Here is a 230686-nt window from a genome sequence, read left to right as displayed (position 1 = left end):
GATAACTATGAGAATCAGCTGCTCTTTGATGAAAAGTTGGAAGGTGATATTCTCTCAGTCTATATGAACTATATTGAAGAGAGACATTATGTGTATGAGCTGTACAAAGACGGACAGCCTTACAAAAAATCACACCGTACTGACTCCAGATACTGCCAGTTTACACTCGATCAGTCAGGAAAATACCGAATTAGAGTCACGCCTGATACAGATAACGTTAAAGCCAGATTTTCACAAACATATGCTTATAAATCTGACAGCGTTTCAACTGGAGGTTCTGCAGCTGAATATGCAGAAATGCCAGACCATAAAAACGAATGGATGCTCTCGCTTATAATAGACCGCATGACTATTAAAGGTCTTGTCGGCAACCCCTATAAATACCCGGAAGGCTTTAAAGGTATGGATGTCTATCAGAAAGAAGAAATGAAAATACCTTATATTAAACGCGAGAATCTGCCGGAAATATCACTGGCATTACTTGAAGCTATGTCTAAAGAGGAATTAGCAGCTTTTGTGGACGCGCATAAAGAGACTATCAGCCGGGCATCAGCAGCAATGCAGAAATATATCAGTTTCCTTCAATAGTAAAAAAGAGCTGCACATAGTGCGGCTCTTTTTTAACTTGCTCTGATATCCAGTTTTTCGTACACTTTTATAAGTTTTTTCAGCAGTACTGACCAATCCCGGTTGTCCACTACCCAGTCCCTTGCGGATTCTCCTATAGAATCATTATTAAGCACGCTGATTACGGCTTCTGTAAATGCTTCTTTATTATCTGCTTTAAAGTAAACACCATTCACCTGATCCATTACCATCTCTTTTAGAGCGTTAACATCACTGACAATGACTCGTTTACCCATGGCCATTGCTTCATAAGTTTTAATTGGTGTCACCAGCTGACAGACCAGTTTATCCTGGCGCGGAAACGGCGCAATATCAATGACTGAATAGTAATCTTTAACTGTTTCAAAAGGCACCTTGCCTGTAAAGATAATATCCTCGCTTAAATTCTGATCCAGTACTTTTCTCTGCAGTGTGGCACGGTACTGCCCGTCACCGACCAGCAGCAGTTTAAAACGCTGCTTATAGTCGCCGCTGTTATTCAGTGTTTCAACAGTATCGATAATTAAATCAATACCTTCGTAATTTGTAATAGAACCGACAAATCCGAGAACAATACTGTTATCCAGCTGATAACGCTCGATAATATCATCAGACTTTTCTAAAGGCGATAGCACTTCACTGTCCACGCCGTTAGGCAGTACTGTAATTTTTTCTGCAGTAATCCCTTTTAAGATTAAGTATTCTCTTAAGCTTTCACTGATAACGATGACTTCATCCGCATGCTGGCAGCATAATATTTCATAGTGCTCCTGCATATTAAAACGGTCGGAGTTAAAGAATTCAGGCACTTTTGATGTCTGCGTATGGTGCCACAGACCGCGGACTTCATAAATTGTTTTAATATTAAGCTGATTGCCGAGTCTGATTGCCGGCAGCGCATTTTGGAAGTTTGACGCTGCATGTATGACCGCAGGTTTTTCTTCCAGCACAATTTTTAATAATTCCTCTTTATAAACATTGAAATATTTTCTCATCGGCGTACGGTTTGTTAAATACTTATCCGACTTGTCTATATAATAAGTCCGGTAATCACCTTCATCAAGACTCGGTTTTGTATAATTCTCATGTTCCGGAGACCAGCCGAGTCTCGATGTTGCCACCGGACGGTAGCCGTAATCACGCACTCTTGAAACAATCTCATTCGTGCGGATTGTATAGCCGTTAATGGCAGGCATCGCTTTATTCAGTACGAAAAGGACTGTCTTCCCATCATCTTCGTAGACGATCTTCATCCAGCGGTTTAGGCTGCCATTCGCTGTGGAACAGCTCATGTTCCTGTTCCGCCATTAAAAATTCTCCCGGATAGACTCTGGAGGCAAACTGCTTTCTCATTTCCTGCAGCATTTTATATCTTTCTTCAATATTCCCCATCACATGATGAGAACGTATTAAGGAACGCAGTACATCTGCATTATTCGGTTTAAGCTGATATGCCTCTCTCGCATGGTGAAGCGAACATGCATACATTTTTAAATTAAACAGATACATTGATAAGTTTATATGTATTTTTAACTGCTTATCCAGTGTATTAGATGAAATCAGTAAATTAAGCTTCTCTTTTTCAGCGGCAGTCGCATAAAATCTCGCCAGTATATAAGATTTGTTTTTTTCCTGCAGTTTTCTCTAAGAACGAAAAAATATAAAATGGTAAATCATAACGTTTATTGACACGCTGCAGCTGATTAATCACTGTGCTGTAGATTCTTGTTTTTTCCCTGGTGCTGAAGTTATGATAGACAAATTTATCTGTCATCGTGCGTGTATCTTCATCTATAAAAAGTGTGGCGCTGTGAAAGACGTTTTCCAGACGCTTGTCGGAATTAAACATCTTCTTAATCAGTGAATCATTAAAGTTTAAATGCCCGTCAAGCACAAGTCTTCTGATGCTCATAATGTGCTGTGCATTCAAAGTCACTTCTGGAAGAAGCTTCATAATTTTATTCATCAGCATTTTAGTACCTTTGCCGAAATGATAATAATTTAAGAGATTCTGCAGCCGGTCCGATTTCTTATCGTTGGCACTTAAGTTAAAGTCCAGCGTATCTACTGCTATCGGGTCTATGTATTTAAAAAGTTTTTCATTTTTATTAATGTAATCGACAAATAAAGCATTTAAATCATCAAGGTTTTGTTCTTTAACAAAATAATTATTGATAACCAGCACATACCCTAAATCACGCAGGTTTTCATCGGTCTGGTCCACCGCTTCTTTAATATCTGTAAACGGTGCATTCGAATCAATGTCATTAAGTAGCATCGTTCTGTACTGCGACCATGAATACTGGTAATATAAATCATCTTTCTCCTGATGATACAGCTCTTCAAGCTGCATTTTATTTTTATTGGTCTGCTCAATCATTTTTTCAATGGTTTCATAATGATTGTCTTTCATTAAATTGCGGACTAGAACCAGCTGCTGTTCCTCGGTCAGCTCTGCCAGTACATCGTGACCAGAATCTGAAATCTGTACGACATCTTCATAGCGCTTCAGATTATAATACAGCTTTGTCTTGAATGGCACGAGCGCCTTATTACGGTCATTCGCCACCATTTCAAGAGAACCTTTGTAGTTCTTTTCATGACGTAAAATAAGTGCCTTTAAATACGCCTCATAATCATTCTGGAGACGCATATTGTCTATTAAATCCATCAATGTTAAATGCTCTGACTTGCGGAGAAAGTAACTCAGGCCCGGTTCAGGTCTTCCGATTTTCTTTGACAGACTCAGTTTCAGGATGTGTCTTGAGACGACAGGCATATTATTTTAAAGTTACGTATGAAACGATTCCTTGAAGGTATCTCATGGCAATTCTCCTATGTCTAATCTTAAATGAACTGAACTCCTACATATATTGCTAGTAATTTACTAGAGGCATTACAAACTAAATATCTGGAAGACAATACCGAACATCATAAACAGAAACAGCAGTGTTCCAATTGCCACGCTGTTCATGTTTATTTTTTCTTTTGGCAAGTCTAAATGCTGACTTTCTTCCATCTGAATTCCGACCATTTTATCTTTGTATTCTATCTGTTCATCTTTAGTCAGGTTTTTATACTGATTTACAAATTCAGCGTAGCTCTTAACAACATCTTTCATCTCACCAAATTGTTTCATCTCACCGTACTGAACCCATACTGCTTTATTGCAGAACTGTCTAATCTGTCCCGTGGCATGCGATACAAAGAAAATTGTTTTGCCCTGCTCCTGGAAATCGCGCATACGGTCGATACATTTATTAGCGAACGTTTCGTCACCAACTGACAATGCTTCATCGACAACCAGGATATCCGGATCTGTATGAATGGCAATCGCAAAACCCAGTCTCGACTTCATCCCGCTCGAATTTTTTAATCGGCTGCTTAATAAATTCACCAAGCTCGCTGAATTTTAAAATGTCATCGTAGCGTTCAGAAATTTGCTTTTCTGTTAAGCCGTGCATAAGACACTTAATCCGTATGTTCTCTTCACCAGTCAGTTCAGCGTTGAGTCCGGCACTAATCGCTATCAACGATACTCTGCCATTAATATTAATCTTCCCTTTTGACGGTACTGTTGCCTCCGCAATTAAATCAGACAGGGTCGTTTTACCAGAACCATTTAATCCTAATATACCCACTGTGTCGCCTGCATTAACTTCAAAATTAATATCTCTTAAGGCATAGAATGGTTTTGCTTTATATAACTTTCCGAAAGTTAATAATGATAATACTTTTGCAATACGGTTTCTGTTAATATCATATATTTTAGAGACATTTTCCACTTTTACTTTATACATAAAAATCCACCTTTATAGGTAATCCACAAGTCTGTCTTTATAGCGGTAATGCACCACCAACGAAGAATAAGAACAGTGTAATTGACCAGAAGAATATATGGTCAGACAAGCCGCCGTAAAATGCCGGTCCGTCAAATATCAGTGCATATCTAAACGTCATTAATAAATAAGCGAATGGATTAAATGCCAATTGTTTCCATCATTGGCGGACGCCCTGCAGGCTCCCAGAATATCGGGGTAACGAAGAAAAACGCATAACGTTCGCCTGCACATTTTTAAAGTCGCGTATTAATATATTAACCGAAGACAAATGAGGGCAATACTGTATGTAAAAACGATTGTTGCAAACATAAAGTAAACAAACCAGATAATGTGCAGGTTCAGAGTAGCCGTTTACAATACTGATGGCCAGTATAATCGCCGTCATAAACATAAATGTAATTACGTTATTCGCCATCGACATCGATAACAGTACACTCGATGGGAACTTCATTTTTGTCACCAAGCCTATCTGGCTGCTGATGGCATTGGATGCAGCATTTATACAGCCCGATATAAACGAAAAGGCAAATATACCGGTGATCAGGTAAACAAGGAACGGAACGTTCTGCACATCACCCCGGTCTCCTCTTAAGCCGAGACCGAATATTACATAGAACACTCCAACCTGTGCTGCAGGCATGAGTATTGCCCATAGTATACCGAGGTAATGATTGGCGTACTGCGCTTTTATATTATAAAGACTTAATTTCCATATTAAATGAAGGTTCTCAAAGTTCTCTTTTAACAAAGCAAAAACATTTTTCATTATGTAAACTCCAATTTATAATTTCGAAATTAATTATACGCTTAATTTAAATAAGTGTCACTAGGTCCAGCGACACTTATTTATCACATTTTTATTATAGTTCTATCATATTCTTCTCAGCGAGTTCCGTCAAAGACATTTCCAGCGCATATTTCACATGTTCAATATGCAGTCCGCCCTGAGCATATACTGTATACGGTGCTCTAATTGGTCCATCTGCCGATAATTCAAGCGATGCGCCCTGGACAAATGTGCCTGCCGCCATAATAACAGGGTTCTGATAACCCGGAATTAAATCAGGAATCGGCATAAAGCGTGCATTTACCGGACTCGCTTTCTGGATCATCTGAGTAAATGTAATCATTTCCTCTTCATTATTAAACGATACACTCTGAATTAAGTCCGTACGGGCTTCAGTGTATCTCGGTGACGGTTTCATATTTAACTCTTCAAACACATAGCTCATTAAGAGCGCACCGTTAATAGACTCCATTACAGTATGCGGTGCCATAAAGAAACCCTGGTACATATCAGTCAGAGCATTCAGGCTCGCGCCCATCTCCTTGCCTACACCTGGTACTGTTAAACGGTAGCTGACGCGTTTTATGAGTTCTTCTTTACCTGCAACATAGCCGCCCATCTTAGCCAGGCCGCCGCCCGGGTTTTTGATTAACGAGCCTGCCATAATATCCGCACCCGCTTCAAGCGGTTCTCTCGTCTCAGCAAATTCACCGTAACAATTATCAACGAATATAATAATATTAGGATGTTTTTCTTTGATTGTTTTTATAATTGCTTCTATCTCATCAATATTCATCGATTTACGCGATGAGTATCCTCTGGAACGCTGAATGCCGATAATTTTAGTGTTCTCATTGATACTGTTTAATATTGCTTCTGTATCAAACTGATCATCTTTTAAATCAACCGTCTTAAACGTGACACCCATTTCTTTTAGACTGCCAATATCATCTTCAGTATTGCCGATTACTTTTTCAAGTGTATCGTACGGAGCCCCTGTAATATACAACAGCTCGTCTCCATGTTTTAACAGGCTGAGCAGCACTAAGCTGATTGCATGTGTACCTGAGATAATCTGCGTGCGTACAAGCGCGTCTTGTGCCTTAAACACATCTCTGTATATCTCTTCAAGCTTATCACGGCCGACGTCATCATAGCCGTAACCAGTTGTCCCGCTGAAGTCGCTCTCTGTTACAGAATGCTCTGTAAAGGCAGCCATCACCTTTTTAAAGTTTATAAGCAATATCTTTATTCTTTTTAAAATACGGCTGCAGTGCATCTTCAGCCTCGTTCATGATATTTAAAATCTTATACTCATTAGTCACAGTTGTCATCCTTATCTACTATACGTTTTACAAAATTACCTGCAGGTTCAAACCCGCTGATTTTCACTTGTTCTTCATCTATATCAACAGTCTTAACGATTGTCTGTCTCTTCAAGCTGTAAAGCTTATCCTGTCTTCTCAATGGTATCGACGTATTATATGCATCAAAAGACTTTACCATAAAGTTTTCTATATCCATTAACATATCTTGTGCCGGCATGTTCATATTTACAAACTTATGCGGCTTCATCGGCAAGAGTCGTTTCTTATTATTTAAATCTGTTTTATTAAACAGTATCAGCTGCGGTATTTCCTTCATACTGAGTGAATCGATTAAATCCAGCACCGTATCGTACTGACTCACAATATCTGGTGCATTATTATCAATGACGTGAATGATAAAATCACTGTCCGCCGCTTCTTCCAGCGTTGATTTAAAACTCTCTATTAATGTTGTCGGCAGTTTTTGAATAAAACCAACGGTATCCGATATTATACACTGAAATCCTGACGGTAAAACCATTTCTCTTGTTAAGGGATCCAGTGTCGCAAACAGTTTGTCCTCCTGCAGCGTGCCTGCATTCGTCAGTTTGTTAAACAGCGTTGACTTGCCTGCGTTCGTATAGCCGATTATCGACACTTTCGTCACTTGGTTCGAACGTCGTTTATCACGGTATCTTAAACGGTGGTCTTCAATCACATGCAGCTGCTTTTTTATATCACTGATCCGCGAGTTAATATGACGACGGTCCGTTTCCAGCTTCGTCTCACCTGGACCTCTCGTACCAATACCTGCTCCCAGTCTCGAAAGATTAATACCCTGACCTTTTAAGCGGGGCACTAAATACTCAAGCTGAGCCAGCTCCACTTGCAACTGACCTGCTTTAGATTGTGCACGGAGACTGAATATATCTAAGATCACCTGTGTACGGTCAATAACATTCGTATCCATAATTTCTTCTATTTTACGATTTTGACTGACCAGTATTTCATCATTGACCATCGTATAGTCAATATCTTCATACTGCATCTTCACTTCTTCTAAAAAGCCGCTGCCCACATAGCTTTTTCTGTCTATCGATGAACGGTTTTGAATATGCGTGCCGATAATCTCTATTCCTATCGATTCGCTGAGCTCTTTAAGCTCTCTGACTTCCGACTCCACATCTTTATTTTGTTTCGTGTTCGTCGCAAGAATTACTCCGGTATGTGTCATATTCATGACAAACACCTCCAGTTTCTTTGTTTAATATTACAATATCATGTTTCAACTATATTAATAAGGCTATATTATAATAACCAATATTATGCAAAGTGACCAGGAAAGGAGGATCATAGATGAAAACTACCTTTTATGATCTCTCTGCACAGGATGCAGACGGCGACCATATACAGATGCAGGATTTAAAAGGAAAAGTAATACTGATCGTTAATACAGCAAGTGAGTGCGGTTTTAACAACCAGCTCCATGAGCTTGAAAAACTATATAAAAAATACCATGATATCGGTCTTGAAATTCTGGCTTTCCCGTCCAATAACTTTATGAATCAGGAACCCTGTTCAGCGACTGAAGCACGTGACTTATACAGCGAGCAGCACGGCGTGTCATATACCGTGATGGAGAAGATAGATGTTAAAGGCGAGAATATTCACCCACTATTTAAATACTTAACTGAAGGTAAATCCGGCTTAATTACTAATTCGATTAAGTGGAACTTCACTAAGTTTCTAGTTACCCGTGAAGGTAAAGTAGCTAAACGTTATGCACCGCAAAAATCACCGCTTGATGTTGAAGATGATATCGAAAAATATTTAGCAGGTTAAATTCAAAACAGCCAGACATAATGTCCGGCTGTTTTTCTTATGCACGTATAAATGTGCTGATTGCATGCTTATATATAATTTGAACTTTACCTTCTGAATCAAGTTCAACGACGTACTTATCATAGTCGCTGATTTTCCCCTGTAATTGGAAACCGTTCATTAAAAACACTGTGATTTCCTTCCCTGATTCTTTGTACTCCCCTAAAAACGAATCTTGCAAATTCATTTAATTCTCCCCTTTTGTTTGTAAGAATTGATATATATCCGAAAAGATTATATCTGAGTTTGACTGTGCGATATCATACCAGTGTATATCCAGCTGATTACGGAAAAAAGTCAGCTGCCGTTTTGCATACTGCCGTGAATGTGCCTGAATGCGCTCCATCACGTCCGGTAATGCAGCTTCCCCTTTGAAGTACGGCAGAAATTCTTTATACCCGATTGCCTGTCCGGCTGTCTTTGACAGTCCGGTATTTTGAAGTTCGGTTACTTCTTCTAGGAGTCCCGCTTCAAACATTTCGACCACCCGTTTATTAATCCGGTCGTATATCACACTTCTGTCAGCTGTTAAGCCTATTAAGAATGTATCATATTTCGCCTTTTGTGTATACGCTTTCTTTTCTGTTATATCAAGCTTTGCCTTTACAATCTGACGAATAATTTTCTTATGATTATTCGGATGAATATCACTGTCCGGCATAATTTTAAGGAGTTCAGCGAACAGTTCTTCATCATTCAGCTGCTCGTACTCTTTCGTTAAACGGTCGATATCCGCCTGATTTTCTTCATTGAATTCGTATCCTTCAATCAGCGCTTTAATATAATGTCCGGTACCGCCGGCAATCATCGGCAGTTTGCCCCGTGATTCTATATCTTTCACGAGGTATTCAACCTGTGCTTGAAAGTCTGATACTGAAAAAGTTTCATCAGGATTTAGAATATCAATCATATGATGCGGAACATTCTCCATTTCAGCTGCAGTGATTTTACCTGTGCCGATATCCATGCTTCTATATACCTGCATCGAATCACCGCTGATAATCTCGGCATTAAATTTTTTGGCAATATCGATCGATAACGATGTTTTGCCGATTGCTGTCGGGCCGACTAAAATAAGTAATTTACTTTTCAATATATTTCTCCACCCATCTAACGATGTTTGAATATACCGCACCTCTGTTTTCCTCAAACAGCACTTCATGCCGGGCATTCGGCACAAGTTCCATTTCTACATTTTTAAACTGCCGCCCGAGCCGCCAGTTCAAAATCTCATAATCCCTGCCGAAATGCGAAAATGGATCATCCGCGCCGCCGATTAATAAGTAAGGGATATCTTTGTAGTTTTTAAGGCACTTTGAAGAATCAACGTAGCGGATGTTTTTCAGTATTTCAGCAAATGCTTTGACGCTCATGCGCTGACCGGCTGCATGCGGGTCCGTATTATACGCTAAAGTATGCTGTTCATCGGCCGACAGCCAGCGGTTCTTAACCGTGCCTTTAAAATTTCCGTCGTAGCCGAGAAACGACATTTTGTTAATGATACGTGACTTTGTAGCCGGAATCAGTTTTGACAGCGGCTGGATAAAAGCGTTCGCCACAGTGTCGGAGAACCTAACTTTACTGCCGGTCCCCACGATAATTCCTGCATCGTAAATATCCTCTTCAAGCAGTCTTCTTAAGAGAATTGAACCCATCGAATGACCGAGGCCGATATGCGGAATATTCTCAGGCATTGCCTTGCTGACAATCTTTGCATCTTCAAGCAGTTCATCGAACGAATTAAAATGGCCGAGATTACTCAGTTTCTCGTCAGCACCGTGTCCTCTGTGGTTATGAATCACGCAGTGAATATCGTTTAAAGCAAGGTACATGCAAAACTCTTTATACCTCGCTTTATGATCCGCCATGCCGTGCAGAATCTGGATGCTCGCCTTCGGGCGTTCCGGCATGTAATGCGTCACTGAAATACTCCTTCCTTTGTTTCTCATCGTACGGTTTAAAATCTTCAATTCAAGTCCCCCTACTTCATTATTCGGTTGAACAATCGTTCGATTTCATAAGTCGTCATATGAATAATTACCGGCCGCCCGTGTGGACACGTGTACGGCGAATGACATTTTCCGAGCTCTGTAAGCAGCGCGTCCATCTGGTTTTTATCGAGATAATGATTTGCTTTGATCGACTGCTTGCAGCTCATCATAATAGACATTTCCTCACGATACTTATTTACATCGAAGTGATCTGTCTGTGAGATAAACTCGATTAAATCATTGATGTCCTCTTCCGGATTATTTGCTTTAATCCATGATGGATAACGGGCTACAGTATATTGCTTAATGCCGCTTTTTTCGATATCAAAACCGATTTCCTGCAGTTCAGTGAGTTTTTCATCGATTGTAATGACATCATCAAAGCTGAACTCAAACGTATACGGAATTAACAGCGGAATGCCGTCATCTTCTTTAATAATGTTCCGATAAATATATTCGTACTTGATGCGCTCCTGTGCTGCATGCTGGTCCATTAAATACATGCCGGTTTCATTCTGCATAATAATATATGTGCCGTGCAGCTGGCCGATAATTTCCAAATACGGCAGCTTTTCTTTTTCCGGCAGCGGTTCGTGTTCTACGAAGGCCGGTATATCTTTTGGTTTAGCCTGCTGCTGAACCGGTGCGTCCTGTTTAAACGGATTGGTATATTGTTGTTTTTGCGGTTGAAATGGTCTCTCTGCTTCTTGCTGTAGCGTTTCTTTAAAAGGCGTGCGCTGCTGTCGTACCGGCGGTTCATACGTATTAATATGCTCTCTGATCTGTTCATGGCGCTCCGAAAAATCCATTGCCGGCTGTTCAACTTTTTCAGCTTTTGGTTTTTTATGCTCTACTTCAGGAATCAGTTCTGTTTCCATCAGTGCTTCTTTAACCGCTGCTTCAGCGAGCTTTAATAATTCCGTCTCTTTTGACAGCTTTACTTCCACTTTTGACGGATGCACGTTTACATCGATCAGTTTCGGATCCATCGTAATATTTAAAAATGCCAGCGGATATTTATCTCTCGGCTGCAGCGTATGATAAGCGTTAATAATACTCTGAGACAGTTTAAAGTGGCGAACATGCCGGTTGTTAATACTCAGGTTAATATAGTTACGGTTGCTGCGTGTGACTTCAGGTCTCACGATATAACCGCTGATTTTATAGTCCGGGCTTTCGGCACTCACTGGAAGTGTGTTAGCAGACACCTGAATGCCGTAAAGAATATTAATTACTTCTTTTAAATTGCCGTTGCCTGTCGTTTTAAAACGGTCTTTACCGTCAAACGCGAGACGGAAACTGACTTCAGGATAATTCAGCGCCATCCGCTGCATAATATCGATAATCTTTCCCGCTTCCGTACGCAGGTTTTTAATATATTTTAAGCGGGCAGGTGTATTAAAGAATAAATCTTCAATTTCAATGATTGTCCCGCGGCGTTCATGCCAGACGGTATCCTCATCGTATTTCCCGCCGCTGTATACAATTTTGAACGGGGTCGAATTATTTCGCATACTTTCCAAGGTCACTTTCGATACTGCACCGATACTGGCAAGTGCTTCCCCGCGGAAACCGAGTGAGCGTATTTCGAACAGTTCGTAGGCCGTATCGATTTTACTCGTCGCATGACGTTCAAATAAGAGCGTGCGGTCTTCATAATCAATGCCGTGGCCGTTGTCGACCACTTTAATCGATTCCATGCCGCTGTTAGTTATAAATACTTCGATGACCGTAGAGTGAGCGTCGAGCGAGTTTTCAACAATTTCCTTGACGATTGAACTCGGACGCTCGACCACCTCGCCTGCAGCTATTTTATTTTGTATATGAGCGGGCAATACGTGAATTTGTCCCATGTGCTATCCCTCCCCGCGTGCTTTGTTCACTAATTCATGCAATGTGTTCAGCGCCTCCATCGGCGTCATATTATTTAAATCAAGCGATGTTAATTCGGTTAATAGTTTTTTATCGTCTTTAGATACTGCTTCACTGTCACCGAGCGGCAGTTCCAGCTGGAAGATATCGTCCCGCTTACTCAGTTTCGGCTCATGGTTCTGATTTTCAAATGAGCTTAAATATTCAGCTGCCAGTTCCGTCACCCGGTCCGGCAGTTCTGCGAGTTTCGCGACATGAATGCCGTAGCTCTTCTCGACCGCTCCCGGTTTCACTTTATGCAGGAAGACCAGCTTGCCGTCGTATTCCGTCGCTTTAACGTGGACGTTCTGCAGCCCTGGCAGTGTGTCTTCCAGGTTCGTCAGTTCATGGTAGTGGGTTGAAAAGAGTGTCTTCGCACCGATTTCCTCATGAATATAGACGAGCATCGCCTGGGCGAGTGCCATACCGTCATATGTGCTGGTCCCGCGGCCGATCTCATCAAATATCAGAAGCGAGTCCTTTGTTGCGTGCTGGAGTGCTGTATTAGCTTCCATCATTTCGATCATAAATGTCGATTTACCGCTCGATAAGTCATCGCTTGCACCGATGCGTGTATAGATGGCATCGAATATCGGCAGTTTCGCGCTCTCTGCCGGCACTCTCATGCCGATCTGGGCCATAATAATGATTAAGGCCACCTGGCGCATGTACGTCGATTTACCGGACATATTGGGACCGGTAATTAAATAAATAAAGTTATCTTTCGTCATCGTGAGGTCGTTCGGTACATATGTGTTTTCGTTCAGCATGCGTTCAACGATTGGGTGACGCGCATCAATCAGGTCGATTGACTTGTCCGTTTTGAATTCCGGCGTCGTCAGATGATAGTCGTTTGAAACTAAGGCGAAGGATATCAGTGTATCGAGTGTCGAGATCTGCTCTGCTGTACGCTGCAGTCTCGTAATATAGTCCATCATAGCTGTCCGGAGTTCAGTGAACATATTGAATTCGAGTTTAATGCTGTCGTCTTCTGCTGTTAAGATCTGACTTTCCATTTCTTTAAGTCCGGTGTAATAAACCGTTCGGCATTTGTGAGTGTCTGTTTACGGTTATATTCAAACTTTTCGGCATCGAAGTTCATCGCCTGAACTTTGGAAATTTCCAGGTAATAGCCGAACACTTTGTTAAAGCCGATTTTTAAGTTTTTAATGCCAGTGCGTTCTTTTTCTGACTCGAGATAATTGTTCAGCCATGTACGTGCATTTGTGCTGATGTCTCTTAAATTATCGAGTTCATCGCTGACACCGTCTTTAAAGATTTTCCCTTCGCGGATTGTTTTCGGCGGTGTATCTGTTAGGACTACCAGGCGTTCATACGCATCTTCCAGGCTGTCGAAATTCTGGAATGTTTTGTTGTCTGTCAGTTTTAGTGATTCAAGTACTGCCTTTAATTCCGGCAGTCCGTGAAGCGAGTCGCGCAGCTGGACTAAGTCTTTTACGTCCACGTTGTTAAAGGCAAGGCGGCCGACGAGCCGTTCGATATCGTAAACGTGATTTAAAATGCCTGACAGCTGCTGGCGCTCGGTGAAGTTCTCGATTAGCGTCGTTACGATACTTTGCCGATTTTCAATTTCTTTTTTTGACACGAGCGGACGCTCGATCAATTTTCTGAGCTGGCGTTTGCCCATCGGTGTTTCCGTACGGTTTAAATACCAGAACAGAGAGCCTTTTACTTTTTTCGTCTGAATGTTTTCTAAGAGCTCAAGGTTTGAAATGGCTGCATAATTTAATTTCATAAATGTATTGATACGGTGTTTTTCCACCGTCTTTAAATGTTTCAGTTCCTGCATATTTTGTGCACGAATGTAGTTTAACAGCAGATTAATCGCGTGATGTTCATCGACATCATCTTCATAGTCATAATCTGAAGGAGTGTCTGCTTCAAACACCGTATAGAGCGGCGGATCATTATAAATGCTATGAATGATATGTTCACTTTTAGCATTCGTGACCAGTTCCCGGGCGCCCAGTGTTTCTATTTCACTTTTCAGTTCTGTCTGGTCGCTTGTTGAAAAGGCGAAAATTTCACCCGTTGAAATATCCGCATAGCTGACTCTGTTCTGCCCTCTTCTTCATGCAGCGCCAGAATGAAATTACTCGCACCGTCGTCCATACCGAAATCATCGATTAAAGTACCCGGCGTAATTACACGGACCACTTCTCTTCTGACCATGCCTTTCGCCTGCGCGGGATCTTCCATCTGTTCACAGATGGCCACTTTAAAGCCATTCTCGATTAGTTTTGCTATATAGTTGCGCGCAGAATGATATGGCACGCCGCACATCGGTATCGGATCTTTACTTTTATCGCGTGAAGTTAATGTGATTTCGAGCACTTTGGCAGCCGTGACTGCATCGTCGTAAAACAGCTCGTAAAAATCTCCCAGTCTGAATAAAAGTAAGCTGTCCGGATGATTATCTTTAATTGAAAAATACTGTTTCATCATCGGTGTTGGTTCCCGCATTTTAACACTTCCTAAATTAATCTTGTCGTATTATTATAACACGCACCGACGCTTATATCCGCAGTAAGACTCCGTGTTTTTCCAATTGTTTTAAGATGATAAACGATGTAAGAGCGCCGATAAAACTGGATACGAGAAAGGCTGCAGCGACGATGGTGAAAATTTGTTGGTCGAGCTCCAGCACGATGATGAGCGGGTACAAACTGAGTGCCCCGAGTATGCCGGTGCCGAGAACTTCACCAGCTGCAGCGAGCGATAACTTTTTAGTGTATTTGTAGAGGAGCCAGGCAGCGAGCGCGCCGATCATACTGCCGGGATAGGCGAAGACGGTCCCCGTACCGAATAATATTCTGATTGTAGACGAGATAAACGCCTGCACGATCACCCAGGGACCTGTGATGACTGCACCAAGCACATTGATTAAATGCTGCATCGGTGCCGCGCGTATGATTCCGATTGGAATTGTGATAAGCGAACTCAAGATAACGTTTAAGGCGACGAAAGCTGCGGTGAAAGTCATGTTTCTAGTAAGTTTGTTGATGGTGGTGCCTCCTTTTGATTACATTTTATAATTGTTCGAGTTATGTTTGCTGATGCGGTCGGGAATTCGTTATTGACCGTATGTGGTTCTCTCATACGGTCGAAGATTCTTTATTAACCCGATGTAAGTCGTTCATGCGGTTGGAGATTTGTTATTAACCGCATGTGAGTCGTTCATACGGTCGCAAAGTATTCTTTAACCGCATGTGGCCTGTTCATGCGGTCGGTGTATTGTAAAAACATACAAAAATGGCGCTGAAACACTCTATAATTCAGAGATTTCAACGCCATTCAATATGTAGCTGATGCTTATTTAAACTGGTCCGGATCGCGGTTTGGTTTGTTGCGGACTGCAGCGCCTGTTTCACCCTGCATCAGGTCTCCGCCTGTTTGTTCGATGATTTCGCTTGTAACTGTTGAGCTGATTGCATGCGAAACCATTTGCAGTAATTCGTTAACGCCTGCCTGTGATTCTTTAAACTGATCTACAAGCGGCATTTCGTCTAATTCCGCTTCGATTTTAGCCAGTTTTTCTTCCGTCATCTGGTAAGCGCGTTCTTTACCGTAGTTTTGGAAGTTTACTGCCTGCTGCTGCTGCTTTTAAGACTAGCCATTTTTTCGCGGATATCATTATTCTCGTGAATTTTAGCTTCCGCTTTCTGGAAGAATTCAACCTGTTCTGTTTCCGCCATCATTTTACCGAGCTTTTTTGCTTCTTCTATTATTTCCTTCTTAGTATACATTCGAAGTTCCACCTTTTAGTTGATATATACCATTCATTATATATGAAAGCATTCATTTATTAAATGTAAATCTCCTGATTCGTTTGTCAAAGTACAAAAATGCACATCCCGAATATAAGGATGTGCATAACGAATCTATGCCACTTCCCTACGCTGGCATAATCCAGATCAGGTATTAAGAGTATTTCTCAGCCTCAAAAAGGCACCTCCAGTGGTTGTGCAATATTTAATTAAGTCCATCTTAACTTACTAGGAATAACTTGTAAAATATCTTACTGATTCAACATATCATGATATTTACCTTCAAGCTTCAGCAATTCTTCTTCCGTTCCCGCTTCAAGCATTTCTCCCTGATCCAGAACAAATATACGGTCGACGGCTTTTATCGTGTTGAGACGGTGGGCGATAATAATACTCGTCCGCCCTTTCATCAGCCGTTCGAGCGATTCCTGAATTTTTAACTCTGTAATTGTGTCGATGCTGGATGTGGCTTCATCGAGGAGCAGTATTGCCGGGTCGGTAATGAGTGCCCGCGCAATTGATATCAGCTGTTTCTGTCCTTGCGAGATAAAGCCTTCGTCTAAGTCGAGCACTGTATCGTAGCCCCGCTCAAGCGTCATAATAAAGTCATGGGCATTGGCAACTTTCGCCGCTTCTGTCACCTCATCGTCTGTTGCATCCATTCTGCCGTAGCGGATATTTTCACGGATGGTCGCTTCAAACAGATACGGATCTTGCAGCACAAACGCAGTCTGAGAACGGATATTGCTCCGCGAATAGTCTGTAATATCCACACCGTCTACAAGGATGTGCCCTTTATCGGTTTCATAGAACCGCGCGAGCAGCTGCATCACCGTCGTCTTGCCTGCACCTGTGGCACCAATTAATGCGACCGATTCTCCGGAATTGACTTCAAATGACAGGTCCTTAATCGTTGGATGGTGCTGCTCCTTGCTGTATGAGAATGTGACATCTTTAAATTCAATGTGTCCTTCGATTGTCTTATCCGTAATTTTTCCGTCGTTTGATTCTGCCGGCGTATCGAGTATTTGGAATACGCGTTCCGCACCGGCAATCGCTGACAGTACCTGGTTTAACTGATTCGATAAATCCGCGAGCGGACGTGTAAACTGGCGGGCATATTCCGCGAACACAACAATCGTTCCGACTGTAACGACACCGTTTGTCGTCAGTGCCAGAATACCGCCGGCGCCGGCAACAATCGTAAATGAAATATTGTTCAGCATGTTCATTATTTTCGGAATGAAGCCGGAGTACAGGTTCGCCCAGAATGTAACTTCTCTTAAGTTTTTAGCACGGACTTCAAAATTCTGTACCGCACGTTCTTCCTGCGAGAATACTTTAACGATTTCCTGGCCGGACACGATTTCTTCAATGTAGCCGTTCATTTCACCTGTACGGCGCTGGCGCATTTTAAAAAGCGGGCCCGTACGTTTCGTAATAAATCTGACACTGACAATTAATATCGGGATAATCAGTGCCGTCAGGAATGTTAAGAGCGGACTTAAGTAAAGCATGACTGAAAACGTCCCGAGCAGCGTCACAATACTCGTTGTAAACTGGATAAACGATGAGTTCATCGTCTGCGACAGCGTTTCAATATCGTTGGTCATCCGGCTCATTAATTCACCATGCTGGCGTTTATCGTAAAATGTCACCGGCAGTTCTTGCATATGTTCAAACAAATGGTGACGCAGATTGTAAATCGTGCGCTGCGACAGCCCGACCATCAAATACGCCTGAATAAATGTCGTTAACGACAGCAGCAAATACGTTGCCAGAAGAATCATCAGGATTCTGAACAGGCCGCCGAATTCCCGCGGGATAAAGTAAAAGTCGACGATGCGTCCGACGAGGAATGGTCCGACGATGCTTAAGAGACTTGTTACGACGACGAGCGAAATTATCAAGTACAGACGTTTTCGTTCACCGCGCATAAATTGCCAGATACGCTTTAACGTTCCGCCCATATTATCTGCTTTTTTTATTGGCCTGTTTATTGCGCTCCATATCTTCTTTCGTTATGAGAGGTTCATGCCCAAAGGGTCGTGCAAAAAAGTTAGTCATCGAGATGCCCCCCTTGTTTCTGCGATTCGTAAATGTCTCTGTACAGTTCTGACGTTGCTAAAAGCTCTTCGTGAGTACCCAGTGCAGAAATTTCACCGTCATCTAAAAGAAGTACACGGTCCGCCTGTTCGGCAGTAGAGATTTTCTGAGTAATGACGATGCGCGTTACGTTTTCGCCTTCCAGTGCATCCCATAAATTATTCTCAGTTCTGACATCCAGCGCTGAAGTTGAATCATCGAGAATAAGAATGGACGGTTTTCTGACGAGTGCCCGTGCAATCGACAGGCGCTGCTTCTGCCCGCCGGACAATGTTACACCCATTTGCCCGACCGGCGTCTCATATGTCTCATCGAAATTCATTATATTGTCGTGAATCTGTGCTTTTTCAGATGACATAAATACATCATCTTCATCAGCGTGTAAATTCCCCCAGAGCAGATTTTCGTATATGCTGCCGGTGAATAATATGGCACGCTGCGACACGTAACCGATTGTCTGTCTGAGTTCCGTCGTACTCCAGTCGAGCACATTTTTCATTAACGATCACTTTTCCGTCAGTCGCATCGTACATATTCGGAATCAGACTAATCAGCGAACTTTTGCCGGAGCCGGTGCCGCCCATAATAACAAAGTTTTCATTGTCGTAAATTTCAAATGAAATATTTTTCAGAACATAACGGCCTGTGTTTGGATATTTGAAGGAAACATTATCGAATTTAACCGTGCCTGCACCGTCAGCCGCATCAAACGTGTCTTTATCCTCTGCAGCAATCGGTGCATGAAGTATTTCACTAATACGGTCACTCGAAGCTTTGGCGCGGGACGAGGCGATAATCAGAAACGCGAACATCGAGAATCCGCCCTGCATGCGGAGCGCGTAGTTGATTACGGCAACGATTTCCCCGACGGCAACTTCATTCGTCTGAAGCAAATCAGATGCCACCCACAGTACCAGGAGCAGACTGCCGTTCATAATTAATAAAAGGACAGGCAGAATCGATTCCATCAGTCTTAAGGCAAAAATTGTATCGTCGCGGAGTTTCGCTGCGACTTTAGCAAATTTCCCGGTTTCGTATTCACCTGAGTCATTGGCTTTTATCAATCTGACAGCTTCTAAATTCTGCTGAATAAAACGGTTAATTCTGTCCAGCCAGTGTTGCACCCGGAGAAATATTGCCGCACCTTTTCGCGCTGCGAAAAATAAGAAAATAGCGAGGACCGGCGTCAGTATTGATAAATACAACCCGAGCGTCGGATTGACGATAAATGACATAATCAGGGAACCGACGACTAAGAGCGGCGCCCGGAACAGTATCCTGAGACTCATAAAGAGCAGCATTTCCGTCTGCAGCACATCCTGTGTCATTCTCGTAATAAGACTCGATGTTGAAAAACGCGATAAAGTCCCGAGCGTAAAGTTCTGAACCCGCGTAAAGATTGCCATCCTGAGATCATAGCCGAACATGTTCGTCAGATGACTCGTAAAATATGTATTCAACAGACCAGCAATGAGTGCAATAATCGATATTGCGAACATAATAACCAGGTAGAATATAACATTGTCAATACTGTTAATCATAATTCCGTTGTCGATGACCTGCTGAATAAACAGCGGCTGAACAAGTTCGACAATCAGTTCCACAAACATAAAAATTAAAGCAATAAAAATCATCCATTTGTACTTCATAGCGTAGCGATAAACTGTAATCATTGTATAACCACCCTTTGTTTCTGTGACGTAAATGTCTTCGATGACAATCTTTCGAAAACCGAATTAATTATATTATGCCATAAAAGTGACATAATTTTCATTAAACTTGAACTGAATTGAATAATTTTATTTTTTAATGCAAAAACGGACGCATTTTATGGATGCGCCCGTTTTCATTACTCTTCGATTTTGAAGTTTTTAATTGTCTTACTGTCAGTGTCGATAATTACACCGCTGATTATTCCTTTACCTTCATCAGGCACAACGTGACGTTCAGGCAGATTTGTAATAAATCTGCGGATTACTTCGTCTTTACGGATACCTAATATCCCATCTTTAAAACCAGTCATGCCGACGTCAGTTATGTAAACTGTACCATTTGGCAGGCGCGTCGCATCATTCGTCTGAACATGCGTATGTGTACCTACTACCGCATTCACCCGGCCGTCTAAATGATAGCCCATCGCGATTGACTCGCTCGTCGTTTCACTGTGGAAATCGACGAAAGCTGCATCGTATTCATGCTCTTCTAGAATTTTATCGATTACTGTGAACGGATTTTCAATCGGCTCGAGGAAACTGCGCGCCTGCAGATTAATGATTAATAATTTTTTACCGTTAATGTTAACGACGCGGCTGCCGTCACCCGGCGTACCTTCCGGAAAATTCGCCGGGCGCACCATTTTGACATCCGTATCAAATAAATCATAGACGTCGCGTTTCGCGAACGCATGGTTACCCAGTGTGATAAAATCCGCCCCGCCATTTAAAATTTCTTTATAAGTACTTTCTGTAATACCCTTGCCGTGTGCCGCATTTTCACCATTCACAATCGTAAAATGTGCACCGTGCTCTCTTTTAAGCCCCGGCAAATAATTTTTAATCATGCGTCGGCCAATTTTTCCGACAACATCTCCAATGAAAAAATTCTCATCAAATCACCCTATCTATTTGCTTAATTATACATTAATTTTGCGTGGATAATAGAGAGAGTTTGGCGGGTGGGTGTGATTTTATGTCATTTGTGCTTCTCATGTCGCTCGTTGGGGAAATTAGGTCTAATTACCCAACACGACGAGTTCATTAGGACTTTAACGCTATTCGTCCCATTTGATGGGCTCGTAGGGTCGATTATGATTAATAGTCCCAATGAGATCGTTCATTAGGGTGATTACGTCTATTCGTCCCCACGTGGCCGGCCATACCCTTTGACTATTCAAATTTTACAATTGTGTTCTTGTATCTTCGACCAGCGGTTGTCTTCAAAGCATCATTAAAATCATAATACTTAAAAGTATGTGTTGAGCTCCTTCCTCTCTTCTCAATATTACAATGTGCATTCATGAACCGTGCAAGTGTCGATTTTGTTAGCTGATTATTTATTAGATAAAGTATAGATTTTTTAGTGATTGGTTGATTATAAAATAGATATTTATGATCGCTAAGTGCACGTAAAAAATGCGTTTCATTTGTTTCGGTTGTTCCGCAGTTACTGCAAGTAAAATGAAAACGTCTTTTTACCTGCTTAAAACTTTTGCATTCACCACAATAAATTCCTAAACGCAGCCTGTTTATATCTGCCTTTTCGTTGAAGTATATTTATTAACTTTGTTATTATTTATGATGTTAGCAATTTTCTTGGCTTTGTCTCCCTTCTGACTGTTATTTAAGCTATGAAGATAACTCCTTAAATGACTGCGAACAATAACTTTATCCCATATACCGTCATTTTCACTCGTCAACCGGAAATCATCGTTGATAAAAAAATGCAGCATCCACTTCAAATTTTACTGATGAATTCTTACTTAATTTCATTAGTTTACCTTTTGCTCTTCTTAGCTGTGCAAAGGCATCATCCTCCAGTGAGGTTCCATTTCTATACCAATCATCTTTAGTGTAATGATAGTCACCATGAAAATTTTTAATTTCATTTACTGTTACTTTATTATCTGTTATTACAATACTGTCATATTGAGTCACGGTATTTCCTACTTTCAGATAAACATCTCTAAAAATATAAACATTAGAATGCCCAGTCTCCTCAAAAATTTTATCGTACAAACATTCACCTTCAAAACCTTTTTTCAAAATCTTCATTTGATATTTTCATTACGAGATAATTCTGAACGTGCGGAAAGAGCGTTATAGTACAAAAGTTCAACTGGTATTTCTCGATAATTAATAAACAAACTATCTCCTCCTAAATATAAAAAAGTATCTCTTATACTATATATACGGAGAAATGATGATTTCCTTTTAAAAAAGTTACTTAAATACAAAAATAGCAAACTGGTTTACTTATTACACAAGTTTATATATTTTTTCCCATATAATGTATGTGACACTTTCACGAATACTCTATAAATCTGTATAGCTTCATGGGTATAATTAAAGTTTAGGTATGTAGATAAACTGATGACTTTCAGATGATTATAATGTCGATCGATGGGGATGCTCACATTGGGACGATAAAACTTATTTGCCCCATCGTGGACCGCTCATTGGGACGATAAAACTTATTTGCCCCATCGTGGACCGCTCATTGGGACGATGAAACTTATTTGCCTCATCGTGGACCGCTCATTGGGACGATAAAACTTATTTGCCCCATCGTGGACCGCTCATTGGGACGATAAACAAGAAAACAAAAAGACCAGAGACTCCCGTCTCTGATCTTTTTATTTTGCGTATTCTATGGCCCTCATCTCGCGGACAACTGTCACTTTTATGTGTCCTGGATATTGCAGTTCATCTTCTACACGTTTCTTAATGTCTCTTGCAAGACGATGTGCTTTTAAATCATCGATATCTTCAGGGCTTACCATTACGCGGATTTCGCGTCCAGCCTGAATTGCAAATGTTTTTCTCTACGCCATCGTAGCTTTCTGCAATTTCTTCAAGTCTCTCTAAGCGTTTAACCGTAGTTTTCCAACGTTTCACGACGCGCACCAGGGCGCGCTGCAGAGAGTGCATCTGCTGCTACGAGATTGAAATGACACTTGTCGGTTCAACCACCGTGGTGTGACTGAATCGCATTGATTACCGTATCTTGTTCTTTGTAACGGGATGCGAGTTCGACTCCGATTTCTACGTGGGAGCCTTCAATTTCGTGGTCGATTGCTTTACCGATGTCATGCAGTAATCCTGCACGGCGGGCTAAAGCGACATTTTCGCCAAGTTCGCTCGCAAGTATTCCTGCGAGGTAGCCGACTTCGATCGAGTGCTTAAGTACATTTTGTCCGTAACTTAAGCGGTATTTCATTTTACCTAAGTGTTTTGCAAGCTCAGGGTGAAGGTTGTGAATATCAAGTTCGAATGCTGCAGCTTCACCTGCGTCACGGATTTCAGTTTCCATATTCCGACGGGCTTTATCCACCATTTCTTCAATGCGTCCAGGGTGAATGCGGCCGTCCTGCACGAGTGCTTCGAGTGCACTTTTCGCAATTTGGCGTCTGATTGGATCAAATCCGGACAGAATTACTGCTTCAGGTGTGTCATCGATTATCAAATCGACACCTGTCAGCGTTTCAAGCGTTCTGATATTCGTCCTTCACGGCCGATAATGCGGCCTTTCATTTCATCGTTCGGTAATGTGACTACTGATACCGTAGACTCACTAGTATATTCGGCTGCGTAACGCTGCGCTGTAAGTGCGAGCAGTTCACGCGCTTCTTTGTCTACTTCCCGAGTCGCTTTGTCTTTCTTTTCTTTAACCATTACAGCCATATCATGTGACAGTTCCTGTTCTACCTGCGAGAACATTTCTTGACGTGCTTCATCGCGCGTCAATCCGGAGATGCGGGATAATTCTGTTTCTTGTTGACTTATCTTTTCATTAATCTTGTTATCCTTGGCATCAACCATTTGCTGTTTTTCTTCAATTTTAGCTTCTTGTTTTCCAGCATGTCATCTTTCTTATCGAGTGATTCACTCTTACGATCAAGCGATGTTTCACGCTGCAATAATCTGTTTTCAAACGCTTTCAAGTCGTTGCGCTGAGTATTCATTTCGCTGTCAAAAGCTTCTTTCAGATTTTGGTTTTCTTCTTTTCGCTTCGAGCAGTTTTTCTTTCTTCAGGTTTTCGGATTCCTTGTTAGCTTCACTTATAATATGTTCAGCTGAAGTCCGTGCCTGACGCTGCTTGTTCGTCAATATATTGACAATAAAATATCCGATAACAACACCCAGAATAATACCAAGTAAGATTAAGAGAATGTCTATAAAGTCCACAATAAACACCTCCCTAACTAAGGTTCTAAAGTGTGTTAAATATAATATGAAGTTTAATTAAATATTATATAATTCAATTCTAAATATAATCATAAAGAAATCAAGCACGAGTATTTATAATACCGGTGCTTGATCTGAATGGCCTGTCATTAATCAGGCTTTATTTATTTTTCAGACTCGTCTTCGTTCAATAAAGATTCATCTTCTTGTTTGTTTTCATCTTCAGGAATACTTCACCAAAATCCAAGTGCCGAACGTAATTTACGTTCGATTTCTTCAAATAATGCTGGATTTTCTTTTAATGTTTTTCTCTTCTGGCGTTTTCTTTACCTTGGCCTAGACGTTCACCATTGTAAGAATACCATGCACCGGCTTTTTCAACGATTTCTTCTTCAACGCTCAGGTCGATTACTTCACCTGTACGTGAAATTCCTTCTCCGTACATAATATCGACTTCGGCAACTTTAAATGGCGGAGCCACTTTGTTTTTAACGACTTTAATTTTCCGTACGACCGATATCCTGACCGATCTTAAGGCTTTCTGCACGTCTTACTTCAAGGCGTACTGAACTGTAGAATTTAAGTGCGCGCCCGCCTGTTGTTGTTTCAGGGTTACCGAACATGACACCGATTTTTTCACGAACCTGGTTAATGAAGATTGCTGTTGTATTACTTTTCGAAATAGCGCCTGACAGTTTTCTTAATGCCTGTGACATTAAACGAGCCTGCAGACCCATGTGCGAGTCTCCCATTTCCCCTTCGATTTCAGCTCTTGGTGTAAGTGCTGCAACTGAATCGACAACGACCATATCTACGGCGCCGCTTCGTACGAATGCTTCTGTAATCTCAAGTCCCTGCTCACCTGTATCAGGCTGAGAATATATAGGTTATCGATATCGACACCTAATTTAGTTGCATATTCCGGATCCAGTGCGTGCTCTGCGTCGATGAACGCACAAATGCCGCCCTGACGCTGCGCTTCTGCAATTGCGTGCAGTGCAACAGTTGTTTTACCTGATGATTCAGGTCCATAAATTTCTATAATACGGCCCTGCGGATATCCGCCTACGCCTAATGCTCTATCTAATGTAACCGATCCCGTTGAAGTTGTTTTTACTTTGCGTCCTGCATCGTCCCCAAGCTTCATAACGGCACCTTTACCAAATGACTTTTCCATGTTTTTAATAACAGTATCTATCGCTTTATGTCTCTCGTCCATAATGTACCTCCAGTCGTAATCTCATAAATTATTATATCATGCTCAAAATAAAAGCGAATATATGTTCGCTTATAAAATCAGAATTCGAATAATTGCGGACAGTATTACAATATCCGTTTATATTACTTCTGAAACAGCAAAACTGCAGTGAAATCACCGCAGTTTTGTTTATTTCTTATCCGCTTTAAACACATCGCGGCCTTTGTAGAAGTATTCTACTGCCGACAGTATCGTAAAGAACACTGCGATATACATAAACCACTGGCCGAGCGATATCGGTAAATATGTCGTGAAAATATCGCCGAACAGCAGAAATACAAGCGCCAGCATCTGGAAAACTGTTTTAATTTTCCCGAGCTGTCCCGCTGCCGAGACGAACCCCTGCTCTATTTGTAAGAGACGCAGACCGGTTACTGCGAATTCCCTCGCAATAATCACCACTGCAATCCAGCTGGAAATCGTATGCCATTCTACAAGTACGATTAAGCCTGCTGCAACGAGCAGTTTATCAGCTAACGGATCGAGGAATTTACCCATATTGGTAATCATATTCCACTTGCGTGCAAGATAGCCGTCCAAAAAATCCGTCAGTGCTGCAATAACAAATATCACTGCGGCGATAAACTGTTCAACTAAAATAACTTCGCCACCTAAAAATGTCATTGTCCCGAAGCCGAAGTCAAGGAGTGCAAAGACTAAAAAGACTGGAATTAATACGACTCTAAAGACGGTTAGCCAGTTAGGTATGTTCATTTATTGTCACTCCCTTGTGATGTTAAATTGATAATATACTGTGACTGTATCACCGCGCTGGGAATTATCTATCCCTGTGCCGTTTAATGAAATATCAAATGATGTTGAGTTGCCGAGCGCAAGATTGACAACCGTCGCTTTTGGGTCGATGTCAAAGGCTCCGCCGTCCGATTCTTCATACAGATAACTATTTTCAAGGTCATCCGTTAAACTGACCCAGGAAGATTCATCACCTGTCAGTTCAAGTGTCAGTTCTTCAGGTGCTGTGACATTATAAATCAGCGTGTTCCCTTCACGGTTAACGAAGCTCACCTCAGCCGTTGGTTCCGGCTCTTTCTCTGCAGCAGCTTCTTCTGTTGTTTCTGCGGGTTCTGCAGTTTCAGTTTCACCTTCTGCCGCTTCTTCCTCTTCAGGTGCTGCCTCTTCGTCTTCTTCGACCGTATCAGTCACTTCCTCAGCTGACTCATACACTCTTTTCGTTTCAAAAATATCACCTTGGGAGCCGATTTGCAGCAGCACCAGCCAGACGGCAAAGAGCACAACAATCATCGTAATAAAACCAAGCAGTACTTTTTTTAAGTACTGGAAGTCCTGATTAGATTTTTGAATGCGCTTTTGACTGCCGGATGCAGCGGCCGGGATTTCATCTTCGAAACGCTCCAGTGTCTGCTCGGCATCCATATTTAAGAAATCTGCATATTTTCTAATTAGAAAGCGTGCGTGTTTAGGTTCAGGCAGCTGTGTCAGGTCGCCCGCTTCAATAATTTGAATAACGCTCCGTTTATACCGGAACCGCGCTCCATTTCTTTTAAAGTGATGCCTGATTTTTCACGTTTATTTTGTAAATATGTCCCAAGTTTCATAGTTTGTTAGCTCCAATTAGAAAAAGTCCATATTGTCACTTTCGAACCAGTGACGTTTCTTATGTTTTTCATAAGTGATTTCCTGCTCTTCATGTTCGCGGATTTCAATAATATAATCAAAGTCATCCTGTGTTAATTTAAAGAAGGGATCATCGATTAATAAATCCGGATGCTCGACAACTGTCGTTCCATCATATTTAATGACCTGATTGACCAGACGCTTATGATCCATACTTTTTGATTTTGATGTTACCGCACCGTCTATTATATAAACGTTGCCCTTATCGTATTCCTGCTTGTGGAGACTCGTGCGTTCCGTCTGCTTCAGCATCGTCGAGGACAGAAACAGCCATTTATCTCCTGCCGACACACTGCCGGCGACAACCGACTCAGTTTTCCCGACACGCGGCATGCCGCGGACGCCGATTAAGAACGTTTCATCGATATCGAATAAAATTGCTAAGAAGTCTACGACGACACTGATTTCTGCACGGGTGAATCTGAAAATATTTCTATTTTCTTCTGCCCGTTTAATAAATCTGCCGTGGCGGAGCGTTAATCTATCAGTAATTGTAGGTGTCCGCATTTTGCCGACTTCAATTTCATCGACATGATCGCAAATCCATTTAAAGCGTTCCAGCTTCCACAAATCATCCGTCCGGACCAGCAGAGCGCGCTGGGATAATTCCACACCGTTAATCGTTTTAATACTGAGTCCGATATTCCCCATTAAACTTAAAATATCACCGAGCAGTCCCGGACGGTCATCCAGGTTTTTATATTCTAAATATACTTCTTCGTCGCGTTCCGGATAAAAATTAGGCTTTTCAGTATTCACGTATACCATCCCCCGTTAATTTTTAAAACTTCTCCAGTAATGCTCCGCGCATTGTCAGATATTAAATATTCTACCGCTGATGCCACTTCCCGGGGTTCGATTAAACGGCCCTGCGGGAGGTCTTCCAGCATCATCAATGTCTTCTTCGTTCAGCTTTAAGGTCATTTTACCACGGACGACACCGGGAGCTACAGCATTAACTGTAATATTTGACGGTGCCAGCTCCTTCGCGAGGGATTTAACAAGCGTTTCCTGGGCCCCTTTAAACGTACTGTAGATGCTTTCCATACTTGCACCATAGGTGCCCCAGACACTTGAAATCACGATGATACTCGCAGAGCCGCTCTGCCTCAGTTTCGGCAGCAGTACTTTGATAAAAGTAATCAGCGCTCTGACACTGACGTTGTACTGCGCATCCACCTGTTCAAGCCTGGTGTCCTGGATCAGCTCGAACAATGCCTCACCCGGCGTAAAAATCAGCGTATCAACTGTTTTTAGCCCGTTAAAGCAATCCTCAATTTCACTTTCTTTAAAAGGCTCTGATAAGTCAAGATAGTGATGCGTACTTTTAAGTTCAGGGGTATTTCTGTGCGAGAAAGTAATCAGCTTATCGTCTTTTAAACATTCATGAATACTCTTTCCAATATCACCTGTCGCACCGACTAAGACGATATTATTCATAAGCCTTCACGATCACTTCGACCATGTTTTTCGTGTCGATTGAACTGTTGAAATAATTCTTAACATCTTCAAGCGTAATACTGTCGACAACTTTAGGTACATTATATAAATCATAGCCGTCGAAATAATATTTAGTATACTGGTTTGCAATATATTCAGGCGAGTTCAGACTCGTTAAATAATCGCCCATCAGTTCGCGTTTTTGACTCTTCAGACGTTTCTCCGTAAAGAAGTCCTTTTCTTTTACTTCGTCAATAACGCACTATTTCTGCAGTAAATGTTTCATAATCGTCAGTTTCCACTGCCATCAGTGTATGTCTGACCATTTCTTCTTCCTGGTAAGCAAAGTTAAATGAATCATCGATAATACCGCGCTCAAGCAGCTCTTCATAATACGGTGACTGTTCGCCGAAGACCATGTCTAAAGCAAACAGCATCGCCGTATCACGGCGTTCACGCGTCTCGTTGTCACTGTCATCGGGCAGTGATTTAAATCCGAGCATCACCTTGGGTGTCGATACCGCAAGCTCCATTACTTTCTGCGGCGTTTTAACACCATAAGGCTCTTCCGGCGTAAACCGTTCAATATCTGACGGCAGAAAATCCGGACGCGAACCCTGATGTTTTTCTATATAATTAAATGTTTCTTCTATATTAAAGTCGCCTGCTAAAATCATTACCATATTGTCCGGTGCATAAAACGTTTTATGGCATAAGTATAAATGCTCAGCCGTAATATCTGAAATCGATTCAAGCGTTCCCGCAATATCGATTGCCACCGGTGAGTTTTCATACATTGCATTCAGCGTTTCATGGTAGAGACGGTAGCCGGGATTATCCTGGTACATTTTAATTTCTTCATTGATAATACCGATTTCTTTTTCCACTTTTTTTGGAGTGAAATATGGAATCTCAACCATGTCCATTAACAGCTGCAGATTTTCAAAGAAATTCTCTGTCGTGCTGAATAAATAACTCGTTCTGTCAATCGATGTAAATGCATTCGCACTCGCACCCATTTCAGAAAATTTATTGAACACGTCGCCTGCTTCTTTATCGAACATTTTATGTTCTAAAAAGTGCGCAATACCGTCCGGCACGTTGTGAACTTCGCCATTTGCTCTAAAGTGATTGTCCACAGAACCGTATTTCGTCGTGTACGTTGCAAACTTTTTGTTATAGCCTTTTTTATCGATGATAAAAACCTCAAGGCCATTATCCATTACTTGCTTATGAACGATTTCGTCCAGGTGGTCATAGCGGACAGTGGTAAATTTATTTGTCATTATCTATACCGCCTTTCAGCGTAAATACTGTATCAAGTTTAATTTTCCGAGCAATTTGAATGACATCGTCTTTCGTAATTGCATCGAGCTGTTCCGTCCAGCTTTTCACCGGGGTTTTTATCGATTGTTCTTTTAAGAGTGTATTGTAATTTAGTGATATTAAACCGCGCGGCTTATCCATCGATTCTTTACGGTTTGAAAGCATATTGCGTTTAATTTCTTCGACGAATGTTTCTTCAAAGTCGCCGTCAATCACACGCTGTAGTTCTCTCTTCACCGCGTCTTCAAACACCTGGATATTATCGTTATCGACGCCTGCCAGTACAAACATATAGCCGTTTTTCACGTCGACCTGTGAATGAATTGAATATGCCAGACTCATTTTCTCGCGGATGTTCGTAAACAGGAGCGATGCTGCACTGCCGCCGAACATCTGATTGAAGACGTTCAGCGCCATGACGTCGCCTGACTCCGAATACTGCACGCGGAAGCCGAGATTCACTTTAGCCTGCTCGATACGCTCGTAAGCGGTCTCGTATTTCACTTCGCCAGCAGGACGCACCGGGTAGCCTTTATACGGATACATTTTTACTTCGTCATGCTCATGAAGACGGGCTAAATGATCGAACACATTATCTTCGACTTTACCCGCAACGATCACAGACATAATCATCTGTCATCATGCGGCTGTGCGCATCTTTAACATCTTCCAATGTTAAAGATGCGAGGCTGTCTAAATCACCGAATGATAAATACTTGTAGTCTTCTGTTTCAAACATCGTTTCCAGCAGCATCTCGAATGCACGCTGTGCGTGATTATCCTTCATGCTCTTCAGACGATTTGCCATCAGACGTTTTTCACGCTGGAAAAACGCTTCATCCGATTCATCATAATTAAACGGCGTGCTGAATACATCTTTTAACAGCGCTGTAATATCACCAAGCATATCATATCTTCCATAATGAATTTATCATTGACGAATTCAATTGAGAATTTAACGATATGGTCGCTGCCTTTTTTAACGACATTCGATGTAAGATGCGCACCGTAATGTTCTGCTAAATATTCAAGCAGCACTGCGTTTGAAGTGAGTCTGTCCGTCTGTTTAATCATCATTCGGCTCAAGAGGCTTCGTCTTGTGACATCAGTACCTGTGAGCGGTGCTCTGAAGTACACGCTCAACAACTGTTTTAAATTTTTCTGTATATATTTTTACGATTGGCACATTATTAATGACTCTTTTGTCTACACCTGTCATTTAAAAAAACTCCTAACTAATCTTCGTGGTTTTCAATTAAGACACTGCGAGGTTTAGAACCGCTTGCAGGTCCAATGACACCATTCGCTTCTAAATCATCAACGAGACGCGCTGCACGGTTGTAGCCGACTCTGAACTGACGCTGCAGCAGACTTGCTGACGCACGCTGTTCTTCGATTACAAACCATTTCGCATCGGGATATAATTCATCTTCCGATTCTACAGGCGCACTTACTGTCTCTTTCTGATTCATTATAACTGATTTCTCATAATTTGCTTTCATTTGGTCTGTAATGAACTTCACGATATCCGTTACTTCATCATCATCTAAAAATGCGCCCTGAACACGAATCGGTTTCGAACGGCCTGACGGCAGGAACAGCATGTCCCCGCGCCCGAGCAGTTTTTCTGCTCCCATCGAATCGATAATCGTTCTGGAGTCAGTCTGAGAACTTACACTGAAGGCAATTCTGGACGGAATATTCGCTTTAATAATACCTGTAATAACATCAACAGACGGACGCTGCGTTGCGATAATTAAATGAATTCCGCTGCACGTGCCATCTGGGCAATACGCGTAATCGATGCTTCGACATCTTTTGATGCGACCATCATTAAGTCTGCCAGCTCATCGACAATAACGACGATATAAGGCAGCTTCTGAACTTTTTCAGGATCTTCTGCCTGGCGGACCAGGTACTGATTGTATGCTTCGATATTTCTCGTATGCGATGCACTGAACAGATCGTATCTGCGTTCCATTTCGCTGACGACGCGGTTTAAAGCATCGCTCGCTTTTTGCGGATTCGTCACGACCGGTGCCAATAGATGCGGAATGCCGTTATAGACATTCAGCTCAACCATTTTAGGATCGATCATAACCATTTTAACTTCATGCGGTTTCGCATTTAACAGAATGCTGACGATAATGCCGTTTATACAAACGGACTTACCGCTTCCTGTTGAACCTGCAACAAGCAGGTGAGGCATCTTGTTAAGCTCAGCCATAATCGGTGCACCGGAAATATCTTTACCCAGTGCAACTTCCAGCGGATTGTCAGATGATTTACGTTTAATCACTTCACGCAGAGTGACCATACTGACTACTGAGTTCGGCACTTCAATACCAACGGCAGATTTACCTGGAATCGGTGCTTCAATACGAATATCTTTGGCTGCAAGACTAAGTGCAATATCATTTTGAAGATTAATAATTTTAGAGACTTTCACTCCAACATCCGGCTGAATCTCAAATTGTGTTACTGCCGGACCGATACGGATTTTAGATACTTTGGCGTTTACATTGAAGTTTTTAAGTGTTTCTTCAAGGATGCGTCCCTGTTGAATGACTTCTTTGTTACTGACTTTTTCTGTCGGTTCAGCATCATTCAGCAAGTCAATTGACGGCAGCTTATACTCGATGAGCTGCTTGAGTTCTTTATCGTCAAACTCATCAAATTCACTGTCGCCAGCCTCGCCTTCAGGAATATCAATCGCCCCGTCGTCATCCGGCGTATCATATTCAAGTTCTTTCTTCTCCGCAACCTCTTCTTCAATTTTAAGGGCGTGTGTTCTTCTGCAGTCATATCGTCAGGCACCGGTGCGTCTTTATATTCTTCCATCAGAATTTCCGAATCGTACACTTCCGGTTCGACGTATTCGTCAGCTTCTGCTAAGAGCGGATCCGTTTCACTTAGCTCTTTTTTTACTGAAGCGTGCTTTACGTTTCTTGTCCGCGCGTTTTTCTACAGGCTCGTCTGCAGCCGGCGATTCGATTATCGGCTCTGCTTTAGGTTTTGGTGCAGGCTTTTTAGCCTTCTTCTCTTTTTCTTTCTTCGGACGGTTTTTAAACCACTCTGCAAGTTTTTCAAACAGACTGACGATTCCTGCACCTATGGCAGTTAAACCTCTGATAACAAAGTTAAAGTCATTGCGGAGCGATTCTTCAATGCTCTTATGACGGACGATAATAATACTCAGGTAAATGAATATTAAGCCGATTAAGAGCGTACCGAAGAAACTGATGCTGGTTGCTGAAAAGTTAAACAGCGTCTGGCCAATAATTCCTCCGCCGGTAAAATCTAAGCCCGGTTCACGGGTCATAGCGAGCATATCGTTAAATGTAAAATAACTGTCTGTTCTCGACCGGTCGGATAAATACAATATCGAATGCAGCAGGAACAAGAGGCCGAACTGCATCATAAAATAACCGAGCATGCGTTTTGTAAACGGGAATTTTAAATGTGTCGCCAAATAAAAACTCGCGAGCAATAACACGAGGTATGTAAAGTAGCGGCTCGTACCAAAAAGAAAATTAAACACAGCATCGGCATATTCACCAACGAGGCCCAGCTGGAATACTGTAATGATAAGTAAAATAATAATGATTAAAGCAAAACTCGCATAATACGTTTTCTTATCATTGTTTTTCTTTTTCGCAGTGCGCTTTCGTTTAGTCGCCATCTTTTACCACCTTCATTTTCACTTTTTAATTATAACAACGGAGATATAAGGTTATCCTAATATCTCCGTCGTTTTTACTCTATTATATTTCAGAAATGATTGGAATAATCATCGGACGACGCTTCGTTTCATCGTATAGGAATTTACCGAGGTCATCTGATATTTTGTTTTAAGACACTCCATTCAATTTTACCGGCACTGATATTGTCTTCGACAATACCTCTTACGTGTTCGGCAGCTTCTTTCATAAGTGCTTCCGATTCTTTAACGTAAACAAAACCGCGGGATTGAATTTCAGGTCCAGCCATAATTGCTCTCGATTCGCGGTCGATTGTCACGACTGCGATAAAGATTCCGTCTTCAGAGAGCAGTCTGCGGTCGCGCAGAACGATGTTACCCACATCGCCGACACCGCTGCCGTCAATTAATACATTGCCGGCTTCGACTTTTTCAGTGCTGTACATTTTCTCTCCGTCAAACTGAACAACGTCACCTTTTTCAAGGAGGAAAATATTTTCCGCTTTAACGCCTGTTTCAGTCGCCAGACGCGCGTGGGCAATCTGGTTTTTAAATTCACCCTGTACAGGAATGAAGTGTTCCGGATTAAAAATGTTCAGCATCATTTTAAGCTCTTCAGCAAGCCCGTGGCCTGAAGCATGAATATTTTTAGATGGCGTGTTGATTACAGCACCTGCTTTAACGAGTTCGTTAAGCGTCGTGTACAGTACAACTTCCATATTTGATGACGGCGTTGTTAAGATATAAACTTCGTCGCCTTCTTTAATATTCGTTACTTCGTGCTGGCCGCGTGACATTTTACCAAGTGCTTCAATTGGTTCACCCTGAGAGCCTGTTGCAATAATGACTACTTCATTATCAGGATAATCTTTAATTTCATGACTTGGTAAAAGAAGTCCGTCAGGAATATCAAAATAGCCGAGCTTTCTCGCTACTTTAAATGAAGATTCAAGCGTGCGTCCTAAGAACGACACTTTACGGTTCACTTTCGCAGCATTAGTCAGCACCTGCTGGATACGTACGAAGTTCGACGCATAGCATGATACAATAATACGTTTTTTAGATTTTTGGAAAGCGTCCAGAATTGCCCCTTCAACAAGGTTTTCTGCCACGTTATAGCCCGGTTTCTCAGCTTCTGTTGAGTCACTGATTAACGCGAGTGTTTTGTTTTTAGCAGCGAGTGCATACATCTTCGACATGTTGTAGTCGTAGTTGCCTTTTAAGCTCTGGTCGAATTTGAATTCGCCCGTATAAACGACTGCACCGTAAGGTGTATTCAAGCTGATTCCGTAAGAATCCGGAATACTGTGCGATGTTTCGAAAAATTCTACATCGGTATTGCCGAACTTCATTACTGATTCATTGTTAATTGCGTAAAACTTAACTTTCTTTTTAACGTTCTTCTCTTTCAGACGTTCTTTAATTAGAGCAAGTGTTAAACGCGAGCCGTAAACAGGCACGTTTAATTCTTGAATAATATAAGGAATTGCACCGATTGAGTCTTCATGTCCATGAGTAATAAAAATTGCTTTCAGGCGATCTTTATTTTCTAAAACATATGAAATGTCAGGTATGACAATGTCGATACCCAGCATTTCATCTTCAGGGAACATAAGACCCGCATCGAGAATAAACATATCGTCGTCAACTTCAACGACATACATGTTTTTTGCAATCTCACCAACGCCGCCGAGAGGAACGATTTTCACATGTGCTTTTTTAGTTTCTTTATTCACATTAATGTCCTCCTTGTTAATTTCCGGCAGTGCTATTTAGTCTTCTTTTTCTCTTTATCTTCTTCAAGTAATACTTTACGGGAGCCATTAGCTCGTCCCTGTCTGTCGATTTCAGTAACTTTTATGCGGATTTTATCGCCAATTTTAACGATATCTTCAACTTTGTTGACACGTTCAGTATCAAGCTGTGAAATGTGCACAAGAGCGTCTTTGCCCGGGAAGAGCTGAACGAATGCACCGAATTTTTCAATGCGTCGCACTTCACCGTTATAAATTTCGCCGACAGCCGCTTCGCGTGTAATATCTTCGATAATTTTACGAGCAGCCTGTATTGCATCCTGGTCGTTTGAAGCGATGTATACAGTACCATCCTGTTCGATATCCAGCTTAACGCCTGTTTCGTCGATAATTTCATTAATTTTCTTACCGCCCGGTCCAATAACGTCGCGGATTTTAGCAGGTTTAATATGCATAACTTCAACTTTCGGTGCATGCGCTGATAATTCAACGCGCGGCGTGCTGATTGTTGCAAGCATATTTTCTAAAATGTGCAGACGGCCGATGCGTGCCTGCTCAAGTGCTTCCTGTAAAATCGCTTCACCTAAACCGTCGATTTTAATATCCATTTGAATTGCAGTAATACCTTTAGGTGTACCGGCAACTTTAAAGTCCATATCTCCAAGCGCATCTTCCATACCTTGAATATCAGACAGAATCGTATAGTTCTCACCTTTTTTAACAAGCCCCATTGCAATACCTGCAACCGGTGCTTTAATTGGTACACCTGCATCCATTAATGCAAGCGTCGAACCGCAGATTGATGCCTGTGAAGATGAACCGTTTGATTCAAGCACTTCAGACACGACACGGATTGTGTACGGGAATTCAGTTTCGCTAGGAAGAACTTGCAGTAATGCACGTTCCCCTAATGCACCATGACCGATTTCGCGGCGGCCCGGCCCGCGGATTGGACCTGTTTCACCAACAGAGAAATTCGGGAAGTTATAGTGGTGCATATAGCGTTTCTTATCTGCTTCGCCAAGACCGTCGATGATCTGGTGTTCACCAAGACCGCCGAGTGTTGCGACAGATAGCGCCTGCGTTTGTCCACGTGTAAATAAAGCTGAACCATGCGTGCGGGGCAATAGTCCTACTTGTGAATTTAACGGGCGGATTTCAGCCGGTTCACGGCCATCAGGACGGACTTTATCGTCTGTGATCTGACGGCGGACTTCAGCTTTAACTAGCTCGTCGAATACTTTTGAAGCCTCTGAAACTAACGTTTCGTAATCTTCAGCATCTTCGTCGAAACTCGCGATAATATTCTGCTTCACTGCAGTAATATTCTCTTCCCTTGTCTGCTTGTCGTTTTCCTGAATTTTAGCATAAAGCTCCTGCGCTTCGGCCTGAGCTGTTACTTCGGCGCGGAACTGTCCATCGATTTCATCGATAGTTACTTCGCGTTTAACCGGATTAATCTGTGCAATCGCGTCGTTTTGGAACTGCACAAGTTCTTTAATGTTTTCGTGACCGAAAAGAATCGCTTTTAACATAATATCTTCAGGAATTTCCTGTGCCGCTGCCTCTACCATGTTTACTGCGTCGTAAGTACCCGCCACTTGAAGTTCAAGTTCCGATTTTTCCATCTGTTCCACTGTCGGATTGATGATAAACTCCCCGTCGATTAAACCGACAGTTACGCCGGCAATCGGTCCGTCAAACGGAATATCCGATACACTTAGCGCCATCGAAGAACCGAGCATTGCTGCCATTTGCGGAGAAGCATCGTTGTCTGCAGATAAGACCATAGACATTACCTGTACATCGTGACGGTAGCCATCCGGGAATAACGGACGGATTGGTCTGTCGATTAAACGGCTAGTCAGCGTAGCATCTTCACTCGGACGCCCTTCACGCTTGTTAAAGCCGCCGGGAATTTTCCCTGCTGCGTACATTTTTTCCTCATAAGCTACTGTTAACGGGAAGAAGCCGATATTCTTCGGTTCTTTCGACCCTGTCGCTGTAGAGAGCACTACTGTATCGCCGTAACGCACAAGTACAGAACCACTCGCCTGCTTAGCCATTTCCCCGTACTCTATAATAAGCGGGCGACCGCCCCACTCAGTTTCAAACACTTGTTTAGTCTGTTCATTCATAATTTGTTTTCTCTCCTTAGCTTTGGCACTTATAATTATCATATCATTTTTGTTCTAAAATATATATAAAAAGGAATTGGGGGTGAGGATGGATTTCGTGCGTGATTTAGGCGTTGGAGAATGACGGTTTCGTTACTATAAAAGCTGTTCATTGTTACTTTGATGCTGTTGCGACACTATGAAAGCTGTTCATTGTTACTTTGATGCTGCTGCGATACTATGAAAGCTGTTCATTGTTACTTTGATGCTGCTGCGACACTATGAAAGCTGTTCGTTGTTACTTTGATGCTGCTGCGACACTATGAAAGCTGTTCATTGTTACTTTGATGCTGCTGCGACACTATGAAAGCTGCTGATTGTTACTATAGGCTGAAATCTTTCGGTTCCTTTATCACATCACTAACTTTATCCTTATATCTCTGTACTTTTTTGGTTTTTGTGATGGCTACATTGAAATCATAGTACTTAAAAGTATATGATGTTTGTCTTCCTTTTTTATTACATCACAATGTTTCTGAAGCGCACGAAGGACTGTAATTTTATGAAGTTGGAAGTCTATCAGCTCCAGTATGGACCGCTTCGTCATTGGGTGATTGTAAAACAGAAACTTATGATCGCTCATCGCGCGGAGCAGGTGCGTTTCATTACTCTCTATTGTACCGCACTTGGCACATGTTAACTGGAACCTGCCCTTCTCCAGCTCAAAACTTCCGCATTCTCCGCAGTACAGTCCTTTACGAATCTGCCCAACATTCGAACTGCCGTTAAAATACGGGTTCACTGTTTCATGCTCGCGTATCAATGCTACCAGACGATCTGCCTTCTTTGTATTATAACTGTCTTTAAACTGCCTGAAATATTTCTTCATATCCATTCGAATGACGACGTTTTTCCAAATTGACGTATCTTCCGAATACAACCTGAAGTCATCGTTTGGAAAAATCACTTTCGCCTTAATATCAACAGTAACTTTAGCATTCTTGCATATGCGAAACAATTTCCCGACTGCCCGGTCGACCTGTGTAAATGGATTATCAGGAATGACTTCATTATTTCTAATCAGCCTGCCGTCATTAAATTGATACTCGCCGCTGTAGTTTTTAATCTCATTAACAATCAGAGTGTCATTCGCAATTATAATACTGTCATACTGCGCACCTGATTTCCCTGCAGCAAGATAAACGTCTCTAAAAACATACAAGTTATCGTGGCCGGTTTCGTCGAATAATTTATCGTATAAACACTCGCCTGAAAATCCGTTCTCATATATTTTCAGTTCACGCTTATCCTCTGCACTTAAAACCTCCCTCCTGCTCAATGCTCTGTAATGTAAAAGTTCTGCCGTTGCATTTCTGTCATTTAAATACATTCATTTTCCTCCTTTTTAAAAAGATCCTTCTACCCTATATATACGGGAAAACAGCGATTTCCTTTTAAAAAAGTTACTTAAACACAAAAATAGCAAAACTGGTTTACTTATTACACAAATCCACATAGTTTTTACATTATTTGTATGCACTGAATTTACACATCAAAAAAACCCGCTCCTCAATGAGAAACGGGTTCAAAATTATTAATAATTTATAAATTAACGACGTAGACCAAGTTTAGCGATTAAGTCGCGGTATCTAACTACATCTTTGTTACGCAGGTAAGTTAGTAAGTGTTTGCGGCGACCTACCATTTTAAGAAGACCGCGTCTTGAGTGGTGGTCTTTCTTGTGCGTACGTAAGTGTTCGTTTAATGTGTTGATGTCCTCTGTTAATACAGCGATTTGAACTTCTGGTGACCCAGTATCAGTTTCGTGTACGCGGTACTCTTCGATTAATTCAGTTTTTCTTTCTTGTGAAATTGCCATTATAATTCCTCCTAATATTTTATATACACCTGTATCCGAGCATGCGTCGGAGTTTCAACAATGCCAAGATACGGTACTTGTCATATTATATACGTTTCCCATGCCTTTTTCAAGTGTTCATTTACACGATAAAAACCGGACCTCTTTAAAAGTCAGGACTATTTATCCTGCAGCATCCGTCGTGCAATCTGCGCATCGGAATCGATTGCAGCAATCAGCGGCTCGATGCCGTCGAATTTTTCTTCGTCTCGGACGAAATGGTGCCAGTGCACTGTGACGTTTTCTCCGTATATATCGCGGGCGAAGTCAAAAATGTAAACTTCTGTCGTTAAGCGCGCATTATCGTGGAATGTCGGTTTAACACCTACACTCGCCACACCTTTATAAACAGTGTCGTCGTTTCGATTGTCATCGTGACAGCATATGAACCTTTTGCCGGCATAAAGTAGCGGTAGTTCGGTTCGATGTTTGCTGTCGGGAAGCCGATTGTCCGGCCGCGCTTCTCCCCTTGTACGACAATGCCTTCGATATCGTAAGCGCGCCCTAATGCAGCGTTGGCATTATCGAGCTCGTGGTTATCGAGATATTCGCGGATACGTGTCGTCGATACTTTATCATCGTCGAGTTCGTGCTTGTCGACTTCCGTCGTATTGAATTCTTCATACTGTTTTAAATCAGCGACTGTGCCGCTGCCTTTTTTACCGTATGTATAATCGAATCCTGCAATGACTTCTTTAATTTTGCTGCCGATAATATATTCCTTAACGAAATAATCTTTATCGAGTCCTGCAAATGCACTGGAAAAATTAATGACGAAGACATAATCTATGTCCAGTTCTTCAAGTTTCTTCATTTTAATATCAAACGGTGTTAAATAAGTTGTACGCTGTTTTTTTGGATCCAGTACGACAGACGGATGCGGATCGAATGTCATGACTGCTTTTTTTAAGCCGTTAGCTTCTGCAATCTCCTTCATCGTATCGATAACATCGATATGGCCTAAATGGAGACCATCAAAAAAACCTAATGCTGCAGCTGACGGCTCTATGTTTGAAAGTACTTCATCGTTTGGGTAGTGCAATTTAATTATTTCCATAAGTCCCCCATAAGTTGTTAAACATTTTAAATGGTTTTAACTGATCAGGTTTTTCCGGATGTGTTTTATAAATTCCGAGCGGCATCTCACCGCGGGTGAATAATATAGTATCAAGTTCAGTTAACCCCAGCATTGTTAATATATCACTTTTTACTATTTTTGCCCGTGTGTGATTTGGAATAATAAATCTTCATTATTTTGTATATCGTGTCTTAATATATCGTCCAGCATATCGATGATTGGAATCGGCTCTGCTTTGACTGTGCCGTCTCTTAAATCATCTAAGCGAATAGCTTCGTCAATTGAAAATCCGCATGAGCCTGTCCGCCGGAGATATGACATATGTGCTGGATAGCCGAGTGCAGCCCCGATATCGACTGCAAGTGTGCGGATGTAGGTGCCTTTTGAGCATGTAACGTCGATATCAAATGATATTGTCCCGTCCTCGTAACGGACGTCTGAAGTCAGTTTTAGATTTTTAATCTGCACTGTGCGGGACGGCCGTTCAACTTCAATGCCTTCGTGTGCATACCAGTACAATTTACGTCCATTTACGCGGACTGAGCTGTACAGCGGCACCATCTGATAATAGTCACCCTTGAACTTTTCAATGGCTGACAGAACATCCTTTTTAGTAATGCTGCCCTCAATGACCTCAGCGGTCTCCATCGTTTTACCTGTCGCATCTTCAGTATCTGTTGTGCGCCCGAGTGTGACAGTCGCGATGTAGCGTTTGTCCCGCTGCTGCAGTATTTCAGTCAGTTTTGTCGCGTCACCGATAACGATTGGAAGAACACCTGTAACGGAAGGATCGAGCGTACCTGTATGACCGACTTTTTTCGTGCCGAGTACGCGGCGCATTTTGTAAATCACGTCGTGTGAAGTCATGCCTGCGGGTTTATCGACAGGAATCACGCCGTGTATATTATTGTTTGCCATTATCTTCACCTGCTTATTTTATGTAAAAAAATAAAACCGCACCCGACTCCCGGCCGGGAAAACGAGTGCGGCTTATATTGTTTTGATTATTTATCCTGGTCTTTAATGTCGCTTAACAGTGATTCGATTTTTTTACCGTAGTCGATTGAAGTATCGTATTTAAATTTAACTTCAGGTGCTTTACGTAAACGAATATTAGATGCGACAGCTTTTCTGAATAGGCCGTTAAACTTATCCAGAGTTTCCTGGACGAATTCTCTATTATTATTTAATGACGTATAGTAAGCCGTCGCTGTTTCGTTTTCTTTCGTTACTTCGACTTCGGTCACTGTAACCATACCGATGTCCGGTTCTTTATCTGTAACTGTTGTACGGATTTCTTCGCTAAGCACTTTTTTAATTTCTTCTGCTATGCGTTCATTTCTCGTTGACATAATTATTTCCTCTCAATCTCTACCATAATGAATGGCTCTATTTGGTCGCCTTCTTTGATATCGTTGAAGTTCTTAATTGTAAGTCCGCATTCATAACCTGTCGTTACTTCTTTTGCATCGTCTTTAAAACGTTTCAGCGTATCGAGTTCACCTTCGAATACAACGATGCCGTCACGAATGACGCGCACACCGCTGTCACGTGTGATCTTACCGTCTGTAACGTAAGCTCCTGCAATTGTACCCACTTTAGATACTTTGAAGATTTCGCGTACTTCAACATTACCGATAACTTGTTCTTCGAATTCAGGGTCAAGCATACCCTTCATAGCAAATTCAATTTCTTCGATAACTTTATAAATAATACGGTGAAGTCTCATATCGATCTGGCTTTGCTCTGCAGCACGCTTAGCATTAACATCCGGACGGACGTTAAAGCCGATAATAATCGCGCTTGAAGCATTTGCTAAAGTAACATCTGATTCGTTAATTGCTCCGACACCCGTATGAATGATGCGGACGTTAACGCCTTCGACATCGATTTTCATCAGTGAGAGCAGCAAGTGCCTCAACCGAACCTTGAGCGTCACCTTTGATGATGATGTTGAGATCTTTCATCTCGCCTTCTTTCATCTGTTCGAACAAGTTATCGAGTGACACTTTCTGGTTTACTTCTCTGTCTTTCATAATCTTGTTTTCGTGGCGTGCTTCACCGATTTGACGTGCTTTTTTATCGTCTTTGAAAACTACGAAACGGTCGCCCGCTTCAGGCACATCGTTAATACCCGTAATTTCAACAGGTACAGACGGGCCTGCTGATTTAATACGCTGGCCAGTGTCTGAAACCATTGCACGGACTTTACCGAATGTAGAGCCGACAACGATGGAATCTCCGACGTTAAGCGTACCGTGCTGGACGAGCAGGCTCGCTGCAGGTCCGCGTGATTTGTCGAGTTCCGCATCGATTACTGTACCGACTGCAGGCATGTTGCTCGTCGTTTTAAGTTCAGCCATTTCGCCGACTAAAGTAATCATTTCAAGCAGGTCGTCTATACCGTCGCCTGTTAATGCTGAAAGCTGAACGAAAATAGTGTCGCCGCCCCAATCTTCAGGATAAAGACCGTGCTCACCAAGTTCAGTCATTACGCGGTCTGCGTTGCTGTTGGTTTGTCTGTTTTGTTTACCGCTACGATAATCGGCACTTCAGCCGCTTTCGCGTGGTTAATTGCTTCGATTGTCTGAGGCATTACACCATCATCTGCTGCAACAACAAGAATAGTAATATCAGTTACCTGAGCACCACGTGCACGCATTGTAGTGAAAGCTGCGTGTCCAGGTGTATCTAAGAAAGTGATTTTCTTATCGCCGTGTTCGATCTGGTAGGCACCAACGTGCTGAGTAATCCCGCCAGCTTCACCTGCAGTCACTTTCGTGTTGCGGATTGAATCAAGCAGTGTTGTTTTACCGTGGTCAACGTGACCCATAATTGTAACAACGCTTGGACGTTCTTCGTCGAGAGTCTGTTCTTCTAAGTTAAAGAAGTTTGTCAGATCGGTATCATCTACAAACACTTCAAGTTCAGAAGTGAAACCGTAGTTTTCAGCAACCACTTCAACTGACTCCTGGTCAAGTGACTGGTTAATGTTTGTCACAATACCTAACATGAATAAGTCTTTTACGATAACTGAAGATTCTACGCCGATTTTTCTGCAAGTTCACCAACAGTGATACCTTCTTCGTAAGTGAAGTGTTTTGATTCAGGTTCCGCTTGTTTCGGTTCCTGTTTTTTAGCTTCAGCCTGTTTAGGCTTCGCAGTATTTGGCTTATTTTTCTGGTTTTGTTTTCTGTTGTTATTATTATTTTTTTGCTGGTTTTGTTTCGCATTGTTCTGTTTAGCTGCAGGTTTATTAGCAGCCGGCTTTGCATCAGCTTTTTTAGCGTTCTTTTTAAACTGAGCGTCGAGGACTTTAAGTACATCATCTTCTAATGATGACATGTGACTTTTAACCTCGATATTTTCGATTCCAGGAAATCGATAATTTCTTTACTTGTTAATCCTGTTTCTTTGGCGTACTCATGAATTCTAATTTTACTCATTGAACCAATCCCTTCTATAGGAGCTCTTTTATCTTTCTGGCGAATCCCTTGTCGGAAATTGCCATTACGACCCTGTTATATGTGCCGGTCGCATGTGAAAGCTCTTCGTTTGTGTACTTGTCAATTACTGTGACATCATACGTTGCACATTTGTCTTTAATTCTCTTAGCTGTACTTTTACCGCATTTGCCGCAAGTAACACAACTTTTGTTTTACCGGTTTTATTGCCTCGAGTGTTTTCTCTTCGCCGGTAACAGTTTTTCCTGCGCCGGTTGCAAGCCCGATATAATTTAAAATTTTATCATTCATCGTTTTGGAATATCCTCTCTGTAAATAAGACGGATAATTTCATCGTATACCGGATCAAGTTCCTCAGTATTTTTACCGAGTGATTTTTCCAGCATCTTTTGGCGCGTGCATTATTCACTTTGTCGAGATCTTTCACGACATAGCTGCCGCGTCCATTTTTCTTGCCTGTTTTGTCAGCGGACACTTCGCCTTCTTTTGTTACAACGATGCGGATTAAATCTGCTTTAGGATGCATTTCATTCGTCAGGATGCATTTGCGCATCGGAATTTTCCGTGCCATTTCTTCACCTCTAGTCGTGACTGATGCCAGCCTCGGCAGCATCTGTTTCGCTTTTAATATCGATTTTCCAGCCAGTGAGTTTTGCAGCAAGACGTGCATTCTGTCCTTTTTTACCGATTGCTAAAGACAACTGGTGGTCAGGAACGACAACGACTGTGGATTTAGAATCTTCATCAACTTTAACACTCACTACCTGTGACGGGCTGAGTGCATTTTTAACGAATACTTTCGGATCTTCATCCCACAGGACGATATCGATTTTTTCACCGTTCAGCTCATCAACGATAGCTTCAACACGTGCACCTCTGGCACCGACACATGAACCGACAGCGTCGACATCAGTGTTTTTGCGTGAACGCTGATTTTTGAACGCTCGCCCGCTTCACGTGCAACGCTCATAACTTCAACAGTACCGTCAAAAATCTCAGGCACTTCTTCTTCAAATAAACGCTTCAGAAGATTCTTTGGGGTGTGTTCTCGACACGAAAATCTGAGGAACCTTTAGTCGTCTGTTCCACTTTGTTTGACGAACTTTAATACGTCGTTGGAATGTATGACTCATTCGGCATACGTTCTGATTCAGCAAGCACTGCATCAGTTTTACCAAGCTGAACATAGACGAAACGGTGATCTACACGGTCGATAAGACCTGTCAGAACTTCGTCTTCTTTGCTGATAAACTCGTCGTACAAATGCCGCGTTCAGCATCGCGGATACGCTGCATAACAGCCTGTTTCGCAGCCTGTGCCCCTACGCGGTTGAAGTCTTGCGGAGTCACGTCTTCATCAAACGGATCGCCGATTTCATAAGCCGGGTTATAATTCTGTGCTGTTAACAGATCGATTTCTGCAGTCGGATCTTCTACTTCAGCCACAACATCTTTACGTGAAACCACATGGTAAGCACCTGTCTCCATATTTAAATCAATCGAGACGTTTTTATGATCTGTATAGTTTTTCTTATATGCAGTAATCAGCGCTGCTTCAATGGCATCCACAAGCACTTCCATCGGAATGTTTTTCTCTTTATGAATAAATTCCACTGCATTAATTAGTTCCTGATTCACTCAATTTTCCTCCATTCTAAAATAAGACGGCTTTTCTTATTGTTGCTATTTTTTCACGTTCCACTGTAATAGTTTTTTTGCGTGTTTTTACTTTGTAATCAATTGTTACTGAATTTTCATCGTAAGCAGTCAGTATGCCTGTCCACTTTTTCACCGTCAATTTGCTTATACGCCTTAACGTAAATGCCTTTGTTCAGTGTGAGTTCCAAATCTTCTTCATCCTTTATCGGACGTTCTGCTCCGGGAGATGACACATCTAAGTAGTACGCGCCTTCGACAATATCCCACTCATCCAGTTCAGCACTGATTATTTCTGCAAATGCTGCACAGTCGTCGAGTGTAATACCACCTTTTTTATCCAGGAAAATACGCAGGAAAAAGTCTGGTCCTTCTTTAACGTAGTTAACTTCAACCAGTTTTAAATCGTTGTCTTTGGCAATTGGCTCGACATGAGTAAATACTTTTTTCGTTTGCATTCATGTCAAAGTCCCCCTTTCAAAACTAAGAGAAGAACGGGGCAAACCCGTTCTTCTCCTGCAGACTGAGTATTTTTATTCACTAATATTATACCATAGGCTCCCATGGCGTGCAACAATGCTAGATGTCAAAGATTGACAGCTGAGCTTTGTCCGGTAAATGATCGAGACTGCCGAGTTCAGTTAAGTACTCGATCAGTTTCTGTGATACGCCGGCTTTCTTATTTAAATCTTCTTTAGAGATAAAGCCCTCGTCACGACGAGTTTCGACAACCCGTTTCGCAACCGAGGCGCCGAGTCCCGGTACTGAAATAAACGGCGGAATCAGCGTGTCGCCTTCGATAATAAAGTCGAACGCGTCCGACTTATCGATGCTGACAGGCTGCACTTTAAAGCCGCGCTGTGCCATTTCATTAACGAGTTCCAGAACAACGAGTGTATCTTTCTCTTTCTTTGACAGCTCCTGGAAGTTCTGGTTCAGTTCGTTCACACGGTGACGGATTGTATCTTTATCTTTGACCATCGTTAAGAGATCAAAATCCGTTGCACGTACTGTAAAATAGCTCGCATAGTAAAACAGCGGATGGTGCACTTTAAAGTAAGCAATTCTTACTGAGTTCAGTACGTAGGCAGCAGCGTGAGCTTTCGGGAACATGTATTTAATTTTCTTACATGAATCGATGTACCATTTCTCAACGCCGTTATCTTTTTGCCTGTTCGTGTTCTTCTGTTAAACCTTTACCTTTACGCACTTTCTCCATAATATTAAATGCAACACTCGGCTCAAGTCCTTTATACATCAGCGTTACCATGATGTCGTCACGACAGCCGATAACGTTCGACAGATCACATGTACCTTTACGTATTAAGTCCTGTGCGTTGCCGAGCCATACGTCTGTACCGTGAGACAGTCCTGAAATCTGTACGAGTTCACTGAACGTCGACGGTCTGGTATCTTCCAGCATCTGACGCACGAAACCTGTGCCGAACTCCGGAATGCCGAGCGTTCCCGTTTTACATAAAATCTGGTCCGGTGTTACTCCGAGTGATTCAGGGCCGCTGAACAATTTCATCGTTTCCTGATCATCTGTCGGGACTGTAGTCGGATCAATGCCTGACAGATCCTGCAGCATGCGGATCATCGTCGGGTCATCGTGACCGAGTATATCCAGTTTTAATAAGTTACTGTCTATTGAGTGGAAATCGAAATGCGTCGTCATCCATTCAGCTTCAACATCATCCGCCGGATATTGAATTGGTGAGAAGTCGTATATATCCATGTCGTCCGGGACAACGATAATACCGCCCGGATGCTGCCCTGTTGTACGTTTAACACCGCTGCACCCAAGTACGAGACGGTCAACTTCCGCGCCCCGTTTGTGCAGACCGTTATCGTTTAAATAACCTTTGACGTAACCGAATGCTGTTTTCTCGGCAACAGTTCCGATTGTACCGGCTTTGTAAACGTAATCCACCCCGAACAGATCCTTCGTGTACTGGTGTGCTTTAGACTGATACACACCACTGAAGTTTAAATCGATATCCGGTACTTTATCCCCTTTAAAGCCAAGGAATGTTTCGAACGGTATATCCTGTCCTTCTTTAATTAAATCCACATTACAATTGCTGCATTTTTTATCAGGTAAATCATAACCGCTCGATACCGAACCGTCAGTAAAGAACTCTGACTCTTTACATTCCGGACAGACGTAATGCGGCGGCAGCGGGTTCACTTCGGTAATTTCAGTCATCGTTGCAACAAGACTTGAACCGACAGAACCCCTTGAACCGACGAGATAGCCGTCATCAAGCGAGCGTTTAACAAGCTTGTGGGAGATCAGGTAGATTACAGCAAAGCCGTTACCGATAATACTCTCGAGCTCTTTCTCAAGCCGGTCGACGACAATCTGCGGCACGTCTTCACCGTATAAAGCTTTCGCATTATCGTAAGTCATCTCTCTGATTTCTTCTTCCGCACCGTCAATTGTCGGCGGATATAAATCCTTTTTAATGACTTCAACGTTGCCGATCATATTAGCAATTTTCTGCGTGTTAGAGACGACAATTTCAAATGCTGTCTCCTCATCCAGAAAATCGAACAGCTCGAGCATTTCCTCAGTTGAACGGAAATGTGCTTCCGGCAAGTTGCCGCGTGACAGCGGATTACCCGGATTCGCCCTGACTAAAATATCACGGGACAGCTTATCGGATTCTTCCAGATAATGCACGTTGCCTGTTGCGACAACTGTTTTGTCCAGTTCTTTGCCGAGTTTAATAATATTTTCAATAATTTCTTCAAGCGTTGCTTCATCGCGTACGACTTCTCTGTCTAACAGCCGCTGGTACAGCGGTTTCGGGAAGACTTCCAGATAGTCGTAAAAATGCGCTTTTTTCTTCGCTTCTTCATATGACTTCTGCATCATTGCAGTGAATACTTCACCGTTATCGCAGGCGCTGCCGATTAACAGTCCTTCACGGTGTTCTTCAAGCACCTGGCGTTTAATACGCGCAGATTTATAAAAGTGGTCGGTCAGTGACAGACTCACAATTTTAAATAAGTTTTTTAAACCTGTATTGTTCTGCACTAATATCGAAATGTGTGTCGGCATCGCCCGTTTGTACGAGTCGCTGTTCGACAGACTCTTATTAATGTCTTTATGATTTGTAATACCATAGTCCGCTTTCAGCTGTGCCATCATCTTAATGAATATAAAGCTGTTGCTTCAGCATCGTAAATCGCCCGGTGATGCTGTGTTAAATCGACATTATATTTCTTCGCTAGAATATTCAGCCCGTGCTTTTTCATTTTGGTATTTATCGTTCTTGACAGCTCAAGCGTATCGATAACACCGTTTGTCGACTTGCCGAATCCTTCTTTACCATAAGCTTCATCGATAAAGCCCATATCAAAACTCGCATTATGCGCGACGAATATTGCATCGCCGACCCAGTCTTTAAAGTCTCTGATAACTTCACTGATGTCCGGCGCACCGACGAGCATATCGTCAGTAATTCCCGTCAATTCTTTAATCAGTTCCGAGAGCTTTTCTCCCGGATTGCTGAAGCGTTCAAATTTATCGATAACTTCACCGTTTTTAACTTTAACACCGGCAAGCTCAATAATTGAATCATATTTAGATGATAGTCCTGTTGTCTCAACGTCAAACACGACGAATTCATGATCTTCCAGTGAATAATCCTGCGGACGGTAGGCAATTGGTGCACCGTCATCGACGAGCAGGCCTTCCATGCCGAAAATCATTTTAAAATCATCATCGCTGTTCGTAGCGTTAAAGGCATCCGGAAATGCCTGGACGTTATTGTGATCCGTAATAGCGAGTGCTGAATGTCCGTACTGTTTTGCACGTTTAATATATTCTGTCACACTCGTCATGCCGTCCATCTGGCTCATCGTTGAATGCAGATGAAGCTCAACACGTTTCTCGTCTGCATTATCGCGTTTCGGTTTTTTATTAACCGCTGTTAAGTTGCGGATATTTAAGACCATATCCTTCGTAAACTCATCGTATTCCACGCGGCCTTCAATAATTACCCAGTCGCCTGATTCAAGTACTTCAAATACTTCATCGTCGTTTTTACCGTGGCGGGAAAACATTTTCGCCATAATTGAATCAGTATAATCCGTCAATTTCAGCTGCAGAATTTTACGGCCGCTTCGAAGGTCACGCACTTCTTTAGAGAAAATATGCCCTTCGATTTTTACGCTGTACTCTTCATCGAAAATATTTTCAAGCGGACGCACACCGTCGAAGTTTTGCGGCTTGCCGATTTGTTTTGGCACATTGCCTTGACGCTCCATCTGTTCGTCCATTTTTTCCTTGTCAGAAATAAACTGCGTAATGAGTGCTTCCCGTTCATCGCTGATACTTTTCTCCAAAGCTTCTGAACGCGATGATTGAAGTTCATCGTCAATTGTTACTTCAAGACCGTTTAAATGGATGCCGAAGTATTTATATGCATTTAACAGATTGCCGTTAATATGCTTATTGAAATGCGACTGTTCAATCGCATTTTTAACTGCGATATAAAGCACACCTTCATTCAATTTTATATTAGTGCGTTCGAGCTGATGCTTTATATTATCATTGATCGACAGACTGTTTACTGCGGTCATGAAATAATCCAGAACGAGCTGTTCATCGAATTCACCCTCGGCCATAATCAGTTCTGTTTTCGCAATGTCCTTAAATGCTTTATTTATATTAGTACTCATCATTTGATACAGCGCGCTTGGTATAATGCGGTCTGTAGTCAGATGGAATTGCCAGATTCTGTTATCGTCATCGACGACAACGCGTGACAGCTCGGCATTTTCCAAATAGTTATTTTGAGTAATATTTGCCTGTTCAAGTAAAATCTTTAATTTATCGTGGCTTTCCAATTAGAAAACACTCCCAGTTAAAAATTCCATAGCCTGCACCGGTTTCCTTAGAAAAACGCGTAAATCTAAGATTTACGCGTAGTCATTGTCTGCAAGATATGATGTTAAGTCTGTAATCTGCACTTCTGTTGATTCTTCTTCCAGACGGCCTTTAACTTCTACAATGCCGTCTTTTGCACCGCGTCCGACGACAATTCTTACAGGCAGTCCAATTAATTCTGAATCGGCGAATTTAACTCCCGCACGTTCGTTGCGGTCGTCATATAATACCCGGTTTGTCTTCGATAAAATATCGTATAATTCCGACGCAGTATTTGTAATCGTCTCATCTTTCGTATTCGCTGTAATAATGTGAATATCAAAAGGTGTGACTGATTTAGGCCAGAAAATCCCTTTATCATCGTGGTGACTTTCGACAATAGCCGACAGCACACGTGAAATTCCGATACCGTAGCAGCCCATTAATACTGGTTTTGCACGGCCGTTCTGATCCAGCACGTTAAAGTTCATCGCCTCTGAATATTTAGTGCCCAGTTTAAATACCTGACCGACTTCAATACCGCGCATAAATTTAGCAGGACCTGATCCGTCAGAGACCATCTCACCTTCGTTAATAAATCTGAAATCAGCTATACCCGCCGCTTCAAAGTCACGTTCGTGGTTCACATTTAAAAGGTGGTAGCCTGTTTCATTGGCACCGACAGGATAGTTTCTCATCGCTGCCACCTGGTAATCCAAGTAAACCGGAATTGAAGACTCGACAGGACCAAGTGATCCTGGTGAAGCATTCAGTTCAGCTGTGATTTCAGCGTCTTCTGCCATTTCGATAATTTCTGAGTTAAAGTATGCTTTTACTTTAATATCGTTTAACTCCTGATCTCCACGGATAACAATCATTTTCAGTCCGTCATCAGTTTTAACAACCATCGTTTTAGTCGTTAACGTTAAATCTGTATTTAAGAAATCAGCAAGTTCTTTTACTGTGCCGATTTCAGGTGTTGCAATTTTTTCAGTATCTTTCATTTCTTCAGTGCTGTTTTCAGCCGGAGCTGTACATTCTGCTTTTTCAATATTTGCAGCATAGCTGCTTTCATCTGTATAAACGATAGTATCTTCACCGATATCAGCAAGTGCCATAAATTCATGTGTATGGCTGCCGCCGATAGAACCGCCGTCTGCTTCCACTGCTCTGAAGTTAAGGTCAAGTCTTGTAAAGATACGGCTGTATGCATCGTACATATCTCTGTATGTTTTATCGAGTGAATCTTCATCGATATGGAAGGAGTATGCATCTTTCATTATAAACTCGCGTCCCCGGAGCAGACCAAAGCGCGGTCTTAACTCATCGCGGAATTTCGTTTGAATCTGGAATAATGTTAACGGCAGTTTTTTATAGCTTTTCAGTTCATCGCGGACAAGTGAAGTAATAACTTCCTCATGTGTCGGTCCAAGTGCAAATTCTCTGTCGTGACGGTCGCTGACTCTCATCAGCTCTTTACCGTAAGCTTGCCATCTGCCTGATTCTTCCCATAATTCACGCGGATGAAGAACTGGAAGATGCACTTCGGCACCGCCGATATTCATCATTTCTTCGCGTACAATATCCTGAATATTGTTCAGTACCAGCTGTGTAATTGGCAGGTATGCGTAAATACCGCGTGCGAGCTGTTTAATCATGCCTGATTTCAGCATCAGACGGTGACTTAAACTTTCGGCTTCTGTTGGTGTCTCCCTAAGTGTAGGGATAAACATTTGTGATTGCCTCATACTGTTTCACTCCTATAAGAAAAATGTTTTAATGTCGTTCCAGGTGACAAGCACCATAATAACTAAGACGAATAATACGCCGATTAATTGTATGTTTAATTCTACTTTGCGGTTTAATGGACGTCTGAAGATTCCCTCGTATAAAACGAATAAAATTCTTCCCCCGTCGAGCGCCGGAATCGGCAATAAGTTCATTATACCTAAATTCACACTGAGCAGTGCAGTGAAGTTCATCAGCACTAAAATACCCTGTGAAGCAACGGATTCCGTCACTTTATAAATACCGACCGGTCCATTCAGCATATCAAAACTGAATGTGCCTGCGAAAATTGTCCCGATCATATTAACAACGAGTTCAAATATTAGTGACATACTGGAGACCGTTTCCTGAATTCCCCACCATACCGGTGCGATAATTCCATTTTCGAAATCTCTGCCGACACCGATAATCAGACGTTTCTGTTCCGTACCGTCCGGCAGCTCTGTTGCTTCAACAGCAGGAACAAGCGTTTCTGTATGAGTGTTTCCTCCTGATTCAATAACGAGTTCCTGAGGGCTGCCTTCGCCTTCTTGAATCAGCTGTGTCATATGCGCCCAGCTGTCGACTGTTGTCCCGTCGATAGACTGAATGCGGTCGCCTGCTTCAAGGTCAATATCCGCTGCTGGCGTATCTTCCACAACCGTGCCGACAATCGGTTCATCCATCGGTTTACCCTGAATATAGAACAGAATTGTAAACAACACGAATGCAAGCAGGAAGTTGAATAAGGGGCCGGCAAACAGCGTTAAGAAACGAGCCCAGACACTTTTCGTTTCAAATCTTCCCGACAGCGGTGCAATGCGTTCAAGCTCGGAGTTTTCTACAAAGTAGCATTCCTCGCTGAAATGATAAGTCACTTCGCTGTTATCATTCAGTTTTAAACCTTTTACATACATCGCTTCTGAAATGTCGCTTTCAACAACTTCAATTTCTTCGACGTGCTGGAAATTATGTTTATCATCTAATAGAATATGTGTAATTTCATCGTTCTCATTTAACTTAATATTGATACGCATACCGGCATTCAGCGGATTGACTTCCATATCTTTTGATGCCATTCGCACGTATCCGCCGATAGGCAGAAGACGCACCGTGTATTGCGTATCATTGTATTTATATGAAAAGATTTTCGGCCCCATGCCAATGGCAAACTCCGGACACATAATGCCTGCGCGTTTTGCGAAGAACATATGGCCGAATTCATGCACGGTAACAAGCAGACCGAAAACGACTATAAAAGCTAAAATTCCTGTCACTTACTTCACCTCATATTTGATTTATAGCGCGCGTCAAGGCTCAGTATCGTTTCAAGATCGGGATTTTGAATATTCTCGTGCTGCAGCATGCGGGATTCAACGATTTCTTCAATTTCCAAAAATGAAATTCTGCCCTGTAAAAATTCACCAACTGCATATTCGTTCGCAGCGTTCATTACAGTAGCGAGAGTACCGCCTGCTTCCAGCGCATCATAAGCGAATTTTAACATTTTAAAGCGGTCAAAATCCATTGGTTTGAAGTTAAGCTGTGATAATTCATTTAAGGACAGCGGATTATTTTTATGTAACCGCTCCGGATGAGTAAATGCATATTGAATGGCCGTTCTCATATCGGAGTTGCCAAGCTGTGCCATAATACTGTTGTCAAATTCCACCATCGAGTGAACGAGCTCTCTTTATGAAGCAGTGTTTTAATCTGGGCAATTTCGACATCGAATAAATGCTTCGCTTCAATGACTTCAAAACCTTTGTTCATCATCGTCGCAGAATCAATTGTAATCTTTTGCCCCATCGACCAGTTCGGGTGATTTAATGCATCTTTCAAAGTGACATTGCCGAGGTCAGCACGCGTCAGATCTCTGAATGAACCGCCGCTTGCTGTTATAATAATATTGCTGATTTCTTTTTCATTTTCACCTTTTAAACATTGGAACAGAGCTGAATGCTCTGAGTCCACAGGAATAATCTGCACATTTTTGAGAGCCGCACGCTCCATCACAATAGCGCCTGCTGCAACTAATGTTTCTTTGTTCGCGAGTGCAATATCAATGCCGGCGTCTATTGCAGCAAGTGTTGGTTTTAGGCCGACACTGCCGAGAATTGCTGTTAAAAGTAAATTGCTGTCAAATGTTGCAACATCGATAAGACCTTTGTCTCCCGATGTAAATTCAATATGCGGATACTGAACTTTCAGCCCGCTGACGGCATTCTCATCCTGTACTGAAACGAGCAATGGTTTAAAGTCATGTAAAATCTCATGCAGTTTAGAAAGGTTCCGTCCGGCTGAAATTGCACCGAGTTTAAAGTGTTCCGGATTATTTTTAATGACGTCAAGCGCCTGGGTTCCGACAGAACCCGTGACACCGAGTATAGAAATGGTTTTTATCATATAATTCACCTGTTATTATGAAATAATCGGTAAGATGTTCATCAGGGGCAGTACGAAGATGAAACTGTCAAAGCGGTCTAGAATACCGCCGTGTCCCGGTAAAAATGTGCCTGAATCTTTCACGTCAAAGTGACGTTTTAATGCGGATTCCACGAGGTCCCCCATCTGCCCGAATATACTGAGAACTACCGTAAACGGAATTAAGAGCCACAGTGACCCTTCCATCAAACCCGCCATAACGAAAACAATCGGTATAATTATCGATACAAGCGTACCGCCGAGTGAACCTTCAATCGTTTTGTTTGGACTGATCTGCGGCCACAGTTTACGTTGCCGAATGATTTACCGAACAATTAGGCACCCGTATCTGTAAGCCAGACAATCAGCAGTGCATATAAAATATAAATAAGTCCTGATTCACGCGTTTCAAAAAAGTACATAAAACCGATGCCGATATATGCAACTGCCATGACGCAAAAACTCATATCGACAAAGTTAAATCTGTTCTTCGAAACAACTGTCGTCGACAGCATAATAAGTGCGAGTGCAACGATAATCTCCAGCTGGAAATCAGCGATGGCCGGGGAATAGGATTCCTGCGGTATTAAGACCATACAGAGAGCAATTAAAGATAAAACCCCCGGCAGAGAAAATATATGGATACGGTTCATCTTTAAAATTTCGTAAAGAGCCGTAATTGCCATGAGGTAGACTAATATTAGCAGCGGCCATGAGCCGAGAATTACAATCGGCAAAAATAACAGCAGCGCAATGACTGCAGTTATCGTTCTAGTCTTCATCTATTACATCCTCCTCATTTAAGCCTCCAAAACGCCGTTCTCTCTTTTGATACTGGCCGATTAAATCATCCAGCTCAGCAGTCGAGAATTCCGGCCACAGCGTATTTGAAAAGAATAATTCGCTGTAGGATGCCTGCCATAATAAGAAATTACTCAGCCGGTATTCACCTGACGTTCTAATAACCATTTCAGGGTCCGGCATATCTTTAGTCATTAAATAATCTTCGAATCTTTTGCTGTCGAGTGAATCAGCATCAAGTCTTCCTGCCTGAACGTCAGCGATCATCTCTTTGACCGCGCCAATCAGTTCGTCACGTCCGCCGTAGTTCAGTGCAAAAACGAGTGTTAGACCGGTATTTCCGGCAGTTTTATCGATGGCAGTCTGAACTGCTTTACGCGTATGTTTCGGCAGTGCTTCGAATTCACCAATCGTTTTAACAATAACGTTTTTTTCGATCAGTTCCGGTAAAAACGTACCGAGAAAATCGGTCGGCAGTTTAAGTAAGTAGTTCACTTCACTTTTTGGACGGGACCAGTTTTCAGTTGAAAACGCATAGAGCGTTAAATACTTTAGTTTAATATCTGCAGCATGTCTCACGATGCTCTTAATATTCTGCATGCCTTCATAATGGCCTTTTATGCGGGGCATGCTGCGCATCTTCGCATATCTGCCGTTGCCATCCATAATAATCGCAATATGTTCCGGTATTGGTCTCTCAGTCAGAGATTTGTTTTTAGTCGCATTAAACATGACGATCCTCCGTGCCAAATATGTATCTGTAATTAATTTTAATATACTTCTTCAATTATTTTATTTTAACATAGTTATACAATAAAAAAACAGGTAAGTCCCCTTACCTGTTTTTATAATTAAACTTCCAGAATGTCTTTTTCTTTAGCGTCACACATTACGTCGATTTCAGCGATGTGTTTATCTGTTAATTTCTGAACGCTTTCAGTCAGACTTCTAAGTTCGTCCTCTGAGATATTGCCTTTTTTTCTGAAGCTTTCAGCTCGTCATTTGAATCGCGGCGCACGTTACGGATTGCAACTTTAGCGTTTTCGCCTTCTTTGCGGGCATCTTTAACAAATTCTTTACGTCGTTCTTCAGTCAGCTGAGGTATAGATATACGAATCAGCGTGCCATCACTCGTTGGATTCACGCCGAGGTCCGCCATTTGAATTGCTTTCAATACGCTGTCAACTGAACTCTTATCGTAAGGTGTCACTACAAGCATACGTGCTTCAGGAATACTGATGCTTGCCAGCTGATTAAGCGGCGTTGGTGCACCGTAATATTCAACATTTACACGGTCAAGCATACTTGAGTTTGCAGCACCTGTACGGATTGATGCAAGTTCTCTCGCCAGACTGTCAATTGACTTCTTCATTTTGTCTTCGGATGTTTTCAAAACGGATTCACTCATATTAATATCTTCTCCTATTGCTTTGTAATTGTCGTACCGATTGTTTCTCCTGCAACGGCACGCTTAATATTACCTTCTTCTGTAATCGAAAATACCACAAGCGGGATGTCATTGTCCATACAGAACGATGATGCTGTTGCATCCATTACCTGAAGATTTTCCTGTAACATTTCAATGTAAGTCAGTTTGTCGTACTTAACAGCTGACGAATCGAGCTTCGGATCTGCAGAATACACACCATCTACGTTATTTTTACCCATCAGGATAACATCTGCTTCAATTTCTGCTGCACGGAGTGCTGCTGTCGTATCTGTGGAGAAGTACGGGTTGCCTATACCGGCTGCAAAAATAACGATGCGCCCTTTTTCAAGATGACGAATTGCACGTCTTCTTATATAAGGTTCAGCGACCTGTTTCATTTCGATTGAAGTCAGCACTCTTGTCTCATGACCGAGCTGCTCTAAACTATCCTGCAGTGCAAGGGAGTTCATTACTGTTGCAAGCATTCCCATATAATCCGCTGTACCGCGGTCCATACCGAGATCGCCGCCTATTTTGCCGCGCCAGATATTCCCGCCGCCGACGATAATCGCCATTTCAACGCCTAATTTCTGAGCTTCCGAAACCTGTGATGCGATATTTTTAATGATTACCGGATTAATTCCGAAACCATCGTCGCCAGCAAGTGCTTCCCCGCTGAGTTTTAACACGATTCGTGTAAATTTAGAAGATTCAGCCATGTTTTTCAATCCTTTTCATTGAATTTATTACTTAGAAAAAAGACACCGAAGTGTCTTTTTTAATAAAATTATTTTTAACTTGTCCGAGTACTTCTTCAGCGAAGTTTTCTTCGCGTTTTTCAATACCTTCACCCAGTTCGTAACGAACGAATGAACGGATAGATGCATTTTTAGAATCTAAGTACTGCTGAACAGTCTGATCAGAATCTTTAACAAATGGCTGATCTACGATGCAGATTTCTTCTAAATACTTACGAACTCTTCCTTCAACCATCTTGTCGACGATTTTTTCAGGTTTACCTTCGTTTAAAGCCTGCTGACGCAGTACTTCACGCTCGTGATCAAGTTCTGCCTGATCAACCTGGTCGCGTGAAACGTATTTAGGGTTTAATGCTGCAGCGTGCATCGCAACATCTTTTGCGATAGTTTCGTCAGTTGTACCTTCTACTACTGTTAACACACCGATACGCCCGCCCATGTGCATATACTGGCCGAATGAGTCGTTATCAGTCTTAGTTTCAACTGCAAAACGTCTGATGTTTAAGTTCTCTCCAATTGTTGACACTGCATTGTTCATGATCGAAGTAACAGTTTCACCGTCAATTTCAGAGTTATATAAAGCTTCTACATCTGCAGGTTTAGTTGCAAGGATGTGTGCAGCAATTTTCTTAACAAGTTCCTGGAAGATTCGTTACGTGCTACGAAGTCTGTCTCAGCATTGATTTCAACGATTACTGCTTCGTTTCCTTCTGCAGCAATGTAAACAGCACCTTCTGCAGCAATGCGGTCAGCTTTTTTAGCTGCTTTCGCAATACCGTTTTCACGTAGGTAATCGATTGCTTTATCGATATCTCCATCAGTTTCTACAAGCGCTTTTTTACAATCCATCATACCTGCGCCAGTTTTATCACGTAGTTCTTTAACTAATTTTGCTGAAATAGCCATTATCAGTCCTCCATTTAATTGTTGTAAAAAAGGTGATAAGAGTATTACGCTTATCACCAAGATTTCAATTAATTATTTGTTTCTCTTCTTTAGTCTCAGCTGAAGCATCTTCTTTTAAGTCGATATTTTGTTCTGCTGCTACTTCTGCGTCAGAAATACCACGCTGACCTTCTAAAACAGCATCTGCCATTTTGCTAGTCATCAGTCTAACCGCGCGGATAGCGTCGTCGTTAGCTGGGATTACGTAGTCGATTCGTCCGGATCACAGTTAGTGTCGACCATTGCAACGATAGGAATTCCTAATTTTTTTAGCTTCTGCAATCGCATTGCGTTCTTTGGCGTGGGTCACACGATGAAAATTGCGCTAGGCAGTTGGGGCATGTTGCGGATACCGCCAAGGAACTTGTTTAAGCGTGCATATTCTTTACGTAATTCAACAACTTCTTTTTTAGGAAGTACGTCGAAAGTACCGTTTTCTTCCATTCTTTCGATTTCAGAAATTCTCTTAATACGTTTGTTGATAGTTTGGTAGTTAGTTAAGAGTCCACCTAACCAGCGTTGGTTGATGTAAAGCTGACCAGCACGTTCCGCTTCTTCTTTAATAGCGTCCTGAGCTTGTTTTTTAGTACCGACAAAAAGAACTTGTCCGCCTTCTTCAGAAACTGACTTAACGAAGTCGTATGCTTCTGCAACTTTCTTAACTGTTTTCTGTAGGTCGATAATGTAGATGCCGTTACGTTCCGTAAAGATATATCTGCTCATCTTAGGGTTCCAGCGGCGTGTCTGGTGTCCGAAATGTACACCTGCTTCAAGCAATTGTTTCATAGTAATTACTGCCATGATTTGTTTCCTCCTAATGGTTTATACCTCCAGCATCGTGCTGAATAACCACCTGTTTAAAGGCACCGGTTAATCCCTTACTCTGCTGTGTGTATTTGGTCTTTTGACCGATTAATACTATATCATATATATTGTCTTTTTGCAACCTTAGCTGTCTTTACGAAGCTCGGGCAGGAAATCTTCTTTTTTAACTTTGATAAACGTCCCTTTCATTCCTAATGAACGGGATTCGATTACGCCTGCACTTTCAAGTTTACGAAGTGCGTTAACGATAACTGAACGCGTAATGCCGACACGGTCTGCGACTTTAGAAGCAACAAGTAGTCCTTCGTCTGCATTAAGCTCATCAAAAATGTGCTCGATTGCTTCACGTTCAGAATATGATAATGAACGGATCGCCATAGAAATACTCGCTTTATCGCGCGCTTTCTGTTCAACTTCTTCATTTTTCTCGCGCAGGATTTCCATACCGACAACTGTACCGGCATATTCAGCAAGTACTAAATCGTCTTCTGAGAATTCATTTTCTCTGCGGCCGAGTACTAATGTACCTAAACGGTTGCCTCCACCGTAAATCGGCACGATGCACGTTTCAGAATCCTGATACGAATCTTCCGCCGGGAAGATAGTTAAATCATCTTCGAATGCGATGTTTTCGCGAGTTTCTGTAATACGCATAATCTGGTTAACGTAATACTCAGGGAACTGTCTGTTTTCAAGCATATCGACAATACGTTCGTTTTCGATAGTCTGTTCAACACCGATTCCGAGTAACTTACCTCTTTTTGACACGATGAATGTATTACATTCTAAAATACCGCTTAATTTGTCTGCGACTTCTTCGAAATCTACTTTAATATTTGAACTGCCTTGAATTAAATTGTTAATCTCACGTGTTTTCTGTAATAAACTAGCCATGATATTTCACTCCTGTTATTTTATAAAATAAATTCACTTAAATCTTTATCTGTAGAAATATGATCCAGTTTCGAATCGACGTAGCGCTTCGTAATCTCAACGTGCGCACCCTGCATACTGCTCGCTTCAAACAACAGCTCTTCGAGCAGTGTTTCTAATATTGTATGAAGTCTTCTTGCACCGATATCATCTGTCGATGAGTTTACCTTGTAGGCAATCTCAGCAAGTGCTCTGATTGCTTCATCTGTAAATGACATCGATACTTCTTCTGTTTTCAGCAAGGCTTCGTACTGCTGCAGCAATGAATTCTTCGGTTCTTTTAAAATGCGTTCGAAATCATCTGTCGTCAGTTTGTTCAGTTCGACGCGGAGCGGGAAACGCCCCTGCAGTTCAGGAATTAAATCACTTGGTTTGGCAACGTGAAATGCACCTGCTCCGATAAATAAAATATAATCCGTTTTAATCGAACCGTATTTAGTCTGCACTGTTGAACCTTCAACGATTGGTAAAATATCGCGCTGCACACCTTCGCGTGAAACGTCACCCGAGTTCTGGCTGCTTTTAGCGATCTTATCAATTTCATCGATAAAGATAATTCCCGTTGTTTCTGCCAGTTCAATCGCCTCGTCATTTACATTATCGAGGTCGATCAGCTTTTCAGCTTCTTCATCGATTAAATACTGACGTGCTTTTTTCACTGTCATCGTGCGTTTTTTTTTCTTCTTCGGCATTAAGTTTTGCAGCATGTCGCCCATGCCGTTGTTATCCATACCCGGCATCATCATGCCAAGCTGATTTGAACTTTCAGCCACTTCAATCGTCACTTTTTCATCTTCAAGCTTGCCGGCCAGGAGCTGACTTTTTATATCGCGGCGTTTCAGCCTGATTGAATCATCTATTTCTTCCAGCTCTTCTTCTTCATTCTGCTGGTTCATCAGCATTTCAAACGGGTTATTACTTGCCGGTTGTTGTTTTTTTCGTCCCGGTGCAATTAAACCTGTCAGACGTTCATTTGCTAAATCCAGCGCATCATCGGCGACTTCATTTTTCTTAGCCTCTTTGACCATGCGGACAGCACTGTCGACCAGGTCTCTGACCATAGATTCAACATCGCGGCCGACGTAACCGACTTCCGTATACTTAGTCGCTTCAACTTTTGTGTAGGGGCTGCCGGTAATTTTAGCAATGCGTCTTGCGATTTCTGTTTTCCCGACACCGGTCGGTCCAATCATCAGAATATTTTTAGGAATAACTTCCTCTTTCAGTTCATCGTCAAGCAGCATTCTTCTGTAGCGGTTGCGCATTGCAATCGCGACTTTTCGTTTTGCTTCATCCTGCCCGATAATACTTTCATCGAGGCGGGCTGTAATTTCTCTTGGAGAAAGATTGGTGTTTGACATTTATCTCACTCTTTCTTTAATCGATTGTTTCTACTATTATATTATCGTTAGTAAATACGCAGATTTCACTTGCCAGAGTCAAGCTGTCACGCGCAATCATTTCAGCACTTAAATCTGCACCGTGTTTCTTCAGTGCGCGTCCTGCTGCGAGCGCGTAATTGCCGCCGGAACCAATTGCCAGAATGCCGTCATCCGGTTCAATCACTTCACCTGTACCGGAGACGAGCAGCAAATCGTTTTTATCCATTACAATCAGCATCGCTTCCAGCTGGCGGAGCATTTTATCACCGCGCCATTCTTTAGCCAGTTCAACTGCAGCACGCTGCAGATTGCCGTTGTACTCATGCAGATTCGCTTCAAATTTTTCAAACAGTGTAAAAGCATCTGCCACACTGCCTGCAAAACCTGCTACGACTTGATCGTTAAATAAACGGCGGACTTTTCTTGCGGTATGTTTCATTACGACCTGATTGCCGAGTGTTACCTGGCCATCACCTGCAATCGCCATTTGGCCATGATGCTTAATCGCGAATATCGTCGTCATCTTGTCACCTCTTTTTATTACTCGGGTGTGCATTTAAATAAGTCTTTTTAAGCTGATCAGTCGTCACGTGCGTATAACGCTGTGTCGTTGATAAAGACTCATGGCCGAGCAAATCCTGCACTGCCCGTAAATCTGCTCCGTTGTTCAGTAAATGCGTTGCAAACGTATGCCGGAAAGTATGCGGATGAATGTCCAAGTGGAGTGCGCTGCGCTTCACCGTCATATCGATAATATGGCGGAGTCCGCGAACTGTGAGCGGCCCTCCTCTGTGATTTACCCACATTGCATCATTCTTAAGTATTTCTTCGCTGTATGTTTCCGCATAACTTTCCAAAGCACGGGCTGCACGGTCATGAAACGGTACGACCCGCCATTTGCGTCCTTTCCCGAGCACCCTGACAATCTGTACTGTGAAATCAATGTCCTTCAGCCTTAAACCAATCAGTTCACTCGCCCGCATACCGGTGGCGTAAAGCAGTTCCAGTATTGCGAGGTCACGTTCATACATTTTATGATTCTGATCCAGACTTTCAAATAGCGCTTCGATTTCATTCTCGTACATAAAATCCGGGAGCACTTCTTCCTTTTTTGGAAAAGGCAGTGCCGTAAACGGATTTATATCGACGCATTCTCTGTCAGCTAAATAATTATAGTAGCTTCTAAGCGTCGATATTTTTCTCGATACGGTTGATTTTTTAAAATTGCGGTCATACAGCATTGCCAGGTAGTTTCTTGCATCCATATATTTAAATGCTGGTACCGATAAACTTTCAGTCTTCAAAAAAGTTATGAATTCATGAATATCATGATCATAACTTTTTATAGAATGATCGGAAAAATTACGCTGATACTTAAGCATTCGTAAATAATCATTGACGTAAATTTCGACCACCTCATCCTTTGTCTGAATTTTATCATAATTTAAATTATTTAGCCAAGCAATACAATGTAAACTAGTCCGCAAGTAAACAACAGTAGTTATATTAAACCATTTTTAATTAAATTGCACTTAATTGTACAAATATTTATAATTCTGTCAAAAAGGAAGACAATAAAGGCGCTTTCATTTCGTTTACCTTGTAATTGCCTGCAGGATGGGATTCAGAGTGGTGTTCAAATAAAGTTAACACATACCGAAGATTTAAAAAAACCGTCCCCGAATCACCGGGGACGGTTCATTAATTAGCTTGCGTCTTCTTTATATTCACAGTTCGTACATTTAACCTGTGCTTTTTTACCTTTTTTCGTTTCAACCAGGTGATGTTCACATTTCGGACAGTCGCGACCGATTGGACGATCCCACGATACATAGTCGCATTCAGGATATCTTTCACAGCCGAAGAAAATACGGTTTCTCTTCGATTTGCGTTCGACGACTTCTCCTTCTTTACAAGTTGGGCATTTAACGCCGATTTCTTTGACGATTGCTTTCGTGTTGCGGCAGTCAGGGAAATTCGAACATGCCATGAATTTACCGTAACGTCCCATTTTGTAAACCATCGGAGAACCGCATTTTTCACAGTCTTCTCCAACCGGTTCGTCTTTAATTTCGATTTTTTCCATTTCTGCTTCCGCGCGGTCAACCTGCGGACTGAAGCCTTTATAGAATTCGTCGATAACTTCGCGCCATTCTTTTTTACCGTCAGCTACTGAGTCGAGGCTTTCTTCCATATTGCGGGTAAAGGCAATATCGATAATATCCGGGAAGTATTCCACAACCTGCTCGTTGACGATTTCACCGATTTCTGTCGGGATAAAACGTTTCTGGTCCATGCGGACATAGTTGCGTTTTTGAATGGTATCGATTGTCGGTGCGTAAGTTGACGGCCGTCCGATTCCCGATTCTTCCAATGTCTTAACTAGACGAGCCTCAGTAAATCTCGGCGGCGGCTGTGTGTAGTGCTGCGCCGGTTCAATTTTTTGATGTTACCGTCTCTCCTTCATTCATTTCAGGAAGTTTACTGTTTAAATCATCTTCAGTGTCATCCGTGCCTTCGATGTAAATTTGCATAAAACCTTTAAATTTAATCGTCTGGCCGGTACTTCTGAAGAGTACGCCGTTGTTGCTCAAATCTATTTTAACTGTATCTAATATTGCCGGCGCCATCTGGCTGGCAATGAAACGGTCCCAGATTAGTTTATACAGACGGTGCTGATCGCGGCTCAAATACTGCTTCATATTATCCGGTGTACGGTTTGCAGATGTTGGACGGACTGCCTCGTGCGCATCCTGTGACGCAGCTTTCGCTGCTGATTTCTGCGTGCCGGTATATTCTTTGCCGTAGGTCGACTCGATTAAATCGTATGCTTCATCTTTGGCAGTATTTGAAATACGTGTCGAATCCGTTCTCATATAAGTAATCAGACCGACTGTACCTTCTTTTTAATATCGATACCTTCATACAGCTGCTGAGCGAGCATCATTGTTTTACGCGCTTTGTAGTTCAGCTTGCGCGCTGCTTCCTGCTGCAGTGAAGAAGTTGTAAACGGCTGTGCCGGATTACGTTTTTTCTCTTTTTCTCAACAGAATCGATATTGAAATCCGAACCTTTTATTTGACCCATGACTTTATCGACATCGTCTTTATTCTGAAGTTTAGTTTTCTGCTTATCTGAAGCAAGCTTGTTAAATTTACCTGTGAATTTCGAGCGGCCAGTTTTAAATGTTCCTTCAATAGACCAGTATTCTTCAGGAACGAATTTACGGATTTCGTTTTCACGGTCGATAATTAATTTCAGTGCAACCGACTGAACACGTCCTGCCGATAATCCTTTTTTAACTTTCTTCCATAATACAGGTGAGATGTTGTAACCTACAAGGCGGTCAAGTATGCGTCTTGCCTGCTGCGCATCTACCAGCTGCATATCGATTTCAGATGGTGTTTTAAAACTTTCTTTAACTGCATCTTTTGTAATCTCATTAAAGACCACACGGTAGTAATCATTGTCTGCCCCAAGTGCATGGCTCAGATGCCAGGCAATTGCTTCCCCTTCTCTGTCGGGGTCACTTGCTAAGAATACTTTCTTCGCTTTTTTCGCTTCTTTTTTCAATTCTTTTAGTAACGGGCCTTTACCGCGTATCGTAATATATTTAGGTTCGTAATTATTTTCTGTATCAATTCCAGTCTGACTGCGCGGAAGATCTCTCACGTGTCCCATGGAAGCAATTACTTTATAACGTTTACCGAGGTACTTTTCAATCGTCTTTGCTTTCGCAGGTGATTCTACGATCACTAAATTGTCTGCCACTCTGCTGCCTCCTAATTTGCTTTTAATCTATTCAAGTCCAAATGATACACAGTTAAATTTTACTTTGTCAATGAAAATCCACTTATTATAATATTTCGTCTTGCTGCTTTCAGTCGAAATCTCTCTGAATATCATCTGCTTCTGTCACAACTGATGCGCCTTCTTTTATACGTAAATTTGTTCCTTTTGACAGTGCGGATGTAATATTTCCCGGCAGACAGTATGCGTTCCGGTTATCGTCGAGTGCCATCTCAAGCGTAATTAAACTGCCGCTTTTTTCTTCCGCTTCTGTTACAAGGACACCTCGGGCAGAGCCGGCAATAATTCTATTGCGTGCAACGAACTGCCATTTCCGGATTGGTGTGTCCGGCGGATATTCGCTGATTGTCAGATGACTCTGTTCCATCTCCCGGCGGATATCCGCAGTTGTTTTTGGATAGTGTGTACTGTGCCCGAATGCAAGCACACCAATCGTCTTCATATTATTGCCGATTGCCGTCTTGTGTGCCGCTTCATCCGCACCGTAGGCAAGTCCTGATATAATAGCAATGTTTTTAAGACTCGGCAAGAGCACCTCCAGAGATTTAGCTGTATAGCTTGTCGATTTTCTGCTGCCAACGACACCGAGCATATCTTCCATTAAGTACCTGGGGTTTCCGCGGTAATATAATATGTAGGGAAAATCATAAATTTCTTTCAGTAAAGGCGGATAAAGTGAGTGTTCATGCGTAATATAGCTGATATTCAGCCTGTCCAGAAATGTGATAATTTTCTTCTGTCAAGCGTATTTGCAAACTCAATTTTGCGCTTTAATTCAGGCGAAATAAAACCGTTATTTAAGAGTGATAATATTCTTTTGAAGTAACCCCTGCATAGCTCATAAGTAGTAAATCCATATGTGCCTCCCCTGATATTATGATACTTATATTATAAGAGATTTCAGGCTTATTCAGATTTCAATTTACCGACAAATATTTCCAGAAAAAGACAAAAAAGACGATAATCCATTAGGATTACCGCCGTTTTTCACTCACATGCACGAGTTATATTACATTTATTTTACTGTTAAACATTTTTCGTAAAGACCGTCTTCTTCTTTGATGCGCTCGATAAGCGTTTCACCAATTTCAGAAGGTGTTGCAGCTGTTTTAATTCCGCATTCGTTCATGACACGGATTTTTTCGTCAGCTGTCCCTTTACCGCCTGAAATAATCGCACCGGCATGGCCCATACGTTTTCCTGGAGGTGCAGTTTGTCCGCCGATGAAGCCGACAACAGGTTTAGTCATGTTATCACGAACCCACTCTGCAGCTTCTTCTTCAGCAGTACCGCCGATTTCCCCGATCATTACTACAGCGTAAGTTTCTGGATCTTCGTTGAATTCTTTAAGCACATCGATAAAGTTCGTACCGTTAACAGGGTCTCCGCCGATACCGACAGCAGATGTCTGGCCGACACCTTCCTGAGTTAACTGATGAACTGCTTCATAAGTTAGTGTACCTGAACGTGATACGACACCAACGTGTCCTTTTTTGTGGATATAGCCGGGCATAATACCGATTTTAGTTTCATCGGCAGTAATAACACCTGGACAGTTCGGTCCGATAAGACGCGTGTTTTTACCTTCTAAATAACGTACTACTTTAACCATATCGAGTACCGGAATATGCTCAGTAATACAAATTACGAGGTCCAGTTCAGCATCTGCAGCTTCAATGATTGAATCTGCAGCGAATGGTGCCGGCACGTATACTACTGATACTGTTGCGCCAGTTTCTTTTTTAGCTTCTTCTACAGTGTTGAATACAGGAACGCCTTCAACTTCCTGTCCGCCTTTACCAGGTGTCACACCAGCAACGATTTGAGTACCATACTCAAGCATCTGCTTTGTGTGGAATAGTGCTGTTGAACCGGTAATACCCTGTACAATTACTTTAGTATTCTTATCTACAAATACAGCCACAATATATTCCTCCGTTATTATTTATTTTCGTTTACAGCAGCGATGATCTTCTCGGCACCTTCAGCCATTGTGCTTGCCGATGTGATTGCAAGACCTGAATCTGCAAGAATCTGTTTACCTTCTTTAACGTTTGTACCTTCCAAACGAACGACAAGAGGAATTTCAAGACCAACGTTATTTACAGCCTCAACGACACCTTCAGCGATAACGTCACACTTCATAATACCGCCGAAAATGTTTACAAAGATACCTTCTACAGCTTTATCACTTAAAATAAGTTTGAATGCTTCGGTAACTTTCTCAGCAGTCGCGCCGCCCCCTACGTCAAGGAAGTTGGCAGGTCTTCCGCCGAAGTGGTTAATCGTATCCATCGTTGCCATAGCAAGTCCGGCACCGTTAACCATACAGCCGATATTACCTTCTAAAGCGATATATGCTAAATCGTGCTTAGAAGCTTCGATTTCTTTTTCATCTTCTTCATCAAAGTCGCGTAATTCAACGACATCTTTGTTTCTGTATAATGCATTCGCATCGAAGTTAACTTTCGCATCAAGTGCAATAACTTCGCCGTCACTTGTAGTTACAAGCGGGTTAATTTCCATAATTGCAGCATCTTTTTTGATAAATACATCGTATAAAGAAAGCATTAATTTAGCTGCTTTGTTTACAGACGCTGTTGGAATATTAATATTGAACGCAAGTCTCTTAGCCTGGAACGGCATAAGACCTACAGCAGGATCAATAACTTCTTTAAAAATCTTTTCAGGAGTTGCTTCTGCTACTTCTTCGATTTCTGTTCCGCCTTCTTCAGAACCCATTAATGTAACGCGGTTCGTCGCGCGGTCAATTACAAAACCTAAGTAGTATTCGCTGTCGATATCGCAGCCTTCTTCAACGAGAAGACGTTTGATTTCAGTCCCGTCCGGACCGTTCTGATGAGTAACTAAGACTTTGCCTAATAATTCTTCAGCATATTCCTTAACCTCATCGACAGATTTTGCTATCTTAACGCCGCCTGCTTTACCACGGCCACCTGCGTGGATTTGAGCTTTAACAACGTAGACATCTGAATCAAGTGTTTTTGCAACTTCAACTGCTTCTTCTGGTGTAAGAGCAACGTCACCTTTAGGTACGTTTACACCCATTGAGCGAAAAATTTCTTTTCCTTGATACTCATGGATATTCATGATTTTCCTCCTAAGACTTTTTAATAAAGCTTACATTCCTAATTATAGGAAACACTCACTCGAATGTAAACGTGTAAGTGGCAACTAATCAAACAAATTATTATTATTTTGCGAAAGTTTGAAAAAAAATCACAAGTTACCCGGAATATGGTTCGAAACCGCAGTATTATTGAAATTTAGAACGTTTATCGCGCTAATGATTGTGAAATAAAACACTTAGTTAATTTAGAAACATACTTTTTACCGGTTCAAATGTCTTCCGGTGGATGGGCGTTGCTCCGTATTTTTCAAGTGCTTCAAGATGCGCTTTCGTACCGTAGCCTTTATGATTTAAAAATCCATATTCCGGATATTCTGCAGCGTATTCTTCCATCATTAAATCACGCGTCGTTTTCGCAATAATTGAAGCTGCAGCGATAGAGTTCGACACCGCATCTCCTTTAATGATAGACGTCTGCGGCACACCGTTGTCGAGCGTCATTGCATCGATCAGTAAATGTTCAGGCTGACCCGATAAATTATCAAGCGCACGCTGCATCGCAATTTTCGTTGCATTGTAAATGTTATGCATGTCGATTTCTTCAGCTGTTGCAATACCCACTCCGTAATCGGCATATTCCATAATTTCTTCACGCAGTGCGAGCCGTCTCTTCAGCGGAACTTTTTTAGAATCATCGAGCCCGATTATTTTATAATCCTGCGGCAGAATAACAGCTGCTGCCACGACATCGCCTGCCAAGGGACCCCGTCCAGCTTCATCGATACCGGCAATAATGATATCCGGGTGTTTGTTTTCATGCATCATCATCGCGTTGAAATGTTCAGCGAGCGCCACTTCTTTTTGGAGTACGCGCGCCCGAGATTTAAGCGCGCCCTGTACACCTTTGCGCTCGTCTTCGTTATAGGCCGAGGCCGTTAAATCGGCCATGGTTTTTATCTTGTTAATCTCCAGTTTAATATCGCTTATCTTCATATTATTATTAAGCATCCTCAGGCAAATCGAATGTAAACTGACCGATTTTCGCATCGCGTGTATCGTAAATCACTTTTTCCGCAACGCGTTCGTAGTCGATTTCATTGCCGCTCATTTTAAAGCCGCGCGACTGGCCGATGGCGTCAAAGATTTCCACGATTTCAGAATTTTCATCGATATTAATATTATAAAATTTATTAATTGCATCAAGGTGATGTTCCCGCATGAATTTGAGTGCAAATATCGCAATGTCATCAAGGTTTACGACGTTATCTTTAATCGCACCTGTCAGAGATAGTTTACGGCCGATCGACTCATCTTCAAATTTAGGCCAGAGTACGCCCGGCGTGTCGAGCAGTTCCATTTTCGACCCTGCTTTAATCCACTGCTGTGCTTTAGTTACGCCTGGTGTATTACCCGTTTTCGCAACTTTACGTTTTGCTATATTATTAATAATCGTCGATTTCCCAACGTTCGGAATTCCGACAATCATCGCTCTGATGGCGCGCGGATTAATGCCTTTTCGTTCCATACGTTCAAAGATTTCCTTGGTCGCTTCGACTACTGTATTTTCAATCTTCTTCAGCACGTTCGGCTCCTTGCCGTTCAGTGCTATAGGATAAACTCCGTCAGCTTTCAGCCGTTTAATCCAGCGATCCGTCTCTTTATTGCTGGCCATATCCTTCTTGTTCAGCACAACGACTCTCGGCTTGTCACCGATAACATGATCCAGCATCGGATTTTTGGAAGCATACGGTATACGCGCGTCCAGTATCTCGATAACTACGTCCACTTTCTTCAGACTCTCTTCAATTTGGCGGCGAGCCTTCGCCATGTGCCCCGGGAACCAGTTAATAGACATATCAGGTTGCCCCTTTCTGTATTGTTTCGATTTTGTAGTTTGTTTTATATATTCCTTTTACATTTTATCATGATTTTGACGTGTGATGTGAGGATGATTGGCTTGCAGAGTTTGTTATTTACTGACAGTGTCTGACAAATCCGTTTATCGGACAGTGTCAGTTCTACAGTGTCTGACAAATCTGTTTATCGGACAGTGTCAGTTCTACAGTGTCTGACAAATCCGTTTATCGGACAGTGTCTGTTCTACAGTGTCTGACAAATCTGTTTATCGGACAGTGTAGAACCAAAAGTATTAGATAATATCGAATTAGCTGAGATAGTCCTTATATTTACGGGTTTGCTGCTCTTTTCTCATGGCTTCATCGAAATCAAAATACTTAAATATATAATTACTAGTTTTATAGACTCCTTTGACATAACAATACTTATTCAGTACTCGCTGAAGAGTGCGAACATTCACGGCATTTCCCGTAAACTCCATCAGCCGCCTGCTTGTCATGGCTAAATCTCCAAACAGATATTTAAAATCGCTCATTGCCCGGACGAGATGCGTCTCATTGCTTTCACGTGAACCGCAGGTCATGCACAGCAAATGAAATTGCTGTTTTTCCAGCTGAAAACTCCCGCACCCGCCGCAGTATAGGCCGTGCCTGACTGATTCGAAGTCGACTCGATGTTTAAAGTAAGGGTTCGGCACGATGTGCCGTTCGATTATATCGGCAAGCTTAGATGCGCCTTCTCCGCTGTATTCGTTATAAAATCCGTTAAAGTATCTTTTGAAATCAGCACGGAGTACTACTTGATTCCACACTTGGTCATCCTTCGTGAATAGCCGGAATGATTCGTTTGGGAAAATTAATTTCCCCGAAACTTCAAACTTAAATCCAGCGCCTCTCTGCAGATTCATCAGTTTTCCAACGGCCCGCCTGAGCTGACTCATCGGATCGTCGGGCAGCGTTGCCCCTCCACTTCGTGTCCACATGGAGGCTTCCACTTGATAGTCTCCAGTAAAGTTTTTAATTTCATTAACGATAATACCGGATTCACTGACAATCAGCGTATCGTACTGTGTAACGGACCCTTCAATCAGCAAATATAAATCACGGAATATGTACAGGTTCTCATGCCCTGCTTCATTTAAAATCATATCATAAACGCGTTCTCCTTCAACTCCCCGTTCCAGTCTGCGCAGTTTATCGTGATTTTTAGCTCCTAGTGCTGAACGACGCTGCAAAGCGTAATAATGGAGCAGCTCCTCAGGTAATTTTCGAGCTGTTATAAACATAATCTGACCCCTCCTGTCAATTCAGTTAACATATTTATACACTAAAAATTAACATTAATAAAACAAAAGTTAACAAAAAAGAGAAACAACCATCTTATAACCCTCGAATAACTTCACTCATTTTCGGGTATAAAATAACAAACAACAAAAGGAGACAGATTATGGGCAGACCGATTATAGGAATTACAACGGCAATCGAAGAAAATAATATGAGTTTAAGACCGCACTACATCGAAGCTGTGACAGATCTCGGCGGTGTGCCGCTGCTGCTTGCGAAAAATGATGATGAGCAGTCGATTAAAGAACAGATTGAAGTACTGGACGGTTTATATTTAACGGGCGGCAATGATATTAATCCGAGTACTTACAATGAAGAACCGCATCCAAAACTTGAAAAAGTTGAGCATGGCCGTGATGAGTATGAAATTGAAGTGATCAAACATGCTTTTAAAAGAGGAATTCCGATTCTGGGAATTTGCCGCGGCAGCCAGCTGCTGAACAGCTTAACCGACGGCACGATGTATCAGGATTTGGAAGCTCAGTACGAAGGTGAAGATTTAATTCAGCATAAGCAGAAGTCAAACAGAGATTATCTTCAGCACAGCGTGCTGATTGAAGGCTCCAGATTGCACAAAATCGTCGGCACGGATAAAATCAGGGTTAACAGTCACCATCATCAAGCGAACAAAGACGTTGATAATAAGGACTTTATCGTGTCTGGACGCGCGCCGGACGGTGTGATAGAAGCGCTCGAGGGTACGGGCAATACTTTTATAATGGGGCTGCAGTTCCATCCGGAGGATTCGTATAAATTTGATGAGCCTTCGAAGAAAATTCTGGAGGCCTTTCTGTCGGAAGCTCAGCAGTTCAGAGCTGAAAAAAGATAAAAAACACCCGGACCTCTAAAGGTTCGGGTGTTTTTAAAGCGGTCTTATCGGATTTCTCTAATACGAGCAGCTTTACCACGCAGGTTACGCAGGTAGTAAAGTTTAGCACGACGTACGCGTCCACGGCGAACAACATCGATTTTCTCGATTTTAGGCGTGTGAACTGGGAATGTACGCTCAACACCGACACCGTAAGAAATCTTACGTACAGTGAAAGTTTCAGAAATTCCGCCTCCGCGGCGTTTGATTACAACACCTTCGAAAAGCTGGATTCTTTCGCGGTCTCCCTCTACAATACGAACGTGTACTTTAACTGTATCTCCTGATTTGAATTCAGGAAGATCAGATTTTAACTGGTCTTTAACGATAGAATTTAATAATTCCTGTGACATAATATATCTTCTCCTTCTTCCAGTTATCTTGCCATTTCTTGCCCAAGCTAAGCGGATGACTGTGATATTTACGTGTATTTACACTCGTACAATATTACCATACAAACCCCAGTCCTTCAATCACTTTTACGAATAAAATTGAGCTTTATTCGTCTAGTAAATCCGGACGGCGTTCTCTTGTTCTTTTCAAGCTTTGTTCGTGACGCCATTCATCAATTAACTTATGGTTGCCCGATAATAGAACGTCCGGCACTGTCATGCCGCGGTACTCCCTCGGACGGGTATAATGCGGATGCTCAAGCATGCCCGTTGAGAATGAGTCTTCCTGGTGGCTGGCTTCATTGCTCAGCACATCGGGGATTAAACGGACGATAGCATCAGTCATTGTCAGTGATGCCAGTTCGCCGCCTGTTAAGACATAATCCCCTATAGATACTTCATCGGTTACAAGCGTACGGATACGCTCATCGTAACCTTCGTAATGACCGTTAATAAAGACAATATTGTCTTCTTCAGCCAGTTCCTCAGCCATTTTCTGATCAAATGGCCTGCCCTGCGGACACATTAAAATAACGCGCTTCTTGCCTTTAATTTCAAGACTCTCCATTGCGTTGAATACAGGTTCCGGTTTTAAGACCATACCTGCCCCGCCGCCGTATGGATAGTCATCGACCTTGTTATGTTTATCATTTGAAAAGTCACGGAAATTAATCATGTGATAATTAACGATACCCTTGTCTTCAGCGCGTTTTAAAATAGAAGCACCGAGTATACCTTCATACATGTCCGGGAACAGTGTTAAATAATATATATTCATTAATCCAACAATCCTTCGAGTGGTGTAATTTCAACTATGCCGCGGTCAAAATCGACAGTTTTAACAACCTGTTCGATATAGGGAATTAAATATTCGCGCTCGCCGTCAATCACCCAGACGTCATTGGCGCCGGTGAACATGACATCTGAAATTTTACCAAGTTCTGTATTATCGTCCAGATTAATGACGGTTAAGCCGACAATATCACGGACGTGGTATTCATTGTCATCGAGTGCTAATTCTTCAGCATGGTCTTCGATAAAAACATCTTTGCCTTTTAGATGGATAATGTCATTTATGTTCGACACACCTTCAAACTTCAGCATATGAAAGTTTTTATGCGTGCGGTAAGATTCAATCGTCAGCTCGCCGCTGCCAATTTCAACTTTATTACCTGCCTTGAAGCGTTCTTTTAAAAAATCCGAGTCGCTTAAAAGTTTAACTTCGCCGCGCACACCGTGGAAATTTACCAGTTTACCAATTTTAATTCGCAAGATGAACACCTCTTATAAAGAATAAAAAGACACACTCTTTAAGTGTGTCTTAGTGCAAATCAACAAACACTTTCTTTGACGCGTCTCTGTCAGCGTTTGAAACTACAATGCGGAGCGCTTTAATAAAACGGCCGCCGCGGCCGATTATTCGTCCGACATCGGTTTCATGTACGCTTATTTTATACGAAACTTTATGCGGCGTCTCATCACGGTTGATGATGAGTGCTTCCGGATAATCCAGCATCGGTTCAAGAATTGTTTGAAGTAATTTGTCCATCGGAATTATTTCCCGAATTTAGCATTGTGGAACTGTTCCATGATGCCTTTGTCACTGAAAATATTACGTACAGTGTCGCTTGGTTTAGCACCTTGCTGCAACCACTCTAACGCTTTTCGTTGTCTAATACAACGTTATCTTCAGATTTTGAAACCGGGTTATATGAACCGATTTGTTCGATGATTCTACCATCTCTCGGGCTGCGTGCATCCGCAACTACGATACGGTAGAAAGGATTTCTTTTAGAACCCATACGAGTTAATCTAATTTTTACTGCCATGTGTGAAAACTCCTCTCTATACTTCTTTCGTTCGACTTATTTATCATACCAAACGACAACACACATGTAAAGAGTTTATTCTTTACATGTGTGTTTTTTATTTTAAAATGGAAGACCCATGCCGCCAAACGGATTCTTGCCTTTCTTTTTACCGCTGGTCATCTGTTTCATCATTTTCTTCATATCGTTAAATTGTTTCAGCAGGCGGTTGATTTCCTGCAGTGAACGGCCGGAACCTTTTGCAATACGCTTTTTACGGCTGGCGTTCAGTTTTTCCGGATGCTCGCGCTCATCGAGAGTCATCGAACGGATAATCGCCTGGACGTGGTCAATTTCCTTGCCCGAGAACTGCATTTTATCGAGTCCTTTAATTTTGTTGGCGCCCGGCATCATTTTTAAGAGATCATCAAGCGGTCCCAATGTTTTCACCTGGTCCATCTGGCTTAGGAAGTCATCCAGCGTAAAGCTTGAGTCCTTAAGTTTTTTCTCGAGTGCTTTCTGCTCGTCTTCGTTCACATTGTCCTGTGCTTTTTCAATAATAGAAAGCACGTCACCCATACCGAGTATGCGTGAAGCCATGCGTTCCGGATGGAATGCTTCCAGTCCGTCCATCTTCTCTGAAACCCCGATAAATTTAATCGGTTTTTGTGTCACGGAACGGATTGACAGTGCTGCCCCGCCTCGTGTATCACCATCGAGCTTAGTCAGTGTCACTCCGGTAATATTAAGCAGCTCATTAAAGCTTTCTGCGACGTTAACCGCATCCTGACCTGTCATCGAGTCGACAACAAGCATAATTTCATCAGGATTAGCAATGTCTTTGACATTTTTCAGTTCGTTCATCAGTGCTTCATCGATGTGCAGACGTCCTGCCGTATCGATAATTACGGTATCCAGGTGTTCTTCTTTTGCATGCTCAAGTGCTTTCGTCGCTATTTCTTCAGGTTTAACCTGATCACCGAGCGAGAATACCGGCACATCAATCTGCTTGCCGACTGTTTCGAGCTGATCGATTGCTGCCGGACGGTAAATATCTCCCGCCACTAAGAGCGGACGCTTATTGTGTTTTTTACGCAGATGCAGCGCAAGTTTCCCTGGTCGTTGTTTTACCTGCACCTTGCAAACCGACCATCATAATGACTGTTGGCGGTTTCTGAGACAGATTAATCTTCTGATTTTCTCCGCCCATCAGTGATGTTAACTCTTCCTGTACGATTTTAATGACCTGCTGGCCGGGTGTTAAACTGGTCATTACATCCGAACCGAGTGCGCGTTCTTTAACGTCGTTGACGAACTGCTTCACAACTTTAAAGTTAACGTCGGCTTCAAGCAGTGCAAGGCGCACTTCGCGCATCATTAATTTAACGTCAGATTCAGTAACTTTACCTTTACCTTTTATGCGGTCCATCGTGGACTGCAGTCGTTCTCCAAGACCTTCAAAAGCCATAGTGCCATCCTCCTTAATCCAATTTCTCTAAGCTCTCAATTATTTTTTAACGTCTCTTGTTATATTGTCGCCGAGCTTATTTTTAAGCTCCGCATACAATTCGAGGCGTTTGTTAAAGTTTTTATACATACCAAGTGTTTCTTCATATTGCTCCAGCATATCGCGCGAGCGTTTAAGATTATCATACACAGCCTGCCGTGTCACGTTCATCTCTTCTGCTATTTCACTGAACTGAAAGTCTTCCAGATAATACAGTTCAATGTATTTCTGCTGTTTGTCAGTTAACAGAGACTGATAAAAATCATACAGATAATTCACCCGCATCGTGCGTTCTAAATCATTTGTCATCTGTATCTTCCTCTAATTTTTCTTCTAGTGTATCGCTCTCCTGAATCATATCAGCAAATAAGCCGTACACATAGTTTTCCGCATCGAACGGCTGCAGATCATCGAGCTGTTCACCAAGTCCGACAAACTTAACCGGAATACCCAGTTCATTTTTAATCGCCAGCACAATTCCGCCTTTAGCAGTACCGTCCAGTTTCGATAAAATAATCCCCGAAACATCAGTCACTTCTTTAAATGCCTTCGCCTGGCTGAGTGCGTTTTGTCCTGTCGTGGCATCGAGTACAAGCAGCACTTCATGCGGTGCTTCCGGCACGACTTTTTGAATGACTTTTTTAATTTTAGACAGTTCATTCATTAAGTTACCTTTGTTTTGCAGACGTCCTGCAGTATCACAGAATAGAATATCAGCGCCGCGTTTTTTCGCAGCGTTTACCGCGTCGTACATTACTGCCGCCGGATCAGATCCTTCTGCCTGTTTAATGACATCGACACCTACACGGTCGCCCCATACTTGCAGCTGGTTAATCGCGCCTGCACGGAACGTATCTCCCGCAGCGAGCATAACTTTCTTGCCTTCTTGCGTATACTTGTGTGCGAGCTTGCCGATCGATGTCGTTTTGCCGACACCGTTCACACCGACCATTAAAACCAGTCAGGCCGTCTTCGTTAATCGTCATCTCATCTGAAACGTCACCGTTACGCTCATAGATTTCAACCATTTTTTCAACGATTGTCTCACGCAGTTCTGACGTTTCAGTAATATTTTTAAGCTGTGCTTCACGACGAAGTTCTTCAGTTAATTCCATTACTGTATTAAAACCGACATCAGCTGAAATTAGTACTTCTTCAAGTGCTTCGAAAAAATCTTCATCAACAGTACGGTAGCGGGACATTAAAGCGTTGATATCCTGCTGGAATTTGTCACGGCTCTTTTTAAGACCCATTTCAAATTTATAACTGAGCTGATCCTGTTCCCATTCCTCGAACTCATCAATCGATATCAGGCCGTCGTCCAGTTTATCCGTCTGTGTTTCGAGCGACGCAGGTTTTTCTTCCTGTATTTTCTTTTTACGTTTAAAACGGTCAAAATACCCATTAATTCCCTTCCTCTCTTACTGGTTCTTCGTAATTTTTTAAATCAACACTGATTAGTTTTGTTACACCTTTTTCCTGCATCGTGACGCCGAACAGGCGATCCGCTTCTTCCATCGTCCCTTTGCGGTGTGTAATAACGATAAACTGTGTATCAGCTGACAGTTTTTTCAAATACTTCGCGTATCTCGTTACATTTGCTTCGTCGAGTGCTGCTTCAACTTCATCGAGAATAATGAAAGGGCTGACTTTCACACGCAGCACACTGAATAACAGACTGATTGCAGTCAGCGCACGTTCGCCGCCTGACAGCAATGACAATGAAGACAGCTTTTTACCAGGCGGCTCAGCAAATATTTCTATGCCTGCATCCAGATAATTACCTTCTTCCAGCAGTCTAAGCTCCGCACGGCCTCCGCCGAACATATCGGTAAAGACTTCCTGGAAGTAATGGTTCACCTGATAGAACGTCTCTTTGAAACGTTCTGCTACTGCTTCATCCATTTCACTGATCACATCTAAAAGTGTCTGGCGTGCATCGATTAAATCTTCTTCCTGTTCTTTTAAGAACGTAAACCGTTCATTAACGACACTGAACTCTTCAATCGCACCGATATTTACCGGCCCGAGTTCTTCAATACTCTTCTTATTCAGTGTTATTTTTTGACGTTTCGCTTCAATGTTATCAAATGACTCAAATTGTTCACGTGCCAGTTCATAAGTCATTTTATAATTGTCGCTTAAGTATGTCATTTTATTTTCAATCTGCGTACCCAGACCTTCACGAGCACCGGAATCAGTTCTTAACTGCTGCTGGCTCATGTCTGCGGCTTTACGCAGTTCACTTTCTGCTTCGGTTCTTCTTATGGTCCTCTTTTATAGTCTTCAGCTGATCAGTTATCGACTGCAGCTTATTGTTAACCTGACCGAGCACTTTGGATAATTCCTTTTTGTTCTCCTCGAGTTCTGAAATATTCAGCGCTGAGAGATCATCATTAATCATATCCGCTTCCGACTTCGTGTTATCGATGTTGTGCTGCACATTATCTATGTTTAAAGAGATACGTTCGATTGCTGCATCGGTAAAACGCATTTCGCCGTCCAATGTTATTTTATCATTGTTCAGCTGCTGTAGTTCACTCTGAAGCTGTGTAATTGTGTATCTTTTTCACTTTGCGAGCGGCTCATCATATCGATACGTGTAGTGATATCGGTCATCTGATGAGTATAGTCTTCTATCTTGCTCATCATAATTGCCAGTTTCTTCTCAGGTGACAGTCCTGCCACTTCACTTGTCAGTTCGTTTACTGCATCTGTTTTACTCGATAGTGTAAAGCCAAGCTGCGTAACTTCCTGCTGAAGGATATCGTGGGTTTCACCGAGCGCCGCTCCAGATTCTTCGAGCTGTTTTAGCTTGACGGTATAATCCGCAATCTGCTCTCCGGCATCGTCGACTGCTTTTTTCAATGACGCTGTCTGCGATGTGTATTCTTCAATTTTTTCGGTAATTTCCGCAATCTCTTTCTTCGACTCCATAATTGAGCCTTTACGGTTTTTTGAACCACCGCTCATCGCCCCGCCCGGCATAATCGTTTCGCCGTCCATCGTAATAATGCGGACTCGCTGATTCGTTGCTCGTGCTAGCGCTGAAGCATCACTCATATTTTTAACGACGACTGTCGTATTTAACAAGTGCAGAATTACTTTGCGGTATTCGCGTTTAATATCCGCAACTTCCGATAATACCCGTAATCAATATTCGACGCTTCAAGCGATTTTTCCACGTCGACCGACAAGTGGCGTTCGCGGATCGTATCAAGCGGCAGGAATGTCGCAAAGCCGAAGTTTTTCTGTTTTAAAAATGCGATTGCCGTGCGTGCATTATGCTCAACATCCATAACGATGTTCTGGCTCGCCTGGCCAAGCGCTGTATCGAGCGCCGTCATATACTCTGAAGGTGCCGATATCAGTTCACCTACTGCACCGATCACCCCCGGAATACTGTCTTTATTTTTCAGTACTGCACGGACTCCCGGATAATAGCCCTGATAGTTTTCTTCCATATTTTTCAGCATATCGAGTTTCGACTGCTGATTCTGGATGAAATTCGCTGCACGGTTATAATCATTTTAGATTTATCATACAGCCCGTTCAGGTCAGTCAATTCTTCCCGGACATTTTATAAGCAGTACGCGCAGCAGTTAACTGTTCATCCGCTTCACTGAGCGCCTGTTTTTTCTCAATTAGAGTCTGTTCGAGTTCCGATACTTCAGCACTGAGTATTTCCAGACGTTCTTTTTTGTACTGAATGCTGTCTGCCAATTTTGACTGTTCATCGCGGCTGCGGCGTTTATCGTTTTCGAGCGTCGTCTTTTTAACCATCAGCTCGTAATATTCATCTTTCAGCTTTTCAATGTTGCTGTCATCTGTCGACTGTACAGCGGCAAGTTCTCGCCTTTTATCTCCCTCCGACTTTTTCTGTTCTGTTCTTTGTTCAGTTAATGCAGTTTTCTTACTCTGTTCACTCTCCAGTGATGCGGTTAATTCTGTCAGTTGTGCTTCGTACTGCTGTAAACGGGTCTTTAAATCTTCTTTCAGCGTTTCTTTCTTCGTTTCACGCTCTGCGTATAAAGCAATGCGTCCTTCGATTTTTTCAAGCTCACGCGTCGTTCTAAGAAGCTCCTGATTTTCGGCACGCTCTTTTTGCTGCAGTGTTTCCCGTTCTTTTTCAAGTGTATCAAGTACCGTGAGCACTTCTTTTAACGTTTGACGTGCAGTTTCCAGTTCTGATTCTTCTTTTTGAATACGTGCTGTAATATCATCAAGTTCTGTCAGCAGGTGCATCGTATCGTAGACATTCACTTCGATATCGCTCTGTGTCATCTCTTCCTTTAAGGCGAGATATTCTTCTGCAATCGCACTTTCACGCTCCAGTCTCGCCACCCGTGAACTGATTTCTTCAATGATATCGTGTACACGTGATAAGTTCTGTTTTGTTTCATCGAGACGTTTTTCAGACTCGTGTTTACGGTTTTTATATTTCATTACGCCGGCAGCTTCTTCGATAATTTTGCGGCGTTCGATTGGTTTCGCTTTTAGTATTTCATCGACCTGGCCCTGGCTGATAATGTTATACGCATTTTTACCGAGACCAGAGTCTAAAAATAGTTCTGTAATATCTTTCAGTTTTGATTTTTCACTGTTGATAAAATACTCACTGTCACCGCTCCGGTACAGTTTTCTTGAAATAACGACTTCCTTATCTTTACCGAGTGTATAATCGTCATTGTTTAAAATCAGACTGACCGATGCATAGTTCATCGCCGTACGGTTTTCTGTACCATCAAAAATGATGTCTTCCATTTTCGCACCGCGCATCACGCGCGCCGACTGTTCACCGAGCACCCATCTGATGGCGTCGGTAATATTACTTTTGCCGCTCCCGTTAGGACCGACGACAGCAGTCACGCCGCTGTCAAATTTTATATTGACCTTATCTGCAAATGATTTAAAGCCATGTGCATCGATCTGCCTTAAAAATACCATATGTCTCTACACCTCTTGGCCAAGTGCTTTCAATGCACTTTTAGCTGCTTGTTGTTCTGATTCTTTTTTCGATAAACCCGCACCGGTACCGTGTACTTTATCACCAATAGAAACTTCTGTTTCAAACTGGCGGTGGTGGCTCGGTCCCGTCGAGCTTACGAGTTCGTATGTGACGCTTTCTGAAAACGCCTGATGCGAATATTCCTGCAGCATCGTTTTATAGTCGATAACTGCATTATAATCCTCAGATGAAATATGCGGAAAGACGAAATCGCTTAAAAACTGCCATGCGCCTTCATTTCCCTGATCTAAATACAGTGCGCCTAAAAATGCTTCAAACGCATCGCTCACTATCGACGGACGGCTTCTGCCGCCTGTTTTTTCTTCGCCGCGTCCGAGCAGGATTAATACCGGCATATCGAGTTTCGAGGCAAATACTACAAGTGAAGGTTCACACACGATATTTGCACGAAGTTTTGTCAGTCTGCCCTCAGGCAATTCTTCGTACTTGTTAAAAATATGATCTGACACCATCAATTCTAGTACTGCATCGCCGAGAAATTCGAGCCGTTCATTGTTATATCTTTTATCGAGTCCTAAATCATTAATATAAGAACTGTGCATAAATGCCTGCTGATAAAGACCGATTCTGTCGACGTTAATATTAACTTTGTCCGCAAATTCTTTAAATTTCACGTTAAATTTTTCAAGTCTCACTTGTGCTGCTGAATCCGTTTTAACTTTATTCAGCACTATTTGGAAGTCCATATATCCACCTCATTCATTTTACTATTTTCTGCATTTATTCACAAAGAAAAATCCACTTCATCATAAGTGGATTTTTCAAGTGTTTTATTGTTCTTTTTCTATTTTGTCAATGAAATTCAATGCGTCGCCTACTGTGTTGATTTTTTCAGCTTCCTCATCAGGAATTTCCATATCAAACTCATCTTCAAGTTCCATCACTAGTTCAGCGATATCAAGTGAGTCAGCACCAAGGTCATCTTTGAAAGATGCTTCTGGTGTTACTTTTTCTTCATCGATTCCAAGTTTGTCAACGATGATGTCTTTAATTTTGTCAATATTAGCCATTGTTTCTTCACCTCCCTTAAATAATATCACAGCTTTTAACCCATGTACATACCGCCGTTGACGTGTATTACCTGTCCTGTGATATAAGATGCTTTGTCGCTCGTTAAGAAACTGACAGCATTCGCAATATCTTTCGCTTCACCGAAATGTTTCAACGGAATCTGCTGCAGCATGCCGTCCTTAATATCATCTCCGAGGACATCTGTCATATCACTTTGAATGAATCCTGGTGACACACCGTTAACAGTAATGTTTTTTGATGCCAGTTCACGTGCAACTGATTTCGTCATGCCGTCGATTGCCGCTTTTGTTGCCACGTAGTTCGTCTGTCCCGCATTGCCGAGTGACCCGACAATGCTTGAGATGTTTACAATGCTGCCGGATTTCTGGCGGATCATCGGACGTGACACGCTTTTAATAACGTTAAAGACACCTTTTAGGTTTACATCTACAACGTCGTCGAACTCTTCCTCTTTCATGCGCATCAGAAGATTGTCGCGGGTAATTCCAGCGTTGTTGACAACGATGTCGATTGAACCGTACGTATCTGTAATATGTTTAATCATTGCCTTCACGTCATCTGCGTTCTGGACGTGACACTGATAACTTTCGGCAGTACCGCCGTTTGATTCGATTTCTTTAACCACAGCGTCTGCTTTATCTTTTGAACCTGAATAGTTCACAATAACCGTGTGGCCTTCCTTACTAAGTGTCAGTGCAATTTCACGGCCGATTCCGCGTGAAGCACCTGTAACCAATGCTATTTTACTCATTTAAAAACACCTCTGCCTGTTCGAATGTATCGATATTTGAAGTAGATATTTCTTTCGTAATTTTACGCACCAAGCCGGATTGAACTTTTTTCGGACCGACTTCAATTGCTTCAGTCACACCGTGTTCTGCCGCAGTTTCAACGCACTCCACAAACCGTACCGGATGTGTAATCTGCTCAACGAATTGATGTTTAATCGTCCGAGCGTCTGTTTCAGCTTGTGCACTGACGTTTTGAATAACCGGAATTTCTGCATCTTTAAAATCAATCGTGTCGACGAATGATTTAAACTGCACGCGTGCCGGCTCCATTAGGTGAGAGTGGAATGCCCCCGATACTTTTAAAGGAATAATACGTCTTGCACCGCGCTCTTTTGCAAGTTCTTTAAAACGCTCAACCGCAGCTGTATCTCCCGATACGACAACCTGATCTGGTGCATTAATGTTGGCAGGTGCAACTTTAGAGTTATCATCCGACGCACTGATGCATGCTTCTTCAAGATCTTTAAAGCCCATACCGATAACAGCAGCCATTGCGCCGCTGTCTGCTTTACTCATTAACTCACCGCGTGTTGTGACGAGTTTAACCCCGTCTTCCAGTGAAACAACACCTGCATGTACAAGTGCAGGCAGCTCACCAAGCGAGTGTCCGAGGAGGTAATCTCCTGTCAGCTCAGTCGCAGCCAGTACTGCAAGACTGTGAGCGAATAGAGCGGGCTGTGTGTATTCCGTATCGTTCAGTCTCGCATCTTCTTCTGAAAACATAATCTCTTTTAAGTCAAAATCAACATATGAAAAAATTTCATCTAGTACAGCTTTGGCTTTATCGTTGTTCTCGTATAAATCTTTTGCCATGCCGCCGTACTGGGCACCTTGTCCTGGAAAAATAATTAATCTACTCATTATCTTCACCTATTAAGTCTTTTATTTTGTCAATCGTCCCTGAGTCTGCCATAATTTTCGCTTGTTTTACAGCATTGACAATTGCAGTAGCATCCGATGAACCGTGTGCTTTAATTACATTGCCCTGCAGTCCCATCAACGGTGCGCCGCCGAATTGTCTGTAGTCGAGCATATTTTTAAGTTCTGCAAAGTCTTTTTTCATTGCCAGTGCCGCAAGTTTATTTACGGGGTTTTTCAGCATAATTTTCTTCACTTCACCGAGCAGGCTTGAAGATGTTCCTTCAATTGTTTTTAAAACGACGTTGCCGGTAAAGCCGTCAGTCACCGCGATATCTACATCGCCAGTTAAAATATCGCGTGTTTCAAAGAAACCGTGGAAATTAAGGCCGCTGTGTTTTAACAGCTGATACGTTTCTTTAGTCAATTCAGTTCCTTTAATTTCTTCACTGCCGTTGTTGATCAAACCGATTGACGGGTTTTTACGCCCTTCAATATTTTCCATATACACGCTTGCCATCTGTGCAAACTGCAGTAAATGATTCGGCTTGTTTTCAGAGTTCGCACCCATATCAAGCATCAGCATACCTTTACCTGAAGTTGTCGGCAGCATAGTCGTAATTGCAGGACGTTCTATTCCTTTAATACGCTTAACGCCAAACAGTCCGGCACTCATAATCGCTCCGGTATTACCCGCTGACACAATTGCATCCGCTTGACCGTCAGCTACAGCTTTCACTGCTCTAACGAGCGAGCTGTCTTTTTTTCTTCTGACAGATTTAACCGGATCATCTTCCGATTCAATTTTTTCCGTTACTTCGATAAAAGTTACACGCGGATGATTTCCGCTGTAGCTCCCAGGCATGCCGAATGCCAGAATTTCTATATCATCAAAAGTATCAGCCGCCTGGATTATACCTTCTTCTATCGCTTTTGGAGCATTATCTCCGCCCATTAAATCTACAGCAATTTTAGTCATGCTCTATTCACCTTCATTATAATACATTTCAAATTTACCAATAAAAATTACTTTGCCATCGACTTTTGATTCCACTTCGATGTGCGCTTTATTATTGTCCATCGCCGTTACTTTCGCTTTCGCAACGACTTTATCGTTTAATTTCGCCGGACGCTTAAAATCCACCGCCGCATGCTGCGTTAACGCCAGCGGCTCGTCGATTAAAGCAACGCAGAGCGAGTTCGCCTGCGCGAACAAAAAATGACCCCGTGCAATATGATTCTTTTCAAACACGTGGCTCTCTTCAACGATAAAAGCGACAGCGCGCTCTTATTAAGCTCAATATCGATAATCTCTCCGACTACTTCCTGGATAGAAAGTGAGCGGATCTTATCAACACCCTCACGCGCTACATTTTTAATGCGTGCACGCAGCTCAGGAATGTTCAGTTCCAGTCGGTCAAGACGTATCGTTTGAATCGACACACCGAAAATATTCGCCAGCTGCTCATCCGTTAAAAACGGATCCTCGGAAATATGAGACTCTAAACTCGATTGACGCTCCTGTTTTTTTAGCTTCACCATTCTGATTCCTCTTTTAGTAGTTGGTATTAATATCTATATATAGCACTAGAATCAGTATATAAAACCTGGCTCCTGATTTCAATTAATTTAAAGAAGTATTTTAAATTTCGCCGTGGAATCTGATCGAGTTTTTAAAGTTTACCGTTGAATGTCGGAAGTGACACTGTCCGATAAATGGGTTTGTCAGACACTGTAGAAGTGACACTGTCCGATAAATGGATTTGTCAGACACTGTAGATATGACACTGTCCGATAAACGGGTTTGTCAGACACTGTAGAAACGACACTGTCCGATAAACGGATTTGTCAGACAGTGTCGCCCGGGAAACACGCTGAAAACTCTGCGAGTGTTATGGGGTTATTCTCGTCACAGCCCAATATAAAAGCACCTAAATCCACTCGATAAAGAGATTCAGATGCTTATGAGTTTACATAACTTCAAATTCACTAACGCTCTTGCACCAAATATATTAGCCCTCAACAATTTCGGCTTTCACTATCAGCCGCTTTTCAAACAGCAGTGTTTCCGGGTTATACTCCTCGCATGTAATCAGTGTGAGTTCCTGCGGGTCGCCCGCAGTCTGATCGAGGACACCGACTTCCGATGGATCGACTTCGAACATTTCAGTAATTTCATAGACGCGGGTTTCATCCCGTGTAATGAAGTTTATCTCGTCGCCGACGCTCGCACGGTCAATATAGTTGAAGCGGATACCGGCGCCTTCGACGCGGTGGCCTGCTATCGGGATGTTTTGCATATCAAGATTGTCCGTGTCTTCTAAAAAGCTCACACCATTGCGCAATTTTTCTTCTGACAGAGGACCCATGTAGACGGGCTCGAGTATATCCGCACTGGCAATCTCAAGGACGCCGGCCATATCGTCACCGATATTAATGCCTTTAGTGTCCTGCCTGGCGCCGGTGACGAATGTTTCAATCGGGTTCAGCTTAACATCGTCGTCACCGGCCTGGTAGGCGGTTATTAAACGGTCGTTGACCTGATCTGTAAAATATTCGCGTATATCCTGCCAGAAAAACAGCACGATCGCAGCGAAAATCATTAATACACCAGCGGTTCTTACTAAGACTCTCATGGGCCTCCTCCAATCATCTGCACATTTTATAAATTATTATTTTCATATACTTTAACCGCTTCTTCACGTGCCACTTCAAGTATTCTGTAATCTTCTGTAATATCCGCTACTTTAAACTGAGGCAGTCCGCTTTGGCGTACGCCGAAGTAATCGCCGGGCCCCCTCATTTCAAGGTCGCGTTCACTTAAGACAAAACCATCTGTCGTGCTCGTCATAATATCCATACGCTGTTTCGCATTTTCCGTTGCCGGATCGCTGACTAAAATACAGTAACTCTTTTTACTGCTTCTCCCGACCCCGCGCAGCTGGTGCAGCGTGGACAGTCCGAAACGTTCAGCATTAAATATGACAATCGCAGTCGCGTTCGGCACGTTAATGCCGACTTCAATTACCGTCGTCGAGACGAGCAGCGGCTTTTCCAGCGCTTCAAACGAACGCATTGCTTCATTTTTCTCTTCAGCTTTCATCCGCCCGTGGACTAAGACGACTTCTTCCGGACTGAAATATTCTTCAAAAATTTCGTGAATTTCATAGACATTTTTCAAATCGAGCGTCTCCGATTCTTCGATTAAAGGCGCAACGATATAGGCGCTGTGCCCTTTATCGATTTCAGATTTAACGAACTCCAGCACGTAGTCGATTTCTTTAAACCGGCGCCATTCAGTGTCGATTGGAATGCGGCCCTTCGGCATTTCACGTATTACGAAACGTCCATATCGCCGTAAGATGTAATCGATAAAGTTCTCGGAATCGGTGTTGCGGTCATGTACAGCACGTTTTTGCGGTAAGCCTTGCGGTTCAGTTTTTCCCGCTGATTGACACCAAAACGGTGCTGTTCGTCGGTAATTATAAATGATAGACGATCGAATACAACGTCGTCCTCTATCAGCGAATGTGTCCCGACGAGAAGATCAATTTCACCTGAAGCGAGCCGCGCAAGTATTTCCCGTTTCTCGGCAGGCTTAGTCGTCCCCGTGAGTTTAGCAATTGTCAGCTCGCTGCCGTACGTATCTTTAAAGCTTTCGTAGTGCTGATTCGCCAGCACTTCTGTCGGCACCATCACGGCACTCTGCTCGCCGATTGTTTTTACTGCGTATACACAAATTCCGGCGACTATCGTTTTACCGCTCCCCACATCTCCCTGGAGAAGCCGGTGCATCGATATATTCTGCTTAAAGTCGCGGCAATATCATTGACACTTTTTTTCTGGTCACCTGTTAATTCAAACGGCAGCGTGTCGATAAATTCTCTCAGCTCATCGATATTATAATCGACTATAAATCTTTCATTTCTGACCCGTTCTTTTTGACGGCGCTCCATAATTTTAAGCTGATAGTGATACAGCTCATAAAATTTAATCGTCCGCCTGGCGGCAGCGACCATTTCATGGCTGTCCGGGAAGTGCAATGCATACAGCGCATCACGCACCGGCATCAGCTTGTACTTCCTCTTTAAATCCTCCGGCAGATCAACATTAAACGTTGCACTCTCAAATGCTGAACGGACAATTTTCTGGAAAGTTTTTGCCTGCATCACACCGCCAAGCGAGTATTTCACCTGATAGCCGCCGCCTGCTTCAAAGATTAATTTTGTGCCGTTAATTTCAAGCTTATTGCGGTTAAACTTACCGTACAGCCGCGCAAATTCACCATTGATGATTTTACTCTTTAAATACGGCTGATTAAAAAATGTTACTTTAACGTAAATACCATCGACATCCATAAAGAACGTCAGACGGCTTTTACCCTTACGGAAAAAAGCCACCTGAGGTTCTGTCTTTACCGTACCTTCAACGGTCAGGTTTGCACCATCTTCTGCGTCATTTAAGTTGACGACACTGTGATCTATGTAAGCCGTCGGCAGGCAGAAGAGCACATCGTTCATGCCCGTAATTTCCAGAGCAAACAATTTATCCGCCACCTTGTCGCCGACGCCTTTTAATTCTTTAATACTTCTATCAGGACTTTGAACAGCGTGAATGCCGCTCATTATTTCGCACCGAAAAGTTCAGCTTTCAAGCGTTCTCCCGTCGGAGTTGCAGCAAGTCCGCCGCGTCCTGTTTCACGTAATGCCGATGGCATTGTTAAACCGATTTTGTACATCGCTTCAATAACTTCGTCAGCAGGAATACGTGATTCAATACCAGCTAAAGCCATATCTGCCGCAGTCAGCGCGTTCGTTGCGCCTGCTGCGTTACGTTTAACACATGGCACTTCTACGAGTCCTGCAACAGGGTCGCACACCAGACCCAGCATGTTCTTCATTGCAATCGCGAATGCATGCGCACTCATGTCAGGCGTACCGCCTGCGAGTTCAACGAGTGCGGCTGCAGCCATTGCGCTGGCACTGCCGATTTCCGCCTGGCAGCCGCCTGCAGCACCTGAGATACTTGCATTATTCGCAACAACAAAACCGAATGCTCCCGATGTAAACAGGAAGCGTATTTTCTGTTCTTCTGTAATCGATGGATCTTTTTTAACCATCGCAAATAATACTCCCGGCACAACGCCCGCAGAGCCTGCTGTCGGTGTCGCACAGATTTTACCCATTGCTGCGTTTACTTCATTCGTACTGACTGCATACGCAATCGCCATAAGGTTAAGATCACCGCTCAACCCTTTGCCTGACTCGATGTACTTTTGCATTTTAACTGCATCCATACCTGTCAAACCTGTCGTTGAATTTACACCTGCAAGCCCTTCTGTGACTGCACTTTCCATCGTCGTTAAGTTAGTTTTCATTAAATTATATATATCGAGGTAACTTTGACCCGTCGCTTCCATTTCCTGTCTGACCATTACTTCCGACAGTGAAATACCTTCTGACAGTGCACGTTCTGTTAATTGATTTATACTGTTAAACATGAATTATCCTCCTGTCATTTCAATTACGCGGTCGACACCTTTAACAGCTCTTATTTCCTCTAATGCGCCCGGTAAAATTGTATCATCGAGTTCAACGGTCATTAAAGCAACCTGTCCCTTTTCTTTACGGGACACACTCATCTGTGAAATGTTCAGCTTTTCATCGCCGAGTTTTGTCGTTACCCGTGCAATCGTTCCAAATTCATCTTTATGAAACACGAGCAAGGCGTGATAGTTACCTGAAATATTAATGTTGTAGCCGTTAATACTCACGAGCTCTATCTTCCCGCCGCCAATTGATACTCCTTCGATGACGAGCTCTTCTTCGCCTTTATAAATGGAGCACCGCTGTATTCGGATGAGAGCGTTCTTCATTCATTTCGATAAAACTATAAGTTAAGTTATTGTTTTCAGCTTCTTTTTTGGCGTTGATAATTCTTTCGTCGTCGGTGTCATAGCCGAGAATTCCGCCAAGGAGTGCAACGTCTGTCGCGTGTCCCTGATATGTATCGCGGAACGAGCCGTACAGATAGATGTCCACCTTGTCCGGCTGACCGCCGAACAGACTTCTTGCAAGCAGCCCAATTCTTGCAGCTCCTGCTGTATGTGATGATGACGGTCCGACCATTACTGGACCGATTATATCAAAAACACTTTTAAACTTCTATATATCCCCCCCTAAAGTCCAAAAAGCCACATCGGAATCACCGATGTGGCTGATATTGCTATTCTACAGATATTAAATAGCTGTAGACTGGCTGTGCACCATTATGAATTTCAAATTCAACATCTTCATGTGCGCCTTCAATATCTTCAATTACTGATTCAACTTCTTCTTCAGTACCGTCTTCACCGATCAGTATTGTAATGATTTCAGTATCTTCGTTAATCATTTTACTGATAAGCGTATGAAGTGCGTCCTTTTTAGAATCGTTGGCAGTAATAATCTTACCTTCGGCAATACCCATATGCTGGTCTTTTTTAATGTCCACACCATCTATTTTAGTGTCTCGGACTGAATAAGTCACCTGTCCTGTTTGAACATGTTCAAGTGACTCGCTCATTGCAGCTTTGTTATCTTCAAGTGATGCTTCCGGATTAAAGCTGAGCATGCTTGCAAGTCCTTCTGGAATCGATGTTGACGCTACAACAATCGCCGGAATTTCAAGTACTTCCACCGCTTGTTCTGCTGCCATGATTATATTTTTATTGTTCGGCAGAATAATAACCTTTTTAACATCCTCGCCTTTAATAACGTTCACAATATCTTCCGTTGCCGGATTCATCGTTTGACCGCCGTTAATGACGTGTGTAACACCGATACTCTTGAACAGTTCATTGATGCCGTCTCCTGAAGAAACAGTAATAATTGCCGTATCGTAAGACTGCTTTTCAGCAGCTTTATTTTTCTCACCGTGAACAGTTCTGAATTGTTCACGCATGTTTTCGACTTTCATCTTAATGAGCTCACCGTAAGTTGCAGCATAAGTGAAAGCTTCTCCCGGTCTCTCAGTGTGCACGTGTACTTTGACAATTTCATCGTCATTTATTACGAGCAGTGAGTCACCGAATTCACTCATTTCATTACGGAAGTCATCTTCATTGAACTGGCGTTTATCATCTTCAAAACGCACCATAAACTCCGTACAGTAGCCGTGTTCAATGTCGTCTACGCTCATAAAATCGTTAAAGTCGTTATCGTGGTCATGCCCATCGTCAGTAAATGACTCGACTGTCTGTGCAGGATTGTCGGGAATTTCTTCGCCTGTAAGTGCGCTTAAGAAACCTTCATATACGTACACGAGTCCCTGGCCGCCTGAATCGACAACGCCGACTTCTTTCAGTACAGGAAGCAAGTCTGGTGTGCGTTTAAGTGAAGCTTTTGCTTCTTCAAGCGTCGTAGTGATCAGCTCGACCATCGATACATCACTTCCATTAAACTCTTCCGCTTTTTTCCCTGCATCTTTTGCGACAGTTAAAATTGTACCTTCAACTGGTTTCATTACCGCTTTATATGCAGTGTTTACACCTTGCTTTAACGCTTCGATAAAGTCATCTGTGTCGATTTCTTCTTTTGTTTCGATCGCTTTAGAGAATCCTCTAAATAATTGCGAAAGAATAACACCTGAGTTCCCGCGTGCACCCATAAGAAGTCCTTTAGAGAAATGTTTCCCTACGTTTCCTATATGAGCGTCGTCAAGCGGTTCAACTTCAGCTGCCCCTGAAGACATCGAAAGATTCATATTAGTACCCGTATCACCGTCAGGGACGGGGAAAACGTTTAATGAATCTACATAATCAGCATTTTTTTTCAGGTTACTCGCCCCGCTCAAAATCATCCGGCGGAACATCAAGCCATCTATCTTATCCATTGTATTGTAAATCCTCCCCAACTATTCGTCTCCGCCGATAATGCGTACACCTTGTACGTGTATATTTACAGCTTCAATACTTAAGCCTAATGTTTTTTCAAGTTTATATTTTACTGTTGATTGTACGTTTGCCGCCACTTCTGAAATTTTCACGCCGTATCCAACGATAATATACAGTTCAATCGTCAGTTTACCTTCATTGTGCTCGACAATTACGCCGCGTGAATAATTTTCTTTACCAAGCAATTCCGCAAATCCGTCGCGGACCTGGTTTTTAGAAGCCATACCGACTACGCCGTAAGATTCGACGACGGTACCGCCAGCAATGTTTGCTATTACGTCTGTAGAAATCTCAATTTTTCCTAATTCATTTTCAATTTCCAGCGCCATTTATTTCGCCTCCTAATACATCATTTAATTATAAGCAAATCACCGGTGTAAATACAAGTGTTATTATAGTATTTACCAGGCTCTTAAGTTAACTTTTCGTTTGTTTGTTATCGTTAATATTATATCATACTGCATTTTGCTTAAACACTCATAATACGTCCTCAGGAGAAATTCTGCAGCCGATAAAAGCATTCTCAAGCCTTTCATATACATCGCAGTTATAAAAAACACGCTCAGTCCCAGAGGAACAGTGCGTGTTTTATCAATAATTTTTATTCTCCTGCTGCTTCTTCCTCTGGCTCGGCCTGCGGCAGATCTACGATAACACCTTCGCCGCCGATTGAGATTGGCTGTGTACCATTCCATTTCTCAATTAACTGCTGCATCAATACTTCTTCGCTTAGGGATTCCTGAACCACTCTGTTGGCCTCGGCTTCACCTTCTGCTTCAATACGTTTACGTTCAGCTTCTTCAGTTGCAATCAGCTTGTCTGTTTTTTTGCGCTCCAGCTCCTGAGTTGCTTTCACACGGTCATCTATCGCTTTTTGAGTTTCAGCATCCGGCTGAGGTGCGCTCAGCATAATGTCCTCAATAATAATTCCGTCTTTTTCAAGATCGTCTTTCGCAATTGCAATTGTTTCAAGTTTAATATCGCCGATGCGTTCACCGAATGCCTCGATTACTGTATAATCCGACACAGTTTGACGCAAGGCATCATTAATACGGGTTTTTATGTAACCTTCTTCTAAATCTTCTATTGTAATGTTGCCGAATTTTTTATAGACTGCCGATGCTTTTTCACTGTCCACATGATAGTTCAGTGCTACCGGCATATTAATTGTCTTACCATCAATCGTTGCAACTGCAAGTGATTCGTAGTTTTTATTCTGTGTCCGAACCGGATATTCAATCACACGCTCCGTCGGATAAACAAGATGCCAGCCCTGACCGAGCACTTCATCCTGCACGCCGCCATTAATGCTGTAAATAACACCCACATGTCCGTTTTCAACTTTCGATACCATTAAAATCAGACCCGCGATGAGTCCTGCAATAACTAAAACTCCGACACCTATTGCTGTATATATTTTTTTCATTTTTTCTGCTCCATTTCTATCTTAAGTTGTTCTAGTTCTTTTATTTCTTTTTCCAGCATTTCTGCCTCTACAGTATGTCCGAACTTTTTCATATGCGCATCATATGTAATATTTTTACGTTTAATTTCATGCTTCAGCTTTTTCACTTCATCATATTTATTGTACTTATGTCCGAGCGTTGCCAGCTCATGCCGGAATATAAAAGCCAGTGCAATAATTAATACGGCGAGCATAATTCCCACAAACAGCAGTAATTTAAACATGTACCTTTCCTCCTTTTTACGTTTTATTTTTACAATAGAATTTTGAGTTCCGTACTCATTTTTCACACCAGACTATCGTACCATGTAGAATTACAGCGTAAACAACTTTTTTAAAGTATTAATCATACGGGCACTCAAATAGTATTTGAAAAAAATTCATATCATACTGTAATTAAGCAATTTATCACTTTTAAAAACCATCGCTTTTGTGCGAAATATATAGACAATAATAGCGAATTAATGCATATTGGAGTATGCATAAAGAACAGATGAACATGATTATGTAAATTAAATTAAAGGAGTGGGATTAAGGTGAAAGAATGTTATGTAACAGGACGCAGATCTAGATCTGGTAACAACCGTTCTCACGCGCTTAACTCAAGCAAAAGAACTTTTGGAGCTAACCTTCAAAAAGTTAGAATCTTGGTTGACGGCAAACCTAAAAGAGTTTGGGTTTCTGCTCGCGCGCTAAAATCAGGTAAAGTTGAACGTGTTTAATACTTCAATTTAAAAACTGGTATCACTTACACAAGTGGTACCAGTTTTTTTATGTTTATTTTTAGTCTTTGCGGTCTCGGACTGGCATGACACCCGTTCATATGTATCCGGATACCCCGGGACTGGCATGACACCCGATCATATGTATCCGGATACCCCGGGACTGGCATGACACTCGTTCATATGTATCAGGATACCCCGGGACTGGTATGTCACCCGCTCATATGTGTCCGGATACCTCGGGACTGGCATGACACCCGTTCATATGTATCCGGATACCCCGGGACTGGCATGACACCCGTTCATATGTACCCGGACACCTCGGGACTGGCATGACATCCGATCATATGTATCCGGATACCCCGGGACTGGCATGACACCCGTTCATATGTATCAGGATACCCCGGGACTGGCATGACATCCGATCATATGTACCTGGATACCCAGGGACTGGCATGACACCCGTTCATATGTATCCGGATACCCAGGGACTGGTATGTCACCCGCTCATATGTTGTCCGGATACCCCAGACCTCCCGCACTGCCCAGCTCCTGCACACCAAAAATCCGCCTGAAATAATTTCGGGCGGATTTTATAAGTTAAAAGAACGACAGCAGCCAGACGATAAACATCCCGATAAATATTGCGGGTATCATGTTACCGACACGCATGTGTGTAACGTTCAGCATATTCAGTCCGATAGCAAGAAGGATTACCCCGCCTGTCGCACTGACCTGGTCGACCATCATGTCGAGTATGTTTCCAGGTATAAAGTTCGCTATCTGACGTGCACTGATAATAATTGCCGCGATGTAGAAAAATGTCGGAATACTGGACAATATGACGCCGCGGCCGTAGGCGGTTGTCATTACAAGTGCGATAAAGAAGTCCATCGTCGCTTTCGTATACAGTACATCGTTGTTGCCCTGCAGCCCGGCATCCAGACCGCCGACTATTCCCATTGCCCCGACGATAAAAATCAGCATCCCGGAAATCAGGCCCTGGGAGATATTACCACCGTGTTTATCACCGAGACGAACTTCCATTAAGTGTCCGAAACGGTTGAGCAGTTCTTCGAGTTTAACTACTTCCCCGATGACTACTCCGATGATGAGTGATATAAGCGTCGTTAGAATATCGGTTGCACCGACGACCATCTGAATTCCCATCGTAATAATAAATAATCCCTGTATTTTCATAATCGCATCTTTAATATGCTCCGGAATAAAAGTAAATACCATTCCAAGCGCGCCGCCGATAATAATCGCTAACGAGTTAGCGAGAGCACCTGCAAATATCATTCACTCACCTCTAATCTGTTGATTTAATCATTAATATATCTTTATCAGTATTAATTACAACATTTTTTTCATTATATTCATTACTTACAGTTAACGTTCTTCCGATACTTACGTATGTATCCTCAAATCATATTTAAAACCTTCGAGCGTTAAGAGTGTATCATCGTAAGCGGAATAAATGAGACATACTTTTTGTCATAATCTCTCGGAAGTATATATTCGCCTTCTGTCAGCAGCATAATTTCATTTGTTTCATTTAACAGCCGGATATCAATGTTACGCAGTTCTTCGTGCGCCAGCAGCTGAATATTCATCAGTTCATGATCTTTTCTGCCGCCTAAGGCACCATATACATCAATCGCTGTATACCCCAGTTCAGCCAATGACAATAGTGCAAGTTCACTGTCAGTAAAATTTTTAGCACTCGGAACAATATCGAGTGCTAAGCTTTGTTTGAATAATTTCAAATCATCTTCGGTCACACTGTCAAAGTCACCGTATGCTTTCAAAACGGGAATATCTGCCTCAAGCAGTCCTTTGACTCCTGCATCGACACCCGCCCACGGTGCATCATTCTGCACTGTGAATGGAATATTCCGCAGCAGCACGTTAATATGTTTCATATAATCATTCCTTCAGGGCGCTGATGACAGCAGCTTTATCGTCTGCTTTAAATAAGTAGGACCCGCTGACCAGTAAATTCGCACCGTGTGCTTTAACGAGTTCAGCTGTTTTATCGTTAATGCCGCCATCGACTTCAATATCAAATTTATTCGTTAAATTCTCTCTGATTTTAACAAGTTCATCCAGTTTATCAACACATGAGTCGATAAAACTCTGTCCGCCGAAGCCCGGGTTCACTGTCATAATTAACACGAAATCAATGTCATTTAAAAGATGACGGACTGCTTCAACAGATGTTTGAGGATTCAGTGCGATTCCCGCCTTCATACCTTTACTTTTAATCAGCTGAACAGCACGGTGTGCATGAGGTGTTGCTTCAATATGAAACGACAGCATAGCAACACCCATATTTTTAAAATCATCGACAAACTGCGTCGGATCGTATGTCATTAAATGAACATCAAGGGGAATCGACGCTTCTTTAGCAATGGCTTCACATACAGGAATACCATATGAAATATTCGGCACAAACTGGCCGTCCATAATATCCAAATGAAAAATATCTGCCCCCGCTGCTTCCATTTCTTTAATATCGGCACCAAGTTTTGAAAAATCACCTGCGAGTAATGACGGTAGCACTTTAGCCATATCTAATACCTCTCTTTTCTGTTATCAATTTCATTATATATTTTTACATAGCTGTTGTATCTCGACTCTGCAAGCTCGCCGGATTCAACTGCTTTTTTCACACCGCACTTCGGTTCGTTAATATGCAGGCATTCTCTGAATTTACAGCTGTACTGATTAAAATCGATAAAACAGAATTTAATATTGTACTTATCGATATTTAGAAAATCAATCGTTGCAAAGCCTGGAGTATCTGCGATAAAACCGCCGTCGATACTAATTAATTCAACGTGGCGCGTCGTATGTTTTCCGCGGTTCAGCGCATTTGAAATCTCATCTGTTTTTAAATTCAGATGCGGCAGCAAGGTGTTTAACAGCGTCGACTTCCCTGCACCGGACTGCCCGGCAAGTACACTGAGCTTACCATTAAATACGTATTTCAAATCTTCGTTAATATGCTCTTTATCGGTAAAATGCACTTCGTAAGTCGATGCATATGTGAATTTAATTTTTTCTATAAGTGCCTCGTCTTCACTCAGATCATTTTTTGTTACAATAATGACCGGTTTTATATCATTTGCCTCACTGTAGGCGATAAAGCGGTCCAGCAGATAAAAACTGAAATCGGGAGATTTTAAACTCGTCGTTAACAGCAGCTGGTCAATATTTGCGACCGGCGGTCTATTGAGCGAGTTTTTACGCGGCAGAATTGCTGTAATATAGCCTTCATCAACATTTTCTATTTGGAATTCAACATAGTCGCCGACGAGCGGGCTTTCTTCAGTTTTTCTGAAGCGGCCGCGTGCACGTGTCTCGTACACTTCATTATTCGATTCTACATAATAAAAGCCGCTTAGCGCTTTAATAATTTTTCCTGTCTGCATATAACACCTCAAGTTTATTTAAATACTCTTTTATTATAACAACAATTTAACTGTGATAAAATTGAATTTGTAAAATAGAATTGGGAGGACATGAAAATGGATATAAACATTTCACAAATTGATACAGTTAAAAATAATAAGAACAACGTCGTAATCGATGTTCGGGAAACCGATGAACTGGAATTAACAGGCTACTTACCCGGCGCCGAGCATTATCCAATGAGTACATTTAATCTGGATGATGCCGAGCTTGATAAAGATAAAGACTATTACATCGTCTGCAAAGCAGGCGGACGCTCTAAACGCGTTCAGGACTATATGAACGCTAACGGCTATACTGCTCATAATGTTGAAGGCGGCATGATGGAATACACAGGACCAAGAGAACGTCTGCAGTAACAGTTTTAAATGATTATCTCTTCACTTTTATCACAAAACGAACGCGCAGCCCGTTAACCGGGACTGCGCGTTCTTTATATCCACTCTTATTTTCTGTCTACGACTTCTTGAACATTCTTAATGATGAATCCGCTCTTAACGTATCCAGGGATACTGTTAAGGTCGACTGTTAAGTCTTGTTCCGGTACATCATAAGTTACTTTTTCTGCGAAGTATTTCATTGTTTCTTCCATGATGATTACTGTAATCCACTCACCGGCACAGCGGTGGTTAGTCCAGTAGTCTCCGCCGCCTTGCGGAATAAGGTCAAACGGTGAACCGTCCCAGTCTTCGAATCTTTCCGGACGGAATTCATTCGGGTTTTCCCAAAGTGTTTCGTCGTGCATTGAGCCGTACACATCTATTGCAAGACCGTGGCCAGCCGGAATTGTAACTCCCTGGAAGTCGATATCTACTTTAGCTTTACCAGGTAAGAATGGTACGAACGGGTAGAAACGGCGAACTTCTTGTGAAAACTTGTATGCATAGTCCGGCTCGCTCTTAATTTTTTCACGAGTAATCGGATTATCGTGCATTGCAAGTAAACCGAATGCTACGAATCTGTTGATCGCGATTAATGGACGGAATGTGTTCATTAAGTCGATCGCACAGTTTCTTGAATCCATCGGGTTGCCAAGATAGTCTTCCCAATGTGCGAATTCGTAAAGCGCTGTACCTTCAGGCGGGTGAATATTGCCTTTACGCGTTTCAAGAATTTGCTCTTCAAGCCAGTCTTCTACGCGGCGGCGCGCAGCTTTAGATTCTTTATATCCTTTAAATACTCCGCCAAGTCCTTTGAATGAGTCAATCATGATATCCATGTCTGTTGCGATTTTTTCGATATCTTCCGGCGGAGCTTGTACTCCTGCCCAGAGTACCGACTTTTGTCAGAAGAACGATAGATTCACGATAAATATTTACCTCATCCATGCTTTCCATACGCTGAGTATTTGCCTGCCATAATGTACGTGTTAATTCGCGTACGTAGTTCAGGTTTCCCAGTCATTAAACTCATAAATAATGCTTTTCTGTCGATGTGTTTCTTACCATCAATTGTGTGGATGGCACCTTTACCGAAAAGTGTATTGACGATACGTTTTGGCAGCATGCCCTCACGCTGAACAATATCGTTGTTGTAGAACATTTCTGCGCCTTCTTTTCCGGTAACTACAGCGAATGGTTTACCGCCTAAAACTTTAGTTTCAAACACAGTTGTGTTTAAACGGTCGCGTCGCGCTGATTTTTTGTATAAAGGTATCCTTGTTTCATCAATTTTAAAGTGTTATCCAGGCCTTTATCCCTCTTAAGTGATGCCATTTTCATTCCTCCAATTCGAATGTACTTCACCATTATATATAAACAGCAAAGCCAATGCCAATATTTACTCGTATTTACAGTTTCGCTTATAACTTCTTCTCCGTCAACCTCTACGCGGTATTGACCGGCTTCTTCTTCAAGTAAAATAAGTGAAATTGTATGGTTCGTATCTTCAGTTATTTCGATTGTTTCTGAAACTTCTTTAATATCGTTATCTTTATCTCCGATAAAAATCTCAGCTTCAACCGGTTCAGGGTCTGAGTCCGCCTTGGAAGCTTCTTTATCTTCGCTTGATGAACTGCTTGGTTTATCCGCTGTATCTTCTTCCGGATAAGGTATGTTTAGTGAAATCTGGTACGTTGTTTCATTCGGCGGTTCTTCTCCCAGTGAGACGATAACGTTAATCTGGGACCCCGGCAGGAAATCACCGTAACTTGGATCTTGCGACACTATCGCACCTTCCTCGACTTCGTTGCTGTAGACTTCTGTCGTGACGTTAACGATAAAGCCCTGACTCTCAAGCTCAGTTCTTGCTGCTTCGAGAGGAGTTCCTGTGTAATTCGTAATCGGAATCGGTTCAACTCCGTCCGACACCGTAAAGGTAATCGGCGAGCCGTCAGGGTATAACTCTTCACCTGCAGCAACGTCCTGGTCGAGAATTGTCCCTGGCGCCTGATCGCTGTACTGTCCTTCTGAATCAATATTTGTAAACCCGGCCGCTTCAAGTTCCGCCTCAACCTCTTCATACATCTCACCGGTATAATCAGTCATCGTATACGGCTCTTCACCGAGGCTGACAAGCATATCCACAGTACCGCCGCGTTCGACTTCAGCACCCGACACAGGTGAAGTTTCAATAATTATGCCTTCTTCAAAGCTGTCGTGGTATGTTTCAGAGATATTGCCGGTGACGAGGTCTTCTGAGAGCAGATATTCTTCCGCTTCTTCTACTGTCATATTCTGCATATTTTCTATATTGACCGTCGGCGACTGTCTCGGCCACAAGAGGTAGACAATTATTGCCGCAGCAGCGAGAAGGAAAAACAGAATAAATAGTATCCACGGCCACTTACGGCGTTTTTTCTTCGGCTCCTCTGCGGCGGGATTTATTTTTTCTTCTTCTTGTACCGAGGGGTACAGCTTTTACTTCCTTTTCAGCTGCCGATTTTTCTTCAGCCGTCACTGCAGTCATTGTTTTTTCCTGCTCATCTTTTTTAACAGTAACATACGGTTCAGAAACATCTTTATAGTAAACAAGTGCAGAAAGTACATCATCCGCGTGCCTGTATCTGTTCAGCGGTTCTTTTTCTGTACACTTCATCACGATATTTTTTAAGCCGACTGGAATATCGCGATAGCGGGAAATGTCCGGAAACGGTTCTGATATATGTTTCAGTGCGACTGATACAGCAGTTTCTGCTTCGTAAGGTAAATGCCCTGTCAGAAGTTCAAAAGCATCACTCCAAAAGAGTAAATATCAGTGCGTTCATCTGTATTATGCCCTTTTGCCTGTTCAGGAGAAATAACTGCACGGAACCGATGACCTGATTCGTTTCCGTCATACGTGTTTCACTCAGTGCTTTCGCAATACCGAAGTCGGTAATTTTCACTCTGCCGTTCGTATCTAGAAGAATATTCTGCGGCTTAATATCCTATGAATAATACCGCGGTCATGTGCATGTTCTATTCCCCGAAGAGTCATCATCGCAATACTGATTACTTCATCAATATCGAGTGGATTGTTATTTAAAATATGCTCTTTTAAATTAGGGCCATGAACGACTTCCGTCACGAGTATGTGATACTCATCCGTTTCGTCCACATCGAGCACGCTGACGATATTCGGATGAGACAGCTGAATCGTACTTGCCACTTCACGCCGGAAACGGCGCACGGATTTTTCTTTATCTACCGGATCTGCTTTAATCATCTTCACGACAACTTCACGGTTTAAAATAATATCTGTCGCCAGATAAACGGAGCTCATACCGCCCCCGAGGTATTTCAAGATTTTATAACGTTCCGATACTACGTTACCAATCACTCGCCCCCACCTGCTTTCAAGTCGGCTAGAACGACGCTGATATTGTCGCGTGACTTATTTTCTGCAGTTTTTATCAGTTCTTCTGCTTTTTGTTCCAGTGTCAGTTTTGTACTGTACATCAGGTGATGAATCTCGTCAGGTCTGACAGTATCTGTCAGACCATCGGTTGCCAGCGCGATATAGTCATGCTGGCGTCCCCGAAGACGAAAGACATCAGCCTGAATTACTTTTTCAGTTCCCATCGCTTTCGTAATTAAATTGCGGCGCGGATGTGTCAATGCTTCTTCCGCGGTAATTTCTCCGCTTGCTACGAGCACGTTCACAAAAGTATGATCTTCAGTGACCTGTTCTATTTTACGATTGTTCATGACGTATGCACGTGAATCCCCAACGTTCAATACGAGAATTGACGACTCGATAATTGCCACGAGCACAAGTGTTGTACCCATACCTCTGTATTCAGGGTGTTCATCCTGATAGTCATAATTCATGATTCGTCTTTATAACGAGTTCCCGGAGAAAACGTTCCGCTTCATCTATATTAAACAGATTATTGTCTTCCCAGGCGCTCTTTACTTTATCGTGAACAAACCTGCTCGCAACTTCCCCGTACTGATGACCGCCCATACCGTCTGCAATTAAAAGCAGCGGCTGATTAGTACGGTTATAAAAATGCCCTGTTAAATCTTCATTGATATCTCTGTAATTACCGCAAATACTTTTTTCTGTTACTTTCAAGATTAAACCCCTATCCGTGGCATTAGCTGTCAGACTTTTTAAATCTCGCAATGAAAAAACCGTCTGTGTGATGTTCATACGGAAAGATTTGTCTGTATGGCCCCGTAAAGTTAAATGCCGGAATACTAAAATCATCAAATTCAATGTCATCGTGATTTTTCTTAAATGTATAAGCAACATTTTCATTTTCCAGCTGATGAATGGTGCAAGTTGAATAAATTAATATGCCATTAGGTTTCAGATATTTCTTAACATTATCTAAAATATCGAGCTGTAATTCAACTAATTCGTTAATACTTTCTTCATTTCGTTCGTATTTAATTTCGGGCTTGCGTTTAACAACACCGAGACCGGAACATGGTGCATCGACGATAATACGGTCAAATTGCTGGCCGTAATCGTATGTTTTAGCATCCGCAACGAATGCTTCGTAGTTCGTATGCTGCAAACGTGCAGCCTCGTTATTTATTAATGTAATTTTATGTTCATGCACGTCTCCTAGAGTTACTGAGCCATTGTCCATTGATTCAAGTGCATGCAGACCCTTGCCGCCCGGTGCACTGCAGACATCCAGTATGTCGTCTTCAAGCGGATCCAGTGCCAGATTAACAAACATCGAAGAGACATCCTGAATCGCAAAGAAACCGTCTTTATAAGACTGACTGTGGGTAATATTCTGTCCGTTAAATTCAATAGCATCCGGGTGCAGATTGGATTCTCTGACGTCATAGCCTTCATTTAAAAGCATTTCAATTAAATTATCTCTGTCGATCAGCTTTTTATTTACCCGGAGGTACATTTGCGGTTTTTCATTCAGCGATGAAATAATACGCTCTGTTTCTTCAGTACTGTAATGTTTAAACCAATGCTTCACCAGCCATTTAGGCATGCTGTATTTCACAGATAAACGTGCCGCATCATTTTTAATGTCATCGATATTCGGTCTTTCGCCTCTTAAGTAAGCACGCAATATACCATTAATCTGTTTACCTGCCTGCAGCCCGCCGCGTTCTTTGGCGATTTCAACCGCTTCATTAATCACGGCAAAATCAGGTACACGGTCGAGATACTCCAGCTGATAAATTGAAATCAGCAGCAGATAACGCTGCCAGCGGCGTAATTTTGTTTTTACAAATGGTCTTACATAATATTCAAGTGTCAGTTTATGCTGCAGCGTACCGTATAGAATTTCAGTCAGCAGACCTTTATCCTGCGAATTTAATTCTTCAAAGCGGAGCGCTTCATTCAAAACGATGTTGCTGTATGCTTTATTGTCGATTACATCTTCATATAATTCCAGTGCCAGTGCTCTCACTGTCATTCGTCTTCACCCAGTTTCGTGCCGATTAAATCACTATTATTGTTAATAAAATCAAGCGCATTATTTTTTTTCTTGCCGGCAAGCTGAACTTCTGTAATATTTACGAGCCCGTCCGTCGCCGCGACTAAAAAGCCGTTGTCACTTTTTCCGGTAATCGTACCCGGTGCTGCATCAGCTGTTTTATTTGTCAGCTCTGCTGCAAATATTTTCAGACGTTTACCATCCTGCATCGTGTGCCCGACAGGCCACGGTGCAAGCCCGCGTATATGATTAAATACATCGCGTGCCGGTCTATTAAAGCTGATGACTTCATCCGTTTTTAAAATGTTGGGACTGAAAGTTGCTTCACTTTCAATTTGAGGCGTGCGTTTGTTCGTACCTTCGATAATGTCCGGCAGTGTTGTCATCAGAAGTGATGCTCCGACTCTGCTGAGTTTATCGAACAGTGTACCTGTGTTGTCATTGTCTTCAATTTGGATACTCTTTGCGGCAATAATATCTCCCGCATCCAGTTTTTTCGCCATATACATTATCGTTACGCCCGTTTCCTTATCGCCGTTAATAAGCGCACGGTGAATCGGCGCACCCCCGCGGTGTTTGGGTAACAGCGATGCATGAACATTAAGCGACCCTTTAGACGGGACATTTAAAATGTTTTCCGGCAGTAGCTGGCCGAATGCAGCCGTAATAATCAGGTCCGGCTCAATATCTGCTACGATTTTAAGCGCTTCTTCACTCTTCATCGTTTCAGGCTGATACAGCTCAATACCGAGCAGTTTTGCTGCAACGGCAACCGGCGGGTCTGTCATTACTTTTTTTCGGCCGACAGGTCTTGCAGGCTGTGAAATGACCAGATCGACACCGTATTCTTTATGAAGTTCTTTTAATATCGGCACAGAAAAATCCGGTGTACCCATAAAGATAATTTTTGTCATGTTAAATCTCCTACATAATATATTGTGGATCGACATCGATTTTTAAAGACAATCCTGTCTTCTTATAAAGCTGTGTATATTTTGATCGAGAGCATCCAGTACATCTTTCAATGCCGGCTCCCGTTTATATTTAAGCAGAATCTGGAATCTGTTTTTATTTTTAATTCTTTCGATTGGACTTGGTGACGGACCGATAATAATACAGCTGTCACTCACGTTTTTAACCAGTGTATTGTGAATATCTGTCGTCGCATCAAGACAATCCTTAACACGCTCAGATGACACTGTAAACAATATATGAAAATAGAACGGAGAATACCGTGCAAATTTCCTGAACTGCATTTCTTTTTCATAGAACTCGGAATAATTATTATCCATTGCCAGTGTAATCGCGTAGTGCTCCGGATTATACGTCTGAAATATAACTTCCCCCGGAAGTTCGTGACGCCCGGCACGTCCGGCCACTTGTGTTAAGAGCTGGAAGGTCCGTTCATTCGCCCTGAAGTCCGGCAGATTTAACATCGTATCCGCGTTCAGCACTCCGACTAGCGTGACGTTCGGATAATCAAGACCTTTTGCGATCATCTGCGTACCGAGAAGTATCGGTGCTTTTCCATGCTCAAAACGGTTTAGCAGCTGTTCGTGCGCGCCTTTATGCTTTGTTGTATCGACATCCATTCTAATAATGTCAACGTTAAATGTATCCCGTAAAATCTCTTCAACTTTTTGTGTACCCGTTCCTCTGAACGTTACATCATTAGAGCCGCAGTCTGCACACTTTCTCGTTACCTGTTCTTCATAGCTGCAGTAATGGCATAAAAGGCTGCTGTTGTTTTTATGATACGTGAGTGAAATATCACAGTTCGGACAGTTCGGCACATGGCCGCAGTTCTGGCAGATCTGGAAGTTGGCGAAGCCTCTGCGGTTTAGCAGCAGCACTGTCTGTTCCCCTTTTTCCAGCCGGTCGTATATCGCAGCTTCCAGTTTCCTCGATAAAATTCCAGAGTTGCCGTCTTTATGTTCGTCACTCATATCAACAACTTCTGCTTTAGGCAAAGGCTGCATGCCCGGACGATGTGTGAGCTCAAAGCGCTTGTACACTTCCTTCGAGCTCCGCGCATACGATTCAAGCGAGGGTGTTGCAGATCCTAAAACGACAGGACAGTTATGGAAGTCCGCGCGTAATTTTGCCACTTCGGCTGCATGATACATCGGTCGTTCTGATTGTTTATAAGTCGTTTCATGCTCTTCATCGATAATAATAATACCAATATCTTTAAACGGTGCAAAAATAGATGAGCGTGCGCCGACTGATACCCGTGCGCGGCCGCTTTGGATTTTACGCCATTCATCGTACTTCTCACCATGCGACAATGCAGAGTGCAGTACGGCAACATCGTCGCCGAAACGAGCTTTAAATCTGTTGACCATTTGCGGTGTCAGCGCAATTTCTGGCACCAGCATAATTGCATCCTGGTCAGTATTAAGCGCTGTCTGTATTAGCTGTAAATAGACTTCGGTTTTTCCGCTGCCGGTAATACCATGCAAAAGAAATGTTTCATTGTCATTATTTAATACGGCATTATTAATATTGTTAAAAGCAGCAGCCTGCTCATCAGTTAATTCTTTTTCATAATCCGCTTCAAATATTCTCGATTCGTACGGGTCGCGTTCGACGACCATATCCAGTTTTTTTACGTACCCTTTTTTCTCAAGTTCACGAACAATTGCTTCTGAGTAGCCCTGTTCTTTCAGTACTTTAAGCAGTACCGGTTCATTGTAATCTTCAATGACCTGAAGTGCTTCAAACTGTTTCGGTGCACGTTCAAGCGGTGCTTTATTCAAATACAGTGATTGCACACCTTTTTGAACTTTTTTCCGGGTATGCTGTTTAATCTGAATATCCTCATAAATATCTCCAGACTCAATATAAGGCAGCAGTACTGCAAGATTTTTCGCAGATAAACTCTTCGTTTCGAGTTCACCGTTTGCAGCGTAGCTTTCATATATAAATTTAGCTTCACTTGATGCATCTTCATCAAGCATCAGCACTTTTTTCGATTTTGTTTTCAGTGCAACCGGCAGTATTGTTTCGATTACTGAAATATACGGCTCGATATAATAATTTGCCAACTTTTTTGCCAGCTCAACCAGTTCCTCTGTTAAGACCGGTTCAACATCCATCACTTTAACGATTTCCTTAACCTTACCTTCCGGTATATCAGTATTATCGTGAATGCTCATCACGTAAGCCTGTACATGTCTCGGGCCAAACGGCACGAAAACACGGTGACCGGCTTTAATGACGTTCGACAGGTGAGCAGGTATTTTATAATCGAACAGCCGGTTGACATCCTTACTGTTTACACCGACGATAACAGTAGCATACATCAGCGCATCACCCGTTCTGTGAGCGTATCTGCTATTTTTTCTGCGAGAAGTGTTTTAGCCATTTTAGGCAGCGGCACTTTACTGCCGTCCTTAAATATAATTGTAACTTCATTGTCATCGCTGTTCATGCCGATAGAAGTATCCGATACATCGTTCATTATAATCGCATCCGCTTTTTTAGACTCCAGTTTGCCGAGTGCATACGCTTCAACATTTTCTGTTTCTGCAGCAAAACCGACAACGTACATATCTTTGTTGTTATGACCGGCATATTTTAATATATCCTGTTTTCTACAAGTTCTATCGAAGGCACATTACCCTCTTGTTTTTTAATTTTTTGTCCGCTCTGTTCTTTAACAGTAAAGTCGGACACTGCTGCCGTAAAAACACCAATATCAGCAGCCATATGTTCTTTAACCACCTCGAACATTTCAGCTGTCGATTCAACATCAATACGCGTTACACCGGAAGGTACAGGCAGATTGGTCGGCCCGCTGACTAAGATTACTTCAGCTCCGCGTCTTTTAAAACTGTCTGCGATACTGTAGCCCATTTTTCCGCTCGAAAAATTAGAAAGGTAGCGAATCGGGTCAAGTCGTTCCCGTGTCGGACCTGCAGTAACTAAAACACGTTTTCCGCTGAGCTCTTTGTTTTCGTTCAGCATATCGTTAATTTTTTCCATAATATCTGGAACTGATGCAAGACGCCCCTTTGCATTATAACCGCACGCAAGAAAACCTGTTTCCGAATCGATAAACTCCACACCCTGGCCTCTCAGTTTGTCGATGTTTTCCTGAACTGACGGCTGATGCAGCATGTGCACATTCATTGCCGGTGCCATTAAAACGGGTTTCGTATTTGCAGCAAGCACATTTAAGAGCATATTATCGTAGATTCCGTTAGCAAACTTACCAATCGTATTCGCTGTTACCGGGACGACTGCGATAATGTCAGCCCACTCTCCGATATTAATATGTGCAATATTACTTGGGTCTTCTTCTAGAAAAGTATTTGTGTAGACGTGGTTTCTGCTGATTGCCTGAAAGGCGAGCGGAGTTACGAACTCCAGCGTGTTGTCTGTTAATACGACGCGGACTTCGTGCCCGGATTGAATGAGTTTACTCGTTAAATCAATCGCTTTATAACTTGCGATTCCTCCCGTCACACCGAGGACAATATTTGCCAAATTAATCACCTCTTCAAAAAAAGCTGACAATTTCTTGTCAGCATCATTATTTCTCTTTTATTTGTGTACAGTAACTTTGCCGGCTGCTATTTCTTCTAAAGAATAGCCGACGTTAGTTTTAGATACATATGAATCCAATATTAGATCTTCAGGATGTTCCTGCAATTGTCTTGCGCGTTTTGCCGCCATAGTAACTACAAGGTACTTTGAATCGACATTTTTTTAAGTTCATGACCAGCTGGGTATAACATTAATTATTTGCCTCCAGTAAAAGTTTTCTTAACTTATTTTCCACACGTGAGCGTTCCAGGTGACTCGCCTCAACAATACACTGAATTTTTTGACGCGCCGTATCAACATCGTCATTAATTACGACATAGTCGTATAAGTTCATTAAGCTGAGTTCACGTCTCGCTTCTTTAATACGGTAATTAATCACTTCTTGTGAATCTGTACCGCGACCGATTAAACGCTCTTCAAGCTGGGCCAGTGTCGGCGGAGCAAGGAAGATAAACAAAGCGTCCGGGAATTTTTCTCTGACCTGCTTTGCGCCTTCGACTTCAATTTCCAGAAACACGTCGTGTCCATCTGCAATTGTGTCTTTCACGTAATCTACTGGTGTGCCATAGTAATTTCCTACGTATTCAGCATACTCGATGAATTTATCCTGTTCAATTAACGTTTCAAATTCTTCGTGCGACTTGAAAAAGTAATCTATGCCATCACGTTCGCCTTCTCGTTTCTGTCTAGTTGTCATAGAAATTGAGTATTTAAAATTCGTCTCTGGGTGATCGAAAATGGCTTTGCGAACAGTGCCTTTCCCAACTCCCGAAGGCCCCGAGAGAACGATGAGCAATCCTTTATCAGATACCATAGAATGTAACCTTTCTAATTTTGATTACTTCTTAATGTACCATAGATTGCATAAAATTTCATCCTTAAAGCGGACATTAAATATACATTCATGATAAAATAATATGTAATCATTTTGAGGAGGATACGCCATGGCTTTTGACGGAAATTTTACGCACGCACTCGTAGATGAACTGCAATTTTTAGTGCGCGGTAAAATAAATAAAATTCAGCAGATGGATAATTCATCTCTTCTTTTAAAAATGCGCGCAGGCGGAAAAAATCATCAGCTGCTAATAAGCAGCCACCCGATGTATGCCCGCTTCCATTTAACAGAACATAAATATGAATTTCCATTTGATCCGCCGATGTTTTCACGCATTTTAAGAAAACATATCGAAGGCGGCTTTATTACTGAAATTAAACAGCTTGGCAATGACCGCCAGGTGCATATTCATATACGCGCAATTAACGATATCGGAGACGATATTGAACGCATATTAATACTTGAAATTATGGGACGCCATTCGAATATTATTTTAACAGATAAAGAGTATAAAATTATCGACGGCATTAAACATTTAACACCGAATAATAACGTGCGGACGATCATGCCGGGCTTTACTTACGAAGGACCGCCGACAGATAAAAAATTAAATCCAAGAACGGAAGCGCTCGAAGAACTGCCGAAATTTATCGATTTTAATTCAGGCAGACTGAAGAAGCAGATTTTAATGAACATCGAAGGATTCAGTCCGGTATTTATCGATGAAGTCGAATCACGTGTAAAATATTTCAATATCGATAATATCGTTCCTGCAATTAAAGAGACGCTTAAAGACAGTGACAATATTCAGGCAGTCTATTACGACTTGAAAAAGCCGGTATTTTACTTTACCCCGCTCACTCATTTAGGTGAACCGGATAAAGTCTACGGTAATCTCAGCCAGCTGCTGGACGACTATTACCACCGCCGTTACCAGATCAGTGCAATCCGCCAGAAATCGTCGGATTATCTGCAGGTGATTGAACGTGAACACGATAAAACAGTCCGTAAAATTACGAATCTAAAAGCCGATTTAAAAGAAGCGGCGGAAAAAGATAAATATCAGAAATACGGCGAGCTCATTACTGCGTATATGCATAACATTGGAAACTATCAGGAATCAGCAGTCGTGATGGATTACTATACAAATGAAAATATAGAAATTCCGCTCGATAAACAGCTCTCCCCTGCCGGTAATGCACAGCGCTATTACAATATGTACAACAAGTTGAAAAATCGTGAAAAAATTGCACAGGAACAGCTGCGCCTGGCACATATGGATGTCGAATACTTCAGCAATCTGCTGCATCAGATGGAAAATATTACAACAGCAGACGAAGTTGAAGAAGTCCGTCAGGAATTAATCGAACAGAAAATAATTAAAGAACGCAACAGAGGTAAAAAGAAAAAGAAAGTGAATAAAATTCAGCTGCACGAATTCGAAACGTCCGCTGGACTGCCTGTATTCGTCGGTAAAAACAACAAGCAGAACGACTATTTAACAAACCGAAAAGCACAGAACAATCATCTGTGGTTCCATACGAAAGACATACCGGGATCACACGTTGTCATTGCACATAACGCTGCAGAGATAACAGAAGACGATATCCTTGAAGCGGCAATGCTGGCAGCATTCCATTCTAAAGCCGGCCAGTCTGCAGGCGTACCCGTCGACTATACAGAAATCAAACACGTTAAAATATACCGGGAACTAAACCAGGATTTGTAACTTACAGTGAACAGTCGACAGTACTGGTTGATCCGGATGCCGAGAAAGTCAAAAAAATGAAGAAAGATTAATGAAGAGCGCCGGTGATTCGGCGCTTTTTGTGTTGTTTTTTGTTTTCGACCGCATGTGGGTGCTTCATCAGGTTGAATAGCAATTTTCGACCGCATGTGGGTGCTTCATCGAGTCGAGTATAAGTTTTCGACCGCATGTATCCGGAAATGCGTTCCACATTGGGACGATTAGCAGTTTTCACACCAACAAGCGGTAAAATCCACACAACAATCAAAAAAGGCAAATCCATTGATTTGCCGACCGCACCTTAATATTATTATAATCCATCTCTAAACTCACGCACATCGTCAGCACCGGCTGAATCCAGCACGCCGCGTTCTTCTGCTATTTCAAGCAGTGTATCTAAATCGCACAGTACCGAGTAAGCGCAGCCTGCTGATTCAAATTTTTGAACGGCACCTTTTATGCCGTAGGAAAATATTGCAACGACGCCTAATACTTCAGCGCCTTCTGCGCGCAGTACTTCTACTGCATTCAGGCTTGAGCCGCCTGTAGAGATTAAGTCGATGATACAACACGTTTTCCTTTAACTGCAGCACCCTCGATTTGGCGCGCCGTCCCGTGTGCTTTCTTGCTTCCGCGCACGTATGCTGACGGCTTAGCGAGACGGTCTGCAATCAGTGTTGCGTGGGGGATTCCGGCAGTTGCTGTGCCAACGATGACGTCGGTCTCCTCAAATTTACCAAGCTCTTCTATAAGCAGCTGTATCACTTTACGGTGTGCTTTAACATCACCGAGTATTTGTCTGTTATCACAATATATCGGAGATTTTATCCCGCTCGCCCATGTGAATGGCTCTTTTGGCGATAATTTAACCGCATCGATATCGAGCAGTGTATGTGCAACTGATGGATACATATTACTCGCCCTCCCATAATCGTTTAATTTCATGATACGCTGAAACAGGTTGATCACTTCTGTTATCGGCCGGCCGACGACGATATAATCCGAACCGAGCATTCTTGCCCTTTTCGGTGTGACAACACGGACCTGATCATTGTGCTTACTTTCCGACAAGCGGATGCCCGGTGTTACGGTTAAAAAGTCCGGTGAGATTTCATTATGTATCATACGGCTTTCAAGCGGCGATGATACAACGCCGTCGAGTCCTGCTTTATATGCCAGCTCCGCATAATGCAGCACGCTGTCAGTTAATGACAGCGGCGTTGATGTTCACGCTGCATCGTCTGTTCATCGACGCTCGTCAGCTGTGTAACTGCTATAATTTTACCCGCTGCATTTTCTTTTCTGAATGCTGCTGCTGCGCGTTGCATCATATCAAAACCGCCTGCTGCATGCACATTGACCATATCCACATTAAGCTTGCCGAGTACCGACATCGTTCGCTCCACAGTTGTAGGAATGTCATGTAATTTTAAGTCCAGAAAGACATCGTGGCCATATGCTTTTATGACGTCAATAATTGCCGGTCCGCTTTGCATATATAACTCCATGCCAATTTTAACGTACAGCTTCTCATCGAAGCCGGCGAGAAATTCTTTCGCCATTTCGTATGTACTGAAATCTAAAGCAATAATTGGTTTCGCTGTCATCTTATTTTCCTCCTGTTATGTTAAACGAACGTCCTTTAATATCGTGAATATGCGATAAATTCATGACTCTCACTTTTACATGCATATCTTCAATTAATTCCTTGCAAATATACGGATTCGTAAAGTTCATCGTACCGATTGCGACCGCATCAGCACCGACACTTATAAAATCAAGTACATCTTCAACAGTTGCAATACCACCCATACCGATAATCGGAATATCGGGCAATGCCTGTCTTACTTGATATACCATGTTTAAAGCGACGGGTTTAATTGCCGGTCCGCTTAAGCCGCCTGTCGTATTTGCCAGTATCGGTCTGCCGTTATTGTCAAGCCGCATACCGACAAGCGTATTGATCATCGTAATACCGTCTGCTGCTGACACACTTTTCGCCATATCAACTATATTAGTGACGTTCGGCGACAGTTTAACATAAATCGGTTTTGCACTTACTTCTTTAACCGATTCTGTTAACTTCCTTGCCGTCTCTGGATCTGTACCAAACTGAATACCGCCCTCTTTAACATTAGGACATGAGATATTTAATTCAAGTGCACTGACATTCGGCGCCTTGGAAATCTTTCTTGCCACCTCAACATAATCTTCAATTTTAGTCCCTGCAACATTCGCAATAATCGGCACATCAAACTGCTCAAGATACTTTAATTCATGTTCAATAATATGATCCACACCCGGATTCTGCAGGCCTATGGCATTCAGCATACCGCTCGATGTTTCAGCAACTCTTGGTGTTTTATTGCCCATTCGAAGCTCTTCTGTTGCAGCTTTAATCATAATTGCGCCGAGCTCTGATAAATCGTACAGCTTGGAAAACTCTTCACCGAAACTAAAACATCCGGACGCAGGCATAATCGGGTTCTTTAACTCCAGTCCCGGCAGCGATATATGTAATTTATCCGTCATAGCACAACCGCTCCTTTTTCAAATACAGGCCCGTCTGTACATATTTTAACCTGCTCGCCGGCTGTTGTTTCGCATACACATGCGTAACATACGCCGAAACCGCAGCCCATTCTTTCTTCCAGAGAAATAAATCCGTCCATCGGCATGGTGTTATCCAGTACTTTTAACATCACTTTCGGACCGCATGCATAAAACTTATCAAAATCAGTACCAATTTGCTGGATGACATCTGTCACAAACCCTTTTACGCCGTAGGTCCCGTCTGCCGTTGCAACTTGTGTCTCGCCAAACGTTTTAAATGCCTCTTCATAAAATACATCTTTTTTACTATTAAAGCCGAGTACGTGTGTTGTTTTGACGCCTCGCTTATTCAGCTGTTTTGTGAGTTCATATAACGGAGGCACCCCGATACCGCCGCCGACAATCAGCACATGTTCACCGGCTTCTGCCGTGTTAATATCGTAGCCGTTGCCTAGCGGCATCAGCACATCGACAGCTGCTCCTGTATTAATTTCAGCAAGCTTTTTAGTGCCTGGACCTTCTGCACGGAATGTAATCGTAATTTCACTTTTTTCAGCATCAATACTTGAAATTGATATCGGACGCCTTAAGACGTGTTCAGTCGATTTTGATACTCTGACGTGAACGAACTGTCCCGGACGGAGCGTATATTTTTTAAGCTCCGTCTTCAGCACAAGTTCATAAATATTGTCGGCAATTTCTGCTTTGGCTATTGCAGTTGCAAGTTGCAGCATGTCAGCACCCCTGTATTTTACTTATTGTCGTACACAATTTTACCGTCAGCAATAACGATATCACTCGTCAACTGCTCTCCATGGAACGGTGTGTTTTTTGATTTCGATAAAAAATCATTCTTATCCAGAGTATATTCACGGTTTAAATCAATCAGTGTCAAATCAGCCGCACGGCCAGCTGCTATTTTACCGCTGTCCAGTTTAAATACTTCACTCGGCTTTATAGTCATCCAGTCGACAAGCTGCTGCAGCGTAAACACACCTGTTTTAACGAGTTTCGTGTAGACGAGCTGGAAGGCATTTTCAATGCCGACGATACCGAACGGCGCTGTTTCAATACCAGCAGCTTTTTCATCTTCATGATGCGGCGCGTGGTCCGTTGCGATAAAGTCCAGAGTGCCGTCTAACAGTCCTTCAATCAGCGCTTCTCTGTCATCTGCACCGCGGAGCGGCGGATTCATTTTGAAGTTCGGGTCTTTTTCGGTTATATCATTTTCATCAAGTACTAAATGATGCGGTGTTACTTCTGCCGTTACTTTAATGCCGGCACGTTTAGCATCGCGAATGACCCGGACGCTTTCTTTTGTCGACACATGACAGACATGATAGTGGCAGTCTGCCGCTTCAGCGAGCAGTACGTCTCTCGCAATCTGAGTCGATTCTGTAATTGCCGGAATGCCTTTGACACCGAGCTTTTCACTCGTCTTGCCTGGGATTGCTCCGCCGTAAATTAATGTGTTTTCTTCAGTATGTGCAACGATTGCCATATCAACTTTTGCAGCAGCCTGCATTGCACGGTACATCATATCTGCACTCTGTACTCCTACACCGTCATCGGTAAAAGCAAATGCTCCCTCAGCTTTTAGAGCTTTAGAATCAACGAGTTTCTCACCTTTTAAACCGGTCGTAATCGACACATACGGCAGAACTTTAATCACTGCATCTTCTTTAATTTTATTATTTAAATCGCGGAGTATTTCAGGTGTATCAATAATTGGATTTGTATTAGGCATCGGACAGATTGTCGTAAAGCCGCCGCGTGCTGCAGCGTTAGTCCCCGATTTAATCGTTTCTTTATGTTCAAAACCGGGTTCTCTTAAGTGAACGTGTACATCGACAAGGCCTGGTGTTAATAACAGGCCGGTGCAGTCGATAATGTCCGTATCAGCATTAAGATTCTGTCCGAATTCAGCAATTTTACCGTCTTTAATTAAAACATCTGAGATTTCTTCTTTATTATTGAGTAACAGCGTAGCGTTTTTCAAAAGCATTGTTGTTGCTCCCTTCCCCATCAAGTACTGATTCTAATATACTCATACGCATAAACACGCCGTTTGTCATCTGTTCAAATATGACACTCTTTTCGCCCTCAACCACTTCGTCCGTAATTTCAACGTTGCGGTTTATCGGAGCAGGGTGCATGATCAGTGCGTCGGGCTTCATATTGTCCATGCGTTCTTTGTTCATGCCGTACAGCGCGTTATATTCTGCCTTCGGCATTTTTGAATATGCTTCGTGACGTTCATGCTGAACGCGGAGCAGCATTATTACATCTGAGATTTCAACTGCTTCATCGATTCCGATATACGGTATGTTCAGCGTGTTATCCTGTAATTCAACAGGTCCTGAGAAGTATACTTCCGCACCCATTTTAGTCAGCGCTTCTGCATTCGATTTTGCAACACGCGAATGTTTGATGTCACCGACAATTGCTATTTTAAGTCCGCATAATTGTCCTAAATTTTCATAAATTGTCATCATATCGAGAAGTGACTGTGTTGGATGTGAACCGCTGCCGTCACCGCCGTTTATAATCGGAATGTTGAGGTGTTCGAGTTCTTCATAATACTTATTATCCGGATGTCTCACTACTAGTGCATCTGCACCGATTGCTTCCAGTGTTTTGCATGTGTCGTAAAGTGATTCCCCTTTAGATACCGAACTTGTCGATACATCGAAGGGCAGGCGTTCAACGTTAAGTTTTTTCTCGGCCATTTCAAAACTGAGTTTTGTGCGCGTCGAGTTTTCATAAAACAGATTGACAACTGTTTTATCGTTTAGCTTCATAACCGGTCTGCCATTTTTAATGTCGATTGCTCTCGTAATTAACGCTTCGATTTCTTTCGGAGTGACATGTTCCATAGATAATAAGTTTTTCATTTATTTCGTCTCCCTCTTAGGTAAAATTAGATTTAGAATAATTCCTGCTACTGCAGCGAGTGCCATTCCTTCCAGGTTGAAGGGAATATTGCCTATCGTGAAGTCTAAATGCGCTTTACCGATCCCGATGACTAAAATCACAGAGGCGATAACCAGGTTGCGTTTGTTGTCAAAATCAATTCTAGCGTCGATCAGCATGCGGAGTCCGCTTGCTGCGATAATACCGAACAGGAGTATGGACACACCGCCCATAACCGGTGATGGAATGCTCTGAACCACTGCCGTAAACTTGCCGACAAAACCGAGTATCACTGCGAGCACCGCTGCCCCTCCGATTACCCAGACACTGAAGATTCTCGTGATGGCGAGCACCCCGATGTTTTCACCGTAAGTAGTTGTCGGCGGACCCCCGATTGTACTTGCAAACATCGTTGCGACACCGTCACCGATAATCGAGCGGTGAAGTCCTGGTTTCTTAAAGAAGTCGCGCCCGACTATTTTATTGATAACCATCTGGTGTCCGATATGCTCTGATATTGTGACAAAGACGATTGGCAGCATTACCATGAAGAGTCCAAGTTCATTGCCGGTGTATAATCCTGATAAGGAATGTACAGATCCGGCAGCACAAACCAGCCCGTAGTTTTAATTAGTTCAAGGTCTACTATGCCAAACAGCAGTGCTGTGGTGTAGCCTCCGACGATACCGATTAAAATCGGAATTAAACCGAGCACGCCTTTAAGGAAAATTGAAGCCAGTATTGTAATCGTGAGTGTTATCAGTGCAACTGTAATGTAGGTCATGCTGTAACCTTCCTGATTGCCTGAGTCCGTGTACATTGCCATATCTACAGCGACTGGGGCCAGCCCAAGGCCGATTACCATAATGACCGGTCCGACGACTATCGGCGGCAAGAGGCGGATAATCCATCCTGTTCCGGCGAGCCGGATAACCAGCCCGATCAGAACATACAGCACACCGCTGAAGAACAGCGCTGTCAGTACTTCTCCAAGTGTATTTGCGCCAAGTGCGATAATAATTGGAAGTATAAAGGCAAAACTTGAACCAAGGTATGCAGGAATCTGCCCCTTAGTAATTAAAATGTAAAGGAGTGTTCCGATTCCGCTTGCAATCAGTGCCGCACTTACCGGCAGGCCTGTCAGAAACGGCACCAGCACAGTTGCTCCGAACATTGCAAACAAATGCTGTGAGCTTAGCAGTAATCCTTGAAAAAATTTCGGTCTCTCATGTACATCGAGTTCAGGCTCTACTGAGCGTTCGTAAATCTCATCTTCAAACTTTGCCATCTTCCAATCTCCTTTTTATTTAAAGTATAGTAACGCTTGTTTCCTGATCGACTTCTTCTACTTTTACTGATACTTTTCTGTTTTCGATGTCGGAATGTTTTTGCCGACGTAATCAGGTCTGATTGGCAGTTCTCTGTGTCCTCTGTCAACGAGTATTGCGAGCGATATTGTTGTCGGTCTTGCTGTGTTCAATATTGCATCAATCGCCGCTCTTATTGTGCGTCCTGTTTCAAGTACATCATCGACGATGACCACGCTCATATTCGTAAAGTCTGTATCCACGACGACTGACTTGTCCGCCTTGATATCTTCCGGGCGGTCATCTCTGAAGCCGCTGATGTCAATCGTGCCGGTCGGCAGTTTCACACCTTCTATTTCTTCGATGCGTTCCTGAATGCGCAGTGCGAGGTGCTCACCGCGTGTTTTAATACCGAGCAGCACGATGTTTTCACTGCCTTTGTGTTTTTCCAGTATTTCGTGCGACATGCGGGTAACTGCCCGTTTAATCTGCTCACTGTCCATAATTGTTTTTGCTGCCATTGTTAATTCCTCCAGAATTTTTGCATAAAAAAATGCTCATGTCAGAAGACATGAGCATATAGTTATATATTTCGCACAGCGATTTTTACATAATCTGCCCATTCCGGCCCAGATTACTCATCATTGTGGCGTTCACGTCTTCTTAGCCTCACAGGACTAAAATTTAAAGACTTCGTATTCAATTGATTGAAATTATCATACCAATAGCGTTCATTTAAGTCAAGCTGTAATTTATTTTTCAGCCAGACGCATTTCATCGATTACGTCTGTGAAATATGCAGGAAGTTTTTTTAAACTCCATATACTTTTCAGTTTTCGGATGAGTAAAACCTAAAACACCGCATGCAGCAGCTGTCCACCGACTTCAAGCGTTTTTCTCGGTCCGTATTTTGGATCACCGGCAAGCGGATAGCCGATATATTTCATATGCACTCTGATCTGGTGCGTACGTCCTGTTTCAAGAACACATTCAACAAGTGTAAAGTTTTCGAAACGTTCAATGACGTTAAAGTGAGTGACCGCATCTTGCCGTCATCGACAACTGCCATATCCTGGCGTTCTTTCGGGTTACGGCCAATCGGCGCTTCTATCGTCCCGAGATTGTGCGGAATTACGCCGTGTACAAGAGCAGTATATTTTCTCGTTACTGACTTTTCAACGAGCTGTTCTACTAAATGACGATGTGCTACATCGTGTTTAGCGACCATCAGAAGTCTGATGTGTCTTTATCGATACGGTGAACGATACCCGGACGCAATTCACCGTTAATGCCTGACAGGTTGTCGAGCTGCCCCATCAGTCCATTAACCAGTGTGCCAGACGCGTGTCCTGCCGCCGGGTGAACGACCATGCCGCGATCTTTGTTAACGACTGCTACATCATCGTCTTCATAGACGATATCAAGATTTAAATTTTCAGGAACAATATCCGCTTCAACGTTTTCACGTTCAAGCAGTTTAATATTGTCGTCCTCTTTTACTTTATAATTCGGTTTTACCGTTTGGCCGTTTACTGTAATGTGACCCGATTTTACGCGATTTTGTATGTCTGTACGGGATGTATCGGGAACGATACTTGCGAGTACTGTATCCAGTCTTTCGCCTGCATTTTCTTCAGTTATAATTAAATTCATTTTCTTCTTTACCTCTTCCCGTTATAAATACTTCGATTAACAATATAATCACGCCGATTGTAAGGGCACTGTCTGCCACGTTAAAAATAGGGAAATCATACGTAAAAATCAGCACGTCGGCGAAATCCAAACTTCCTGGAATAACAGGCGGTCGATAAAGTTACCAAGCGCACCTGCCATCAGCAGTGTAATACCGAACTGCATTAATAGATTATTTTTTGCTTCAGTCTTATAAAAATATATTAAAAATATAAGCACAGCGACTGTGATGATGTAGAAAAATGTCATTCGTCCTTCAAACATTCCCCATGCAGCACCGCTGTTGCGGTGGGAAGTGATTTTAAAAAACTCCCCTAAGACTGGAATCGATTCCCCGAGTTCCATTCTTGTCGCTACTAAATACTTTGTCAGCTGATCTATTGCCAGTACGATTATTCCGAGGATTACCATCGGATATATTCTGTATTGTTTCATCACTTACTCTGCTCCACAACTTCTCGGCAGCGTGGACAAATATCATCTTCACCGTTAACTAATGCGTCAGCAGTTGAATAGTTCCAGCAGCGGTTACAGCGTTCGCCGTCAGCATGTTCAACTTTAACAGTAACAACGTCGTAAGCTGTACCGTCAGCGACTGTTTCAGCCACTTCAACCTGCGACACGATAAAGAACTGCTCAAGATTACCGCGGATATCATCCAAATTAAAGCCGGCTGTGTCAGTGTTACTTTTGCATCGAGTGATTTACCAATCACTTTTTCATTGCGGGCTTCTTCAAGCGCTTTATAAACGTCATCGCGGACAGTCATGAATTTCTGCCACTTCCCTACAAGTTCAGCATCCGTTTCTTCACGCTCTGGATAAAGCTCAAGGTGAACACTTTCCTTGTCAGTATGCGGTGTATGTTCGTAAATTTCTTCAGCAGTGTGTACTAACACAGGCGCAAGAATAAGATTTAATTCTCTAAGGATTTTGTACAATACTGTCTGCAGACTGCGTCTGATTGGTGCATCTTCTGATTCAATATAAAGAATGTCCTTGCCGTAATCGAGATAGAAGTTCGACAGATCGACGTTGATAAAGTTTGTACAGTCTGGTACATCGTTACATAGTCATAACGCTCGTATGCATCAAGCATAAATGTTTTCAGCTCGTTAAAACGGTTGTACATATTTATCAACTTCATATAAATCTTCGTATGCCACGTTATTTTCTGCCGGGTTAAAGTCGTTGACGTTACCGAGCAGGAATCTGAATGTGTTACGAATTTTGCGGTACACTTCCGACACTTGTTTTAAAATATCGTCAGATACACGAACATCCTCCTGGAAATCTGATGACATTACCCACAGACATATCAGCACCCATCTGCTGCATTACTTTTGTCGGCAGAATTACGTTACCGAGAGATTTAGACATTTTCTTGCCTTTCCGTCCATTACGAAACCGTGTGATAACAGTTCTTTGTAAGGCGAGTGGCTCTTGTTGCAACACTTGTAATTAGTGATGAGTTAAACCATCCGCGGTACTGATCCGAGCCTTCAAAGTAAAGGTCGGCAGGATACGTTAAGTTCTCTCTGTAATCCAGCACACCGCGGGTGTTGAACCTGAGTCAAACCAAACATCCATAATATCGGTTTCTTTCGTAAACTCTCCGTTAGGTGCACTTTCATGCGTGAAACCTTCCGGTAATAAGTCTTTAGCATCCCACTCAAACCAAATGTTTGAACCGTGCTCTTCAAACAGTGACGCGACATGTTCAAGCACATCAGCATCGATGATCTCCTCACCGTTTTCGTCCGTGGTAACGGCACACCCCATACACGCTGGCGTGAAATGACCCAGTCTCCGCGATTTTTGATCATATTGTACATGCGTTTACGGTTCCATTCAACCTGGAACTTCGTATCCATTAACGCATTTAAAATATCTTCACGAACGCCTTCAATCGATGCAAACCATTGCGGTGTTGCACGGAAGATTACAGGTTTCTTCGTACGCCAGTCATGCGGATACGAGTGAGTGTAAAATGACAGTTTTAATAATGCGCCGGCTTCTTTCAAATCATCTGAAATCACTTTGTTCGCATCATCGTAAAACAGTCCTTCATATTTCCCAGCCTCTTCAGTGAAAACACCTTTGTCATCAACAGGGCTTAACACGTCAAGACCATACTGCTGACCAACTTTAAAGTCATCGTCACCATGACCTGGAGCAGTATGAACAACGCCGGTACCGGCTTCAATCGTTACGTGGTCACCTAAAATCACTAAGCTTTCACGGTCGAATAACGGATGCTCTGCTGTAATATATTCAAGCTCCGAACCTTTAAATTCTTTCGTGCGTGTAATTTTTCTTTGTCGAACTCAACTTCACCGGCAAATTGATCAAGCAAATCTTCTGCTACGATAAACTCTTCACCTTCATAGTTAAACTGGACGTAGTTTAAGTTTTTGTGCACAGCAAGTGCAAGGTTTGATGGAATTGTCCACGGCGTTGTTGTCCAGATGACAAATTTAACGCCTTTGTCTACAACCTCTTGACCGTCTTTTACTTTAAATGATACGTAAATTGATGGTGATACTTTATCCTGGTATTCGAGCTCAGCTTCAGCGAGTGAAGATTCACTTGTCGGAGACCAGTAAATTGGTTTTTTACCTTTGTAAATTAAATCTTTTGCTACCATATCTTTTAAGACACGGACTTGTGATGCTTCAAATTCAGGTTTATAAGTCAGGTAAGGATTATCCCATTCACCATCGATACCCATGCGTTTAAAACCATCGCGCTGGATATCGATTTGCGAGTTCGCAAATTCAATACATTTGTTTCTGAATTCTTCAATAGACATCGATTTACGGTCGACACCTTTATTTGTCAATGCCTGTTCAATCGGCAGACCATGTGTATCCCAGCCGGGTACATATGGTGCGTAGAAGCCCTGCATCTGTTTGTTGCGGATAATCATGTCTTTGATGATTTTGTTCAAAGCGTGACCCATGTGCAGGTTACCGTTGGCATATGGCGGTCCGTCGTGAAGAATGAACGGTGTTACCTTCGTTTAATTTTAGTTTTTTATTGTAAAGATCGATGTCTTCCCAGTGCTGCTGCATTTTTGGTTCTTTGTTAACTAAACCGCCGCGCATTTTAAATGCTGTTTTCGGCATTAATAAAGTGTCTTTATAGTCCATAATGATTCTCCTTTTTTATAATAAAAAGACTCTAAGCATGTTAAGGGGCGAATGACCGCGGTACCACCCTTCTTGACTGCTTAGAGTCCACTTTGTTTACTTATTTTTTATAAATCATTAGTGATTTCAAAGCGTTCATCTTTGCCGGAGCTCTCACCATCCTCCGATCGCTGCATTCCAATGAAAGTTTGCGTGTCTAATAATACATATTAATTATGCTAAATATCTTACAATTCGTCAATGTAAATTTGCTTTTTCGGATTCGGTGCCGTCAAATTCAAGTAATCTTTCCCAGTCTTCAGTTTCCAGCAGGTCGAGCTGAGCCTGAACCAGCATTTTATAACGCGCTCTGAAGATTTTCGCCTGGCGTTTTAAATCCTCGTTATGCTGCATCATGTGATTTTCTTTCTGTCTGGCACGGCTGACGATTTGTTCGCCTTCTGTTTCAGCTTTTTGAATAATACTGTCTCCGTAATTCTGTGCGCGCTGTTTAATATCGTCGCCAGCTTTGGCTGCACTTAAAATAGCTTCCTGAATAGATGATTCTACACTTTTGAAGCTGTTCAGATTTTCCTCACGTTCGTTCAGCATTTCTTCAAGCTGTGAAATTCTTGCGTCTTTCTTCTCAAGTTCGTCAGCAACTTCTGTTAAATGCTGTCTTACGGCCTGTTCATCAAGACCTCGGTAGACTGTTGAAAACTTTTATTAGTTATTTCTCTCTTCTCAATCCGTTCACCTCAATTATCAGTTACTATCATTACTTCAAGTCTGTATTTTCCTTTTTCGTTTCTGCAATTTGTTCCGTTACGATAAAACGGCCAAATCCGCGTACCGAGATTATATCTCCAGTTTCTATTATAAACGAAGGCTCATCGACTATCGAATGATTCACTTTAACTTTTTCTTTTTCAACGCGTTCCTTCGACTTTGCTCTTCCCTCTTTTAAGACGAGTGAAACGATTGAGTCGAGACGGTAAGATGAACTGAGTATAGCAGCAGGCTTCATAGTCACGTTCGCGTCGATAAATTCCTGGTGAGGTATTTCCGTTAATTTCAGCGGTGCATTTTTAATTTTTGTCAGCTCTGTTTTAAACAGTTCTTTAAAAGGCTCAGTTACAGCGAATTGAATTTTATCACCGTTCACTATATCTCCAATAATCGACCGGTCGACACCGATACTCATAATTGCACCGAGAAGATTACGGTGTGACAAGGTTACAAATTTATCGGGATAGGACACTTCAAACACAGTAACTAGAAAATCATCCTGTGAAAACTCGAAGTATTCCGGCAGCAGCATTGCCCGGAGACGCTCACGTTTTGTTCTTGCCTCCGCCGTAATAATGTACCGTAATGTCCGGGTAATTTCCGCTTAAACTTTCAATCATCTTTGCTCCCGCGGATTTAAGAAATCCGTCAGCACGGCATAAAAATTATTTGATGCCTGCTCAAATTTACTATTCAATAAAGTCAGCATTTCCCGTTCTTCGGGCCTGAAATGCTGGTAAATATCTTTCATAAAATCACACCTTAATAAAGAATGGAGATATTGGCTGAACCAATATCTCCGTTTATGAAGCCCACATAATAAGGACTCTAAATATTTCATTCAAACCAAACTGGAACAGGTTGAAGATGATAATTAAATTATCGGGTGATAAATCCAGAACTCCGCCTAATGGCGGTATCATGCGTCTGAACGGTTCTAAGAGCGGTTCGTAAACCTTGCCTAGAAAATCGCCGAAAGCCGATTCGCGCAAGGCCGGCAGCCAAGAAGACAGAATGTAAATAATTAAGCCCCATGTAAATATCGGCCATGCAAAGTTAAAAAACTGATAGATGTAAATTAAAACTGTTACTATTAATGAATTATCCAAAATAACGCTCCTTACATTTCATCGAAAAACTCTTCTTTGTCAGAGATTTCACCCTCAACACCAAAGCTGTTTGGTGTACAAAGAAAAATATCCGCACCTACTTTTTGAATATCGCCTTCTAAAGCATAAACTGTTCCGCTTAAAAAGTCCACGATGCGCTTTTTTGGAACCGAATCAATTTTGTCAGATTAACCAGTGCCGCACGGTTGCTTTTCAGCTCATCGGCAATATCCTGCGTTTCCGCAAACACTCTTGGTTCAAATAAACATACTTTTGTATTCTGATCATTTACAGGCATTGTCCGATTCTCCCTGCTGGATTGATTATTATTTCTCTGTTCATGCTGTACTTTTTGCGCTTTTGGTGCTGCCGGTTTCGAAACCCCTTGTTTTGAACCGGTCACTTTTTTCTGGTTTTGTGCTGTCTTTTTAGGTACCGCCTCTTTTTGACGGCTATTCGGTTGTTTATTCGTATTCAGATTTGTCACTTTCGCCGGTGTTTTAGTGCTCTGTCTTAATATTATTAACAGGGACTTCCTCTTCGACGACAAATAAATTTTTTATAAACTAGTAATAGCCATATTTCTCACCTAACTCCCCATAATTTTACTGCCAATACGTATGTATGTTGCACCGTTTTTCACTGCACTCGGGTAATCATTGCTCATCCCCATGCTGAGTTCAGTTACATCAGGATAATTTTTTTCAACTTTTTCCTGCAGATTTTTTAGTCCGGTAAAAGTGTTCTCAATAACTGAACTATCTTCTGTATGAGGTGCCATAGTCATTAAACCGATGACTTTAACATATTTGTAATCTTTTAGTTTCAAAAGGAAATCTTCTACTTCCTCCGGCTGAAGACCATGCTTAGAATCTTCATCAGAAACATTTACCTGTATAAAACAGTTTACAACATGTTGCCCCGTCTGTTCAATTTTTTTCGCTACACTTTCACGCTCAAGTGAATGAAGGTAATGGAGGTCGTCAATAACTTCTTTTACTTTTCTCGACTGCATAGTACCGATAAAGTGCACTTCTGCATCTTCAGGCAGTGCTTTACGTTTTTCAATAAATCCTTCAATGCGGTTTTCGCCGAAATGTCTGACCCCTGCTTCATACGCCTCGAGTGTTTCTTCGACTGTATGATACTTAGTTACGGCAATAATGTTAACATCATCGCCGACTTCGTTTTTTATCTGTTCGTAGTTTTCTTTAATCATTATTATGCCTCCCTATAAAAGCCAGTGCCCGTCCGGTGTTACCCTGCTCCAAACGAAACGAGAAGAACTCATCTGCCTCTGTACCAATACTGGTTACACTAATGTGCTGCAACTTAATTCCCGCCTGGATTGCCTGGTGTTTATTAACATCTTTTAAATCGAGCTGCCATCCGGTGTCTGTCTGTTCATATGAACTTTCAGGAACCGGTGTGAGTGCGTCGATGACAGTATTATCCACTTCATAATACTCCTTGTTGATGCCGATACCGATAATGACTCGTAAGTTATCTTTACTGCCTTTGTAGCAGTTAATCAGTTTCTCTGTAATGTGTTCAGCTGTTCCTCTCCAGCCTGCATGTGCAAGACCGGTAAAATTATCGACCGTACTGTAAACGTATACAGGAATACAGTCAGCATAATTCATCGTTAAGAGCACACCGGTATCGTAAGTGTACAAGCCGTCTACATCATAAAGCTGATCACTGAGTGTTTTAATATTCGTACCGCCATCCGCTGTTGTCACTTCTTTAATATTACCGCCGTGTTTTTGTATCGGCAGTACCCATGACTCCGGAGGGAAATTAATTTCCTCTGCAAGCATTTCCTGATGAGCGTGAACATTTTTAATATCATCACCAATATAGAGTGCCATATTAAAACTCTGATTTGGATAAGGGCTGTGACCGCCTTGTCTGACAGTATAGCCAAACGTCAGCGATTCTGAAGTGCTGCCCGAGTAATGATTATGTAATTCAAATGAGTTATTATTATTCAAATTATCTCCCACCTATAAAATAAAGGAGATATTGGGTCGCCAATATCTCCGTTATATACAATGCACAAAATTTATCTTCTGCGTCTTTCTCTTCTCGAGCTGTTCCCTTTAAGGAAAGTCGGGACATCCGGCTCTTCCTGAGGTCTGCTGTCGAATTTATCCGGCTCACGTGTGAATCCGTCATCTTCAGCAATGTCTCTTGAATTGTATGCCGGAGGCTGGTTAAAGTTGCTGCCTCCGCCGCGTGACTGGTTTTGTTCAGGCTGCTCAGCAGGTCTGTCTGAAGAACGCTGAAGCGTTTTTTCATTAAAGCCTGTAGCGATTACAGTAATCACAATTTCGTCTTCAAGTTCAGGGTTAATAACAGTACCGAAGATCATATTAACATCTTCATCCGCTGCATCCTGAACGATATCCGCTGCTTCCTGCGCTTCGAACAGTGACAGTGATTCTCCGCCTGTGATGTTCATTAGAACACCCTGCGCGCCAACGATTGACGTTTCTAAGAGAGGACTTGAAATTGCTTTTTTAGCTGCTTCAACTGCACGGTTTTCGCCAGCTGAAATACCGATACCCATTAATGCAGAACCCTGGTTTTGCATAATAGTTTTAACGTCCGCAAAGTCAAGGTTAACTTCACCGCTTACAGCGATAAGGTCAGAAATACCTTGAACACCTTGACGTAATACGTTGTCAGCTTCTTTAAATGCTTCCATCATCGGTGTAGATTTATCTACGATATCTAATAAGCGATCATTTGGGATAATAATCAGAGTATCAACTGCTGCTTTCATCTGCTCAACACCTGCAGCAGCCTGAGTTTGTCTCTTTCTTCCTTCAAAACCGAATGGGCGTGTAACAACACCTACGTAAGTGCACCCATTTCTTTAGCAATTTTAGCAACGACAGGTGCTGCACCAGTACCTGTACCGCCGCCCATACCAGCTGTGACGAATACCATATCCGCACCCTGGATTGCATCTTCGATTTGTTCGCGTGATTCTTCTGCAGCTTTTTTACCGATATCCGGATTAGCTCCGGCACCTAATCCGCGTGTTAATTTTTCGCCGATTTGGATTCTTGACTCAGCTTTAGATAAGTTTAAAGCCTGTCCGTCAGTGTTGATTGCGATAAATTCAACATTAGACATTCCATCCTCGATCATACGGTTAACAGCATTATTACCGCCGCCGCCAACACCGATAACTTTTAACGTCGCCATGTGATTGAAACCTTGTTCAAATTCTAACATTAATCTTTCCTCCCAAATGTACTTCTACTCAAATAGATTTTTAAATATTTTTTTAACTTTACTGCCTAAATCGCCCTGCTCTTTCGGTTCTTTATCTATCCGTTCAGAGTTAGTCTCGGCGTCATCATAAGTGTAATCCTCGTATTCGTCATCGGCAGCTTCATTATCAGCCTGTGATTCCTCAATACTGTCTTCATCAGGATAATTATAATCATCTTCGTATGAACCTTCATCATGATTTTCATCCCGATTGACCTGAAGCTCATTCTCTTCTTTACGTTTTGCAAACAATCCTGTAAAGAAGTTTGCAGGCTGTGCTTCCTGTTCATCATTCACTGTATTTTGTGAATCTGTTTCTGGATAGTCATCATAATTATCAATTGTAACATATTCCAGTAACTCATCAAACATTATTCCGCTTGATAAAACTGAGATTGCGCTTGAGAATTCGGGTTTTCTCGCACCCATTTGATTTGGTATATGAACTCTTACTTTTTCAGCAACTAAATCCTGCATCAATTCTTTGATGCCGCGAATATTTGCAGTACCGCCTGTCAGAACGAAACCGCCCTGTACATTGTTAATGCCGTTCTTAGCGAGGTCTTCAAATACACTCATGAACATATCCTCGACAACGAGCTCGATGACATCAGCTAAGTCTTTTGAAGTCACTTCTGCCGGTTCACCCGAGTCATTTTGCTGAAGCATCATTTTTTCATCGTCGCTAGCAAGATCAAAAAATGCATGTCCGTACTGTTCTTTTGCCTGATCCGCTTCATCGTATGTAGTATTAAACTCATCGACTAAATCCAGCGTTATATCACGGCCGGCAAGACCTATGCTGTTAGCATATTTTAAAGATCCTCGTTCATAATAAGCAAACTGAGTTAAGTCAAGACCCATATCAATAACGACAGCACCAAGTTCAATCTCAGCATCTGTCAGTATGTGCTGATAGTTTACCGCATCTGAATAGACATCCAAAATAGTTAAACCTGCTGCTTCAACACATTTAACGATATTTATAAGCAGTGTGCGATTTGCAGAGACTACTCCCGCTTTAACTGCCAGACTTTCTTCTGCGATCATTTCTTTCGGATCATTTACTTCATGCAGACCGTCGACTAAGAAAGATACCGGGTAAACGCTGACTACTTCTTCTGGCCTGCCATATCTTCTATTCTTACATTTTCGAGCAGTTCTTCGATATGTTCGCCGTTAATTTCTGTCGCTTTCCCGCCGAAACGTATTGCGTCCTCTGTGAACTGAATGTGAGTATCCGCGATTGGAATTTTCACAAACACTTCTTCAATATCTACACCTGAAGCGATTTTCGCTTTTTTAATTGTATCTGTAATTGCATTTTTAGCCTGATCAAAATCGTTGATCATCCCTTTAGAAACCCCATCAGTGAAGGTCTGGCCGGTACCAATAACATTCACACCATTGTGAAATTTTTCCCCGACCACTACTTTGACACTAGACGAGCCGATATCAAGGGCAACATAATAATGTTCCTTCACCTTATTGCCTCCTACACAGCCATTTTCATAATACTATTTCTAGTTTACATTATACTCTGATTAATGTGAACTATTTCAAAAGATTTGTTTTACTTTATGTGTTTTTATTCTTCAGCAGCACTGTCTATTTCACCAAGTGCTGATCTTACACCGTCGAGTGCTTCATTTATATCTTCGATATAACCCGCCTGTGACGGTTCATTATAAATATTATCTTTAATTTCACGTGCATCGGCGCTGTCGTACGGCAGATAACTTGTGCCGACTTCCATATCTATTATACCGCCGGTCTCCTCACCGATTTCCTGACGGATACCGATATAGTAATTCATTTTATCACTAAACGTTTCATAATCTGCAACTATTTCCTGACCGTCATTCATGAACACGTGAATACGGCGCATCGAATTATCTGTCGGCCGGAAATATATTTCTGAAATACTTTCCAGTATATCAACTTCAATTTCGTTCAGCGCTGCAACAAGCGCATCGAATTCTTCACCTTCGAAATTGTAAATAATCGGTGCATTGCGGGGAGCACTTGGATAGCCCCGCTGTATTCTGCTGTTTTCGAGCACCGGAAAATAAAGATCTTCACTATTAATATAAGCAATAGCTTTATATTCATTAACGTTAACTGTAACATTATTCGGCCAGTCACGCTCTACAGATACTTCTTTAATAACCGGCAGCAGTTCAACGTTATCCTCAGCTTTGCCGGCAGAAATACTGAACATCTTATCCCCGGTACTAAAGCCGATCCGCTCTTCAAGCTCTGCTTCTGTAACCAGGCTGTTGCCTTCAAAACTTATTTCTTTAACATCACTGGCGCTTGAAAACACATACCATAAGAGTACACCGAGCAGCAGTATTAAAAAGATTATAATTCCGATATACATATGTACTCGTTTAAATTGAAACTCTTTTTTGGGTTTCTTCGGTTTATCTTTTCTTTTATCTGCCGCTGCTGTTTTTTTACCGCCAGACTTTTTATCTTTAACAGTTTTATTTTTCTGTTTACCTTTTTTCTTATTATTTTTATCTTTGGTATTTTCAGCAGCGGTTTTTTTATCTTCAAAATCTTTATAGTGTTCAATTGTTAATGATAAATCCGCATCTTCTGATTTTTCTTTTTTTGGAAACTCTTTGGTTTTCGGCTCTTTTTCAGCTTCATCTTTACTACCGGATGGTTTAGCAGTATAGCCGACATACTCAGTATCCTGACGTTTCTTTTTAATTTTTCTTTAATGTCATCGATATTATTATCATCGTTACTCATCGGCTATACCTCCTTATCTTTTAGCTGAGTTTTGCGAAGCCTTCCTTGAAGTGATCCCCGCGGCGCTCGTAATCTTTATACTGATCCCAGCTCGCACATGCCGGGGAAAATAATACTGTATCTCCCCGGACTGCGTAACGATGTGTCAGTTCTATCCCTGTATACGGATTATCAGTCACGTCATAAGGAATATTCAGCTTCTCTGCAAGTGCTTTAAACTTAGGGGCTGTTTGTCCAAATGAGACAATCCGCTTCACGTGTCCTGCATACTGCATTAACTCGTCGAGTGACTGCCCGCGGTCCAGTCCGCCTGCAAGCCAGATAACCGGTGTATCAAAACTCTTCAGTGCAAATGATGTTGCCAGATTGTTTGTCGCTTTGGAGTCGTTATAATAAATCACTTCACTTCACCGACTTCGCCGAGACGCTCAAGTCTGTGGGATATACCGCTGAAAGTAGTCAGTGTCTGTTTCATTGCATCCAGACTTACACCGTGCGCTGAAGCAACGAGCAGTGTTGCAAGAATATTTTCGATGTTGTGCTCACCTTTTAATACAACATCTTTAACCGGCATGATTACTTCACCATGCACGATTAAATTGCCGTCAGCTGCATATGCATCAGCTGCATTATCAGCGTCAAAATACTGGATGCGGCATTTAATATCCAGTCCTTCCAGCATAGACGCCTGTTTTTTATTGAAAATCAGCAGATCATCTGCTGTCATATTTTTAAATATTTCAAGCTTGGCGTGAACGTATTCTTCAACCGAGCCGTGATAATCCAAATGAGCTTGATAGATATTCGTAATGACCGCAATATTCGGTCTGAATTCTTTAATACCCATCAGCTGAAATGATGACAGTTCCATCAGCAATGTATCATCAGCTGCCGCTTCCATTGCAGCGTCTGTTGCAGGATAGCCGATATTACCGCATAAAATAGGACTGCTGCCGTTATTTTCAAGCATCTCACCTAAAAGATGTGTGCACGTTGTTTTACCATTTGTGCCGGTCAGCGCATAAATCGGTGCTTCGCTTAGATGATGGGCAATCTCAACTTCTGTAACAATTGGAATCTTTCTTTCTTCTGCTTCTTTTAAAAAGGGAATACTGTACGGGATACCCGGGTTTTTAACGATTAAATCTGCTTGATTTAAAAGATTAGCCGGATGGTGTCCGTCGACTATTTCAACACCCCACGCATTATATTTCTGTTCCGATTCTTCATCAGAGAATACTTCATTCGTCGTCAGTGTAACGTTTGCTCCTAAACTGACAAGCGCATTTACAGCACTTTTTCCACTTCTGCCATAACCGAGTACGATGACATTTTTATTCTCGTATCCGCTGAATAGTTTCATCTTACATCACTCCTAATATTACACCGAGCACACCTGACAGCAGGCCGACTGACCAGAAGACGATGACGATTTTCCATTCATTCCATCCTGACAGTTCAAAATGGTGATGAATCGGCGTCATTTTAAATATTCTTTTGCCGGTTGTTTTATACGATGCCACCTGCATCATTACACTTGCTGTTTCAATTACGAAAACCAGACCGATAAGTAAGAGCAGCAGACTGCTGTTCAGAAGAATCGATACCGTTGCAATAATACCGCCGAGTGCGAGTGAACCTGTATCACCCATGAACAGTTTTGCCGGATATTTATTAAATATTAAAAATCCAATCAGTGAACCAATTAAAATAAAAAGAAACAGTGCAATTTCCATCTCACCTGTTACAAGGCTGATTGCAAGGAATGAACCGAATGCAATAATCGATGTTCCTGTCGACAGTCCGTCAAGACCGTCTGTTAAGTTCACAGCGTTAGAAAATCCGACGAGCCAGAACACAATCCAGACGACAAAGAATATACCGAGCGGGATAAATAAATCAGTTCCCGGAATCTGAATGCCTGCGTCGATATCAGGAATCCAGTTAATCATTATAAAAAATAATGACTGCAACTGCTATTTGTGCAAGAAACTTTTGTTTTGATGACAGTCCTGCATTATCTTTTTTAACGACGATAATATAGTCATCGATAAAACCGATTAATGCAAAACCGATTGTAACGATTATTAACACGAGCAGTTTATAAATATCATCAACGAAGAACAATCCGATAACGGACAGGACGATTGTCACTAAAATAAATGACAGTCCCCCCATCGTCGGTGTTCCTGTTTTAATCATATGGCTTTCGGGTCCTTCTTCCCGGATAGTCTGACCAAATTTCATGCGTTTCAATAAAGGGATTATAATTGGTATCAGTATGGCAGTCAGCACAAGTGCAGCTGCGAAAAATATATAATTCATAGTTCCTCCTAATCGTTCGGGTCATTAGACGATAAAGTGATTTCCACAGCAGTTTCTTCCGTTATTGCTGTGCCCGCATTTTGTGACTGGCTGTTTACGTAACCTTCACCTTCGACTGTAATATTTATACCTATAAAGTCAGCCAGCATCAACGCTTCCCGTTTCGAAAGCCCTTTGAAGTCCGGCAGTGTCGGTTCACCATCTGTTTTTACAAACAATGAATCGTAAGGCAGCAGCGTGTCATCCTGCGGAAAATGCTCAGTAATCTCTGTACCGTTCCCGACTATTTTCACATCAATTGTATCATTTAATTCGCCAGTTAAGGCGTCTAACTTCTGCCCTCTGTAGTCTCCGATTTCGACAACATTATGATCACCTGATACGTCCGCTTCAGATACTTCTAAATATTTCAGCGTTCGTTCCATCAGAGGATTAAAGCCGCGTGCGACACCGTTATCCCATGTTTCACTTTTGTTCTCACTGGCAAGCTTAATACCGTAATAGACAATCACTTCAGGGTCTTCTTTTGGCGCATACCCTAAAAATGAAGTGAAGAATTGATAATCTCCATCCATATATCCGCCTGTGTCCGGATCATAAATCTGAGCAGTACCGGATTTCCCCGTAACTTCATACTCATCAGATTTATACTGAGGGTTATGATCCAGCGAACCGTCAATCAGTGTATTCATTTCAGACACGGTCTTCTCTGCCGCTTCCGGAGAAATAACCTGTCTAACTGTTTCTTCCTTACCGTCATATACGACCTTCCCGGAATCATCCGTAATTTCGTCAACATAAGGTTTCTTCATTTCGCCTTCATTCAACAGTGCCGTCATACCCTGAATCAATTGAATCGGCGTTACTGTCGATGTCTGTCCGAAAGATGTTGTCTTCTGCTGCAGTTCATTATCCCAGGCCATCTGTCCTGTAACTTCTGTCGGGAATTCAGATCCTGTTGTCTCTCCAAAGCCGAAGTCTTTATAATACTGAAGCATTTTATCTGCGCCGACTTTATCCTGCAAAATCATCATCAGAACGTTTGAAGAATACTGCATACCTTCATTATAAGTAATATCGCCCCAGCCTTCAGTTTCCCAGTCGTAGATCGTTGAACCCATTACGTCCATCGAGCCTGAAGTATAAACAGTATCCGGGTCGTAGGCGCCTTCTTCGATAGCCGCTGCCAGTCCGAATACTTTAAATGTTGAACCCGGTTCAAATGAATATTCATAAAGCATATTCAGCCAGCTGTTCCCGAAGCCCTCACGCGTTTCAGGGTTAAATGTCGGGCGCTGACCGCTTGCCAAAATCTCACCTGTATCTGCATCAGCGACAACCGCAATTAATTCTTCCGGCTCAAAATGCTCTTCCATATCCGATAATGTATCTTCAAGATAGAGCTGAATATTCGGATCGATAGTCAGTTTAATATCATGCCCGTTGACCGGCGGTTTAACATTATCAGAGTTCGGCACAATATAACCCCAGACGTCCTGAGAATAATCCACACTGCCCGGCTCACCTTGCAGCAGGTCGTTATAAATACGCTCAAAACCGAGCTGCCCGTCGAGGCCGCCAATGTCATCATTTAATTCAGCAAAGCCGATTAAATGCGAAGCAAATTGCCCGTTCGGATAAAAACGTCTCGTTTCGGGTTCAAAAACTATACCTGTCGCCTCTGATTCTTCCAGAAACTTCTTATCATTATATGAAACATTGCGTCCAGCCTGTCCAAGTTCCATCTGGAACTGGCCCTTTTCAATGTTTTCTTCAATTTGTTTTTGTATTTCTGCTTTATCCATATCGACAACTTCAGCAAGTAATGCTGCTGTCTCTTTTGGATTGCTCACGTGATTTGGATAATTCTCATCCGTAATTATGGCAATCCGGTAAGCTTCCATATCAGCTGCCAGGATATTGCCTTCACGGTCGACAATTTCTCCGCGTTCGGGTTCATTTATCGCGCTGACGGCATACTTATCCTGCCCTCTTGCGATTAAATCTTCATCATCTATCGTCTGAAATATCATCAATTTCGTGAATTGTCCGATAATCAAAAGAAAAAGCACTCCTATACCGAAATATATCAGGAGTGCGCCAATTGTTACCTTGCTATTTTTAAGACTGAGTTTCCGTCTAATCTTCGCCATACTTTTCTACAACCTTTACATTGCTATTATTCAAATCTAAGCCCAGTTCCTGAGCTTTTTCGTATATGCGATCGTAGGAAGCAAGGTATGTGACTTCAGTATTCAGCTCACTGATCTCACCATTTTTAACTGCAATTGTCTGTTCTATAGATGACTTCTCACTTTGATAGTTGTATGCTTCCATTTTCAAAGATAGCACATATATGGAAACCGCTGCAATCAGAACCGCCAGCGTTATGTAAATAGCCATTTCCATCCGCTTTATCCCGACAAGTTTTTCTTTTTTCAGGGTTTTCGGCTGACTGTCAGGTTCTCTGTATACTTTTTTCGCAGGATTTACTTCAGTATATCTTTCTACTACCATGTCAACACTTCCTATACTTGTTTCTCAGCAATTCGAAGCTTCGCACTGCGCGCACGCGGGTTGGACTCGAGATCGTCGCCTTCGGCGATAATCGGTTTTCGATTTACCCTTTTTAATACCGGTTCATAGCCCTCAGGGATAATCGGCATATTTCTTGGCAGCTCCGGCCCTTTTTCGTATTCAACGAACATCTGCTTGCAAATTCTGTCTTCTAAAGAGTGGAATGTGATTACCGATACACGGCCATCTTTGTTCAGCAGTTCAATTGCCTGCTCCAATGAACGCTCGAATACACCCAGCTCATCGTTAACTGCAATACGGAGCGCCTGAAAAATACGTTTCGCAGGATGTCCGCCTGTTCTTCTAAACTTCTGAGGAATTTGTGATTTAATAATTTCCGCCAGTTCGGTCGTTGTTTCAATTGGTTCGATTTGTCTTAAACGCTCGATTTCTCTTGCAATTTTTTTCGAAAACTTCTCTTCACCGTATCTGAAAAAGATACCGACTAAAGCTTCGTACGGATAATCATTAACAATTTCGTAAGCATCCAGCGACTGCGTCTGATCCATTCTCATGTCGAGTCGTGCTGTCTTTGAGTGACTGAAGCCCCGTTCTGTAACGTCTAGCTGCGGACTTGAAACGCCGAGATCGTAAAGTATACCATCGACACTTGTCACACCTAATTCGTTAAGTGCTGTTGTTATATTTTCAAAATTTGTATGAATTAAAGTTATGTTACTGTTGTCTTTAAATTTTTCACGGGCGTTATTTATCGCTGTCATGTCCTGATCAAATGCATAGACATGGCCTGTTTCAAGCTGTGACAATAAATATGATGTATGTCCGCCGCCGCCGAGTGTTGCATCGACATATATGCCGTCCGGTTTAATATTTAAACCATCGACTGTTTCTTTCAATAAAACTGAAGTGTGGTTGAACAATTTGTCACATCCTAAAGGTCAAAATCGATTAAATCTTCTGCTATATCTTCAAAGTTATCTTCTGATTCTGTATAAAAATCTTCCCAGGCTGCTGAATCCCAAATTTCGATTCTGCTGGATACACCGATAACGGTGCAATCTTTTAATAATCCTGCGTATTCACGCAGATTTTGCGGGATATTGATGCGTCCCTGCTTATCGATTTCCACGTTCGTTGCACCCGAGAAAAATAATCTCGTAAATTTACGTGCATCTTTCTTAGTCAGCGGAAGCGCTTTAAGTTTTTCTTCTATGCGGCTCCATTCGTCCACTGTATAAGCAAATAAACAGCGGTCGAGCCCTCGCGTAATAACGAATTGTTCATCGAGTAATTCTCTGAATTTGCTCGGCACAATTATGCGGCCTTTCGTATCCAAATTATGTTTATACTCACCCATGAACATATTCTCACCCCGCTATATATTAATTTACCACATCTCCCCACTTTCCTCCACAAATTATAAAAAGATTGCCAAATTATTTTGTCAAATTAAAAAAGCGATTTCTTCAAATGAAGAAATCGCATGGTATCCGCTAATTATTAACTTTTTATGACCGTTAATTTCTCTGTATAGCTGAGTGGGGAATAATCCCAATTACTCACCGCAAACTGCCAAGGGTGATAGAGTCTTTCCTGCAATGCGCCATTCGGCATCAATTTTTCGCTTAATTCGTCCAGATTGTTGAGCTCTTGTCTTAAACTGCGTTTTACATCCACTGAGTAGCGTTTTTTCAAATAATCAAGTTCATTCATATGGCGTTTTTTGTTACCGTCGATTATCCCGCTCTTAAAATATTCATCCGCGTGTTCATACAGCGGCTTAAATGCATCTTCAAGAGTCGATTTTACGCGTTCAATTTCATTTATAACCTCATCATTTGTATGAGTTTTAATAAGCGTCTTTTTTTGCTCCTCTATCTGTTCGGAGATACTGTTATCCAGCATCAGCTCATATCTTTTAAGCAGCTTGCTGATTCTGTCATCCACATGCATAAATTCCATCCGCTTCATGACGATCGGCATCTCGACATTCATTGCACCGAATACTTTATGCAGCTCTCCCCAATACGATACCTCGGCCCCGCCGCCTAAAAATACAGCAGTGTTAAACAGCATTTCCTGCATCAGCGGTCTCGTCACGACGTTATTGGAAAACTCCGCCGGCGACTCTTCAATTTGTTTCAATACTTCATCATGACTCAGGTTTTTATCACCAAGAATGTAGCCGGAGCCGTCTTTGGCTTCAGTCAGCAGCGAACGTACTGTTGTCGCATTCACAAACAGATGAACATTCGTGTCTGTTTGAATGACCGGTGCTTTATTGACCGACTTTAAAAATTCATTCTGTCCGGATTTAAATGCATCGTCAATTTCTTTATGTTTCTTAAATATTTGCTGCATCATCGGCACTTCAAGCTCACGCACCGATTCGAGATGTGAATTAAAAATTACCAGACCATCATCTTTAAATGTTTCGTGGACCAGACTGTGAAATAAGTCCGTCCACGACGTACATCGCTCAATAGATTCAGATACTTTCTTCTTTAACTCTGCTGCATAATCCGAGTCACCGATATAACCCAATACTTTATCAAGCGTTTCAGTCATCGCTTTTTATCGTAATTATAAAAACCGACACTCATCGGCACTGTTAAATTGGGCTTGTAACTTACTTTAATCCGTCTGCGGTGATAGGTATCATAAAGATGTGTGTGATTCACCTCTTCAAAATCGTGATCCTCACCTGCAATCCAAAATACCGGTACTGCATCGTAGCCGTGATTTTCTTTCATTTCAACCACGACTAAAATTGATATAATTTTATGAATAATGTACGACGGGCTCATAAATAATCCTGCCTGCTGGCCGGCAATAACAACCTTATGTCCTTTTTTCAGCAGTTCAATATTATGCTGCTGCTCTTGTGATATGCCGTACTGTGACATATCCGCTTCGATAATGCTGCCGAGCTTTGCAGTATGACCGTGTACCGGACGCTGAAGCACTTCTTTAATGCTTTTTTCATCGTACGATAAACCGCCGTAGAACTGTTTAATGTCAGTTTTATTATGTATGTTTTTAGAAAAATCAATAGTCTCAAAATGCATAAATCTTTCTCCTCAATTAATGGTTATTCAAAGTATAAAAGTTATTTAACTATAAAACAATTGAACGGCTTAGCAATTATGAATATACTGTATAAAAAGGAGCGTTGCCAAATGTCAAAAGTAAAAAATTTAGCGATTAACTACAAAACAGCAGAAGAATTTAAAAAATTCCGTGAGTACGGTTCCCAGGAACTTCACATATGATGAACTCGAAGCCAATGTAATCGATGCAAATATCGATTCACCTTTTTACGGTATTTACCAGGGCGATGAACTGGCAGCACGAATGTGCCTGTATCGCCAGGAAGACACAGAACATCCGATTAACTCTGACACAGCTGATTATTTAGTTATATGGAAACTTGAAGTGCTGGAAAAATATCAGGGCAGAGGATTCGGCAGTGAACTGATTGAGTACGCCAAATCATTTAACATTCCGATTAAAGCCATCAGCCGCTTCCAAAACTCCCGCAATTTTTTTGAAAAACATGATTTCGACGCCCACGAATATGATATCGAACGCGATTTGGCAGACGAATCACTAATGTGGTATCCAAAATAATACTTATCTGATGTGTAGAGCCGGGCTGGTAATTTAGTCCCGGCTTTTTGCTTTAGATTCTGCCTGGAATCGTTGGATTTTGTTGTGCCGGATGTCTATGAGAGTTATTCATAGAATTTCTAAACGTTGCGGAGACCTATGAAAGTCAGTCATAGAATTCCTAAACGCTGCGGAGACCTATGAAAGTCAGTCATAGGATTCCTAAACGCTGCGGAGACCTATGAAAGTCGGTCATAGGATTTCTAAACGACACGGAGACCTATGAGAGTCAGTCATAGGATTTCTAAACGACACGGAGACCTATGAGAGTCAGTCATAGGATTCCGACCTTCCAAACCAATGAAACCCGCTCATGCCGCTGCAAAAGATTCCCGCCTAACTCCAGCCTTCAAACATAAAAACACAAAAAAACGGTCTGAAGATCTTAAAGTTAAGATTTTCAGACCGTTTTCTTATTAAGGCAATTAGTTAGCACTTGCTACGACTTCTTCGCCTTTGTAGCTTCCGCACTCTTTACATACACGGTGAGCTAATTTAGTTTCACCGCAGTTTGAGCATTCTACCATTCCTGGTAATGAAAGTCTCATGTGTGAACGACGTTTATTTTTACGTGTTTTTGATGTTCTTCTTTTAGGTACTGCCATTGTTATTCCTCCTCATCGCTTAGCTTTAAAGCTTCTAGTTTTTGTAATCTCGGATCCACAGCCGGTTTTTTACCGCTGGCTTCCGATTCATCCATTACTGTCCAACCACTTGCTCCTGATGACCCGGGTAGCTCGTCACTCTCAGTATAAACTGTCGGTAAGTTAACGATTAGCAGTTCTCTGACTACAGGTTCCAAGTCCAGTGTATGGACCAGCGGATGCAAGTTGTCATCATCTGTTTCCTCGTCTTCTTCAAGTGTTTCATCGAACACTTCGACAGATTGTATTTCGAGAGGCAGACTAACGGCATCACCGCTCCGGCTGTCGATCATCTTAACAACCGCCGATATATGCAAGTCAACATCTACTCGATGATGTCCGAAAAACATATCACCATATATATTAATATCTTCTACAGCAAGTATGTCCGCACGATCAAACAATGTGTCTAACTGAACAGTTTCATCAAAAGTGAATTTCTCACTGGCGTACTTTCTTATTTGTGAAAGCGACCATTTCATACAATTCCACCTCTTATGAGCACAACAGATATTGTACAATTATAAAGAAAAAGTGTCAAGTTTTTTTCTTAACAAATAACTTCAATCTGTCTAATATTTTGATACACTTAGTATAACATTTATCGGGGGTTTATGTATGAAAATTTTAGCATTAATTACAGAGTACAACCCATTCCACAATGGGCACATTTATCATATAGAGAAAGCCAAGGCGCTCACAGAGCCCGATGTCACTATTGCCATTATGTCAGGAAACTTTACCCAGCGCGGCGAAATCGCAATTACGGATAAGTTTACACGGACAAAAGCCGCACTTAAACATGTCGACCTCGTCGCAGAGCTCCCGTTATTAAACGCTGTAAGCTCCGCGGATGATTTCGCACGCGGCGGCGTGCATATTGCGGATAAACTCCAGGCGACTGACCTGGTGTTCGGCAGCGAGTCCGGCAGCATCGATGCACTGATTAATGCAGCGGACGAAGCCACCCTCTTTGAAGATTCACCGGAGTTTCATGCGCTTCTAAAACAAGGGTACAGCTATCCGCGCGCAATAAGCGCTCTGGCCGACAGTTCTCTGCTTTCGTCTCCGAACGATACGCTTGGCATCGCTTATATTAATGCACTTAAAGAATTAGATTCATCAATCAGACCCGAAACGATAAAGCGTATCGGCAACAACTACAGCGATGCTTCGTTATCCAGCGCTGAATTCTCAAGCGCGACAAGTCTGCGCGCTGCACTGTTCCAGGGCAATACGGAACAGGCTCGAAACTTCATGCCGGAGAGTCTTATCGATCAAATGACGGGCAGTCATTTAGCTTCTAATGAAGAGTTTTACAAGACGTTGAAAACTGTTATTTTAACCCGTTCAGCAGAACTTAAAAATATTTAATGATGACGGAAGGACTCGAACACCGTCTGAAAGATAAAATCCGCAGTGCCGGCAGCTATGATGCATTTTTATCAGCAGTAAAAACCAAACGCTACACGTGGACACGGCTCAGCAGACTGATGATTGCAATTCTTTTAAACATTACCGAAGACGTGATGGATCAGCATACGCTGGGTGACAGCGTGCGTATTCTCGGCATGACGAAAAACGGTCAGCAGTATTTAAAAACCCTCGATTCTGTAACTATCATTACGAATGTAAATAAGAAAAACCGCGACCTTGTATCACACGAAGTGACGGCCACGGAAGTCTATAATACTTTTACCGGCAAAAACAAGAATGATTTCAATACCCCGGTGATTATTGTTCCTTAAATTTCTCCTTTAATGCATCTTCAATCAGCGGCGGCACGATATCTTCAATCTTGCCGCCGTATTTTGCAACTTCCTTAACAATCGATGATGAAATAAATGAATAATTATTATTCGTCATTATATACATCGTTTCAATCTGGCTGTCGAGCTTTCTGTTCATGCTCGTCAGCTGCATTTCGTATTCAAAGTCACTGACCGCACGCAACCCTCTAATAATTGCATCCGCTTTGACCTGCTGACAAAAATCGATAAGCAGTCCGTCGAACTGCACTACTTCGACATTATCCAGATGACCCGTCACACCTGAGATTAAATCGATACGCTCATCCGGTGAAAATAAACCCTGTTTTGAAGAGTTTCTTAGCACTGAAACGTATACTTTATCGAAAATTTTACAGGCGCGTTCTATAATATCCAAGTGTCCGTATGTAATCGGATCAAAACTGCCCGGTACTACAGCTATTTTACTCTTTGTCATAATGCTCCCCTACTTTCCTTCTGTAATCAGCAGCCACACTTTAATCGAGCCGTATTCATTTTCTCTGACGACTTCAAATCCCTTATGGTCAAAGCTTTCATTTTTACCCGCTTCAGCAACAATTCTGCCGCCGGATGCCAAAATATTATATTCTGAAATAAGTTCGAGACTTTTATCGATTAGTTTCTTATTATAAGGCGGATCCAAAAATATCAGGTTGAATGATTTCTCACGTTTCCCCATGGCTTTTAACGCCCGGCGGTAATCGTTGCGGAAAATTTCCACCGGCTCATCCAAATTTTTAGTATTCTCTTTAATAATTTTAATTGCGTCACCTGCACCGTCGATAATCATCGCGCTGTCGGCTCCGCGGCTCAGCGCCTCAATTGCAAGACCGCCTGTGCCTCCAAACAGGTCCAGTACGCCTCCTTCGACGTTGCCAAGCATGCTGAATACACTTTCACGCACTTTATCGCTTGTAGGCCGTGTATCGTTTGATTTTAACGTATGTAATTTCTTTGCTTTATATTTTCCGCTGATAATTCTCATAAGTATTGCCCTTTCATTTGGCTCTGTCATATATTATAATTTATAGGAGTTGATTACATGCAAAAATTCATCACTATGGGTGAAGGCTACCACGAAATATTTGAATTACAGGCGCTCATTGAATATAATCATGAACGTGTTAAGCATGCGATATTTTTATACAACGATAAATCGCCTGCTACATTTTTACTGGTTATGCAGCCTGTTGAACAGGACGTTCAGGCAATCTATACTGTTTTTAACGGCATCGTCTATAACGAAGGTCAGGGTAAAAAATATCAGTTGATAAAATCATGGTGTGAGGATAAAAATCTCAGCATCGTTGAATTTTCAACAAAATCACCGGAAGACTTTTACGAACAGGAACAGTTCTACCAGTATTTAACCGGGATTTTACGCTTAAATCATCTGGTTATTCCAATGACCTGATTTACATTACGCGATAATCTTCTTTTTCTTTATCTTCAGTATGATATTCGCGTTTTATATTTGGGTATTCACTCAGTACAATATCAGTAACAAATTTTAATTTACCAAGGTCTGCGAGTGTTTATCCAAGTCGTTTTCATCGATGTACAAAAGGACATATTTCTTAGTTTTATTCACATAAATTAAATGTCCGTGCCGTTTCAATTGTCGAATGAATTTATTTTGTTTAAAATAAACATATATACCAAGTCGGTTGACTAACATTGACTGACCACCTATCTAAATCTTTAGAATCATAATAACATATATCTTATATGTTTTTTAAATGAATATCTCATGGAGGTTTCCAACATGGCAAAATGTTTTAAAAGAATGGTTACAGCAGTCGGCGTTGCAACAGGTCTGACACTTGGCCTTTGGGCTGGTACGAAATTAGTGAAAGAAACGAAAGTGCGCGATATTAAACCGTATTTCAAACAGCGTTCACCGTATGTATTCGCACACCGCGGCGGTATGGGGCTTAGTCCTGAACATACACGCATTGCATTTGATAAAGCATCCGAGTTCAATGTAGAAGGATTCGAAATCGATATCCGCTTAACGAAAGATGAAGAAATTGTAGTCTTCCACGATGCGTATGTAGACAGAACATCGAACGGCGCCGGGAAAGTCAGCAACCTGACACTGGACGACTTAAAAGAACTAGATTTCGGCTACCACTTTACCGATGTTGAAGGAAATCACCCTTACCGCGGACATGACAAGGCTAAAATTGTCACGCTGCGTGAGCTGATTGAGGAATATCCGGGTAAACTGATCAATATCGATATTAAAGATGATCCGGACACTTATTCAGGCAGCCTCGTTCCGAGTCTCCTTTACCGTCTCATTACTGAGCTTGGAGCTGAAGACCGCGTACTCGTAACAAGTTTCCACGATATTCAAATTAATCAGTTCAATCTGTATGCTGAAGATAATGTCGCACTAGGTGCAGGTGTCGATCAGGTCAGCCGTGCTTACTTCATGCACCGTGCAGGATTCGGTCATATGTACGAGCCGCAGGCAGACACGTTCCAAATCCCAACGGAATACAACGGCATTCGTTTAGATACAAGTCGTTTTATCGAGTACTTAACGAGCCTGAATATCGCAGTAGGATACTGGAATATTAACAAGATGGATAAAATGGATGAACTTATTCAAAAAGGTGCACACACTATAGTGACCGATTATCCGGATATCAGCTATCACCTTTTAAAAGAAAGATATTAATTTTATATTTGATTAGGCAGGATTCGCAAATGTGCGGGTCCTGTTTTTGATTTAAGCGTTGGGGTATGCATGACAGGCTTTCATGCATATCCGAAGCTTTTCGGGCTGGCATGACAGAGTTTCATGTGTATCCGAAGCTTTTCGGGCTGGCATGACAGGGTTTCATGTGTATCCGGGACCTTCGGGACTGGCATGAAAGGGTTTCATGTGTATCCGGGACCTTCGGGACTGGTATGACAGGGTTTCATGTGTATCCGGGACCTTCGGGACTGGTATGACAGGGTTTCATGTGTATCCGGGACCTTCGGGACTGGCATGACAGGGTTTCATGTGTATCCGAGACTCCTGGGACTGGCATGACAGAGTTTCATATGTATCCAAGACTCCCAGGACTGGCATGACAGAGTTTCATGCGTATCCGAGACTTTTGAGACTGGCGGCTTTCATACGTATCCCAAACTTCCAGTACTGCACCCGTTTTAATCCAATAAAAAAACACGCTCCCAAATGGAAACGCGTTTAAATATATATTAACCTGCACAGCTGCAGCTTCCGCCTGTTGCACAGCCGCTGTTTGAACTGTTTGAGAAAAATGGATTACTGCTGACGATATTTGCATGAGGACTGACCGATTGGCCTATAATAAAGAGTATTTCATCCAGCAGCGACTGCAGCTGAAATTCCGCTCTTCTATATTCCATAATTATCGGATGCATGTCCAATGCTTTTTTATACTGATTAATCTCTTTTCGCTTCGTACTGAAATCAGGATGATATTTGCCAAATCGTTCAACATCGATAAAATCTTCTTTTAAACGTGCAAAATGCTCAATCATTCCTTTGACTTCAGCGTCTGTGTCCAAGAGCGCTTTATAATTACAGTAGTTTTTATATTCTTCTGTCTCAGTAACCATATCGTTTAGAGAGTCTAGTGAATCCATAATTTCAAAATCTATACTTGTTATCATATCAATCACTCTCTCATTTTTATCATATTGATACATTTGTTACTATATGATAAATACCATTTGCAACCTGTATTGTAATAGATTAAAATTAGGGTAATGGATAAATGATAGGGGGCAAAATGATGGTTTTTGAAAACTCAGGTATTGAAAATGTAGTCATTCCACAAGGCTCACTGCAGGATATTATGAACCACAATGGTTGTGTTCTTGGCGGCAGTTGGGATTATGAACGTATGACTTTCGATTATAAATACGAAATTCCTGAAGGTATTTATTACTTACGTTTTCCTGGATATGCAGTAGATGGAGACGTTGGTGCAAATGATGCAACAATGCAATTAATGGACCCGTACATGGGTAAACATTACTATCCGACTGGCATCGAATACGGCAGCGACGAAGTATTCCCTGAACGCATCGTTGAACATGCGATCAGCAAAATTAGAACAATCAACAAAGAACTAACTGAAGTTGCTAGTTTTAATTTATAATAGCTGCTACATAGAAAAACCTCTTACAGAAGTTAATCTGTAAGAGGTTTTTCTTAGTTCTGGTGGAATATAGCATCCCATAAGCCGGTTGTTTCCCCGCCCGGATAAAGAATATAAAGAATGATATTACCATAATGCCGGTAATCGCTGTAAAGAACCAGATTGTCGCAGCTGTCATACCGAATTTTCTATGATAGCGAAGTTTATTCTTCTTGCCGGTAAATACTTGAATTCCTCCGAAAATACCACCCGTTGTCGCCAGAATAATATGACTGACAAGGAATATTACATAGTATATTTCAAGTGAGTCCGGCCCTCCGAACTGTGTATTCCCAAGGAATATTGTTTTCGATATGTAGATAACGAAAAATGATAACGCAGCAATCGCAGCGAATGTCATGAATTTCTCATGCGACTCTACATTGCCTTTTTTAATATGATAAACCCCGATTGCCATAAATATCGCACTTAAGACGATAAATGACGTACTGATCGTGGGCAGGATAAAATAAATGTCCAAGATGTTTCCTCCTATACTCTAAAGCGATTATTCATTTCTTTTTGTGCCTGTGCTCTTTCTAAAGCACGTTCAGTAATCTGATCTGCATTTTTACGTTCTTCGTTAAACCATTTAAAGAATATATGAGCAAGCATAACACCAAAAAATACTTCCTGAAGTACTTTCATAATAATTCCGCCTGTCCGCTGATCTGAAAGCGGCGTCATATTCGTGAAATACTCAGGTCCTGATATCATACCGGCGCCGGCAATACTGTCAAGAATCCCTGCCGGAACACATAATGCCATGGCATTCAGCCACGCTTCCCCTTCGGTGTATGTTGAATACATCGGCGAGCTCGCAAAGATAATAAGCGCACAGGCCGGTGTCACAAACACACCGATACCGAAAATATAAAGCAGTTTAAATAATCCGCCCAGCTGTTCTTCTTCCGGCTCCACTTTGTTAAATATCGGATAGAATGCCATTACAGCAATCAGGAACATTAACGCAAGTACGAGCGTATGAAGTGTTGCACTCATTTTTAGATTATCCATAACAACCGGCAGATGGTAAATCGAAAATGCAGCAATAAGCAGCATCAGCGTTACCAGCGGTTTTTTCGCCCCGAGACGGAGCACTGGACCAATTACCGGCAGCTTCACAATATATTTCTGAAGATAATCCGGCACACTGAAATAAATCAGCGGTGCGATTAAAAACAGTACGAACGCCATTTGCACCATGTGGAACGTAAATAAAATATGACTTAATAAATCTACAGGTGCCCCGTACATTGCATACAGTAAAATCATATTAGTAACGAATAATGCGCCTTCTTTTTGAGTCAGCGGGCGCCCGCCTTCAAATTCCCTGTACCATCTCGTCGTTATCAGAAAAATACTGCTGTAATGAGAATGACAAAAGCCAGGAAAAATGGACTCCAGTTTGCCATGAAACCAAATATTTTAATTGAAGTTATATTTTCCATCAGTACCACCTTAAATTTGACCTTATTACTTCTAGTATAAAATTATTGCCATTATAACTCAAGACGATAAAAACACACAAAGTGACAAACTGTTGACCAAAAAAAAGATGACCTCCAAAGAGATCATCTTTTTTTGTATTAGATTGGCTGTCCAATCCATACGATATAAATGAATGTTACGCAGAATGCAATTGCGAAGAACATTCCTACAATCATAAACAGTTTAGCAAACTCATGCCCTTTATCTTTCATATGCATGAAATAGTAGAACTGAAGAATAACCTGAATGAATGCAAACAACATTACAATTCCCATTATAAATGTTGCATTAAAATCCAGTGCAACCATACCGAACGCCATAAATGTTAAGAAAATCATAAATGAAAATCCTGTAAGCTGCAGACGCATTTCTTTAGTTCTCTGACGTCGAAGATTTCTCAATTGAGTTTCTGTCATTGATCTCGCTTCTAATTCAGCCATTTATATCACTCCTAACAGGTAAACGATTGTGAAGATGAATACCCACACAACGTCAATGAAGTGCCAGTACAGTGCTGCAGTGTTAACTTTAGCTGCTGTATAAACTGATAAACCGCGCGTTGCGTTACGGATAATCAGACCCGTAATCCAAATCAGACCGATAATTACGTGGAAACCGTGCGTACCAATCAGAATGTAGAATGCACTACCAAATGCGCTGGATCTGAATGTATGTCCAAGATGTACGTATTCATAGAACTCGTAAATTTCCAAGGCAAGGAAGCCCGCGCCAAGTAATACTGTAATTGCTAACCATAACTGCATCTTGCTGAAATTATTATTACGCATGTGATATATAGCGTACACACTCGTCAGTGACGATGTAAGTAGTAACATCGTCATGACAAATGCAAGTTCAAGCTGGAACAAATCAGCTGGAAGCATATGATCAGAGCTTGGCACGCTGTCTTTTAATGCGAGGTAAGTCGCAAATAATGATGCAAATAGTACTGTCTCTCCGCCTAAGAATGTCCAGAAACCGACGAATTTGTTTTTACCTTCGAGTGTTGCTGTCTCCGGGTGCTCAGGCCACTGTTCATTAGGGACATTATATTTCATTTCAGCCATTATTTAGCACCCCTTTCAAGTTCTTCAAGATCTCTCAATACTTCTTCCTTAGTTACATAGTAACCAAGATCATCTTTGAATGAGCGTACAATCATTGAGATAAATGTAATTGCAAGTCCAATTACAAGTACCCAGAATGCCCAAGGTCTTACAGGTAAGTCTGCTACTGCATCGATTGCCCACTCTTTGCCTGAAGCAAAGTACAGTGCACCAAATGAAGCAATGAATAGTCCTAATGACATTACAAATGGAATGATTGAATTATTAGGCATGTGGAAATCATCAAGTGATTCCGCCGGAAGCATTTCTCCGTTACCTTCTTTTTTCTCAATCCAGAATGCATCTAGTCCGCGCACTAAAGGAATCTGTGCAAAGTTATAATATGGTACTGGAAGTGGTAATGACCACTCAAGTGTACGTCCGTCACCCCATGGGTCACGTCCAACTTTTTCATTTTTCGCTATTGTCATAATAATATTGATTACGAGAATAATAACCGCCAGTGCCATTAATAATGCCCCGGCTGTCGAAATCATATTTGCTGCGTTGTAACCCTGTCCGTCCAAGTAAGTGAATACTCGGCGCGGCATTCCCCATAATCCTAAGAAATGCTGGATAAGGAAAGTCAGGTGGAAACCGAAGAAGAATAACCAGAATGTTATTTTTCCTAATTTTTCACTCAGCATCGTAGCGAACATTAACGGCCAGTAGTAGTGAAGTCCTGCAAGTAATCCGAACACCACACCACCAACGATTACATAATGGAAGTGAGCTACGATAAAGTATGAGTCATGGTACTGGTAGTCAGCTGGAGCTACTGCCTGCATGATACCAGTTACCCCACCCATAACGAATGACGGGATAAATGCAAGTGCGTAAAACATAGGCGTTGTAAACTCTATACTTCCGCCCCAGATCGTAAAGATCCAGTTAAATATTTTAATACCTGTCGGTATTGCGATTGCCATTGTTGCCAATGCGAAAATTGCGTTGGCTGTCGGTCCAAGACCTACTGTAAACATGTGGTGTGCCCATACCATGAATCCGAAGAAACCGATAAGCACTGTTGCGAATACCATTGCTGAGTAACCGAACAAACGTTTACGAGCAAATGTTGAGAATATTTCAGAGAATATTCCGAATGCCGGAAGGATTAATATATAAACTTCCGGGTGACCGAAGATCCAGAATAAGTGCTCCCAGATAATCGTGTTTCCTCCAGCTTCTACTATAAAGAAGTTGGAACCGAACATACGGTCAAAAATTAACAGGAAAAGACCTACTGTTAAAGGTGGGAATGCGAGGACAATCAGTACACCTGCAACAAGTGTAGTCCATGTCATAAGCGGCATTCTCATATACGTCATACCAGGTGCTCTCATCGTAATGATTGTTGTTACGAAGTTAATACCTGATATTAAAGTACCTGCCCCTGAAACCTGAAGTCCAAGTGCATAGAAGTCAACCCCGTGTCCGGGTGATGCAATTGACAGTGATGCGTAGCTTGTCCAGCCCGCATCTGGTGCTCCGCCTAAGAACCATGAAAGGTTAAGGAAGATACCACCAAAGATAAATAACCAGACACCCAATGAGTTTAAGAATGGGAATGCCACGTCACGTGCACCAATCTGGAGCGGTACGGTAGCGTTCATAAACGCGAATAACAGCGGCATCGCTGCCAGGAATATCATGGTTGTTCCGTGCATTGTAATTACTTGGTTAAACAATCCTGCTGAAAGGAAGTCGTTATTCGGCACTGCAAGCTGAATACGAATCAGCATTGCTTCGATACCACCGAGTACGAAGAAGAATCCACCAGCAATTAAATAGTATTGCAATTTTCTTATGGTCAACGGTTGTCATATACTCCCAAATCGTTGCCCAAAAACCATTTTTCTTCGCTGTTGCTTTAGACATTACTAGTTACCTCCCTCTTCTGACTCTTCATCTGCAGCTGGTTCTCTTAATTGCGATACATCGCCGGAACCTTCTTCAACTTTAAGTTCCATTAAGTATGATGCTACTGCTTGAATTTCATCGTCAGTTAATTCGTAAGTGCCTGCCATCTTGTTATCGGTTTGAACTCAGGATCTTTAATCCATGCTTCAAGGTTTTCCTGATCATGTTCTAAGAATCCAGCGATTAATTCACGGTCACCGAAGTTAGTTAAGTTAGGACCCATAGCACCCGGGCTGCTTGTCGGTGTTGCTGCGTGACATGCCATACATGAGTTATTGAAGATTCCTTCTCCGCGCTGTGCATCTTCAGATGAAGCCTGTACAGGTTCTTCAACTGCTTTCATATCTGCAAGCCACTGATCGTACTCTTCTTCAGGTAATGCTTTAACTTTAAAGTCCATTAATGCGTGTGACGGTCCGCAAAGCTCAGCACATTTACCGTAGAATAAACGGTCTGCTTCCTGAGATGCATCATCGTCGAATACTAAGTAGAAGCTGTTAATGCCGTCGATGTTAGTATCCATTTTACCACCGGCTGCCGGTACCCAGAATGAGTGTTTCACATCTGCGCCCTGCAGGTTGAAGTAAACTTTTTTATCAGTAGGAACAACAAGTTCCTGAGCTGTTACTACTTCTTCGTTAGGATATTCAAATTCCCACCAGTACTGATATGCTCTGACGTTGATTACTGTTTCTTCAGCGTTTACATTGCCATCAGCATCTGTCATAACTTCAGTATCTGCTTGTTTAAATACGTAATATACTGTTGGAACAGATAAAACGATAAGCAGTAGGATCGGAATAGATGTCCAGATAATCTCAAGTGTGTGGTTTCCGGAAACATCTTCCGGTTCGAAATCCTCACCTTTTTTACTTCTGCGGCTCTTAATACTGCGATAGTGAACAATACAGTAACTACTGCAATAACAAGCAGCATAATAATGATTGATAATACCATTAAGTTGAACTGTTCTTGTCCGACTTCACCCGCAGGTCTTAAGGTACTTAATTCATTAGTACCACAACCGGCCAGGAAAAGAGTAAGCGCAGAAACTAATAATAGTGCCTTACCTTTAAGAAAACTTAAATTCATTGTTGGACCCCTCTTTCATTCATTTACTTTTTAAATATTCACAAGTAAGCCGGCTACGATAATCATGACGAAAAATATCACGACGTAGTTGAGTGAAAAGACAAATATTCGCCCGGCATAGCGATTATAGTCTGTAATCCGTTTGAACCGGTTAACACTTAAATAAAACCAGATAACGTTAAGCACGGTTGTCAGTGCAACAAACCACATACCAAGTTCAAACATCATAAGTGGTGTGAACAAAAGAAGTGCCACCCAAAAAATAATGGAGTTTCTTGTGCGAACATTTCCCTTCACAGAAGGAAGCATCGGAATGCCAGCCTCTTTATATTCATCGCTGCGTCTGATGGCAAGTGCATAGAAATGAGGCATTTGCCATACGAACATTACGATAAACATTGACCACGCTAACATGTGTAGATTTGGCTCAAATACTGCCCAGCCTATTAGCGGAGGCATTGCTCCGGGAACTGCTCCTATAATTGTGTTTGAGACAAGATGTCTTTTTGCAAAAATCGAATATACAACTGCATAACCAAACGCTGCGGCTAACCCTAGAACTCCAACAGTCGTGTTGATTAAAAATAACATTGCCAGACCGATTCCGAACATCGAAAATCCGATTGTAAGAATCTCTTTGCCTGAAAATGTTCCGTCAATACTCGGTCTTTCCTGTTTCGACTTCATCAGCCGGTCAATATCTCTGTCATAGAAATTATTAAGGGCACAAACGCCTCCGATGACTAGTGTCGTACCTAGAAGCATCAACAGCATGACAGGAATTGCTTCGAAAAATGAAATGTTATACATAACAGCAAGAAAACCAGCTGCGAATGCAGGTATTAAGTTCGCTTTAATTATGCCATCCTTGATGAGTGTTTTAATTGCTTTCAGTTTTTTGCTGCGTGCTGTTTGATGTACCTCTTGCTGATATACATCACTGTGCATCTATACGCCCCCTTTCATAAACAAACACATTTACCTTTAATAATAGATTATCCCGGTCACATTTTCTATACATATTTGAAATAAAATTGTTACTTTTTGCATTGTTCATGAATTATTCATCAATATGCCTCATTATGATACGGGTTCTGCTTTATACTCGTAAGAGTATGGTATGAATCTCTACACTAGTTAATTTTACCATAGTTTTATAAATTGTTAAGAGCTATATAAAACTTTGCACATTGCAAAGAATGTTATTCTAATATATATTTATTATTTGTATAGCGAACAAAAACGCGATTGTTTGAGGTGTTGCATTTTGTATAGAAATTTAAAGATTGTAGCAATTATTACGACACTGATTATGGTATTTGTACAGATTGGTGGCGCCCTTGTTACAAAAACAGGTTCTGAAGACGGCTGCGGAGAAACATGGCCGCTTTGTCACGGACAGCTTATTCCTAAAGACTGGCCGCTCGACACAATTATCGAACTCGCACACCGTGGAGTTTCAGGTATTGCTATTATCTTCCTATTAATATTAGGTTATATGGCATGGAAACAAATTGGACATGTCCGCGAAGCTAAATTCCTTATCTATCTGTCACTCAGCTTTATCCTGATTCAGTCATTGATTGGTGCAGCAGCTGTAATTGGTATTTGGGAAGGCGACTTCGTACTTGCAGCCCATTTTGGCATTTCATTAATTTGTTTTGCAGCAGTATTTCTGCTGACAGTACTTATTTTTGAAGTCTCACACGGCGTTCATGAACGTAAAATTTATGTCAGTCCATTTTTAAGATATAACACGATATTACTTACCATCTACATATATTTTGTTATTTACAGCGGAGCGCTGGTAAGACACACTGACTCGTCACTTGCATGTACAGAATGGCCGCACTGTATGCCGGGAGAAATACTCCCGGGCAACTTTTATCAGGCTGTGCAGATGGGACATAGATTCCTCGTCGGCGTATTAGCAATATGGATGCTGTTAATTCTCATCCATGTTCTGAAGAACTACAGTAATTCACCGATTATAAAAAGGGTGGATTATCGCATTTATTCTTCTGATGACACAGGTATTAACAGGTATGCTCGCAGTAATTACTAAAGTAAATATTTTCATAGCATTATTCCACGCATTGTTTATTACACTCTTGTTTGGACTGCTCTGCTACTTCATTATGCTGTTATCGAGAAATAAAGACTAGAACTGATTCCCCGTCAATCTTCGAATTGGCGGGGAATTTTTCATAATTATTTACTTAAGGATATGCATTCATAAAATAGATATTCGAAAAGAAGGTGGCAATCTCTATATTGAAATCCATAACCGCCGCCGTTCATGGCCTGAAACTCAAGTTCAACTCGATAATACAACAGGTAAAAAATAAAAAACCTTCTGACATTAAAATAAAATTTAATGTCAGAAGGTTTTTATTATATTTATTTACTTTTAAGTTCAATTTCTTTCTGCTTAACATGTTTCGCTGCAATTATCAGCAGACCGATTGCAATCGACACACTGAGGAACGATGATCCGCCGTAGCTTAAGAGCGGCAGAGGCACACCTGTCAAAGGAATAATTTTCGATATTCCGCCGACATTTATAAATACCTGCATCGTAATATACATCGCCACACCAATACATACAATTCTGTAAAATGTATCCGTAGAACGATGGGCATAAGTTAATGCTTTAACGATAATAATTAAGTACAGTACTACGATTAACAGCACACCTATCAGGCCGAGTTCTTCTGCAATTACCGCCATTATAAAGTCGGTATGCGGCTCGGGCAGATAACCCAGTTTAATAATGCCGTTACCGATTCCCGTTCCAAACAGTCCGCCGTGCGAAATCGCGATAAGCGAATTCGTCAGCTGATAGCCCGTCCCCATAGGATCGTTAAACGGATGGAAGAACGTTTCAATACGATGCATCTGATAAGCGGACAGTACAGAGCCTTTAACAAGATATGTAATTCCTGCTACCATACCCATTGCAAGTGTTCCGAATAATGCAGACCAGCCCAGTATTTTGAATGGAATTCTGACATATAAAAACATACTGAGTATAATTGATGCAATTACAAGCCATGTCCCCATATCATTTATCAATACCAGGCCTGATATTACAAGAATGAAAACCAGCGGAAAGATACTCGAATAGTCGTCGTTGCTGATTCGTTTTTCCCGCCTTGAATATAGTAGGCCAGATATAAAATCGCCACAACTTTAAAGAACTCCGATGACTGCAGTCCAAAAGCCCCAAAACTAATCCAGTTACGCTGTCCGTTAACCTCGGTTCCGAAAAACATAGTTATTAAGAGCAGTATTACAATCCCCACAAGCATTAAAAGCTGTACGCCTTTCATTTTGAAAAAGTTGCCACTCATAAAATACGTCATAAAAAAGACGATGCTGAAACCAAGTATAATGAACATCAGGTGCCTGATATAGTAATGTTCAGAGTTTCCTTCGTTCATTTGTGCTGGTACCATACTTGCACTGTAAACCATGACAAGACCTATGAGTGACAGTGCAACATATGCGATTAGTATTAAAAAATCCACGTATTTGGAATACGATTTTACATAATTGAAGAAATTTTTTATAAATTGCACGCCTGTTCCCTCATTTAAAAAAGTCTAAAGAAATATTCTTTAGACTCGATTCTTTTCTTTTTCCATATATGCTTCGTGTACTTTGGATACTTCAACTTCAAGATGATCCAGAATAGCACGGCCGTCTTGTGCGTCAACTAAGCCAAGTCTCACTGCAAAATTTATTTCTTTCGATAAGCCGAACATTTGTGTATCCAGTACTTCTTCAAACACAGGACACTGGGGCATCGTTAAATTTTCCATTTGAACTTCGATTAGTTGGAGAATTCTATCGGCGTCTTTGTCTAATTGGTCATAAGCAATTTTACTCATTTGTTTTTCACAGACACGCGGTTCCCCCCTCATTTACTCTTCATAAAATTTTATCTCAACAATCATAAAAAAGCAAGTGACATCCCGAGACAGAATAGTTAAAGTTTCATCATCTATTGTATAATTTTATCGTAAACTTTGCTATAATTTCTAAGCAAAGGGAGAGATATTAATGATAATACAACTTACTGGGAATGTACGCTACCAAATTACTCTGGATCCATCGACGTGGATATTCGATGACCGTAAAATCAAAATAGAAGATTTACTCGCACAGACAGCGGATGGTGAAGAAATCACATTCAATGATGAAACTGAATGGAACCGTCAGATTATCGAAGGTGAAACAAACCGCCTACGCTTAAATCTGAAAAGAAACATAAAAAAAGCGAACTGCTTGAAAGTTCATTTGTAATCAGTCTTGCACCTTTCCTTGAATATGCCGAAGCATTTGAAGATGAAAATGCAAAAATTATTTTTGTACATAACGACGGTGAAACGGAACTTTTATACAAAGATCGCGAAACATTTTACGCGCACTTCTCAAACAAAGGTAAACGCCTGCATGAAGATGGACTCTTCGACTTATTAGTTGTCGGTGAAGACGGCATTGAACAGCAGCGCCTCGTTTATGTCACTAAAATAGAATTCAAATAAAAAAAAAACCGCGAACTTTAAGTTCGCGGTTTTTTCTGTTATTGAGCCGGTGGCCCTTTCGGCTGTGCAATATTGCCTTCTTTTCTTTCCTTGTGCAATCTATATCTGTAACCTGCGAGAATAATTGCAATAACAATTAAACACTCTGCAACAGGATAAAATGCACCAAAAAATGTCAGGAATATTACACCGATAAACATCATTAAATATAACTAATGTTTGCCACAGCTTAACTTTGCGGGCAAATCCTAATTGATACACGATAGCACACAGCACGAAAATCGTAATGAAATACCACATACCGGCTTCAGGATTCGTATCCAGGCCATATAATCTCCCGAAGAAAGTGAGGCGCTCTTGTAAACCCGTCCCACTTTGGGTATTCAGGAGAATGAGAGGGTTAAACAACTGCCTCACTCCACTCCGCTATTATTAATTACCTTTTTTATACGCTTTTTCACGAGCGTTTTTCTCTAAAATTTTCTTACGCATACGAACTGTTTCCGGAGTAATCTCCACAAGTTCATCTTCGTTAATATATTCCAGTGCTTCTTCAAGAGTCATTGATCTAGGTTTTTTCATCGTAGTTGTCTGCTCTTTATTAGCTGAACGAATATTATTGGCAGCTTTAACTTTAGTAATGTTTACAGCAAGGTCATTTTCGCGTGAGTTTTCTCCAACGATCATACCTTCGTATACTTCAGTACCAGGTTCCATAAAGTTCGTTCCGCGTCCTTCAAGTGCAAGGATTGAGTACGTGCTTGCAGCACCTTTATCAATCGATACAAGAACACCGTTTCTTCTTCCGCCGATACGTCCTTTAACTAATGGACGGTATTCTTCGAAAGTATGGTTGATAATACCGTAACCGCGTGTCATCGACATGAACTCCGTGCGGTAACCGATAAGTCCGCGTGCAGGAATTAGGAATGTCAGACGAGTCTGGCCATTGCCTGTTGTTACCATGTCGAGCATTTCACCTTTACGTGTACCCATTGATTCGATAATGCTTCCTGTGTTTTCTTCGTGAACATCGATTTGTACACGTTCGAACGGCTCACATTTAACACCGTCGATTTCACGTACGATAACTTCCGGTTTTGATACCTGAAGCTCAAAGCCTTCACGGCGTAAGTTCTCGATAAGAATAGACAGATGAAGCTCACCGCGTCCTGAAACTCTCCATGCATCCGGCTGATCTGTAGGATCTACACGTAATGATACATCCGTCTCTAATTGAAGCATTAAGCGTTCTTCAATTTTCTGGCTGTAACGTGCTTCCCTTCTCGTCCTGCGAATGGGGAGTTGTTTACTGCAAATGTCATTTGCAGAGTCGGTTCATCGATATGAAGAACAGGCAGTGCCTCCTGAGCATCAGTCGGCGTAATAGTTTCACCAACGTTAATATCTTCCATACCGCTGATTGCAATCAGTTCTCCTGCGCTCGCAGATTCAATTTCCACACGTGAAAGTCCCAGGAAACCGAAAATTTTCGATACGCGGAAGTTTTTAATTGAACCGTCGATTTTAATTAACGATACAGTTTCACCGACGTTAATCGTTCCGCGGAATACGCGTCCGATTCCGATACGGCCAACATAATCGTTGTAGTCCAGTAATGAAACCTGGAACTGTAACGGCTCGTCACTATTATCACAGGTGCAGGTACGTAGTCTAAAATAGTATCGTAGATAGACTGCATGTTTTCATCCTGCTGGTCTGGTTCAAGACTTGCTGTACCATTCATTGCAGATGCGTACACAACTGGGAATTCCAGCTGCTCGTCATTTGCATCGAGTTCGATAAAGAGTTCAAGTACGTCATCCACTACTTCTTCTGGACGTGCGCTTGGCTTGTCGATTTTGTTAACTACTACAACAGGTTTTAAGTTTTGCTCTAATGCTTTCTTAAGTACAAAGCGTGTTTGAGGCATCGTACCCTCATATGCGTCGACAACTAAAATACACTACAACCGTCAACCATTTTCATAATACTTCTACTTCACCACCGAAGTCTGCGTGACCCGGTGTATCTAAAATATTAATACGCGTATCTTTGTAGTCGATCGCCGTATTTTTTGCCAGAATTGTGATTCCGCGTTCACGTTCAATCATTTGAGTCCATGGCACGTTCTTCACGTGTTCATTCTCTCGGAAAATACCAGACTGTTTTAACAGCTGGTCTACAAGTGTCGTTTTACCATGGTCTACGTGCAATAATTGCAATATTTCTAATGTTTTCTCTCAGTTCATCAAGAGGATTTTCCCTTCGTATATAGAGTATCTTTATAACCGTAACAGTATACCACATTTTTTACCAATCTGAACATTCAAGGATTTATTTTTTATGATATAATTCGAAATAAGACAAATGACTTTTAGGGGAATACTTATGGAAAAGAAAAATCAAAAGCTGTATTTTTCATACTTGCTGTTTTGGCAGTGTTAATGATGGTTGCATTTTCAGTCTTCATCGCTGAAGAAATGATAATACTTGCAGTGCTTTCAGTTATCGTGTTTCGCCATCTTCGGTGTCGGTTTCACACTCAAGAAAAAGTATCGTGAAATGGCTGGCTGTAACTTCAGTTTTAATTTAACTGCTTATTTATTATAACAGATTTCACTATTTGTATTGGAAAAATAGGGAAATCTGTTATATTTTTTTGTCATTTTTTAAATTATTGTCTTTTGACGGTAATTTAAGACCGGTCAATAATGAGATTATCATTATTAAAGGAGCTTTGCTATGAGACAAAAAAATGAAAAATTAAAAGTTTAAGTTTCTGTATAACCGGTTGCCTTTTAGCGATGACGAATCTGAAGAATATGAAGCAATGCAGCGTATGGATTTGCTGGAAGAACACTTCGATTTGTATTTAAAGAAAATTAATACATCAAATATGGAGCTGTTCTGGCACTGCGAAGTAATTGTAGGTAGTGATCATGAACTGATTAATGTATTGATTGTAACGGAGTACTGCTATTACCTGTTCATTTTGCATGATTACGCCGGTGAACATTTTATTAATCCTTTTAATATTTTAATCGACAGCAGCTACGAAGCTGTTTACGATTTAAACCCGGACATCAAAAGTTTACGAAAAATTTAAAGAAACACTGATTGATGGTAATTTCCAGCGTCCAATTATAATTAAGCACGTTGTAATGAACGAAACTTTCAAGTTGGCAAAACGTCCCTCAGATCAGTTTTTATCGCTTAAAAATTTACCCTATTACTTAAGAGCTATTGAACACAGTGCTGTAATTAGAAAAAAGCAGCCGCGTCCGGGATTGCCAAGTTAAAAAACCGTGCAAAAATCTCGAACGCAGCTGCAAATGATTTCACGTACGGTTTTAAATGTCCAGCGTGCATGGAGTTTAATCTTCAGCTTCTCAGCAGTAAATTAGTAATGTGTGAATCCTGCAACACCATTCATAACATAGAGCATATGTTTACAAATTATTTCGATATGCTGGTTCTGCTTAATGTTTCAGAGCCGTACACTAAAAAACAGATTAAAAATCATATCGGCATACCGCTCAGTAACTATGCACTGTTAAAATACATCGGTAAAATTTTCACGAAAACGTCGAAGCATGCTCAGCAGTATTATTATAAATCGTGAAATTCATCATGGAAATCATGTAGTTCGTATCGGCGGTAAAATGTTCGAGAATTTCTGAGTGAATCTTGGGATTGCCGCTTATAACACTCGTCGAGCTTAGGAGCGGCAGTTTTCTCCATAAATCAGTCGTCTTATAGCCAAGTTCACCGGTAATAATTTCTCCTCCGGTGTAATCCCATGGATACAGTTTGAAAAACAGCAGGGCTGATATCTGTCCTCTGGCAAGCATAGCAAACTCAAGTGCTGCCGAGCCGTATGAACGCACGCTGCGGGATTTAGCCATAATCTCAAAAAATGAACTGCGTGTCTCTTCAGCGAGAATCTTTTTGGATTGATAGCAATTAGAGACTGATTTAAAGGTACATTTTCTGCGGGTTTAAGTGCCTGGTCATTTAAAAAGGCACCATTACCGTACTTAGCGTGATAAAGATCCCGCTTCATGCAATCGTATACTAAGCCGCAATGTGGTTCTCCGTTGATAAATACACCGATAGATATTGCAAAATTCTCTCCCTGATGCACAAATTTAAAGTACCGTCAATAGGATCGACTATCCAGATGACCCCTTTTGTATCATTTATTTTCACCGTGTCCTTCTTCTCCGATAATACGGTGCTCCGGAAAACGTTCCAGTATTTTAGTGTAAAAAACTGTGTTTCTTTATCAACATCCGTGACCAGATCATTCGGATTTGATTTTCTGTCCACTTTAAACTCCTGAGTCATGCGCGTTTCGATAAATTTCCCTGCTTCAACGATTAATTCCTTGCCAAAGTTATATATCCATGAATACACCTCAATCATTTGATTGCTACTCAACTTTATTTATCATAAGAGAGACCTTTTGAAAGGAGCTCAACCTTTATGAAGTATACATTTACACAAACAGACTTCGATGTTTTCAATATCGACGGCTTGGAAAACAGAATGGCAGCACTTATTGAAAATACCCGTCCGAAACTCGAAAATCTCGGTGAGCAATTCAGTGCATACATAACTGAAATGACCGGAGACGAAACATATGCACATGTTGCAAAACACGCACGCCGTACGACGAACCCTCCCGATGATACGTGGGTGGCATTCAGTACTAACCCCCGCGGCTACAAAATGATGCCGCACTTCCAGATTGGTTTATACAATAGTCATGCATTTTGCATGTACGGTTATTTACGAATCAAAAGAAAAAACGCCTTGCAGAAAACTGGCTCGATAATATGGAGAAATTCGATAATCTTCCTGAAGACTATCAAATTTCACTCGATCATATGAAACCAGCAAAAACACCGCTTAGCGAATTGAGTGAGGATGAGCTCGAAAAAGGTCTCATCAGACTACGTGACGTAAAAAAGGCGAATTTTTAGTCGGTAAAGTTTATAAGCCCGGCGACAAAGCATTAAGTTCTGACGAAGTCTTTATAAAAGACCTCGAACAAGTTATGGAAAACCTCGTTCAGTTCTATCACCAGGATTAATATATTATTTGACGCAAAATCCATATGGGTTTTGCGTTTTTTTGTGAGTACGTACTTGTTTTGTGCCACCGTCAGCCTATTATTTCCTCAGCACCATAAAATAACCCGCAGGTCAGACTCCTTTTGGAAGAAGCTGACCTGCGGGTTGATTGTTTTACAGCACAGTTATTTGTTCTCTCGTTATTGTTTTATGATTCGACTGAAGTGCAAGTGCCTGGATTTCTCCCATTCTGCTGAGATCCAGATTGCCGCCGCTGACGATAACTCCTGTGTGCTCGGAGTCAATTTTGTCGTTATATGCTAATAGTGCTGCAAGTGCTGTTGCACCGGCTCCTTCTACTAATGATTTTGTCCGTTCAAGCAGATAAACCATTGCATGCGCAATCTGGCTTTCTGATACACAGTATATCTCATCGACATACTGACGCACGACCTGCTGAGTTAATTCACCGGGCTGTTTGACAGCGATGCCTTCAGCAATTGTACTGCAGCTGTTAAGCACCACATTGTCGTCTTTTGTATAATATGATTTAAACATCGATGGTGCATTTGCTGCCTGCACACCGATTATTTTAATAGATGGTTTCATCATCATAGCTGCTACTGCAATACCGCTTATTAAACCGCCGCCGCCAATCGGTACAATTATAGTATCGAGCTGGGGTATTTCTTCCAGCATTTCTATACCAATCGAGCCTTGTCCTGCCATAATATCGTAGTCGTCGAAAGGATGAACATATGTTGCTCCTGTCAGTTTTTATGTTCCAGAGAAGCTGTAAATGCTTCCTGGAAACTTTGTCCGACAAGTTTAACTGCTGCACCATAGCCTTTTGTTGCTTCAACTTTCGCTGAAGGTGTACTTTCAGGCATAAAGATCGTCGCAGTCACATTCAATTTTTTAGCAGCTAGAGCGACACCCTGTGCATGGTTGCCAGCAGATGTGTTACTACACCTGCTGCCAGCTGTGCCGGTGTTAATTTCGACAGTTTATAAGAAGCACCACGATATTTAAACGCACCGGTCTTCTGATGATTCTCCAATTTCATTAAACGTTTTTACCGGTTTTTTCATTTGTTGTCTGTGATGTGATCACCGGTGTTTTGTGCACGTTGCCTCGCAGATATTCCATAGCATCTCTGACTAAATCACTGTTTAACGAATTCCCAAAAAACCACGCTCCTCAAAAGCTGTTATTTTTTCTTCATTTAATAATGTTAATGCAATATCATCCAACCGTTAATTAGTTTTTCTTTATGGTAGGCCGGAATGTCAAAACTTAAAGTCTTCCCATTGCTGTCTGTAATTTGCTGCTGTTCTAAATCTACAGATAAACTAAAATCTCCGTCTTTTGCCTGTTCCTGCCACTCAGCTACTTGCTCTTTTGGCATTTTAATTATAATAATGCCATTTTTAAATGCATTTGAGTAAAATATATCTGCAAATCCCGGGGCAATGATGACTTTATAACCATAGTCCAGCAATGCCCACGGTGCGTGTTCTCTCGATGAACCGCAGCCGAAGTTATCGCCTGCGACCAGTACCGAAGAACCGTCAAATATTGGATTATCCATATCGAAATCTTCGCGCTTCGTTCCGTCTTCATTAAAACGCCAGTTATAAAAGACAAACTGACCGAAGCCTGTACGTTCGATGCGTTTTAAAAAACTGCTTAGGGATAATCTGGTCTGTATCTACATTGGAACGGTTCAGTGGATATACTTTACCTTCATGCTTTGAAATTGCCTCCATAATTACCCTCCTAGGCCGTTACTCTGTTCTGATATTTTCTAACGTCGACGAAACGGCCATTAATCGCTGCCGCTGCAGCCATTTCCGGACTGACAAGATGCGTTCTGGCACCGTTACCCTGACGACCTTCAAAGTTGCGGTTTGAAGTAGATGCACAGCGCCCGGCCGGTACGTGGTCCTCGTTCATACCGAGACATGCACTGCACCGGGTTGCGCCATCAAACCCTGCATCAATATGACTTTATCGATGCCCAGTGCTTCCGTCCTGCTTAACAAGGAATGATCCCGGTACTACTATGCTTTCACACCCTCTTTAACCCGACTGCCTTTAAATATCTGCTGCACGTTGTAATCCAGCACACGTGAATTCGTACATGAACCGATAAATACATGATCAATTTCAATATCTGTAATCGCCATTCCTTCTTCAAGTCCCATATACTCAAGTGCACGTTTTATTGAATCTTCATCTTTTGAACCGCTGACTGTCGGTGTAGTGGCACTGATTGGCACTACCATGCTCGGGTTCGTTCCCCACGATACTTGAGGTTCAATTTCCGAAGCATTAATTTCAAGTGTTGAATCGTATTCCGCACCTTCGTCAGTACTTAAGCTCAGCCACTCGTCAGCAAGTGCTCTGTATTCTTCTTCATCTCTCGGAACGTAGCGGCGTCCGCGCAGGAAGTCTACAGTTGTTTCATCCGGTGAAATCAACCCTGCACGCGCTCCGCCCTCTATAGACATATTACACACCGTCATACGTCCTTCCATCGTTAAATTCCTGACAGCTTGTCCTGTGTATTCAACGACATGACCGGTACCAAAATCAACACCGAACTTTGCAATAATCGCTAAAATTAAATCTTTTGCAGTTACTCCAACACTTAATTCACCATTCACTTTTACATTCATTGTTTTCGGTTTTGTCTGTGTTAAAGTCTGCGTTGCAAAGACGTGCTCCACTTCACTCGTTCCAATACCGAATGCAAGTGCTCCAAATGCACCGTGAGTCGATGTATGAGAGTCACCGCAGACGATCGTCTTACCAGGCTGTGTTAAACCCAGCTGCGGACCAATGACATGAACAATCCCCTGATCCGGATGATACATATCTGCAAGTTTAACTCCAAATTCCTCACAGTTTTTCTTTAATGCATCCATCTGTTTTTGAGCAATTTCATCCTGTGCATCTTCTCTGTTTTTCGTCGGAACGTTATGATCCATCGTTGCAAACGTTAAATCCGGACGGCGGACTTTTCTATTATTTAAGCGTAATCCTTCAAAAGCCTGAGGTGAAGTCACTTCATGGATTAAATGCTGATCGATAGAGTAAATCCGGTTTGCCTTCTTCTTGATGAACGACATGACGTTCCCAGATTTTTTCGATTATAGTTTTTTTCTGGACCATGTTAACCTTCTCCTTTAACTTTTTTATAGACAGCTAATAATTTTTTCAGTCATTTCCGTTGTAGATAACGTCGCTGCTCCGTCAATCTTTAAATCTGCCGTTTTAAAACCTTCAGAGAGCACTTGATTCACTGCCTGTTCTATCGCGGCTGATTCTTCGTGCAAACCAAATGAATATTTCAGCATCATTCCAACAGATAACATCATTCCGATTGGATTGGCTTTATTTTCTCCTGCAATATCAGGCGCTGAACCGTGAATCGGTTCGAACAGCCCTAATCCCGTTTCACTTAGACTTGCCGACGGCAGTACACCAAGTGATCCTATAATAACAGAAGCTTCATCGCTTAGAATATCGCCAAAAAGATTTTCAGTTACAATCACATCGAAATACGCAGGGTTCGTAATTAGTTTCATCGCAGCTGCATCAACAAGTTCATGCTCTACAGTAACTTCAGGATATTCTTTACTGATGTCATTTACTATTTCACGCCACATTCGGCTCGATTCCAGCACGTTTGCCTTATCTACCGATGTTAAATGTTTACGGCGTGTCATCGCTGTTTCAAATGCTGTACGGACGATGCGCTCAATCTCGTCGTGTGTATACGTTAAAGTATCGACAACACTTCTGCCGCCATCGCGCCGTTCACTCGGCTGACCGAAGTACAGTCCCCTGTCAGTTCTCTGACAATCATAAAATCACTGCCTTGAATGATGCTTTGTTTTTGTGATGATGCTTCCAGCGAATCGAATATAGTTACCGGCCGCAGGTTTGCAAACAAATTAAAGTGTTTGCGGATTTTAACAATCCCTGTTCCGGACGTACTTTACTGTCTGCCCATTTTGGACCGCCGACAGCACCGAGTAAAATAGCATCAGCTGTTTCACATGCTGCGATTGTTTCTGTCGGGAGCGGATCATTATATTATAATCAATGGCAGCTCCGCCAATATATTTTGCTTCCGCCGTAAACTCGTGATTAAATTTTTCTCCCACAGCTTTCAGTAGCGCCTCAGCTGATTTCATTATTTCCGGACCAATACCATCGCCGGGAAGTGTTATTATATGTTTTTTCATTGCCGATTCTCCCCTTTATGCATTTACACTTTCAGTAGCAGTTACCGCTTGTTCACTCATCAGATAACGATTTACTGCATTAATATATGCATTCGCCGATGCTGCGAGCACGTCTTGAGCCGTGCCCCGTCCTGAAAACTGCTGGCCATTAATATTAAGCTGCACACGGGATTCTGCAAGTGCGTCTTTCCCGCCGCCGACTGAACTGAGCTGGTAATCGAGCAGATTAGTCGTTTCAGCAAGTATTTCCTGAATTGCTTTATACAATGCTTCAACACTGCCCGAGCCTGTAACTTCGTGTGAAATCTGTTTACCAGCTGGAGTCACTACATCGATATGTGCTTTCGTCTGACCGTCCTGTTCGTAATTCACTTCGAAATTTTCCAGCACGTACCGTTCAATGTTTGATGCATCTGTTTTAATTTCCATAATGATGGAATATAAATCATCGTCTGTTACTTCTTTTTTATGATCCGTCAGCTCTTTAAAGTTTTTAAATGCAAGTGACAGTTCTTCTTCAGTCAGCTCAACATTAAATGATTTTACTTTATCTTTAAATGCATGACGCCCTGAATGTTTTCCAAGGAATAGCGGTTCAGCCGATACACCGACCAGTGCCGGAGAAATAATTTCATAAGTTTCCACGTTTTTCAGCATACCGTCCTGATGAATGCCCGCTTCATGTGCATAGGCGTTGCGGCCGATAATTGCTTTATTCGGCTGCACTGCCATGCCTGTCAGTTTTGCAACAATGTCACTTGAACGTTTAATCTCCTGTAAATTCAAGGTCGTTGTGTAAGGATAAAAATCTCCGCGTATGTGTAATGCTACTGCGATTTCTTCCAGTGCTGCGTTTCCTGCACGTTCACCGATACCGTTAATGGAACATTCTATTTGTGTCGCTCCATTTTCAATACCTGCTACCGAGTTTGCGACTGCCATGCCCAGATCATTATGACAGTGTGTCGACAGAATCGCTTTACTGATATTCGGTACATTTTCTGAGACATATTTGAACATCTCACCGTATTCTTTAGGCGTCGTGTAGCCGACCGTGTCAGGCAGATTAATAATTGTTGCACCCGCATCGATTACGGCTTCAATAATTTCCGCAAGGAACGGCAGCTCTGTACGCGAAGCATCTTCTGCTGACCATTCCACTTCATTAAATTTAGTTTTTGAATACTTCACCATCTCCACAGATGTGTCGATGACTTTCTGCTTGTCCATCTTCAGTTTAAACTCCCGGTGAATAGGGCTCGTTGCAAGGAAAATATGAATTCTCGGATTCGGTGTATTTCTAAGCGCCTCATATGCACGGTCAATATCGTGTTTTTTCGTTCTTGCAAGCGCCGTTACCGTAGAATTTGTAATCGTATCTGCAATGAGTTTCACCGCCTGGAAGTCGCCTTCTGAAGAGGCAGGAAAGCCTGCTTCTATAACATCAACACCGAGTCGTTCGAGCTGTTTTGCAATTTCCAGTTTTTCTTTTTTATTTAAGTTGACTCCCGGTGACTGCTCACCGTCTCTCAGCGTTGTATCAAAAATTTTAATATTTGTTATATCAGTCATATAGACCTTCCTCTCTTCAGTTTTTATTTTATCTAATCGGATTTTGAACAAATGGCATTAAGTCTCTTAATTCCTGACCGACTGCCGTGATCGGGTGATTGTACTCGCTGTGTTGTTAATTGCATTGTACTGAGGGCGTCCTGCCTGGTTTTCTAAGATCCATCCTTTAGCGAACTGGCCGTTTTGGATCTCTGTTAATACTTCGCCCATGCGTTCTTTTGTTTCTCCGTTAATCACACGCGGGCCGCTGACAAAGTCACCCCACTGTGCTGTATCCGAAATTGAGTAGCGCATGTTTTCCATACCGCCTTCATACATTAAGTCCACGATAAGTTTTAATTCGTGCAGGCATTCGAAGTATGCAACTTCCGGCTGATAGCCCGCTTCAGTTAATGTTTCAAAACCTGCTTTAACGAGCGATGTCAATCCGCCGCACAGTACTGCCTGTTCTCCGAATAAATCAGTTTCTGTTTCTTCCTGGAATGAAGTTTCAAGTACTCCTGCACGTGCAGCTCCAATTCCCTGAGCGTATGCTTTAGCAACATCTGCGGCCTTACCTGTTACATCCTGGAATACTCCAAATAATGCAGGTACCCCGGCTTCTTCCTGATACGTACGGCGCACTAAGTGTCCCGGCCCTTTCGGTGCAACTAAGAATACGTCAACATTTTCTGGAGGTACGATCTGGTTATAGTGAACGTTAAAACCGTGAGCGAAAGCTAATGAACTGTTTTCTTTTAAGTTATCTTTAATTTCCGCTTCGTACACTTTCTGCTGCCCTTCATCCGGCAGTAAGACCATAGTTACATCGGCATCTTTAACTGCCTCGCCGACAGTTCTGACATCAAAGCCGTCCTCTTTCGCTTTGTCGTATGATTTACCTTTACGCAAACCAACGATTACACTATGACCAGAGTCTCTTAAGTTTTGTGCGTGTGCATGTCCCTGTGAACCGTATCCTACAATCGCTACTGTTTTCCCTTGTAAACTTCCTGTGTTGATATCTTTGTCATAATAAACTTTAGCCATAATTTAATTTCTCCCTTTTAAATATATTTTTTTAAACACTGAGTGTTTTTAAATCCTGTATGTTTTTCTGCTGTCCGCGTCTGAATGCTGTAACACCTGTGCGGGATAAATCTTTCAAGCCATAAGGTGTCAGCAGTTCAATTAGTGCATCCACCTTATCCGGTTTTCCTGTTACTTCTATAATGAGTGAGTTTCTTGAAACATCGAGCACTCTTGCCCTGAACGGTTCGATAATACTCTGGATTTCACTTCTCGATGTACTGTTCGCTCCAACTTTAATCAAAGCGAGTTCTCTCGAGACAATTTTTGAATCAGTAATATCATCTACTTTCAGGATGTCGATTTGTTTGTGCAGCTGTTTAGTCAGCTGTTCCGAGCTTTTATCGTTTGCAATATCAACGACAATTGTCATCTTCGATATGCCCTCGGCTTCCGAGGCACCGACCGTAATACTTTCGATATTAAATCCTCGTTTGGCAAGCATTCCAGTTACTCTGTTCAGCACGCCGCTTGAGTTTTGCACTGTTAATGTGATTACTCGCTGCATTCTCTCACTCCTATCATTTCGTGATTTCCTTTTCCTGACGGCACCATTGGATATACAAGGTCAAGTTTTACAACTCTCGCATCGATTAATACCGGTTCATCTGAAGTCAGTGCTTCTTTCAGTTTTGCTGACACTTCATCTTCCTCGGTATATCTAAATGATTTAACACCGAAGCTTTCACCAAGTTTTACAAAATCCGGATTCGTCTGCATCAGTGATTCAGAATAGCGTTCGTCGTAAAACTTCTCTTGCCATTGTCTGACCATACCAAGCGCTTCGTTATTCACGATAACTACTTTGACCGGCAGACCGTACTGTTTCAATGTTGCAAGTTCCTGCATTGTCATCTGGAAACCGCCGTCACCGACAATGGCAACAACTGTCTTATCCGGAAATGCCAGCTGTGCACCGATAGCTGCCGGTAAACCGAAGCCCATCGTGCCGAGACCGCCGGATGTAACGAAATGGTTCGGTTCTCTGAAGTTATAAAACTGTGCACTCCACATTTGATGCTGTCCGACATCTGTCGTTACTATCGCTTTGCCTTCAGTCGCTTCATATACTTGTTCGATAAACCACTGAGGCGAGATTAAATCTTCACTGCGTTTATACCATAATGGGTTTTGTTCTTTATCAGCTTGTGTTTTATGTCTCCAGCTGTCGATTGTTTTCATCTTGCACTGTCCGCCGTTTAATAATTCAAGTGCTTCTTTCGCGTCGGCGACAACCGGTATTTGTGTTTCTATATTTTTACCAATTTCCGCGGGATCGATATCGATATGAGCGACTCTTGCATGCGGTGCAAAATCAGCAATTTTACCTGTCAGTCTGTCATCGAATCTTGCACCGATGTTGATTAATAAATCAGCATCGTGGATTGCCATATTCGCTGCATACGTGCCATGCATTCCTGCCATACCTAAGAAGTTTTTATCGTCAGCGTTAAAAGTTCCAAGTCCGAGCAGCGTAGATACTACAGGCAGATCATATTTTTTAATGAAGTCCCGCAGCTGCTCAGAAGCTTTAGCAAACTGAACACCTGCACCGGTCAGAACTACCGGACGTTCAGAGTTCTGCAGTGCTTCCAGTAAACGGTTGATCTGCAGCGGATTCGGTTTAGTTGTCGGCTGATAGCCCGGCAGGCGAATCGTATCATCTGCTGCTGCTTCTACGACTGCTTCCGAGATATTTTTGGAATATCGACTACAACCGGACCTGGGCGCCCTGTAGTAGCGATGTGAAATGCTTCTTTAACAATTCGTTTTAAGTCTTTTACATCTGTTACCTGATAATTGTGTTTTGTAATCGGTGTGGTTAACCCGATAATATCCGCTTCCTGGAAAGCGTCTGTGCCGATAACTTTCGATGATACCTGGCCGGTAAATGCAACGATCGGCAGTGAGTCCATCATCGCATCGGTAATACCTGTAATTAAGTTCGTCGCACCTGGTCCGCTCGTTGCAATACGACCCCCGGCTTACTGCTTACTCTGGCATATCCTTCCGCTGCGTGGATTAAACCTTGTTCATGTCTACAAAGAATATGTTTGAATGAACTCTCATGACGGTAGAGCGCATCGTAAATCGGAAGTACTGCACCGCCTGGATAACCGAAGACAGTATCTACTTCATGTTCCGCTAATGCTTCTACTAATAAGTCAGCACCTGTTTTTATATTCGCAATAACATCTTGTGAGTGTTCAACTTCAACCTTCATAATATTTCCTCCTTATAGCATAAACTTAAAATAAAAAAGCCCAAATCTCTCAAAGATCATTATAGTAATGATCAATGGGGAGAAAGGAGCTTTCACGGTACCACCCAAATTTATATACACATTTCTGTACATACCTCTGCAACTGGCATAACCAGTTAAAATCAATAACGAGTTTTAACCCGTCCCAGCCTACTTCTTTTCAGCCGGGCACTCAGGGATGAGATTCTTTACTGCTACATTCTGAGTTCGCACCAATCACTCAGTCTCTGAAAATGTTTTGCAGTACCGAAGTTCCCTTCAACGCTTTAAATTTAATATTTGAATTATTTGATTATTTAATTTTCTTAATGAATGTATAATACCCCGTATTTTTCTTAAAAGCAACAGTAAAAAGCCAATTATTTTAAATAGTCTAATATTTCTGATAATGTAATCGTTTACATTATTGCTACGTACGCTTTTCATAAAATAAATGTTTTTATACTCTTTTTACACGTTTTTAGATGAGTTGTTAAAACGAGAGAAAAACAAAAGAATCCGTACGTCTCTATTCGGGGAGAATTTGACGTACGGATTTTTCATCTTTTTATTAAATTTATCAGTTTCTGCCCGGCAGATCATCCCTATTAAAGAAGTCTGTGATTGCACCCTTAGATGATGAAGAAACGATATGCGCATATTTACCAAGCACGCCTTTACTGTGAAGAGGCGGCAGCACTAAGTCTTTACGACGTTCTTTTAGTACTTCATCAGAAACATTAAACGACAGCTCTTTTGTATCCTGGTCTATCGTGACAATATCACCTGTTTGAATTAAGGCAACGTTGCCACCGTCTTGTGCTTCCGGTGCGATATGGCCAACGACAAGTCCGTGAGTTCCTCCGCTGAAACGGCCATCCGTTAAGAGCGCAACATCTTCACCGAGCCCTTTACCGACGATTAAACTTGATAGTGACAGCATTTCCGGCATGCCCGGTCCACCTTTAGGACCAACATATCGAACAAGTACTACATCGCCTTTAACAATCTTATTCGCCATTACAGCTTCGATTGCTTCCTGTTCAGTATCGAACACTTTCGCTTCACCGACGTGACGGCGTACTTTAACACCCGATACTTTTGCTACCGCACCTTCCGGCGCCAGGTTACCTTTAAGCACGATTAACGGACCATCAGCGCGTTTTGGATTTTCAAGCGGCATAATGACATCCTGTCCGGCTTTTAAATGTTCAACTTCAGCAAGATTTTCAGCGACTGTCTTACCTGTTACTGTCAGGCAGTCTCCGTGAATGTATCCTTTTCGTGAAGATATTTCATTACACCCTGCACTCCGCCGACATTAAACAGATCCTGGAATACATATTTGCCTGAAGGTTTTAAGTCAGCCAAATGCGGTACTTTCTCCTGGAAATCGTTAAAGTCATCAATTGTTAATTCAACTTCAGCTGCGTGAGCGATTGCTAACAGATGAAGAATCGCATTTGTCGATCCGCCGAGTGCGAGAACGACAGTAATTGCATTTTCAAAAGCTTCTCTTGTTAAAATATCTTTCGGATAAATTTCTTTTTCCAGCAGGTTAAGTACTGCTTTCCCCGCTTCATATACATCCTGTTCTTTTTCTTTTGTCACTGCAGGGTTGGATGCCGAGCCTGGGAGACTGAGTCCCATTGCTTCGAGCGCAGCAGCCATCGTGTTTGCCGTATACATGCCGCCGCATGCCCCCGGTCCCGGACATCCTGCACATTCTACTTTTTTGAGCTCTGCATCATCAATATCTCCATTATTCCATTTGCCGACACCTTCGAATACAGAAACAAGATCGATATCCTGGCCATTATGCCGTCCCGGTGCAATCGTTCCACCGTAAACAAATACGGCCGGGATATTCGTATTCGCTATAGCAATCGCACAGCCTGGCATGTTTTTATCGCATCCGCCAATTGCAACGAATGAATCAAAGTTCTGTCCCTGAACCATCGTTTCAATAGAATCTGCAATAATATCACGTGACGGTAATGAGAAACGCATTCCCGGTGTCCCCATTGCAATACCATCTGCGACAGTGATTGTGTTAAATTGAACCGGTACCCCGCCCGCTTCAGAAACCCTTCTTTAGCGAATTGTGCAAGGTCGTTTAAATGAATGTTACATGGTGTTGTTTCAGCCCAGTTGCTGACAACTCCAATTTGCGGTTTCTTAAAACTTTCATCAGTAAAACCGACAGCTCTCATCATTGCTCTGTTTGGTGCTTTTAATCCAATATCATCATATACATTTGAACGAATTCTTATATCTTTCTTCTCTGTCATAGTTGCCCCCGCCTTTTTAATCTTTTAAACTTCTGTTTGCTTAACTTCTTTATGTTCTTCTACTGTTTCCTTATCTTTTTTAGTTACATCTTTATCATTACCAAGTTTACTCAGCCAATTCGCTGCAAGTGAACCGGAATATTGTGCCAGACACTGAATAGTGCTCCCGGTACAGCTGCGATTGGTGAAAAGTGTGTTGCTGCAAGAGTTGCTGCAAGCCCTGAATTCTGCATGCCGACTTCAATCGATAAAGTTTTCGTATCTTTAAGATCAAAACGGAATACTTTACCGAGAAGGAAACCGACTAAATATCCAAGTAAATTATGGAGTATCACCACTGCAAAAATAAGTAAGCCCGAAGCAAGTATATTTTCAACGTTATTTGATACAACCGCAGTGATTACACCGATAATCCCGATTACAGAAATTAATGGCAGGACTCCTACAGCCTGTTCAACTTTATTTCCGAGCAGATACTGTACTGCAACTCCAAGTGCAATCGGTACAAGTACAATTTGGATAATTGAAATAAACATTGCTGAGAACGAAACCGGCAGCCATGCACTTGCTAACAGCAGTGTCAAAGCTGGTGTAATAATCGGTGCAAGTAAGGTCGACACAGACGTTGCTGTAACCGATAATGCCATGTTTCCTTTTGCAAGATATGTCATAACGTTACTTGACGTACCGCCCGGCGAACACCCGACAAGAATTACACCAATCGCAATTTCCGGCGGCAGCTGGAATAGAAAAACCAGTCCTACTGCAATAAGCGGCATGATTGTGTACTGTGCCACTACTAGAGTAATGACTTCTTTCGGCGCTGTTATCACCTGTTTAAAATCTTTTAATTTTAAAGTCAGCCCCATGCCGAACATAATAATTCCGAGCAGCAGATTTATGTATGGAGAAATCCACGTAAAACCTCCAGGAAGAAGAAAAGCTAATGCTGCGAATAAAATAACCCAGACAGCAAAAGTATTGCCTATAAATGTACTCAATTTGATTAAAGCCTTCACCTGAATCACTCCAATTCAATTCTTATTTAGTTATAACAGGTATCATAACAGAAATATTCAGATTTTAGAATATGGATATTTGATTATTTAATAAATTCAGATAACTCAATAATTATATAAAGTACTGCAGGCATTGATACCACCGTGTTGTTATCGGTTACATAATTGATTAACATTTATGTGTAAAATTTTCCATAATAAAAACCGAAAGCGCTTTTCATGCTCTTCCGGTTCAATATTATATTACTTGCGGTTTCTGCGGTCAACGTTGTCTCTTCTCGTACGGGCGGGGTCTGCTCTGTCGATTTCATTTAAATCTTCCAGTTCAACGCCGCTGTTACGCTCGTATTCGCGCTCAGTCACCGGACGATTGATATTATTAGAATCGATATTATTATCTACAGCGATCACTTCATCCTCATCGATGCGGCTGAATTTACGTGTGCTTTCAATATCGTCATTGTTAACATCATTATTATTGTCATTGTTATAACTGTATTCCGAATCTCTGTTCTGATGAACTTTAACATCATCGTCAACAGTCACTGTTCGGTGCTGTTCATGTTCATCTCTGTGATTCTGTTGCGGGCGGTAGTCGTTGCGCTCATCACGTGTATTGCTGTCATTACGCTCTTCACGCGGATAAGCCTTCGCCGGTTGTTCATTCTTAACTACTAAATCTTTACGTGCAAACAGCAGAATTGCTGCAATTACGAAAAATAGTGATGAAACTAAAGTAAATACTAATGGTGCTGCCAGGATAGCTGCAATCAGCAGTAAGATACCTGCTAAAATTCTGCGGCGCATATTCAATAGTCCGAGTATTGCAATGATTAAAGGTAGTGCAAGATACAGTGCTACCATCCAAAAGCTGCTTAGTCCTGAAATTGTCATATCGATGACAGCCTGAGGATCAACACCCTGAGTATTGATGCCCTCCATCTGAGATTCTACCTGATTGGTGATTTGCTCAATTTGAGCCGGGTCATTCATAGTAACTAATGAGAAAAACAAGATTCCTGCGGTAAATGCCAGCAGTATAAGCCAGCCAAGCCAGCCAAATATTCTTTCAGCAATACGGCTGACGGGTTTTACAGTCTGTGTGTATTCTTTAGCCATAATAATCCTCCTAAGTTGTCTTTAATTAGTTAATACCCATGTCACATTTTTTTAATCAAGTGACATTTTAAATTGTAAAAATAGCTCATTATAACGGCTGATCATCTCAGGTCCGAGATCTCTGTACATTTCCAGTGATTCAAGCTGTTCATCTTCCGGATAAAATCTCGTATCTTTACGGACTTCTTCGTCCATCAATTCAAGTGCCGCAGTATTCGGCGTGGCATAGCCCACCCACTCGGTGTTCACTGCAGCAATTTCACTGTCTAAGAGAAAATTGATAAACTGATAAGCACCGTCAGTGTTCTCCGAGTTTTTCGGAATGACCATTGCATCAAACCATAAATTAGAGCCTTCTTTTGGTACAGTATAATTCATTTCGTCATTTTCCCGCATTATATCCTGTGCCATACCGCTCCACACAACAGCAACCTGTGCTTCGTTCTCCGTCATCATCGAGGCAATTTCATCGCCGACGATTCCCCGGATATTCGGTGACAGCTGGATTAATTTATCCGCTGCCGTTTGCAGCTTTTCATCATCCGTCGTGTTTAGCGACTCACCCATACTGTTTAATGACATGCCGAGTACTTCTCTCGCACCGTCCACCATCAGTATTTCATTTTCCAGTGATTCATCCCATAAAGTATTCCACGTTGAAAATTTGAGTTCCGGTACAATTTCTTCATTATATAAAATTCCTACTGTACCGAAAAAGTACGGAACTGAGTATGCAGTAATTTCTTCGGGCATTCTCGATGAAATATCATTATCTATATTTTAGCATTTGGAAGTCTGCTGTAATCGAGCGGAATAATTAACTGATCTTTAATCATTTTCTCAACAGTATATTCGCTTGGAAAAATAACATCATATGGTGTGCCTCCTTGGTTAACCTTAACCATCATCGCTTCATTTGAATCAAACGTTTCATAGACAACACGTATTCCTGTTTCTTCATAGAATTTCTCGAGCAGCCCCGGGTCGATATATTCTCCCCAGTTATAAACATAAAGTGTATTACCATCATTATTGTCTGACTGTTCCAGCAGATTTGCAGTTACGAGAAGTATAATTCCAGCTGTCAGTGATACCGCAATTAGACTGATAAAAGTTTTCATAGCACCTTCTCCTTTTTCACCTGTTTACGTGTACTGAGGAGATAGTAAATAAATACAAGTGCGAACACAAATAAGAAAATCAGTGTCGACACGGCATTGATTTCTAAAGAGATACCGCGTCTTGCCATTGCATAGATTTCTACTGACAGTACAGAAAATCCGCTGCCTGTGACAAAGAACGTTACCGCAAAATCATCAAGTGAATAAGTCAGTGCCATAAAAAATCCTGCAATAATGCCAGGCTTTATAAACGGAATGATGACTTTAAATATTATCGTTTTAGCATCCGCCCCGAGGTCTCTCGCGGCGTCGACCAGCGACTGATTCATATTATACAGCTTAGGAAGAATCATCAGTACAACGATTGGCACTGAAAAAGCAATATGAGCCAATACCACACTGACAGATCCGAGAGAAATTCCTGCGAGCGTAAATAAAATGAGCAGTGATGCACCGATAATGACATCGGGTGAAACGATCATAATATTATTGATGCTGAGCAATTGCGTCTTGTACTGTTTTTAACATTGTACATAAACAATGCACCGCCGAGACCGATTAATACTGCTGCAGCACTAGAAATTAATGCAACAGCCAGCGTATTAATTATAATAACGATGAGTCTCTGGTTCGTAAAAACACTTATATAATGTTCCAGTGTAAAGCTGTCGAAACTGCTCATATTACCTGCACTGTTAAACGAGTAGAACATTAAATACAGTATCGGAAAATACAGCAGTACGATAACAATCAGTAAGTATAAATGAGAAAGTTTCTTCATATTTTATTCACCTGCTTTTTACTGCTGCCTCCGGTGAATATCATAACAATCAGCATCATTAAAATTAAAAACACGCCAATCGTCGAGCCCATCCCCCAATTTTCATTCGTTAAAAACTGCTGTTCAATTGCAGTGCCGAGAGTAATTACTTTATTACCTGTAATCAGCCGCGTAATCATAAACAAGCTTAAAGAAGGAATAAATACAACCTGTACACCTGTTTTCACGCCTTCGACAGACAGCGGCATAATGACTTTAAACAGTACTTCCGTCCGGCTTGCACCGAGATCCCTTGCAGCATTCAGCAGATTATTATCGATATCGTCAATCGCATTAAATACCGGCAGCAGCATAAACGGCATAAAAATATACACACTAACAATGATAAATGCCGCGTCGCTGAACAGCAGCTGAAATCCTTCAATATTTAACCATCCTGCAATATCGTTTACCACACCATTACGCCCGAAAATACCAATGAACGCATATGTTTTCAGCAATAGATTGATCCATGTCGGCAGGATTATAATCAACAGCCACATCGTTTTGTTGGACGTCATTCTTACAGCCAGCGCAAGCGGATAACTGACGAGTAGTGTGAAAATTGTAATTAAAAATGCATACCAGAACGATGAGACAGTCATCTTTATATAATTTCCCGAAAAAAATTCTGCGTAGTTATTAAGAGTAATATTACCGGAGAAGTCCAAAAAACTGTAGCCTGCCATCAGTAAAAGCGGTGTTATGACAAACACCAGCATCCAGATAAAATACGGGACAGCAAGTAACCGTCTCATCTACTGGTCCTCCTGGAAAGATTCAAGCCGCTCGTTAAATTCATCTTCATCTTCACCTGGAATCATGATATGAATATCTTCAGCATTAAAGTTCAATGCGACTCTGCTGCCGATTTCAGCATTTTTTGTCGAATGAAGCACCCACTCATAACCATCTTCATCTATGCAGCAAATTTCGTAGTGTACACCTCTGAATAACGCAGAGTCTACAGTGACATTTAGTTTTCCAAGATTATGGTCAACGATATAAATATCTTCGGGTCGAATCATGACATCAACTGGTGTTCCCGGTAATATACCTCCGTCTATACAGGCATAAGTACGATTGTAAATATCAACCTTCTTATCTTTAACCATCGTTCCTCTGACAATATTAGATTCACCGATAAAATCAGCAACGTATCTGTTTAACGGTTCATCATAAATATCTTTTGGAGTACCTGCCTGTACGATTTCGCCTTTTTGCATCACGATAATTTCATCGCTCAGCGCCAGTGCTTCCTCCTGGTCGTGCGTTACAAAAATAAAAATAATACCCAGTCTTTTTTGCATTTCTTTCAGTTCATACTGCATATCAACACGCAGCTTTTGATCGAGAGCAGAGAGCGGTTCATCAAGCAGCAGTATATCCGGTTCATTAACAACAGCACGTGCAATTGCGACACGCTGACGCTGTCCGCCGGATAACTCACTGATGTCACGGTATTTATACTCCATTAAATTCGTCAGTTTTAACACTTCATGAACTTTATCATCAAGCAGTTTTTTGCAGGTTTTTTTCACTCTTAAGCCAAAAGCAATATTGTCATATACATTTAAATGCGGAAACAGCGCATAATCCTGAAACACTGTATTTACTTTCTTTTATTCGCATCGACATTATTCATTTTTTTATTTTCGAAAAAAATCTCACCGCCGGTTGGATGAATGAAACCGCCGATGAGTTTTAATATAGTTGTTTTGCCGCAGCCTGACGGCCCTAATATTGTATAAAACTTACTGTTTTCAAATGTGTAATTTATATTATGAAGTATTTTGTTTTCGTCATATGATTGCGTAATATTGTGAAGCTTAATAACTGTCATAACTGACCTCCCTTATAATCATTCAATTTATTATATGCGAGGATATTACTGTATGACAATCTTTTTTTTACGGCTTAATTATGTCCGCCGGTTCTGCATCTTTAAGCTGCTTAATCAGCAGATAAGGAACTTTTCCGCTGACTTTTTCATATCTTTGAATAGTGTTTTCTCTTCAGATTTTGACGGCACAATTTTTTTAAAGTCATGGTATGCTTCTTCAAACTTTCCTGCCAGCACGCCTTCTTCATAACCTATTTCAACTGCTTGATAAAATGACATTACATGCAGTATTTCTTCAGTGTTCCAGTCATAATCCAATGGATATGAGTATTCATTGTTCATAATTTTTACCTCCAAATAAAATAAAGGCCAGAGTGATTAACCCTGACCTTTAAAGTTTATAAAATTACATTGAGTGAATTGGACGGCCTAGAGCAACTTCCGCTGCCTCCATCGGAATTTCACCTAATGTCGGATGCGCGTGAATTGTTAACGCGATATCCTCAAGTGTCATACCAGTTTCAACTGCAAGACCAAGTTCAGAAATTATATCTGAAGCGCCGTTACCTGCAATTTGAGCACCGATAACAAGTCCGTCTTCTTTACGTGCTACAACTTTAACAAAACCGTCTGTTTTGTTAAGTCCAAGCGCACGTCCATTTGCCTGGAACGGGAACTTGCCTGTAACAACTTCGATATCTTTGTCTTTAGCCTGTTTTTCGTTGTAACCGACCGTAGCCAATTCAGGTTCAGTGAAGCAGACAGCAGGCATAGCGATGTAATCAACTTCTGATTTCTCACCAGCAATTGCTTCCGCTGCAACTTTACCTTCGTAGCTTGCTTTGTGAGCAAGTGGAAGTCCGTCAACGATATCACCGATTGCATAAATATTTGAAACGCTTGAACGTGACTGTTTATCAACTTCGATTAAACCGCGTTCAGACATTTTAATTCCTAATTCTTCAAGACCAAGCTCATCAGTGTTCGGTCTGCGTCCTACTGTAACCAGTACGTAGTCTGCTTCGACTTCATGAGTTTCATCTTTTGCTTCGTAAGTTACTTTAACGCCGTTTTCTGTCTCTTCAGCAGATTTAGCCATTGCTTTAGTAACAATTGTAGCGTTTTTAGATTTAAGATTTTTCTTAACAAGCTGAGTCATCTGTTTTTCAAAACCGCCTAAAATGTCAGGTGTTCCTTCAAGAATCGTCACTTCTGTACCGAAGTTGGCATAAGCTGAACCAAGCTCAGTACCGATATATCCGCCGCCGATCACAATAAGTTTCTCTGGCGCTTCTTCAAGTGCCAACGCACCAGTAGAATCTAAAACACGGCCGCCGAATTTAAATCCTGGAATTTCAATCGGACGTGAACCTGTAGCGATGATTGCATTTTTAAACTCGTAAGTTTGTGACTGCTTATCATCCATTACTTTTAATTTGCCGCTGTCTACAAAGTAAGCTTCACCTTTAACAACGTTGACTTTATTCCCTTTTAAGAGCATGTCAACACCGCCGACAAGTTTGTTTACTACGCTGTCTTTAAACTCCTGAACTTTAGAGAAGTCTAATTTAACGCCTTCAGTAATAACACCCATATCTTCAGAATTTTGAGCTTCCTGGTAACGGTGTGCTGATGAAATCATCGCTTTAGATGGGATACACCCAACGTTTAAGCATACACCGCCGATATTGCCTTTTTCTACTAGTGTTACACTCTGGCCAAGCTGTGCTGCACGAATTGCAGCGACATAGCCGCCGGGACCTGCACCAACTACAATTGTATCTGTTTCAATAGGAAAATCTCCAACTACCATTTTAACTACCCCTCCATTAATAATAAATCTGGATTATTAAGCAGACGCTTAATATGATTTAAAGCATTTTGAGCTGTTGCGCCATCGATTTGTCTATGGTCGTAACTAAGTGATAGTGCTAGAACACGTGCTGCGACAATTTCGCCGTCTTTAACAACAGGCTGTTCTTCAATTCGGCCAATACCTAAGATAGCAACTTCCGGCTGATTGATAACTGGTGTAAACCATTTGCCGCCTGCTGATCCAAGATTGGAAATCGTTACAGAACCGCCCTTCATCTCTTCAGATGAAAGCTTACCGTCACGTGCTTTTGTAGCCAGTTCGTTTATTTCATCAGAAATTTCGAACATTGAAAGTTTGTCTGCATCTTTTACAACAGGTACTACTAGACCTTTTTCAGTATCTGCCGCAATACCTACATTATAGTAATGTTTTTGAATGACTTCAAATGTTTCATTATCAATTGAAGTTTTAATTCAGGATATTTCTTAAGTGCCGATACAAGAGCTTTAACTACGTAAGGCAGGAATGTTAATTTAACATTCTGTTCTGCTGCGATTTCTTTGAACTTCTTGCGGTGATCCCACAGTGCATCGACTTCAACTTCATCAATGTGTGTAACGTGAGGAGATGTGTGTTTAGAATTAACCATTGCTTTCGCAATCGCTTTTCTCATACCGCTCATCTTCTCGCGAGTTTCCAGTTCACCTGTCTGCTGTTTAGCCGGTGCTTGTTGTGCAGTTTCAGAAGCTGCTGCTGAATCATCAGCAGACGCTTTTGTCTCTGTTGGTTCAGCTGATTCAGAACCGAAGTTTTCGATATCTTCTTTAAGAATACGGCCATTTTTACCTGTGCCTGTTACTTCTTTAATATTAACATTATTTTCGCGTGCAAATTTACGTACAGACGGCATTGCAATAACTATCTTATCGTTGTCTGACGTGTCTTTATCCGCTTGTTTTTTTTCTTTATTTGGAGATTCTTCAGACACCTGTTCCTCATCAGCAGGTTTCGCTGCATCATCAGTCGGTTTTTCTGAAGTTTTTTCAGCTTTTTCTTCAGGCTGTTCTTCAGTTTCTTCTGCAGATTCTGAATCTTCACTGCCGTCGTCAATAGTAACAATGGTCGTACCGACTGTAGTGACTTCGCCTTCTCGATGAATCTTAGAAACAGTTCCATCTACAGGAGATGGAATTTCTACGACTGCTTTATCGTTTTGAATTTCTACCAATACATCATCTTCATTAATCTTATCGCCTTCAGCAACTAGCCATTTAGCGATTTCCCCTTCGTGAATTCCTTCACCGATGTCCGGGAGTTTAAATTCAAATGCCATAATTATTCCTCCTATATATTAGACTTTAGAAATCCAGAACTTCTTTTGCACGTTCAATGATATCATCTTTGTTCGGTAACCAGACGCTTTCAGCCTGTGTGAACGGATAAACTGTATCCGGCGCTGTTACGCGTTTAATCGGTGCTTCAAGGTGCAGAATCGCACGCTCTGATAGTTCAGATACAACGTTAGCTGCAACACCAGCCTGGCGCTGTGCTTCCTGAATCATTACTGCTCTGTTAGTTTTCTTAACAGATTCGATTAATGTGTCATAATCTACAGGCGATACTGTACGGAGGTCGATTACTTCAACGCTTACGTCTTCTTTTGCAAGTTCTTCTGCAGCTTTCATTGCTTCCTGAACCATAGCGCCGTATGCGATTAAAGTAATATCTGTACCTTCTTGTTTCACACTTGCTTTACCGATTTCAACTTCGTAGTCCTCTTCAGGAACGTCTTCGCGGAATGAACGGTATAGTTTCATGTGCTCAAGGAAAATAACAGGATCATTTGAACGGATAGCTGAAATTAACAGACCTTTAGCATCTACAGGGTTTGACGGAATAACTACGCGTAAACCAGGAGTTTGAGCCATTAATCCTTCTAATGAGTCAGCGTGAAGCTCTGGTGTGTTAACTCCCCCGCCGAATGGTGCGCGGATAACGATTGGTGCTGATTTAGATGCACCTGAACGTACTCTGTGGCGAGCAATCTGACCTGCAATGCCATCCATTGCTTCGAACAGGAAACCGAAGAACTGAATTTCAATTACCGGACGGTAGTCTTCTAAAGTTAAGCCTAGGCCTAATGACACGAGGCCGCTTTCTGCAAGTGGAGTATCAAATACACGGTCAACGCCGAATTCTTCCTGCAAACCTTCTGTTGCACGGAATACCCCGCCGTTTACGCCTATATCCTCACCAAAAACAAGAACATTCTCATCATTTTTAAGTTCTGTAGCCATAGCATTAGTAATAGCTTGAATCATCGTCATTTGTGCCATAATTATTTAGACTCCTTTCCTTTATAGTACTCATACTGCTCTTCTAAGTTAGATGGTTTTACATCGTACATAAGATCCATCAGCTCAGTAACAGATTGTTTTTCAGTTGCATCTGCTTCTTTAAGTGCAGCCTTAACATCTTCTTTAGCTTGTTCAATTACTTTTTCTTCTTGTTCTTTAGACCACAATTTTTTGCCTTCTAAATAAGTGCGGAAACGGACAATCGGGTCTTTTTTCTCCCAGTCAGTATCCTCATCAGAAGTTCTGTATCTTGTTGGATCATCTCCCGCCATCGTGTGCGGTCCGAAACGGTAACACAACGCCTCAATAAGTGTCGGGCCGCCTCCTTCTACTGCGCGGTCGCGTGCATCTTTAGTCGCTTTATACACCGCAAGTGGATCCATACCGTCTACAAGAAACGCCCGGGATACCAGCTGCTACAGCTTTTTGAGCAAGTGTTGCAGCTTTACTCTGCAATTCTCTCGGTGTAGAAATTGCGTAGTTATTGTTCTGGATAACGAAGATTGCCGGTGCATTGTATGCTCCTGCGAAGTTGATTCCTTCATAGAAGTCACCTTGTGAAGTTCCGCCGTCACCAGTATACGTAATTGCTACGTTTTCTTTACCGCGTTTTTTAAGGCCGAGTGCCACGCCTGCGTTTTGTACATACTGCGCGCCGATAATAATCTGCGGGCTTAGTGCATTAACGCCTTCAGGGAACTGGTTTCCTTTATAATGTCCGCGTGAGAATAAGAATGCTTTAGTCAGCGGCAGGCCGTGCCAGATTAACTGAGGTACATCGCGGTAGCCCGGAAGTACATAATCCCCTTTTGATAATGCATAGTGACTCGCAATCTGCGATGCTTCCTGTCCAGCTGTTGGTGCGTAGAATCCTAAACGTCCCTGACGGTTAAGTGCCGTCGAACGCTCATCTAAAACTCTAGTCCAAACCATTCTCGTCATTAATTCAACGAGTTCCTCATCAGATAATTTTGGATCCATGTCTTTATTGACGATTTCGCCTTTTTCATTCAAAATCTGAAGCATTTCAAATTTAGCTTCTATCTCTGAAAGAACATCAACTGGATTAAATTTCTTATTTGCTGCCATGTGTGTTCACAATCCCTTCTAATTTGTTTAGTAATTAACTTCATTTTATCATACTACTGTTCTAACAGTAAAACATATACAGGTATAACAGAATGGAACAGAGCTGTCATGTCAGTGTTTTCATTAGTGATACAGTTATAACTGTTATAGTAACACTTTAAATTCTTAGTTATTTTCAAGTATTTGCTCTATTTCGCTTTTTAACTGGTTAATTTTTTCTGTTTCAGCTGCAAAGCTCTCGGATGCTTCGTTAATCGGTTCGCTGTACTCGGCAATTATATTTAAATGCTCATCAACTGCGTCCTGCGTAATTTCTTCTTCCCCTAAATATTCAAACAGCGCCTGTTCCGCTTCGAGGGCTTCTGTATATGTATCCGTCATCGTTTCATGAGCATCAAAACGTGCGTCCATAGCCGATACTAATGAGTTGCTTCTTTTTTATACTCTTCATTGGAAATGTCTTCCGCCACTTCACGCGCATTTTCAAATGCTCCATTGGAATCCGCAATCAGCGTCCGTTCTTCTTCCAGCAGCTCCAGGCGCTCTTTAGTATTCGTCTGAAGTTCTTCGCTGATGCTGTTAATTTGTTCTATATCAGCATTGTTCAGTTCTTCCTGCAGTGCGGCCTTTGTGACTTCCAGTTCATTATATTGTTCATTTAATTCAGCAAGGCCCTGTTCTTCGCGCCGAGACTGCCGGTGAATTCATCATAAAAATCATTCAGCTCAGATTCAGCATTGCTGCATGCACTTAAAAACAGTGCTGCACTGCCTAATAATAAAATAAATTTCTTCACTCGAAATGTACCCCCAGGTTATTTAAAATTTTATCAATATTTACAATACCATCTTAACGCAAATATAATGTATAATAAACCGAGTGTTTGAAACAAGGAGGTTTTATCTTGCTGACTATGGAAGATATTGTGCGCGACGGTCATCCGATGCTGCGTAAAAAAGTAAGCGAAGTGACAGAAATCGATGCACAGACAATAGCAGAATTAACAAGTATGAGAGAATATCTGATCAACTCACAGAATCCTGAAGTGAGCGAAAAGTACTCACTCAGACCGGGTGTCGGACTTGCTGCACCTCAAATTGGTCTTGATAAGCGTATGCTCGCAATATATGTTGAGGATGAAGATGGTAATCCTGAATATGATTACATGATTAACCCTAAAATAATAAGTCATTCAGTGAATGAAACTTATTTACCCGGCGGTGAAGGCTGTCTGAGTGTTGACGAAGACATTGAAGGCATTGTTCAGCGTAAGAAACGCATTCGCGTCAAGGCCGAAACAATCGATGGAGAAAAAATCGAGATTAAAGCAAAAGGCTTTTTAGCAGTAGTACTGCAGCATGAACTCGATCACCTTAATGGCGTAATGTTTTACGACCATATCGATAAAAATGAACCTTTCGAGCCGCATGATAATGCACAGCCGCTCGATTAATTCTGCAGAGGAAAAGACGGTGTCTGTATAATAACAGACACCGTCTTTTTAAAATTAAATAAATTCATCTTTTCTAATGTTATAATCGATATTTTTCACGCAGTTGCCGAGCAACATATCATCTCTTCTTCATTAAGAAAAACAGGGTCTTCTCCGTGAGGCATATACATCTGTATTGGTCTTTGCATCGCTGCTGTAATCAGCATATACATAGTTCATAACGACCTGTTTTCCGCGAACATTGAACTCAATTCCGGTAAACATTTTATCACTTCTAATCATTTCATTCTTAACCTTCGACATAATCTGTTCTATCTTCACAGTTTCCCCTCCCTTGATACTATTATAAAGTCTTTGCAAGTACCGAGTCTATATTGTAAAATGAGATTAAGTATATAAGGGTGTGATAGTATGCTGAGAAGGTTACGTGAGAAACTGAAGAGAAAGTTGAAAAGCATCCTGGGCAGAAAAGGTTTATTGCGCAATGAATATATGAAGGGTAAATAAGACCCTAAATAATGTGCTTAAAAATTTAGGCACATATTTTATTTTTTATATTTATTTTAATAATGATAATTAACTAACAAAGGAGTCATAAATTATGGCAGTATTTAAAGTATTTTTCCAGCAAGACTTGGACATGCGTATCATCAGAGAAGACACAAAGACGCGTTATGTCGAAGCAGAAACAGAAGAAGAGGTTCGTAATTATTTAAAAACGAACCAGAACAATATCGAATTTATCCAGGCACTTAGTCCCGCGCATCTGGAATATGAACAAAGCAACAACGAAGATTTTAAAGTAGAGACTATCGCGTAATGACGCTTGAAACAAATGAAGTAGGTGTATTTGCTCTTGGGGGACTGGGAGAAATCGGGAAGAACACATATTGTATAGAATACAAAGATGAAATTATTATAATCGATGCAGGGGTCAAGTTTCCAACAGATGCTGAACTTGGCGTTGATTACGTAATACCTGATTACACTTACTTAAAAGAAAACGAAGATAAAATCAGTGCACTGATTGTGACACACGGTCACGAAGACCACATCGGCGGTATTCCTTTCTTATTAAGACAAATTTCAGTACCTGTTTATTCAGGTCCGCTTGCTTTAGGGTTAATTCGCAACAAACTTGAAGAACACCGCCTTCTTAACCAGACTGAGCTAATTCCTATCGATGAAGATACTATTCTGAAATTCAAACACATCGATATTGAGTTCTATTTAACAACTCACTCTATCCCGGAAGCATACGGTGTTATCGCACGTACTCCAGAAGGTAATATCGTTCACACAGGGGACTTCAAATTTGACTTCACACCTGTCGGTGAACCGGCAAACCTTGCGAAAATGGCTAAACTTGGTGAAGAAGGCGTGCTTGCACTGCTTTCGGACTCAACAAATGCTACTGTGCCAAACTTCACTATCAGTGAAAAAGAAGTCGGCCAGAATGTTGAAGATATATTCCGTAAATGTTCAGGTCGTATTATATTCGCTACATTTGCATCGAATATTTACCGTGTGCAGCAGGCAATTGAAGCTGCAGTAAAATTCGACCGCAAAATTTGTATATTCGGCCGCAGCATGGAAAACAACATTAAAATCGGCCAGGAGCTCGGTTACATTACAGCTCCCCCCGAGACGTTTATCGAACCTAAAATGATTAACAAGATTGAAAAACATAAAGTTATGATTTTATGTACCGGTTCACAGGGTGAGCCTATGGCCGCACTATCGCGTATTGCCAATGGTACTCACAGACAAATCAGCATCATCCCTGATGATACTGTAGTCTTCAGTTCTTCACCGATTCCGGGTAACACGCTAAGCGTCAACAAAACTATCAATGCTTTATATAAAGCAGGCGCTGATGTTATTCACGGTAAACTATCTAATATTCATACGTCAGGTCATGGTTCTCAGGAAGAACAGAAGCTTATGCTTCGTTTAATGCAGCCTAAGTACTTTATGCCGATTCACGGTGAATACCGTATGCTTGATCTGCATAAAAAACTAGCAATTTCAACAGGTGTTAAAGAAGACAATGTCTTTGTCTTTGAAATTGGTGATGTCCTTGCCCTGACGAAAGACAGTGCAAGATTCTCACATCGCGTTACTGCCGGCACAGTATTCGTCGATGGTAACGGCATCGGAGATATCGGCAACATCGTTCTCCGCGACCGTAAATCATTATCAGAAGAAGGACTTGCAATTGTTGTACTGACAATTGACTTCGAAACTGGTGAATTGTTAAGCGGACCGGACATTATTTCACGCGGCTTCGTCTATATGAGAGAATCATACGGACTGATCCGCAGCGCAGAGAAAAAAATCCGCGACGAAGTAAGAACCTTGCTCGAATCAAAAGAAAACGTTGAATGGTATAACGTTAAACAGCTGATTATTGAAGAACTAAGCGGTTTCCTTTATAACAAAACGAAACGCCGTCCAATGATTCTTCCAATCATCATGAGAGTTAACGATGAAAAATAAAATCATATAATAAATTACGCACCGGAGTCCATGGTTGTATAGGGCTCTGGTGCTGTTTTGTTTTTATTTATATTTACTCTATAATTAAAGTTGAATACATATTATTGAGGAGGAGCCGTAATGACACATCACAAGCTTTCTAAAGATAATCTTTTCTATGCAATGAGTAAGGGCAACGAGGCAAAGTTAAAAGTAAATCTCGGCGATACTGTAGATATTGAAACATACGATTGCTTTACCGGACAAATTACATCTGAAGAAGGTGCATTTGGCGGACTTGACTGGGACAAAATAAACCCTGCATCAGGACCGGTTTACATCGATGGTATTAAAGCCGGCGATGTTTTAAAAGTAACGATTAACAGCATTGATATTTCTGCTGCAGGTGTTATGGTAGCCGGCCCTGGCCTGGGAGTTATGGGAGACGTTCTAAATGATACCCTGGTTCGTATATACGACATCGATAATGACAGCAATTCAGTCGACTTTAACGGTTTATCAATTCCCGTAAATAAAATGATTGGAGTTATCGGTGTTGCTCCGCCGGATGAACCTGTCAATAACGGTACACCTGATACACATGGCGGCAATATGGACTCTTTGAAAATGACAGAAGGAATTACATTATACCTCCCTGTTTATCATGACGGTGCCCTGTTTGGTCTTGGTGACGTTCACGCTGCGATGGCTGACGGCGAAATTAGTGTTTCAGGACTTGAAGTCAGCGCTAATGTGAATGTCACATTTGAAAAAGCTCAGAACTTATCGACTGAACATCCTGTAATTATTAATGATGAAGGAATTTACTTAAACGTTTCCGATGAAAGTCTGGATACAGCTGTAGACGTTTCAGTTCATAAAATGGCAGAACTTCTTCAGCCAAAAACCGATTTAAGTATGGAAGAATTCACCATGCTGATGAGTCTCACCGGCCAGACAAATTAATCAGATTGTTGATCCGAAAAAGACTGCACGCTACTTTGTGCCTCAGTATATTCTCGATCATTACGGTATTGAATTAAACTAAGCTGGTTTGAGTGACTATGTCACTGCCACATAAACAAGAAAGCATCACCACTCATTTTTTGGAGTGATGATGCTTTTTTATTTAAGACGCTCCATAAAGTTCTCAAAGTTATTTATCTGCTTATCACTGCCAATAAGAATCAGTATATCACCTGCAAGTATACTGATTTGCGGATCTGGGCTGACGATAATGTCATTATCCCTATTAATCGCAATAATACTGATACCGAATTTCTCACGTAAGTTTAAATCGTTAATACGCTTATTTTCGAGTTTGATATTTGCACTGTATTCAATAATAGAATGGTTGCTTGATACTTCCAAATATTCTACGACCGAGGATGATATCAGTCTATGGGCAATCCGTCGGCCCATATCCCGTTCGGGATGGACAACAATATCCGCACCGATTTTCTCAAGCACCTTGCCGTGATAAGAGTTCTGAGCTTTAGCTGTTACTTTATTAACACCTAAATCTTTTAAAATCAGCGTTGTTAGTATACTTGCCTGAATGTTATCACCGATAGCAACAATGACATTATCATAGTTATTACCAATACTTTTCAGCATCATTTCATCAGTTGAATCTCCGATAATGCCGTCTGAGTAATAGTCTTGATATTCATTGACACGGGCTTCATCTGTATCAATAACCAGTACATCCACGTTCATTGCGCTTAATTCCATGACGATACTTCCGCCAAATCTTCCCAGTCCGATGACTGCTATTTCTTTTTTCATAGTATCAACCTATTCTTTAAGTGCCTAATATTTTTTGTTTCCTTTAACATAATCCTTATCGAATAAGAACAATCTCGCGAGCAGGAATAATGAAGGAATTAATATAGTAAACCTAAAATAAAGACGACTGTCAATGCAATGCCATATTTTCATTCACGACAGAGTCATTAATATTTACATACGGATAAAGAATGTACGGCAGCTTACTGATACCGTAGCCGTAAATGCAAAACCGTACTGCAGCATAATCATAATGAAAGCTGTGCCGTAGTTGCGGCGCTTCCATATTAAGAATACTGCGATTATCATCGCAAGAAGACTCAGCCCGAATAAATACCAGTAATCCTGAGCTGCCAGGAAGTGTTCATAGTTATGATCTCTTAGCCTAAAAACGTAAACTGTGTAATGACCAGCGTTGGAAGTGTCCAGATTAAAAACCAGGTTCTCGTTAATTCGCTCGCTTTTTTATCTTCTGCTTTCGCCGCGTAAAACGTCAGGAATCCGCTTGAAATATAAAGAACCGAAATAATTGCGAGAAATACTACCGACCAGCCGTACGTGCTGAAAATTAATTCTTCAAAGTCCAAATCAATACCTGTGGCGGTTTCTTTTATATAACCGCCTTCTGAAATAACCAGCGTAATCGATAATGCCGCTGGAATCAGCAGTCCGGTAACGCCGTACAGCGCTGACCATGACAGCTTACTTTCCCTGTTATAAGAGTTAAACGCATAATACGAACCGCGTATCGATAACAGTATTAAAGCAATTGACCCTGGAATCAATAGTGTTGTTCCTAAATAATATGCTGTGTCCGGATAAAATCCGACAATCCCGACAAAGAAGAAGACAAAGAATACGTTAGTCGTCTCCCATACTGGACTTAAATACCGTGCAATTATCGGACTGATGATGTTATCATCACCCGTTAATTTTGAATAGAAGTTAAAAAATCCTGCACCGAAGTCGATCGATGCGATAATGACATACAGATATAAAAACGTCCACAGTACCGTAACACCGATAATTTCATAATCTAGGCTCATGGCAGTCGACCTCCTTCACCTTTAGAAGCAATTCCGGATTCTCCGTACCAGTTCAGTTTATCCTCTTCAGCTGATTTACCTTTAAACATTCTAAGCAGCACGTAAATACACGTAACGCCGAGGACTGCGTACAGCATCGCAAAAGCAATCAGCGCTATACCTAATCCGTCAGCCTGTGTGACCGCTTCAGACACTCTCATATAACCGCGGACAATCCATGGCTGGCGCCCCATTTCTGCTAAGAACCATCCTGCTTCTATCGCTAAGAAGGACAGAGGTCCTGCCAGCGCGTACATATATAAGAGTGCCGGATGATGTTCGTGTATCTTTGTCCACCGTTTCGTAAATTTAACGATAAAGTAAACTGCAGCCACACCTAAGCCGTACATTCCGAAGAATACCATTAAGTCAAAGAAGTAATGAATAATCAGCGGCGGACGTTCATCTTCCGGAATTTCATTCAGTCCTGTCACCTCAGTATCAAATGAATTTCCAGCCAGGAAGCTTAGTGCCCATGGAATGCGCAATTCGTATTTAATTTCCTGTGTTTCCTCATCTAAAATACCAAACAGTACTAAGTCCGCACGTTCTTCTGTTTCAAAATGCCACTCAAAAGCTGCCAGTTTTTCAGGCTGATTCTCATGCAGAAACTTAGCTGTTAAGTCTCCGGCAAGCAGTGTAAATCCTGCCATAATAACACCGATGGACATCATTACTTTTAAGCCTTTTTTATGATATGTTCTGTCTTCTTTATGAGAAGCTCTCAGCAGTTTTACAGCACTGATTGTCGCCATCAGGAAAGCAACAGTCATATATGCCGTTACAACAACGTGGAATATCCTAACCCATGATGAAGGGTTAAACATTGCGGCAATCGGATCGACATTCAGGAACTCTCCGCCTTCAAAATCAAATCCTGCCGGTGTATTCATAAATGAGTTCACCGTCGTAATAAATACCGCTGACAATGTAGAACCGATAACAATTGGTATATTTAACAGCCAGTGATACCAAGGGTTTTTAAATCGATCCCACGTATATAAAAATATTCCTAAGAAAATTGCTTCAAAGAAAAACGCAAATGTTTCCATAAACAGCGGCAAGGCTATAATCTGACCGCCGAGCCTCATAAAGTCCGGCCATATTAAGGACAGCTGCAGACCGATAATTGTTCCGGTTACAACACCTACCGCAACGGTCACCGTATAACCTTTGGCAATACGACGCGCCATTGTTAAGTACTGCGCATCTTTTTTCCTTAGTCCTAAAAATTCAAGAACCATAAATACTATTGGGACGCCGACTCCAATAGTGGCAAAAATGATATGAAAACCTAATGTCATACCGGTTAAAACCCGTCCAATTAAAACCTCATCCATTTATACTCACCCCATATTCATACCTATCATTATAACTGTTTTACCCTCTTCTATTAAATGGTTAGGTTTAAAATTTAGTGACATATTTGTGAATAAATTAACATACTTTGCTGTTCAGTATTTACACAGTGTCATTTTCAGGTATTTTCACCTTGCTGTGGAAGTATAATCCGACAATCACCATCAAGAGCAGACTCGTTATCGCAATACGAGATGCCGCTGTCCCGAGGTCGCTTAGAACTAATGTAATCGTACCGTAAATAAAGGGCCCAACAATTGCGCTCATCTTAGCACTGAAGGCGAACAAACCGAAAAACTGCCCTTCTTTTCCTGAAGGGGACAATTCGATGATAATTGTTCTGGAAACAACCCACACAGAACCCATTGCTACACCGAATAAACTTGCTGCAATCCAAAACGTCCACATCGGCAGCGGCAGGGCTGCGATTGTAATCGCTGCAGCCAGCAATAGACCGATAATGCTGAACGTCGGTTTCGAACCGTATTTCTGGTTAATAAAGCCAAATACCAGTGCTCCGACAATACTGAACAGTGTCGCCACCATAAAGACGACTAAAAATGCACTTGCTTCAAAGCCGACCACCGTTGTTGCATACGGCTGCATCATTGCTATTGCCGTTGCAAGTGCGTCATTGATAAAAAAATAAGCAATCATAAAAAGAAAATTGATGGATATTTTTCGCTTCTTTAAACGTTTGATACACATCTTTATATCCTTTAAAAAACGGCTGTTTAGGTTTTGCTTTCTGCACAGGGTCTTTATTGATAAAACAAAGGCAGTGCAAACAGCAGAAATAAAATACCGCTCAGCCAGAATGCGTTATGAATACCGCTGTCACCAATAATTATTAAGACCGAGAATATACCGAATAATGTACCTAAATATCCGAGTGCCACCCCGAAGCCTGAAATAAGCGGCACTTCTTTTTTACTGCCGAGTGATGACAGCATGCCATCGTAAAAAACATTTCCTGAGCTGTAAGTGAATTTAGCAAATACGAAGAGCAGTATCGTTAACAAAAGACCATTCGGAATACCGAATATTGTGCCGGTGTTCATTCCACCGAACAGTCCCATCAGTATGGATGCCACAACTGTCAGCAGTGTATATAATAATATACTTCTTACGTTTCCCTGATCTGTCCATTAATACTCCAAATAATGGTGAAAATAAAATAAGAAATAAAGCACTCGCCGCATTAGCATATGCGATTACTGTAGATGATATTTGTTCCAGCTGTGCGTTTGTCCCGATTATTTCAGTTATGTATTGAGGGAAAAACAGCGTGACGATATTCGCGGAGAATATCGTATTGGCAAAATCAAACAAGGCCCATGCCAGTACAGGCAAGGATAAAAATAATACGGCGGGCTTGCGGCTCTCATTATGCATAGACTAACTTCCCTTCTTTTTTGTAAAAAAAGACATGCAGAAAAACTTCTACATGCCCAGTGTACTATACAATTTTTAAGATTAAGTTAAGTTTAAGTGTTCCTCAATTAAATAAAGAACATCTTCAGCACTGTCAGCTAACAGCACCTGTTCGCTCAAGTGTTCCATATCGGTCTTTTTGATTTTTGCAATATGTTCACGTATTGCCATATTTGTTGGATTTACAGACAGTTCATCTATGCCAAATCCGATAAGAAGAGCGATGGATTTATAATCACATGCCATCTCACCGCAAATGCCAACCCATTTATTATTATTGCGTCCGCTGTCAATGACCTTTTTAATCAGGCCAAGAACACTTGGATGATAAGGCTGGTATAAATCACCTGATCATTCAGACGGTCTGCTGCCATCGTATACTGAATTAAATCATTTGAACCGATGCTGAAAAAATCAACGTGCTTCGCCAGCTGATCACTGATAATTGCAGCAGATGGTGTTTCAACCATAATACCCACAGCAATATTATCAAGTTCTTTGCCAATTTCAGCTTCGTATTTTTCTTTCTCCTCAACGAGCAGCGCTTTTGCTCTGTTAAATTCATCGATTGTAGTAACCATCGGGAACATTACTTTTAAGTTGCCATGCTCGCTTGCTCTGACAAGTGCACGGAGCTGGGTTTTAAAAATTTCTTCATTTTTTAAAAGGAAACGAATTGACCGTTCGCCTAAAAATGGATTACTTTCCTTCGGCAGATTCAAATAAGATAATTCCTTATCTCCACCGATATCAAGCGTCCGGATAATTACCGGCTTATCATCCGTAGAAGAAAGGACAGTTTTATAAGCTTCAAACTGCTCATCTTCTGACGGCAGATTCATTCTGTTCATATAAAGAAATTCCGTGCGGTAAAGTCCAACACCTTCAGCGTCGTTGCTGGTGACATCATTAATGTCTTCCGGACCTTTAATATTCGCATACAGGCTAATTTAATACCATCGAGGGTTGCCGTTTCTTTACCGATAAAATCTTTTAATTTTTCTTCCCGTTCGTCCTGTGCTTTACTCTTTTCACTGTATGCCGCCATTTCAATTTCTGTCGGCGAGAGCACAATATCCCCGGTGAAACCATCGACAATAATATCATCGCCGTGATTCACTTTTGATAAAATATCGGGAACACCTGAAATTGCAGGTATATTTAAGCTGCGGGCAATAATAGCCGAATGGCTGGTGACTCCCCCTGTTGCTGTAATGATACCTTTTACATACTTACTGTCTAATTGTGCTGAAGCAGAAGGTGTTAATTCATCTGCAACGACTACTACAGGTTCGTCCACGCGCGTTAAATCCGTCAGCTCGGTACCTTGTACATTTGCTATTAAACGCATACAAATATCTTTAACATCCAGTGCACGGGCTTTCATATATTCCGAATCGAGCGATTCGAATTTAGTAATATATACTTGCCCCGCAAGCTGAATAGCTTTCTCAGCATTGTTTAAACTGTTGATGTTATTAATAATCTGCTCATTAAAGCCTGGATCATCCAGCATCATAATATGTGCATCAAAAATTGCGGCACTGTCCTCATCGAGGTGTTCACCAACATTTTCTCTCAATATACGGAGCTGGATATGAGCTTGTTGAATACTTTCTTTGTATGCTGATATTTCTTCGTTAATATGAGCAGCATCGATTTTCCTTTCCGAGATATCGATATCTGCTCTTTTGGAAATAAATATGCTTCCAAAGCCGATTCCTTCACTCAATTTTAAACCTGAATAATTTCTGTCATTATTCAGTCAGTCCTTCGCTAGATAAAGTTTCAGAAATTGCCTCAATCGCTTCTGCTTCGTCTTTGCCGTCTGCATAAATAGTTACTTCTGCACCTTTGCCTACTCCTAATGACATTACACCCATTATTGATTTAAGATTAACTTTTTTACTGTTATATTCGAGTTCGATATCCGAGTCGAATTTCGTTGCTGTCTGCACTAAAATTGTGGCAGGACGTGCGTGAATCCCTGTTTCGTCTATAATTAGAAATGACTTTGTTTCCATTATGTTGTCTCCTTTAAGTGTGAATTTCTCAATGATTACACTTATTTTACACCACTTTTAAGATTCCTGCATTGAACCATCGATATTTTTCGAATTTAAATAGTCTACGCATTTCTCAATATGGTCGTTACCAAGCTTTTTCATTAGGAAATAACTGATTATCGCTGTAGATCCTTGCGTCACAATTGGAATTACCCCAAATGTTCCATTCTCTTTACGATTTTTCTTACCAATTTTATTAACAGCATAACCGATAGTTTTCCGTGCAACGAATTCTCCGCCGGCACTGGAAATCATTACAGCAGCTCTTGTTTTCATGTCATCGCTGTACTTCGCTACCTCATCATGAGTAATACCGAATATTTCTTCAATTTCACCAGTAATTTCATTAAGCAGTTTCATATCTGTACCAACATCAAGCAGCGGTATAGGAAGTGCTGCAGCTAATGCAGATGAAGCAGCTTTTGATTTCACCAGGTCACGGGCTTCATCTGCCCGTTCTTCAATTTGTGCATTCGTTAATGGTCCGGTCATAGTAAATACTCCTTTATTTTAAAAGTTATATTATATGCTATACCCGTTTTTTATTTTTTAGAACTTAAATTGATTGTCTGACCGTTAAAAATTTATAAATGATACTCGCAGCTATCGCGCTTGTCTGGTCATTAATGTCGAGCGGCGGGGATACTTCCGACACATCGAAACTTTTAAGATTTTGAAGTCGAGCAAACTTGCTGACAAGTTCATGAATTTCTATCGCAGTATAACCATTCGGACTCGGTGCACTAACACCTGGCGCAATTGCCTGCTGCAGTGAATCCATGCACAATGTCATAAGGACCGCATCATAGCCCTGGAGTACCTCTGCTACTTTATCGGCAGCATCTGTATTTCTCATTTCATCAATTGAATAATATTTTACGCCGAACTTATCCGCTGTATTATATAGCGTTTTAGTATTGCCCTCGGGCTGTATTCCGAGACAATAGTAATCCACTTCGCCGTCAGCAGATAAAATCTGATGGAACATCGTGCCGGAGGAAGGCCTTTCATCCCGGAGGTCAAAATGCGCATCGAGATTGACGATTGCGATTTTACCGCTGAATGCCTGTCTCGCTCCTAAATAATGGCCGTAAAAAGTTTCATGTCCGCCGCCGATAATAATAGGAAAACTGTTATTTTTATAAATCTCATTAATAACATCTCCTAAGTTCTGCTGGGACTGTTCCAAATCTTCAGTACCGAGCACTGTTCCAGCATCGTACAGTTCACCCGTGAACGCATATGACGACATCTTCTCACGGACTTTAAAAGGACCTTCTGCAGCGCCTCTCGTCCCCTTATTCCGTTTGACACCTTCATCTGAACTGAACCCTGTAATTACAGGTACCCCGGATTCTCCCTTGTACTCTTTAACAAGCTGATGGATTCTTTCATGAATCGCCTTGTCATCTGTACGTCCACTGTAGCTATATTTTTCTGTCTGTTTCATTTTTATCAACCCCTTTAAATTCTTTAAATATACTGATCAGTAATAACGGTGTCAGCAATAGTACTAGAAAAACATTGAATGGTAAAATAAACAGCGATAATTCCACATCTTTAAACAGCGTAATATACAGACTCACTGTAACATTCATCCAAAGAATAAAAATAACAATCATCTGTCTGTGATAATACTTATCTTTCAAAAGATTCATAATCGTGAACACTAAATATAAAACTGCCAGGACAAGTGTGATAAATAAATTGACCCATTCGTAAATTGTCTGCATCTGATTAAGTCTGAAATAACCTTCTACAAATACACCGTTCCGGTTATTAAACTCCAGGAATACGAAAATAAGTACGATAATACCGAACAGTATTTCTAAATAGTTAACTTTGAACCATGAAGGCAGGTCCGTTTCGAAAAACTGTTTCAGCTTATCCAGAATTTTGTTGCGAAAATCGTATAATTTTTGTGAAAACCCTAAATATTTATCAGGTGCAAAACGCTTTTTACCGCTCTTCTTCTTGTTTAATCTGGAAAGTTTTTCAGGGCTTGTATCTGCCGGTTTCTTCAGCAGATTGTTTGCTTTCAGCAAGAACACACCGACCCACAGAGCCATGTATGACGATACCCACACCAGTGCAAAAAATAAATTAATAGACAGTACGTCTGTCGGTGTTATCGTCGATTCTATATTCGAATACACTGCATTTTGCGTAAAGAAATATGCGATACCGTAAAACAGCAGAATAATCATATAATGCTCTTTACGATGTTCCGGATTTAAATATTCATTAAATACACTGAACAGCAGATGAATAATAAATGCGAGCAAAAACAGCAGTGCAAAAAGTCCGTAGGACTGTGTCATTAATATCGTCGTCACGATAAACAGAACCAGCGACAGACCGATAAAGAAAAAGGTCAGCGGCACATCGTATTTAGTAGTGTTAATCCATGAGCCTACTTTAAACATAAACAGTCCAAATAAAATTATCAGTATGCCCGCAATAATTGGAAATCCTCCAATCATCATCGACAGCATATTTGATACTTCGACGAAGAAAACATTAATTAAATCAAAAATTGTTTCTATGTTATCCTCTTCGACAGGGACTTCTTCATTTCTAATCTGACTGGTGTTAATAATATAAAAAGACCTAAAATAATAAAAAACACACCGAGTATAAAACTAATAATCACTTCACTGCGATTTCTGAATTTACATATCATCCTGTCACCTCAACTCTCTCTATTATATAAAATTCAAGTATAAAAATCATTCTTCAGCATATTTATGTTATATTTATAAATTCGGGATATATATCCTACTAACAGATAATAATTATAATATTGATACAGGCTAAATATTTACGAATAATATACTTAAGTTTTTACGTGCATGACAAGGTGTAATTATATCATTTAGTTATCCTATACTCATGCAAAAGAGGTTAGCACTCAGCTAACCTTTTTTTATTTTGTTAACAGTGCACGGTGTGCAATGTCCGTTCTGTAAAATATTTCATTCTTATTAAACTCTATTTCTCCAACGCTGCCGTATGCAGATTTTAGTGCTTCTTCAATTGTAAGACCGGTACCTGTCACCAGCATAATACGGCCGCCTGAGGAAATATAATCTCCATTTTCAGTCTGAGCGAGACCGCTGATAAAACTGCGGTCCATTATTTCATCGGTAAATGAAATTCCAATACCGCGTTTATATTCATACGGATAACCTTCTGTCGCTAGCATCACACCAACAGTGTAGCCGGACTTCCAGTCAATTTTGAGCTGCTCTTTCTGCTGCACCTTTTCCAGTATGCAGGCGAAGTCGCTGTCTATCATAGAAAGCAGAACCTGCGCTTCAGGATCGCCGAATCTCGCGTTATATTCGAGAACCTTTACCCCATATCTGTCATCATTGCACCGAGATATAACACGCCGAAGTAACTCAGCCCTTCTTTAACCATTGCCATGGCTGTCGGTTCAATTATTTTTTCAATTGCTTCCTGCCTGACTGTTTCACTGATATGCGTGACTGGAGCATAAGCTCCCATACCGCCGGTATTCGGCCCATCACCTTTGCCAAACGCACTTTTATGATCTTGTGCAATCACTTCAAATGTGTGGGTATATTCTTCATTGACCATAACCATCAGTGAAAACTCTTCACCTAAATACTCTTCAAGCAGCAGCGGTTCCATATCACCTTCATCTGACACTGCGGCCAGCTCTTCCAGTGCTTTTAACCCTTCTTTCTGCTCTGTATAATAACGACACCTTTACCTTCGCTTAAGCCGTCTTTTTTAAGCACATAAGGCGGTATCGCCGATTCTATATTCTTTTGCCTCATTATAATTTACAAATACTTTGAAATCCGCTGTTGGAATATTATATTTTTTAAGCAGATTTTTCGTGTATGATTTACTGGTTTCCATACTGGCTTCTTTTTTACGCGGTCCGAAAACAGTCAGTCCGTATTCATCTATTAAAAAATCTGCCAGACCAAGTGATAATGGAACCGCATCCCCTATGACGACCCAATCCACCTGTTTCTCAATACATATTCCTGCAATGGCATCGAAATCATCTTCATCGACCCGGTACATTACCTCGCAGATTTCACGCATGCCTGCATTTCCCGGTATTGCATAAATACTATTAACACTTTTTGAATTTGCCAACATCTTGACAATGGCATGTTCTCTGCCGCCCTTGCCAATTACTGCAACGTTCATAGTTTCCCCTTTCATACTGTCGCACTTATGTAATATGAACTTAATATTATTATAACTTAAATAGAGAAGTACTACTAATTTTCTTCGGGCAGATATTAAATTATATCTATAGCTTTTTCTTATGTTTTTCGAGATAATGAAATAGACAAACTTTAAGGGAGGATTTTTTTATGACTGCAGAATTATTAAACGGCCGCGAAATTGCTAAAGAATACCGTGCCGGATTACAAAGCGAAGTTGAAAAATTAAAATCACAGGGAATTGTACCAAATCTTACGGTGGTAATTGTAGGTAACGACGGCGCTTCATTAAGCTACGTACGTTCTAAAAACAAAGCTGCTGAAAAAATCGGGATGGAGTCTTCTATCGTGCGATTAGATGAAGATACTTCAGAAGAAGAAGTACTTGCAGCAGTAGAAAAACTTAATAACGACGATAAAGTAAATGGCATTCTTGTACAAGTTCCACTGCCGTCACAGGTAGATGAAAATAAAGTACTTGAAACAATTGCTCCTCATAAAGACGTAGACGGGTTCAGCCCGGTTAATATCGGACGCCTGTACACTGGGCAGCGCACATTCGTACCATGTACACCGCTTGGTATTATGGAATTACTGAAGCATACAGGTTCACTGGAAGGTAAAACAGTTGCTGTTGTCGGGCGTTCACACATTGTCGGACAGCCGGTAGCGAAATTACTAACTAACGAAAATGCTACAGTAACACTGATGCATTCACGTACTAAAGACATGGTTGCAAGCCTTAAAAACTTCGACATTGTCGTAAGTGCAGTAGGTAAGCCGGGTCTTATTAAAGGATCTGACTTAAAAGAAGGTGCAATCGTTATCGATGTCGGTAACACAGTTGTCGACGAGAAATTAGTTGGCGATGTTGATTTTGAGAGTGCTAAAGAAGTAGCAAGTTACATTACACCGGTTCCAGGCGGTGTTGGTCCACTGACAATTACAATGGTCTTAAACAACACGTTATTAGCTGCTAAATGGCATAACGAAAAATAATAAACCTAAAAAGGGCCTCTCCAAATTTTCGGAGAGGCCTTTTGATGTCCTGTATGATTTAACCTCTTATTATAATGTACGCAAAATAAATTACATATAAGACGAGCACTCCACCTGAAGTACGAGAAAGTTTTCCTTTCCATAAAGCAAGAGTCATTAATATCACAGTAATAACAATCAGTATCCATGCATCTGTAAAGAGACTTCCGCTGACACTTAAAGGACTGATTACCGCAGAGAGCCCCAGTACGAAAATATGTTGAAAATATTACTACCGATCAGATTACCAAATGCCATTTCCGCTTCGCCTTTTCTCGCAGCAGCAACAGACGTTGTGAGTTCCGGCAGCGATGTACCGATCGCAACAATTGTTAAACCGACAAGTGCCTGACTCATACCGAGTGACAGAGCAATTGCCGATGCACTGTCGACAACCAGATCACCGCCGAAAATAATACCCGCAAGACCGATAACAAATAGGGCAATGTTTTTAAACCAGCTGCTGTCATTCCCCGCTTTTTTAGCTTCGCTCTCCTGAGTTGCTTCTCTGGTGCGGCGTGCTTTCACAAATGTATAATATAAAAATAAACCAATACCTGCCAATAAAATAATTCCATCGATACGTCCTACTATATTGGAATCAGCAGAAAATAAAAATTGGTCCGACATAAATACAAGAAGCAATACTGCTGCTATCAGAGCATAGGGAATTTCTCTTGTCTGTGTTTCCCTTTCAATTAAAAATGGAGAAACCAATACAGTAACACCAAGCATTAAAGAAATATTTATGATGCTACTTCCGACAATGTTGCCAATAACCATATCACCATTGCCCTCAAGTGAAGCAATTATACTGACGACTGCTTCCGGTGCACTCGTACCAAGCGAGACTATAGTCAATCCTACAATTAGCGGAGAAATATGCAGTTTTCCGGCAATTGCCGATGCCCCGTCCACAAAATATCCTGCACCTTTTATCAGCAGTACGAATCCTATAATTAATAATATATAAGTCAAATCCCTTCACTTCCTGTCCGCACTATTCTTGGTCGTTACGACTGTAGTGTGCTAAAATTAAAAAAAGTATTGTGAATCCAGAGGTGTAAATAAATGAATGCAGATACGCTTATAAAATTTATGATTGGTGCACTTCCAGTCGCACCAATCGTCAGTGATTTCGTAGATAACGAAATTGAAGTACCCGCTCAAGGTCCCGATCAAGCATATGAAAATTATGATGGTCCGACTATGACAGAAGAAACCGACAGCCATTCGGGCAATATACCCGCATAAAAGGTGTCAGTTATATTAACGTTCAGACCGGCAGTGACTTCGACCCGATGGCCGGTGTTTATGCGCTGGACAACGAAGATGGAAATATTACCGATAATATAGAAGTCACAAATAACAGCGTAAATACAGAATCTCCAGGTACCTACAGCGTAACCTACCGCGCGGAAAATTCGCGGGGCGGCTATTACGAACATGTCCGTCAGGTTACAGTATCTGATAGAGAGAGCGATCCTGTACCACTGATTCCGCCAACTGAAGCACAGCTGGGTGAAACTGCACCTGACAAAAACTCTTCAGCTGATACCGGTAATTCTGTATCATTCAGCGGCGTCGAAGATTTGACAATCAGCACCGGCGAATCATTTGATCCTAAAGACGGTGTCCGTGCAATAGATGTGGATGGTACTGATATAAGTAATGAGCTTTATATTTCTGGAGAAGTGGATAATGAAACTCCAGGTGAATACACGATAGCTTACGCTGCCTTTGACAGTTTCGGCGATCCGGCTGCTGCCGCACGTACAGTAACAGTAGAATAGAAATTAAATTAAGCTGCAGCGGTCTTCCGCTGCAGCTTTTATTTTAACCTAATTGTCTTTTAATTTCGGCATTAAACTGGTCTAAATCATCGGGTGTGCGGCTTGTAGCAAGGTTGCCGCATACTGTGAGCGGGCTGTCTTCCCATTTTGCTCCTGCATTGATTAAATCGTTTTTAACGTTTTTAACGCTGGTGACTTTTCTATCTTTCAATAAACCTGTATCTACCAGCAGCTGAGGGCCGTGGCAAATTGCAAATACCGGCTTGTCTTCTTCAAGGAAATGCTTGGCAAATTTTGAGAAGCGGTCTTCTTTGTCTCCGCGTAAACTGTCCGGTGAAAATCCGCCCGGGATTAATAAAGCATCATAATCATTCGGTGTTACTTCTCCGATAGACTTATCCGCTTCGAATGTTCCGCCTTTTTTACCTTCTACAGCTGAACCATCCGGCGAAATGAGCACTGCTTCATGTCCAGCTTCCTCAATTGCTTCTTTAGGGCTTGTATATTCGATATCTTCGACTAAATCTGTCATAATAACAGCTACTTTTTTGCCATAAATAAATTCCTCCTGTAATTTTATTTCTAATCATTAATATTCCCGTTTAACTGTATTTTAAACATAAAAAAGCACCAGATATGACGTGCTCCCCTTAAGTTGGACCTAAATCCAACTTAAGGGGAGTTTTTGTTATGAAAATAAAAAACATAGTTTTGAGTTCAAAATGGCAGTAGTTCAATCCTACCTTAATAATGAAGGTGGATATAAGGCTTTAGCTAAGCAGTATCAGATCAACCCTTCATTAATTACAAGATGGGTGAATAACTATAATGAGTTTGGGCCAGACAGCCTGCTTAAGCACATGACGAAAACAACTTATACTAGTGAATTTAAACGATCTGTTTTAGACTATAGACAAGAAAACTTGTTGTCCTATAAAGATACAGCGCATCATTTTGGGATTCGTAATCCTTCCATGATTGCCAACTGGCATCGTCGATTACGTGATGGTGGGCACGCTGCGCTTGAGGAAAAACGTAGAGGGCGTGTAAAGAACATGAGTCATCAGTCTAAAAAAACAAGTCAACCATTGAATGAAACAGAACGCGAAGAGCTCGAGAGACTACGAGAAGAACTAAAAATGTCTGAATTGGAAAATATCATCTTAAAAAAGTTAAAAGCCTTACCGACAAAACCAACAAAGAAAAAGCGGTAGTCGCAATTGAAGTAAGGCAAGAGACGTCATATTCATTGAAAGATATTCTAAACATCTTAAAGCTGCCCAAGTCTGTTTATTACTACTGGGTGAGACATGTTGATGATCAAAGGCAAAAAGATTTACCTATATTAAAGAGCGTTCGAGAAATTATTGAACAAAGTAAGGGGCGGTATGGCTACAGAAGGATTAAAGCTGTATTGGAACAAGATGGTATCATCGTTAACCATAAGCGTCTTTTGCGTATCATGCGGACCTACGATTTACTGTGTGTGAAATTTACAAAAAAACATCGAAATAAATACAGTTCATATAGAGGGACTGTCGGATACATTGCACCAAACACAGTCAATAGGGTATTTAAAGTAGATAAGGTCAATACGCTTTGGCTGACTGATGTGACGGAGTTTTCTTTACCGTCTAAAGGAAAACGGCTATATCTTTCAACGATATTTGATAGCTGTACTTCAGAGATTATTGCTTATGAGATGAGTCGATCGCCTAACTTAGACATTGCTTTAAAACCATTGACGGATGCATTAAGCAAACACCAAGGTCTGTTGAATGATTTAGTCATCCATTCAGATCAAGGATTTCATTACCAACACAGAGCATGGGTAAATATCCTCGACACCTATAATGTGACTCAGAGCATGTCTAGAAAAGGGAATTGCTTAGATAATGCACCCATGGAAAACTTTTTTGGCTTATTGAAACAAGAAATGTTTTATGGCGAACAGTTTGACACTTATGAATTGCTTGAATCCGCTATCCGAGAGTATATTGAATTTTATAATACCAAGAGAATTAAGACAAAATTAAAAGGCATGTCTCCTGTTCAATACAGGAAACATACCTTAAAATCAGCATAATACCAAATAGTCTAACTTTTGGGTATCACGTCAATACGGCGCTTTTATTAATTATATTTAGCAGTTATCAGTTCTTCATTTCTAACTCCGAGTTCTGCATTAACTTCTTTTACTTCGTCTAAATAGCGGTTGCTATTGGCAATATGAATATCCATAAATGCCTGATGCAAAACATCATCGCTGCCGAGCATAGACTTAAATTCAATTACCGCAAGTGAGCGATTCGATATCGCAAGGAGCAGATCGTCTTTTATTTCCTGAATCCGCAACTGTTCACCTGCCGGTAAATCATCAGGCACTGAAAGATTTTCAACTTCTTTTTCCAGCTTCACATAACTCTCATTTAAGTTCGTAATTTCATCAGCTGCATACTCCACTTCCAGCCCATCAAACTGATATGCATTATAAAGCGGAATAAAGTTATTATGCCAGACATCAAATATATCGTCATGGGTTTCATTAATTTGTACGAGAAGCGTTTCAAGTGCTGCACTATTTGACTGTTCAGCATCGCTTATATTGTTTTTCAGTATATTTTCAGTATCGTGATCGCCGGTGTTGGCTGTGCTGTTCGATAAATTATTTGCAGTATCTTCTGATGTCGTTATAACCAAGTTACTTGCAGTGAAATGTGTTTTAGCAACTGCCGATAAATCTTCTGCTTTAGAAAATTTATCGTTTTGATTACATCCGATTAGAAATAATACAAATAGTGATAATAATATTTGTCTCAAGTTAGGACCTCACAAACAATGACTTTTTCATTTCGTTCATAAAGTATTGTAACATAGTTGTAACCTTGTTGAAATATAATATTTAATTCCGTATTTTCATCAGAACCAGACAGCGTAAATTATTAGAGATGCAATGATCATGGTAATCATAGAAAGCGGTGCACCGACTTTTATATAGTCACTGAATTTATAACCACCAGGTCCGTATACAATCAGATTCGTCTGGTAACCGATTGGTGTCATAAAGCTCGCTGATGCAGCAATAGTAACAGTGACTATTAGACCCATATAATTTATATCCATCACATTAGCCACTTCAAGCGAGATTGGAAACATCAGCACAGCAGCTGCACTGTTTGTAATAATTTCAGTGAAAATATTAGTGACTATATAAATAATTATAATGACACCGAGTACTCCAAGCGGCGTGGCAAGTGATGTCAGACCACCTGCTAAATATTGCGCCAATCCGGATTCTGTCATCGCCGCACCGACAGCAAATGCACTGGCAATAAGCAGTATAACGTCAAACTGAACAAATTTCTTTATTTCATTTGTGTGTAATGAATTTAAAAGCAATAAGCAGAACGACGAGAACCAGCATTGCTTCAAGCATTGAGAATAATCCAAGTGTTACCGCAAGAATCATAGAAATCAGGGCGATTAAGCTGACCCACCCTTTACGCATATCCTGATTTAAGTTTTCAGGCGGTGCTACGTCAGTGACAACATAAAAATCAGAAGAATATTTATGCTTATCAATAAATGCATTATCCGCAAGCAGTAAGAGAGTATCACCTGTTTTTAGAACGATGTCTCCCACCCTGCTTTTAATACGCTGGTTATTACGGTGAATAGCGATAACACCGGCATCGTAGCGCGTTTTAAAATTAGCCTGTTTCAATGTTTTATTAAGGAGAGCCGAATTATGTGAAACTACCGTTTCAACTAAATGACTGTCTTTATTACTTACATCATCCAGTGTGAGTTCGGAACCTGTTTTAATCGTTACACCTTTAAATTTCTGTATTTTCCCGATTGTATTTAATGAGCCGGAAAAAATAATATGATCTCCGTTCAGAACTTTAGTCTCACCCGTAACTGGATAAACTCTGCTACCATTACGTATAATTTCAATTAATATATTCCGTCCAGCACATCACGGCCAAGCTTGGTTACGCTTTGTCCTTCGTGTTCAAAATTCTTTTCAATAATTGCTTCTGCCAGAAACTCTTTAGTCTCCTGACTGATCTGCTCTTTTGCACCAAGATGTTCCGGCAGCAGCTTATATCCGATCGTCAGCAAGTATATAAGTCCAGCGGCAGTAATCGGCAGCCCGACCACTGCCAGTGTAAAGAAGGAGAATCCTTCAAGTTCTGCACTAATCAGCAGACCGTGAACGACCAGCGTCGTAGACGTACCAATCATTGTAATCGTCCCGCCAAGAATTGTAATGTAAGATAAAGGAATTAAAAATTTTGATGGACTGTAGCCGTTCTCTATCGCCCAGTCTCTAATTATCGGTGTCAGTGCAACGACTATCGGTGTGTGTTAAGAAAACCCGACGCCAGTCCGACCGGAAGCATTACCTTTATCATACTTGTTTTTACACTCCGGGTTTTCCCAAGCAGTTTATAGACAACCAGCTCAATAATTCCGTGTTTCTGAATGGCGCCCGCTACGATAAACAGGAGCAGTACTGTCAACATTCCTTCGTTCGAAAAGCCGCTTAATGCCTGACCGCTGCTTATAACGCCGGTTATTAGAAATATCACCAGTACTAAAAAGATTAAAAAATCTGCACGAATAACCTCAAATGACAAACCTATTAACATTAATACGATGATGACTGCGACAAATATCATTTCTCCGGTCATTCAATCTCCCCCGCTGCATGGTGTTCTGAATCTTAAAAATATTTTACCATAAAAAATATTTAACTATAGAAAAACAAGGCAGATTACTCTGCCCTGTTTTTCATCAGCGTATGCCGTCCCGGGTTGATCTTGATTTGGACTTGGAGAAACCAAGCCATTTCATAATTCTTTTAAGTACCGGCACATGCAGCAGCATGAATTCCAAAACTTTTAAATCCCGCTTCATTCTGTGAGGTTCTTTTATTAAACGGTACAGCCACTCGAGCTGCAGTTTAATCCATATCTCAGGTGCCCGTTTAATCTGTCCGCTCAGTACATCGAAACTGCCGCCGACCCCGATAAATATTCCTTTATCGAATTTGTCCATATAATGATGTATCCAGCCTTCCTGCCGTTTGGCACCAAGTGCAGCGAAGACAATATCCGGTTTTGTACCGGCTATATAATCTGCGATATCATCATCATATCTGTTAAAGTAGCCGTTCTTTCTGCCTGCTATAATCAGGCCGGGATAGTCCTTTTCGACAATTTCTGTTACTTTAATATTTACTTCTTCACTGGCTCCTAAGAAGAATACGCGTTTCTATTATCAGACGCATATTTAAGCAGGTCGTACATAAAATCTACACCTGTGACTCGTTCTTTAATCGGATTATTGATCAGCTTCGATGCATTAACGACCCCGATACCGTCAGCAAGAACGTAATCTGCGCTTTTCACTATTGTTTTAAAGTCGGGATCATCCCGTGTTGCAATCACAACTTCCGGGTTTGCCGTGACGATAAAACATTTTTTCTCTTGTTCGATAGCTGGATAGACTATTTTATTTAAAAACGAATATCTGGATATATTGATAAAATCAATGTCCATCAGCTTAACAGTGTTATATTTTACCGTCACAGCGATTCTTCCTTTCTTACATCTTCTTAATAATTTATTTACTTTCAGATGTTACACTATGAATATTAAAGTCTAATTAAAATTGGAGTGAATTTATATGGTTACTGTGTTTGCACACCGCGGTGCTGAATCTGTTGCACCTGAAAACACTGAAATCGCCTTTAATACAGCGCTTGATTACGGCGCCCGTGCGATTGAACTGGATGTCCAGCTGACGAAAGACAGCGTACCTGTAATCGTTCATGATTACAAACTGAAACGTTATAATAAAGACGCAAAACTTGCAGTTAATCAATATACTTATGATGAACTGCAGTCTATAGATGTCGGTAAATATTTTGACGAGAAATTCGCAGGTGCTACAATACCTTCTTTAGAAAATGTGCTTCAGTTTATGCCTGATGATATTTTAATTAATATTGAAATTAAAAATTCTCCTGAGCGTCATATCGGTATAGAAAAGCATATCGCAGACCTTGTACTCAAGCATTATAATCTCGATAATATTATAGTCTCATCATTTGATCATACGGCTCTGCTCCGCATTGCAGAATGCAATCCAAATATTAAACTCGGATTCCTAATACATTATCCAATGATTAATGCCGGAAAGTATGTAAGCATGACAGGACTCAATGCTGTCAGTGTGCATCCGCATAAAAAAATTGCCAATGCTGCATTCATTGAAGAATGCCACAAATACGGTTTAAAAGTCTATCCATATACTGTGAAGAGTCAAAAAGAAGCCGACCGGCTGACAAGTCTTGGTGCCGATGGTTTCTTCACATCGTCAGAAACTTTGTATTAAACAAATTAAGAGGTGCACAAGCACCTCTTAATCATTTTGATCATCATTTAATTCTTCTATATCAGCTGCCACATTGTTGCTGTGTACCCATGCAGATTCATTTTCGCCTTCAATAATTCCTCTGTACCAGATATTATTGCCGACTAAAATTGTTTCATTTACATTAAAAGGTAATCCTTTATGTTGTTCAAGAGATTCATGAACATACTGGCGCTTACCGCCCCACGGTTCAGTCGATGCATAGCCGCGCCCTTTTAAGTAAAATGTTTTTTTGTCATTGTCTACAAGTGTATGAACATGCGCGGATGTTTCTATTCCTCTGATCCATCCGATAACACCATCTTCCCCGCTTGGTTTAGTACTCAGCAGGTAATAATTCTCAAACTGGTATGTCGCTTCTCTTTTTACGTAATATACTTTATTCTTTAAATGCTGAGCATCCGTTTTGCCATCTTCTTCATTCGGCGCTTTGTATACATACGTCGTATAGGCTTTTAAATGCACCAGTTTGCTGACCGGCCGCACCGAGTAGGTATGAGATGCCTCAAGTTCTTCATCGTCATCCAGTACCATTAAATCGCCAAGCTTTTTATATTTATTTTCGCTTGGATCTTTCGACATTATTTTAGTTCTGTATAAATCTCTTTCATCTTTTTGCATATTTTGCCATTTTAAAAGGAAAGCTTCATACAGCGGCAGTACATCTTTGACTTCGCCGAACGCTTTAACACGTCCAAATTCGAGCCACAGAATTTTATCGCAGAACGATTTCATTTGTCCAATAGAGTGGCTGACAAAAATCATCGTTTTTCCCTGGTCTTTAAATTCGAGCATTTTTTTCAGACTTTTATCTGCAAATGCTTTATCTCCGACCGACAGCGCCTCGTCTATAATTAAAATATCCGGATCCACTTTTACACTGATAGCAAAACCGAGTCTTGATTTCATTCCGCTTGAGTACGATTTAACCGGCTGATCGATAAAGTTTTCAAGTTCTGCAAACTCAATAATTTCAGGTTCGAGCGTTTTAATTTCATCCTTTGAAAATCCGAGCATTAAACACTTCAGCTCGATATTATCGCGCCCTGTTAAATCATCATTTAAACCTGCAGCCACTGCGATAAGCGCGGGCTGACCGTTTACCTGTACTTCACCGCTGGTTTCAGGGACGATGCCTGCAATAATGTTCGACAGCGTCGACTTACCGGAACCGTTAATGCCGATAAAACCGACAACATCGCCTCTATCCGCTTCAAAATTCACACCGTTCAGCGCATAAAAGTCCTCACCATGCCCTTTAGGACTAATAAGATCAAGCATGCGGTCCTTCTGATTCTCGTAAAGTTTATATTTTTTCACGACATTTTTAGTAATAATAGCTTTTGTCATTTTTAAACCCCATTATAAGTAATCGATAAAATTACGTCTGAATTTAATATGCAGCACCGAACCGATAAACAGCATAACGAACATCAGTCCCCAGAAGTATAATGAATATTCCCACTGTGTAACAAGGAACCATTCTGTGCCGAAAAATGCAGCACGGTAACCCTCAATTAAATATACCAGCGGATTTAACTGCATAATCACCATCAGCGTTGGGAAACCCGACAGCATCGACAGCGGCCACAGCACGCCTGATAAATAAAGCAGCATGCGAAGCAGCGAGTTAAGCACTAAATGAACGTCCCGGATTAGCGTCGACAGTGTTGATGTAATAAGAGCAAACGAATATATCAGCACGTACGTTGCAAAAATAAAATACGGAATCTGAATAAAGTACACGCTGACATAGTAGCCTGCAAACTGAAACACGATAAAAGCGATAGTAAGCATAATTAAATGCGTATAAAACTTTGAAAATATCGGAATATTAGGTATTACACTTAACGGGAAATTCATTTTTGACAGCATCTTCAGTCTGGTATAAATCGATTTGGACGATTCTATACTTGCCTGATAGAAAAATGTCCAGACGACAAATCCTATAAACAGCCAGAAGAAGAACGGCACTTCCATACCACCCATTTCAATTGGTGCACGGGACCTTAATGTACCAAACACAAACCAGTATATAAGAATACTGATAACCGGAGTCAGCACTTCCCACACTATGCCTAAATAATTATTCTGATTCTTACTTTTCACATCATAAACTGACAGGCGCCGCACTAAATAAAAGTGGGCAATCTGTTCCTGTAATACTTTCCACATGGATTTCATAAGTTACTCACAACCTCAAATTTTCATCAATGGTGAATTATATAATTTTACTTCTTAAATAACAAATAACTTCATCAGCAACACGCTGTGACGCTTTACCGTCTTCAAGTGCACCGAATCTGCTGCGGAATTCTACAGTATTATATACTTCGTTAAAGTCTTCATTTTTCGTATTTTCAATTGCTGTAAGGAGCTCGTTTGTCGTAGTAACGAGCGGTCCCGGAGCTTTCTTTTCAAAATCAAAGTAAAACCCTCTGAGTTTATCTCTGTAATTATCGATATCATAAACGTAGAATATCATCGGTCTTTTTAAGTTTGCATAATCGAAAAATACTGATGAATAATCTGTAATCAGCATATCTGAAATGACATATAAATCCCTGATTTCTTCGTATTTCGAGTAATCATAAATAAAACCTTCATATTCGCTGATGTCAAGATTCTCACTGACCAGATAATGCATTCTCAAAATAATAATATATTCGTCAGACAATGCTTCGTACATTTCTTTCAAATCGAATTCCAGATTAAATTTATAGCGTCCTTTACCATGATAAGAATCATCTCGCCAGGTCGGGGCATAAAATCACCTTCTTATCCTCAGGCAGATTCAAATCTTTTTTCAGGTTTTGAATCGCTTCATCATCGCTGTTAGTAAACAGGAAGTCGTTGCGGGGATATCCGGTTTCCAGCATGTGGTTCTCAAATTTAAACGCTCTTTTAAATATTTCAGTTGAATATTCATTCGGTGAGACTAAAAAATCCCACTTTGCAGATTCACGGGTGAAGTTGCGTTTGTAGCGTTCTGTGTCAGTGCCGGGCATATGGACTTCATCCATATCAACCGCAAGTTTTTTAAGCGGCGTGCCATGCCATGTCTGCAAATACGTCGTCCCTTTTGGCTTTGGAATCCAGAGCGGTAATCTGCTGTTTGAAATCCACAGTACCGCTTTATTCATATAAATCATCCAGCTGAGAGAAAATCTCTTTATATGAGGAATGTCGTAACGTTCAAACACATCAGTGTATCGCTTATCGACACTCCACATAAATCTGTATTCCGGGTAATGAATCGACATATATTCGTATAGTGCCCGCGGATTATCACTATACTGTTTTCCGAGGAAACTCTCAAAAATAATCAGCGAATTTTATTAAAAGACTTTCCGCATATCCAGAATGCTATTTTATATAATTTTAATGCTAAATTTTTAATTTTTTTCATATCCACCACACCTGCAAAGTTTTCATAATTATCTTATGCTATAATTCATAATACTACAAAACACTATAATAATGCTTTAACGGAGGCAAATTATCATGAAAAAAGTAATTACTTACGGAACATTCGACCTGCTTCATACAGGACACATAAATATACTGCGACGTGCGAAGGACCTCGGGGACTATTTAATCGTTGCAGTATCTACAGACGAGTTCAATATACAAAAACATAAGGAAGCGTATCACTCCTTTGCAGAGCGTAAACAAATACTTGAAGCGATAAAATATGTCGATGAAGTCATCGGTGAAGATAACTGGGATCAAAAGGTCAAAGATGTTAAAAAATATAATATTGATACTTTCGTGATGGGCAATGACTGGGAAGGTGAATTCGATTTTCTTAAAGAATATTGTGAAGTCGTTTATCTGCCGAGAACGAGCGGGGTTTCAACAACAAAAATTAAAGTCGAGCTAAAGCAGAAAAATGATTAAAGAAGCAGCCATTGCTTTTTACCTTGCTGTGCTCAGCACTATCTTTAATATATTTAGTCTGATGCCGCTGAAAGACAAAACGATAATGCTGTCATCGTTCGGTGACAATATAGAATATGTCATTGATGAAGTAAAGAAACAGACCTCATCAGAAATTTACATATTAAAAGAACCCCGCTCACAAAAAACGTTTAACAATATCAAGGCAGATAATATCGTTGATTTTACTCCGCGCAAAGTTTTCTCTTTAATCAGGGGAATGTATCATCTCGCGACAGGTAAGTATATTTTTATCGATAACTATCACGTGGTACTCGCTGCCTGTAATTTCCGTGCGTCAGTAAAATGTACTCAATTATGGCATGCCAATGGTGCGGTGAAATATTTTGGATACAGAGATAAAACAATAAAAGACCGACGGATCAGCACATATGACCGCTTTAAAAAAGTCTACAGCAGATTCCATTACTTTGCTGTCGGTTCGGATGAAATGGCTTATATATTTGGTGAAGCCTTTGAAGCAGATGACAGCCGCATGATCAAAACCGGTGTCCCGAGAACTGATTCTTTTACAGTAGAGAGGCTGTTAACAACGCAGCAAAAAAGTACATGCTGCGCTGCCAGAACTTACAGGTAAGAACTGCTCTATGCACCCACATTCAGAGATCATCAATTTGAACTGGCAGATGTAAATCTGAGTATTGATTTGATGAAAAAAAGTCTTGGCAGCGAGTATCATCTGCTGTTAAAACTTCATCCTGCCGTTAAACTGTCCGGCTTAATAATGATGAGTTTGTCACTGACGTCTCAACACGTTTTGAAATTAACTCGCTGCTGGTCTCTTCAGACATATTACAGACTACTCATCGATACCGTTTGAATTTTCAATTCTGAATAAGCCTATGATATTCTTCCCCTACGATTTAAAGGAGTATGAAAAGAACGCGGTATCTGGTTTAACTATGAATCATATATGCCCGGTCCAATTGCGTACAGTACAGAAGATATTATTAAAGAGATACAGGAAAACAATTTCGATATCCAGAAAGTTACAGATTTTAATGACCAGTGGAATAAATACAGCAGCGGCCAGTCGAGCAGAGATTTAGTTAAGCATATATACGGAACGTAAAAAGAAACCATCCTAAGCCGGATGGTTTCTTTACTTATTAATTTTACTGTTAATTTTATCTTTAACACTGTCATATATCCGTGCTGAATTAGCATGATCCTGATATTTAAATATGCCTGAAATATCAGGCTGATCCGATTTAAAGTTCAGCTTAATCTGAGTTTCAATTAAATCGATTAAATCATCTTCGGTCCGCGCAATATCACCGATAAAAGTCTGGAATAACGGACGGAGTTTTCCCTGTCTGAAAAATTTTCTGACATCAAAGTGATAGTAAATAACGGGCTTATTCATCAGTGTAAAGTCAAAGCTCACACTCGAGTAATCCGTTTAACAATGAATGCTCAATCAGGAGTTCCTGTACTGTCCGAGTGCCGAGCTGAATAAATTTAATATTATTGCTCGGGTTTAAAATTTCATCGTTAAAATACATCTGCGCTCTGTAATGCGGGTAAAAGTTCAGCTGTACGTCATTATCTTCCAAAATTTTAATCAGGCGTTCATTGTGAATCAGCCCATTGTAGTTATGGAAATATTTACTCGTCAGAAATGCCTCATCTGTATTAATCCAGTCACGCCAGGTCGGCATAAGCAGTATATCTTTGTTTTGTTCCCCCGAGGCAATGAATCAAACCGGGCAAGCCCTGTAATTGCAACATCTTCATCATCGTATCCAAGCTTCTTCATGACGACATCGTACTTCTCAGGTTCGCTGCTGACTATAAATAAATCGAACGGCAGATCGTAATATTTTTTATGGTATTCCACTCTTTTACGGCCGAGCACACCATGCTGAAGGAATATTCTTACAGTATCTTCGTAGTTGAAAAAATCGCGTGCCGGCTTATAAGGCAAAAGATTTTCAAGATCATGTGTGCCGAGCAGAACACCTGCTTTAAAGGCAATTTCAAAATGTTCTATCGAACCAAATGCCAATACGTGCGGATCTGATTTTATCTTGTCATAATCGAGAGCATTGCTTTCAATGGCATAATACGCGTTTATATCTGTGTGCTGCCGCAAATATTTGTATAATGCATAACCGTTATCCTGTGCTGTATCGTAACGCTCACCGACAAGCCACATGTTATAATCTTTCTTATTTGTCTCACCGGGTATTACTACCTTTTGGAATAGAGAATGTTTCTATTTTAAGATTATCAAATGGCGTTGTTGTAATTAAGTGATAATGGGCGTTTCCTTCATCATCCTTTTCAGAATAGCTGCCGTAATAATTATCTTTTTTATAATCGGAGAATTTATATTTAATCTTTTCTTTCCGCACGATTTCTCCGTCGGTGTGAATCATTGCAACAAATACATCCAGTATGGTTTTATCCTTGCTCTTAATCGATACTAAATTCAAGTCGTTCAAGTCCATACTGAATTCTTCATCAATCTGAAACGGATTGAATCTTTACTGTAACGATCTTCAAAAATCATATAGGTGTCACAATCTGTAAAGTTTTCTTCACCCCTTATGAAACCTTTAAAACTAAAACCTTCAATTTCGGTTATCTTTCTTCGCATGCGGGGGCGGGTCATTTTAAAGCCAAGCGCCGTATTTTCTCTTATAAAACCAGACTTTTATATTTTCATGTTCGTAATTAATAACGAGACGTTTACCGAAGCCAAGTACATTCAGATGATTTACATTCGGCTGCAGTGTAAGCGGCTCCTCTGATGCGGTAATCAGCTTAAATTTTTTCTTTGAAAATTCATTAACGAGTATACTGACTGGAATGACTGATTCAAATTCACCAGGCGATACATTTTTGTCTTAAATCGTTCTTCCTTACCGGAAATAGTATCCACAGTAACAAATGTATCAATGTCAAAACTTTCATTATAAGACATTTTTAAAAATACGCTGTCTTCTGATATCTCAGCATCAGCGGCAGTCATTTCAAGTTGATTTTCGATATATGCATAGAGTTCAGGACCTTCATTTAAAAACTTCAGATTATGTTCTTTAGTCGTTAAATCCACTTCATCTATACTGAGTTTGACCGGATCATTTCGTATCCTTTAATAACATAAACTGTAGCTCTGCCCATAGTTACATTGCTAAAATCAGCAGCAGTCATTACCTGTCCTTTACCGACATTCAGAAATTACTTTTATTTGGGTAAAGCAATGCAATATTGTATCGTTCCATATCATGTTTATCTTTAAATGCTATCGATAAATTATCATATGAAGCCTTCATTTCTCTTGCAGAAATATAAGAAGGATTGAAAGTATACTCTGCAAATAAATGCTCAAGAATAAGTGTCCCGTTAGCCATGATATTAAAATATCTGCCATTTTTAAAAAATGACGTTTGTTATGATTATCTATATTTTCTTTCACAATCATATGTTTATTATTAAATGTAATATTTATAGATGAATTACCATACACAGCTTTAGCATTCCATAAGGAAGCTTTATAGAAGTACATCTTTTTCAAGTAAACATTCCAATGTCCTTTGTGTCTCCTCCATTAGAAAGAAAAACTTCTAATTTTTCTTTTAAATTGAAATTATAAAATTTTTTTAAAATTACATTTACACTGATATATTCTTGGTGTTCAGTCACATCGCAGAAGAAAATTTCACGAGTCAAAAATCTCATCTTACATGGTATCATTTTTATTAATTTCTTTTAAGGTTACTCATTTGAAAACTCCTAAAGATTAATAAAGTTTATAATAGTATTCTCATTTTACATTATATTTTAGAATAAGAAAATTATAAAAGAGTTTAAGTAGCTTGAGAGCTACTTAAACTCTTTTAGATGGATAAATTCTTCTAGTTTTTCTATATTACTTTCCCATAAAAAATGTGATTTTAAGAGTTCTTTCGAATTCTCTCTTAGAATCAATTCAAGCTCCTTATTACTTTTCACTTCCATGATGGCATCTACTAGATCATAGACTGTTGCTTTCTCTTTAGCGTAGCCAATATGATACTCATTAATTAAATCACTCGTGTAACCGCCTAAATTCGTCACTACAGGGACGCCTGACGCAATTCCGTCAATTACTTTACCTGGCAGTACATTTAGGAATACCTCGCTGTCTTTTAGTATAGACAGCTGAATATTTGAATTACGTATTTCAACCAGACACTCTTCTCTCGTCTTCTCTTCTTCGAAAGTAATATATTCAAAGTTATTATACTCAATATACGATTGGAATAAATGAGCGTTCATTCCGTAACCGATGATTTTAAAGTTAATTTTATTTTCTTCAAGTTTGTGTGCCATTTCCTGAAGTTTTTCATAGCTTTGTGCAAAGCCAATATTACCGGTGTAAATAACCTGAAATTCATCAGGAACATCTTCAAACCCAATTTCTTTTTCAGTAAATGCATTCGGTAAAAATAATATAGGCTTCTTTTTTATCATCCGGTTTATGTATTTTCTAAACCCTTCATTGTTAATAACAATTTTATCCGATTGCTTGTAGAGCATTTTTTCCATGAATTTTAAGATCGGGAAGAATAAGTCGATATTCATTTTCTCAACATCACGGACACTGTCCGGCCAAAGGTCCCGCACTTCTAAAATACGTTGGACGCCTTTACTTCTCTTTTGGAAAAAGGCAGCCCACGGAAGAAATATGTTAGGTGACGTGACATAAACAGCATCGTACATATGCTGATATTTTTTCACATACACTCGTACCTTGTAAGCAAGTTCAAAATAATATAATAAACGGAATGCCATCGATTTACTTTGCTTATCCGTTCTCATTTTAAGTCTCATTATATTTTTCGAATGATTTATCTGGTCATTGCTCCAGTATTTATCTTCATCATACATCTTTGCATTCGGGTACGATGGATTTGTCGTCAGCACTTCAACGTCATGCTTTTTAGACAGCTGGATATATAAGTTTTTTAATCTGTTCGCACCGGAACCGATTTCCGGATAAAAATTCTGTGTGATTAATAATATTTTCATAAGTCACCTTAACTTTTACAAAGATAAAGGCTAAACAATTAAGTTCAGCCTTTCTTAATAACTACTATAGATTTTTATATCACGATTCAATATGATTATATAATGATAACATAAAAGATTAATTAGATAGTATGACCTTTTTATTTTACTTATTCAATGTAAATTAAAATAATTTTAATTTAAAAGAACGTTTAACATTCATAGTATCATTTATCAATTTCACAGTATCTTCTTGTCCCAATGGATTATGTCCCGCTTTTTTATTATGGTAAAGTAATGTTTTTGTCTGTTGCAAATTCAGTTTACTCTTCGTGAACTTTTGCATATAAGGAAAATAGTGCTTTTTCATATCAGGACCACATAGTCTATTTTGTACATATAAAATATTGGGAGTATAATCATAGTATTTAAAAGCTTCTATAACATCTAGTCTATGAGCATAATTTTCATAAGCATATTCGATACTCCCATATATTTTTTCAATTAATGGTTTAGAAGCACTCTCTGCATAATTCTTTACATCTGTCTGTGGATTATTAACAATAGCACTAGAGTCACTATGCATTGCTGATAAAACCATAGACATAAATCCACCCGCAGAAGAGCCATAATAATAAACATCGTTATCTTTTATTTCTAATCTTTTTGATAAAGTTTTGATAATTTCACTATATATTTCTAAAGCAAACTCTTCTTTGATTCCCTGTCCCCAACCAATTCTAAGTTTATCTTTATGAATTGTCGGGTCATCTAGAAATATATGTGAAGCATCAAAATCATCTGACCACTTATGTCTCATATAAACGGGCGGTTTACTTCTTTTAGGATCAATTGCACCATTTGATAACACAAGTAACTTTGAAGTGAATCTTTTTAACCTTACTAGAAAACAATATGTTAAATTATCACTTGTATAATGTATTTCTGTTTTTTTATTAAATCTAATTTTTATTTTTTCAAGCTCACTTATACTATTAATTTTTATTATATCCATATAATCCCACCATAATTCGTATTGCTAACATTTTATAATCAAACTAGCTAAAACACTAATCAATTTATAACATTATTACTTTAAAATATATTTAATTGCAATAAAACACTATAAACAAAAAGACCAAATAATGAAACAATTGGAATATATCGTAGTAATGGTCTCCGATACTTTTTAATTTTAATATCATTACTTCTTTCCTGCTGCTTTGCAAGCATTTCCTTCTTATAATCGAGTTGATCTTGTTTGGACATTTTCTGAAATTTTGTGATAAACCGTGCATACTCGTTAGCGATGGGGACACACTTGCCGTAATCAATCATCTCACCATAATGGATCCACATTGCTTTATTACACATTCTGCCAACCTGTTTTGCTGAATGGGAAACAAAAAATATTGTTTTCCCTTCTTTTTGAAACTGTTTTATTTTTTCAATACATTTATTAGAAAAAGTTTCATCTCCAACCGATAAAGCTTCATCTACGATTAGCACATCAGGATCTGTATGAATTGCAATGGCAAAACCTAGGCGTGATTTCATACCGCTGGAATATGATTTTATCGGTTGATTTATAAAGTCATCTAGTTCACTGAATTCTAAAATATCATCGTAACGTTCATCTATTTGTTTTTCAGAAAGTCCGTGCATTAAACATTTCTTCTTAATGTTTTCCACACCTGTTAATTCCTGATCCAAACCAGCATTAATCGCAATCATTGAACTGGTACCATTAATAGTAATTTTACCCTCGCTAGGTACTGTAGCCTCACCAAGTAAATCGGATAATGTTGATTTACCTGATCCGTTCAAACCGACTATACCTACTGAGTCACCCGGTTCCACTTCAAATGATATGTCCCTTAATGCATAAAATGGTTTTTCTTTATAAAAGTACCCGAACGTAAATAATGACAGCAATTTGTCCTTACGGCTTCTGTTCATATCATATATTTTTGAAATATTTTCGACCTTAACTTTATAAGTCATATTTAACCTTCTCTCAATTACTTAATCCATTATAAATATTAAGTAACTCTTCTTTTTCATTTTCCCAGTTATATTTATACTTCGCACTTTTGCAATTCATGCTTAATTCATCTCTAAGATCAGGGTTATCAATTAATCTCTGAGTAGCTAAAGCAATACTTTCAGGTTTATCTGCTTCTACAGTTATACCTATATTCTCTTCGTCTACAACACGTTTTATTTCAGGGAAATCACAGCTGATGACTGGAACTTCTGCCATGATATACTCAAAAAGCTTATTAGAAGATGCTGAGTAATGATTATAACTTGTATTTTGCAGTACCTGATATCCTATATAAGCTTGTTTCGTATATGAAGGCAGTTGATCTAACGGAACTTTAGGAAGAAACTTAACTTTATCTTCCAATTCCTTTCTAACTGTTGCCTCTATCAGCTCTTCTTTCAGCTTGCCATCACCAATTATAACAAGTACTCCATTTTCAATATAATCCATCACCTGGATTAATACATCGAGTCCTCTGCCATACTGAACTCCGCCTTGATACAGTAATATTTTTTTTGAACGTTCGATATTAAGCATTTCATATAAATCGACGTCAGGAACCTTGTCTATATCATACAGTGCTGAATAATTGTGAAGTGTTTTTGGCAGATAACCATATAACTCTTCATGTTTTTTGCACGTGTTTTGTTCTCAACAATTGTTTCATCTGCAAATTTAATCAAACTTTTTTCTACTAATTTTAGTGTCCGGGTTATAGCCTGTCCGGTCAGTTTGAACTTCATGAGAGTCATAAACAAGTTTACTGTCATGAATTATCGTACAAATGACACCTTGAGCCAAAGTGTTTAAATCATTGGAATGATAAATGTCTGCTCTTTTCTCAAGACCTTTCCCAATCATTTTTAAACTTCGAATCAATTTCACTGTGTTTTGTCTCAGCTTATTATTTTTAAGGTTACTGCAGTTGCAATTAATCCGCTTAACATCACTAACAAGCTTTTTAGAGTATTTGAATAAAATCGGTGACATTACTGCCGTCACTCCAGCAGTCACACTACTGTCACTCTTTCTTTCTTTTAAAATAATACTCGAGTGCAGCAGGGTACATTGGCACACGATGCACCTTAAAGTTCTCATTGATTACCTCATATGGAACTGCTTCGGGTATTTTTTTATTTGCAATCGCAATTAAATTTACATCATAGCCATTTTCACTTAATGTAAGACACTCTCTCATTACCCGTGCATCGTTCGTAAAATGGTTCCATACAAACACTGTGACTTTTTTCATTATTCATCACCTATATATTTATAAAAATCTCTTCACCATTTACAGATATTTGTAGTGCAGATTCATTTATGTCTGTCACCTGTATATTTAGAGAGTCATCCATACTGATTATTGTTTTAAATACATAATCACTGTTACTATTAACAGCTGCTGAAAACCTCAGCTGTTTTGTTTCTACTGCTTTACCATAACCTGAAGTTACAATAGATTGTACTGGTTCAGTCTGTGAGGGTAAAACATCAATTTTTTCTTTAATATCCTGTAATTGAGTAAATGTTACAATATTTCCGGATTTAGTTTTAATTTTTGCAGTGCTGGCTTCATAATTTACAATTTCAATCTGTGGTGACAAGTTAAAATTTTGATATATATTTGATTCTACTTCACTTTGTGCCGAATCCAGCAATATCACAACTGGATAATTCTTTAACGCAATTAATCTGCGGGATAGTTTTGAGCTTTCAAAGCTGTGGTTCTTCCCTTCAACAAAAGTATACTTTTTATTATCAAAGTATTTTGTTATCTGCACTTTTCTGGAGAATCTATTATCATTATCCAATTTATAATCTTCTTTATCAAAGAACAGGGTACTGTGAGCCTGGGGCGACATAATGTAACGTCTTCTTATATCACCGCCATAGCTGAACTTTCCGGAGTCTACAAGAATGTCATCTCCTTTATAGAACAGAGTCATGCTTAGATCATCTCTGTGTTGTGTGTGACTGTTGAATAACCTGCTGTAAATGAAGTATAAAAATCTTCGCTCTGAATTACAGTCAGACCAAGCTCATCATCGGAGAAATTTTTAAATACTTTTTTCTCCCTAAAGCACTGTTACCCGAGTCTCCTAATGCAGGCAGACGTTTGTCCGGTCTAGAAATAACTGGTAAAAACTCAAGAGCAACGTTCAATTTTTTGTTTATTATTTCACCAAATGTCTGTTCATGCTTATTTAAATATTCTTCCATCTCCTGATACATTTTCACTACCATCCTGTGATAGTCAGGAGAGTTTTCTAAATGCCCCCCTTTAGAACTGAAAGAATACCAGAATGTTTCTTTTGCTCTTCTGTAACCTGTATTGAATAATTCGCGATTATCAAGAATATTTCCGAGAATCATTAATGATCTGTCCATCATTAATGAATGATTATTATACTTATAATTCTTATCATCCATTAAGAATTCCCCATGTTTTTTCAGGAGATTGAAGTATTTTTTTTCATCGACCTCTAAAATATTTTTGAGAGATAGAGAAAATAATAATATTTTGAACTCTGTTGGCTGCAGGATGATCATACCAGAGCATTTCATTCTTCTGTTTTGATTCCATAAAGTCAACCCAGGATTCTATAAACATTTTTGCTTTTTCTAAATACTGAACATCTTTTGTATTATCATACTCCAGCAGCAAACTGCTGACAAATCGCAATGAATGTATATAAACTGGTAGCTTTTCCCATAACTTTTATTTGTTGCATTCCAGTTATGACCATTATTGAAATCAGTTTTTGCAAAGTTTGGAAATGGAATAATGAAATTATCCATAGCAGAATCCGCTATTAATTTAGTGTTTTTGTCGTATTCAAGAAGTTTAATAAAATCATATTCTTCTATTGAATCGATAAAATTAACGCTGTCTTCTCTTTTTAATAACCTGGCAAAAATATTTGTCATGAAATTCATTCCTTATAATTCACTTCGTTTTTCAATGCCTTGATACTTTCCAATAAATCATTGTCTTCAACTTTTTCATAGTTATCATATAAACTGTAAATATCTAAAAATCTTGTAATAGCTTCATGACGTTCTTCCCGTTTGATACGATCAATTCTTGATAAATACCATCCTTTAATATAGAAATTGAATCTTTCATTAAGGTAAGTTTCAAGTAATTTGTGTTCTTTAAGGAATGGTATTCTTTCAATTTCAAGTTTGTAATATTTATCAAAGAATTTCTTCCCTATAGTATTAGTAACTGAACCACTCACCGCTGCGTAATACATATGAACAAAAGTTTCAACTGCAATTGCATTGCGGCAGTTTAAAATCAGTTCCTGGAAGAATACAGTATCCTGTCCCGCTGCGCCTTCAACCATTTCTATATTGTTATCCTGAATAATATTAGTTTTAACAATAAGTGCCTGAATACTTTGGGCACGGAGCCCGGAATCTTTCATAAATTGATGTGTATCATCAATTAGAAGATTTTTATTATTGAATTTTTTAACAGTACCGGAATATTTGAATGTAGCCCGGCGTTTATTATCTTCTTTCATAATATTACCAACAGCCATATCAAGATCCGGATTTTCAAGCAGCTTATTCAGTAAATCTGCATAACCATCACCCGATGCTTCATTATCCGGATCTAGATAAGTTAGATAAGGTGTCTTAACCATTTTAGCGCCTTCATTCCTTGGCCTTGATGCACTCCCTGACCCTTCCGGGTACTCTACATAGACAATGTCCGGATACCTGCGTCTTAATCTGTTGATAATACTTATAGTCTCCAAATCAGTGCTTCCATCATTTATAAAAATGATTTCCATTTTATCAAAAATAGATGATCTCGTTAGACTTCTAAAACACTTATCTTCAAGATATCTTCCGTTATTATGAATCGGCACGATAACAGAAACCAATTTCTCAGTGCTTATAGTTTCCGGAAGATTAGTTAGTATTTCTGTCATTGGGATTGCATAACCATTTTCTGAATCTGTCTTAAAACTTCTATTTAAAATACTTGCATCGAACATTGTCAAATTCAGATTTTCATAACTATTAGAGTAGTCATGCAACTTGGAATTTTGCTTAGTGACAAAATCCACATCAGTATATACGAAGGCCGACAGTAAATCCTCAAGATGATACTCTTCATAAATAAATTCTTCACTGAAGTATGTTATAAAGTTATAATCCCCGGGATGTACTCCAGTCAATTCACTTTCACTGATTAAGGTTTTATTATTATACATTTGTCTGTCGAATGAATCCTGTATTTTAGCTGTGATTCCTGAAGCAACAACTAAAATTTTCTTTTCTTCAATATTCGACTTCATTCCGAAGTTCTCCGCGAATTGAGAAATACGGTGGAAGCCAGTTTCGTTAAGCATAACCTGTCTGATTCCTTTTGCTCTCATGTCTTCATATTCTCGTTCAGAGTGATTACTAAGCATGGATTTCACATCAGCTTTTGTATTCACAATAAATAAATTCGGAAATTTATTATTGACCCCCATACTGTAATTAGTAAGCATAAGATTTCCCATTGCCTGCAATTCAAACACCCTGTTGGCAAACATTGTTTCAGAGTACTTCACAGAGTTGACGTTAATTGCCCACGGAATTAATCTGTGAGTGTCCATCAGGTCATTATGTTCCATAGGATAGGTTAGGTTTTCAATGTACCTTTTTGGAAACTGATATCTCGTCTTTCTCAGTTCCAGATTTCTGTCCACGATAGTTAAATCGAAACCATTTTCCTTAACACCATCAAACATTCTTGCGGATTCGTTATTTCTTACCGGATACTTTTCTGTCCAGCTGCCTGCAAATAGGACGTGGTCTTTGTTTTGGATTGCTATTTGTGTTCTGCTGCCTACTGGATTATGATATTTCGGATTTACACCGAATTCCATAACGTGAACGTGTTCGTTATTACAGTATTGTTTATACTTATCCACCATTTCCACTGCACTTGTATAAATCACATCACATTCTTTGGCAACATCTTTAAATAGGTGGTAATTTACAGGATCTTCTTTAGAGTAAAAAGCTGTTGGCACTCCGGACTTTTTCAATTTAGAAATCATTCCCATAAGTATTTCACGTTTATCACTTCGTGGTGACGCAACCTGAGCCCAGCTGCCGTCAATCCCTCTCCAGGAACTGACTACAATTACAAAATCAAAATTACTATTTTCAATATCACTGTCTGCCGAAATATACTTTATATTTGCTGAATCTTTGTAAGCATTATATACAAACTCATCACAAATAATTCCGATATTATAATCTAGTTTCTTATAAAACCGGGAACCGTTGCTCTTGCTAATTTCAGGAAAATGAGTTTCAAGTTCTTCTAAGAAATCTGTCTTGCCATTTTGTTCAAATTCTTCGTAATATTGTACTGTGAGTTATACATTTTTTCATTGCTTAAATGTTCGAGTGCTCTGAAGTAATCTTCATCTAGAAGATTGACATAGTGCTTAAGACGTTCTACTTTATCCAGGTCATCGAACCCTTTAATTATTTCTGTATCTTTTACTAATTCAGTTTCTTTTTCAGTGAAGTTCTTACCCACTATTTCCCTCTCCTTTCCCAAATCGCGATTTGAATTTTACCAAGCTTTGAATTCCTCAGATTATTATATAAATGTTCTACGCGATCGATACGGGTTTCGTACTTTTCAATATTTTTTTCTAGTTCAATTTGTTTTTAAAAGAGATTCAATAATGCTTTTAGTTTTCTTCCGCTCGTTTGTCTGCAGCTGAATAAAATTTTCTTGCAATGGACCGCTGTATTTTTCCAGATGGCTTGTGCTATAGTCCAACTCATCTAAATTTACCCATGAAGTTTGATTTCCAGTAGATAATTTAGCTAAATTTAATTCAGGAAACACAAGTGTTACTGTTGCTTTCATTGTCTCTGCAACTGGCTCCTGATCAATAACCAGGTTAGAATCTCTGTAAAGCTGCACGCTGTCATCCAGAGTTATATAATCAAGAGTATCGACTCCTCTAATAATATCTTTGGGGTAAACAAAGCCCTGGAACTTCCCTTTTAAATAAATCATTTCGAGCTGTTTACTTTCTATTTCTATAAATGATTTAGATGTTAGCAACCTGCCTTTTAATGATAAAACTAAGTCTTTATTAATATTTATTTCCCTATTAAATGCAGGTGTTGTGAATTTATCAAAATCAATCTTCACAGATTCAAGTTTCTTTGGGTGTATAAAGATAGAATTCTCCAGTGCTGTCCAACCGATGATATTAGCACCGAACTCTATCAGACCATAAAATTCTCCATCTATCTCACGTAATCCTAAAACACGTACAACCTGATTATTTAAATTCCCCAATGTACGTTCACTTGAATTAATATCGAACTCATTATATATATTCTGGTTTATTTTCCTGTACTAATATTTCAAAAAGTTGCGGTGTTTTGATGTATTCTTTCAGTTTATTTACTAATTCAATATTCATGAAAATACTCCTCTTATAAATAATCTACCAGTTTATTTTTAAATCTATAGTGGATGTGAACTCCGATGTAGATTAATATTATCGTTAATGACCAAAAATATAAGTGATCTGCCATCTCACCATAGAGCGGCCCACCTTCAAAAACCATCGCATATCTGTAATTCATAAGCAGATAGGCAAATGGATTGAGCGAAGCCATTATCTGCAGTATCTCATTAGCTTCTGATAATGACCAGAATATCGGTGTCATGAAGAAAAACATTCTAATAACATTTTGCAGTATTTTTCATATCTCTGATAATAATTATGAGTGATGACATGATTAACGAAATACCAAAAATTATTGCAGAACTTGCAAATATGAAATATAACAGCGCTAAATAATGCACCGGTTCTGAGTATCCATTCCACAAGCTGATTGCCATTACAATAGTTGTAACTAGCAGCAGATTAAATAGCCCATTCAAAATTGCAGTGGATAGTAAAACACTCGCTGGGAACTTCATCTTCGTCACTAATGAAAGCTGACTTTGAATAGCATTTGAAGCACCATTAATACCTTGTTGAATATAAAGCCATGGGAACAGACCTGAAATCAGATAGACAAGGAATGGTATGCCTTCTACATCTCCTCTATCTCCACGCAAGCCTAAACCAAATACGATGAAATATATTAGAACCTGTAAAAGTGGTTGAAGTATATTCCAAAATGCACCTAAATAATGATTAGCATATTGACTTTTAATATTATAAATAGAAAGTTTCCATATTAAATGTCTGTGATGCCATTGTTCCTTAAAAAATTCTATAATTTTCAGCATAGTTTTCCTCAATTCAATTTTTCACTTAATTACATATGCAGTAAAATATTGTTACGTGAACAATAAAAAACCAATAATCATTATATTTTCTGTTAAGACTTCTATTAAATATAAAAAGTGTTACCTGCAAAACATGATAACACTTAGATCTCATAGTAAATATTATTCAATATCTGTTTCTCATTATCCCAGTTATACTTATGTTTTGCTCTTTGAGTATTCTTCTTAAAATAATTACTTTTACCTTCATCATCAATTAATTTCTGAATAGCCTGCTGTAACTCTGTTGTATTCGACTCTTCAACTGTTAAACCGACTTTCTCTTCTTCGATTACTTTTTTGATTTCAGGCAAATCAGATCCAATTACAGGAACGTGAGCCATTAGATATTCAAATAGCTTATTAGAAGAAGCAGAGTAATGATTAAAATTCGTATTCTCTAAAAACTGTATACCAATATCTGCAGATTTTGTATAACTTCTCAGTTCTTTATAAGGTACTCTGTCTATAAATATCACTTTGTTTTCAAGTTCTAATTCACTATGATAATCTATCAGATTTTGACGTTCTTTTCCATCACCAAGCATAATTAACTTTCCATTAATATTTTTAAACGCATCAAGCAGTTTAAACAGTCCTCGGCCTTCCTGCATTCCTCCCTGATACAGCACAATTTTTGTACTTTCAGGAATATTATATTCTCCCTTATCGGGAATGCTTTAACTTCATCAATATTATATAGTTCAGAGTAGTTATGTATCGGAGTTGGACGGATACCATATAAATCATTATGATAGTTTGCCCGTGTGTCATTCTCTACAATTACTTCATCAACAAAGTTCAGTAAAAACTTTTCTATTTTATATATCTTGTCAAAACTGTAGTGCGTTCTGCTCGTCTGGACTTCATGGGAGTCTATATTAATGGCTTTCTGTTTACACGCAATTTTGCACTCACAATGCCTTGTATTAGAGTATTTAAATCATGTGCATGGTAACGTCTGTATCATACTTTCGTCCAAGCATTATCATTTTGAACATTAACAGCATGTTTGGTATATGCTTGATTAAAATAGATGACTTAATTTTATCAGTTATCTTTTGCGGTAATTCGATCTTTAAAGGTCTATTTACAAACACTCTTCCTCTAACTTCCTCACTGGAAGAAAGATGCATTTCAGACAATTCTTTCTTAGCGATTATAGTTACTGTATAATCTAAATCAGTTAACGCCGTAGCTTCTCTCAGTACTCTTGCATCATTCACAAAATTATTCCATACGAACATCGTTATCTTTTTCATTTGCAACCCTCTATATTTTAATATATTGTTTTAAATTATGTCTTATTAACATTATAATAGAAGTTAGTGTATTTTAAAATCTAAACAAGAAATGGGTCTATAACATTGATGAAGAAAATAATTTGGACAGTTGTAATTGTCCTGCTGCTAATATTGATTGGCGCCGGGATTTATATTTACAGTCTTTATAATACTTTTGATGAAGTGTCAGCAGTTCGTATGAACCTACAGACAGAGAAAAATCTGACTTGCGGGAAGAAGATGCTAACGTTGAAGACAGTTTCACAGTTCTGATTTTGGTACGGATGAGAACGAATCACGTGCTGAAAAAGAAAATTTAGGCGGCGACGATTTCCGTACCGACAGTATGATACTCGCAACTTTGATAAAACAACGATGATGTAAAATTAGTCAATATTCCAAGGGATACACTTGCATATATAGAAATGAAGAGTATTTTGACAAAATTAATCATGCACACATGTATGGTGGTCCTTCTGCTTCAATGAATTCTGTAGAAAAGCTTTTAAATGTACCTGTGGATTACTATGTACGTATTAATATGGCAGGTGTTGTAGATATCGTCGATTCCGTAGGTGGAGTTGAATTCGATGTTCCTTTTGAGATGAATGAGCCTAATCAGCATGACAAGGGGCGTGTTGAACTCGAAGCTGGCGTGCAGGAACTAAACGGTGAAGAAGCTCTTGCAGTAGTAAGAAGCAGACGTGTAGATTCAGATTTAGGCCGCGGAAACAGACAAATGGAGCTTGTTGAAGCAGTGCTTAGCAAAGTTAAATCATCCGGCGGTTTAAGAAATAGATGATTGTTAAAAGTGGAGCAGATAACACAAGACAGAAACTTTACATCGAAAGATATCCGCCAGCTTGCTTACTACTGCTTTTAATAATATTTCATTCGATTCAACACAATTAAGAGGCAGTGACTATTGGAATCAAGGTAATGGAGCATATTTCTACAGAGCAGATGATGAACACTTATTTGTTCTGTCAAACACAATCCGCGATATACTGGAAATAGAACCTTCTGAACCTTTTGATTTACTGCAGCTAAGATTAGGCGATTATCTTGTTCCTTACGAATATCTGGATGAGTATATGCTGACTGAACATCAGCCGGAAAGTATTCCATTTTTTGCTGAAGAAGGATACGAAAGTCCTTACGGCGACGGTTTTGAAACTGAACAATTTGATTATGAAGAATCAGATATTGAAGGTGAAGATGATCTAGAAGATACTACAGACGGTGACTTCAACCAGGATAATCAGACACCTCAAAATGAAGGTACTAATGAGCAATCACAAGAAGAAAATTATAATAATGGCGGCACTTACGATGATGGTACAAACACTCAGCAGGACGGTTATTATGATGATGGTACAAATAATCAACAAGATGATGGCTACTATGATGATGGTACAGAAACGCAAGATGAATACTATGAAGGCAGCAATAGCAATTCACCTAATAACGGTTACTATTATTAATTAAGTGGAGGTGGCTGTTTTGAGAAAATCATATGACAAAGTGACTAATATTCATGAAATGATGGATAATCTGGAAGATCTGATTAAAAACAGCAATCAGCCCAAGATTGAAAATGAATTTTTTATATGAATCACGAGCATAAAGAGTTATATTTATCTCTAAGAAGCTATTTTTCAGAATCACAGAATAATCCATCTGTCGATGCAGCATGTTACATTACTGCAATTCCTGAAATATATGAAGTTGTAAATATTTTCGACTATATTTTTCCGCTGGACTGGATTCAAAAAGACGGCAAATTATCAGATGAGTTTAAAAAGTTAAAACCCCATATCCAATATATTGCACTGGCAGCAGCAGAAGCTAGCAACATTAGATTTAATACCCGCCCTGCTTTGTCTCTCGGTATGGATTACTGGAATATCGAACAGCTCAAAGTGTTTTGGCAGTATACGATTATACGAAGAAAAAATGCGATGTAGGTGATGAAATGGAACTTAAAATAACTGATGATCAAAAGTACTACAATCAATGTCTCGAAATTAGAAAAGAAGTTTTTGTAGAAGAACAGAATGTACCGCTGGAAATGGAAGTAGACGAGTTCGAAAAAGAAGCAGTTAATATTCTACTTACGCTTGATGAACGTCCAATCGGCACAGTCAGATACCGTGATGTCGGCGAAGGCTTAATCAAGGTTGAGCGCATGGCTGTAAGAAAAATTGCCAGAGGCTTGCACCTCGGACAGACTCTTATGAACTTCGTTCATATTCATGCTGAAGAGAATGGTTACACACGTGCAAAGCTCGGCGCACAGGTTCATGCTATTAAATTTTATGAGAAACTGGGTTACCATGTCGCGTCTGATGAATTTGATGATGCAGGTATACCGCATAAATATATGGAGAAAGAACTATAAAGGTCTCATATAAGAGACCTTTTTTTGAGGTTAAATATTTCTTTCTTTCAAATGACTATTTATATCATAGAAATATTGAGTTTAAATAAGGAGATGTAATTTTTGAATAATGCTTTAACTATAGAACGAAAATTCCGCCCGGAAATAGAGGGTTTACGAGTAATAGCAGCTCTTTTAGTTGCAGTTTATCATATTTGGATTGGCAAAGTATCAGGAGGAGTCGATGTCTTCTTTGTTATATCAGGTTTTTTAATTACAACCTCTATTGTGTCCAGATATAATCGTTACGGCGAATTAAAATTTTTACCATATATCACTAACTTAATTAAAAGACTTTTACCTTCAATAATCATAGTGGTTTTTACAGTTATTATTTTAAGCGTTTTTTACTGCC

209 protein-coding genes, 66 pseudogenes, 1 riboswitch and 1 other annotated feature (3 of these 277 running past the window's edge) are annotated in these 230686 nt (G+C 40.9%); of the genes and pseudogenes, 34 read left to right on the top strand and 241 right to left on the bottom strand.

Going from position 1 to position 230686, the window contains the following annotated elements:
* Positions 1–588: the 3' portion of a hypothetical protein gene (locus tag G4D76_RS13860; protein ID WP_213810172.1), read on the top strand. It extends 174 nt beyond the left edge of the window; only the last 588 of its 762 coding nucleotides appear in the window; its start codon lies off the left edge, out of view; it ends in the stop codon at positions 586–588.
* A 32-nt stretch (positions 589–620) separates the two neighbouring features.
* Here G4D76_RS13860 and G4D76_RS13855 read toward each other — a convergent pair whose 3' ends face one another.
* From G4D76_RS13855 to hflX, 9 genes and pseudogenes are all read right to left on the bottom strand, one after another.
* Entirely contained in the window at positions 621–1898 is a 1278-nt protein-coding gene (locus G4D76_RS13855; RefSeq protein ID WP_213810171.1) for a glycosyltransferase family 4 protein, read from the bottom strand.
* On the bottom strand, positions 1837–2115 hold the full coding sequence (locus tag G4D76_RS13850) for a hypothetical protein (RefSeq protein ID WP_213810170.1): 279 nt from the start codon (positions 2113–2115) through the stop codon (positions 1837–1839). Before G4D76_RS13850 ends, G4D76_RS13855 begins: the two co-directional genes overlap by 62 nt.
* 73 nt (positions 2116–2188) lie before the next feature.
* Positions 2189–3280 carry a hypothetical protein gene (locus G4D76_RS13845; RefSeq protein ID WP_213810169.1) on the bottom strand — a complete coding sequence of 364 codons (1092 nt, stop codon included), beginning with the start codon at positions 3278–3280 and terminating at the stop codon, positions 2189–2191.
* 222 nt (positions 3281–3502) lie between these two features.
* On the bottom strand, positions 3503–3964 hold the full coding sequence (locus G4D76_RS17320) for a hypothetical protein (RefSeq protein ID WP_371814522.1): 462 nt from the start codon (positions 3962–3964) through the stop codon (positions 3503–3505).
* Positions 3900–4406, bottom strand: a complete 507-nt coding sequence (locus G4D76_RS17315; RefSeq protein ID WP_371814521.1) for an ABC transporter ATP-binding protein — start codon at positions 4404–4406, stop codon at positions 3900–3902. The genes G4D76_RS17320 and G4D76_RS17315 overlap by 65 nt, the downstream gene beginning before the upstream one ends.
* 37 nt (positions 4407–4443) lie before the next feature.
* Positions 4444–4596 carry a hypothetical protein gene (locus tag G4D76_RS15665; RefSeq protein WP_250130037.1) on the bottom strand — a complete coding sequence of 51 codons (153 nt, stop codon included), beginning with the start codon at positions 4594–4596 and terminating at the stop codon, positions 4444–4446.
* 9 nt (positions 4597–4605) lie between these two features.
* Entirely contained in the window at positions 4606–5214 is a 609-nt protein-coding gene (locus G4D76_RS13835; protein ID WP_250130036.1) for an ABC transporter permease, read from the bottom strand.
* 94 nt (positions 5215–5308) lie between these two features.
* A pseudogene (locus G4D76_RS13830) lies at positions 5309–6569 on the bottom strand (aminotransferase class I/II-fold pyridoxal phosphate-dependent enzyme).
* A complete protein-coding gene (gene hflX / locus G4D76_RS13825) occupies positions 6553–7782 on the bottom strand; it encodes a GTPase HflX (protein WP_213810168.1) in 1230 nt (409 codons plus the stop codon). Before hflX ends, G4D76_RS13830 begins: the two are co-directional and overlap by 17 nt.
* Before the next feature lie 116 nt (positions 7783–7898).
* Between hflX and G4D76_RS13820 the strand changes: the two genes are divergently transcribed.
* Positions 7899–8384 (top strand): glutathione peroxidase, encoded by a 486-nt coding sequence (locus G4D76_RS13820; RefSeq protein ID WP_213810167.1) that lies wholly within the window; start codon positions 7899–7901, stop codon positions 8382–8384.
* Between the two features lie 37 nt (positions 8385–8421).
* Here G4D76_RS13820 and hfq read toward each other — a convergent pair whose 3' ends face one another.
* The 62 genes and pseudogenes from hfq to G4D76_RS13555 all read right to left on the bottom strand — a co-directional run bounded on the left by hfq (position 8422) and on the right by G4D76_RS13555 (position 71674).
* Complete coding sequence (gene hfq, locus G4D76_RS13815) at positions 8422–8610, bottom strand: RNA chaperone Hfq (protein WP_026858360.1); 189 nt, start codon at positions 8608–8610, stop codon at positions 8422–8424.
* Entirely contained in the window at positions 8611–9516 is a 906-nt protein-coding gene (miaA, locus tag G4D76_RS13810; protein WP_250130035.1) for a tRNA (adenosine(37)-N6)-dimethylallyltransferase MiaA, read from the bottom strand.
* Positions 9506–10393 carry an alpha/beta fold hydrolase gene (locus tag G4D76_RS13805; protein WP_213810166.1) on the bottom strand — a complete coding sequence of 296 codons (888 nt, stop codon included), beginning with the start codon at positions 10391–10393 and terminating at the stop codon, positions 9506–9508. Before G4D76_RS13805 ends, miaA begins: the two co-directional genes overlap by 11 nt.
* An 11-nt stretch (positions 10394–10404) precedes the next feature.
* A complete protein-coding gene (gene mutL / locus G4D76_RS13800; RefSeq protein WP_213810165.1) occupies positions 10405–12267 on the bottom strand; it encodes a DNA mismatch repair endonuclease MutL in 1863 nt (620 codons plus the stop codon).
* 3 nt (positions 12268–12270) lie between these two features.
* Positions 12271–14809: pseudogene (gene mutS, locus G4D76_RS13795) on the bottom strand (DNA mismatch repair protein MutS).
* Between the two features lie 52 nt (positions 14810–14861).
* A complete protein-coding gene (gene thiW / locus G4D76_RS13790) occupies positions 14862–15329 on the bottom strand; it encodes an energy coupling factor transporter S component ThiW (protein ID WP_213810164.1) in 468 nt (155 codons plus the stop codon).
* Positions 15330–15658: 329 nt separating this feature from the next.
* A pseudogene (locus tag G4D76_RS13785) lies at positions 15659–16092 on the bottom strand (RicAFT regulatory complex protein RicA family protein).
* A gap of 128 nt (positions 16093–16220) precedes the next feature.
* Positions 16221–16312, bottom strand: a riboswitch (TPP riboswitch).
* A 52-nt stretch (positions 16313–16364) separates the two neighbouring features.
* The gene (locus G4D76_RS13780; protein WP_371814520.1) at positions 16365–18083 is read right to left on the bottom strand and encodes an ABC transporter ATP-binding protein; all 1719 of its coding nucleotides are present in this window, start codon (positions 18081–18083) and stop codon (positions 16365–16367) included.
* A gap of 89 nt (positions 18084–18172) precedes the next feature.
* Entirely contained in the window at positions 18173–18664 is a 492-nt protein-coding gene (locus tag G4D76_RS17310) for an ATP-binding cassette domain-containing protein (protein ID WP_371814704.1), read from the bottom strand.
* Positions 18594–19892, bottom strand: coding sequence for an ABC transporter ATP-binding protein (locus tag G4D76_RS13775; protein WP_371814519.1), 1299 nt, complete (start codon positions 19890–19892; stop codon positions 18594–18596). Before G4D76_RS13775 ends, G4D76_RS17310 begins: the two co-directional genes overlap by 71 nt.
* Before the next feature lie 176 nt (positions 19893–20068).
* A complete protein-coding gene (locus G4D76_RS13770; protein WP_256440598.1) occupies positions 20069–20812 on the bottom strand; it encodes a TIGR00282 family metallophosphoesterase in 744 nt (247 codons plus the stop codon).
* Positions 20813–21641: 829 nt separating this feature from the next.
* The gene (locus G4D76_RS13765) at positions 21642–21989 is read right to left on the bottom strand and encodes a nuclease-related domain-containing protein (protein WP_213810162.1); all 348 of its coding nucleotides are present in this window, start codon (positions 21987–21989) and stop codon (positions 21642–21644) included.
* A gap of 581 nt (positions 21990–22570) precedes the next feature.
* Positions 22571–24122 (bottom strand): annotated as a pseudogene (gene rny, locus G4D76_RS16330) (ribonuclease Y).
* 233 nt (positions 24123–24355) lie between these two features.
* Positions 24356–25341, bottom strand: a pseudogene (recA, locus tag G4D76_RS13755) (recombinase RecA).
* A gap of 168 nt (positions 25342–25509) precedes the next feature.
* Positions 25510–26094: a CDP-diacylglycerol--glycerol-3-phosphate 3-phosphatidyltransferase gene (gene pgsA, locus G4D76_RS13750; RefSeq protein ID WP_213810161.1), complete on the bottom strand. Its 585-nt coding sequence runs from the start codon at positions 26092–26094 to the stop codon at positions 25510–25512.
* Positions 26095–26100: 6 nt separating this feature from the next.
* The gene (locus G4D76_RS13745; RefSeq protein ID WP_250130032.1) at positions 26101–26775 is read right to left on the bottom strand and encodes a hypothetical protein; all 675 of its coding nucleotides are present in this window, start codon (positions 26773–26775) and stop codon (positions 26101–26103) included.
* A 198-nt stretch (positions 26776–26973) separates the two neighbouring features.
* Positions 26974–27795, bottom strand: a complete 822-nt coding sequence (locus tag G4D76_RS13740; protein ID WP_250130031.1) for a DUF3388 domain-containing protein — start codon at positions 27793–27795, stop codon at positions 26974–26976.
* Positions 27792–27881, bottom strand: coding sequence for a hypothetical protein (locus G4D76_RS16325; RefSeq protein ID WP_256440506.1), 90 nt, complete (start codon positions 27879–27881; stop codon positions 27792–27794). The genes G4D76_RS13740 and G4D76_RS16325 overlap by 4 nt, the downstream gene beginning before the upstream one ends.
* Complete coding sequence (locus G4D76_RS13735) at positions 27850–28476, bottom strand: SDR family NAD(P)-dependent oxidoreductase (protein WP_256440505.1); 627 nt, start codon at positions 28474–28476, stop codon at positions 27850–27852. The genes G4D76_RS16325 and G4D76_RS13735 overlap by 32 nt, the downstream gene beginning before the upstream one ends.
* Complete coding sequence (locus G4D76_RS15640; protein WP_250130030.1) at positions 28469–28666, bottom strand: hypothetical protein; 198 nt, start codon at positions 28664–28666, stop codon at positions 28469–28471. Before G4D76_RS15640 ends, G4D76_RS13735 begins: the two co-directional genes overlap by 8 nt.
* A 61-nt stretch (positions 28667–28727) precedes the next feature.
* Complete coding sequence (gene yfmH, locus G4D76_RS13730) at positions 28728–29762, bottom strand: EF-P 5-aminopentanol modification-associated protein YfmH (RefSeq protein ID WP_250130029.1); 1035 nt, start codon at positions 29760–29762, stop codon at positions 28728–28730.
* On the bottom strand, positions 29752–30435 hold the full coding sequence (locus G4D76_RS15635; protein WP_250130028.1) for a M16 family metallopeptidase: 684 nt from the start codon (positions 30433–30435) through the stop codon (positions 29752–29754). Before G4D76_RS15635 ends, yfmH begins: the two co-directional genes overlap by 11 nt.
* The gene (locus G4D76_RS15630) at positions 30407–30709 is read right to left on the bottom strand and encodes a hypothetical protein (protein ID WP_250130027.1); all 303 of its coding nucleotides are present in this window, start codon (positions 30707–30709) and stop codon (positions 30407–30409) included. Before G4D76_RS15630 ends, G4D76_RS15635 begins: the two co-directional genes overlap by 29 nt.
* A complete protein-coding gene (locus G4D76_RS15625) occupies positions 30682–30888 on the bottom strand; it encodes a hypothetical protein (protein WP_250130026.1) in 207 nt (68 codons plus the stop codon). Before G4D76_RS15625 ends, G4D76_RS15630 begins: the two co-directional genes overlap by 28 nt.
* Positions 30889–31037: 149 nt before the next feature.
* Positions 31038–32443 (bottom strand): annotated as a pseudogene (locus tag G4D76_RS13720) (DNA translocase FtsK); the annotation flags it as partial.
* A 267-nt stretch (positions 32444–32710) separates the two neighbouring features.
* A complete protein-coding gene (locus tag G4D76_RS13715) occupies positions 32711–33484 on the bottom strand; it encodes a DNA translocase FtsK 4TM domain-containing protein (protein ID WP_213810159.1) in 774 nt (257 codons plus the stop codon).
* Positions 33485–33566: 82 nt separating this feature from the next.
* Positions 33567–35244 (bottom strand): annotated as a pseudogene (locus G4D76_RS13710) (ribonuclease J).
* Between the two features lie 26 nt (positions 35245–35270).
* Positions 35271–37394, bottom strand: a complete 2124-nt coding sequence (pnp, locus tag G4D76_RS13705) for a polyribonucleotide nucleotidyltransferase (RefSeq protein ID WP_213810158.1) — start codon at positions 37392–37394, stop codon at positions 35271–35273.
* Positions 37395–37839: 445 nt separating this feature from the next.
* A complete protein-coding gene (locus G4D76_RS13700) occupies positions 37840–38763 on the bottom strand; it encodes a nuclease-related domain-containing protein (protein WP_213810157.1) in 924 nt (307 codons plus the stop codon).
* 219 nt (positions 38764–38982) lie between these two features.
* On the bottom strand, positions 38983–39252 hold the full coding sequence (gene rpsO / locus G4D76_RS13695) for a 30S ribosomal protein S15 (RefSeq protein WP_026858383.1): 270 nt from the start codon (positions 39250–39252) through the stop codon (positions 38983–38985).
* Between the two features lie 158 nt (positions 39253–39410).
* Positions 39411–40348 (bottom strand): annotated as a pseudogene (ribF, locus tag G4D76_RS13690) (riboflavin biosynthesis protein RibF).
* On the bottom strand, positions 40335–40481 hold the full coding sequence (locus G4D76_RS15620; protein WP_250130025.1) for a hypothetical protein: 147 nt from the start codon (positions 40479–40481) through the stop codon (positions 40335–40337). The pseudogene ribF and the gene G4D76_RS15620 overlap by 14 nt, the downstream one beginning before the upstream one ends.
* A 20-nt stretch (positions 40482–40501) precedes the next feature.
* A complete protein-coding gene (gene truB / locus G4D76_RS13685) occupies positions 40502–41287 on the bottom strand; it encodes a tRNA pseudouridine(55) synthase TruB (protein WP_250130024.1) in 786 nt (261 codons plus the stop codon).
* Positions 41288–41373: 86 nt separating this feature from the next.
* Positions 41374–41721 (bottom strand): 30S ribosome-binding factor RbfA, encoded by a 348-nt coding sequence (gene rbfA / locus G4D76_RS13680; RefSeq protein WP_026858386.1) that lies wholly within the window; start codon positions 41719–41721, stop codon positions 41374–41376.
* A gap of 2 nt (positions 41722–41723) precedes the next feature.
* Positions 41724–43815 (bottom strand): annotated as a pseudogene (gene infB / locus G4D76_RS13675) (translation initiation factor IF-2).
* Positions 43816–43992: 177 nt separating this feature from the next.
* Entirely contained in the window at positions 43993–44124 is a 132-nt protein-coding gene (locus G4D76_RS16320; protein ID WP_256440504.1) for a hypothetical protein, read from the bottom strand.
* Positions 44121–44404 (bottom strand): annotated as a pseudogene (rnpM, locus tag G4D76_RS13670) (RNase P modulator RnpM). Before rnpM ends, G4D76_RS16320 begins: the two are co-directional and overlap by 4 nt.
* 22 nt (positions 44405–44426) lie before the next feature.
* Positions 44427–45470, bottom strand: a pseudogene (nusA, locus tag G4D76_RS13665) (transcription termination factor NusA); the annotation flags it as partial.
* A gap of 16 nt (positions 45471–45486) precedes the next feature.
* Positions 45487–45624 (bottom strand): LSm family protein, encoded by a 138-nt coding sequence (locus tag G4D76_RS15615; protein ID WP_250130023.1) that lies wholly within the window; start codon positions 45622–45624, stop codon positions 45487–45489.
* Positions 45587–45946: a ribosome maturation factor RimP gene (rimP, locus tag G4D76_RS13660; RefSeq protein ID WP_250130022.1), complete on the bottom strand. Its 360-nt coding sequence runs from the start codon at positions 45944–45946 to the stop codon at positions 45587–45589. The genes G4D76_RS15615 and rimP overlap by 38 nt, the downstream gene beginning before the upstream one ends.
* A 121-nt stretch (positions 45947–46067) precedes the next feature.
* Positions 46068–50348, bottom strand: a pseudogene (locus G4D76_RS13655) (PolC-type DNA polymerase III).
* A gap of 72 nt (positions 50349–50420) precedes the next feature.
* A complete protein-coding gene (locus G4D76_RS13650) occupies positions 50421–52115 on the bottom strand; it encodes a proline--tRNA ligase (RefSeq protein WP_213810155.1) in 1695 nt (564 codons plus the stop codon).
* A gap of 12 nt (positions 52116–52127) precedes the next feature.
* Complete coding sequence (gene rseP, locus G4D76_RS13645; protein ID WP_213810154.1) at positions 52128–53411, bottom strand: RIP metalloprotease RseP; 1284 nt, start codon at positions 53409–53411, stop codon at positions 52128–52130.
* 5 nt (positions 53412–53416) lie between these two features.
* A pseudogene (locus G4D76_RS13640) lies at positions 53417–54537 on the bottom strand (1-deoxy-D-xylulose-5-phosphate reductoisomerase).
* Between the two features lie 18 nt (positions 54538–54555).
* Positions 54556–55340 (bottom strand): annotated as a pseudogene (locus tag G4D76_RS13635) (phosphatidate cytidylyltransferase).
* A complete protein-coding gene (locus G4D76_RS13630) occupies positions 55330–56091 on the bottom strand; it encodes an undecaprenyl pyrophosphate synthase (protein WP_026858397.1) in 762 nt (253 codons plus the stop codon). The pseudogene G4D76_RS13635 and the gene G4D76_RS13630 overlap by 11 nt, the downstream one beginning before the upstream one ends.
* Before the next feature lie 119 nt (positions 56092–56210).
* Positions 56211–56767: pseudogene (frr, locus tag G4D76_RS13625) on the bottom strand (ribosome recycling factor).
* A gap of 14 nt (positions 56768–56781) precedes the next feature.
* Positions 56782–57507 (bottom strand): UMP kinase, encoded by a 726-nt coding sequence (pyrH, locus tag G4D76_RS13620; protein WP_026858399.1) that lies wholly within the window; start codon positions 57505–57507, stop codon positions 56782–56784.
* Positions 57508–57538: 31 nt separating this feature from the next.
* A pseudogene (gene tsf, locus G4D76_RS13615) lies at positions 57539–58452 on the bottom strand (translation elongation factor Ts).
* Positions 58453–58516: 64 nt separating this feature from the next.
* The gene (locus G4D76_RS17305) at positions 58517–58654 is read right to left on the bottom strand and encodes a hypothetical protein (protein ID WP_250130340.1); all 138 of its coding nucleotides are present in this window, start codon (positions 58652–58654) and stop codon (positions 58517–58519) included.
* Between the two features lie 24 nt (positions 58655–58678).
* Positions 58679–59277: pseudogene (gene rpsB, locus G4D76_RS13610) on the bottom strand (30S ribosomal protein S2); the annotation flags it as partial.
* 162 nt (positions 59278–59439) lie between these two features.
* Positions 59440–60210, bottom strand: coding sequence for a GTP-sensing pleiotropic transcriptional regulator CodY (gene codY, locus G4D76_RS13605; RefSeq protein WP_026858402.1), 771 nt, complete (start codon positions 60208–60210; stop codon positions 59440–59442).
* A 20-nt stretch (positions 60211–60230) separates the two neighbouring features.
* On the bottom strand, positions 60231–61610 hold the full coding sequence (gene hslU, locus G4D76_RS13600) for an ATP-dependent protease ATPase subunit HslU (RefSeq protein WP_213810153.1): 1380 nt from the start codon (positions 61608–61610) through the stop codon (positions 60231–60233).
* Positions 61611–61626: 16 nt separating this feature from the next.
* Positions 61627–62154 (bottom strand): HslVU peptidase proteolytic subunit, encoded by a 528-nt coding sequence (hslV, locus tag G4D76_RS13595; RefSeq protein WP_035784944.1) that lies wholly within the window; start codon positions 62152–62154, stop codon positions 61627–61629.
* A 4-nt stretch (positions 62155–62158) separates the two neighbouring features.
* Entirely contained in the window at positions 62159–63037 is an 879-nt protein-coding gene (gene xerA, locus G4D76_RS13590) for a site-specific tyrosine recombinase/integron integrase (RefSeq protein WP_256440597.1), read from the bottom strand.
* A gap of 299 nt (positions 63038–63336) precedes the next feature.
* A pseudogene (gene topA, locus G4D76_RS13585) lies at positions 63337–65402 on the bottom strand (type I DNA topoisomerase).
* A gap of 109 nt (positions 65403–65511) precedes the next feature.
* A complete protein-coding gene (locus tag G4D76_RS13580; protein ID WP_250130336.1) occupies positions 65512–66102 on the bottom strand; it encodes a DNA-processing protein DprA in 591 nt (196 codons plus the stop codon).
* Between the two features lie 354 nt (positions 66103–66456).
* The gene (gene sucD / locus G4D76_RS13575; protein ID WP_026858407.1) at positions 66457–67365 is read right to left on the bottom strand and encodes a succinate--CoA ligase subunit alpha; all 909 of its coding nucleotides are present in this window, start codon (positions 67363–67365) and stop codon (positions 66457–66459) included.
* 17 nt (positions 67366–67382) lie between these two features.
* Entirely contained in the window at positions 67383–68552 is a 1170-nt protein-coding gene (sucC, locus tag G4D76_RS13570; RefSeq protein ID WP_026858408.1) for an ADP-forming succinate--CoA ligase subunit beta, read from the bottom strand.
* Positions 68553–68772: 220 nt separating this feature from the next.
* Positions 68773–69525, bottom strand: a complete 753-nt coding sequence (locus G4D76_RS13565; RefSeq protein WP_213810152.1) for a ribonuclease HII — start codon at positions 69523–69525, stop codon at positions 68773–68775.
* A gap of 7 nt (positions 69526–69532) precedes the next feature.
* Positions 69533–70387: a ribosome biogenesis GTPase YlqF gene (gene ylqF, locus G4D76_RS13560; RefSeq protein ID WP_213810151.1), complete on the bottom strand. Its 855-nt coding sequence runs from the start codon at positions 70385–70387 to the stop codon at positions 69533–69535.
* Between the two features lie 309 nt (positions 70388–70696).
* Positions 70697–71674, bottom strand: a complete 978-nt coding sequence (locus tag G4D76_RS13555; RefSeq protein ID WP_213810150.1) for a nuclease-related domain-containing protein — start codon at positions 71672–71674, stop codon at positions 70697–70699.
* 161 nt (positions 71675–71835) lie between these two features.
* On the opposite strand from G4D76_RS13555, the gene G4D76_RS13550 reads away from it, so the two are divergent.
* Positions 71836–72561, top strand: a complete 726-nt coding sequence (locus G4D76_RS13550; protein WP_213810149.1) for a gamma-glutamyl-gamma-aminobutyrate hydrolase family protein — start codon at positions 71836–71838, stop codon at positions 72559–72561.
* A 44-nt stretch (positions 72562–72605) separates the two neighbouring features.
* Here the strand turns inward: G4D76_RS13550 and rplS are convergent, their stop codons facing one another.
* The 26 genes and pseudogenes from rplS to G4D76_RS13415 all read right to left on the bottom strand — a co-directional run bounded on the left by rplS (position 72606) and on the right by G4D76_RS13415 (position 93639).
* Positions 72606–72953: a 50S ribosomal protein L19 gene (gene rplS, locus G4D76_RS13545; protein ID WP_026858413.1), complete on the bottom strand. Its 348-nt coding sequence runs from the start codon at positions 72951–72953 to the stop codon at positions 72606–72608.
* Between the two features lie 145 nt (positions 72954–73098).
* Positions 73099–73770 carry a tRNA (guanosine(37)-N1)-methyltransferase TrmD gene (gene trmD / locus G4D76_RS13540; RefSeq protein WP_213810148.1) on the bottom strand — a complete coding sequence of 224 codons (672 nt, stop codon included), beginning with the start codon at positions 73768–73770 and terminating at the stop codon, positions 73099–73101.
* A complete protein-coding gene (gene rimM / locus G4D76_RS13535) occupies positions 73770–74264 on the bottom strand; it encodes a ribosome maturation factor RimM (protein WP_213810147.1) in 495 nt (164 codons plus the stop codon). The genes trmD and rimM overlap by 1 nt, the downstream gene beginning before the upstream one ends.
* 49 nt (positions 74265–74313) lie before the next feature.
* A complete protein-coding gene (locus G4D76_RS13530; protein WP_213810146.1) occupies positions 74314–74541 on the bottom strand; it encodes a KH domain-containing protein in 228 nt (75 codons plus the stop codon).
* 5 nt (positions 74542–74546) lie between these two features.
* Positions 74547–74821, bottom strand: a pseudogene (gene rpsP, locus G4D76_RS13525) (30S ribosomal protein S16).
* Between the two features lie 102 nt (positions 74822–74923).
* Positions 74924–76268: pseudogene (gene ffh, locus G4D76_RS13520) on the bottom strand (signal recognition particle protein).
* A 39-nt stretch (positions 76269–76307) separates the two neighbouring features.
* Positions 76308–76616: a putative DNA-binding protein gene (locus G4D76_RS13515; protein WP_213810145.1), complete on the bottom strand. Its 309-nt coding sequence runs from the start codon at positions 76614–76616 to the stop codon at positions 76308–76310.
* Positions 76606–77677: pseudogene (gene ftsY / locus G4D76_RS13510) on the bottom strand (signal recognition particle-docking protein FtsY). Before ftsY ends, G4D76_RS13515 begins: the two are co-directional and overlap by 11 nt.
* Positions 77678–77711: 34 nt before the next feature.
* A pseudogene (smc, locus tag G4D76_RS17300) lies at positions 77712–81254 on the bottom strand (chromosome segregation protein SMC).
* A gap of 6 nt (positions 81255–81260) precedes the next feature.
* Positions 81261–82022, bottom strand: a complete 762-nt coding sequence (gene rnc, locus G4D76_RS13480) for a ribonuclease III (protein ID WP_213810139.1) — start codon at positions 82020–82022, stop codon at positions 81261–81263.
* Positions 82023–82106: 84 nt separating this feature from the next.
* Positions 82107–82346: an acyl carrier protein gene (locus G4D76_RS13475; protein ID WP_026858422.1), complete on the bottom strand. Its 240-nt coding sequence runs from the start codon at positions 82344–82346 to the stop codon at positions 82107–82109.
* 35 nt (positions 82347–82381) lie between these two features.
* Positions 82382–83119 (bottom strand): 3-oxoacyl-[acyl-carrier-protein] reductase, encoded by a 738-nt coding sequence (fabG, locus tag G4D76_RS13470; RefSeq protein ID WP_213810138.1) that lies wholly within the window; start codon positions 83117–83119, stop codon positions 82382–82384.
* On the bottom strand, positions 83112–84020 hold the full coding sequence (fabD, locus tag G4D76_RS13465; RefSeq protein WP_026858424.1) for an ACP S-malonyltransferase: 909 nt from the start codon (positions 84018–84020) through the stop codon (positions 83112–83114). Before fabD ends, fabG begins: the two co-directional genes overlap by 8 nt.
* Positions 84013–84996 carry a phosphate acyltransferase PlsX gene (plsX, locus tag G4D76_RS13460; RefSeq protein WP_213810137.1) on the bottom strand — a complete coding sequence of 328 codons (984 nt, stop codon included), beginning with the start codon at positions 84994–84996 and terminating at the stop codon, positions 84013–84015. The genes fabD and plsX overlap by 8 nt, the downstream gene beginning before the upstream one ends.
* A gap of 3 nt (positions 84997–84999) precedes the next feature.
* Positions 85000–85233, bottom strand: a complete 234-nt coding sequence (locus G4D76_RS17295; protein ID WP_371814518.1) for a hotdog domain-containing protein — start codon at positions 85231–85233, stop codon at positions 85000–85002.
* Positions 85197–85559, bottom strand: coding sequence for a hypothetical protein (locus G4D76_RS17290; protein ID WP_371814517.1), 363 nt, complete (start codon positions 85557–85559; stop codon positions 85197–85199). The genes G4D76_RS17295 and G4D76_RS17290 overlap by 37 nt, the downstream gene beginning before the upstream one ends.
* A gap of 470 nt (positions 85560–86029) precedes the next feature.
* A complete protein-coding gene (locus G4D76_RS13450) occupies positions 86030–86653 on the bottom strand; it encodes a sortase (RefSeq protein WP_026858427.1) in 624 nt (207 codons plus the stop codon).
* Between the two features lie 26 nt (positions 86654–86679).
* Positions 86680–87345: a helicase-related protein gene (locus tag G4D76_RS15605; protein WP_250130021.1), complete on the bottom strand. Its 666-nt coding sequence runs from the start codon at positions 87343–87345 to the stop codon at positions 86680–86682.
* Positions 87346–87353: 8 nt separating this feature from the next.
* Complete coding sequence (locus G4D76_RS15600; RefSeq protein ID WP_250130020.1) at positions 87354–87788, bottom strand: DEAD/DEAH box helicase; 435 nt, start codon at positions 87786–87788, stop codon at positions 87354–87356.
* A complete protein-coding gene (locus G4D76_RS15595; RefSeq protein ID WP_250130019.1) occupies positions 87767–88642 on the bottom strand; it encodes an ATP-dependent DNA helicase RecG in 876 nt (291 codons plus the stop codon). Before G4D76_RS15595 ends, G4D76_RS15600 begins: the two co-directional genes overlap by 22 nt.
* Positions 88642–89517: an L-serine ammonia-lyase, iron-sulfur-dependent, subunit alpha gene (sdaAA, locus tag G4D76_RS13440; protein WP_026858429.1), complete on the bottom strand. Its 876-nt coding sequence runs from the start codon at positions 89515–89517 to the stop codon at positions 88642–88644. The genes G4D76_RS15595 and sdaAA overlap by 1 nt, the downstream gene beginning before the upstream one ends.
* Positions 89518–89520: 3 nt before the next feature.
* Positions 89521–90145, bottom strand: a pseudogene (gene sdaAB, locus G4D76_RS13435) (L-serine ammonia-lyase, iron-sulfur-dependent subunit beta).
* Positions 90146–90242: 97 nt separating this feature from the next.
* The gene (locus G4D76_RS13430) at positions 90243–91889 is read right to left on the bottom strand and encodes a DAK2 domain-containing protein (RefSeq protein WP_213810136.1); all 1647 of its coding nucleotides are present in this window, start codon (positions 91887–91889) and stop codon (positions 90243–90245) included.
* Positions 91890–91910: 21 nt separating this feature from the next.
* Entirely contained in the window at positions 91911–92279 is a 369-nt protein-coding gene (locus tag G4D76_RS13425; protein ID WP_213810135.1) for an Asp23/Gls24 family envelope stress response protein, read from the bottom strand.
* A gap of 272 nt (positions 92280–92551) precedes the next feature.
* Positions 92552–93376, bottom strand: a complete 825-nt coding sequence (locus G4D76_RS13420; protein ID WP_213810134.1) for a prohibitin family protein — start codon at positions 93374–93376, stop codon at positions 92552–92554.
* Complete coding sequence (locus tag G4D76_RS13415; protein WP_026858434.1) at positions 93373–93639, bottom strand: hypothetical protein; 267 nt, start codon at positions 93637–93639, stop codon at positions 93373–93375. The genes G4D76_RS13420 and G4D76_RS13415 overlap by 4 nt, the downstream gene beginning before the upstream one ends.
* A gap of 312 nt (positions 93640–93951) precedes the next feature.
* On the opposite strand from G4D76_RS13415, the gene rpmB reads away from it, so the two are divergent.
* On the top strand, positions 93952–94137 hold the full coding sequence (gene rpmB / locus G4D76_RS13410; RefSeq protein WP_084135671.1) for a 50S ribosomal protein L28: 186 nt from the start codon (positions 93952–93954) through the stop codon (positions 94135–94137).
* A 600-nt stretch (positions 94138–94737) separates the two neighbouring features.
* Here rpmB and G4D76_RS13405 read toward each other — a convergent pair.
* The 5 genes and pseudogenes from G4D76_RS13405 to rsgA form a co-directional block, all read right to left on the bottom strand.
* Complete coding sequence (locus G4D76_RS13405; RefSeq protein ID WP_213810133.1) at positions 94738–95439, bottom strand: DUF554 domain-containing protein; 702 nt, start codon at positions 95437–95439, stop codon at positions 94738–94740.
* Positions 95440–95449: 10 nt separating this feature from the next.
* A pseudogene (locus tag G4D76_RS17285) lies at positions 95450–95551 on the bottom strand (hypothetical protein); the annotation flags it as partial.
* Positions 95552–95588: 37 nt separating this feature from the next.
* Positions 95589–96062, bottom strand: a complete 474-nt coding sequence (locus G4D76_RS13400) for a thiamine diphosphokinase (protein ID WP_213810132.1) — start codon at positions 96060–96062, stop codon at positions 95589–95591.
* A 4-nt stretch (positions 96063–96066) separates the two neighbouring features.
* Complete coding sequence (rpe, locus tag G4D76_RS13395) at positions 96067–96711, bottom strand: ribulose-phosphate 3-epimerase (protein WP_213810131.1); 645 nt, start codon at positions 96709–96711, stop codon at positions 96067–96069.
* A 2-nt stretch (positions 96712–96713) separates the two neighbouring features.
* Positions 96714–97574 (bottom strand): ribosome small subunit-dependent GTPase A, encoded by an 861-nt coding sequence (rsgA, locus tag G4D76_RS13390; RefSeq protein ID WP_213810130.1) that lies wholly within the window; start codon positions 97572–97574, stop codon positions 96714–96716.
* Between the two features lie 96 nt (positions 97575–97670).
* On the opposite strand from rsgA, the gene G4D76_RS13385 reads away from it, so the two are divergent.
* The gene (locus G4D76_RS13385) at positions 97671–97973 is read left to right on the top strand and encodes a rhodanese-like domain-containing protein (RefSeq protein ID WP_245573080.1); all 303 of its coding nucleotides are present in this window, start codon (positions 97671–97673) and stop codon (positions 97971–97973) included.
* 86 nt (positions 97974–98059) lie between these two features.
* Here the strand turns inward: G4D76_RS13385 and G4D76_RS15590 are convergent, their stop codons facing one another.
* The 13 genes and pseudogenes from G4D76_RS15590 to gmk form a co-directional block, all read right to left on the bottom strand.
* On the bottom strand, positions 98060–98833 hold the full coding sequence (locus tag G4D76_RS15590) for a cytochrome P450 (protein WP_250130018.1): 774 nt from the start codon (positions 98831–98833) through the stop codon (positions 98060–98062).
* A 101-nt stretch (positions 98834–98934) separates the two neighbouring features.
* Positions 98935–99222, bottom strand: coding sequence for a hypothetical protein (locus G4D76_RS15585; RefSeq protein WP_250130017.1), 288 nt, complete (start codon positions 99220–99222; stop codon positions 98935–98937).
* 8 nt (positions 99223–99230) lie between these two features.
* Positions 99231–100295, bottom strand: a complete 1065-nt coding sequence (locus tag G4D76_RS15580; RefSeq protein ID WP_250130016.1) for a PASTA domain-containing protein — start codon at positions 100293–100295, stop codon at positions 99231–99233.
* Positions 100296–100398: 103 nt separating this feature from the next.
* Positions 100399–100653, bottom strand: a complete 255-nt coding sequence (locus G4D76_RS15575) for a hypothetical protein (protein ID WP_250130015.1) — start codon at positions 100651–100653, stop codon at positions 100399–100401.
* 133 nt (positions 100654–100786) lie between these two features.
* Positions 100787–101316, bottom strand: a pseudogene (locus G4D76_RS16310) (protein kinase).
* A 53-nt stretch (positions 101317–101369) separates the two neighbouring features.
* A complete protein-coding gene (locus G4D76_RS15565; protein WP_250130014.1) occupies positions 101370–101864 on the bottom strand; it encodes a protein phosphatase 2C domain-containing protein in 495 nt (164 codons plus the stop codon).
* Positions 101854–102111 (bottom strand): protein phosphatase 2C domain-containing protein, encoded by a 258-nt coding sequence (locus G4D76_RS15560; RefSeq protein ID WP_250130013.1) that lies wholly within the window; start codon positions 102109–102111, stop codon positions 101854–101856. Before G4D76_RS15560 ends, G4D76_RS15565 begins: the two co-directional genes overlap by 11 nt.
* A 22-nt stretch (positions 102112–102133) precedes the next feature.
* Complete coding sequence (gene rsmB / locus G4D76_RS13365) at positions 102134–103432, bottom strand: 16S rRNA (cytosine(967)-C(5))-methyltransferase RsmB (protein WP_213810129.1); 1299 nt, start codon at positions 103430–103432, stop codon at positions 102134–102136.
* Positions 103429–104367, bottom strand: coding sequence for a methionyl-tRNA formyltransferase (gene fmt, locus G4D76_RS13360; RefSeq protein ID WP_213810128.1), 939 nt, complete (start codon positions 104365–104367; stop codon positions 103429–103431). The genes rsmB and fmt overlap by 4 nt, the downstream gene beginning before the upstream one ends.
* Before the next feature lie 42 nt (positions 104368–104409).
* Entirely contained in the window at positions 104410–106758 is a 2349-nt protein-coding gene (gene priA, locus G4D76_RS13355; protein WP_371814516.1) for a primosomal protein N', read from the bottom strand.
* A pseudogene (coaBC, locus tag G4D76_RS13350) lies at positions 106758–107944 on the bottom strand (bifunctional phosphopantothenoylcysteine decarboxylase/phosphopantothenate--cysteine ligase CoaBC). Before coaBC ends, priA begins: the two are co-directional and overlap by 1 nt.
* Positions 107945–108001: 57 nt before the next feature.
* Positions 108002–108195 (bottom strand): annotated as a pseudogene (rpoZ, locus tag G4D76_RS13345) (DNA-directed RNA polymerase subunit omega).
* Positions 108195–108818 carry a guanylate kinase gene (gene gmk / locus G4D76_RS13340; protein ID WP_026858448.1) on the bottom strand — a complete coding sequence of 208 codons (624 nt, stop codon included), beginning with the start codon at positions 108816–108818 and terminating at the stop codon, positions 108195–108197. The pseudogene rpoZ and the gene gmk overlap by 1 nt, the downstream one beginning before the upstream one ends.
* Positions 108819–108948: 130 nt before the next feature.
* On the opposite strand from gmk, the gene G4D76_RS13335 reads away from it, so the two are divergent.
* Positions 108949–110571: an Rqc2 family fibronectin-binding protein gene (locus G4D76_RS13335; protein ID WP_250130012.1), complete on the top strand. Its 1623-nt coding sequence runs from the start codon at positions 108949–108951 to the stop codon at positions 110569–110571.
* 67 nt (positions 110572–110638) lie between these two features.
* On the opposite strand, the gene G4D76_RS13330 is transcribed toward G4D76_RS13335, so the two are convergent.
* From G4D76_RS13330 to bshC (G4D76_RS16300), 33 genes and pseudogenes are all read right to left on the bottom strand, one after another.
* Positions 110639–110872: a hypothetical protein gene (locus G4D76_RS13330; RefSeq protein ID WP_213810127.1), complete on the bottom strand. Its 234-nt coding sequence runs from the start codon at positions 110870–110872 to the stop codon at positions 110639–110641.
* A gap of 269 nt (positions 110873–111141) precedes the next feature.
* Complete coding sequence (locus G4D76_RS17280; protein ID WP_371814515.1) at positions 111142–111501, bottom strand: orotate phosphoribosyltransferase; 360 nt, start codon at positions 111499–111501, stop codon at positions 111142–111144.
* 1 nt (position 111502) lies between these two features.
* Positions 111503–112196, bottom strand: a pseudogene (gene pyrF, locus G4D76_RS13320) (orotidine-5'-phosphate decarboxylase).
* 1 nt (position 112197) lies between these two features.
* On the bottom strand, positions 112198–113121 hold the full coding sequence (locus G4D76_RS13315) for a dihydroorotate dehydrogenase (protein ID WP_213810126.1): 924 nt from the start codon (positions 113119–113121) through the stop codon (positions 112198–112200).
* The gene (locus tag G4D76_RS13310) at positions 113118–113876 is read right to left on the bottom strand and encodes a dihydroorotate dehydrogenase electron transfer subunit (RefSeq protein ID WP_026858453.1); all 759 of its coding nucleotides are present in this window, start codon (positions 113874–113876) and stop codon (positions 113118–113120) included. Before G4D76_RS13310 ends, G4D76_RS13315 begins: the two co-directional genes overlap by 4 nt.
* A gap of 17 nt (positions 113877–113893) precedes the next feature.
* Positions 113894–115147 (bottom strand): dihydroorotase, encoded by a 1254-nt coding sequence (locus G4D76_RS13305; RefSeq protein ID WP_213810125.1) that lies wholly within the window; start codon positions 115145–115147, stop codon positions 113894–113896.
* The gene (locus G4D76_RS13300) at positions 115113–116036 is read right to left on the bottom strand and encodes an aspartate carbamoyltransferase catalytic subunit (protein WP_213810124.1); all 924 of its coding nucleotides are present in this window, start codon (positions 116034–116036) and stop codon (positions 115113–115115) included. The genes G4D76_RS13305 and G4D76_RS13300 overlap by 35 nt, the downstream gene beginning before the upstream one ends.
* A pseudogene (locus G4D76_RS13295) lies at positions 116037–117343 on the bottom strand (solute carrier family 23 protein).
* A gap of 19 nt (positions 117344–117362) precedes the next feature.
* A pseudogene (gene pyrR, locus G4D76_RS13290) lies at positions 117363–117883 on the bottom strand (bifunctional pyr operon transcriptional regulator/uracil phosphoribosyltransferase PyrR).
* A gap of 231 nt (positions 117884–118114) precedes the next feature.
* A pseudogene (locus G4D76_RS13285) lies at positions 118115–119015 on the bottom strand (RluA family pseudouridine synthase).
* Positions 118996–119492: pseudogene (lspA, locus tag G4D76_RS13280) on the bottom strand (signal peptidase II). The pseudogenes G4D76_RS13285 and lspA overlap by 20 nt, the downstream one beginning before the upstream one ends.
* Positions 119489–122205, bottom strand: a pseudogene (gene ileS / locus G4D76_RS13275) (isoleucine--tRNA ligase). Before ileS ends, lspA begins: the two co-directional pseudogenes overlap by 4 nt.
* A gap of 237 nt (positions 122206–122442) precedes the next feature.
* Positions 122443–122895 (bottom strand): annotated as a pseudogene (locus G4D76_RS13270) (DivIVA domain-containing protein); the annotation flags it as partial.
* A gap of 67 nt (positions 122896–122962) precedes the next feature.
* Entirely contained in the window at positions 122963–123505 is a 543-nt protein-coding gene (locus G4D76_RS13265; protein ID WP_250130011.1) for a YlmH/Sll1252 family protein, read from the bottom strand.
* A gap of 84 nt (positions 123506–123589) precedes the next feature.
* Complete coding sequence (locus G4D76_RS16305) at positions 123590–123724, bottom strand: hypothetical protein (RefSeq protein ID WP_256440499.1); 135 nt, start codon at positions 123722–123724, stop codon at positions 123590–123592.
* A gap of 52 nt (positions 123725–123776) precedes the next feature.
* The gene (locus tag G4D76_RS13260; protein ID WP_213810122.1) at positions 123777–124082 is read right to left on the bottom strand and encodes a YggT family protein; all 306 of its coding nucleotides are present in this window, start codon (positions 124080–124082) and stop codon (positions 123777–123779) included.
* An 11-nt stretch (positions 124083–124093) separates the two neighbouring features.
* Positions 124094–124234: a cell division protein SepF gene (gene sepF / locus G4D76_RS17275; RefSeq protein ID WP_371814514.1), complete on the bottom strand. Its 141-nt coding sequence runs from the start codon at positions 124232–124234 to the stop codon at positions 124094–124096.
* Positions 124222–124569, bottom strand: a complete 348-nt coding sequence (sepF, locus tag G4D76_RS17270; protein WP_371814513.1) for a cell division protein SepF — start codon at positions 124567–124569, stop codon at positions 124222–124224. Before sepF (G4D76_RS17270) ends, sepF (G4D76_RS17275) begins: the two co-directional genes overlap by 13 nt.
* A 102-nt stretch (positions 124570–124671) precedes the next feature.
* Positions 124672–125301, bottom strand: coding sequence for a YggS family pyridoxal phosphate-dependent enzyme (locus G4D76_RS13250; RefSeq protein WP_156897171.1), 630 nt, complete (start codon positions 125299–125301; stop codon positions 124672–124674).
* Positions 125294–126076, bottom strand: coding sequence for a purine nucleoside phosphorylase YfiH/LACC1 family protein (locus G4D76_RS13245; RefSeq protein WP_213810121.1), 783 nt, complete (start codon positions 126074–126076; stop codon positions 125294–125296). The genes G4D76_RS13250 and G4D76_RS13245 overlap by 8 nt, the downstream gene beginning before the upstream one ends.
* A gap of 305 nt (positions 126077–126381) precedes the next feature.
* Positions 126382–127328: pseudogene (ftsZ, locus tag G4D76_RS13240) on the bottom strand (cell division protein FtsZ); the annotation flags it as partial.
* A gap of 24 nt (positions 127329–127352) precedes the next feature.
* Positions 127353–128851: pseudogene (gene ftsA, locus G4D76_RS13235) on the bottom strand (cell division protein FtsA).
* Between the two features lie 104 nt (positions 128852–128955).
* Complete coding sequence (locus G4D76_RS13230) at positions 128956–129750, bottom strand: cell division protein FtsQ/DivIB (protein WP_213810120.1); 795 nt, start codon at positions 129748–129750, stop codon at positions 128956–128958.
* A 200-nt stretch (positions 129751–129950) separates the two neighbouring features.
* Positions 129951–130130, bottom strand: a complete 180-nt coding sequence (locus G4D76_RS13225; protein ID WP_213810119.1) for a hypothetical protein — start codon at positions 130128–130130, stop codon at positions 129951–129953.
* Positions 130131–130150: 20 nt separating this feature from the next.
* Positions 130151–130531, bottom strand: coding sequence for a Mur ligase family protein (locus G4D76_RS13220; RefSeq protein WP_213810118.1), 381 nt, complete (start codon positions 130529–130531; stop codon positions 130151–130153).
* A complete protein-coding gene (gene murD / locus G4D76_RS13215) occupies positions 130528–131493 on the bottom strand; it encodes a UDP-N-acetylmuramoyl-L-alanine--D-glutamate ligase (RefSeq protein WP_213810117.1) in 966 nt (321 codons plus the stop codon). Before murD ends, G4D76_RS13220 begins: the two co-directional genes overlap by 4 nt.
* A 1-nt stretch (position 131494) precedes the next feature.
* Positions 131495–132455: pseudogene (gene mraY / locus G4D76_RS13210) on the bottom strand (phospho-N-acetylmuramoyl-pentapeptide-transferase).
* Between the two features lie 8 nt (positions 132456–132463).
* Positions 132464–134515, bottom strand: coding sequence for a penicillin-binding transpeptidase domain-containing protein (locus tag G4D76_RS13205; RefSeq protein WP_250130008.1), 2052 nt, complete (start codon positions 134513–134515; stop codon positions 132464–132466).
* 79 nt (positions 134516–134594) lie between these two features.
* Positions 134595–134972: a cell division protein FtsL gene (ftsL, locus tag G4D76_RS13200; RefSeq protein WP_026858471.1), complete on the bottom strand. Its 378-nt coding sequence runs from the start codon at positions 134970–134972 to the stop codon at positions 134595–134597.
* A gap of 11 nt (positions 134973–134983) precedes the next feature.
* A complete protein-coding gene (rsmH, locus tag G4D76_RS13195; protein WP_213810115.1) occupies positions 134984–135913 on the bottom strand; it encodes a 16S rRNA (cytosine(1402)-N(4))-methyltransferase RsmH in 930 nt (309 codons plus the stop codon).
* Between the two features lie 11 nt (positions 135914–135924).
* Complete coding sequence (gene mraZ / locus G4D76_RS13190) at positions 135925–136356, bottom strand: division/cell wall cluster transcriptional repressor MraZ (RefSeq protein WP_026858473.1); 432 nt, start codon at positions 136354–136356, stop codon at positions 135925–135927.
* Between the two features lie 137 nt (positions 136357–136493).
* Positions 136494–137561 (bottom strand): bacillithiol biosynthesis cysteine-adding enzyme BshC, encoded by a 1068-nt coding sequence (gene bshC / locus G4D76_RS13185; RefSeq protein ID WP_256440498.1) that lies wholly within the window; start codon positions 137559–137561, stop codon positions 136494–136496.
* On the bottom strand, positions 137558–138061 hold the full coding sequence (gene bshC, locus G4D76_RS16300; RefSeq protein ID WP_256440497.1) for a bacillithiol biosynthesis protein BshC: 504 nt from the start codon (positions 138059–138061) through the stop codon (positions 137558–137560). The genes bshC (G4D76_RS13185) and bshC (G4D76_RS16300) overlap by 4 nt, the downstream gene beginning before the upstream one ends.
* 111 nt (positions 138062–138172) lie before the next feature.
* Here bshC (G4D76_RS16300) and G4D76_RS13180 point away from each other — a divergent pair.
* A pseudogene (locus G4D76_RS13180) lies at positions 138173–138623 on the top strand (N-acetyltransferase).
* A gap of 464 nt (positions 138624–139087) precedes the next feature.
* Here the strand turns inward: G4D76_RS13180 and rpmF are convergent.
* Positions 139088–139267: a 50S ribosomal protein L32 gene (gene rpmF, locus G4D76_RS13175; RefSeq protein ID WP_026858476.1), complete on the bottom strand. Its 180-nt coding sequence runs from the start codon at positions 139265–139267 to the stop codon at positions 139088–139090.
* Between the two features lie 2 nt (positions 139268–139269).
* A complete protein-coding gene (locus G4D76_RS13170) occupies positions 139270–139788 on the bottom strand; it encodes a YceD family protein (protein WP_213810114.1) in 519 nt (172 codons plus the stop codon).
* Between the two features lie 136 nt (positions 139789–139924).
* Between G4D76_RS13170 and G4D76_RS13165 the strand changes: the two are divergent.
* A pseudogene (locus tag G4D76_RS13165) lies at positions 139925–141054 on the top strand (nucleotidyltransferase).
* Here the strand turns inward: G4D76_RS13165 and coaD are convergent.
* Complete coding sequence (gene coaD, locus G4D76_RS13160) at positions 141041–141532, bottom strand: pantetheine-phosphate adenylyltransferase (protein WP_213810113.1); 492 nt, start codon at positions 141530–141532, stop codon at positions 141041–141043. The pseudogene G4D76_RS13165 and the gene coaD sit on opposite strands and share 14 nt — an antisense overlap.
* 9 nt (positions 141533–141541) lie before the next feature.
* On the bottom strand, positions 141542–142111 hold the full coding sequence (gene rsmD / locus G4D76_RS13155) for a 16S rRNA (guanine(966)-N(2))-methyltransferase RsmD (protein WP_213810112.1): 570 nt from the start codon (positions 142109–142111) through the stop codon (positions 141542–141544).
* Positions 142112–142138: 27 nt separating this feature from the next.
* Here rsmD and G4D76_RS13150 point away from each other — a divergent pair, with 27 nt between their 5' ends.
* Positions 142139–142510 (top strand): DUF7147 family protein, encoded by a 372-nt coding sequence (locus G4D76_RS13150; protein ID WP_213810111.1) that lies wholly within the window; start codon positions 142139–142141, stop codon positions 142508–142510.
* A 96-nt stretch (positions 142511–142606) separates the two neighbouring features.
* Here G4D76_RS13150 and G4D76_RS17265 read toward each other — a convergent pair whose 3' ends face one another.
* Positions 142607–142774, bottom strand: coding sequence for a DUF2129 domain-containing protein (locus G4D76_RS17265; protein ID WP_371814512.1), 168 nt, complete (start codon positions 142772–142774; stop codon positions 142607–142609).
* Between the two features lie 87 nt (positions 142775–142861).
* On the opposite strand from G4D76_RS17265, the gene G4D76_RS13140 reads away from it, so the two are divergent.
* On the top strand, positions 142862–143782 hold the full coding sequence (locus G4D76_RS13140) for a glycerophosphodiester phosphodiesterase family protein (protein WP_213810110.1): 921 nt from the start codon (positions 142862–142864) through the stop codon (positions 143780–143782).
* 530 nt (positions 143783–144312) lie between these two features.
* Here G4D76_RS13140 and G4D76_RS13135 read toward each other — a convergent pair.
* Positions 144313–144750 (bottom strand): YlbF/YmcA family competence regulator, encoded by a 438-nt coding sequence (locus G4D76_RS13135; protein WP_213810109.1) that lies wholly within the window; start codon positions 144748–144750, stop codon positions 144313–144315.
* Between the two features lie 122 nt (positions 144751–144872).
* On the opposite strand from G4D76_RS13135, the gene G4D76_RS13130 reads away from it, so the two are divergent.
* Positions 144873–145241: a YugN family protein gene (locus tag G4D76_RS13130; RefSeq protein ID WP_213811061.1), complete on the top strand. Its 369-nt coding sequence runs from the start codon at positions 144873–144875 to the stop codon at positions 145239–145241.
* Here the strand turns inward: G4D76_RS13130 and G4D76_RS13125 are convergent.
* The 7 genes and pseudogenes from G4D76_RS13125 to cyoE all read right to left on the bottom strand — a co-directional run bounded on the left by G4D76_RS13125 (position 145231) and on the right by cyoE (position 151837).
* A complete protein-coding gene (locus G4D76_RS13125) occupies positions 145231–145761 on the bottom strand; it encodes a DUF420 domain-containing protein (RefSeq protein ID WP_371814511.1) in 531 nt (176 codons plus the stop codon). The two genes, G4D76_RS13130 and G4D76_RS13125, sit on opposite strands and share 11 nt — an antisense overlap.
* 11 nt (positions 145762–145772) lie before the next feature.
* On the bottom strand, positions 145773–146591 hold the full coding sequence (locus G4D76_RS13120; RefSeq protein WP_250130335.1) for a cytochrome c oxidase assembly protein: 819 nt from the start codon (positions 146589–146591) through the stop codon (positions 145773–145775).
* Positions 146592–146869: 278 nt separating this feature from the next.
* Positions 146870–147211 (bottom strand): cytochrome C oxidase subunit IV family protein, encoded by a 342-nt coding sequence (locus G4D76_RS13115; protein WP_213810108.1) that lies wholly within the window; start codon positions 147209–147211, stop codon positions 146870–146872.
* Positions 147212–147838 carry a cytochrome (ubi)quinol oxidase subunit III gene (locus G4D76_RS13110; protein WP_213810107.1) on the bottom strand — a complete coding sequence of 209 codons (627 nt, stop codon included), beginning with the start codon at positions 147836–147838 and terminating at the stop codon, positions 147212–147214.
* Positions 147838–149755, bottom strand: a pseudogene (locus G4D76_RS13105) (cytochrome c oxidase subunit I). Before G4D76_RS13105 ends, G4D76_RS13110 begins: the two are co-directional and overlap by 1 nt.
* 2 nt (positions 149756–149757) lie before the next feature.
* Positions 149758–150889, bottom strand: a pseudogene (coxB, locus tag G4D76_RS13100) (cytochrome c oxidase subunit II).
* A 30-nt stretch (positions 150890–150919) separates the two neighbouring features.
* Positions 150920–151837 (bottom strand): heme o synthase, encoded by a 918-nt coding sequence (gene cyoE, locus G4D76_RS13095; protein ID WP_213810106.1) that lies wholly within the window; start codon positions 151835–151837, stop codon positions 150920–150922.
* Positions 151838–152156: 319 nt separating this feature from the next.
* Here cyoE and G4D76_RS13090 point away from each other — a divergent pair, with 319 nt between their 5' ends.
* A complete protein-coding gene (locus G4D76_RS13090; RefSeq protein WP_371814510.1) occupies positions 152157–152954 on the top strand; it encodes a COX15/CtaA family protein in 798 nt (265 codons plus the stop codon).
* A 335-nt stretch (positions 152955–153289) separates the two neighbouring features.
* On the opposite strand, the pseudogene G4D76_RS13085 reads toward G4D76_RS13090, so the two are convergent.
* Both G4D76_RS13085 and G4D76_RS13080 read right to left on the bottom strand, forming a co-directional pair.
* Positions 153290–154347: pseudogene (locus G4D76_RS13085) on the bottom strand (FtsW/RodA/SpoVE family cell cycle protein).
* Positions 154348–154509: 162 nt separating this feature from the next.
* Positions 154510–154782 (bottom strand): Fpa/YlaN family protein, encoded by a 273-nt coding sequence (locus G4D76_RS13080; RefSeq protein WP_084135691.1) that lies wholly within the window; start codon positions 154780–154782, stop codon positions 154510–154512.
* A 172-nt stretch (positions 154783–154954) separates the two neighbouring features.
* On the opposite strand from G4D76_RS13080, the gene G4D76_RS15550 reads away from it, so the two are divergent.
* Positions 154955–155197, top strand: coding sequence for a hypothetical protein (locus G4D76_RS15550; protein WP_250130006.1), 243 nt, complete (start codon positions 154955–154957; stop codon positions 155195–155197).
* Positions 155198–155477: 280 nt separating this feature from the next.
* On the opposite strand, the pseudogene G4D76_RS13070 reads toward G4D76_RS15550, so the two are convergent.
* The 5 genes and pseudogenes from G4D76_RS13070 to G4D76_RS17245 form a co-directional block, all read right to left on the bottom strand.
* A pseudogene (locus tag G4D76_RS13070) lies at positions 155478–155739 on the bottom strand (YlaH-like family protein).
* A gap of 132 nt (positions 155740–155871) precedes the next feature.
* Positions 155872–156684: a large ribosomal subunit assembly factor BipA gene (locus tag G4D76_RS17260; protein ID WP_371814509.1), complete on the bottom strand. Its 813-nt coding sequence runs from the start codon at positions 156682–156684 to the stop codon at positions 155872–155874.
* On the bottom strand, positions 156684–156998 hold the full coding sequence (locus G4D76_RS17255) for an EF-Tu/IF-2/RF-3 family GTPase (RefSeq protein ID WP_371814703.1): 315 nt from the start codon (positions 156996–156998) through the stop codon (positions 156684–156686). Before G4D76_RS17255 ends, G4D76_RS17260 begins: the two co-directional genes overlap by 1 nt.
* Positions 156971–157372: a GTP-binding protein gene (locus G4D76_RS17250; protein WP_371814508.1), complete on the bottom strand. Its 402-nt coding sequence runs from the start codon at positions 157370–157372 to the stop codon at positions 156971–156973. The genes G4D76_RS17255 and G4D76_RS17250 overlap by 28 nt, the downstream gene beginning before the upstream one ends.
* A 52-nt stretch (positions 157373–157424) precedes the next feature.
* Positions 157425–157664, bottom strand: coding sequence for a GTP-binding protein (locus tag G4D76_RS17245; RefSeq protein ID WP_371814507.1), 240 nt, complete (start codon positions 157662–157664; stop codon positions 157425–157427).
* Positions 157665–158233: 569 nt separating this feature from the next.
* Between G4D76_RS17245 and G4D76_RS15545 the strand changes: the two genes are divergently transcribed.
* A complete protein-coding gene (locus G4D76_RS15545; protein WP_250130005.1) occupies positions 158234–158548 on the top strand; it encodes a hypothetical protein in 315 nt (104 codons plus the stop codon).
* A gap of 469 nt (positions 158549–159017) precedes the next feature.
* Here G4D76_RS15545 and G4D76_RS16290 read toward each other — a convergent pair whose 3' ends face one another.
* Positions 159018–159347 (bottom strand): inositol monophosphatase family protein, encoded by a 330-nt coding sequence (locus G4D76_RS16290; protein WP_256440494.1) that lies wholly within the window; start codon positions 159345–159347, stop codon positions 159018–159020.
* A gap of 113 nt (positions 159348–159460) precedes the next feature.
* Positions 159461–159789 (bottom strand): annotated as a pseudogene (locus G4D76_RS16285) (inositol monophosphatase family protein); the annotation flags it as partial.
* A gap of 138 nt (positions 159790–159927) precedes the next feature.
* Between G4D76_RS16285 and G4D76_RS13045 the strand changes: the two are divergent.
* Positions 159928–160427: pseudogene (locus tag G4D76_RS13045) on the top strand (DUF1054 family protein).
* Positions 160428–160691: 264 nt separating this feature from the next.
* On the opposite strand, the gene G4D76_RS13040 reads toward G4D76_RS13045, so the two are convergent.
* The 24 genes and pseudogenes from G4D76_RS13040 to G4D76_RS12930 all read right to left on the bottom strand — a co-directional run bounded on the left by G4D76_RS13040 (position 160692) and on the right by G4D76_RS12930 (position 183926).
* Positions 160692–161246, bottom strand: coding sequence for a pyridoxal-phosphate dependent enzyme (locus G4D76_RS13040; protein ID WP_256440492.1), 555 nt, complete (start codon positions 161244–161246; stop codon positions 160692–160694).
* A gap of 41 nt (positions 161247–161287) precedes the next feature.
* Positions 161288–161443 (bottom strand): annotated as a pseudogene (locus G4D76_RS16280) (threonine ammonia-lyase); the annotation flags it as partial.
* Positions 161443–161583 carry a hypothetical protein gene (locus G4D76_RS15540; protein ID WP_250130004.1) on the bottom strand — a complete coding sequence of 47 codons (141 nt, stop codon included), beginning with the start codon at positions 161581–161583 and terminating at the stop codon, positions 161443–161445. The pseudogene G4D76_RS16280 and the gene G4D76_RS15540, both read right to left, overlap by 1 nt.
* Positions 161584–161689: 106 nt before the next feature.
* Positions 161690–162286, bottom strand: a pseudogene (gene leuD, locus G4D76_RS13035) (3-isopropylmalate dehydratase small subunit).
* A gap of 10 nt (positions 162287–162296) precedes the next feature.
* A pseudogene (gene leuC, locus G4D76_RS13030) lies at positions 162297–163694 on the bottom strand (3-isopropylmalate dehydratase large subunit).
* A 23-nt stretch (positions 163695–163717) separates the two neighbouring features.
* Positions 163718–164773 (bottom strand): annotated as a pseudogene (gene leuB / locus G4D76_RS13025) (3-isopropylmalate dehydrogenase).
* A gap of 15 nt (positions 164774–164788) precedes the next feature.
* On the bottom strand, positions 164789–166336 hold the full coding sequence (locus G4D76_RS13020; RefSeq protein ID WP_213811060.1) for a 2-isopropylmalate synthase: 1548 nt from the start codon (positions 166334–166336) through the stop codon (positions 164789–164791).
* A gap of 37 nt (positions 166337–166373) precedes the next feature.
* Positions 166374–167374 (bottom strand): annotated as a pseudogene (gene ilvC, locus G4D76_RS13015) (ketol-acid reductoisomerase).
* Positions 167375–167405: 31 nt separating this feature from the next.
* Positions 167406–167921, bottom strand: a complete 516-nt coding sequence (gene ilvN / locus G4D76_RS13010; RefSeq protein ID WP_026858508.1) for an acetolactate synthase small subunit — start codon at positions 167919–167921, stop codon at positions 167406–167408.
* Positions 167909–169637, bottom strand: a pseudogene (gene ilvB, locus G4D76_RS13005) (biosynthetic-type acetolactate synthase large subunit). Before ilvB ends, ilvN begins: the two are co-directional and overlap by 13 nt.
* 72 nt (positions 169638–169709) lie before the next feature.
* Positions 169710–169947 (bottom strand) — a binding site (T-box leader).
* 288 nt (positions 169948–170235) lie between these two features.
* A pseudogene (ilvD, locus tag G4D76_RS13000) lies at positions 170236–171946 on the bottom strand (dihydroxy-acid dehydratase).
* A gap of 24 nt (positions 171947–171970) precedes the next feature.
* Positions 171971–172965 (bottom strand): annotated as a pseudogene (locus G4D76_RS12995) (bile acid:sodium symporter family protein).
* A gap of 243 nt (positions 172966–173208) precedes the next feature.
* A complete protein-coding gene (locus G4D76_RS12990) occupies positions 173209–174084 on the bottom strand; it encodes a DUF4064 domain-containing protein (RefSeq protein ID WP_213810104.1) in 876 nt (291 codons plus the stop codon).
* 51 nt (positions 174085–174135) lie between these two features.
* Positions 174136–175205, bottom strand: a pseudogene (locus G4D76_RS12985) (PotD/PotF family extracellular solute-binding protein).
* Positions 175202–175986, bottom strand: a pseudogene (locus G4D76_RS12980) (ABC transporter permease). Before G4D76_RS12980 ends, G4D76_RS12985 begins: the two co-directional pseudogenes overlap by 4 nt.
* Positions 175983–176783, bottom strand: a complete 801-nt coding sequence (locus G4D76_RS12975) for an ABC transporter permease (RefSeq protein WP_213810103.1) — start codon at positions 176781–176783, stop codon at positions 175983–175985. The pseudogene G4D76_RS12980 and the gene G4D76_RS12975 overlap by 4 nt, the downstream one beginning before the upstream one ends.
* A pseudogene (locus G4D76_RS12970) lies at positions 176784–177868 on the bottom strand (ABC transporter ATP-binding protein).
* A 114-nt stretch (positions 177869–177982) separates the two neighbouring features.
* Positions 177983–178210, bottom strand: a complete 228-nt coding sequence (locus G4D76_RS12965) for a UPF0223 family protein (protein ID WP_250130003.1) — start codon at positions 178208–178210, stop codon at positions 177983–177985.
* A gap of 64 nt (positions 178211–178274) precedes the next feature.
* Positions 178275–179681 carry a dihydrolipoyl dehydrogenase gene (gene lpdA / locus G4D76_RS12960; RefSeq protein WP_213810102.1) on the bottom strand — a complete coding sequence of 469 codons (1407 nt, stop codon included), beginning with the start codon at positions 179679–179681 and terminating at the stop codon, positions 178275–178277.
* Positions 179682–179686: 5 nt separating this feature from the next.
* Positions 179687–181017: pseudogene (locus G4D76_RS12955) on the bottom strand (dihydrolipoamide acetyltransferase family protein).
* A gap of 25 nt (positions 181018–181042) precedes the next feature.
* The gene (locus G4D76_RS12950) at positions 181043–182020 is read right to left on the bottom strand and encodes an alpha-ketoacid dehydrogenase subunit beta (protein ID WP_026858520.1); all 978 of its coding nucleotides are present in this window, start codon (positions 182018–182020) and stop codon (positions 181043–181045) included.
* Positions 182021–182022: 2 nt separating this feature from the next.
* Positions 182023–183130 (bottom strand): annotated as a pseudogene (gene pdhA / locus G4D76_RS12945) (pyruvate dehydrogenase (acetyl-transferring) E1 component subunit alpha).
* Positions 183131–183295: 165 nt separating this feature from the next.
* A pseudogene (locus tag G4D76_RS15535) lies at positions 183296–183771 on the bottom strand (YkyA family protein).
* Between the two features lie 17 nt (positions 183772–183788).
* On the bottom strand, positions 183789–183926 hold the full coding sequence (locus tag G4D76_RS12930) for a hypothetical protein (protein WP_213810100.1): 138 nt from the start codon (positions 183924–183926) through the stop codon (positions 183789–183791).
* Between the two features lie 108 nt (positions 183927–184034).
* Here G4D76_RS12930 and def point away from each other — a divergent pair, with 108 nt between their 5' ends.
* Positions 184035–184583, top strand: a complete 549-nt coding sequence (gene def / locus G4D76_RS12925; RefSeq protein WP_213810099.1) for a peptide deformylase — start codon at positions 184035–184037, stop codon at positions 184581–184583.
* A gap of 132 nt (positions 184584–184715) precedes the next feature.
* Here the strand turns inward: def and G4D76_RS12920 are convergent, their stop codons facing one another.
* A complete protein-coding gene (locus tag G4D76_RS12920) occupies positions 184716–184904 on the bottom strand; it encodes a hypothetical protein (RefSeq protein ID WP_213810098.1) in 189 nt (62 codons plus the stop codon).
* Between the two features lie 280 nt (positions 184905–185184).
* Between G4D76_RS12920 and G4D76_RS12915 the strand changes: the two genes are divergently transcribed.
* The 3 genes from G4D76_RS12915 (at position 185185) to G4D76_RS12905 (ending at position 188027) form a co-directional block, all read left to right on the top strand.
* The gene (locus tag G4D76_RS12915; protein ID WP_026858525.1) at positions 185185–185403 is read left to right on the top strand and encodes a DNA-dependent RNA polymerase subunit epsilon; all 219 of its coding nucleotides are present in this window, start codon (positions 185185–185187) and stop codon (positions 185401–185403) included.
* A complete protein-coding gene (gene rnjA, locus G4D76_RS12910; protein WP_026858526.1) occupies positions 185403–187082 on the top strand; it encodes a ribonuclease J1 in 1680 nt (559 codons plus the stop codon). The genes G4D76_RS12915 and rnjA overlap by 1 nt, the downstream gene beginning before the upstream one ends.
* A gap of 120 nt (positions 187083–187202) precedes the next feature.
* Positions 187203–188027 carry an acetamidase/formamidase family protein gene (locus tag G4D76_RS12905; protein WP_250130002.1) on the top strand — a complete coding sequence of 275 codons (825 nt, stop codon included), beginning with the start codon at positions 187203–187205 and terminating at the stop codon, positions 188025–188027.
* Positions 188028–188186: 159 nt separating this feature from the next.
* Here G4D76_RS12905 and G4D76_RS12900 read toward each other — a convergent pair whose 3' ends face one another.
* The 13 genes and pseudogenes from G4D76_RS12900 to G4D76_RS17235 all read right to left on the bottom strand — a co-directional run bounded on the left by G4D76_RS12900 (position 188187) and on the right by G4D76_RS17235 (position 198999).
* Positions 188187–188849 (bottom strand): potassium channel family protein, encoded by a 663-nt coding sequence (locus G4D76_RS12900; protein WP_213810097.1) that lies wholly within the window; start codon positions 188847–188849, stop codon positions 188187–188189.
* A gap of 24 nt (positions 188850–188873) precedes the next feature.
* Positions 188874–189895 (bottom strand): annotated as a pseudogene (locus tag G4D76_RS12895) (cytochrome d ubiquinol oxidase subunit II).
* On the bottom strand, positions 189892–191274 hold the full coding sequence (locus tag G4D76_RS12890; protein WP_213810096.1) for a cytochrome ubiquinol oxidase subunit I: 1383 nt from the start codon (positions 191272–191274) through the stop codon (positions 189892–189894). Before G4D76_RS12890 ends, G4D76_RS12895 begins: the two are co-directional and overlap by 4 nt.
* Positions 191275–191395: 121 nt before the next feature.
* Positions 191396–192688 (bottom strand): annotated as a pseudogene (locus tag G4D76_RS12885) (MFS transporter).
* An 81-nt stretch (positions 192689–192769) separates the two neighbouring features.
* Positions 192770–193641: pseudogene (gene ptsP, locus G4D76_RS12875) on the bottom strand (phosphoenolpyruvate--protein phosphotransferase).
* Positions 193575–194459: a phosphoenolpyruvate-utilizing N-terminal domain-containing protein gene (locus tag G4D76_RS12870; RefSeq protein WP_213810095.1), complete on the bottom strand. Its 885-nt coding sequence runs from the start codon at positions 194457–194459 to the stop codon at positions 193575–193577. Before G4D76_RS12870 ends, ptsP begins: the two are co-directional and overlap by 67 nt.
* A 25-nt stretch (positions 194460–194484) precedes the next feature.
* Entirely contained in the window at positions 194485–194751 is a 267-nt protein-coding gene (locus G4D76_RS12865) for a phosphocarrier protein HPr (RefSeq protein ID WP_026858532.1), read from the bottom strand.
* A gap of 57 nt (positions 194752–194808) precedes the next feature.
* Positions 194809–195285 (bottom strand): hypothetical protein, encoded by a 477-nt coding sequence (locus tag G4D76_RS12860; RefSeq protein ID WP_213810094.1) that lies wholly within the window; start codon positions 195283–195285, stop codon positions 194809–194811.
* A 64-nt stretch (positions 195286–195349) separates the two neighbouring features.
* The gene (locus tag G4D76_RS12855) at positions 195350–196243 is read right to left on the bottom strand and encodes a formimidoylglutamase (RefSeq protein ID WP_026858534.1); all 894 of its coding nucleotides are present in this window, start codon (positions 196241–196243) and stop codon (positions 195350–195352) included.
* Positions 196221–197339 (bottom strand): lipoteichoic acid stability factor AuxA, encoded by a 1119-nt coding sequence (gene auxA / locus G4D76_RS12850; RefSeq protein ID WP_371814702.1) that lies wholly within the window; start codon positions 197337–197339, stop codon positions 196221–196223. The genes G4D76_RS12855 and auxA overlap by 23 nt, the downstream gene beginning before the upstream one ends.
* 380 nt (positions 197340–197719) lie before the next feature.
* A complete protein-coding gene (locus G4D76_RS15530) occupies positions 197720–198091 on the bottom strand; it encodes a phosphoribosylglycinamide synthetase C domain-containing protein (protein WP_250130000.1) in 372 nt (123 codons plus the stop codon).
* Between the two features lie 56 nt (positions 198092–198147).
* Positions 198148–198468: a hypothetical protein gene (locus G4D76_RS17240; RefSeq protein ID WP_371814506.1), complete on the bottom strand. Its 321-nt coding sequence runs from the start codon at positions 198466–198468 to the stop codon at positions 198148–198150.
* Positions 198469–198552: 84 nt separating this feature from the next.
* Positions 198553–198999, bottom strand: coding sequence for a hypothetical protein (locus G4D76_RS17235; protein ID WP_371814505.1), 447 nt, complete (start codon positions 198997–198999; stop codon positions 198553–198555).
* A gap of 155 nt (positions 199000–199154) precedes the next feature.
* Between G4D76_RS17235 and G4D76_RS12840 the strand changes: the two genes are divergently transcribed.
* A complete protein-coding gene (locus tag G4D76_RS12840; RefSeq protein WP_213810093.1) occupies positions 199155–200003 on the top strand; it encodes a bifunctional 5,10-methylenetetrahydrofolate dehydrogenase/5,10-methenyltetrahydrofolate cyclohydrolase in 849 nt (282 codons plus the stop codon).
* A gap of 228 nt (positions 200004–200231) precedes the next feature.
* On the opposite strand, the gene G4D76_RS12835 is transcribed toward G4D76_RS12840, so the two are convergent.
* Positions 200232–201020, bottom strand: a complete 789-nt coding sequence (locus G4D76_RS12835) for a calcium/sodium antiporter (RefSeq protein ID WP_371814504.1) — start codon at positions 201018–201020, stop codon at positions 200232–200234.
* Positions 201021–201113: 93 nt separating this feature from the next.
* On the opposite strand from G4D76_RS12835, the gene G4D76_RS15520 reads away from it, so the two are divergent.
* Positions 201114–201296, top strand: coding sequence for a hypothetical protein (locus G4D76_RS15520; RefSeq protein WP_250129999.1), 183 nt, complete (start codon positions 201114–201116; stop codon positions 201294–201296).
* Between the two features lie 47 nt (positions 201297–201343).
* The gene (locus tag G4D76_RS12830; protein WP_250129998.1) at positions 201344–201835 is read left to right on the top strand and encodes an immunoglobulin-like domain-containing protein; all 492 of its coding nucleotides are present in this window, start codon (positions 201344–201346) and stop codon (positions 201833–201835) included.
* 43 nt (positions 201836–201878) lie between these two features.
* Here the strand turns inward: G4D76_RS12830 and G4D76_RS12825 are convergent, their stop codons facing one another.
* Entirely contained in the window at positions 201879–202394 is a 516-nt protein-coding gene (locus tag G4D76_RS12825) for a type 1 glutamine amidotransferase domain-containing protein (RefSeq protein ID WP_256440596.1), read from the bottom strand.
* 163 nt (positions 202395–202557) lie between these two features.
* On the opposite strand from G4D76_RS12825, the gene G4D76_RS12820 reads away from it, so the two are divergent.
* Complete coding sequence (locus G4D76_RS12820; RefSeq protein ID WP_213810091.1) at positions 202558–203049, top strand: helix-turn-helix domain-containing protein; 492 nt, start codon at positions 202558–202560, stop codon at positions 203047–203049.
* On the top strand, positions 202983–203921 hold the full coding sequence (locus G4D76_RS12815; RefSeq protein WP_213811055.1) for an IS3 family transposase: 939 nt from the start codon (positions 202983–202985) through the stop codon (positions 203919–203921). Before G4D76_RS12820 ends, G4D76_RS12815 begins: the two co-directional genes overlap by 67 nt.
* Before the next feature lie 47 nt (positions 203922–203968).
* Here the strand turns inward: G4D76_RS12815 and G4D76_RS12810 are convergent, their stop codons facing one another.
* The 7 genes from G4D76_RS12810 to G4D76_RS16270 form a co-directional block, all read right to left on the bottom strand.
* Positions 203969–204655: a hypothetical protein gene (locus G4D76_RS12810; RefSeq protein ID WP_213810090.1), complete on the bottom strand. Its 687-nt coding sequence runs from the start codon at positions 204653–204655 to the stop codon at positions 203969–203971.
* Between the two features lie 99 nt (positions 204656–204754).
* Positions 204755–205234 (bottom strand): SLC13 family permease, encoded by a 480-nt coding sequence (locus G4D76_RS17230; RefSeq protein WP_371814503.1) that lies wholly within the window; start codon positions 205232–205234, stop codon positions 204755–204757.
* On the bottom strand, positions 205206–205559 hold the full coding sequence (locus G4D76_RS17225; RefSeq protein WP_371814502.1) for a TrkA C-terminal domain-containing protein: 354 nt from the start codon (positions 205557–205559) through the stop codon (positions 205206–205208). The genes G4D76_RS17230 and G4D76_RS17225 overlap by 29 nt, the downstream gene beginning before the upstream one ends.
* A 233-nt stretch (positions 205560–205792) precedes the next feature.
* Positions 205793–206158 carry an SLC13 family permease gene (locus G4D76_RS17220; protein WP_371814701.1) on the bottom strand — a complete coding sequence of 122 codons (366 nt, stop codon included), beginning with the start codon at positions 206156–206158 and terminating at the stop codon, positions 205793–205795.
* A gap of 35 nt (positions 206159–206193) precedes the next feature.
* Positions 206194–206532, bottom strand: a complete 339-nt coding sequence (locus G4D76_RS17215; RefSeq protein WP_371814501.1) for an SLC13 family permease — start codon at positions 206530–206532, stop codon at positions 206194–206196.
* Positions 206533–206635: 103 nt separating this feature from the next.
* Positions 206636–207061 carry a WecB/TagA/CpsF family glycosyltransferase gene (locus G4D76_RS16275; protein WP_256440595.1) on the bottom strand — a complete coding sequence of 142 codons (426 nt, stop codon included), beginning with the start codon at positions 207059–207061 and terminating at the stop codon, positions 206636–206638.
* A gap of 35 nt (positions 207062–207096) precedes the next feature.
* The gene (locus G4D76_RS16270) at positions 207097–207432 is read right to left on the bottom strand and encodes a WecB/TagA/CpsF family glycosyltransferase (protein WP_256440491.1); all 336 of its coding nucleotides are present in this window, start codon (positions 207430–207432) and stop codon (positions 207097–207099) included.
* A 97-nt stretch (positions 207433–207529) separates the two neighbouring features.
* On the opposite strand from G4D76_RS16270, the gene G4D76_RS12795 reads away from it, so the two are divergent.
* A complete protein-coding gene (locus tag G4D76_RS12795; protein WP_035785885.1) occupies positions 207530–208240 on the top strand; it encodes a glycerophosphodiester phosphodiesterase in 711 nt (236 codons plus the stop codon).
* A gap of 27 nt (positions 208241–208267) precedes the next feature.
* Here the strand turns inward: G4D76_RS12795 and tagH are convergent, their stop codons facing one another.
* The 3 genes and pseudogenes from tagH to G4D76_RS12780 all read right to left on the bottom strand — a co-directional run.
* On the bottom strand, positions 208268–209629 hold the full coding sequence (gene tagH, locus G4D76_RS17210; RefSeq protein WP_213810089.1) for a teichoic acids export ABC transporter ATP-binding subunit TagH: 1362 nt from the start codon (positions 209627–209629) through the stop codon (positions 208268–208270).
* Between the two features lie 12 nt (positions 209630–209641).
* The gene (locus G4D76_RS12785; protein WP_026860068.1) at positions 209642–210463 is read right to left on the bottom strand and encodes an ABC transporter permease; all 822 of its coding nucleotides are present in this window, start codon (positions 210461–210463) and stop codon (positions 209642–209644) included.
* Positions 210464–210500: 37 nt separating this feature from the next.
* Positions 210501–211605 (bottom strand): annotated as a pseudogene (locus G4D76_RS12780) (CDP-glycerol glycerophosphotransferase family protein); the annotation flags it as partial.
* 178 nt (positions 211606–211783) lie between these two features.
* On the opposite strand from G4D76_RS12780, the gene tagD reads away from it, so the two are divergent.
* The 3 genes and pseudogenes from tagD to G4D76_RS12755 all read left to right on the top strand — a co-directional run bounded on the left by tagD (position 211784) and on the right by G4D76_RS12755 (position 213311).
* Positions 211784–212179 carry a glycerol-3-phosphate cytidylyltransferase gene (gene tagD, locus G4D76_RS12775; protein WP_213810088.1) on the top strand — a complete coding sequence of 132 codons (396 nt, stop codon included), beginning with the start codon at positions 211784–211786 and terminating at the stop codon, positions 212177–212179.
* Positions 212172–213059 (top strand): annotated as a pseudogene (locus tag G4D76_RS15510) (CDP-glycerol glycerophosphotransferase family protein). The gene tagD and the pseudogene G4D76_RS15510 overlap by 8 nt, the downstream one beginning before the upstream one ends.
* Before the next feature lie 22 nt (positions 213060–213081).
* Positions 213082–213311, top strand: a pseudogene (locus G4D76_RS12755) (CDP-glycerol glycerophosphotransferase family protein).
* Between the two features lie 30 nt (positions 213312–213341).
* Here G4D76_RS12755 and G4D76_RS16265 read toward each other — a convergent pair.
* From G4D76_RS16265 to G4D76_RS17180, 21 genes and pseudogenes are all read right to left on the bottom strand, one after another.
* Complete coding sequence (locus tag G4D76_RS16265; protein ID WP_213810085.1) at positions 213342–213626, bottom strand: CDP-glycerol glycerophosphotransferase family protein; 285 nt, start codon at positions 213624–213626, stop codon at positions 213342–213344.
* Positions 213616–214397, bottom strand: a pseudogene (locus G4D76_RS15505) (CDP-glycerol glycerophosphotransferase family protein). The gene G4D76_RS16265 and the pseudogene G4D76_RS15505 overlap by 11 nt, the downstream one beginning before the upstream one ends.
* A gap of 22 nt (positions 214398–214419) precedes the next feature.
* Entirely contained in the window at positions 214420–214692 is a 273-nt protein-coding gene (locus G4D76_RS12735) for a hypothetical protein (protein ID WP_213810082.1), read from the bottom strand.
* A 311-nt stretch (positions 214693–215003) separates the two neighbouring features.
* Entirely contained in the window at positions 215004–215300 is a 297-nt protein-coding gene (locus G4D76_RS12730; RefSeq protein ID WP_213810081.1) for a hypothetical protein, read from the bottom strand.
* Positions 215301–215418: 118 nt separating this feature from the next.
* Complete coding sequence (locus tag G4D76_RS12725; RefSeq protein ID WP_213810080.1) at positions 215419–215598, bottom strand: hypothetical protein; 180 nt, start codon at positions 215596–215598, stop codon at positions 215419–215421.
* 472 nt (positions 215599–216070) lie between these two features.
* The gene (locus G4D76_RS12720) at positions 216071–217258 is read right to left on the bottom strand and encodes a glycosyltransferase family 4 protein (RefSeq protein WP_213810079.1); all 1188 of its coding nucleotides are present in this window, start codon (positions 217256–217258) and stop codon (positions 216071–216073) included.
* Between the two features lie 163 nt (positions 217259–217421).
* Positions 217422–218252 (bottom strand): prolyl oligopeptidase family serine peptidase, encoded by an 831-nt coding sequence (locus G4D76_RS12715; RefSeq protein ID WP_213810078.1) that lies wholly within the window; start codon positions 218250–218252, stop codon positions 217422–217424.
* Between the two features lie 80 nt (positions 218253–218332).
* Complete coding sequence (locus G4D76_RS12710) at positions 218333–219241, bottom strand: ABC transporter ATP-binding protein (protein WP_213810077.1); 909 nt, start codon at positions 219239–219241, stop codon at positions 218333–218335.
* A gap of 13 nt (positions 219242–219254) precedes the next feature.
* The gene (locus tag G4D76_RS17205; RefSeq protein ID WP_371814500.1) at positions 219255–219821 is read right to left on the bottom strand and encodes a glycosyltransferase; all 567 of its coding nucleotides are present in this window, start codon (positions 219819–219821) and stop codon (positions 219255–219257) included.
* 138 nt (positions 219822–219959) lie between these two features.
* Positions 219960–220274, bottom strand: coding sequence for a hypothetical protein (locus G4D76_RS17200; protein ID WP_371814499.1), 315 nt, complete (start codon positions 220272–220274; stop codon positions 219960–219962).
* A gap of 31 nt (positions 220275–220305) precedes the next feature.
* Positions 220306–220536: a hypothetical protein gene (locus G4D76_RS17195; protein WP_371814498.1), complete on the bottom strand. Its 231-nt coding sequence runs from the start codon at positions 220534–220536 to the stop codon at positions 220306–220308.
* 10 nt (positions 220537–220546) lie between these two features.
* Entirely contained in the window at positions 220547–221281 is a 735-nt protein-coding gene (locus G4D76_RS12700; protein ID WP_256440593.1) for a heparinase II/III domain-containing protein, read from the bottom strand.
* A gap of 31 nt (positions 221282–221312) precedes the next feature.
* The gene (locus G4D76_RS12695; RefSeq protein WP_371814700.1) at positions 221313–221849 is read right to left on the bottom strand and encodes a heparinase II/III family protein; all 537 of its coding nucleotides are present in this window, start codon (positions 221847–221849) and stop codon (positions 221313–221315) included.
* Positions 221850–221906: 57 nt separating this feature from the next.
* Complete coding sequence (locus tag G4D76_RS12690) at positions 221907–222212, bottom strand: hypothetical protein (RefSeq protein WP_213810074.1); 306 nt, start codon at positions 222210–222212, stop codon at positions 221907–221909.
* 5 nt (positions 222213–222217) lie between these two features.
* Positions 222218–224338 carry a glycosyltransferase gene (locus tag G4D76_RS12685; RefSeq protein WP_250129997.1) on the bottom strand — a complete coding sequence of 707 codons (2121 nt, stop codon included), beginning with the start codon at positions 224336–224338 and terminating at the stop codon, positions 222218–222220.
* Between the two features lie 281 nt (positions 224339–224619).
* Positions 224620–224841 carry a hypothetical protein gene (locus G4D76_RS15500; RefSeq protein WP_250129996.1) on the bottom strand — a complete coding sequence of 74 codons (222 nt, stop codon included), beginning with the start codon at positions 224839–224841 and terminating at the stop codon, positions 224620–224622.
* Between the two features lie 123 nt (positions 224842–224964).
* Complete coding sequence (locus G4D76_RS12680) at positions 224965–225621, bottom strand: hypothetical protein (RefSeq protein WP_213810073.1); 657 nt, start codon at positions 225619–225621, stop codon at positions 224965–224967.
* Positions 225622–225761: 140 nt separating this feature from the next.
* Entirely contained in the window at positions 225762–225998 is a 237-nt protein-coding gene (locus G4D76_RS17190; RefSeq protein WP_371814497.1) for a hypothetical protein, read from the bottom strand.
* Between the two features lie 13 nt (positions 225999–226011).
* Positions 226012–226569, bottom strand: coding sequence for an ABC transporter permease (locus tag G4D76_RS12675; protein ID WP_371814496.1), 558 nt, complete (start codon positions 226567–226569; stop codon positions 226012–226014).
* Positions 226570–226712: 143 nt separating this feature from the next.
* Positions 226713–227285: a glycosyltransferase gene (locus G4D76_RS17185; protein ID WP_371814699.1), complete on the bottom strand. Its 573-nt coding sequence runs from the start codon at positions 227283–227285 to the stop codon at positions 226713–226715.
* A gap of 261 nt (positions 227286–227546) precedes the next feature.
* Positions 227547–227870 carry a hypothetical protein gene (locus G4D76_RS17180; RefSeq protein WP_371814495.1) on the bottom strand — a complete coding sequence of 108 codons (324 nt, stop codon included), beginning with the start codon at positions 227868–227870 and terminating at the stop codon, positions 227547–227549.
* Between the two features lie 505 nt (positions 227871–228375).
* Between G4D76_RS17180 and G4D76_RS12665 the strand changes: the two genes are divergently transcribed.
* A complete protein-coding gene (locus G4D76_RS12665) occupies positions 228376–228693 on the top strand; it encodes an LCP family protein (RefSeq protein ID WP_250129995.1) in 318 nt (105 codons plus the stop codon).
* 61 nt (positions 228694–228754) lie between these two features.
* Positions 228755–229375, top strand: a complete 621-nt coding sequence (locus G4D76_RS12660) for a hypothetical protein (protein WP_213810071.1) — start codon at positions 228755–228757, stop codon at positions 229373–229375.
* A gap of 126 nt (positions 229376–229501) precedes the next feature.
* Complete coding sequence (locus G4D76_RS12655; RefSeq protein ID WP_250129994.1) at positions 229502–229858, top strand: DUF2538 family protein; 357 nt, start codon at positions 229502–229504, stop codon at positions 229856–229858.
* Positions 229859–229866: 8 nt separating this feature from the next.
* Positions 229867–230292 (top strand): GNAT family N-acetyltransferase, encoded by a 426-nt coding sequence (locus G4D76_RS12650; protein ID WP_213810070.1) that lies wholly within the window; start codon positions 229867–229869, stop codon positions 230290–230292.
* A gap of 102 nt (positions 230293–230394) precedes the next feature.
* On the top strand, positions 230395–230686 hold the 5' portion of the coding sequence (locus tag G4D76_RS15495; protein ID WP_250129993.1) for an acyltransferase family protein. It continues 14 nt past the right edge of the window; the window shows 292 of its 306 coding nt (coding positions 1–292); it begins with the start codon at positions 230395–230397; its stop codon lies beyond the right edge, outside the window.
* Positions 230682–230686 carry the beginning of an acyltransferase family protein gene (locus G4D76_RS12645; protein ID WP_371814698.1) on the top strand. It continues 1699 nt past the right edge of the window, so the window shows 5 of its 1704 coding nt (coding positions 1–5); the start codon lies at positions 230682–230684; its stop codon lies off the right edge, out of view. The genes G4D76_RS15495 and G4D76_RS12645 overlap by 19 nt, the downstream gene beginning before the upstream one ends.

It is taken from the genome of Jeotgalicoccus sp. WY2 (assembly GCF_018437745.1).
Classification (GTDB): domain Bacteria; phylum Bacillota; class Bacilli; order Staphylococcales; family Salinicoccaceae; genus Jeotgalicoccus; species Jeotgalicoccus psychrophilus.
This window is presented reverse-complemented; position numbering and strand designations above follow the sequence as displayed.

Bases quoted from the DNA above. Each gene is read 5' to 3' on its own strand.
- G4D76_RS13115 (WP_213810108.1), bottom strand. From the start codon at position 147,211: ATGGCTGAATTAGAAGCGAGATCAATGACAGAAACTCAATTGAGAAAT.
- G4D76_RS17215 (WP_371814501.1), bottom strand. From the start codon at position 206,532: ATGACCGGAGAAATGATATTTGTCGCAGTCATCATCGTATTAATGTTA.
- thiW (WP_213810164.1), bottom strand. From the start codon at position 15,329: ATGACTTTCACCGCAGCTTTCGTCGCCTTAAACGTTATCTTGAGTTCG.
- G4D76_RS15630 (WP_250130027.1), bottom strand. From the start codon at position 30,709: ATGCTTGGTGATATTACAGCGCTGTTAAAAGATGTATTCAGCACGCCG.
- G4D76_RS17190 (WP_371814497.1), bottom strand. From the start codon at position 225,998: ATGACACCGATATTCTGGTCATTATCAGAAGCTAATGAGATACTGCAG.
- G4D76_RS13425 (WP_213810135.1), bottom strand. From the start codon at position 92,279: ATGGCGCTGGAAATTGAAAATGAATTAGGAAAAATTGAGATTTCTACA.
- G4D76_RS13630 (WP_026858397.1), bottom strand. From the start codon at position 56,091: ATGTTTAATGCGACTAAAAACAAATCTCTGACTGAGAGACCAATACCG.
- rbfA (WP_026858386.1), bottom strand. From the start codon at position 41,721: ATGTCAACGAGAAATGAACGCATAGCAGAAGAAATTAAAAAAGTGCTT.
- G4D76_RS12975 (WP_213810103.1), bottom strand. From the start codon at position 176,783: ATGAGACGGTTACTTGCTGTCCCGTATTTTATCTGGATGCTGGTGTTT.
- G4D76_RS17260 (WP_371814509.1), bottom strand. From the start codon at position 156,684: ATGCTTCAATTAGAGACGGATGTATCATTACGTGTAGATCCTACAGAT.
- G4D76_RS17290 (WP_371814517.1), bottom strand. From the start codon at position 85,559: ATGGTGAAGCTAAAAAAACAGGAGCGTCAATCGAGTTTAGAGTCTCAT.
- G4D76_RS12735 (WP_213810082.1), bottom strand. From the start codon at position 214,692: ATGGACTTGAACGACTTGAATTTAGTATCGATTAAGAGCAAGGATAAA.
- G4D76_RS16320 (WP_256440504.1), bottom strand. From the start codon at position 44,124: ATGAATGATAAAATTTTAAATTATATCGGGCTTGCAACCGGCGCAGGA.
- mraZ (WP_026858473.1), bottom strand. From the start codon at position 136,356: ATGTTCATGGGTGAGTATAAACATAATTTGGATACGAAAGGCCGCATA.
- G4D76_RS17235 (WP_371814505.1), bottom strand. From the start codon at position 198,999: ATGAAAGGGGAAACTATGAACGTTGCAGTAATTGGCAAGGGCGGCAGA.
- G4D76_RS12675 (WP_371814496.1), bottom strand. From the start codon at position 226,569: ATGCTGAAAATTATAGAATTTTTTAAGGAACAATGGCATCACAGACAT.
- G4D76_RS13555 (WP_213810150.1), bottom strand. From the start codon at position 71,674: ATGTTTATAACAGCTCGAAAATTACCTGAGGAGCTGCTCCATTATTAC.
- G4D76_RS12710 (WP_213810077.1), bottom strand. From the start codon at position 219,241: ATGACTTATAAAGTTAAGGTCGAAAATATTTCAAAAATATATGATATG.
- G4D76_RS12725 (WP_213810080.1), bottom strand. From the start codon at position 215,598: ATGGCTAACGGGACACTTATTCTTGAGCATTTATTTGCAGAGTATACT.
- G4D76_RS15540 (WP_250130004.1), bottom strand. From the start codon at position 161,583: ATGAAATTGGAGAATCATCAGAAGACCGGTGCGTTTAAATATCGTGGT.
- G4D76_RS13110 (WP_213810107.1), bottom strand. From the start codon at position 147,838: ATGGCTGAAATGAAATATAATGTCCCTAATGAACAGTGGCCTGAGCAC.
- G4D76_RS13130 (WP_213811061.1), top strand. From the start codon at position 144,873: ATGGTTTTTGAAAACTCAGGTATTGAAAATGTAGTCATTCCACAAGGC.
- fabG (WP_213810138.1), bottom strand. From the start codon at position 83,119: ATGAGTAAAATAGCATTGGTTACAGGTGCTTCACGCGGAATCGGCCGT.
- G4D76_RS17180 (WP_371814495.1), bottom strand. From the start codon at position 227,870: ATGAAAAAGATAACGATGTTCGTATGGAATAATTTTGTGAATGATGCA.
- G4D76_RS13315 (WP_213810126.1), bottom strand. From the start codon at position 113,121: ATGACGGATAAATTACATATATCGCTGCCGGGACTGGAGTTAAAGAAC.
- G4D76_RS15595 (WP_250130019.1), bottom strand. From the start codon at position 88,642: ATGAGCGGCATTCACGCTGTTCAAAGTCCTGATAGAAGTATTAAAGAA.
- G4D76_RS13550 (WP_213810149.1), top strand. From the start codon at position 71,836: ATGGGCAGACCGATTATAGGAATTACAACGGCAATCGAAGAAAATAAT.
- G4D76_RS17205 (WP_371814500.1), bottom strand. From the start codon at position 219,821: ATGCTTAATATCGAACGTTCAAAAAAAATATTACTGTATCAAGGCGGA.
- G4D76_RS13850 (WP_213810170.1), bottom strand. From the start codon at position 2,115: ATGTATCTGTTTAATTTAAAAATGTATGCATGTTCGCTTCACCATGCG.
- G4D76_RS12965 (WP_250130003.1), bottom strand. From the start codon at position 178,210: ATGAACAATGAATACTCATATCCATTGGATTATGACTGGAACACTGAA.
- G4D76_RS15640 (WP_250130030.1), bottom strand. From the start codon at position 28,666: ATGGGCGATTATTTAACGAGTCTGAACTCGCCTGAATATATTGCAAAC.
- G4D76_RS13265 (WP_250130011.1), bottom strand. From the start codon at position 123,505: ATGCTGCTGCCGGAATACTTCGAGTTTTCACAGGATGATTTTCTAGTT.
- G4D76_RS17195 (WP_371814498.1), bottom strand. From the start codon at position 220,536: ATGAAAAAAGTCACAGTGTTTGTATGGAACCATTTTACGAACGATGCA.
- G4D76_RS13040 (WP_256440492.1), bottom strand. From the start codon at position 161,246: ATGGCAGGACAAGGCTCGATTGGTATAGAAATGCTGGAAGAAATACCC.
- G4D76_RS12690 (WP_213810074.1), bottom strand. From the start codon at position 222,212: ATGACAAATATTTTTGCCAGGTTATTAAAAAGAGAAGACAGCGTTAAT.
- G4D76_RS13140 (WP_213810110.1), top strand. From the start codon at position 142,862: ATGGCAAAATGTTTTAAAAGAATGGTTACAGCAGTCGGCGTTGCAACA.
- hslV (WP_035784944.1), bottom strand. From the start codon at position 62,154: ATGACGACGATATTCGCGATTAAGCATCATGGCCAAATGGCGATTGCA.
- G4D76_RS12715 (WP_213810078.1), bottom strand. From the start codon at position 218,252: ATGGATATAATAAAAATTAATAGTATAAGTGAGCTTGAAAAAATAAAA.
- G4D76_RS15580 (WP_250130016.1), bottom strand. From the start codon at position 100,295: ATGCAGAATATGACAGTAGAAGAAGCGGAAGAATATCTGCTCTCAGAA.
- G4D76_RS13300 (WP_213810124.1), bottom strand. From the start codon at position 116,036: ATGAAAAACTTATTATCTATGGAACATGTCACTCCGAAAGAAATCGAA.
- G4D76_RS12665 (WP_250129995.1), top strand. From the start codon at position 228,376: ATGAATTCTGTAGAAAAGCTTTTAAATGTACCTGTGGATTACTATGTA.
- G4D76_RS12785 (WP_026860068.1), bottom strand. From the start codon at position 210,463: ATGAAATCCATGTGGAAAGTATTACAGGAACAGATTGCCCACTTTTAT.
- G4D76_RS13735 (WP_256440505.1), bottom strand. From the start codon at position 28,476: ATGAATAATATCGTCTTAGTCGGTGCGACAGGTGATATTGGAAAGAGT.
- bshC (WP_256440497.1), bottom strand. From the start codon at position 138,061: ATGCATTTTGAGACTATTGATTTTTCTAAAAACATACATAATAAAACT.
- G4D76_RS17250 (WP_371814508.1), bottom strand. From the start codon at position 157,372: ATGCCTCAAACACGCTTTGTACTTAAGAAAGCATTAGAGCAAAACTTA.
- G4D76_RS13415 (WP_026858434.1), bottom strand. From the start codon at position 93,639: ATGTTTAAATTACTGCTGTTTGTGGGAATTATGCTCGCCGTATTAATT.
- G4D76_RS15590 (WP_250130018.1), bottom strand. From the start codon at position 98,833: ATGGATATCATGATTGACTCATTCAAAGGACTTGGCGGAGTATTTAAA.
- G4D76_RS12990 (WP_213810104.1), bottom strand. From the start codon at position 174,084: ATGGCTAAAGAATACACACAGACTGTAAAACCCGTCAGCCGTATTGCT.
- G4D76_RS17315 (WP_371814521.1), bottom strand. From the start codon at position 4,406: ATGTATAAAGTAAAAGTGGAAAATGTCTCTAAAATATATGATATTAAC.
- G4D76_RS13515 (WP_213810145.1), bottom strand. From the start codon at position 76,616: ATGACAAATGATTTAGAACGCACGATGCGGGTGAATTATCTGTATGAT.
- G4D76_RS12855 (WP_026858534.1), bottom strand. From the start codon at position 196,243: ATGAAACAGACAGAAAAATATAGCTACAGTGGACGTACAGATGACAAG.
- fmt (WP_213810128.1), bottom strand. From the start codon at position 104,367: ATGACAAAAATTATCTTTATGGGTACACCGGATTTTTCTGTGCCGATA.
- gmk (WP_026858448.1), bottom strand. From the start codon at position 108,818: ATGGTATCTGATAAAGGATTGCTCATCGTTCTCTCGGGGCCTTCGGGA.
- G4D76_RS17305 (WP_250130340.1), bottom strand. From the start codon at position 58,654: ATGACTAGCAAAATGGCAGATGCTGTTTTAGAAGGTCAGCGTGGTATT.
- G4D76_RS13780 (WP_371814520.1), bottom strand. From the start codon at position 18,083: ATGGGCGGAACGTTAAAGCGTATCTGGCAATTTATGCGCGGTGAACGA.
- G4D76_RS13080 (WP_084135691.1), bottom strand. From the start codon at position 154,782: ATGAGTAAAATTGCTTATGACCAATTAGACAAAGACGCCGATAGAATT.
- G4D76_RS17320 (WP_371814522.1), bottom strand. From the start codon at position 3,964: ATGAAGTCGAGACTGGGTTTTGCGATTGCCATTCATACAGATCCGGAT.
- rpmF (WP_026858476.1), bottom strand. From the start codon at position 139,267: ATGGCAGTACCTAAAAGAAGAACATCAAAAACACGTAAAAATAAACGT.
- G4D76_RS16290 (WP_256440494.1), bottom strand. From the start codon at position 159,347: ATGGCTAAATCCCGCAGCGTGCGTTCATACGGCTCGGCAGCACTTGAG.
- G4D76_RS13385 (WP_245573080.1), top strand. From the start codon at position 97,671: ATGGATATAAACATTTCACAAATTGATACAGTTAAAAATAATAAGAAC.
- G4D76_RS12915 (WP_026858525.1), top strand. From the start codon at position 185,185: ATGGCAGTATTTAAAGTATTTTTCCAGCAAGACTTGGACATGCGTATC.
- G4D76_RS13250 (WP_156897171.1), bottom strand. From the start codon at position 125,301: ATGATTAAAGAAAACTACGAACAGATAAAAAACGAAGTCGGCGATGAT.
- G4D76_RS12820 (WP_213810091.1), top strand. From the start codon at position 202,558: ATGGCAGTAGTTCAATCCTACCTTAATAATGAAGGTGGATATAAGGCT.
- bshC (WP_256440498.1), bottom strand. From the start codon at position 137,561: ATGACTGAAACGCTTGATAAAGTATTGGGTTATATCGGTGACTCGGAT.
- hfq (WP_026858360.1), bottom strand. From the start codon at position 8,610: ATGAATTTGCAAGATTCGTTTTTAGGGGAGTACAAAGAATCAGGGAAG.
- G4D76_RS15520 (WP_250129999.1), top strand. From the start codon at position 201,114: ATGAATGCAGATACGCTTATAAAATTTATGATTGGTGCACTTCCAGTC.
- ftsL (WP_026858471.1), bottom strand. From the start codon at position 134,972: ATGGTAGTAGAAAGATATACTGAAGTAAATCCTGCGAAAAAAGTATAC.
- G4D76_RS13745 (WP_250130032.1), bottom strand. From the start codon at position 26,775: ATGGATGCCGAGCAGACACTGGAGCGTTTCGAAGATGAAATCCCGGCC.
- G4D76_RS12720 (WP_213810079.1), bottom strand. From the start codon at position 217,258: ATGAAAATATTATTAATCACACAGAATTTTTATCCGGAAATCGGTTCC.
- trmD (WP_213810148.1), bottom strand. From the start codon at position 73,770: ATGAATATATATTATTTAACACTGTTCCCGGACATGTATGAAGGTATA.
- G4D76_RS13715 (WP_213810159.1), bottom strand. From the start codon at position 33,484: ATGGCGACTAAACGAAAGCGCACTGCGAAAAAGAAAAACAATGATAAG.
- G4D76_RS13450 (WP_026858427.1), bottom strand. From the start codon at position 86,653: ATGAGAGTCTTAGTAAGAACCGCTGGTGTATTAATGATTTTCGCTGCG.
- G4D76_RS13310 (WP_026858453.1), bottom strand. From the start codon at position 113,876: ATGCTGCAACTTGCAACTGCAATAGCCAAAGCAGAAATTGCCGACAAT.
- G4D76_RS12950 (WP_026858520.1), bottom strand. From the start codon at position 182,020: ATGGCACAAATGACGATGATTCAAGCTATTACTAATGCTATGGCTACA.
- rnc (WP_213810139.1), bottom strand. From the start codon at position 82,022: ATGGACTTCCAAATAGTGCTGAATAAAGTTAAAACGGATTCAGCAGCA.
- truB (WP_250130024.1), bottom strand. From the start codon at position 41,287: ATGGCAAACAATAATATACACGGCGTGATTCCTGTCGATAAACCCGCA.
- G4D76_RS15565 (WP_250130014.1), bottom strand. From the start codon at position 101,864: ATGAATTATGACTATCAGGATGAACACCCTGAATACAGAGGTATGGGT.
- hslU (WP_213810153.1), bottom strand. From the start codon at position 61,610: ATGTCAAACACCAATCTTTCTCCAAGAGAAATTACAGCCCGCCTCGAT.
- G4D76_RS12795 (WP_035785885.1), top strand. From the start codon at position 207,530: ATGGTTACTGTGTTTGCACACCGCGGTGCTGAATCTGTTGCACCTGAA.
- G4D76_RS13230 (WP_213810120.1), bottom strand. From the start codon at position 129,750: ATGTATATCGGAATTATAATCTTTTTAATACTGCTGCTCGGTGTACTC.
- G4D76_RS12890 (WP_213810096.1), bottom strand. From the start codon at position 191,274: ATGGATGAGGTTTTAATTGGACGGGTTTTAACCGGTATGACATTAGGT.
- hflX (WP_213810168.1), bottom strand. From the start codon at position 7,782: ATGAATATGACACATACCGGAGTAATTCTTGCGACGAACACGAAACAA.
- G4D76_RS12905 (WP_250130002.1), top strand. From the start codon at position 187,203: ATGACACATCACAAGCTTTCTAAAGATAATCTTTTCTATGCAATGAGT.
- codY (WP_026858402.1), bottom strand. From the start codon at position 60,210: ATGGCTAGTTTATTACAGAAAACACGTGAGATTAACAATTTAATTCAA.
- G4D76_RS13650 (WP_213810155.1), bottom strand. From the start codon at position 52,115: ATGAGGCAATCACAAATGTTTATCCCTACACTTAGGGAGACACCAACA.
- G4D76_RS13305 (WP_213810125.1), bottom strand. From the start codon at position 115,147: ATGCTTTTGAAAAACGCTACGCTGTTACTCAATAATAAAGAAGAAATC.
- G4D76_RS12695 (WP_371814700.1), bottom strand. From the start codon at position 221,849: ATGAAATGCTCTGGTATGATCATCCTGCAGCCAACAGAGTTCAAAATA.
- G4D76_RS12865 (WP_026858532.1), bottom strand. From the start codon at position 194,751: ATGGAAACAAAGTCATTTCTAATTATAGACGAAACAGGGATTCACGCA.
- ilvN (WP_026858508.1), bottom strand. From the start codon at position 167,921: ATGCAGCGAGTAATCACATTAACAGTGCAAAACTCAAGCGGCGTGCTG.
- G4D76_RS13400 (WP_213810132.1), bottom strand. From the start codon at position 96,062: ATGAAACATATTAACGTGCTGCTGCGGAATATTCCATTCACAGTGCAG.
- G4D76_RS15635 (WP_250130028.1), bottom strand. From the start codon at position 30,435: ATGATTATGTCTGTGATCGTTGCGGGTAAAGTCGAAGATAATGTGTTC.
- murD (WP_213810117.1), bottom strand. From the start codon at position 131,493: ATGAAACTATTCAGCGGATACGAGAATAAAAATGTCATCGTACTCGGT.
- G4D76_RS13330 (WP_213810127.1), bottom strand. From the start codon at position 110,872: ATGGATTTGCCTTTTTTGATTGTTGTGTGGATTTTACCGCTTGTTGGT.
- G4D76_RS13565 (WP_213810152.1), bottom strand. From the start codon at position 69,525: ATGAAGATAAGCGATATTAAACTGGAGATTAACAAGATAAAAACCATG.
- G4D76_RS13835 (WP_250130036.1), bottom strand. From the start codon at position 5,214: ATGAAAAATGTTTTTGCTTTGTTAAAAGAGAACTTTGAGAACCTTCAT.
- pyrH (WP_026858399.1), bottom strand. From the start codon at position 57,507: ATGGCTGAATCTTCTAAATTTACACGAATCGTGTTAAAACTCAGCGGG.
- G4D76_RS12655 (WP_250129994.1), top strand. From the start codon at position 229,502: ATGAATCACGAGCATAAAGAGTTATATTTATCTCTAAGAAGCTATTTT.
- G4D76_RS13765 (WP_213810162.1), bottom strand. From the start codon at position 21,989: ATGAAGATTTTGAAAAAAGGTTTTGAAGGTGAATGTTTGTACGATAAA.
- rplS (WP_026858413.1), bottom strand. From the start codon at position 72,953: ATGTCACAGGAATTATTAAATTCTATCGTTAAAGACCAGTTAAAATCT.
- tagD (WP_213810088.1), top strand. From the start codon at position 211,784: ATGAAAAAAGTAATTACTTACGGAACATTCGACCTGCTTCATACAGGA.
- G4D76_RS15550 (WP_250130006.1), top strand. From the start codon at position 154,955: ATGATAATACAACTTACTGGGAATGTACGCTACCAAATTACTCTGGAT.
- cyoE (WP_213810106.1), bottom strand. From the start codon at position 151,837: ATGCACAGTGATGTATATCAGCAAGAGGTACATCAAACAGCACGCAGC.
- G4D76_RS17280 (WP_371814515.1), bottom strand. From the start codon at position 111,501: ATGTATCCATCAGTTGCACATACACTGCTCGATATCGATGCGGTTAAA.
- G4D76_RS12860 (WP_213810094.1), bottom strand. From the start codon at position 195,285: ATGACCGGACCATTAACGAATGCACAAATTGAAGAACGGGCAGATGAA.
- G4D76_RS13150 (WP_213810111.1), top strand. From the start codon at position 142,139: ATGCAAAAATTCATCACTATGGGTGAAGGCTACCACGAAATATTTGAA.
- G4D76_RS13225 (WP_213810119.1), bottom strand. From the start codon at position 130,130: ATGAGTAACGATGATAATAATATCGATGACATTAAAGAAAAATTAAAA.
- G4D76_RS12900 (WP_213810097.1), bottom strand. From the start codon at position 188,849: ATGAAAAAAGAAATAGCAGTCATCGGACTGGGAAGATTTGGCGGAAGT.
- G4D76_RS12840 (WP_213810093.1), top strand. From the start codon at position 199,155: ATGACTGCAGAATTATTAAACGGCCGCGAAATTGCTAAAGAATACCGT.
- sdaAA (WP_026858429.1), bottom strand. From the start codon at position 89,517: ATGTTTAACAGTATAAATCAATTAACAGAACGTGCACTGTCAGAAGGT.
- G4D76_RS15620 (WP_250130025.1), bottom strand. From the start codon at position 40,481: ATGCTGGGGTTAACTGAACTTGATACTATATTATTCACCCGCGGTGAG.
- G4D76_RS12830 (WP_250129998.1), top strand. From the start codon at position 201,344: ATGGCCGGTGTTTATGCGCTGGACAACGAAGATGGAAATATTACCGAT.
- fabD (WP_026858424.1), bottom strand. From the start codon at position 84,020: ATGAGTAGATTAATTATTTTTCCAGGACAAGGTGCCCAGTACGGCGGC.
- pnp (WP_213810158.1), bottom strand. From the start codon at position 37,394: ATGAATGAACAGACTAAACAAGTGTTTGAAACTGAGTGGGGCGGTCGC.
- G4D76_RS13135 (WP_213810109.1), bottom strand. From the start codon at position 144,750: ATGATAACAAGTATAGATTTTGAAATTATGGATTCACTAGACTCTCTA.
- G4D76_RS17265 (WP_371814512.1), bottom strand. From the start codon at position 142,774: ATGTTAGTCAACCGACTTGGTATATATGTTTATTTTAAACAAAATAAA.
- yfmH (WP_250130029.1), bottom strand. From the start codon at position 29,762: ATGACAAATAAATTTACCACTGTCCGCTATGACCACCTGGACGAAATC.
- sucC (WP_026858408.1), bottom strand. From the start codon at position 68,552: ATGAATATCCATGAGTATCAAGGAAAAGAAATTTTTCGCTCAATGGGT.
- rnjA (WP_026858526.1), top strand. From the start codon at position 185,403: ATGACGCTTGAAACAAATGAAGTAGGTGTATTTGCTCTTGGGGGACTG.
- G4D76_RS12650 (WP_213810070.1), top strand. From the start codon at position 229,867: ATGGAACTTAAAATAACTGATGATCAAAAGTACTACAATCAATGTCTC.
- G4D76_RS13170 (WP_213810114.1), bottom strand. From the start codon at position 139,788: ATGAAATGGTCGCTTTCACAAATAAGAAAGTACGCCAGTGAGAAATTC.
- rsmB (WP_213810129.1), bottom strand. From the start codon at position 103,432: ATGACAGTGAGAGCACTGGCACTGGAATTATATGAAGATGTAATCGAC.
- G4D76_RS13820 (WP_213810167.1), top strand. From the start codon at position 7,899: ATGAAAACTACCTTTTATGATCTCTCTGCACAGGATGCAGACGGCGAC.
- rsmD (WP_213810112.1), bottom strand. From the start codon at position 142,111: ATGACAGAGCCAAATGAAAGGGCAATACTTATGAGAATTATCAGCGGA.
- G4D76_RS15605 (WP_250130021.1), bottom strand. From the start codon at position 87,345: ATGCCGAAGGGCCGCATTCCAATCGACACTGAATGGCGCCGGTTTAAA.
- G4D76_RS13420 (WP_213810134.1), bottom strand. From the start codon at position 93,376: ATGAAAAAAATATATACAGCAATAGGTGTCGGAGTTTTAGTTATTGCA.
- G4D76_RS13475 (WP_026858422.1), bottom strand. From the start codon at position 82,346: ATGGCTAATATTGACAAAATTAAAGACATCATCGTTGACAAACTTGGA.
- ylqF (WP_213810151.1), bottom strand. From the start codon at position 70,387: ATGTCTATTAACTGGTTCCCGGGGCACATGGCGAAGGCTCGCCGCCAA.
- G4D76_RS13775 (WP_371814519.1), bottom strand. From the start codon at position 19,892: ATGATTACAGTTTATCGCTACGCTATGAAGTACAAATGGATGATTTTT.
- G4D76_RS16305 (WP_256440499.1), bottom strand. From the start codon at position 123,724: ATGAAAGATATTTACCAGCATTTCAGGCCCGAAGAACGGGAAATGCTG.
- G4D76_RS13700 (WP_213810157.1), bottom strand. From the start codon at position 38,763: ATGTATTTAAATGACAGAAATGCAACGGCAGAACTTTTACATTACAGA.
- G4D76_RS13855 (WP_213810171.1), bottom strand. From the start codon at position 1,898: ATGAGCTGTTCCACAGCGAATGGCAGCCTAAACCGCTGGATGAAGATC.
- G4D76_RS13430 (WP_213810136.1), bottom strand. From the start codon at position 91,889: ATGGATAAGATAGATGGCTTGATGTTCCGCCGGATGATTTTGAGCGGG.
- rsgA (WP_213810130.1), bottom strand. From the start codon at position 97,574: ATGCAGACAGGAAAAATTATTAAAGCGCTAAGCGGCTTTTATTATGTA.
- tagH (WP_213810089.1), bottom strand. From the start codon at position 209,629: ATGACAAAAGCTATTATTACTAAAAATGTCGTGAAAAAATATAAACTT.
- mutL (WP_213810165.1), bottom strand. From the start codon at position 12,267: ATGGGACAAATTCACGTATTGCCCGCTCATATACAAAATAAAATAGCT.
- pgsA (WP_213810161.1), bottom strand. From the start codon at position 26,094: ATGAACATACCTAACTGGCTAACCGTCTTTAGAGTCGTATTAATTCCA.
- G4D76_RS13530 (WP_213810146.1), bottom strand. From the start codon at position 74,541: ATGGACAAATTACTTCAAACAATTCTTGAACCGATGCTGGATTATCCG.
- G4D76_RS13405 (WP_213810133.1), bottom strand. From the start codon at position 95,439: ATGATATTTGCAGGTGCTCTCGCTAACTCGTTAGCGATTATTATCGGC.
- lpdA (WP_213810102.1), bottom strand. From the start codon at position 179,681: ATGGTAGTTGGAGATTTTCCTATTGAAACAGATACAATTGTAGTTGGT.
- G4D76_RS13335 (WP_250130012.1), top strand. From the start codon at position 108,949: ATGGCTTTTGACGGAAATTTTACGCACGCACTCGTAGATGAACTGCAA.
- coaD (WP_213810113.1), bottom strand. From the start codon at position 141,532: ATGACAAAGAGTAAAATAGCTGTAGTACCGGGCAGTTTTGATCCGATT.
- rpe (WP_213810131.1), bottom strand. From the start codon at position 96,711: ATGGCTAAAGTGCTACCGTCATTACTCGCAGGTGATTTTTCAAAACTT.
- plsX (WP_213810137.1), bottom strand. From the start codon at position 84,996: ATGACTAAAATTGCTGTAGATTTAATGGGCGGAGATAATGCTCCAAAA.
- G4D76_RS17200 (WP_371814499.1), bottom strand. From the start codon at position 220,274: ATGTCACCGATTTTATTCAAATACTCTAAAAAGCTTGTTAGTGATGTT.
- rpsO (WP_026858383.1), bottom strand. From the start codon at position 39,252: ATGGCAATTTCACAAGAAAGAAAAACTGAATTAATCGAAGAGTACCGC.
- priA (WP_371814516.1), bottom strand. From the start codon at position 106,758: ATGTATGCTACTGTTATCGTCGGTGTAAACAGTAAGGATGTCAACCGG.
- rimP (WP_250130022.1), bottom strand. From the start codon at position 45,946: ATGCAAACGAAAAAAGTATTTACTCATGTCGAGCCAATTGCCAAAGAC.
- G4D76_RS15530 (WP_250130000.1), bottom strand. From the start codon at position 198,091: ATGATAGACAGCGACTTCGCCTGCATACTGGAAAAGGTGCAGCAGAAA.